This is a genomic window from Ancylobacter sp. FA202 (assembly GCF_000380205.1).
Lineage (GTDB): Bacteria > Pseudomonadota > Alphaproteobacteria > Rhizobiales > Xanthobacteraceae > Ancylobacter.
This window is the reverse complement of the sequence record NZ_KB904818.1, coordinates 3,165,317-3,385,717: the sequence shown is the minus strand read 5'-3', so window position 1 is coordinate 3,385,717 and position 220,401 is coordinate 3,165,317. Positions and strand designations below refer to the sequence as shown.

The window sequence follows — 220,401 nt, the reverse complement described above, 5'->3', positions numbered from 1 at the left end:
ACCCGGCCATCCACGTCTTCGGCCGGGCGGATGTCAGGACGTGGATCCCCCGGCCCAGCCCGGGGATGACGGGGTAGACCGACGCCGGCAGACCCGGTCGGCGGCGCTTGTAGCCGCCGCGCGCGGGTATGGTCGTGGAAGGCGGGCCTTGGGGTTGCTTCTCGCAAGCCCGGAGATGATCAACGGAACCTTCGGGCGTGGCGGCTAATCCATTCCTGAATGCTCGTCGGCGTGAAACCTGCCAGCGCAGGTGACGGTTGGTAGGGCCTGGCGAGGATGTCAGCGGCTTCGTCCGGATGCTCGGCGAAGTATCTGAACTTCGAAGCTATCCGACGGCCCGCGCCGGAACCCATCGACCTGTCCACCTCCTCCTCGAACTCATCAATGGGTTGAGCGCGATAGTCGATCGGCTTTCCGACGCCTCTGGAAAGGAGACCCACCAACTCATGCCCCGTCACGGAAGCCGTTCCGGCGATACGATGATCACCGCCGTAAGCGTCACGCTCAAGAAGCAGGACGGCCGCCTCGGCGCAGTCTTCGGCGCTTGTCCAGGCGATTCGCTGTTCGGCCGCGATCGGAGGCGCGAAGATTCCATAATTGACAATGTCGGCCCGCGCCGAGGGCTTGAGCAAGTTATCCAGATACAGTGTCGGCCGCACAATGGCGGCCGGAATGCCCGCCGCGCGAACCACCGCCTCTACAGCTGCGTTGGCGACGAAGCTTGGCTCGGCGCAGGGCGAGGGGCGGCTGGCGCTGGCGAGTTTCAGGACAAGGCTGCGCACGCCCGCTCGCCTGGCCGCGTCTACAGCCGCCCGCGCCCGCGCGACCATATCGGCGGGGGCCCCGGTCGGAACTTGCAAGACGAGGTGCGCGACGCCGGCGCAGGCCAATGCTAGGCTTTCGGGATCGTCGAGGTCCCCCTGCAGGGTCTCTATCCCAGGATGTTCCGGGCTGTGCGGCGTCCGCACAAGACGGCGGACAGGATAACCGCGGCGGTAGGCCGCGTGAACAACAGCGCCTCCTTGGACGCCGCCAGCGAGGAAAACGAGGATGGGGCCTGAAATAGCCATGTCGTTCCTTCAGTCGGGTCCGCCGAAGGAGCGAGAAATGTCGTGCTCCCGAACAGACCCATGAAGCGCCCAAAGGCGCGGGACTGTCGGGACTCTCAGTTGGTCGCTGAGAACAGAGCTTCCCAAAGGGAAGGGCTTGGGCCTACCCAGACCAAGCCAGCCATTTCGACGGCGACCATCCTTATCGCTGTCGCTGAAGCTGTCAACGCCGCGCGGCCCCAAAGACCTAGCTGCGTCACGCCGAGGCGCGATCGAGACGCCTGCTCGTCAGCAGAGGCTTCTGATGGTTGCAGGATCGCTGGGGGCATCACCGGCGCCGGAGTTGAATTGGAAATCGGACCTCGCCGAAATCCGACCGCCCCCCTCCCCCGCAATTGATCTCGCATTCGGACGCTCAAAGCGCGACTGCGCGCAATTGTCGGTTTGGGTCGACACCGCCCGGGGATGACGGCGCACGGTGCCCGCTTTCGCCCGGCCTCACCCCCGCCCTCGCCACCCGCACAGTTCCCGGCCCACCGCGTTGTGCGCCTTCACCTGGCGCAGGGTGCCATCGGTGTCCTCAATCGCCCAGCTGATCGGCCGGAAGGCGCCGCAGGCGCCCCTCGTCGCGGCGGAAGGTGTCGTCGTCGCGCAGCCGGCCATCATCAGCGTTGAGGCGATCAGCATCAGCCCGCGCGCCGTTCGCGCGCGCGATCGTATCCAGCACATCCTGTTCTCCTTGCGCGATGCAGGCGGCCCGGCCTTCCGAGCGGCCCTTGAGATAGATCCCGCCTGCCAATGCAAGGGCGGCAAGCAGCAGCGCGGCGCCGCGCCCGAGCGGGCTCGCCAGCAGGCCGAGCAGCGCCGTCACCGCGCCACCTCGCCGGCGCCGATTCGCGCCAGCGCCCCGCGCAGGGTCAGCACCACGCCCGCGAGCATCAGCGCCGCGAACAGCCATTTCAGCGGTTCGGCGAGGACGGCGAGCGGCGCCAGCCGGTCCGCCTGCTCGGCGATGACAGCGCCGAGCACACCGGCGCCGCTGATCAGGCCGCCCGCCCCTTCCGGGGTGCGCGAGAGCCGTGTGTCGGCCGGCCGCGCCCGCGCCGCGCCGGCGCCGTCCGGCTGTTCTTCCGCCTCCACCGCCATCGGCCCGGCCTCGCCCGCCATCCGCCTTGCGGTGGCCCGCACCTCAGTGACGCGGCGGGTCCAGCCGGCGCCGAAGGTGGGGAAGGTCCGCAGGCTGCGCAGCATGGCGAGGCGGCGGTCGCACACGCCATCGACCAGCGCGGCCGGCGCGTGGCCGTCCAGCGCCGCCAGCGTCGCCTCGCCCACCTGCCCGTCCACTGTGACCTTGAGCGTGCGCTGCAGCCATTTGCCCGCCTGAGCCGGGCCGGAATTCACCGCCGCGTCGAACAGCGCATAGTCGAGCCCGGCCGGCAGGTCATCGGCGCGCACCGCGTCCCAGTACTGGCGCCGGTAGAGCGCCGCCACCTCGTCCGGCGCGATCCGCCGCACGCTGCGCACCGGCTGGCCATGGCGCCGGCGCCATCCATCATAGACGCGCTGGGTGATCCCTTGCATGGTCGCGCCGCCGGGATCGGCGGGGTGGTCGGCATAGCCGCCCTCATGGACGAGCACGCGCCTCAGCGCCTCGTCGAAGCTCGACGCGGTCATTGCATGGCTCCGCTGCAAGATTTTGGGGGTGTTTTCTGGGGATTAACGCTATGTTAACCGTTCCACTACCCTGGCACGGTTGCAAAAATACCGGGATTCCAAGAGTCTTTTTGAGATAGCTGGCTACGGACAAGGGGCTCCGCTCGTCATGGCAAGAGAAGATCGACTTGTCGAAGATCTGCGCAGCATTTTCGATGAAGCCCGCCGCAGCTCCGGACAGGTGCAGGCGGAAGCGCTTCTGGCTGTCGCCCCGGTGGTGCTGAAGAGCACGGAATCGGAACGCGAGCGCGGCGTCGCCTATATGCGCGACCGTCTCGCGCCCGAGAGCTACCGGGCCATCTGCCGCGCCATTGGCGACGAGCTTGACCGGCTGAACAACGAGATCGACCGGCTGAAGCGATTCGAGAAGATCGCCACCGTGGTCGAAACCGCCAAGCGCCGCATCATTGCCCGGCCGATGATGGTGGCCAAGCCCACGGCGACGGCAGCGATGAAGGCCGCCGCCTCAAACGGCGCCGTCTCCAGCGCCGCCCCCACCGGGACGAGCGGTTCCGCCGCGCCGGGCGCCGCCACCGCCCCGGCTTTGGCCGGCCCGGCCCCCGCTACCCGGCCGGCCGACAGCGGCGTTCCGGCGGCGGCCGAATAGGCGCGACGACTCAGAATTCGCCGGCGCTCCAGCCCTCGCCGGGCAGCGCCTCCACCTGCGCCGCGCGCTCCTCGGCGCTCAGCAGCGCGTGATACTCTGCCTGCGGCACGTCGATCTGCGCCTCCTCCGGCGTCAGCGGAAGGCAAAGCGCGGCCCGCCCATCGGCCGGATGCGGCAGACACACCCAGAGAGAGCGTGTCGCCCCGCGGGGATAGCCGAGCGCCTGCCAAGCCGCCGCGCTGCGTTCCTGCGCCGCGGCGGCGGTGGGAAAGACCAGATAGTTCATGGCATCACCTGTGCGAGCGCGGCGTCCAGCGCCGCGAGGTCGAGGCTCTCACGGGCACAGACGAACCCGCCTGTCGCCCCGGTCAGGAAACTCGACAGGGTGGCGTTGGTGCCGAAGCGGAGCGGCGTCGTCGCATCCATATCCGAGGTATTCTGGGCCGGCGTCATCGCCGCGGTTGCGCTGACGCCATTGGCCAGCAGGTCGACCGCGCCCGCGAGGAACCGCGCCCGCCCGATATGGCGCACCCAGGCGCCCGCCGGGAGGACGACGATGGCGGAGGCATTGAGCGGGTTGCTGGTGCTTGAACGCGCCTGCATGCCCAGTGTCGTCGCGTTCACATAGTACAGCACCGCATGCACGGCCGGCGAAACCGGTAGCACGGGCTGGGCGACGACCTGCACCGCATTCACGGACGACCGGGCGATGGACGCCAGCGTCACCGTCTCCACATTGCGCAGAAAGCCGAGCGAATTCTGCACATCGAAATACTGCGCGCCGGAGAGCACCATTGTCGGTCGTCCGGTGGGCCCGAGGTCCGGCACGCCGGCATTCATCAGCCGGGGCTGCGCCGCGCTCGCCGCCTGCGTTGCGTGGCGACCATTGCCGGTCTGGTCGTACCAGAGCGTCGCATAGGCGCTGCCGGCGCCGGCAAAGCCCAGCATGGCGGCCATATCGAGGGCACCGGACGCGGTGAAGCCGATATCGGCCTCGCCGCCATCGCCGCTGCGGCGTGCCCGCAGGCAGGGGCCGGCATAGGGCGTCAGCAGCCGGCTCAGGCCGAAAGCGGCGTAGAGCTGCCCGGCGAAGGCATCGAGCGGCGGCCGGGTCGCAGGGCCGGCGCCGCGGCGCTTCAGGTCGAGGGCGAAAGCGAAGCTCGCCATCTCAATCGACCCGGTGAATGACGAGCCCGGCCGTGGTGCCGGATGCCAGCACCCGCCGCACCAGGAATTCCAGCACGCTCACCTGCCCGGACGGCAGCGGCAGGGTCAACGGCGCGTCATCCGCCGCGTCGACGGGGAGGATGCGGATCTCCGCGCTGGCCAGCGCCGCCGGCACGAACACCCGCACCCGGGCATAGCGCGGCAGGTCGGTGGCGTCGTTCGGCGTCACCAGCGCGCCGGCCCGGCCGAGCGCGGCGGGCGAGAGGGCGCGGCGGTACCAGGGATCCTTGGCGGCATCATAGGGCATGGGTCGCTCCCGGAGATCAGAGGGTGAAGGCGAGGTAGGACAGGACGAGGCGCACCCGCCCGCCGGTGAAGCTGCCGCCCAGCGCGGTGATGCGCAGCGGCGTGTCGGCATAGAAGGCCTGCGGGCCGATCACACCGATATTGCCGGCGCCGGCGGCGATGCTCAGCAGCCCGCCGAATTTCGCGGTTTCGCCTGATATGCCGACCTCATAGGCGGTCGCCCCCGTCACCGCCGCCACGGTGCGGCTGGCCACGGCGAGGCAGATCGAGCGGCTGGGAATAATGAGGGTGGAGGCGACGAAGGCGCCGGCGAGGGTCAGCTCCTGCTCCACCATGCGCAGCGTGGCGGTGGCGCCGGAGGGGGTGAGCGCGAGCGCCTCGCGCCACACGGCGCCATCGAACAGCAGCGTGCGCGCCTCCGTGCCGACATAGGCGCGCCAGCCCATGCGGGGGGTGAGGAAATGCCAGCCCGCATCGTAGAGCGCGATCTCGCCATCATGCCCTGTCCAGACATCGCTGGCGCCGGCCGCCACCATGTGCCGGTCGCCCCGCAGCGGGCTGGCGGGCGGGGCCGTGCGGGTGCGGTCCAGCACAGCGAGCTGGCACGCCGCGTCGAGCCGCACCAGCGCCTCGTTATGCGTCACATGTTTCTGCGCCTGCGCGCTCGCCAGCAGCGGCAGCGCGAGCAGGGGGGTCGTCTCGCTCATGGGATGTTCCTGTCGGGAGGGACGGTCAGGGTCGCAGCCGGGCGGTCAGCGCCGCACCCGCGCCGACCTCGGCCGAGAGCTGGGCGATGCGGATGTCGAGGAAGGTCTGCGCCGCGCCGAAATCGGCGATCTCGTCGGCCGCCGCGTAGAGAACGGCCGGCGCGGTGGTGGTGAAGCGCCGTTTCACGCTTGCCCCGCTCAGGATCTCTACCGCGTAGGCCTCGCTGGTTTCGCCCAGCGGCACCTCGACCAGATCCCAGGAATCGCCGTCGCCCCGGCTGCGCCGGATCCAGCTCAGCGCCACCCCAGCGGCGCTGCGCCGGGCGCGGGCATGCACCGGCGCGAAGGGGCGCAGCGCCGCCGGCCCCAGCGTGGCGGCGATCTCCGTCACCAGGGCGTCGCCATGGTCGCGATCGGCGCGGCCGACGCGGTAGGTGACGGCGCGGCCGATCATGTCGAGCCCGCTCGCGACCGGCACCAGATTGGCATCGACCTTGATCAGCGCCGTGCCCGCCGGCCACGCGGTGACGGCGCGCGCCTCGGTGCCGAGCTGGCCGCGCAGCAGGCCGGACAGCCGCCAGGTCGCGGCGCCGATCAGCTCGGCCTCAGTGAACTGGATCACCTCGATGGCGCCGGAAGGGTCGATCAGCGCCAGCGCATTGGCCCCGCCCAGCACCGCCTCCTCGCTCGCCCCGGCCAGCAGCCCGCCATCGAGCGCGACATCAAGGCTCGCGCGCTGCCAGCGCCAGAGCGGGCCGGGCGGCAGCACGCCCAGCGTCTCGCCCGTCACCGCCGCCGCCGCCAGGGTGGCGATCGGCTGGAAGCTGCCGCCATCCACCGCCCGCCACACCGCAAGGCTCCCCGGCCAGGGGGTGACGAAAGCGCCGAGCCAGGCCAGCGTGGGCGCCCCCTCGCCGCGCGCCAGCGGCGCCTGCAGCAGATGCACCAGCGCCGGCCCCTCGCCGCCCGGTAGCTCGACCTCGCCCGCCCGCCCCTCGCGCACGGAAAGCGCGAACACCGCCGGGTCGATGCTGCGCCCATTCACCAGCCGCGCGCCCCGGTCCTCGACCGAGACGATCTCGATCAGCCGCGCCTGGCCGTCGCGCTCCAGCCGCACCAGGTCGCCCGGCTCCAGCGCGAGGAGCGAGGGCGGCAGCGTCAGGCTCAGCGTGTCGCGCCCGGCCCACACATCCTGCAGCCACATATCCGCGAGGCCCGCAGCAAGGCCGGGATCGGCCACCATCGCAACCTCCAGCCCGGTCTCGGCCCGCGCCGCCCCGGCCAGCCGGCGCGAGACGGCGGTGGCGCGGCGGTAATCCTGCGCGCCATCGGTGAAGCCGAGCGTGGCGGAAAGCGGCAATTCGCCCTCCGCCATCCGTGTGAGCGAGGGCGCGGCCACCCCCTCGCCGGTGGCGATGTCGTCATCGGTCAGCACCGCCCGCACCCGCCCGCCACGCGGGGCGAGTGTGAGAGCGCCGCCCCGCTCGACAAGGTCGAAGGCGAAGGCCCGCGCCAGCGGTTCCAGCGCCGCCCGCGCCGTCATCGGCCGGTCGACGACATAGCCGTCGACAATGCCGCGCAGCTCCCCCGTCGCCATATCAGGCACGCCGAAATCGCCCGCCAGCGCCTGCGTCAGCTCGGCCAGCGGCGCGGCGCCGAGCCGGCCGGTGAGCCAGTGCCCGGTCTGCCAGTTGGCGCCGTCCGCCCACACATCGCTCGCGCGCGGAAACACCGGGAAAGGTCGCGCGTCCCAGGTCCAGAGCGTGAGCGCGGCGGGGTCGATCATCCGCCCGCCCGGCAGGCCCGGCGCCACCGGGTTCAGCGCCGTGGAGGTGGAGAAACCGGCGAGGCTCACTTCCAGATGCCGGCGCTGGATCAAATCGTCGCGCGCGCCGCTGGAAAAGGGCGGCAGCCCGCCCTCGGTGGATTTCGGGTCGGGAAAGGCGCTCGGCCGGTTGGCGCCCTTGTCCACCGCCGGGCAACCGATCTCGGTGAGGCGCACCGGCTTGGAACCCGGCACCCACGCCGTCGGGCTCGCCTGCCGCACCCCGGCGATGCGCTCATGATGGGCGTGGCTCCACCAGCCGGCAAGGTCCTTCTGGCGGAAGATCCACGGCTCGGCATAGGCGCCGTCGGTGATCGGGGCGCGCGCCTGCGCGGCGCGGGCGGCGTCATCGGGGTAATACCAGTCGAACGCCTCGCCGCCATTGAGATTGCCGTCGAGATAGGCGCGGTCATGGCCGCTCTCGAAGCTTCCGGCGTCGAGATGGGCATCGCCCTCGCGCCAGTCGGCCAGCGGGGGGTACCAGTCGATGCCGATGAAATCGAGCGCCGGGGCGGCCCAGAGCGGATCCAGCGGAAAGCGCAGCTCCGCCCCGCCCTCGCGCACATGGGCGCCATATTCGGTCCAGTCGGCGCCATAGCCGATCTGCGTCCCGGCCCCGAGCATCGCCTTCACCTCGCCCGCCAACGCGGCGAAGGCGGTTGCGGCGGGGTAGACGCCCGGGGCCGCGCGTACCCGTGTCAGCGCCGCCATTTCCGAGCCGATCAGCAGCGCCTCCACCCCGCCGGCGATCTGGGCGAGCCTGGCGTAGTGCAGCACCATGCGCCGCAGCGTCCATTCGGCCGGGCCGGCATAGGTGACGCGCCCCGAGGCGATGCCGAAATGCGCCGCGCTGGCGGTGCCGAACAGCGCCGCCACCTCAGCCCCCGCCGCCGCCGTGCCATCGGGCGAGCCGGCGACACCGGGGGCGGGATGGCAGGTGACGCGCCCGCGCCAAGGATGGGCCGGCTGCAGCGCCCCGGGGTTCCACGGGTCGGGCAAGGCGTTGCCGGCGGGAATGTCCATCATCACGAAGGGGTTCAGCGTCACCTTCAGCCCGCGCGCCTTGAGCGCCGCAATCGCCGCGATCACGCTGTCGTCGGAGGGCGTGCCGCCATAGGCCGGCTTGCCCTCAAATTGGCTCACCAGCGCGGCGCTGGCGCGCGTCAGCCCGGCCACCCGCCACGCCAGTGGAAAGATGCCGATCTGCGTCGGCTTGCTGCGCCGCTCGACGGCGGGGCGGATCTGACACGAACCGGCCCGGAGGTCGGTGCCGAACCAGGTCACGACAAGCGCCACCCGCTCCAGATTGGGGCAGGTGGCGAGAAGCTGGTCCAGCGCGGCGGAAAAATCGCTGGCATGGGTGGTCACATGGCGGTTTTCCAGCTGGTAGACGCCCGGCCGGTCGACCCGCAGCACCTCGCGCGGCTCATAGCCGAACTCGGTCGCGCCGGGGATCAGCGTCACCGCCCGCACCGCGTTCTCCAGCGCGCCCACCGCCCGCTCCACCTCGACCGAGATCTGCGGCAGCCGGTTGCCATAGCGCGCCAGCGGCAGGCGCTCGAAGACGAGATAGGCGAGGCCGCGATAGGCCGGCGCCCCCGGCACCCGCGCCTCGATCAGCGGGTCGGGCAGTTGGTCCTCGCCGCCGCGATGCAGCCGCACATTCAGCGCGCGGGTGTCGAGCAGCCGGCCATCGGCCCAGATGCGGCCGAGCCGGGTCACAGGCCCCTCGCACAGGCCGACGGCGAAGCTGCCGAAATAGCTGTAGGTCGTGCTGGCGCTGCCACCGCCCGTGATGCCGCCTTTGCCGCCGGAGGCCTGCGTCTGGGTCGACACCACCTCCTGCACCGGCGCGGCCCAGATCACCTGGCCGGACAGCCGCGCCCGTCCATAAAGCCGGGGCAGCGCCGCGCCCTCGGTGGAGGTCATGGTGCCGAACTCGGTGAGGCGCGGGCCTTGCGTCCGCTGGCCGGGATTCAGCACGAGGGAGTCGATCGCCGAGCCGCCGAGCGCCCCCAGCGCCCGCCCGGCCAGCGCCCCCACCGGCCCGAACAGCGCCCCGCCGATCGTCCCGCCCAGCGTGCCGAGAATGAGTGTGGCCATGGTAGCTCCGATTGCTGGAAGGCAGGCTGCGCGCGGGGGTCGCGGCATCGACAAAAAGGTTCGTCATGGCCGGGCTTGACCCGGCCATCCACGTCTTTGGGGCAAAGGAGTCGTGGATGCCCGGACCAAGTCCGGGCATGACGTCGTTCTGTGCCCCCTCACGCCCCCGGAAAGGCGAAGGCGAAGGCCAGCCGGCGGCGCCACCAGGGAGCGAGGAACACTTCCGCCACCGCCGCCCCGTCATGGGCGTGCACCATGCGCTCCCCGCTCACCAGCAGCGCCGCGTGCTTGGCGGGAAAGCCCGCGCGCCAGCGGAACAGCAGCACGTCGCCGGGCGCGATCGCCTCCAGCGCCACGGCGCGCATATGCCGCCCCGCCGCCTCGGCCATCTGCTCGGCCTTGGTCGCCTCGGCCCAGTCAGGCGCATAGGCCGGCAGGCCCTGCGGCTCCGGCCCCACGACCGCCCGCCACACCCCGCGGATGAGCCCGAGGCAGTCCGCCCCCTGCCCCTTCAGCGAGGCGCGGTGGAGATAGGACGTGCCGATCCAGTCCCGCGCTTCAGTGATCAGTCGGGCGCGCATCTCCACCTCGCCCATCTCCACCTCGCTCATCACGGTCTCCTGCATCACTGGCCTCCCGGCTGGGCGACGCGCAGCACCGCGTCATTGCCCGGCATGTGGGGAAAGCCGCGAAAATTCAGCGTGTTGGCGAAGCGGTCGCGGCAGGTGGCGAAGCTCTTGTTGCAGCCGGCGGTGACGGTGAACCCCTCGCCCGGCAGGGGGAGCACCGGCGGGCGCTGCCACAGCTCCAGCCGCACCGCGCCGGCCGTGGTGTGGGCCTTCACCTCGGTGGCAAAGCCCTCATTGCCCCCGCTCGTGAACGCCAGCCGCCCTTGCGTGAACCACCCCGCCGCATAGGCGCCGAGCCCCGCCGCCACGATCAGCCCCGGCGCCTCCGCCGCGCTCACCGTGCCATGGCCGGTCAAGGTCGGCGCGGCGAGCGCGATCCGGCAGCGGGCATCGCCGAGATCGGCGTCGCAGCCGGCGGTGAACAGCCGCCCGCGCACCATGTTCAAGGCCGAGGACAGCCCGCGCAGCTCGGCGGTGAAGCGGCCCTCGCTGCGCCGCACCTCGCCCAGATGCGCCCGGCGCAGAAGCAGGAAATGTTCCGGCGCCGACCAGTCGGCGAGGATGAGTTCGATCCCCGCCCCGTCATAGCGCCCGGCGTCGAGATCGGCGGCGTCGATCAGCTCCGAGGTCAAGGCGGCGGACATCTCGCCCCCGCCCACCGCGAAGCCGAGCGCGGACGCATCCTCGCTGCCGCTCGCGCCGGCAGTCGCCCGGAACAGCGTGCCATCGACGGTGAGGTCGTCATCATGCTCGGTGAGGCCGATCACCACGCCGTCGCGGCGGGTGAGCCGCCAGCAGCGCGCCAGCGTCGTCACCCCGCTGGCGAGAGACGCGGCAAGGGTGGGGGGAATGTCCTTCACGGCCGGATCTCCAGTATCGGGATGCGCGGGATCGCCCCCGCCTCGAAGGCGGTGAGGTTCACCTCGAGAAAATCGGTGTCGAAGCGCACCGGCACGTCGAACAGGAATCCCGCCGTCACGCTCACGCTCACGGCCGGCACATGGCCGGGCAGGAAGGTGAGCGTGCCGCTTGATGCGTCGAGGGTGAAATGCGTGCCGGCCACCCGCTCCACGCCGTTCACCGCCACCCGCACCGAGCCCGCCACCGGCTTGGCGATCGGCCGCCTATAGGGCGCGTGGGCGCCGCCATAGGTTTTGGCGAGGGCGAACTGCGATTGCGCCCCCGTGCCGGTGCCAAGCACCTGGTCGAGCGGCGTCACCGCCGCCCCCGGCGCGCCGGAGGCATGGTCGAGCCGGTCGCGCCAGCGAAAGCCAAAGAGCCGCCCGCGCCGCTCCTCGAAGAAGGCGACCACGCTGGAGAGCTGCGCCAGCGATTTCACCCCATAGCCGGCATCCCAGCGCCGGCGCGAATGGGCGAGCCGTGTATTGCGCTCCTCGCGGCCGGTCAGCGTGGTGACGATCTCGGTCGCCCGCTCCGGCCCGCCCGCCGCGCCGAGCGCGATGTCGAGCGGGAACAGCGTTTCATGAAAGGCGGGCATTCACAGGCTCCTTTCCCCGCGCGCGACGGCGCGGGCGATCAGGCCGGAGAGGTAGGCGTCGGAGCGGCGGAAGGCGCCCGGGTCGGGGGTGGCGACATTCACCGTCACCTGCGTCGTCCGTCCGCCGCCCTGCGCGGCGACGCCGAGCCGCCCATCCGCCCCGCGCGCCAGCGGCAAAATCGCCTCCGCCCCGCGCTCGCCCATCAGCCCGAGCGAACCGCCGGCCATGGGAAAATAGGTCGGCGCCGCCACCACCCCGCCCTGCGCGAACGGGGTGACGCGGCCGCTCTGGAAGGCACCACCGCTGGCGAAGCCGGAAACCCCGCCGAGCGCGCCCTGAAGAAGACCGGAAAGCCCCTGCTCCAGCGGCTTGAAGGCGATGTCGAGCGCCAGCGAGGACAGCCGGCCGGCCAGCGAGCGCAGCACATCGTCGGCCTCGCGGCCCTTGAGCGTGGCGCCGGTCAGCGCATCGCCCACCGCCCGACCGAACCCCCGCGCCAGCCGCTCGGCTTCCGCGATCTCGCGCTGGAAGGCGCTGGTATCGGCGCTGATTTCGACCGTCAGCCCGTCATCGAACGCATCCATGTCGTCTGCGGCCATCGTGCTCTCCTGTGTGAAATGGTTCCGTGTTCCGGCCCAGCGCAGGCGCAGCCGGAGCGCCGCGCCGGGGCAGCCTCCTCGCGCCCTCAGGACAGGCTTTGACCCAGCCACCCTGACCTGGCGCCGGGATCGGGCGGGCTGCGCTGGGGGCCCCGGATCACGCCCGGGGATGAGGGCCCGTTTGGCCTCCTCGCGCCCTCATGGCCGGGCTTGACCCGGCCACCCAGACTTGGGACCGGACGCGGGCGGTTGCGCTGGGTCCCCGGGTCACGCCCGGGGATGAGGGCACGCCGGCGAGACGCCGCCCCCCTCAGTCCGGAAACCGCGACATCAGCGCCGTGAGCCCCGCCTGGTCGAGCGGCGCCCGCGCCGGGCCGGCGAAGGCGCGCAGCGCGGCGGCGAGCTCGCGCGGGGTCAGCGCCCAGAACGCGCGAGACGACAGCCGCAGCCGGCCGAAGCCGAGCGCCATCGCCGCCTCCCAGGGGAAGGGCGGCGGCCCCCCCTCCCCGGGAAGGGGCGGCGGGCCGCCTATCCGCCCGCTTCCGGAGGATTGGGCAAAGGGTGGGTGGCCGGCGCCCCGCCCTCCGCGCCCCCGAACGTGGCGGCGATCAGCTCGCCGACCAGCCGGGCGAAGCCGGCCGCGCCGCCCGGCATGGTCATGCGCGCCACCTCGTCCTCGGTGGCGCTCTCGCCCGCCCCGCGCAGCCCGGCGGCAATGAGGCGAATGGCGTCGCGCGCGGCCAGGCGCCCCTGCGCGAAGCGCTCGGTCAGCGCCACCAGGTCCTGCGCGCCGAAGGCGTCTTCCAGCTCGGCCAGCGCGCCGAGCGTCAGCACCAGCGTGCGCCGGCGCCCGTCGAGTTCGGCGGAAATCTCGCCGCGATGGCGGTTGGCCATGATGTGTTCCTTCCTGCGGACTTGAAGCCGACGCGAAAATCCTGCCCTCACCCCCGGGCTTGACCCGGGGACCCAGCCTCCCCGCCGCCGGCCCGGCAATAGACTGGGTGGGCCGGGTCAGCCCCGGCCATGAGGGCGGAGTGGGTATGCTCTCACCGCGCCGCCTGCTCCTCGCCGCCTGTTCCTGAAGGCTCCTCAACACCCCTCATCCCCGGGCTTGACCCGGGGACCCAGACGGCCAGCCTTGTGCCGGTCCAGGTCTGGGTGGCCGGGTCAAGTCCGGCCATGAGGGCGGGGCATGTTCCTCGCCCCGCCGCCCCTCACCGCCCCCCCTCACAGCGCCGCGAAGGTGATCTCGCCGGCGCTCTCCAGCGCGATGTCGAACGTCACCTCGCGGTCGTGCTCGGCGGCGAATTCGAGCGCGGTGATCTGGAAAGGCCCGGCGATTGTGCCGAAATCCGGCACCACGATCTGGGCGTTGCGGATCGTGCCGTCGAAAAAGCTCTGGCGGATCAGCGCATCCGAGGCGCCATCCTTGAACACGCCGGAGCCCGCCACCGAGGCCCGCTTCACCCCCGCCCCGGCGAGCAGTTCGCGCCAGCGGCCGGCGCTCTCGGTGTGGGTCACGTCCACCGGCTCGGCATTGAAGGCGATCTGCCGCGAGCGCAGCCCGGCCACCGTGGCATAGGCGGTGCCGTCATGGATCTTCAACAGGAGGTCCTTGCCCTTTTGCGCCGCCATCGGTCGCTCCTTTGCTTGCCATCGCCAAATCGGGACGGTATTCAGAGACGGTTAACCCTTGGGAAGTAGATTGGTTGGCGCGTGAGCCCTGACGGGACATCTGGCCGTCTTCAGCGTTTGATTCCGCAAACGCCGCCAAGTGACTTCATCTTCTGATTCAACTTCGCGCGGATTCACGAGTCCGCAGAATCCCTTGCGCGCCTTTGCTCATAGCGGCGGAAAAGCTGAACCTGTTTCGAGGCGCTGCCGCTGGGGGGCCAAGCCGCTTTCGGCGCCGTTCTCATGCAGCGATTCATCCGCGCGCCGATTCACGAGTCGGTAGAATCGTTTGCCTGCAAATGCTGACAGCGCCGGTCATCCTCACGCCGCCTCCGTCACCGCCCGGAAGCGCAGCAGCGCGCGATAGGTCCGCCCGCCCGGCTCGCGCCGGATCTCGGCCGCGCTCATGCGCAGATTCACCAGTCTGTGCCCCTCCAGCGTGAGCGGCGCGTCGTGCAGCGCCTGCTGCACCAGATGGGCGAGGCCATGGGCCTCACCATGCCCGCCCTGGCGCGACCAGCAGGCGAGCGTCAGCCGGTGCTCGGCACCCGCCTCGGTGGCGGTCGACCAGTCCAGCACCTGCGCCTCGCCGAGCGTGACATAGGGAAAGTCCGGCGCGGCGGGCGGCACGTCATGAATGCGCGCCCCGCCCAGCGCGGCGGTCAGCGCCGCGTCGGCGGCGAGCGCGTGGTGGATCGCCCGGCGCAGCGCGACGGCGGCCCCGGAGAGCACGCCGGCGCTCATCGCCGCCTCCCGGCCGACGGCGTCTCGGCGCGCTGCGCGAAGCGCCGGCGCAGGGCCTCCAGCCCTTTCAGCCGCGTAGTGAATTTCATGGCGTCTCCTCCCGGCAGTCACAGGTGAGGAAGCGGCCGCGCCCGTCCGGGTCGCTCACCGCCTCGACCAGGTAGCGCCGCGCGCCCAGCCGCAGCCGGTCGCCCGGCTGTACGGTGGCGGGCGCGCGCACGGTGATGGTGTGGGCCAGCACCGCGCCGGGCCGGTCGGCGATCTCGGCCGCCGCGCCGCGCGAGGCCACCGCCCCCCAGAGCGCGTCGACGGCGATGAAGCCGCGCGTCACCCCGCCGAGCCCGTCCGGGGTCTCGACCGGGGTCTCCTGCACCAGCCGGTGCCGCAGGGCGCCGATCGCGCTCATAGCCGCGTCACCCGGAACGGCGCCACCAGCGCGTCGAGCCGGGCGGGGAAAGCCGCGCCCGGCCCCGCCACGTCGCGGTGCTCGTAGAAATGGGCAAGAACCACCCGCACCGCTTCCACCAGCGGCGAGGGCACATGGTCGGCGTCAGGCCCGTGCCCGGCGGTGATGTCGAGCGCGATGCCGGCCAGTGACCGACCGGGTGCCGGCACCGCGCCGCGCGCGACTTTGATCAGCCCCGGCAGCCGCGCCGTGTCGAGTGCGAAGGCGTCGAGCGGCAGGGCGGTCTCCGTGCCGGCCGCGCCGATCACCCGCACGGCGGTAAGCGCCTTCAGGGGGTTCACCGGCACCGGGATCAGGCCGGAAGCCGGCCAGGCATCGCGCACGATCCGCCAGCTCTGGTCGATCAGCACCCGCCGCGTCAGCGCCTCCACGGTCGCCCGCGCGGCGGTGATGAGCGAGGAAATCAGCGCGTCCTCGGCCTCGTGGTCGACGCGCAGATAGGTCTTGGCCTCAGCGAGCGTCAGCGGCTCGACTGTGGGCCCGGCGAGAAGGATCGCGGGCATGGGTGCCTCTCTGTTGAAGGATGGTCGCGCAGCGCCGCGAGGCGCCCGTGTTCCTGGCAAGGCGCGCCGCGCCGATTGACGTTGCGGCCGGGCGCCGCCACAACGACTTGCCCCTTTCCGGAACCGCCCGATGCATCGTCGCCTGCCCGCCCGCACCGCCCTCTGCGCCACCCTTCTCGCCGCCCTCGCTTTCGCCAGCCCCGCCCACGCCATTGTCGGCGGCGGGCCGGCGGACCCGGCGCTGAAGGAGGAGACGGCGATGATCGTGTCGACGCGCGGCGCCACCTGCACCGGCGTGGTGCTGGGGCCGAATGTGCTGCTCACCGCCGCCCATTGCGTCGAGCCGGCGGCGGATTATGCCGTGGTGGTGTTCGAGGCGGGCACGCCGCGGCTGATCCCGATCGACCGCAAGGCGGTGCACCCTTCCTTCGACCCGAATTCCTTCGCCACGCGCCGCCCGACGCCGGACCTTGCTCTAGTGCGGCTCAGCGAGGCGCTGCCCGCCGCCTTCCGCCCCGCCGCCCTCACCGCCGAGATGGCGCTGCCGGCGCGGCGCACCGCCTTCACCGTCGCCGGCTATGGCGTGACAAAGGACGGCGACGGCAAGAGCGCCGGCACGCTACGCACGGTGTCCCTGCCGAGCATCGGCACCACGGGCGGCATTATGGTCCGGCTGTCGGACGGCGCGGCGAAAGGCGCCTGCACCGGTGACAGCGGCGGGCCGGTGCTGATCGAGGGCGTGGTCGCCGGCATCATCGGCTGGTCGACAGCGGCCGGCGGGGCGCGCGGCTGCGGCGGCGTCACCGGCGCCACGCTGATCGGCCCGCAGCGCGCCTGGATCGACGCCACGCTGCGGGGGATTGGACGTTAGGGAAACCTAGCGCGCACGATATTATCGGTAGCGTTTTTCTCCTAAGCGCTCGAATTGGCTTTCGCCAGAGGGCGAACACGCGAATGTTATTGCGCCAGCGCAAAGTGCTGAGCGCCGAAACACAAGTGGCGATGCGCCAACGCCGAGACTAGCTTCTCTCCATGAACGGCGCGGCCGACACGGGCCGCCCACCCACACTTCGGAGAAGCCAAAATGAACAAGCTCATCCTCACCGCCGTCGCTCTCGCCACCCTCGGTTCGGTTGGCGCCCAGGCCGCCGGCCGCGACGCCACGGTTTATACCCGCGCCGTCGCCCCGCAGGCCCAGCCCGCGCAGCCCAACGTCGTCGAAGGCCGCAACGCCACCGTCTCGGTGCCGGCCGTCTCCGACGCCTACATCAACCAGGCCGTCGAGGCGAACGCCCGTTCGACCCGCTGATCTCTTCTCTTCCCTTCAGGCCGGCGCCCCCATGCGAGCGCGCGCCGGCCACTTTCAAGGAGTATCGACCATGAACAAGATCCTCATCGCCGCCGTCGCCCTGGCCACCTTCGGCTCCGTCGCCGCGCAGGCCGCCGGCCGTGACGCCACCCTCTATTCCCGCGCCAGCGCCCCGCAGGTCCAGACCCAGCAGGTCCAGCGCAACGTCGTCGAAGGTCGCAACGCCACTGTCACGCTGCCGACCGTCTCCGACGCCTATATCAACCAGTCGGTCGAGGCCAACGCCCGTTCGACCCACTGAGCGTGCCGGACCCACTTCCCGAGACTGACCGTCTCATCTGGGGCGCCCCTCACCGGGCGCCCCTTTTTTGTGCCCGACCGCTCAGGCGGAGAATTTCAGCAGCTTGATGGCGTCGAAATCCTGCACCCCGCCGCCGACCCGCTTGGTGGTGTAGAACAGCACATAGGGCTTGGCAGAATAGGGGTCGCGCAGCACCCGCACCCCGGCGCGGTCGACCACGAGATAGCCGCGGCGGAAATCGCCGAAGGCGATCGAGAGGCTGTTCGCGCCGATGCCCGGCATCTCCTCCGCCTCATGCACGGGAAAGCCCATCAGGCTGGGCGGCGCGCCCGGCCCGCTGGGCGGGGCCCACAGATACTGGCCGTTCTCGTCCTTCAGCTTGCGCACCGCGCCCTGCGCGCGCCGGCTCATCAGGAAGCTGCCATTCTGCCGGTAGCCGGCCTTCACCGCATAGACGAGGTCGACCAGCGGGTCGGACGGGCTCGCGGCGGGGAAATCGCCGGCGGCGCCGGTAGCGATGAAGCCGAGCTTGCCCCACACCCAGGCGCTTTCCGCTACCGTGTCATAGGCGAGAAAGCCCTTCGGCTTACCCACCCCGTCGCCGGTGACGAACGCCGTGCCCTCCTGGGAGGCGAAGGCGGCTTCCACCTCGATGGCGAGCCACTCGTCGATGTTGACCGCCGAATCGTCCAGCAGCGTCTGCGTCGCCGCCGGCATGGCGTAGAGCTCCATCGCCGGGAAGGCGATCTCATCCAGCACCGGGCTGGCGGTCTGGGCGCGGGCGCCGGTTTCCGCCACCCAGCCGACCGCCGGGCCAGAGGTCATGAACGGCTTCTTGTAGGTGCCGGCCGAAATCACCCGGACATCGGCAAGGGCGCGGATCGGCGAGAGCGCGGCGAGCCGCTTGCCGATCTCGCGCTCGGTCTCGTTCGGCACGGTATAGCCGCCCTCCGCCCCCACCCCGGCGGAGAGCGCCTTGGCCTCCAGCCGCTTGAGGCCCGCCGCCTCGCCGGTGCGGACATAGCAATCGAACGCCGCCTTGTGCTCGCGCGCGGCGAGGTCGGAAACGAGGTCGCCCCCGCCCAGCGCGGGACGGCGGGCTTTCAGCACCAGTTCGTCGATCAGCGCCTTCTGGGTGTCGAGCGCGGCATTGATCCGCGCCACCCGGTCATCGGCGACGACATCGCCGCCGCGCCGCTCCAGCGCGCCGAGCCGCTGGTCATTGGCGTCCTTAAACGCCTCGAAGGCGCTCATGAACTCCTCGAAGGCGGCCGAGACTTCCGGGCCGGCGGACTTGCATTCGGGTGCGGGCATGCTCGGTTCCATGGGGCTGATGTTCCTGTGCGTGAAGGGGCGAAGCGCAAGCACCGTCATCCCCGGGCGTGGCCCGGGGTTCCGCGCCTTTGATGAGGCGGACGGTGAGGCAAGTCGTGGAAGCCCGGGCCAAGCCCGGGCATGACAATTGGAAGGCGGACAGGGCCGCCGAAACAGCCGCGCCCCGGACAAGCCGCGCTAGGCGCGGGGCGCCGGGAAACGGGCGCCCTCCCCCTTTCCTCATCCCCGGGCTTGACCCGGGGACCCAGTCTTTCCGACAGCTCCCGGCCACAAGTCTGGGTGGCCGGGTCAAGCCCGGCCATGAGGGCCCATGGGGGACGCCCGTCATGCTGAGGTGCCGGCGCAACTCGCCGGCATTGAGGCACGCAGCCCCTAAGGGCCAGGCCCTCACGCCATCGCCGGCCGCAGCCCCGGCAGCGTGCGCAGCCGCCGGGCACCGCGCCGAATCGCCGTGGCGAGCGTGTCGCCGGCCCGCTTCACCGAGGCGATGCGCGCGTCCGGCTGCATCGGGAAGGTGACGATCGAGACTTCCCACAGGTCGATATGGGACAGCCGCCGCACCCGCGAGCGCGGGTCGGTACGGCCCTCCACCGTGCGGAAGCCGATGGAGAGCCCGTCGATCGCGCCGGCGCGCATCAGCGCCAGCACCTCGCGGGCGCGGGCGACATCCAGCGTCAGCTGGCCCTTCACATAGAGCCCGACCGAATCCTCCGTGAGGCTCGTCCAGAAGCCGATCGGCTCGGCTGGGTCGTGCTGGAACAGCATCCGCACCCCGCCCGCGCCGCGCTCGGCCAGCGAGCGGGAAAACGCGCCGGGCAGGATCAGGTCGCGGCCGAGATCGACCCGGCCGAACAGCGCCGCATAGCCCTCGAAGCTTCCATCAGGGGCGATGTTGGCCAGCGCCCCCGCAAAGGGGGCGGCCTTGGTCTGCAGCGGCGGCGCGGCGCGCTGGGCCGGGGGATGGATAAGGAAACCGCTCATGCCCCCTCCCCTTTTCCCGCGCCGGCCACCCCCGCCCGGCGGGTGGCGGCGGCGCGCTCCAGCTTGCCGAGCGTGCGGCCGAACTGGCGAAACACCTGCGGCGCCTGCCCGGCCCGGTCGGGCGCCGGCAGGCGGGCGGCAAGGCCGTTGAAGCGGCCGGGCAGAAACGCCCGGATGCGCGGGGTGGAGGTCATGTCTCGTCTCCAAACAGGGCGTTGAAGCGCGCGATCTCGCGCACGAAATCGTCGAAGCGGCGGGCCGCGTTCCCCAGCTCGCGCAGCGCGAGCCCGGCCAGCGCCGAGGCGCCGAGCGCCCACATCAGCAACGCGAGATGGGCGATGTCAGCTTTCTCAGCGAAGGCTGTGATGAGCGGCTGCATGGGTTTCCTCACGGGCAGGCTGCCCTCTGTTGCAACAGGCGCACCTAATGCTCCAAGGATGCAGGCCAACGGCATTTCGGGAAGATTAGATAAATTAATTATTGAATAAAATAAAAATAGTAAACTACTATCAAATCAATTACTATAATACTATTTATTAAAATTATAAAAACTCGCCAATCTTTCACAAGACAATTCAAAATAATCTTTATTTGATTCTATTACTATATACGGCAAACCTATACTAATGCACGCAACACCGACAGATCCTGATCCCATGAAAGGATCAAGAATTGGACCTTCCATAATCTGAAGCAAGTTGCTCATAAGATCGACGGGCTTGCCTGCCATATGCAGTCTATGGACCGGAGGTCGGCAGCGAATGACGCCGGGCGCCGTAGGTCCCGCTAGGGGGCGCCGGCCATTTGTTGCCCAAACAACATACTCTGCTTGATTTCGGTACCTTCCTCGCTGGGGCCTAGCGCACTCAGTCTTGTCCCAAGGAACGATTCCTCGCCACACCCACCCTGCTGCCTGAATAGCATCAGTCGTCGTCGGCAATTGGCGCCAGTCCGAAAAGACGCAACAGATGCCCGAGGATATGACCTTGGCCCTCGCCTTGGTCAGCCAGAGGTTCGACCAGGCTAGGTAAGAACGCTGATCACGACAGTCTCCATCAAATTCGGGGTATTTTCCTGGTCGGAACGAGTACTTTCTACTTGTCAACACATCACGACTACACCGAAGGGAGTTCGCACTCGAATAGGGTGGATCGGTCAATATTGACCCCACGGAATTGATTGAAAGTCCGGCAATTATTTCCATGGCGTCGCCGAGAAAAAGCTGCGCGCCACCTATAACCTCGCACCGCATGTCCTACCCCCGCACCCCGTAGCCCACCGCCTGGCGCTTTTCGTCCTCGGTGAGGAAGCTGGCCTCGTTGACCCGGCGCCACAGCGCCTCGCGCTCGCCATGCAGCACCTCGATGGCGTCGAGGTCGGGCTCCAGCACCAGCCGCCCCGGCCCATAGGCGGGGCGGAGCCAGAGGCTCAGCTCGTGCAGCAGCCGGCGGCCGAGCGGCAGAATGGTCTGGCGCCACAGCACCCGGCTGGCCTCGGCGTAATTGGCATAGGTGGCGTCGCCCGGAATGCCGAGCAGCATGGGCGGCACGCCGAAGGCGAGCGCGATCTCGCGCGCGGCGGCGTTCTTCGCCTCCAGGAAATCCATGTCGTGCGGGGTGAGCGAGAGCGGGCGCCAGTCCAGCCCGCCCTCCAGCAGCAGCGGCCTTCCGGCATTGCCGCTGCCGGAGAAATTCGCCTCCAGTTCCTCCTTCAGCCGCTCGAACTGCTCGTCGGAAAGGTTGCCCGCCCCGCCATAGATCAGCGCGCCGGAGGGCCGCGCGGCATTGTCGAGCAGCGCCTTGTTCCAGGCTCCGGCGGCATTGTGCAAATCGAGCGCCATCTGCGCCGCCTCCAGCGGCGGGGCGCCGTAATGGTCGTCCAGCGGGTTGAACAGCGCGACATGCAGGATCGGCGGGGGCGCCCCTTCCTGCACGAAGCGCACCGCGCGCCCGCCCGCCGTGTAGTCATAGGCCTGCGCCCAGCCATCCGGGCCGGCGACGACGCGCATGCGGTCCGGGCGCAGCACATGCAGCTCGCGCGGGCTCGCGCCAAGGCTCACCGCCTCGACATAGGCGTTGCCTGACAGCAGCAGATGCGCCGCCAGCGCTTCCATCAGCCCCGGCCCGGAAAGGCGCGCATTCGGCTGCGCCAACAGGTCGAGCAGCGGATGGGCGGCACTCTCGCGCCCGTCCTCGCTCAGCAGCGGGGCGAGCTCGCCCACGCCCTGGGCGATCATCCGCACGCAGCGATAGGCGATGGCGTTGCGCTGGTAGCCCTCGCGGGCCAGCGCGCCATAATCGCGCGGCGTCCAGTGCGCGCGCGCCCCCCCCAGCAACGCCACCAGCGCCTGGGTGCGCGAGGCCTTGGCCTCGGGCGGCGCCGCACGGCGGCGGAGGGAAAAGGGAAAGAGCGTCATGAAGGGGCTCCGGTCATCGGTTCAGTTTCGCGCAGGCCCGGCACGCGTGCCCTCACACCCGCCGCACCCGCGGCGCCGTGGCGCGCGGGCCGAGCGCCAGCGCGGTGATGGCCCAGACCAGCGCGTCGAGCCGGTCGGGCGAGCGGCCATTGGAGAGGCCGTCCGGGCCGAAATCACACATCTCGTCTTCCAGCGCCGGGAACGGCCCGACATGGCGCACCCTTCCCTGCTCGTAGAGCGCGGCCACCGGCTCGGCGCGCAGCCATTTTCCGCGCGTCGCCCGCACCTCGGCGACCGGCACGGTGGGGTCGATGCCGGCGAGGATGGTCTTCACCATGTCCCCGCCCTGGTTGACCTCCACCACCACCCGGTCGGCCTCCAGCTTCTGGAACAGGCCGATGGCGCGGGCGCCCCAGCCATTTGGCGTGAGGCCCTGCGCGCTTTCATCCGCCAGCACATGGACCATGCCCTGCGCATCGATCCCCGCCGCGAGAATGCCGCAGGCATCGGCCCGCTTGGTTGACGAAGCCGGCGGGTCGACCGCCACCACGATACGGGAAAGCTCCGGCGCCACCGCCAGCCGCGCCGCCTCCAGGCCGGCGCGGTTCCACAGCGCGTCGGCCCGGTCCTCGATCAGCTCGCCCTCCAGCTCCTGCCGGCCGAGCCGCGTGCCGGCATAACGGCCGACCACGGTGTCGAGAAAGCTCGGCGCCAGATGCGCCGCGTTTTCCACTGTCCCCATCCGCGTCACCGCCGTGCGGGGATCGGCGAGCAGGGCGCGGAGCAGCGCGGTCGGGCGCGGCGTGGTCGTCACCATCTGGCGCGGGCGCTCGCCCAGCCGCAGGCCGAATTGCAGCATGTCGAAGGCGGCCTGGGCGTAGCGCCATTTGGCGAGTTCATCGCACCAGGCGGCGTCGAATTGCGGCCCGCGCAAACTCTCGGGGTCGTCGGCGGAAAAGCCCTGCGCCACCGCGCCATTCGGCCAGACGAGGCGACGGCGCGTCGGCTCCCATAGGGGGCGCTCATGGTGGGGGTGGATGGCGAGCAGGCCGGAGACCCCCTCCACCATCACCTCTCGCACATCACCGAGGCTCTCCGCCACCAGCGCGAGCCGCCCGGCCTTCGGCCCGGCGCGGCCGTGAACGAGCGCGCGCACCCATTCGGCGCCCGCCCGTGTCTTGCCCGCCCCGCGCCCGCCCAGCATCAGCCAGGTCAGCCAGTCGCCGCCACCCTGCGCGAGGGCGGGCGGTTGCTGGCCAAGGCGACCGATCAGCGGCCAGTGGTGGCGCAGCCAGTCGAGTGTGGGGGCATCGAGCGCGGCCAGCGCCTCAGGCAGTTTCCCCGCTCGCCAGCATGCGCTCAAGCGTCTGGCCAAGCTCGCGTCGGAAGGTGTCGGCGTCGCGGCTGGCGTCATCGTCACTCCCGTCCGGCTCCTGTTTTTCCAACGCGGCGAGTTCGCGCAGCGCGCGCACCAGAATGGCCAGCGTGCGGGCGGCGCGCTCGCCATCGGCGTGGGTCGCCTCCGGCTGCTGCGCCGGGCCGAGCCCGGCGCGCAGCACCCGCCGCTCGATGGCGGCGATCTCCGCCTCGATCCGCCGCACCAGCCGGGCGATGAGTTCGCCGCGCGAGGCCGGCACGTCCGGCGCCATCTCCAGGCCCTCGGCGGGCGGAATGCGCCCGATGCGCCGCGTCCAGCCCCAGAGTTTTATGCGGGTGTTCAGGGTCGATTTGGCAATGCCGAGCATATCCGCCACCTGCTGCACCGGCACGCGGGTGAGTTCATAGAGCCGGCGCGCCTCATCAAGCGCTTCCGGGGAAACGGGCCGCACGGGAACCGACATGCCACCTCCGCCTGACCCGACATGAAAAAGCCGGCCCGAAGGCCGGCTGAAACGAGTGCGCCGGGGGTGCCGGGGTCAAAGACCTCGCCGCCGCCCGACGCAGTTGTGGAGCATGGGAGAAAGCTAGCCCCGCAGCGTCGCGCTGTCAAGGACTATTTTCCTAAAATCAATAACGATGCCGCATGCTAGCTCGGCGCTATGAATCGCTGAAACTAGGATTCAGTTTTAGCGGAGAACGAGTAGATCGACTTACCACCCGACAGTCTCTCGCCCTCAGAAGGCCAAATCACCCAAGACGGATACGGCGTCGCACTCTGAGGAATTTCACGGAATGATTTTTCTTCGACGCAATATGTCACCGTTGACTTAAATACTTCGTCTGACTTCGTGAATGTAATAAATGTATTCGTCTTATCTCTATGAAATGCACCAGGAGATGACAGGAACTTTTTATTTTTAGGATATGATTCATTATTGCTTAAAAGCTCAACTTGCCACCCACCCCGCAACTTTAGACATTCAAAATCACGTGTAATTTTTCTAGAAATCGGATCTCCGCCGCTGATTACTCCCAATACATGCCCATCGTCCATAACTTTTAAGACAAATGCAAAAACAGAACCACCACTGATATTTATTTTTATGAAATCATTGGGAAATGTGGAGTATAAGTTCGTCTGATCAAACTGACAATAAATATTCATTTCACTCACCCCCCCAAAAAATATGTCATATACGACCAGTTCATTGTACTACATGCCGATTCTGATTGAAAGTCTCGGAAATTGTGACAACGCCCATCACACCAAAGCCCAACCCGGAACACACCCGATCATGAATACTCAGCCGACGCACCATTGAAGCCGAGCACAAACAAGCGCGAAATATGATTAGGACTACATTCATATTGCGATAGTTGGGCATCACCGCGCCGATAGGAAGCCAGCGCCAGACTCTTTAGGCGCCCTAACGCCAGAACACCGTCATGCCCGGGCTTGACCCGGGCATCCACGACTCCCCTTTCGCACCAGCCCCAAAACGTGGAGGACCGGGTCAAGCCCGGCCATGACGTCGTTTGGGTGGTAGCGCCGCTCCCGTTTCCCGGACGCGTAACGCCGCAGGCGGAACGCGGATCCGGGACCCAGCAAAGGCTCGTCGGCCGAACCCCAGCCCTGACATATCGAGGGCCGGAAGCCCCCCTCACCCCGCCTTGGCGTGGGCGGCCAGCAGCTCGATCTCCTTCACCAGCGCGTTGATGCCGCCGGTGAGGAATTTCTGGGTCTTCTCGTCGGTAAAGGCGCCGTCCTTCACCTTGTCGGCGACGCCGGGCACGGCGAGGTGGGGATAGGCCACCACGCGGGCGCCGGCCGCGCTCAGCGATTCGCGCAGCGACGCCTGGGCGCGGATGCCGCCGGTGGAGCCGGGCGAGGAGGTGACGACCAGCACCGGCTTGCCAAGCAGCGAGCCCTTGGCATAAGGCCGCGAGCCCCAGTCCACCGCGTTCTTCATCGCGCCCGAGGGGCCGTAATTATATTCGGGCGAGACGAAGATCACCCCGTCCGCCGCCGCGATCTTGGCGCGCAGCGAGGCGGCGCCTTCCGGCTGGGTGGCGCCATCCTCGTCCTCATTGTAGAGCGGCACGTCGTTCAGCGTCAGCACGGTGAGCTCGATGCTCGGGGCAAGGGCCGCCTTCAGCGCCTCCAGCAGCGCGGTGGAATAGGAACCGGAGCGCAGGCTGCCGGAAATGCCGAGAAGCTTCGGGCGGTCGGTCATGTAGCGATGTCTCCACAATGGGGGAAAAGTTGGGGGGAAGGGTTGGGGGGCCGAAAGGCATCGCGGGCAGAGTGTGGCGCCGCGCGGCGCGGCTCAAGCCCCTTTTCCTGCAATGCCGCAAGAAAGCCCTTGCACCGCACCGGAAATTTAGCGGCCGGCGGCAGCAATCGCCGCGCCGGCATGGATTTTGCGGCGCGCAGCGCCCATGTTAGCGCTCCCGCAGCGCTGACCCGCGAGAGCCAACGCCCGTGATCCTGACCGACCGCGACATTCTCGATGCCATCAACGACGGCTCGGTGCTGATCGAGCCCGCCCCGCCGGAAGAGTTCTACGCCCCCAACGGCGTCGATTTGCGGCTCGACCAAAGGCTCAGCCTCTACCGCGCGCCAGAGCCCGGCGAGGACCCGGTGATCGACCCGGCCGGGCCGGGCTACAGTTTTCGCGAGGCGATCGCCCGCATGGCTGGCGAGATCGAGATCGGCGCGGAGGGCTTCGTGCTCGATCCCGGCCGGCTGGTGCTGGGCTGGACGCTGGAGCGGGTGGATCTGCGCCCGGGGGCGCGGCTGGCGGCGCGGGTGGAGGGCAAGAGCTCGCTTGCTCGCATCGGCCTGATCGTCCACCTCACCGCACCGACCATCCATGCCGGATCGACCGGGCAGATCCAGCTGGAGATCATCAATCTCGGCCCGCGTCCGATAAGGCTGCGGGCGGGGATGAAGGTGTGCCAGCTGATTCTGGAGCAGACGCTGGGCGTACCCCGGCGCGGCTATGGCGGCCAGTTCGCCGGCCAGAGGGCGGCCGGCTAAGGCGCTGGCATCAGAGGAGAAAACGCGCGCCGGAAGCCCGGCACGCGGGGCGTCAACGGCCGTTGCGCTGCTTGCGGGCGGCGTAGCGCTCGTCGCGGCGGGCCTTGGCCTCGGCCTCGGCGGCGGCGGCCTGCTCGATGGCGGCGGCCTTGGCGGCAGCCTCGGCTTCGGCGGCGGCGGCGGCTTCAGCGATGGCAGCCTCGGCAGCGGCGATGGCGGCAGCCGCTTCCGCTTCCTTGCGGGCGATCTTCGCCGCCTGCTTGGCCTCATTGGCAATCTGCCGCGCCTCAGCAGCAGCCTTGCGCTCAGCCGCCTTGGCGATCATCGCCGGGTCGTCCGGGCCGGGACGGGCGGCGAGCTTCGCGAGCAGGCGGGCCTTGGCTTCGGCAGCGGTCTTCTGGCGGTCTTGAAAGGTGTCGGTTATTTTCATGGCGTTTCCCTTATCTCATTTTCAGACGGATTGACAGCCGCCTGTGAGCATCTAGCTTCCAGCCGCGAACCGGCCATGTGAGCCGCGTCTGTCTGTCGCGGTGCGGTTCATGAAGTCCCGGGATCTGGCCTCCTACGTTGTCCTGGCGCTCGTCTGGGGGGCGTCCTTCGTGGTGATGGATCATAATATCCACGCCTTTGGCTGGGCCGGCGCCGTCGCCTTCCGCTCCTTCATCGCTGCGGGAACGCTGTTGCTGGTCGCCCGCGCCATCGGCCGGCGGCTGGATTTTTCCTTCGGGATCTTCCCTCTCTTCGTGCTCGGTGCCACCACGGTCGCGGTGCAGCTTGGGCTGCTGGCGTATGGGCTGCCGCGTATCGGCACCGCCATGTCGGCGATCCTTGTCGCCACCATCCCGCTGTTCGCCATGCTGATCGCGGCGCTGTGGCGGGTCGAGCCGATCCGGCTCGGGGGCCTGCTCGGCATTGTGCTCGGCGCTACCGGAATCGGTCTGCTGGTGGGTTTTCCCGCCCAGCCGGTGACGCCGGATTTCCTGATCGGCTGCGCCGCGACGCTAGGATCCACCCTCTCGGCGGCGTTCGGCAGCGTCTATGCCGGCCGGCGGCTGGCCGGGGCCGGCTCGTGGGAAATGACCATCGGCGCCTTCCTGTTCGGCGGTCTTCTCAGCCTGCCGCTCATCGCCTTCGTGCCGGTGCCGGGCCTGCCGGCGCCGCTGGATATCGGCACGCTGCTGATCGCCGGCGTGATCATGAGCGCCGTCACCTATGTGATCTTCTACCGGCTGATCGCCTCGATCGGCCCCACCCGGGCCATCAGCGTCGAGTTCGGCGCCACCGGCGTCGCCGTCACCATCGGCACGCTCCTGCTGGACGAGCCGCTGACGCTGCCGCAGATCGCCGGAGGCGTGGTCATCGGCATGGGCTGCGCGCTGGTGCTCGGCGTCATCCGCATCGGCCGGACCGAGGCGGTGGTCGAGCATCCCGGCGCCTGACCCGTTCGCGCGCCGTCGCCGGAAGCGGAATCGAAACGGGACGGCATCCCTGCCGCCCCGTTCGCTGGACCGCGACGGCCGTGGCCGGTGCGGTCTTCATAATGTAACCCTTTGCAAAGGCCGGGAGCGTCAGCCGCTCATCTGGTCGTGCCAAAACTGGTCAACCTCGCGGCGAACCTCCCTGGAGCGGTCGGGATCGGCAAGCTGCGCCGGGTCGATCGACGGCGCGTCCTCGATCACCTCCTCGGACACGTTGAGCACGAAGGTGTTCATACCCGGCGTGGTCCGCAGCGCCTGCCATGGCAGCGCGACCAGGTCCTCACCGATACCGAGGACGCCCCCGCTCGAAATCACGACATAGCGGATGCCGCCCTTCTCGGAATCGAGCACCACATCCTCGACCGTGCCGAGCTGCTCGTCCTGCGGATTGCGGACCTCGGTACCGGTCACGTCGGCCAAATTGATCAGACCGGCGTCAATCTCGGTAACGGGCCGCGCCCCAACCAGGTTTTGCTGGCGCCAGGACGTGACCTCGCCCGGCTCGATACCCGCCTGGCGCAGGCGGCCCGTGTAGTCGCCATAGACGCCCTTCATCTCGGCGAGCACATCGTTACAGGTCTGCTGGTCGCCGCGCTGGCCCAGCACATTCGCCGCGGCATAGAGCGTGCGGATCTGGTAGGGCGGCGAGGCGATGCCCCAACTGCTCCCGCCCCAAGGCGGGCGGGCCTGGGTCACGGCATTGTCCTGCGTGTTCGGCGCCCGAGCCGCTGGCGACTGGTTCGCCGGAACGTTGCCCGAGGCGGGTGCGCGCGGGGCCGAGGTCGCATAGCCATCCGCTGCAGCGCCGGTGCGGGCGCCGCGCAGATCGGCCTGCATCCCCGCGCCGCCCCAGCCCGAGAGCCAGAAGCCGTCCTCGTTCATCTGGTCATTGAACGCCCGCAAATCGTCGAGGCACTGCCGTGCCACCTGACGCTGGCCCTGCTGGTCGATCTGGGCGGTCGGCTGGCCGGCCTGTCCCTGCGCCGGCGTCGCGGCGTTCTGCTGCGGGGCGGAGGGGGCCCGCTGGGCTGCCGCGGGAGCCTGCTGCGCAAAAGCGCCTCCCGCACCAAGCGCCAACACGGATGTAGCCGCTGCAACACACATGGCATTTCGAGTTATCATCATAGTTCTCTCCTTAGGTTCAAGCGACACGTCGCCGCCAGAGGAGGCATTCAAGATTTGAAGTTCCGTTTTTCTCCATCTTAATCAAGAACGCCGTTGGAAATTAAACTGCGGATTCGATAGATATCTGGCGCTTAATGACAGCATAATCGGCTTCATCTGAAGCCTATCGCCCGCAAGAATCATTTCCGAACCGAAGTTACACAAGTCGAGCTCCCGCCCATGCGCCTTTAGCCGCGCGACGGTGAGCTTTGCCTAGGGTCGTTCGATAACGCCGCAGGCGATCCGGTCGCCGGCATTGCCGGCGGGCTGGCTTCTGTAGTCATCCGGGCCGGAGTGAATGACCAGCGCCGAGCCGTCATCGTCGAACAGGGTGCCTGTACCCGGGTCGAGCGTCACATTGGTGTTCAACACCTGTACGCTGATCGTGCCGCTCGGTCCGACGAACTGGTTGGGCATGTCCCCCGCATGCGGCCCGTCGGGGTCGAGCAGGCCGTGGCGATTGCCGCGCGGGGCATAGTGCCCGCCGGCCGACTTGAAGCCGTCCTGTGGGTCGCACTGGCCGGCTTCGTGGATGTGGAAGCCATGTGCCCCCGGAGACATACCGGAGAGTTCGACGGAGATCAGCACGCCATGTGGGGTCTGCTTCAGCGTGGCATTGCCAACCTGTTCGCCCTTCGGGTTGACGAAGGCGGCGGAGGCCGTCTTTTCCGGGGCGACACCCGGACCGGGCGATTGGGCGAAAGCCGGCGCCGCTGCGGCGCACAGGGCAGCAAGGGCGAGCGGAAGACGGCGCATGTCCATCTCCTATGTTTGGTTGCGGCGGAAGAAGCGCCTGACGGGCCCGCGCAGCGGGATCCCGCAGAGGCACGCATGCGGTCATCCCCATGCCAGCCGAGCGCCTCGCTCTCCGGGGCTAACGTTGCGGCATGGGTGCTGTTCCCGACTTTCTCCGCTTTCCGCGTCGCTTCATCCGGACAGCAGCGTCGAACGGTTCAGCCGGCGCACGGCGAGGTCGACCCGGGCGGCGTCGCGATGGGTGCGGGCCACCGTCTCGCCGGTGAATTTCAGGTGCTCATAGATCGCCTTCTCGGCCGCCTCCGGGTCGGCACCCACCACCGCCTCGCCGATCGCCCTGTGCTGGCTCAGCAGCGCGTCGCGGAACTCGGCCTGGGCGAACAGGCTGGTGCGGTTGAAGAAGATGTCCCGCCGCAGCATCTCGGAAAAGGCCCGCATCACATGCAGGATGACCAGATTGTGCGAGGCGGCGTAGATCAGACGGTGCAGCACGATATCGGCCTCGGCCTCGCGGGTGGCGTCCTGCGCGGCGTGGGCCGCCACCATCTCGCTGAGGCAGTCGCGGATCGCCTGTCGCTCCGGCGCCGTCGCCCGCACCGCCGCCAGCCCGGCAGCCAGGCGCTCCACCGCCGTGCGGTATTCGAAATAATCCGCCGTCACCTGCTCGTTGGATTGCAGCAGCCCGGCGAGCGGGTCGGTCAGGCCGGCGAGAAATTCGGTGACGCGAGTGCCCTCGCGGCTGGTTGCCAGCAGGCCGCGCTGTTCCAGCAGCGCCAGCGCGTCGCGCAGCGAGGGGCGCGAGACGTCGAGCCGCTCGGCGAGATCGCGCTCGCTGGCCAGTTTCTCGCCCGGGCGCAACACCCCCTCCAGGATCAGCCGTTCAATATGCTCGGCGATCGCCTCCGCCAGCTTCGGTGTGCGCAAGCGTTCCACGTCGGCCACTCCCCGTTTTCTTCTTCTGTCGTGTTCACGGCGTGAGACTACATCGCCGCCCGCGCGCGCGCACCCCGGCGGACCATTGACTTCCATGGTCATTAAATTTTACCAGAGGCAGCCGGAGGGGCGACACTGGCGGCGGCGAGGGCCGGTTTCCGTCGGCGCCGCCGCGCACATCATTGACGTCGGCCGGAGGAGGCGTATCAGCCTGCCCGGAAGAAAAGCCGGGAAGGAACGCCAATGGCCACTGTGACCAATATCCAGGATCTGCGCGCCATCGCCGAGCGCAAGGTGCCCCGCGCGATCTTCCATTATGCCGACCGCGGCTCCTATGACGAGACGACGCTCGCCGCCAACAAGGCGGACCTCGGCGCCCTGAAGCTGCGCCAGCGGGTGATGATCGACGTCTCCGACCGTTCAACCGCCACCACCATGATCGGCGAGAAGGTCGCGCTGCCGCTGGCCATCGCCCCCACCGGCCTCACCGGCCTGTTTCACGGCGACGGCGAAATCCATGGCTGCCGCGCCGCACAGGCCGCCGGCATTCCCTTTACCCTCTCCACCATGTCGATCTGCTCGATCGAGGACGTGGCGGGGGCGGTCGACAAGCCGTTCTGGTTCCAGCTCTATGTGATGCGCGACCGCGCCTTCTCGGCCTCGCTGATCGAGCGCGCCAAGGCGGCGAAATGCTCGGCGCTGGTGCTGACGCTCGATCTGCAGATCCAGGGCCAGCGCCACAACGACATCAAGAACGGCCTTGCCGTGCCGCCCAGGCTCACCCTCGCCAACGCGCTCGACATCGCCACCAAGCCGCGCTGGATCGCCAGCGTTTTGATGGGCAAGCGTCATTCCTTCGGCAATCTCGCGGTGCGCAAGGAAAGCGACAGCCTGTCCACGCTCTCGCAATGGATCGCCGGCCAGTTCGACCCGTCGCTGTCGTGGAAGGATGTGGAATGGGTGCGCTCGCTCTGGCCGGGCAAGCTCATCCTCAAGGGCATTCTCGATGTCGAGGATGCGAAGATCGCGGCGCAGACCGGCGCCGACGCCATCGTCGTCTCCAACCATGGCGGCCGCCAGCTCGACGGTGCGGTTTCATCCATCTCCGCCTTGCCGAAAATCGTCGAGGCCATTGGCGGCGGCAAGAGCGAGATCTGGTTCGACGGCGGCGTACAGTCCGGCCAGGACATCCTCAAGGCCCGCGCGCTCGGCGCCAAGGGCTGCCTGATGGGCAAGGCCTTCCTGTGGGCGCTCGCCGCTGGCGGACAGGCCGGCGTGGCACAGGCGATCGAGATCATCCGCCGCGAGCTCGACGTCTCCATGGCCCTCACCGGCACGCGCAATATCGAGCAGGTCGACGCGAGCGTGCTGGCGCTGTGAGGAAGGGGGGCGCCCCTCCCTTCTCCCCTACCCCTTCGCTGCCTTGCGCACGGCGCCGCGCGGCAGGCGCAGGGGCCAGCGCACCATGTGATCGACATAGTCTTCCAGCGGCAGCTCGTCCTCCAGCGCCGCCACCTTGCCGCGCACCGAGACGCCCGCCGCGTGAACCGTCTCGCGGTCGCCGGAAACGAGGTGATGCCACCAGTAGAGATCGCGCCCCTCCTCCACCAGCCGGTAGCCGCAGGAGGGCGGCAGCCAGTCGAGTGCGCGCACGGTTTCCGGCGTCAGCCGCACGCAATCGGGCACCTGCTTCTGGCGGTCTGGATAGTTGCGGCAGCGGCAGTTGAAATCATCCAGCAGCTGGCAGCCAATATCGGTATAGGCGATCGCCTCGGTATCCTCGTCCTGCAGCTTGACGAGGCAGCAGCGGCCGCAGCCGTCGCACAGGCTCTCCCACTCGGCGGAGTCCATCTCTTCCAGCGTCTTGCTGCGCCAGAACGGCGCCTCTGCGAGGTTGGTCGATTCGTCGTGCATCGCTCTGCTGGTTCCGGCTCGCGCGTGTCGGCCGGCCCATGCGTCACGAACCGACAATCACTCCTTAGCAATCACTCCTTAGATAGCGTTGCATCCTCGCCCTGGCGAGCCTTGATGCCGCCCTCGTCGCGCGGCAAGGGCTCAGCTATAAGGGCGGTGAGGACCCGGAAGGGACTTCCGCGCGCCGCTGGAGCACGGGCTTGAACGATACGCCGACCAACGATCCGCCGCAGGAGACGCCCCGGACATCCGCCGGCGGCAAGGCTCCGCCGTCCGCTTTCGGCCGGCGCCTGCGCCATGTCCTGCTGGCGATCGATTCCTGGATCGACTCCTCGATCTATTCCGGCGGCGTCAGCCTGCGTTCGAGCTGGGACAGCTTTGTTGCCTTCACCGAGCGCTTCAATGTGCAGGGCCCGGCCCGCCGCGTCATCTCCCTCGCCTCCGAGGCGATGACCTGGGGCGCGGTGGGTGCCGTGCTGATGCTGGCGCTGGCGGTGCCAGCCTTCCAGGAAACCTCGGACGACTGGCTCAAGCGCGCCGAGCTGTCCGTCACCTTCCTCGACCGCTACGGAAACATCATCGGCGAGCGCGGCATCCGCCACAATGATACCGTGCCGCTGGAAGAATTCCCCGATCACCTCATCAAGGCGGTGCTCGCCACCGAGGACCGACGCTTCTACGAGCATTTCGGCATCGACATTCCCGGCACCTTCCGAGCGGTGCTCTCCAATGCGCGCGCCGGCGGCGTGGTGCAGGGCGGCTCCTCGCTTACCCAGCAGCTGGCCAAGAACCTGTTCCTGTCGAATGAGCGCACGCTGGAGCGCAAGATCAAGGAAGCGTTCCTGGCGCTGTGGCTGGAGTTCCACCTCACCAAGAACCAGATCCTCAAGCTCTATCTCGACCGCGCCTATATGGGCGGCGGCGCCTTCGGCGTGGACGCGGCATCGCAGTATTATTTCGGCAAGTCGGCGCGCGAGGTGAACATGGCCGAGGCGGCGATGCTCGCCGGCCTGTTCAAGGCGCCGTCGAAATTCGCCCCGCATATCAACCTGCCGGCGGCGCGCGGGCGCGCCAGCGTGGTGCTCGACAATCTCGTCGATGCCGGCTTCATGACCGAGGGCCAGGTGTTCGGCGCCCGCCGCAACCCGGCCACCCCAGTCGACCGCAAGCAGGACGACCTGCCGGAATATTATCTCGACTACGCCTTCGACCAGGTGAAGCAGATCGTCGACGCACTGCCCAAGAGCTATGCCGAGCGCTCCTTCATCGTCCGCACCGCGCTTGACCCGAACATCCAGAAGGCGGCCGACACCGCCATCCGCGACAGCCTGCGCCAGTTCGGCAAGGACTATGGCGCCAAGCAGTCCGCCATGGTGGTGATGGAGCCGAACGGCTCGGTGCGCGCCATGGTCGGCGGGCGCGACTATGGCGAGAGCCAGTTCAACCGCGCCACCGACGCGCTGCGCCAGCCCGGCTCCTCGTTCAAGCCGTTCGTCTACACGGCGGCGCTGATGACCGGCAAATACAAGCCCAGCACCATCGTCGTCGACGGGCCGATCTGCATCGGCAACTGGTGCCCGCAGAACTATGGTCGCTCCTATGCAGGCTCGATCACCCTGATCAACGCCCTCACCCGCTCGCTGAACACGGTGGCGGTCAAGCTCGCCGAGAATATCGGCCGCGGGCGCATTGTCGATCTCGCCCATGCGATGGGCCTGAAGACCGAGCTGAAGATCACCCGCGCCCTCCCCCTCGGCGCCGCCGAGGTGACGGTGGTGGACATGGCGACCGCCTATTCGGTGTTCGCCAGCGGCGGCTATTCGGTCGACCCGCACGCCGTGGTCGACATGCGGACGCCCAATGGCGAACCGGTGTGGAGCTTCGCCCAGAACGGACCGAAGCCGAAGGAACTGATCCCGCCCGACATCATCGCCATGATCAACCCGATGCTGAACAGCGTGGTGGAAAACGGCACCGGCCGGCGCGCCATGATTCCCGGCACCAAGGTCTCCGGCAAGACGGGCACCACCAATGCCTATCGCGACGCCTGGTTTGTCGGCTTCACCGGCAATTACGTCGGGGCGATCTGGTTCGGCAATGACGACTACCAGTCGACGCGCAAAATGACCGGCGGCTCCCTGCCGGCGATGACCTGGCAGAAGGTGATGGCCTTCGCCCATCAGGGCATCGAGATGAAGCCCACGCCGGGCCTTGGCAACCAGCCCGCGCCGGTGCTCGACGGCGCGGCGGCGCAGGCCTCGGCGCTGCAGATCGAAGGCATCCAGCGCCCGGTCACGCTCTCCCCGGCCTCGGCGGAACGCTTGATGGGGCTCTCCGTGCGCCTCAAGGAGGCAGCGTCTTCGCCCCCGCGCCGGCCCACCGCCGGCGTCACCCCCGCGCCCGGCGCCAGCCTTGTGGGAAGCAACTGACCCACCGCGATTGACCTTCCCCCCGCGAGCGCCCATCCATGAGGCGCCCGCTCCACCGGATAGCTTCTGCCCGTGCGCTCCCTGCTGTTCCTCCTGACCCTGGCCATCGGCGCCGCCCTCGGGCTCGGCCTTACCTGGATCACCATGGTGGACGGGTACGGTCCGGGGCTGGTGCGTTCCGGGCCGTGGGAAACCTGGCCGCGCGCCGGCACCGAGACGGCCGATCCCTATGCGCGCGCCGCGCTTGCCCGCGCCGGGGAATTGCCGCTGGAGCTGGCGGACGGCATCGCCTTCGTCGCGACGACCGATTCGGCCGGCCGGCCGCTGGACGGGCGCTGCGACATAAGTGTCTCCGGCAGCCTGCCACAGGCGCGCTACTGGACCCTGACCCTCACCGACGCCCAGGGCCGGCTGATCGACAATGCCGCCGCCCGCACCGGCTTCACCAGCACCGAAGTGGTGTGGAACCGCGACAGCACGCTCGACGTGGCGCTGGGCCCACGCGCCCGGGCCGGCAACTGGCTGCCCACCGGCGCCCGCGATCGCATCGTCCTGACCTTCCGCCTCTACGACACGGCGGTCGGCCTCGCCAACCGCACAAGCGACGCCCCGGAGATGCCGCGTATCGTCACCGAGCATTGCCCCTGGGAGCGCAGCTCATGAGCCCGCGCCGATGAGCCGTTTCATCCTGACCGCCCTCGCCGGCATCGTGCTCGGCCTCATTGTCCATCTGGCCGCCGTTCTGGTGCTGCCCTATCTCGCCGAGCAGGACGCCTATGCAAGGCTGGCGGCGGTGGCCGGCCCCAATGAGGTGGTGCCAATCGACGACCCCTCCGACGCCGGCGCGGTGCTGCCCGCGACCGACCCGGCCTTCATCTCGGCGGTGTGCCTGTATGATCTGGCCGCCGGCCCGCTCAAGGTGCGCGTTCCCACCACGGAGGACTACACCTCGGTGTCGTTCTACACCCGCCACGGCCTGCCCTTCTACGCCATCAACGACCGCTCCGCCGGGCGCTCCATCATCGAGCTCGACCTGATGAACGCCAAGCAGCGCGCGGCGCTGCCGGAAGACGACGAAGTGACCGCGGCCGACCGGCTGATCGTCGAATCACCCAGCGACGAGGGCATCGTGCTGATCCGGGCGCTGGTGCGCGAGCGCAGCGCCCGCGATGAGGTGCGCGCGCGGATGCAGCTGGCGAACTGCGCGCCCGCCATCTGAGGGTCCGGTAGGCCCAACGCCCAGAGCGGGCAGGCTCGGGACCTAGCGCGGATCGTGGACCACGACGGCCGTTGGCGCCCGCGTCGCCACGCCGGGGCGCACATATTGCACCACGGGTAGAATGATCACCTTGGCCGAGCCTTCGGGCGGCACGCGCACGCCCACCGCCTCGCCCTGCGGCCGCAACGTCGGAAACGGCACTAAGGCACCCATCGCGCCCTCCCATGTCCCGCCAAACGGCAGTGGCCCAGTACGGGACAACCATGGTTAACGGCTTTCTAACGTTCGAGCGCTAGCTTGGTTTCGCGCCCCGCACCGGGGTGGCGCAATCTACAAATCGTGAGCTGTTCGCCTCCATGCCCTCCCTTTCCGGTTCCGGCCCCATCGACCCGCACGACACGGCGCGACGTCCCTATCAGGACACCCGTCCGGCGATGCTGCGGCTGCTGGTGCATGAATTCCTGAGGCAGCCGGTGCTTGGCGAGGCGGCGGAAGCGCGTTTCATCACCCTCGCCGTCCGCCTGATCGAGGGCGTCGACTTGGCGGTTGCGGCGCGCCATGTGCGCGAGCTGGCGGCGCACCCGGCGCTGCCGCGCGCGCTGGCGCGCCATCTCGCCGCCGGGCCGCTGGCCCTGGCCGGGCCGATCCTGCGCCTTTCGCCGGTACTCGACGAGAAAGACCTGGCCGAGCTGGCCGAACAGGCGGGCCCCACACACCTTGCCGCCATGGCCGCCCGCCGCGAGGTAACGCCCGCCCTCGCCAAGCGCCTGGCCGAGCTGACCCATCGCCGCAGCGCCGGAACTGCCCCGGAAGTCCCTGTAGCGGAAGCCCGTACGGACGATTCCCCCGCAGCCCAGCCGCCTGTCCGCACCAGCGTCGACGCGCGCCCGGCTGATCACCCCGCCGCACCGGCCGAGACCGTGCCGCCCGCCGGCGCGGATTTCTTCCTCGCCGGGCCGGAGGAGCGCGCCAGCCTCATCGCCCGCCTCGTCACCCTGCCGCCCCTGCCGTTGTCCGAGCGTCCAGCGGCGCCGCCGGTGAGCTTCATCGACGCCCTGCTGGACTCCGCCAAGGCGAAGGGCACGGGCGAACTCGCCGCGCTGATGGAGCGCGCTCTGGGCGTCACTCCGGAAAATGCCGCACGTATCATCGCCGACGACACCGGCCAGTCGCTGGCGGTGGTCGCCCGCGCTCTGGGCCTGTCCTTCGCCATCCTGTCGCGCGTGCTGTTCCGGCTGCATCCGGTAGCCGGTCGCTCGGCCGGGGAAATGGCGCGGCTGGCGGAAATGTTCGACGAACTGCCCCTCGCCAGCGCCCAGCATCTGGTCGCCTCCTGGCGCGGCGGCCGGCGCCCAATCCGCGAGCGGGCGGAGGACGCCCCCTCCATGCGCAGCTTCAACGCGCCCTATGCGGCGCCGGCGGTTCCGGCGGCCACGGAAGGGCGCCAGCGCAAAAGCTGAGCGACGTCAGGATCAATCGCGCGCCAGATCGAGAAAGCACCGGCCCGCGCGATCCTCGATCTCAACCAGCCAGAGGTCGGAATCGTAGCGCGCCTCGCGCACCATCCGCGCCTCCGCCTCACTCTCGGGGCTGCCCGGCGGCACCAGCGGCGTGAACAGGCGCACGCCCTCCTCCTCCGGCGCCCCGTCGAGCGAAGGTAGCGCCGGGCCGTAGAGCGCCGCCCTGCCATCCTGCGTCGCTACGATGACGAAAACCGCCCCGGCCTCCTCCGCACCGCGCCGGCGCACGGCGGCGAAGGCCCCGGCGCCATTGGCCCGGCGCAACAGGGCGGAAACGAAGATCCCGCTTTTCAGCCGCATGCTGGCCTACCGGATGCTGAAGCCCGAGACGGCCGTGAGTTCGCGGATCACCCGCTCCGACATCTGCCCCGTCACCGGCAGGCGGCGGTCGCGTTCGAAGCGCTGGATCGCCTCCTCGGTCGCCGCACCGAAGACGCCATCAATGCGGATCGGGCCATACCCGAGGCGCGCCAGCGCCTTCTGGATTTCCATCACGCGCGGCGACACCGGCACGTCGCCCGGTGGCAACAGCCCGGCGGGCGACGCGCCCGCCTTTTCCGCCATCGGCGCGGTCACAGCGGCAGCGGGGGCGGGGGCGGGGGCGGCAGGGCGCGGCGCCACCGGCTTGGCTGGTGGCAGGGGAGTCGGCAGCGCGGTCGACAGGTCGGGCGCCGGAGCCTCCAGCGGCGCGGCAACCGAGGCGGCAGGCGCGGCAGCCGGGCTCACCGGCGGCGAGCTGCTGGTCGCTCGCGGCGTGTCGACCTGGCGGATGTCCGGCGGGGCCGAGACCGGCGCGCCGCCGCGCCCTGCGGAACCGGGACGCCCCTGCTGCAGCGCCAGCGCGTTGAACAGAACGGCGGCGCTGGCACCGGCGGCGAGAACGAGCATGAACAGATCGGAGCGCCGCCGGCCGTGACGGTAAGGGCGCCCCGCGACGCGCTCGCCATCGAGATCGATATCGTCCACCAGGAGATCGCTGGCATAGGAACGGGGCATGGAACCGTGTTCTGGAATCCGAATCGGAGGGGCGCAGGCGGCAGGTGCGGAGACAATGCCATGCGGGGTTTAAGCGAACCCTAAAAGCGGCCGTCGTGCTTAACATCGCCTTTCCGCGATCGGCTGATTTTGCGGGTTTTCGACACCTCTTGGGCAACCCGCAGCCTTTATCCTCCGCTATCAGGCTTCCGCGAGACGGCTCATGTTCTTTCTGCTGCGCATCGGTTTCTGGCTCACCCTTGTCTTCCTGCTGCTGCCGGCGGTGGTCGGCGGACCGTCGTCGCACACCCCGGCGGACGGCAAGGCGACGGCGGGCACGGCGGCGGGCGAGCCGAAGGTCAGCGCCATGGACGCGCTCTCGGCGGCCACGGCGGCGGCGGCCGATGCGGGCGGCTTCTGTTCCCGCCAGCCGCAAGCCTGTGCGATCGGTGGCAGCCTTATCCAGTTGATCGGCGAGCGCGCCGAGGCCGGGGCGCGCTTCGCGCTCAGCTATCTCTCCGAGCAGATCGTGGAGGAGAAGCGCAAGGCGGCGGCCCGCGCTGATGGCTCGCGCGCCGGCGACACGCTGACCACCCATGATCTCAGCCCCGCCTGGCAAGGCCCGCGCCCGCCTGCGGGGGCCGCGTCGTCGGATATGACCGGCTCCGCCGGGGCGGCGCCGACGGCGCCCCCGGCGACCCCGGCCGGCGTCCTGCCGTCCCAGCCGACCACGCCCGGCGCCGTGCCGCTGCCGCCGAAACGTCCCGCCTGAGGCGTGCGGGCGGGTCCCGTGCCATTGCGCTTGGCGCCCCCGCGCCCCTATATGCGGGCCGAGAGGCGCCGATGACATCAAAGATCGACAGCATCATCGAGGACTTTGAGCTCCTCGAGGATTGGGACGACCGCTACCGCTACCTCATCGAATTGGGGAGGGCCTTGCCGCCCTTCCCGGAGGAGCGCCGCAGCGAGCAGTCCAAGGTTCAGGGCTGCGCCAGCCAGGTCTGGCTGGTGAGCGACGCCAGCACCGGCGCGGAAGGCCCGCGCCTCGCCTTTCAGGGCGATTCCGACGCCCATATCGTGCGCGGCCTGGTCGCCATCCTGCTGGCGCTCTACTCGGACCGCCCAGCCCGCGACATCCTGGCGGCCGATCCCGGCGCCGTGTTCGCGCGCATCGGCCTGAAGGACCACCTGACCCCGCAGCGCTCGAACGGGTTGCGATCCATGGTCGAGCGCATCCGCGCCGATGCAAGGGCGGCGCTGGAAGGCGCTCCGCTCTAACCGGTCTCCCCTGTTTCGTCCGCCGCCTTCCAGGCGCGGGTCCGTGCGCGAGCCGGGCCGTGGGCGGCCGCGCTCAACCCATAGTGGCGCGCCAGCCGGTCAAGCCCCAGCGCTAGCACCACCTTGGCGGTGCGGGGCGGCCAGAGGCGATCCTGCTCCACCTGTTCCAGCCCTTTGAGGAAGCAGCACACATCCATCAGCAGGCCGGAGAATTCCGGCCCCGTCGCCTCCAGCGCCCGCACCACACGCTGGCGGGCGGCGAGCATGGCCTCGGAGGCGTTAAGGCCAGCCGTACCACCGGCGCGGTCCGCCCGCGTCACCGCGTCCCAATTGGCGGTCAGGCGCGGGGCCATGCCGGCGCGGGTGAAATCGGCCCGCAGCCGCTCGCCGGCAATGAGCTGAACCGGCGCGATGAAGCTTCGGCCATCGCGCCCGCGCCGCCGCGCCAGCCAGCCGAGCGGGCTTTCCTCCAGATCGATGGCGACGGCACGGCGCACGCCGTCGATCTCCACCTCGACATGGTCGATGCGGCGCTCAGCCATGCAGGCCTCCCGCGCTGGTTTTCGCCGCGCCGGCCGGCGGCGACAGGCGGCGCGCATCGTCCTCCAGCGCCGCCACCCAGCGGTCCCAGCCGGCACTCTCGCGCCGCTCCTCAATCCGGCGGCAGGCATGGGCGACGGTGGAGCGGTGGCGACCGAAGCCGGCGGCCACCCGGCTCATCGGCAGGCCGAGCCCGACATGGGCGAGATACATCGCCAGCGCGCGGGCGGAGGCGCAGCGTCGGTCGAGCCGCCTTGGATGCAGCACAAGCGGCAAGGGAATCGCGGTGGCGTCAGCGGCCAGCCGGGCGGCGACCAGGCACGGCTCGGCCGCCGACCGCGCCGGGGGGAACGGGGCGTGGGGTTCAGGCATGGGACATCTCCGATAGAGGAATTTAAGCCTATTATCGGAATCGCCACCTGACAAGAACAAAAACGGAACGTTCCGGTATCAAGCGGCTATGAATCTGGGTGCGGCCCATTCCCTGCGCAGCCGCAGTTCTAGGAATTTTATCCGCGTTCGCCGCACAAAGCCGATACTGGCCTCGGTCAAGCGAGGTTCGCCATGAGATTCCCGACACCTGCAAGCCCCCGCCCCGGCCGCATCCGCGCGGCCCGCAGCGAGGAACGCGACGACATCATCGCCGGCCGCGCGGCGGCACTGCGGCCCTTTCTCGGCCGCCAGCCGGAAAGCCACGGCGCGACGTTGCGGCGCCTGCTGCGGGCCGAGCGGCGGGCTGCCGGCTCCGGTTTGGGTTATGACGCGGCCCGCCATGCCGCGCTGCGCCGACTTCTGGCCGAGGCGGAAGCGGCGCCCTTGCCGGGCAAAGCCTCGGCACAATGAAAAAGGCCGCCACCCGGGGTGACGGCCTTTCCAATCGGTTCAGGAGCGGCGCTACCGGCGCCGCTGTTCAGCCCGCAGCCGGGGTGCGGCGGCGCTGCTGGCCCAGGCCCATCTCCTTCGCCAGCGCCGAGCGCGCGGCGGCATAGTTGGGCGCCACCATCGGGTAGTCCGCCGGCAGGCCCCACTTCTCGCGATACGCCTCGGGGGTGAGGTTGTACTGCGTGCGCAGGTGCCGCTTCAGCGACTTGAACCTCTTGCCGTCTTCGAGACACACGATGTAGTCGGGCATCACCGACTTCTTCGGCGGAACGGCCGGCTTCAGCGGCTCCACCACCACCTCGACCTCGCCCTTGTCGACCCGCTGCAATGCGCCGTGCACATCCGCAAGGAGGGTGACTAGTTCATTGGACGAGACCGCATTATTGCTCACATACGCCGAGACGATATCGGCGGCGAGTTCGATATAGCTGTCGGCGTCGTTGATATCGCTCATGGCCCATTCTTCAATTCATTTTGCAAAAGTCGCGTGCAACGCCGAAGCGCGCCCTGCGTGCCGCCCTTGTACGTCCAAATACGTCACTTCCAAACGTATTCGCCCCGCCGACGGCCGCAAATCCACAGATAGACTTGAACAGGAGAGATAACAAGATTTTTCGAGTGCCATTGGTCGCAATGATGTGTGCAACGCGCTGCCGCCGTGAAACTGTCGCCCAGCCGCCGCAAGCTCAATTTTATCGAAAGCCTGTGGCGGCGCGACCACGCGCCAGCGATCCGCCGGGCAAAACTTCCTGAAAGACGACAACACTTGCCGCTGCCCTCAGGGGTCACTATCTCAGCGGAAAAGCTGAAGGATTTTCCCATGGACCAGATCTCCCGCCGCCCCCGCGTGGTGAAGTCGGACGCTGAGTGGCGCGCCCAGCTCACCCCCGAGCAGTACCACGTGACCCGTGGCCACGGCACCGAGTGCGCCTTCAGTGGCCCGCACCTCTCCCAGAAGGAGCCCGGCATCTACCGCTGCGTGTGCTGCGAGACGCCGCTGTTCCGCTCCAACGCCAAGTTCGAATCGGGCACGGGCTGGCCGAGCTTCTTCCAGCCGGTGGATGCCGAGGCGGTCAGCGAGTATCACGACCATTCCTATGGCATGCACCGGGTCGAGGTGCGGTGCGCCAGTTGCGACGCCCATCTCGGCCATGTGTTCCCCGATGGCCCGCCGCCCACGCGCCAGCGCTTCTGCATCAACGGCGTCGCCCTCGCCTTCCAGGCGGATGCGCCCCAGGGCGAGGAAAAGTCCGCGTGACGACCACCGCCGCCGTCCCCGCCCATCCGCCACTGGTTCGCAGCTTTCACGGCCAGACTCTGGTGGACCCGTATGCCTGGCTGCGTGCCGACAATTGGCGCGAGGTGATGCGCGATCCCGCCCTGCTGGCGCCCGATATCCGCGCCTGGCTGGAGGCCGAGAACGCCGGCGCCGAGGCATGGCTGGCCCCGTACGCCGCCTTGCGCACCCAGCTGGTCAAGGAGATGCGCGGGCGCATCAAGGAGGATGATTCGTCCGTGCCCTCCACGGATGGGCCCTTCGCCTACTTCACCCGCTTCCGCGAGGGCGGGCAGCACCCGCTGATCTGCCGCCGGCCGGCCGGTGCCATTGCCGGCGAAACCGTGCTGCTCGACGGCGACGCGCTGGCGGACGGCAAAGCCTATTTCCAGTTCGGCGACGCCCAGCAATCCCCCGACCATCGCCTCTTCGCCTGGACGACGGATGAGGCCGGCTCGGAATATTACACGCTGCGCATCCGTGACATCGAGGCCGGCACCGATCTTCCCGATCTGGTCACGGAAACCACCGGCGACGTGCTGTGGAGCGCCGACGGCTCTTACCTGTTCTATATCCGTCGCGACGCCGAGCACCGCCCGAGCTTCGTCTACCGCCACCGGCTGGGCGCCGACCCGGCGCAGGACGTGCTGGTCTATGAGGAGCCGGACAAGGGCTTCTTCGTCTCGCTCGGCCGCACCCAGTCACGCCGCTTCGGCCTCATCTCCTGCGGCGACCACGACACCAGCGAGGTCAGGCTCCTCGACCTTGAATCCCCGCTCGACGCCCCGGTCCGGGTGGCGCCGCGCGAGCCGGGCCTGCGCTACGGCGTCGAGCATCATCCCGCGCTCGACGGCGTCGAGAGCCTGGTCATCGAGACCAATGCCGACGGGGCCGAGGACTTCAAGATCGTCACGGCGCCGCTGGCGACGCCCGGGCGCGCCCATTGGCACGATCTGGTGCCGCACAAGCCCGGCCGCCTGCTCCTGTCGGCAACCGTGCTGCGGGGCCATCTGGTGCGGCTGGAGCGCGAGGACGGGCTGCCGCGCCTTGTGGTGCGGACGCTGGCTGATGGCACCGAGCATGCCGTCGCCTTCGCCGAGGAGGCCTATTCGCTTGGCTTCGATCCCGGCCATGGCTTCGACAAGACCGAGATCCGCTTCACCTATTCCTCCATGACCACCCCTGCCGAGGTGTGGGACTATGACGTCGCGAGCCGCGCCCGGACGCTGCGCAAGCGCCAGGAGGTGCCCTCCGGCCACGACCCGAAGCGCTATGTCACCCGTCGCCTGATGGCCCCGGCAGCGGATGGCGAGCTTGTGCCGGTGTCGCTGCTCTTTGCCGCCGACACCCCGCTCGATGGCAGCGCGCCCTGCCTGCTCTATGGCTATGGCGCCTATGGCATGTCCATGCCGTCAGGCTTTTCCACTGCGCGGCTGTCGCTGGTGGATCGCGGCTTCGTTTTCGCCATCGCCCATATTCGCGGCGGCACGGAAAAGGGCTGGCGCTGGTACCGTGAGGGCAAGCTCGCCCGCAAGACCAACACGTTCAGCGACTTCATCGCCGCCGGCGAGCATCTTATCGCCGAGAAGATCGTCGCGCCCGACCGCATCGTCGCCCATGGCGGCTCGGCCGGCGGCATGCTGATGGGCGCGGTGGCCAATATGCGCCCGGACCTGTTCGCCGGCATCGTCGCGGAAGTGCCCTTTGTCGACGTGCTCGACACCATGCTCGACGACACGCTGCCCCTCACTCCGCCGGAATGGCCGGAATGGGGCAACCCGATCATGGATGCCGAGGCCTTCGCCAGCATCCAGGCCTATTCGCCCTATGACAATGTGACGGCGCAGGACTATCCCGCCCTCTTCGCATTGGCCGGCCTCACCGATCCGCGCGTCACCTATTGGGAGCCGGCGAAATGGGTGGCGAAGCTGCGCGCGCTGAAGACCGATACCAGCCCGCTGCTGCTGCGCACCAATATGGAGGCGGGCCATGGCGGCGCCTCGGGCCGGTTCGACCGGCTGGAGGAAACCGCGATGATCTATGCCTTCGCCCTCGCCATGGCGGGGCGCTGACGCGCTTCGGCCCAGACATCCACAACACGAAAAAGGGCGCCCTAGGGCGCCCTTTGCATATCTGACGGCCGCCAGAACCTCACTCGCGGACGGCGGCGCCGGCGACATGGTCGCGCAGTTCCTGCAGCGAGGCGAAGCGCAGGACCCCGTCCGGCAGGTCCGCCTCGATCGAACCATCGGAGTAGAGCGTGTAGCTCATGCCGCCAATGGTGCCGGACTTGAGCACGGTGACGGAAGGCGTCTCTGGCGCCGGCTCGGGCTCGTCGACCAGCAGGTCCGCCTCGCGCAGGAAGGCGGGCGGCGCCTCATCCAGCTCGGGCAGCACGGCCTCGTGCGCATGCGGCACCTCGGGCTCCTCGACGGCGGGGGAGACAGACGGCACGGGAGCGGGCCGCTCCACCGGCAGGCCCGCGCCTGCCGCCGGACGCAGGAAGCCGGGCGGCTCGCGGCGCTGAGGTTCGGTGCGCGTGGGCTCGAAACGCGGCAGCTCGGGGCGCTCAGCGTCGGGGCGCACAGGCTCGTGGCGGAGAGGCTCTTGGCGGAGAGGCTCCTGGCGGTGAGGCTCGGGCCGAACCGTTTCCGCGCGGAGCGGCTCTGAACGCAGGGGCTCGGTGCGCAAAGGCTCGGTACGCACAGGGTCGACGCGCACCGGCTCCGCCCGTGTGCTTTCCCGGCGCGCCGCCTCGGCAAGGGGGGAACGGAAGGGCGGCAGGGGCTCGTATTCAGGCTCGACGTCAGGCTCGGGCGCGAACTCCCGCTCCGGCTCAAACGCCGCTTCGCCTGCGCTCGGAGGCTCGGCGGCACGCTTGCGGCCGAACCAGGCCGGCGGCGCGCGCTCCTCCTCGACAAGGGGCAGTTCCTGCGGCGCGCGTGCCGGGGGGGCGTCTTCGAAGGCCGAGGCCATCGGGGCGAGGGCCGCGCCCGCAACGGTGTCCGCTGCCGCCTCGATCCGCCCGGCATGGTGCTCGTCCTCGAAAGGCTCGACATGCACCGCCCCGTCCAGCTTCTCGGCGATGTCGCCCAAGACCCGCAGAATGGAGCCGAGGGCGACCATCAGAAGACCGCCGACAAAAGCGGTACTGCCGACCATCATCAGGCCCGCGCCGGAAGTCGTCTCCGCGGAACCGAACCCAATTACGCCGAAGACGATGCCGAGCGCGGCCAGAGCCGCGCCGATTCCGATGACTACTGCACCCATGAAGAAACTCCGCCGGACCGATTCGCCGTCGGTCCTTCTTGTACGAGACCTTACGTCCAGTACAGCTTTAGCGAAAGCGGGCAGGTCGATTGTCGCATCACCCCGCCCCCCGTCCGGCGGTGGGGAAGAATTCGGCCGCGCGCGACGCTTTTGGTTGTCGCCCGCGCCGTCGCGCCCTATCTAATCGGTGCCGATCTTTCATGGTGCCCGCGCACCCGCGAGGGGCGCCAACGCGGCGCGGCCGGATTTCATTTCTGCGGAGACAGATTCCATGTCCTTCACGCTTCCCGAGCTTCCCTACTCCCACGACGCCCTCGCCCCCTTCATGTCGCGCGAGACGCTCGAATATCACCACGACAAGCACCACCTCGCCTATGTGAACAACGGCAACAATCTGCTGAAGGGCACGGAGTGGGAAGGCCAGTCGCTGGAAGAGATCGTCAAGGGCTCCTTCGGCAAGAATGCCGGCCTGTTCAACAATGCCGGCCAGCACTTCAACCACCTCCACTTCTGGAACTGGATGAAGCCGAATGGCGGCGGTGCCATTCCCGGCGAGCTTGAGAAGAAGATCATCGAGGACCTCGGCTCGGTCGAGAAGATGAAGGAAGACTTCATCCAGGCCGGCGTGACCCAGTTCGGCTCGGGCTGGAACTGGCTGGCGGTCAAGGACGGCAAGATCGTCGTCATGAAGACCGCCAATGGCGAGAGCCCGCTGGTGCACGGCGCCACCCCGATCCTCGGCTGCGACGTGTGGGAACACTCCTACTACATCGACTACCGCAACCGCCGCCCCGACTACCTCAAGGCGTTCGTCGAGAACCTGGTGAACTGGGACTACGTCGCCGAGCTGTATTCCAAGGCCGTCTGAGCGGTCTTCGCGCGAAAATCGGGCGCCGTCGCGGGTCGACGGCGCCCTTTTTCATGCGCATCGCGCCTCTATTGGCCGAACGGCACCTCGGTGCGCGGGCCTGCCGGGCGCGCCTTGGGCGGCCAGCCCTGGACGCAATAGTCGTTCCAGAAATTGAGCTGCCAGGCCGAGCGCCACTGATACAGCCAGTTGTCGCATTCGGCCTTGCTGCGGAAGCAGCCATCGGCGGTGCGCCCTTCGATGAAGTCGACATTCCACGGCGACTGGCGACGACCCGTGAAATGGCCGTACCAGAGCTGCCCGGGCGGGATCGAGGCCGCCATCTTGCGGCAGTCGCCGCCGGGAAAGGTCCCGGTGAATTCATAGGCCTCGGCCGGGCCACCGGCCGCCCCCAGCATGAAACCGGCGAAGATCGCCGCCGACGCAATCGCTTTCCCGCGCATGGCACTTCCCTCCACGGCCGGCGAAAGGTCGCGGCCGGCACCTTGTCAATCTATGCGCCTGGCGGGCGACGGAAAGGGGCGGCCTAAAGCCAGCGGATCATTCGCAGCCAGGCCACCAGCCCGACGCCGAGCCCGGCGGCGAGGATCGTCACGGCCCAGAAGCCGTTCGGGTCCTGCGAGCCGGGAATGCCCTCCACATTCATGCCCATCAACCCGGTAATCAGCGTCAGCGGAGCGAAGATCACCGTCACCGCCGCCAGCACCAGCATGGAGCGGTTCATCTGCTCGGCGCGCCGTTCCACCATCTGGTCGTAGATGACGGCGGCGCGGTCGCGTACCGAATCCAGTTCCTCGGCGAAGCGCGTCACCCGATCGGCCGCCTCGCGCAGCCGGTTGCGGTCGCGGGGCGAGAGCCATTCGGCGTCTTCCAGCGAAAAGTGGTTCAGCGCTTCGCGCTGCGGAGCGATATAGCGGCGCAGGATGATGGCGACGCGCCGCACCTCGGAGACCTTCGGGCTCAGATTGGACAGGGTGGCGCTCAGCACCTGCTCTTCCAGCTCGTCCGCCTGCTCCGCCAGCGCGGTGATCACCGTGTCCATGCGGTCGACCAGGCGCATGGAGAGATCGGCGACGAACTCGCCCGGCGTGCGCGGCGCCCGCCCGCGCTGGATCGCGTCCTCGAAGTCCCCCACCGCCGACAGCGCCTTCCGGCGCACTGAAACGATGCGGTGCGGCTCCACCCAGAAGCGGATGGAGTGCATCTCGTCCGGCAGCGAGTAGGGCATCAAATTGATGCCGCGCAGATTGAGGAAGGCACCATTGTCGAACAGCGCGCAGCGCGGGCGCGTCTCCGCCGCCACCATCGATTCGAGGATCGAATGGTCGATGCCGCTGTGATCGGTCAGCCAGGAGCTGCGGTTATAGCGATGTTCGAGCTGCTGAAGGTTGATCCACTGGAAGCGTTCCCCGGCCGGCACGCCCTGCCCGATCTCCTCCCAGCCGATCCGCCGCGCCCCGCCATTGCCGTCGAACGTCCAGGCGGAAACGAGACCTTCTTTATCGTGATCGGGCAAAGCCTGGCTCCTGCGTTTCGCGAATGAATGGCAGATGAACGCCCCCGATGGAATGCGTTCAGTTTGATGAACCTTTTGCAACAGCGGGTTCAGATTGGGTTCGGTAGCAGGCGGCTAGGGTAGCGTTCATCAAAGGCCACACCGGCCCGCGAGCGACAAGCAGCGTCCATCCGAGGATTTCGCCATGATCGGCTTCACCAAGACCAGCAAGCTCGTCGCGCTCGCTCTCGCGGGCGCTACCCTCCTCGCCGCCGTTCCCGCCGCCGCCGATGGTTGGCGTGGCCCGGGCTGGCGCGGCCATGGTGGCGGCGGCCCCGGCTGGGGGCGTCCCGGCTACGGCCCGGGCTGGCGTGGTCCCGGCTGGGGCGGCCCCGGCTATTATTACGGCCCGCGTCGCAACAATAACGGCGCCGCCGTCGCCGCCGGCATCATTGGCGGCCTCGCCGTCGGTGCCATCGCGGCCGGCGCCGCCAACAATTATTACCGTCCGAGCTGCTGGACAGAGACGCGCACGCTCTACAACAGCTGGGGCCAGCCCTATTACCGCGATGTCGAGGTCTGCCGCTGAACGGCACCCTCTCCTTCCCAAGGCGCGACGGACGAGCGGGCGGCGGAGCGATCCGTCGCCCTTCGCGTGTCGGGCCGGCCTCTCGCACATGCCCCCTTGCGCCTCAGTTCCCCGCCGGCTGCGGCTCCACCTTGACAATGCCGCTGCGGTCGAGCCCGGCGAGAGCCGTGGCCACCGCCACGCCGCCAACCTTCAGCTCGGGGGCGAGCTCGCTCAGCGGAATCAGCGCGAAGGCCCGCTCCATCATGCGCGGATGCGGGATTTCGAGATCCGGCTCGGCCACCACCTCGTCGCCATAGAGCAATATGTCGATGTCAATGGTGCGCGGCCCGAAGCGCACTTCGCGGCTGCGGTCGCGGCCAAAGGCGTGCTCGACGCCGAGCAGCATATGCAGCAGCTCCCGCGCCGAAAGCTCGGTCTCCACCGCCACCACCATGTTGAGATAGGGCCCCTGCGGCACCGGCCCCCAGGGCGGGGTCTCGTAGAGCGAGGAACGGGCGATGATCTTCAGCCCCGTGCGGGCGATCAGCCCTACCGCCTTCGCCATGGTGCCGGCGCGGTCGCCGAGATTGGAGCCGAGGCAGAGATAGGCCACGGCCTTCTCGACCTTGCGAGGCCGGCGAACGAAGAACTCGGGCGGCAGCTTAGGAGGCATGGAGGATAGCCTCCGTCACCCGCGCCGCCTGCACATGGGCGGCCACGTCATGCACGCGGATGATGGCGCAGCCGGCGCGGATGCCCAACACATTGGAGGCGATGGTGCCCGGCAGGCGCTCCGCCGGCGTGGTCTCGATCACCTTGCCGATCAGCGATTTGCGCGAGGTGCCGAGCAGGATCGGGAAGCCGAACCTGCCGAATTCCGCCAGCGAGGCCAGCGCCTTGAGATTCTGCTCGAAGGTCTTGCCGAAGCCGATGCCGGGATCGAGGCTGATGCGCTCGGCGCGGATGCCGGCGCGCGCCGCGCGCTCCAGCGCCTGCTCGAAAAAGCCGAGGATGTCGGCGACGATGTCGACCGCGGGGTCGACATTCGCCCGGTTGTGCATCGCCACCACGCCGGCGTCATAGGCGGCGGCGACCCGCGCCATCTCGGGGTCGCCCATCAACCCCCATATGTCATTGACGATGCAGGCGCCGGCCTTCAGCGCCGCTTCGGCCACCACCGCCTTCTGAGTGTCGACGGAAAGCGGTACCGGCAGCCCGGCCAGCGCCTCGACCGCCGGCAGCACGCGGCGCAGCTCTTCCTCCGCCGGCACCGGCGTGTGGCCGGGGCGGGTGGATTCGCCGCCAATGTCGAGAATATCCGCCCCCTCCGCCACCAGCCGGTGGGCATTGGCCCGCGCGTCGTCGAGCGCGGCGCTGCGCCCGCCATCGGAGAAGGAATCCGGCGTGACATTGAGAATGCCCATCACCAGCGTGCGGCCGGCATAGTCGAGCCGGTGGCCGCGCGCCTCGAAAATGCGCTCTGTGGGCGGGAGGAGAGAGGCCATCATGTTCCCGGCGTTGCTGTCTTGTCTCCCAAATCGCCCGCCGCGCGGCGGAACGCAAGCGCCGGCCGCCAACTCGCCGTCCTCCCCGCTTGCCGAACCGCCCCCGCCTGCGCTCTAAAGGAGGCGACGCGAGCGTGCGCAGGAGACGACCATGTCCGGTGACACCGACGGCAGGATTTTCGTCGGGCGAAGCCCATCGAGCGAGGGCGGCAAGGCGGAATATCTCGCGCTGAAGCTCGCCAACCGCCACGGCCTTGCCACTGGCGCCACCGGCACCGGCAAGACGGTCACGCTGCAGACGCTGGCGGAGGGCTTTTCCCGCGCCGGCGTCCCGGTCTTCGCCGCCGACATCAAGGGCGACCTCTCCGGCATCGGCATGCCCGGCGAGGGGCAGGACTGGATCGTCAAGCGCTGCGCGGAGATCGGCATCGACTATGTGCCGGACGAATTCCCGGTCATCTTCTGGGACCTGTTCGGCGAGCAGGGCCATCCGGTGCGCGCCACCGTTTCGGAGATGGGCCCGCTGCTGCTGGCGCGGCTGATGGACCTCAACGACGTGCAGGAAGGCGTGCTCAACGTCGTCTTCCGCATCGCCGACGAGCAGGGCCTGCTGCTGCTCGACCTGAAGGACCTGCGCGCCATGCTCGCTTTCGTGGCGGAGAATGCGGGCAAGCTCACCACCACCTATGGCAATGTCTCGCCCGCGACCGTCGGCGCCATTCAGCGGGCGCTGCTGGTGCTGGAGAATCAGGGCGCCGACAAATTCTTCGGCGAGCCGGCGCTGAAAATCACCGACCTCATGCGGGTCGAGCCGCGCTCGGGCTACGGCACCATCTCGCTGCTGGCGGCGGACAAGCTGATGGGCTCGCCCCGGCTCTATGCCTCCTTCCTGCTGTGGCTGCTGTCGGAACTGTTCGAGGAGCTTCCCGAGATCGGCGACCCGGACAAGCCGAAGATCGTGTTCTTTTTCGACGAGGCGCATCTGCTGTTCGACGAGGCGCCCAAGGCGCTGCTGCAGAAAATCGAGCAGGTGGTGCGGCTCATCCGCTCCAAGGGCGTCGGCGTCTATTTCGTCACCCAGAACCCGCTCGATGTGCCCGACAGCGTGCTTTCCCAGCTCGGCAACCGGGTGCAGCACGCGCTGCGCGCCTTCACCCCGCGCGACCAGAAGGCGGTGAAGGCGGCGGCCGACACCTTCCGCCCCAACCCGAAGCTGAACACGGCGCAGGTCATCACCGAGCTTGGCAAGGGCGAGGCGCTGGTCTCGATGCTGGAGGGCAATGGAACGCCCTCCATGGTCGAGCGCACGCTCATCGCCCCGCCCGCCGCCCGCGTCGGCCCGATCACGCCCGAACTGCGCAAGGTCGCGCTTGCCCAGAGCCCGGTGCGCCACGCCTATGACGAGACGCTGGACCGTGAATCCGCCTATGAGATCCTCGCCAAGCGCGCCGAACAGGCCACCGCGCCTGAGCCCTCCCCCGCGCCGGCCGAAGCCGAGGCGCAAAGCGGCGGCTGGCTGTCCGACGCGCTCGGCGGTATTTTCCGGCGCGGCCCGCGCGGTGGCATGAGCATGGGCGAGCGCATGGTCAACCAGGTGACGCGGCAGGTCACCAATGAGGTGACCAAGGCCATTCTACGCAACGTGCTGGGCGGCGCGCGCCGACGGTAAGCTCCCAGCGCACCCTCATGGCCGGGCTTGACCCGGCCACCCAGTCCTTGACGGAGGCGCAAGGTGTCTGGGTCCCCGGGGCAAGCCCGGGGATGAGGCGGAAAAGGCCTTCAGAAAACACAACAAGGACTCCCGGCCATGGCCGCTCTCTCCAGCACAGACCTCGACCGCGTGCTCGCGGCCGTCGACGCCGATCTCGACGCCTCGCTCGCGCGTCTGTTCGCCTTTCTCCGCATCCCCTCCATCTCCACCGATCGCGCCTATGCCGCCGAGTGCCGGCGCGCCGGGCAGTGGCTGGCGGACGACCTCGCCACGCTCGGCCTCACCGCCAAGCTGAACGACACACCTGGCCACCCCATCGTCACCGGCACCTTGTCCGGGGGCGCGGCGCGGCGGGTGATGTTCTACGGCCATTACGACGTGCAGCCGGTCGATCCGCTTGACCTGTGGGACAGCCCGCCCTTCGAGCCGCGCATTGTCGAGAATGCGGAGGGCGTGAAGCGGATCGTCGCCCGCGGCTCCTCCGACGATAAGGGCCAGGTGATGACCTTCGTCGAGGCCTGCCGCGCCTATATCCGCACCACGGGGAGCCTGCCGGTCGATGTGGCGATCGTCGTCGAGGGCGAGGAGGAGAGCGGCTCGGCCAATATCGGCCCGTTCCTTGAGTCTCATAAGGATGAGCTGAAGGCCGACCTCGCCCTCGTCTGCGACACCGGCATGTGGGACGCGCAGACCCCGGCCATCATCCTCTCCCTGCGCGGGCTGATGCATGACGAGTTCATCGTGCGCTGCGCCGATCGCGACCTGCATTCCGGCTATTATGGCGGCGCCGCCGCCAACCCGCTGCATGTGATCTCGAAGATCATCGGCGGCGTGCACGGGGCGGACGGGCGGATCACCATTCCCGGCTTTTATGACGGCGTCGTCGAGCCGTCCGAGCATATGCGCGAATCCTGGTCCAAGCTCGACCTGACGACGGAGAACTTCCTCGGCCCCGTTGGTCTCTCCCAACCCATCGGCGAGAAGGATCGGCTGCTGATCGAGATGGTGTCGACCCGCCCGACCTTCGAGGTCAACGGCATGTGGGGCGGCTATACCGGCGAGGGTGCCAAGACCGTCATCCCCTCCATCGCCACCGCCAAGATCACCTGCCGCCTCGTGGCGGACCAGGACCCTGCCCATGTGCGCGATTGCGTGCGCGCCTATGTCCGCTCCCAGCTGCCGCCCGACTGCACGGTCGAATTCCTCAGCGGCGAGGGCAACCCCGCCGTGGCTGTCGCTCATGACAACCCACTGCTGGCCAGGGCCGCGAGCGCGCTCGGCGACGAATGGGGCGCGCCGGCCGTCACCTATGGCGAGGGCGGCTCCATCCCCGTGGTCGGCCAGTTCAAGAAGGTGCTGGGGCAGGACACACTGCTGGTCGGCTTCGCGCTGGACGATGACCGCATCCACTCGCCGAACGAGAAATACGACCTTACCTCCTTCCACAAGGGCATTCGCAGCTGGGTCCGTATCCTGGCGGCGCTGGCGGAGTAGCTGTTATGTCGCATCACTGGACGCAGACCTGGAGCTTCTTCAACGGCGACTGGCAGGAGGGCAATATCCCGATCATGGGGGTGCGCACGCATGCCGCCTGGCTCGGCACCTCGGTGTTCGACGGCGCCCGCGCCTTTGAAGGGGTGACGCCGGACCTTGCGCAGCATTGCGCGCGGGTGAACCGGTCCGCCGTCGCGATGGGCCTGAAGCCCCTCGTCTCGGTGGAACAATGGGTCGAACTGACCCATGAGGGCATCAAGCGCTTCGCGCCGAATGCCGCGCTCTACATCCGCCCGATGTATTGGGCGGAATATCCCGGTGCGCGCACGGTCGATGCCGACCCGGAATCGACCCGCTGGTGCCTCAGCCTCTACGAGGCCGGCATGCCGAGCCCCGACCACGGAACCGCGATCACCCTGTCGCGCTACCGCCGCCCCACCCTCGAATGCGCCGTCACCGACGCCAAGGCCGGCTGCCTCTACCCCAATAACAGCCGGGCGCTGGTGGAGGCGCATCAGCGCGGCTTCGACAATGCCGTGCTGTGCGACATGATCGGCAATGTCGCCGAGCTCGCCACCGCCAATGTGTTTCTGGCCAAAGACGGCGTCGCCTTCACCCCGGCGCCGAACGGCACCTTTCTCGCCGGCATCACCCGCACCCGCACGGCCGGCCTGCTGCGCGCGGCGGGGATCGAGGTGGTAGAGGGCGCGCTCACCTGGCGGGACTTCCTGGAGGCGGACGAGATCTTCTCCACCGGCAATTATTCCAAGGTGACGCCGGTGACGCGCATCGAGGATCGCGATCTCCAGCCCGGCCCGGTCTATCGCCGGGCGCGCGAACTCTATTGGGAGTTCGCCCATTCCTGAAGTGTCGCCCGCCGCCCCGCTTCCCGCCCTCGAAACCCTCGTCGAGGGCGTCCGCTCCGGCCACCGGGCGACGCTTGCCCGCGCGATCACGCTGGTGGAATCGCGCAAGCCGACGCACCGGGCGCAGGCGGGCGCGCTGCTGCAGGCGCTGCTGCCACAGACCGGGCGCGCCATCCGCGTCGGCATCACCGGCGTGCCGGGGGTCGGCAAGTCGACCACCATCGATTCGCTCGGCAGCCATCTGATCGCGCAGGGCCACAAGGTGGCGGTGCTGGCGGTGGACCCTTCCTCCTCGCGCACCGGCGGCTCGATCCTCGGCGACAAGACGCGCATGGGGCGGCTGGCGCTGGAGGAGCGCGCCTTCATTCGCCCCTCCCCTGCCGCCGGCACGCTGGGCGGCGTCGCCGCGCGCACCCGCGAGACGATGCTGCTGTGCGAGGCGGCGGGCTATGACGTGGTCCTCGTCGAGACGGTCGGCGTCGGCCAGTCGGAGACGGCGGTGGCCGACATGACCGATACCTTCCTCGTGCTCATGCTGCCGGGCGCCGGCGACGAGTTGCAGGGCATCAAGAAGGGCATCATCGAGCTGGCCGACATCGTCGCCGTGAACAAGGCCGACGGCGCCAACCTCACCCGCGCCAAGGCGGCGGCGAGCGAGTACCGCGCCGCGCTGCATGTGCTGGGCGGGCGCGAGCCGTTCTGGTCGACACCGGTGCTCACCTATTCCGGCCTCACCGGCGAGGGCATCGCCCCGCTCTGGGATGAGGTGCTGCGGCACCGGGCACGCAGCGAGGCGGCGGGGGCGTTCGGCACGCGGCGCAGCGGCCAGCAGGTGAAATGGATGTGGACCCTGTTCGACGAGCGGGTGCGCGAGAAGATGCGCGCCGAGCCGGCGCTGCGGGCGCAGCTGCCGGGCATCGAGCACGCCGTCGCGGCCGGAGAGCTGTCGCCGACGCTCGGTGCCACGAAGATCGCCGAACTCTTCGGCTGGGCGGATGGTTGAGCGCTCGGACTCGCAAAAAAGCCGAAATGATGGAAGAATATTTAAGAACACGGCGACGGTTCCTGGTCGGCACCGAATTGGCAAGCTCGACCAGAAGGAGTGACGGATATCATCATGCAGGATCTGCCCACGCTGTCCGGCCAGCGCGTCTTCGTTGTGGAGGACGAGACCCTGGTCGCGATGATGATCGAGGGCATGCTTGAGGAGCTCGGCGCCACGGTCGTCGGCAATGAATCGCGCTTCGACGATGCGCTGAATTTCGTTGCCGCCCGCCATGGCGAGATCGACGTCGCCATGCTCGACCTCAATCTCGGCACCCGCCACAGCTATGACATCGCCGAGGCGATCGCCAGCCACGGCATCCCGATCGTGTTCTCCACCGGCTATTCCGACAGCGCCATCGATGCCGCCTGGCGCAATTGTCCGGTGCTGAACAAGCCGTTCCAGCTTTCCGATCTGCAGGGCGCGCTGTCGCGGGCGCTGGACAAGCGCGCCGCCTGATGCCCGCCGGGCGCGATGCCTGTCCGGACGCCGCCCCTCTGACCGCGCCGACGGTGCTCATCACCGGCTTCGGCCGCTTTCCCGGCATGCCGGCGAACCCGTCCGCCGGCTTCGCCCGCCGGCTGGCGCGGGGGCGCCGCGTTGCGGGAGCGCAGGTCGCGCTGCATCTGCTGCCGACACGCTGGGACGAGGCCGCCGCCTTCCCCGCCCTGCTGGAGTGCACCAAGCCCGATATCGTGCTGATGCTCGGCGTCGCCGCCCGGCGCCGGTATGTGTCGGTCGAGCGCGTCGCGCGCAACGCCACGGGCGTTTTTCCTGATGCCGCCCACCGCCGCCCCGCCAGCCGCCCGCTGCAACCCGGCGCGCCGGCAGAGCTCGAAATGACCGCCCGGCCGGCGCCGCTGCTGGCGGCTTTGCGCGCGGCAGGGGTGCCGGCGCATGTCTCGCGCCATGCCGGCCGCTATGTCTGCAATGCGCTGGCCTGGAGCGCCTATGGCTGGGCGCGGGCTGGGCGCCGCGGCGATGGCGGCCCGCGCCTGGCGGTCTTCGTCCATGTGCCGCTGCCGCGCCCCGGAAGGCTCGCGCCAGCGTGCCTCACCCACGGGCTGGAGACGCTGCTCGCGGCGCTGCTGGCCCAGTTCCACCAGAGCCGCCCGCACGGGTGAGCCGTCGCTAAACGAGGAAGGCGGACGCCGCGACGCGCGCGACCTCCGCCCCCGTCGATGCCAAAGCTCTCAGGGCTGGCGCTCGGGCACCTGTACCGTGACCTTCATCGAGGCGTACCACGCCGCGAGATTGGCGATGTCGGCATCGCTCAGATCCTTGGAAACCACCGTCATCATTTCGTTGACGCGGCGGCCGGCGCGGAAATCCTCCAGCGCCTTGACCAGATAGACCTCCTGCTGGCCGGCGAGATTGGCCGCCGTCGGCAGTTGGGCAATGCCGTCGGTGCCGTGGCACACGGCGCATTGGGCGGAGGCCTTGGCGCGGCCGGCCTTGGCGTCCTGCGCCATGGCGGGGGCGCAGCCCAGCGCCGCCGCGAGCAGCGACGCGCAGATCATCCGTTTCATCGATTGTTCCCGGCAAGAAAAAATGTGCCCCCGCGCCCGAAGGCGCAGGGGCGAGGCTGCGGCCCGCTTACTTCTCGTAGGAGATGCGGTAGATCGCCCCCGACGTGTCGTCCGCCACCAGCAGCGAACCGTCGTTCAGCTGCGCCACCGAGGCCGGACGGCCGAGATATTCGCCGTCGACCAGCCAGCCCTCGGCGAAGGGCTCGGTCTTGGCGACGGTGCCGTCCTCGTTCAGCGAGGTGAACATCACCCGCGCGCCGACCGGGTCGGTGCGGTTCCACGAGCCGTGCTGCACCGAGAAGATGCCGCCGCGATACTGCGCCGGAAACTGCTTGCCGGTGTAGAAGGTCATGCCGAGATCGGCGGCATGGGCGTCCATCTCCACCTGCGGCTTCACCGAATCGGCCGGCGGCGTCTGGTCCTTGTATTCGACGGTGCGGACATTGCCGCCGCCGAAATAGGGGAAGCCGAACGTCTGGCCAAGCTCGGTGGAGCGGTTCAGCTCGCCGGGCGGGATAGTGTCGCCCATGCCGTCGACCTGATTATCGGTGAACCACAGGGTCTTGTCCTTCGGGTTGAAGTCCATGCCCACCGAATTGCGGATACCCCACGCATAGACCTCGCGGTTCTTGCCGTCGCGCTCCATCCGCACGATGCCGCCAATGCCGGCCTTCTTGTAGAGGTCGTATTTCTCCGGCGCGAAGACGTTGAAGGGCTGCCCGAGCGTGATGTAGAGCTTGTTATCAGGCCCGATACGGCAGACGCGGGCGGTGTGGTTGTAGGATTCCTCGCCCGGCGGGATCAGTTCGCCCTGCTTCACCACCTCGAAGGCGGCCACATCCGGCCCCTCATAGAAATACTCGGCGGCGGGGAAGAGCAGCACGCGGTTCTGCTCGGCGACGAACAGGAAGCCGTCCTTGGAGAAGCAGACGCCGTGCGGCAGCTTGAACTGGATCGAGGGCGCGAACACCTTGACCTCGTCGGCGACGCGGTCCTTGTCGCGGTCGGTGACGGCCCATACCTTCGACTTGCGGGTGCCGACGAAGACGGCGCCGGTGGTCGGGCCCACCGCCATCTCGCGCGCGTCAGGCACGATGGCGTAGAGCGCGATCTTGAAGCCGTCCGGCAGCTTGATGCCGGCCAGCGTCTTGTTGAACGCATCCACACGCGGGCCGGTCTGCGGCACCGTTTCCATTTCCATGGAGGCGCCGGTCTGCTGGAAGTTCGAGAGCTTCTGCATATTGTCGGTCGACTGGGCATAAGCCGAAGCCGAGAGCATCACCGCGCCCGCGAACATGGTGGATGCGAGAAGCGCAGCGTTGCGCGAACCGCGCCGGAAAAGAGACATGGGGTTTCCTCCTGGACATCCCGGACCTCGTTCGGGTCCGTTGACGCGGCACGCTAGCATGCCTTACGCGAACGTTAAGTCAGCAACGCTGGCGTATCCGCCACTAAATCAACTGGGCGGACAAAAAATATTACCACGTGAGGATCTGTACTAGCCCACTACTACATTAATTGCTGCGATACCGTCAGACATTATCTTTGATAATGTATTATAGCACCAGCCCCACGCAGGGCGCCCGCCCGTCCGGCGCCCGGCGTTAAATCCTTGTTGGGCGAATCCTGCTATGGGCTAACGACGCCCCGACGCTGCCGGACCTGCCCGTGACGATCTATCTGCCGATAGCGGAACTGCCGGTGAACATCTTCACGCTGCTGGCGCTGGGGATCGCGGTCGGCTTCATCTCCGGCATGTTCGGCGTCGGCGGCGGCTTCCTGATGACGCCGCTGCTCATCTTCCTCGGCGTGCCGCCGGCGGTGGCGGTGGCAAGCGTGTCGACCCACATGGCCGCCTCCTCCTTTTCCGGCACGCTCACCTATCTCCGGCGGGGGCTGGTGGATGTCCGATTAGGCCTTGTGCTGCTGACAGGCGGCCTCACCGGCACGCTGGCCGGCGTCGTCGCCTTCATGCTGCTCCGCCGGTATGGCCAGCTCGATCTGGTGATCGCCGTCACCTATATCGTGATGCTCGGCACCATCGGCTCGCTGATGGTGGCGGAGAGCCTGCGGGCGCTGCTGCGCGAATGGCGCGGCGAGAAGGCCAATGTGAAGCGGCCGGGGGCGCATCCCTGGTTCCTGCGCATGCCGTTCAAGATGCGGTTCCGCCAGTCGCGCATCTATGTCTCGGTCATCCCCGTGGTGACGATCGGCTTCGCAATCGGCTTTCTCGGCGCGCTGATGGGCATTGGCGGCGGCTTCATCCTGGTGCCGGCGCTGATCTATCTGCTGCGCGTGCCCACCCTCACCTCCATCGCCACCGCTTTGATGCTGACCCTGGTGACGATGACCGCCGCCATCCTCATGCACGCCGTGCTCAACCAGACGGTGGATGCCGTGCTGGGCCTGGTGCTGATGGTGGGCGGCACCATCGGGGCGCAGTTCGGCGCCCGCGCCGGGCAGGCGATGCCGGCGGAGAGGCTACGCCTGCTGCTGGGCCTGCTGGTGCTTGCCGTCGGCCTGCGCGTCGCCGTCGACCAGATCGTCACCCCGGCCGATTTCTACGCCGTCTCCATCGATGAGGCGGCGCGATGAGACGGCTCGCCGCGCCGCTGCTCCTCTTCGCGCTGGCGCTGGCGCTGGCCGGCGGCGATGCGCGCGGCGCCGAGCTGGTGCTCTCGCTGTCCAAGGCCCGCGTCACCATCACCTCGAACTTCACCGGCGACACGATCGTGCTGTTCGGCGTCATCGCTCCCGGCGAGGCGGCGACGCCGGCCCGCCCGCAGGATGTCATCGTCACTGTGCGCGGGCCGAGCGAGAGCTTCACCACCTGGCGTAAGGAGCGCTTTCTCGGCCTGTGGGTGAATGCCGACAGCCGCAGCTTCCTTGCCGCGCCTTCCTATCTCGCCGTCTTCACCAGCCGCGCCCCGGCACTGATCGCGGAGGCGGAAATCCTGCGGCAGGAACAGGTGGGGCTCGACAATAACCATCTGCTGCAACGCATTGGCTCGGACTATGCCGATGTGGTGCCGCAGGACCCGTTCCGGCAGGCGTTTCTGCGGGTGAAGCAGGCGCAGGGGCTGTATTTCGAGCGGCCGGCAGGGGTCGAGTTCATCGCGCCGAACGTGTTTCGCGCGACCATCCCCATTCCCGGCACCGCCCCCATCGGCCCTTATGAGGTGGTGGTGAAGACCTTTGCCGATGGCGCGCTGGTCAGCCGGGGGGCGCTGGACCTGGAAGTGGCGAAGATCGATTTCGAGCAGACGGTCGCCACAACAGCGCAGGACCATCCCTGGCTCTACGGCCTCGCCACCGCGCTGATGGCGCTCGCGGTCGGCTTCATCGCCAATCTCGCCTTCCGCCGCGACTGACACTTACACCACAGGTTCCGGCGCGATGGCGATGCCCGCCCGCTCCAGCACCATTGCCGCCTGCAGCGCCTTGTCCTCCCGCCACGGGGCGGCGATGAGCTGCACGCCGATCGGCAGGCGCTCGCCGGTGGCGATGGGCGCGGCGGCGACCGGCAGGCCGATGAAGGAGATCGGCTGGGTGTAGATGCCGATATTCGGCCGCACCAGCATTTCCTGCCCGTCGAGCACGAAGGTCGTCTGCCCGCCGCGCGGCGCCGGCACCGGGGTCGAGGGCGCGATCAGCACGTCCCAATCGGCGAACAGTTCCAGCGCCCGGTCGCGGAACCAGCGGCGGAAGATCTGCGCCCGGGCGATCCAGCGCGCCGGCAGCACCGCCCCGGCGAGCAGGCGCTCGCGCACCGCCGGGTCGAAATCCATCGGTCGTTCGCGCAGCCGCCCCTCATGCAGCGCCGCCCCTTCCGCCATGGAGATGAGATAGGCCGCCGCCCGCGCCCGCTCCACCTCCGGCAGCTCCACCGTGCGCGTGGCGCCCAGCGCCTTGGCGGCGCGCGCCACCGCCTCATAGGCCCGGGGCGTGCCCTGCCGGGCGAACCAGCCGCCGAGCACCGCCACCTTGAGGTCGCCGGGCGAATCGAGGCGCGCCAGCGTTGGTTCGGCGGGCTGGTCGGCGAGCGCGGGATCGTCGGCATCGGGGCCGAGCAGCGCGTCATACGTTGCGGCGAGGTCGCCGACATGGCGGGCGAAGGGGCCGAGATGGTCGAGGCTGGCGACAAAAGGAAAGCTGCGCGCCCGCGACAGCCGGCCATAGGTCGGCTTCAGCCCGAAAATGCCGCAGAAGGAGGACGGCACCCGGATCGAGCCATTGGTGTCGGAGCCGAGCGCCAGCGGCACCAGTCTGCCGCCCACCGCCGCTCCCGAGCCGCCGGAGGAACCGCCGGACATATGCGCGTGGTCGTGCGGATTGGCGGAGCGGCCGTCATGCACATTCTCGCCGGTGAAGTCATAGGCATATTCGCCCATGTTGAGCCCGCCGAGGCACACCGCCCCGGCCGCGTTCATCCGCTCCACCAGCGTCGCGTCGCGCAAGGCGGGTTCCCGGTCGCGGTTGATCTTCGAGCCCGCCCGTGTCGGCAGACCCTTGAGATCGAACAGGTTCTTCGCCGCGAAGGGCACGCCGGCCAGCGGACCCAGCGCCTGCCCGCCGGCGCGGGCGGCATCGAGCGCGTCGGCCTCGGCCAGCGCGCGGTCGCGCGTCACATCGGTGAAGGCGTTCAGCACCGGGTCGACCGCCGCGATTCGCGCCAGCGCCGCCTGCGTCACCGCGCGGGCGCTCACCCGCCCCGCGCGCACCGCCGCCGCCAGCTCGCAGGCCGGCCCGGCGAGCAGGGTCGCGGCGTCGGCATCGGGGGACATGGGCGCGCTCATGGCCGGTAGACCGGGGCCGGCTCGGCCTCGTCGGGCAGCGCAAAATCTGTCACCAGCGCGGCCATTGCCAGCGCGGTTTCAAGATGCATCAGCACGCGCGGGCGCAGTTCCGGCTCCAGCGGCAGCGACGCGACCTTCAGCCCCGCATCGAGCAGCGCCGCGCTCCCCGATTCGTCCGCCGGCCCTGTCTGCATGCGATGCCTCCCCCGGCTGAGCGCCTGTGTCCATCCTGCTCATACAGGAAGCATGCCACGCGCCATCCCCCTCCGCGAGGCCCGCCACACCAGGCCGGAGGGCGGGTTGTCCACGGCGTTTGCGGAAGCGTGCGCGGTGGCCTTGCAAAGCGCCGGCCGCCAAAGTAGGTTCCGCGCCGTTCTGGCACGCAGCTGTAGCTCAGTTGGTTAGAGCGCCGGTCTGTGGAACCGGAGGTCGGTGGTTCGAGCCCACCCAGCTGTACCAGAATTCCCATCGCCCCTATTCTCTTCGCCGGATGGTGCGGCGCGCCCTGGGTGCGCCGCACCGGCGCCGTTTTTCGCAAGGCCCTCATGCGCCGTCCGGCGGCATCGGCCGGCGGCATCGGCACACGGCAGGAGGGGCGGCATGGAGCGTAACCCGGTCTTCGTCTTCGGCTCGAACCTCGCCGGCATTCATGCGGGCGGGGCGGCACGCTGGGCGCATGACAACCGGGGCGCGGAATGGGGCGTCGGCTTCGGCCTCACCGGCACCGCCTTCGCCATTCCCACCAAGGATTGGGACATCGAGACGCTGCCGCTGCCGGACATCCAGAAATATGTCCGCCGCTTCCTGAAATTCGCTGCCGCCCGGCCGGACCTCACCTTCCAGCTGACGCCGATCGGCTGCGGCCTTGCCGGCTACACCCCCGCCGACATCGCCCCGATGTTCAGGGACGCCTCGGCCAATGTGATGCTGCCGGACGCATTCAAGGAAGCGCTGGGCCAGCAGGGCGCGGGCGAATAGGCCGGGCGAGCGCCTTCAGCGCGTGTCGCAGATATAGAGCGACATGTCGGCGCCGGCGGCGCGCAGTTCCAGCCACACATCCGGCCGCACCCGCACCCGCCCGCCCCTTTTGCGGGCATAGGCGAGCGCGAACGCCTCGGCGGCGCGCACACGCTCTTCGTTCAGTGGCGGGGATGCGGGAATCGGGCGCATCAGCATCGGGGGGGAGATCAATGTCATCGGCACGGCCTCCTCGTTGGGGGGCCTGTGCCATGCAAGCGGCCGGCCAGCCTTCCCGGCTGGCCGGCGGGCGGGCTCAGGGCGCCAGAACCTCGGCGCCGGCGCTCGTCTTGGGATAGGGCAGCTCGATGACAAGCCGCGCCGCCGGCGTAGTCTGCGCGAACAGCGGCGCCAGGTCGATGGTGAGGTAGTTCAGCCGGTTGTCATAGTCGGCGATCATCAGCCGGTTATGCGTCAGGTCCTTCACCACCACCCACTGGGTGTAATCGGAGACCATCGAGCCATCCGGCAGCCGGGACTGGGCGATGCCGAGCGGGATGTCGACATTGTTGAGGATATGGGCGACCGCCTGCACTGCGGCGCCAGCATCCGCCGGCTCGGTCACGCCGTGGCGCAGCAGAGTGGCGCGGACGAAACGCGAGGGCGGCGTGTAGTCGCCGGGAAGCCCGATCAGCCCGCCGCCCTGGCCGAGTTCGGTGACATTCGTCGTGCCGATCTCGCGGGCAGGCACGCCCACCGTGCTCAGGCTGAGATAGTTGCGGACATTGGTGAGGTGCCAGTCATAGGTCGGCGCATTGGTGAGCACATGGGCGACATTGTCGTGGATCTGCACCTCGCCATCGACATATTCCACCACCATGCCGGCACCGGAACGGTCGACGAAGACGAAATGGATGGTCGGCGGCGTCGGGCCGCTCTGCAACGTGTCATCCGCCCACACCTTCATCGCCGGCAGTGCCGCGCGCAGTTCGGCGACAGTGGCGAAGCTGCCCAGCGCCCAGGAGCCGAAGGTCAGCACCGTCTGGTACTGTTTGTCGTCCTTCGTCACCGTCTGGTACCGGGTGAAGCCGGGCAGGAAATTGCCGCTCATCGAGAGGCCTTCGGAGTTCTGCCCGTCGAGCAGCGCCCCGCCGGGAATGATGCCGGCATTGACGCCGACCACCGCATATTTGGTCGCCACCTTGTGGGCGGGCAGATTGAGCGCGGCGGGGGCGATCAGCGTCAGCTCGGTGCCCTTGGGCTGGCTCACCAGCTGCCACTTCATGTCGAAGGCCCATTCCATGGTGCGGCCGGCGATGACGCTGCCATCCTTGGCGACGAGATCGACCGCCGTGCAGGCCAGCGACATGTTGACGGAGGCGAGCAGCGCCAGCGTGGTGGCGAGAAGCTTTTTCATCGTCTTCCTTTCCGGTTTCCGTATCGTCGACCCACTGCGGACAGGTAAGGCCATCCGGCAGACCTGTCGCTTCACATCTTAAATTTGGCTTGCGCCAAGCCCGCCGGCGGCCGGCAGCAACCGTCTGGAAACACGAAAGCCGGCCCGGAAATGCAAAAACCCGGCGCGGGCGCGGCTTTGAACGTAAAAGCCCGGCGTTCGCGCCGGCGTTGAACGCAAAAAGCCCGGCGCGGGCGCCGGACTTGAACGCAAAAGCCCGGCGCAAACGCCGGGCCTGATTTTTCGCGCGGGTGCGGGCGCCTCAATGGGCGAGGAACAGCGGCACCGTCATGCGCTCCAGCATGTCGCGGGTGACGCCGCCGAGCACGAATTCGCGCAGCCGCGAATGGCCGTAGCCGCCCATGACGACGATATCGATGTCGCGCGCCGCCACTTCCTTCAGCAGCACATCGGCGATGCTCTCGCCGCCTGTTGGCACCAGGGTGCGCAGCTCCACCGTCTTCTCGTGGCGCGCGAGATGGCGGGCGAGATCGGCGCCCGGCAGGTCGACGCCCTTCTTGCGCAGGGGCTTGCCGGTTTCGACCACCACCGCCTCGACCAGATGCGCGTGGCCAAGCAGCGCCCGCGCTTCCGCCACCGCCCGGGCCGAGGTGCGGCTGCCGTCCCAGGCGACCATGATACGCTTCATCGAGAACGGCTTCTGCTGCTTGCGCGGCACCACCAGAACCGGCCGGCCGGAATCGAACAGCACCGCCTCGGTCACCACATCCTCCGGGCCGAGCCTGTCCGGGTCGGCCTGGTTGACGATGGTCAGGTCATAGAGGCGGGCCATCACGCCGATCTGCTCGGCCGCCCCGCCCGGCGTGCCGTCGATCAGCCGCACCTCGCCGGTGAGGCCGAGCGAGCGCGCCGCCTCGCCGAAGCGCTCCACCGAGGTGCGGGCCTGGCGCTGGCCTTCCGCCCGCTGGGCCTCGATGAAGTCGGTGGAGAAGGCTTCCGTGTAGACCGGCGGCACGTCGATCTCGTAGCTCACGGCGACGCCCGTCAGATGCGCGTCGAGCGCGGCAGCGGCAGAAACCGCATAATCGCCGGCGACGTCTTCCGTAACGTCGCCCACGCGCAGACTGACGAGAATATCCTTGATCATCTGGTTTCCTCCACAGTGTTGATCACGACTTTTTTGCCCCTGAAGAAGTGTCGCTGCATTGATGGCCGTCAAGTCTTTCCGCCCCCGCCATCCCTGCCGCAGCCCACTCCTCCCCGGCGCAACCGTCGCGCATTTGCCGGGCGGCGGCTATAAGGGCTGCAACGCATGCAGGAATCGTTTGGAATGATCGCTTGGCATGCAGGAATCGCGTGCAGCAATCATTTGCAGCAATCGTCTGGCAGGAATCTCCCCATGGCCGCCATCGGGCGCGCGCTTGCCGTCACTCTCGTTCTGCTGGGCCTGTGGGAAGCGGCGGTGCGCCTTCTCGCCGTCCCCGCCTATATCCTGCCCGGTCCGCTGCGCATTGGCATGACAGCGTGGAACAATGCCGGCGTGCTGGTCCACAATGCCGGCATCACGCTCGGCGAGATGCTGCTCGGGTTGCTGTGCGGCTCGCTGCTGGGCATCCTTTGCGCGCTGGCGATGGCCGCCTCGCCGCTGGCGCGCCGCGCCATGCGGCCGGTGCTGCTGGTGGCGCAGGCGCTGCCGGTCTTCGCCATCGCCCCGCTGCTGGTGATCTGGTTCGGCTTCGGCCTCGCCTCGAAAATCGTGATGGCGAGCCTCATCATCTTCTTCCCCGTCGCCTCGGCCTTTCATGACGGGCTGGCCCGCACCGAGCAGGGGCTGGTCGATCTGGCCCGGCTCAACGGCGCCGGCATCGTCAAGACGCTGCGCTTCATCCGCATTCCCGCCGCCCTGCCGGCACTGGCCTCCGGGCTGAAGGTCGCCACCGCTGTCGCCCCCATCGGCGCGGTGGTCGGCGAATGGGTCGGCGCCTCGGCGGGGCTCGGCTATCTCATGATCTATTCCAACGCCCGGATGCAGACCGACATGGTCTTCGCCGCGCTCGCCGTGCTGCTGGCGATGGCGCTGATCCTGTTCACGCTGGTCGATCGCGGGCTGACGCGCCTCGTGCCCTGGGCGCCGGAGACCACCGCCGGGAGCGCGCCCGCCTGAGCGGGCGCCTCACCCCATCTTCGGCTTCACCCCATCTTCTCATGCGCATCGGCCTCGCCCAGCACCCAGTAGCCGGCCGCCTTGATCCAGCCGATCGGGACGCCGCGCCGCTCGGTCAGATAGGCTCGCACCGCCCGCGCCACGGCCGCCTCGGCGGCGACCCAGACATACGTTGCCGGCTCCAGCTCGATCGTCTCCAGCGCGGCAATGAACGGTGCGGCCTGCGTCAGCGCGGCCGCCGGGCGATGGATCCAGCGCGCATCGAGCGTCGCCGCCGTGGCGAAACGCTGCTCCTCGATGGCCCCCGTCACCGCGACAAGGCTGGTGAGGCGCGCGCCCGGGGCCGCCTCCTCGATGCGTCGGCCAATGGCGGGCAGCGCCGTCTCATCTCCGATCAGCAGCCAGTGCGCCACCGTGGCGTCCTCGACCACGGCAGAGCCGCGCGGGCCAAGCACGTCGAGCCGGTCGCCCGGTCGGGCCTGCAGCGCCCAGAGCGTGGCGGGCCCGGCCTCGTGCAGCGCGAAGTCGAGGGTGAGTTCGCGCCGCGCCGCATCGAAGCGCCGGGGCGTATAGTCGCGCCGTTCCTCCACGCCGTCCGGCCGGACAAGGACGACCTTCACATGGTCATCCGGCGCGGCGCTGACGAAATCGGCAAGATCATCGCCGCCCAGCACCAGGCGCAGCATGGAAGGCGTCACACGCTCTGTGGAGAGCACGGTGAGGCTGCGGCGCTTCGGCTCGAAGCGCTGGCGGTTCAGTGTGGGGGCAGCGGGGAAAACAGGGCTGGCAACGTTCATCTCAGGTCCTCTCCGGCCATGGACGCACCGGCAGGACAAAGCCGCGCCGATCACGCCCCGAAGGCCGTTCGATCATGCGCGTTGAGTGACGTTAACGCTTACGTGCACGCGCGCGGTTCACCGAGGATGCCGGGCGGCACTCTCAGCATGCACCGCGCTCCGCGTGCAGTGCTGCCTTTTTAGTTTCCTTGCCCGCGCCCCGCAATGGCCCTTCGCTCACGACCGCGCGCGTTTCGTACTCCATCTGTTCCAGCCGCGCGCCGCGTCCTAAGATCAGGGCATGACGATTCGCCTCGCCAATGCGGATGCACGCCGCGTCTTCCTCGCCACGCAGGGCCTCAGCCGCCCGCGCGGCGCGCTGAGCAAGGCCGGGCTGCTCGAACTCATCGAGACGATCGGCTTCGTGCAGGTGGACAGCATCGCCACGGTGGAGCGGGCGCACCATCACATCCTGTTCGCCCGCAACCCGAGCTACAAGCGCGAGCATCTCACCGCCCTGCTGGAGCGCGACGGCGCGCTGTTCGAGCACTGGACGCATGACGCGGCCATCATCCCCACCGCCTTCTTCCCGCAGTGGAAGCATCGCTTCGCCCGGGCGCGGGAGACGCTGGCGGCGCGCTGGCGCTCCTGGCACGAGAACGGCTTCGAGACCTATGTCGAGCATGTGCTGGAGCGGGTGCGCCGTGAAGGCCCGCTGATGGCGCGGGATTTCGAAACCGAAAAGCGGCCGCCCGGCGGCTGGTGGAACTGGCACCCGGAAAAGACCGCGCTGGAATATCACTGGCGCACCGGCGCGCTGGCCATTGCCGGCCGCGACGGATTCCAGAAGCGCTACGACCTCACCGAGCGCGTCATCCCCGCGCCGCACCGCCTGCCCGAAATGACGGGCGAGGCCTTCATCGACTGGGCCTGCACCTCGGCGCTGGAGCGGCTCGGCTTCGCCACCTCAGGCGAGATCGCCGCGTTCTGGGACCTCGTCACGCCGGAGGAGGCGAAAGTCTGGGTCGCCACCAACCGCGACCGGCTGGAGCCGGTGCTGGTCGAGGGCGTGGAAGGAAAGCCCCGCGCCTCGCATGCCTTCGCCGGCTGCGCCGCCCTTTTCGACTCCCTGCCCGCCCCGCCGGCGCGGCTGCGGGTGCTGAGCCCGTTCGACCCGCTGCTGCGCGACCGCGCCCGGGCGGAAAGGCTGTTCGGCTTCAGCTACCGCATCGAGGTGTTCGTGCCGGCGGAAAAGCGCGTCTATGGCTATTACGTCTTCCCGATTCTGGAAGGCGACCGGATGGTGGGGCGCATCGACATGAAGGCGGACCGCAAGGCCGGCACGCTCGATGTGCGCCGGCTCTGGCTGGAGCCTGGTGTGCGCGCTTCCGCCGGGCGGCTCGACGCGCTCGACACTGAGCTCGCCCGCCTCGGCCGTTTCGCCGGGGTGGAGCGCACGGTCTATCTCGATGGCTGGCGGGGGGAGTGAGGAGGCCGCCCCTTCGCCCCTCGAAAGGTCGCTCATCCCACCTTCAAGTCCCCCGTCCCCGCCCGCTCTCCCTCATCCCCGGGCTTGTCCCGGGGACCCAGACTTTCCACCGCGCCACCGGTCACTGGGTGCCCGGGTCAAACCCGGGCATGAGGGCCGCGCAGATGCCGCCCCATTTGCCCCTGCCCGGCCGCTCTGCTAGCCTCAAACCGTCCGAGGGGTGTCCCGCAGGCCGCAAGGCTGAAGGGGCTGAGATGGCAGCCGCCAGACCCTTTGAACCTGATCCGGGTCATGCCGGCGAAGGGACGGAGCGACGGCGGGGCCCTGCAGGACAGGCGTCCGCGCCGGATTTCCCCCGAAAGCTCGCGCCGGGTCTCCAACTGGGAGGAGATCCATGTTCAAGAACCTTGCCGCCCGCACCGGCGGCCTGCTGCTCGCCCTCACGCTCGGCCTCGCGCCAGCCATGGCGGCCGACAAGCTTACCGTCCTGCTCGACTGGTATGTGAACCCCGACCACGCGCCGCTGATCCTCGCGCAGGAGAAAGGCTTCTTCAAAGCCCGTGACCTCGATGTCGAGCTGGTCGCCCCGGCCGACCCTTCCGCCCCGCCGCGCCTCGTCGCCGCCGGCCAGGCCGATATCGCGGTCAGCTACCAGCCGAGCCTTTATCTCCAGGTGAAGGAAGGCCTGCCGCTGGTGCGCTTCGGCACGCTCATCTCTACCCCGCTCACCGCGCTGGTGGTGCTGAAGGATGGGCCGATCAAGACCATCGCCGACTTGAAGGGCAAGACGGTCGGCTATTCCGTCGCCGGGCTGGAGGACGCGCTGCTCGGCACCATGCTGGCGAGCGTCGGGCTGAAGCCCACCGACGTGACGATGATCAACGTCAATTTCGCCCTCTCCCCCGCGCTGGTGGCCGGCAAGGTCGACGCGGTGATCGGCGCCTACCGCAATTTCGAGCTCACCCAGATCCGGCTGGAGGGCAAGGAGGGCCGCGCCTTCTTCCCCGAGGAGCACGGCGTGCCGGTCTTCGACGAGCTGATCTATGTCGCTCACAAGGACAAGCTCGCCGATCCCCGGCTGAAGCGCTTCCTCGCGGCGGTGGAGGACGCCACCATCTACATCCTCAACCATCCGGACGAAGCATGGGGGCTGTTCATCAAGGCCAACCCGAAGCTCGACGACGAGCTGAACCGCACCGCCTGGACCGACACGCTGCGCCGCTTCGCCCACGCCCCGGCCGGACTGGACGCCGGACGCTATGCCCGCTTCGGCGAATTCATGAAGGGCCACGGCCTGATCGACACGGTCGAGCCGGTCGCGGTCTACGCGCCAACCCTGCCCTAGGCGCCTGCGTCCCGCCGTCATCCCCGGGCCGCGCCCGGGGATGATGTTGCTGATGGAACCTTCCGATCGCCGCCCAGCGATGCTAACCGATGCGGGGGCAGCTGGGATGCAGAGGGGCAGGCATGAGCAATGTGCCGTATCACGCAGTGGCAATCGGGATTGGCGCCATCGTCGGCGTTCTTGGTTCCGCCTTTCATGTCGGCGTCGAAAAGCTCACCGCCGCCTGGCCGGCCTATCTCGACACCGGCCTCGGCCTTGACGGCTTCCCCCTCTACGCCGCCGCCGCGCTGGTCGCCGCCGCGATGACGGTCGTCTCGCTCTGGCTGGTCCGGACCTTCGCCCCCGAGGCAAGCGGTTCCGGCGTGCCGGAGATCGAGGGCGCGATGGAAGGGCTGCGCGAGGTGCGCTGGCATCGCGTGCTGCCGGTGAAGTTCGTCGCCGGCCTGCTGTCACTCTCTTCCGGCATGGTGCTGGGACGCGAGGGGCCGACCATCCATATCGGCGCCTCCGTCGCCAAGGCGGCCTCCGATTTGATGAAATGGTCGGGCGAGGACATGCGCGGCCTGCTCGCCGCCGGCGGCGCGGCCGGCCTCGCCGCCGCCTTCAACGCGCCGCTGGCCGCCGTGCTGTTCGTCATCGAGGAGACGCGCCGGCAGTTCCCCTATTCCTCGCGCACCTATATCGCCGTGGTGCTGGCCTCGATCGCCAGCGCCATCGTCACCGAATATCTCACCGGCAGCCGGCCCTATATGCTGCTGGAAGCCGCGACCATCCCCTATGCCTGGCTGCCGGCCTTCGTGGTGCTCGGCGCCATCCTCGGCGTCTGCGGCTTCGTGTTCAACCGCACGCTGGTCTGGTCGCTCGACCATGTGCGCCGGCTCGGCATGCGCTTTTCCTTCTACATCTTCCCTACCATTGTCGGCCTCACGGTCGGCGTGCTGATGTTCGTGCGGCCGGAGGCGACGCAGGGCGGCGAGTTGCTGGCGGTGCAACTGACGCGGGAGAACCTGCCGCTCGCCATGCTGGCCTTCGTGGTACTGCTGCGCTTCGTCATGACCATGGCGAGCTATTCCACCGGGGTGGCCGGCGGCATCTTCGCGCCGATCCTGGCGCTCGCAACCACGATCGGCCTCTGCTACGGCACGACGCTGGAGCTGTTCTTCACCTTGCCGGACCAGGCGCACACCACCTTCGCCATCGCCGCCATGGGCGGGCTGTTCGCCGCCACTATCGGCGCGCCGCTGGTCGGCATGGTGCTGGTGCTCGAACTCACCAGCGCCTATGCGGTGCTGGTGCCGGTGATGATCTCGGCGATCTTCGCGCACATGGTGTTTCTCGCGCTCGGCGGGCGGCCGATCTACGAGATCCTGCTGGAGCGGACACTGGCGATCGAGGCGGAGGCCCGCGCCGCCGCCTCGCGCTGACCCCTCACGCCGCCACCGGCTCCGGCCCGAGAGCGATCAGCCGCGCCGGTCCCTCGCCCTCGCGTGTCAGCACCAGCTGGCGCTCATGCTGCTCGATCAGGGTCGAGCGGTGGCCGATGGAGAGCAGCGCGGCCTGCGGCAGACGGGCGCGCAGCAGGCGGTAGAGCGCGGCCTCGCTGGCCTCATCAAGCGCCGAGGTCGCCTCATCCAGCAGCAGCACGTCCGGCTCGACCAGCAGCGCGCGCGCTACCGCGACACGCTGCTGCTCGCCGCCCGAGAGGAGAGAGGCCCAAGGCGCGCTTTCGTCCAGCCGCGCGGCCAGCGCGGGCAGGCCCACCGCCTCCAGCGCCTCGCGCAGCCGCTCGTCGTCATATTTTTCCAGCGGGTCGGGATAGGCGAGCGCGCCGCGCAGCGTGCCGACCGGGAGATAGGGCCGCTGCGGCAGGGTCAGCACCCGCGCGCCGGGCGCTATCCCCACCTCGCCATGGCCGTGCGGCCAGATGCCGGCGATGGCGCGCAAGAACGTGCTCTTGCCGCTGCCGGAAGGGCCGGAGAGCAGCACCCGCTCGCCGCGCGCCAGATCCAGCGCATTGACTTCCAGCAGCGCACGCCCGTCCGGCAGCCGCACTTCCATGGCGCTGACCGCCAGCGGCGCCGGGCCCTTTGCCGGCACGCGGTGGAAGGCGCTGCGCAGCGCCTCGGCCTGCGTCACCTGCACCGACTTCTCGAAGCCAATGAGACGATCGACCACCGATTTCCACTCCGCCAGCGTCGTATAGGCGTTGATGAAGAAGGAGAACGAGCCCTGCACCTGGCCGAAGGCGGAGGAGGTCTGCATCAGCTGACCAAAAGGGATGGCGCCGGCGAAATAGGCCGGGGCGACGACAACCAGGGGAAAGATCATCGAGAGCTGGCCATAGCCTGAGGTGAACCAGGTCAGCCGCTTCTGCGCGATCATGATGCCCCAGTAATTATGCACCACATGGCTGAAGCGGGCGAGCAGGCGTTCGCGCTCCACCGGCCCGCCCTGCATCAGCGCGATCTGCTCGCCATTCTCGCGCACCCGGACCAGATCGACGCGGTAATTGGCCTCGAAGCGCTGCTGGTCGAAGTTCAGCTTCACCAGCACCCGGCCGATCAGATGGGCGATCAGCGTGCCCAAAGCCGCATAGGCGAAGGCGGCCCAGACGAGATAGCCGGGAATGTGCCAGCTGCTGCCGAACAGGTTGAAGGCGAAATCGCCGGAAAGCCCCCACAGGATGACGGCGAAGGAGGCGAGCGTCATCACCGCGCTCAGCAGCCCGAGAAACAGGCCGATGGTCTGGCTGACATAGGAATTGATGTCCTCGGCGATGCGCTGGTCGGGGTTGTCGGCCTCGTCGCCCTTCAGCCGCATGCGGTAATGGGTCTCATCCGCCAGCCAGGCGGTGAGGTATTTCTCCGTCATCCAGGTGCGCCAGCGTATCTGCAGCCACTGCCGCAGATAGACCTGATAGACCGCGACGCCGATGGCGCAGGCGGCGAAGAAGGCAAACACCCAGAGCTGGTGGACGAAGGTGGCGTAGTCCTTCTCCTGGATCGCGTTGTAGAACACCGCGTTCCACTGGTTGATCAGCACGATCACATAGACCCAGCCCACCTCCAGCGCGATGATCGCCGCCAGCAGCGCGCCGCCGCGCCATTTGTCGTCGCCGCGGAAATAGGGGATCGACAGCCGCCAGACATCGGCGAGCAGGGAGGAAATGGCGCGCAAGGGGGTACTCCGGGCAGAGGTCGCAATCACCTCATCTACGCCGGGCAAAGCTGGCGGGACGGTGGCGGCAACATTACCGTTTGGAGAGACAGGGCGCCATTCCCCGTTACCCCCTGCGCCGAGCGGCAAAAGCAAAGCGCGGACGCTGGGCGCCCGCGCTTCATCACATCGCTAGGGAAGGCGTGAAGGCGCGCCTCAGATGAACTTCTTGCGGATGCGCTGGCTCACCATGTCGAGCAGCGAGACGGTGATCACCACCATGATCAGGATCGCCGAGGCCTGCGAATAGAGGAAGCCGCGCATGGTCTCGTTGAAGGTCATGCCGATGCCGCCGCCGCCGACAATGCCGAGCACGGTGGCGGAGCGGACATTGGATTCGAAGCGGTAGAGCGCATAGGAAATCCACAGCGGCATCACCTGCGGCAGCACGCCATAGATGACCTCCTGCAGCCAGGTGCCGCCAGTGCCGCGAATGCCCTCGACCGGGGCGGGGTCGATCGCCTCCACCGCCTCCGAGAACAGCTTGGCCACCACGCCCGTGGTGTGGATAAAAAGCGCCAGCACGCCGGCAAAGGGGCCGAGGCCGACGGCGGCGATGAAGATCAGCGCGAAGACCAGTTCGTTGATGGCGCGGCAGGCGTCCATCAGCCGGCGCACGGTGAACACCATCCAGTGCGGCGCGACATTCTCGGCCGAAAGGATGCCGAGCGGGATGCCGGCGATCACCGCCAGCACGGTGCCCCAGATGGCGATCGCCAGCGTCTCCAGCATGGCGTTGACGTAGACGTCCCAGTCGGTGAAGTCGGGGCGCAGGAAATCGGCGCCAAGCGTCGCCATGTTCCCGGAATCGCGCCAGAGCTGCGCCGGGTTCATCTCCGCCTCGTACCAGGCGGCCACCAGGATGACGACGGTGACGGCCGCCAGCACCAGCCGGAACAGCCGTGTCGTGAGCGGCGTCACCGGCGGCGCCGGCATGGTGCGCGTGGCGGTGCGGTGGGCGTCGTCGGCAGCGGCAAACATGTGGCGGAGTTCCCGGTATGAAAATCCCCGGCGACATGCCGGGGATGAGACGTTTCGCAACCTGTCCCACCTCATGCCCGGGCTTGACCCGGGCACCCAGGAACCGCAGGGATCAGCCCCGACGTCTGGGTGGCCGGGTCAAGCCCGGCCATGAGGGAGACAGACCACACTCACATGCTGGGGAGCTTCTTCTGCTGGTCTTCGAGAGCGGCGAGCTTGGCGTCGATCTCCTTGACCTTGGCGGCCTTCTCGTCGGCCGAGAGCTTGTCGTCGTTCTGGGCCTTGACCTTGGCCTTGAACAGTTCGAGCTGGCGGACCGGGATCAGCTGGGCGTCGGAGGAGGCGAGGAAGGGACCCCAGCCGTCCGAGGTCTTGGCGAGAACCTCACGGGCGTGGGCGATCTCTTCCGGCGTGCCGAGGCGGCCATAGGTCATGAAGAAATAGTAGATCTTCGCCTTCAGGTCGGCCGGCAGGTCCTTGCGCCACACGATCGGGTCGCCGGCGATCAGCGGCGAGCGCCACACTTCCTTGATCTTGGCGGCTTCCGCCGGGCGCGTCTGCTGGAGGCGCGACACGTTCTCGGTGTTGTTGGTGGCGAAGTCGACCTGCTTGTTGGCCACGGCAAGCAGGTTGCCTTCATGGTTGCCACCCACCACGCGCTTGTAGCACTTGTTCGGGTCGACATTGTTCAGCGCGAACACGTAATAGCTCGGCACCAGGAAGCCCGAGGTGGAATTCGGATCGCCATTGCCGAAATTGTAGCCCTTCGAGCAATCAAGGATGTCCTTGAGGCCGTTAATGTCGTTGCGATCGACATTGGTGACGATCAGCGAGTAGTAGCCCGAGGAGCCGTCCGGCTTGGCGGTCTTGACGAACACTTCGCCGCCGGCGCGGTCCACCGCTTCCATGGCCGACTTGTTGCCGTACCAGGCGATGTCGACCTTCTTGAAGCGCATGCCTTCGATCACGCCGGCATAGTCGCCGACGAAGAACGGCTTCACCGGAATGCCGATGGCCTTTTCCATGTCCTTGATCAGCGGCTCGAAGCTCTTGGCGAGGTTGGCCGAGGACTCGGTCGAGATGAAGCCGAAGTTCAGCTCCTTGATTTCTTCGGCGCGGACCGGCACCGCAAGGGCGGCCAGCGCGAGGCCGGCGGCAATGAGACGCTTCATGGGGGTGGCTCCTGTCAGGAAACGGTCTGGGAGGGGGCTGCGGCTTCGGCCGGGGCCGGCACCACGAACTGGCTGGGAAGGATCAGCTCCTCGGCGCTGGCGCCGTAGAGCTCGGTCAGGAACGCCGCATTGATCTGCGAGGCCGGGCCGTCGAACACGATCCGCCCGGCATTCATCGCCACGATGCGGTCGAAATAGGCGGTGGCGTAGTCCACCTGGTGCAGCGAGACGACCAGCGCGATGCCGTAGTCGCGGCTCATCGTCACCAGCGTGTCCATCACCCGCTTGGCGCTCTTGGGGTCGAGCGAGGCGATCGGCTCGTCGGCGAGCACCAGCTTGGCGCCCTGCACCAGCGCCCGGGCGATGGCGACGCGCTGCTGCTGGCCGCCGGAAAGCTCGCGCGCCCGCTTGGCGGCGTGCTGGGCGATGCCGACCTCGGCGAGCGCGGCATAGGCGGTGCGGCGCTCATCGGCATTGAACAGGCCGAGCGTGCCGCGCAGCGCGTTCATGCGGCCGAGCGCGCCGACCAGCACATTGGTCAGCACGGAAAGCCGGCCCGACAGGGCGAATTGCTGGAACACCAGGCCGATATGGCGGCGGGCGGTCCGCACGTCCCGCGCCAGCTTGCCGCCTTCCTGCACCTTGATGCCGAAGGAATGCACGGCGCCGGAACCCGACCCGTTGCGGTCGGCCAGGATGAGGCCGGAGGCGAGGCGGATCAGCGTCGACTTGCCCGACCCCGAGGCGCCGATAAGGGCGACGCGCTCGCCGGGCTGGATGGTGAGCGAGACGTTTTCCACCGCGCGCATCTGGCCGTAGGTCTTGCTCACTCGGTCGAGTTGAAGGGCTGCCGCCATCGGTGCTCCGCCGGCCTGTTGAAGACCGGCTTGGGGTAGCCCCCCGCGGTGACGGGTGGATGAAGCCTCGGTTACAGTTCCATGACATGCCGCCCGCCCTGTCGCCGCGCGGCTTTCAGGCGGTATTCAGGTGCAAGGAAAGCCCCTCCGCGCGCCCCGGGCGGGCGCCCCGCCCGGCGCCGTTCCGGTGGGAAAAACCCTGCCGCTCCATCGGCTTCATTGACTTCGGCGCGGCTTCGTCAGCACACTCGCCGCGGGTTCGGGCAGGCTGAACGGGAGCGGGGGCCGCATGTATTATGCAATAGTCGCGTTGACGATGGTGGTGGCGCCGCTGCTGAGCATCGCGGCGGAGTATCCCGGCATTACCGGGCTCGGCAGCCTGATCGTCATCGCCACCAAATGGTTCGCCTTCTGGGCGGTGGGCGTGCGGCTGCTGCTGGCCGGCGTCACCCAAATCCTGCGGCCGGGTTTCACGCTGAAGGGCATTTTCGGCGTCGACGAGCCGCGCGCGCATGTGGTTGTACAGGAACTCGGCTTCGCCAATGCCTCCATCGGCCTCGCCGGCATCCTGTCGATCCTGTTCTCGATTTGGGCGCTGCCGGTGGCGTTCATCGGCGGCCTGTTCCTCGGCCTGGCCGGCGTCAACCACCTGATGCGCCCCCACCGCACCATGCGCGAGACCGTGGCGATGGTGACGGACCTCTGGGCCGCTGCCATCCTGCTCGCGGTGTTCCTGTTCAGCCTGTTCTGAGGGCCGCGCGCGTCAGCGCGACGGGAAGCCGACCGACGGCCGCGCGCGTCAGCGCGGACGAAACCCGACATAACCGCCCTCGCCGTCGAACAGCACGTCGAAGCCGTTCAGCAGGTGGTAGCTGGTGTTGACGAAGGGCTTCGCGTCGTCCGCCACCCGCAGATGGATGGCGGCCGGGGTCATCGGCCCGCCATCGCCGGCGCTGAAGCTGTAGAGCGGGAAGGCGCTGGCCTCGGCGCCGATGCTGATCGCCACCTGCGTCCCCGGCGGCAGCGTTCCCTGCGCCCCCGCCGCCTGCGCCGCCGGCACGGTCATGAACATCACCGAGACACCTGTATCGACCAGCACCGTGCCGCAGGAAGGCTGGGTCGAGCCGCCGAGCGCGATGCAGCCCGGCAGCGGCGCCCAGTCGGCGCCATCGGGCCGGCGGTCGAGCTTGAGATAGCGGAAGGCGCCGCGCGTATTGGCGGCGGTCAGGCCGATATGCACGCCCTCGGGCGAGAGGATATAGCCCTGCCGGCGCTTCCCCTCGCCGCCGGCGACCTGCAGCAGCGGGTTCTTGTCCGGCGTGCTCTGGCTCTGGCTGTCGCCTTCCCGCGCGAAGCCGACGCCGATCATCGCGATATTGCGCGGCGTGGTGGTGGGGTGGCAGGCGCGGGCATAATCGAGGCACTGCACCTCGGTGACTACCATCACCGGCAAGCGGCGCGGTGGTCACGCTCGCCCCCTCGCGGCCGGACAGCGTCACCGGCATCACCACCCACTGGCCCAGCATCACCCGGCCGGAGCTGGTGTAGGTGAGCTTGGCCGGCCCTTGCGAGGGCATGGTCTCGAAGCCCGGCACGAACTCCGCCGCCACCAGAATGCCGGTCGAGCCGGAATCGAGCTCGGCGCGCAGCGCCCTGCCGCCGAAGGAGAGGCCGAGGCGCGGCACGCCGTCGATCTCGCCCGGCTCGGCGTTGAGGTAGCGCAGGAACAGCCCCTCGCGGTAGGGCGCGTAATCGGGTTTTTCCTGCGCGAGGGCTGGCAGGCCGGCGCCCATCCACAAGCTGGCACCCATCGCTAAGGCGGCGAGAAGACGGCTGCGCATGGTCGTTCCTCACATGTTGGGGTAGTTCGGCCCGCCCCCGCCTTCCGGCGCCACCCAGGTGATGTTGGCGTTGGGGTCCTTGATATCGCAGGTCTTGCAGTGGACGCAGTTCTGCGCGTTGATCACGAAGCGCGGCGCGCCGCCCTCCTCCACCCATTCATACACGCCCGCCGGGCAGTAGCGCGCCGACGGCCCGGCGAAGACGTCGTGCTCCGACGCCTTCTGCAGCGCCATGTCGGCGACCTTGAGGTGGATCGGCTGGTCTTCCTCATGATTGGTGTTGGACAGGAACACCGAGGACAGCCGGTCGAAGGACACCACGCCGTCCGGCTTGGGGTAGTCGATGCGCTTCGCCTTTGCGGCCGGCACCAGCGTCGCCGAATCCGGCTTGCCGTGCCCCATTGTGCCGAAGGGCGAGACACCCAGCAGCGTGTTCAGCCACATGTCCAGCCCGCCCAGCGCGATGCCGGCATAGGTGCCGAGCTTCGACCACAGCGGCTTGGCGTTGCGCACCTTCCACAGATCGCGCCCGATGGCCGAGCCGCGCCAGCCGGCCTCGTAGCCGGCGAGTTCGTCATGCTGGCGCCCGTCGGCCAGCGCCTTCGCCACCTCGGCGGCGGCGAGCAGGCCGGAATGCACGGCGTTGTGGCTGCCCTTGATGCGCGGCACATTGACGAAGCCGGCGGCGCAGCCGATCAGCGCCCCGCCGGGGAAGACGAGCTTCGGCACCGACTGGTAGCCGCCCTCGGTGATGGCGCGGGCGCCATAGGAAATCCGCTTGCCGCCTTCCAGCGTCTCGCGCACCAGCGGGTGGGCCTTGAAGCGCTGGAATTCCTCGAAGGGCGAGAGATAAGGGTTGGCGTAGTTGAGGTGGACGACGAAGCCCACCATCACCTGCCGGTCCTCCATATGGTAGAGGAAGGAGCCGCCGCCGGTGGCGTTGTCGAGCGGCCAGCCGAAGGAATGCTGCACCAGCCCCGGCCGGTGCTGCTCGGCCGGCACGGTCCACAGCTCCTTGAGGCCGATGCCGTATTTCTGCGGCTCGCGCCCGGCATCGAGCCGATAATGGGCGATCAGCTGCTTGGAGAGCTGGCCGCGCGCGCCTTCCGCGAACAGCGTGTATTTCGCCCTGAGCTCCATGCCACGGGTGAAGCGGTCGGTAATCTCGCCGTCGCGCCCCACGCCCATGTCGCCGGTGGCGATGCCGGCCACGGCGCCGTCCTCATAAAGCAGCTCGGCGGCGGCGAAGCCGGGATAGATCTCGACCCCCAGCGCCTCCGCCTTGCCCGCCAGCCAGCGGCATACCGTGCCGAGCGAGCCGATATAGGCGCCGTGATTGCTCATCAGCGGCGGCAGCAGCGCGTTGGGCAGGCGCAGAGACCCGGCGGGGCCGAGGAAATAGAAACGATCGTCGGTGACGGGGGTCTTCAGCGGCGCGTCGGCCTCCTCGCGCCAGTGCGGGAACAGCAGGTCGAGCCCGGAAGGGTCGACCACCGCGCCGGAGAGGATGTGCGCGCCGACCTCCGAGCCCTTCTCGACCACCACGACCGAGAGGTTTTCGTCCAGCTGCTTGAGCCGGATCGCCGCCGCGAGCCCTGCCGGCCCCGCGCCGACGACCACCACGTCGAACTCCATCGCCTCGCGTTCGGGCAGTTCCGCCGGCCGTTCCGCCGCATTCATTCCGTCTCTCCGCTCCCGCCGGGTGCTGATTGGACTTCTTCCACGCTTGCCCCGACCTGACAACTCTCTCCGCGACGGATAGGATCAGCCATCCGACAGGAAGAATGCGCCTTATGAGTTCGACACTTAGCGATAGCGGGAACGGCGGCGACTGGGCGGGCGACCGCGACGCCCTTGCCGACATCCTCGCCTTCCATCTGGAAGCGGGGGTCGATGTCGCGCTGGGCGAAGAGCCGGTCGACCGCTTCGCCGAGAGCCAGGCCGCGCGGGCCGCGCCCCCCGCCGCCCCGGACTCACCGCGCAGAACCGCCCCCGAGGGCGCAGCGCCGGGCGACGCCGCGCCGGCCCCGCGCCGCGCCCCGATGCCCGCCCCCGCCATTGCCGCCCCCGCCTCCCCGCCACCGCCTGACGTGGCGGCGCTGGAGGCGCGCGAGGCCGCCGCCTCGGCGCCGGATCTCGACGCGCTGCGGGCGCTGCTGGAGCGCTTCGAGGGTTGCCCGCTCAAGCACACCGCCACGCGCCTTGTCTTCGCCGATGGCACCCCCTCGGCGCGGCTGATGCTGGTGGGCGAGGCGCCGGGACGCGACGAGGATATCGAGGGCAAGCCCTTTGTCGGCCGCTCGGGCAAGCTGCTCGACCGCATGCTGGCGGCGATCGGCATCGACCGCACGAGCGCCTATATCGCCAATGTCGTGCCCTGGCGCCCGCCGGGAAACCGCACGCCGACGCCGCAGGAAACCGCGATCTGCCTGCCCTTCATCCGCCGGCAGATCGAACTCGCCAACCCCGACCTGCTGGTCTGCCTCGGCGGTCCCGCGGCGCAGACCCTGCTCGGCCTGCGCGACGGAATCACCAAGGGACGCGGGCGCTGGGTGGAGTACGACACCGGCAGCCGAACCATCCCGGCGCTGGCCACTTTCCACCCTGCCTATCTCCTGCGCACGCCGCTCGGCAAGCGCATGGCCTGGCGCGACATGCTGGCGATCGAGGACCGGCTGGCGCAGAAGCCGAGCGGGGGCGGCGGGGACTAAGGGCCCCCTCCGTCGCCGGTGGCCGGGACAATTCGACCGCATCGCGGCTGATTTGAGTCATTCCATTGACGCGCGCATCGGCTTACCCTGCGACTGTCACCCTCGCAGGCGGTGACGGCAGAGGTTGAGCGATGGAATTCGATCCCACCTTTTTGGCGCGCATCCAGTTCGCCTTCACCGTTTCCTTCCACATCATCTTTCCCAGCTTCACCATCGGCCTCGCCGCCTATATCGCGACGCTGGAGCTGCTGTGGATCGGCACCGGGCACGAGCGCTATCACCGCATCGCCCGCTTCTTCACCAAGATTTTCGCCGTGTCCTTCGCCATGGGCGTGGTGTCCGGCATCGTGCTGTCCTACCAGTTCGGCACGAACTGGAGCCATTTCTCCCGCGTCGTCGGCAATGTCATCGGCCCGCTCATCGGCTATGAGGTGCTGACCGCCTTCTTCCTGGAAGCGACCTTCCTCGGCATCATGCTGTTCGGCTGGAACCGGGTGCCGCGCGGGCTGCACGTGTTTTCCTGCGTGATGGTGGCGCTCGGCACGACGCTGTCGGCGTTCTGGATTCTCTCCGCCAATAGCTGGATGCAGACCCCGGCCGGTCACGAGATCATCGACGGCGTCGCCCATCCGGTGGATTGGCTGGCCATCATCTTCAACCCGAGCTTCCCCTACCGCCTGGCGCACATGGTGACGGCCTGCTACCTCACCACCGCCTTCGTCGTGCTGGCGGTGGGCGCGCGCTATGTCTATTCCGGCCGCTACCCCGAGGATGGGCGCACCATGATGCGGATGGCGCTCGGCCTCATCTGCGTCTTCGCCCCGCTGCAGGCCTATATTGGCGACGCGCACGGGCTGAACACGCTGAAGCACCAGCCGGTCAAGATCGCCGCCATCGAGGGCCATTGGGAAAACGAGCCCGGCGCCAGCGGCGTGCCGCTGGTGCTGTTCGCCATCCCCAATGACGAGACGGAGCGCAACGACTACCAGATCGCCATTCCGCATCTGGGCAGCCTCATCCTCACCCATAGCTGGACCGACACCATCCAGGGGCTGAAGGACTTCCCCCGCGCCGATCGCCCGCCGGTGGCGGTGCCGTTCTTCGCCTTCCGCGTCATGGTGGGCATTGGCGCGCTGATGATCACCGTCGGCTGGCTCGGCGCCTTCCTGCTCTGGCGCCGCCGGCTGTTCGAGACCGACTGGTACCTCGCCCCGCTCCAGCACATCTGGCCGATCGGTTTCGTCGCCATCCTGTCCGGCTGGTTCGTCACCGAGGTCGGCCGCCAGCCCTGGGTGGCCTATGGCATCCTGCGCACGGCGGACGCGGTCTCCCCGGTCGATGGCTGGGCGGTGGCCACCACGCTGGCGCTGTTCGTCTTCGTCTACGGCATCGTGTTTTCAGGCGGCATCTACTACATCAACCGGCTGATCGCGAAGGGCCCCGAAGGCGCGGCCGTCGAGCCGCCGGTGGGCGTGCCGACCCGTCCGCTCGCCTCCGCCCACAAGGCGACGCGCGCGGCCATCAACAACCCGGGGGAATGAACATGTTCGTCGGCTCCGGCATGGAATGGTATCTGCCCGTCATCTGGTCGCTCCTGCTCGCCGTCGCCATCGCCATGTATGTGGTGCTTGATGGCTTCGACCTCGGCATGGGCATTCTGTTTCCCTTCGCCGCCAGCGAGGTGGAGAAGGACCAGATGATGAGCTCGGTCGCCCCGTTCTGGGACGGCAACGAGACCTGGCTGGTGCTGGGCGGCGGCGGCCTCCTGGTCGCCTTCCCCCTCGCCTATTCGATCGTCATGCCGGCGCTCTATCTGCCGGTCATCTTCATGCTGCTGGCACTGGTGTTCCGGGGCGTCGCCTTCGAGTTCCGCCACGTCGCCGACACCAGCCGGTTCCTGTGGAACATCGCTTTCGCCGGCGGCTCGACGCTGGCGGCCTTCTTCCAGGGCGTGCTGCTGGGCGGCTTCGTGCAGGGCATCAAGGTCGAGAACAACGCCTTCGCCGGCGGCCCGCTCGACTGGCTCACCCCCTTTGCTCTCGTCTGCGGTGTCGCCGTGGTGGCGGGCTATGCGCTGATCGGCAGCGTCTGGCTCGTGATGAAGACCGAGGGCGCCGCCGCCATTCGCTCGCGCGCGCGGGCCAAGATGCTGCTGCCGGTGGTGCTGGTGTTCATGGCCATCTTCAGCCTGTGGACGCCGCTGGCCTTCCCGCGCATCGCCGAGCGCTGGTTCACCACGCCGAACCTGTTCTATCTCGCGCCGGTGCCGCTGCTCACCCTCGTGCTTGCCTATGCGGTGTGGCGCTGGCTGGAAAAGGGGCATGACAATCTGCCCTTCTTCGGCGTCATCGGGCTGTTCCTGCTCGGCTATTTCGGCATCGGGGTGTCGATCTTCCCCTATCTGGTGCCGCCCTCGCTCACCGTGTGGGAAACCGCCGCCGCCCCCGCGAGCCAGGTGTTCATGCTCATCGGCACGGTGTTCATGCTGCCGGTGGTGCTGGGCTATATCGCCTTCGTCTACTGGCTTTTCCGCGGCAAGGTGCGCGAGGGCGAGGGCTACCACTGAGCCCCCAGGGGTCTGGGCGCGTCGCGCGCCGCGCCCTTGCCACCCGCCCCGCTCAGGCCGCCGGCGTTTCGTTGAGCCGGGTGCGGATGGGGGCGAAGGAGGTGCGGTGGTGGCGGCACACGCCGAGCGCCGCCAGCGCCTGCTGGTGCTCCGGCGTGCCATAGCCCATGTGCCGCTCGAAGCCATAGCCGGGATGCGCCGCCCCGAGCGCGCCCATCAGCCGGTCCCGCGTCACCTTGGCGACGATGGACGCCGCCGCAATGGACGCCACCAGCCCGTCGCCACCGATAATAGTGCGCGCCGCGCAGGGCACCGGCGGCAGGTCATTGCCATCCACCAGCACCAGCCGCGGGGTGCAGGCCAGCCCGGCCACCGCGCGGGCCAGCGCCCATAGCGTCGCCTGGCGGATATTATGGCCGTCGATGCGAACCGGCGGCGCGAAGGCCAGCGAGACATCGGCGGTGGCGCAGATCTCCTCGAACAGCCGCTCGCGCTGGGCGGCCGAGAGGCGCTTGGAATCGTCCAGCCCCACGGGCACCCGCGCGGGGTCCAGCACCACGGCGCAGGCGACCACCGGCCCGGCCCACGGGCCGCGCCCCACCTCGTCGACCCCCGCCACCGGCACCTCGCCCGCGCGGTGCGCCTCATGCTCCCGCGAAAAGTCCGGTTTCTGTCGCGGCTCAGCCATGATGGAAGGTCTCTCATAGGGATCAGCGCAAGGCCGGCGCGTTTCGCCCGCGCGATTCGCGTCCTCGCCCGCGCCGCACCATGCCGAGCGGGCGGCAGCGATGCAACATTACCACCCGCCCGCCGGCGGATCCGCCTATAAGGCCCGACAACCATTTGAGCGGCACCATGAACTGGTCGGAACGCATTCAGGAATTCGTCACGCTCTGGGTGGTGATCGACCCGCTGGGCACGCTTCCCGTCTTCCTGGCGGTGACGGCCGGGCTCAGCGCGGCGGACCGCACCAAGGCGGCGGTGCTCTCCACACTCGTCTCCTTCGGCGTGCTGGTGTTCTTCGCCATGGCCGGGCACTGGCTGCTGCGGTCGATGGATGTGTCGATCGAGTCGTTCCAGATCGCCGGCGGCATCGTGCTGTTCCTGTTCGCGCTCACCATGATCCACGGCAAGAGCCACACCGACCCGCACGCGCCGGCCGAGCTGAACCCGATCGAGATCGCCATCTATCCGCTCGCCATCCCCTCCATCGCCAGCCCGGGCGCGATGCTGGCGGCGGTGGTGCTGACCGACACCGCGCGACATGATTTTTCCGAGCGGATCATGACCATCGCCACCTTCAGCCTGGTGCTGGGGATGACGCTCCTCATCATGCTGGCGGCCGGCCGCCTGGGGCAGCTGATCGGCCGGGGCGGCGCCTCCATCATCAGCCGGGTGATGGGCATGATCCTCGCCGCGCTGGCGGTCGATCTCATCCTCAGCGCCGCCTCCCAGTGGCTGCACCTGCCGCCGATCTGAGGCGGGCCCCGCGCGACGTCCGGATCGGGCTTGAACCCACATGCCGAGTCAGGACCGGGCTTGACCGGGTCCTCCACGTCTTCGTCTCAGCAACCGCCCCTCGGCCAAGGCGTGGATCCCCGGGTCAAGCCCGGGGATGACGGCGCACAGGGGGCGATACCGCAGCAAAAAGGGCGCGGCTTGCGCCGCGCCCTTTTCATTCAATTGAAGCCCGCAGGGGCGGATGGACACCCGAGGAAGTCCATGCCGCCACCTAAGCCGGGCTTGCCCGGCTTAGGTACTCAGCGAAAAGCAGGGGCGAATGGACTTCCTCAGAAGTCCATGCCGCCCATGCCGCCGCCGCCGGGCATGGAGGGGGCGCCGCCGTCGCGCTTGGGCGCATCGGCGATCATCGCTTCGGTGGTGATCAGCAGGCCGGCGACCGAGGCCGCGTCCTGCAGGGCGGTGCGCACGACCTTGGCCGGGTCGACGATGCCGGAGGCGATCATGTCGACGAACTGCTCGGTCTGGGCGTTGAAGCCGAAGTTCGGGTCCTTCGATTCCAGCACCTTGCCGACCACGATCGAGCCCTCGACGCCGGAATTCTCGGCGATCTGGCGGATCGGGGCCTCAAGCGCGCGCAGCACGATCTTGATGCCGGCCTGGATGTCCGGGTTGTCGGAGGTCAGCTTCTCCACGGCCTTCTTGGCGCGCAGAAGGGCGATGCCGCCGCCGGGGACGATGCCTTCCTGCACGGCCGCGCGGGTGGCGTTGAGCGCGTCGTCGACGCGGTCCTTCTTTTCCTTGACCTCAACCTCGGTCGCGCCGCCGACGCGGATCACCGCGACGCCGCCGGCGAGCTTGGCCAGACGCTCCTGCAGCTTCTCGCGGTCGTAGTCCGAGGTGGTTTCCTCGATCTGCGCCTTGATCTGCGCGACCCGGCCCTCGATGTCCTTCTTCTTGCCGGCGCCATCGATGACGGTGGTCTTTTCCTTCTCGATGATCACCTTCTTGGCGCGGCCGAGCATGGTGAGATTGACGCTCTCCAGCTTGATGCCGAGCTCTTCGGAGATCACCTGGCCACCGGTGAGGATGGCGATGTCTTCCAGCATGGCCTTGCGGCGATCGCCGAAGCCCGGAGCCTTGACGGCCGCGACCTTCAGGCCGCCGCGCAGCTTGTTGACGACGAGCGTGGCCAGGGCCTCGCCCTCGACATCCTCGGCGACGATCAGCAGCGGCTTGCCGGACTGCACCACGGCTTCGAGCACGGGCAGGATCGCCTGCAGGCCGGAAAGCTTCTTGTCGAAGATGAGCATGTAGGGATCTTCGAGATCCACCGTCATCTTCTCGGCATTGGTGATGAAGTAGGGCGAGAGATAGCCACGGTCGAACTGCATGCCCTCAACCACGTCGAGCTCGGTCTCGGCGGTCTTGGCTTCCTCGACGGTGATCACGCCCTCGTTGCCGACGCGCTGCATCGCACCGGCGATCATCTCGCCGATCGAGGCATCGCCATTGGCGGAGATGGTGCCGACCTGCGCGACTTCGTCGGTGTTCTTCACCTTCTTGGCGCGCTTCTCGATATCCTTGATCGCCTCGGCGACCGCGAGGTCGACGCCGCGCTTCAGGTCCATCGGGTTCATGCCGGCGGCGACGAACTTGGCGCCTTCACGGACGATGGACTGGGCGAGCACGGTGGCGGTGGTGGTGCCGTCGCCGGCGAGGTCGTTGGTCTTGGAAGCGACTTCACGCACCAGCTGGGCGCCGAGATTCTCGAACTTGTCCTCGAGCTCGATTTCCTTGGCGACGGTGACGCCGTCCTTGGTGATGCGGGGAGCGCCGAAGCTCTTCTCGATCACGACGTTGCGGCCCTTGGGGCCGAGCGTGACCTTCACCGCATTGGCGAGAATGTCGACGCCGCGCAGCATCCGTTCGCGGGCATCGCCGGCAAATTTAACGTCTTTGGCAGCCATGTGGCCTACTCCTGAAATTCAGAATGTCGGGGAAGGATAAGGTCGGCTCAGCCGACGATGCCCATGACGTCCGATTCCTTCATGATCAGGAGGTCCTGACCGTCGATCTTCACTTCGGTGCCCGACCACTTGCCGAACAGCACCTTGTCGCCAGCCTTGACGTCGAGCGGGACCAGCTTGCCGGCCTCGTCGCGGGCGCCGGGGCCAACGGAGAGCACTTCGCCCTGCGAGGGCTTTTCCTTGGCGCTGTCGGGGATGATGATGCCGCCCGCCGTCTTTTCTTCGGCGTCGAGGCGCTTCACCACGATGCGGTCATGCAGGGGGCGGAACTTCAGCTTGGCCATCGGTAGATCCTCGGTCTTCCTATCGCGCGCCGTCGTGGCGCTGGGTATGGAGCTTACTAGCACTCTTCAGAGGCGAGTGCCAAACTTCCAGCGGAGATAGGAACGGTGCCCGAGTGAGTCAAGCGGGCCGGACGGCCTTCGGCTGTCATATCGCGTCATGCGGCGCGGGCACGCGCGGGGCATCAAAAAACCCGGCCCGCGCAGGGCGCGAACCGGGTGTTTGATAGCAGAAGAAGCGGCGATCAGGCCGACTTCTTGATGGTCTTCTCGACCGAGGCCTTGATCGGCTCGGCGGTGTCGGCGGCGACCTTCTGGGCCAGGGTCGAGAGTTCCTTGGCCTGGGACGAGAGCACGTCGAACTGCTTGCGCATATGGCCGGTGGAAAGCTCCACCGCTTCCGAGACGCTCTTGGCGCCGAACAGCGCGCCCATATAGTCGAAGGCGGCGTTCACATTGGTGCGCAGCGACTCGAGGGCCACCGTGTTGTACTCGGTCAGGCCGCGCGAGGCGGTGCTGTAGGTGTCTTCGAGCAGGTCGGTGGTCTCTTCGGCGTTGGCCTTGAACTTCTCATAGGTGTCGCGCGCGTTCTGCACGCTCTTCTCGGCCATTTCACGCACGACGGCGGGCACTTCCACGCCGGCCGACATGTCGAACTTCGGCATCTCGAACTTGGGCATGGCAGCCTCGAAAGCCGAGGTGGCGGCCTTGGCGGCCTTTTTCGGGGACGGGGTGATGGGGGTAGCGTCAACCATGGGTTTTCTCCTCGCAATCGCGGCGGATTCAGGATGGCGGCGACCGCTCCGCGCTGGCGGTCGCGCCCTGACCGGCAAAGGCGCTGTCAGAGTGTAACCCGACCCTCTGCCTCGTCTGGCTCCCTATAATTGTGCACTGCAACATGATATTGCAATGCACAAACCGCCCGAAGCTGCAAATTTTTTCAACTTTTTTTAGCGACGCCGTTGGCGGCGTCGCCTCATGTCGCGCTCAGCTGTCGCCCTTGGCGAAGGGCGAGGCCGCGCTGGCATGCTGGCCGATCGCCTTCGCCTGCTCGGTGAGGCGGGCGGCCTGTTCCTTCACATAGTCGGCGTGCAGCCGCGTCCACTCGTCCACCGTCGTCGCCTTGGCGAGGCGCGAGGCGAAATCGAACCCGGCGGCGATGTTGGCTTCGGCGAAATCCAGCGTGGTGCGGCCCATGTCGCGGGCATTGCCATGCGCCGCATCGACCTTTCGGCTGGCATCGTCGAGCGCCTTGTGCGCGGCTGTGAGGAAACCGTCGATCGCCGCGCGCGCCTGCCCCACGCCCTGCTCAGCGATGGCGCGCAGCTCGGGTGGAACGTCGAGTTTCGGAGGAAAGTCGGGTTTCGAATTGTCGGCCATGGCGAAAACTCCTCCGGATGACGATGTGGGAGTCTAGACGCAACGTAAGGCAGTTCTATCCGGCCTGATGCCTACGTCTAAAGTAGGAGACATCAGGCAAAACGCAACGGAATTCACCCTGCCGCCACGCCCCGGTTGCGTTTGGTTAACCGGGATCAGTGGCAAGCAATTAACCGGAAAAGGTGAAGCTGGCGCGACAGGGGGCCCGGCGCATGGCAAGCGGCGCCGGCCCGCATTAGTGTTTACAGGCGGCGGCAGGTCCTTGCGGGCCCGGCGCCGGCATCCGGTTCGCACCGGCGGGATCATTCAGGCGACCATGAACAGCGACGATTTCGGCATTTCGGCGACGCAGAACCTGCGTGCTCAGGCGGCCACGGCGCTCGCCGGGGCGGCGCCGGCCGTGCTCGTGCGGGCCGATGGAACGCCGATCGCCGCCAATGAGGCCGGCCGCGCGCTGCTGGACGAGGCCACGCTGACGGCGCTGGCGCCGCGTCTTGCCGCCACGCTGCGCCCCGCTCGCCCGGCGCGGCTGGAGCGGCTGCGCCTGCCCGGCGCGCTCACCCCCGCCACTTTCGCCTGTTCCCTGCTCGCCGCCGGCGGCGCCCGGGCGCTGCTGCTGGTCGGGCTCGACGCCGTCCCCGCCCGCCCCATGGCCCCCCCCGCGCCGACATCGACGACGCCCGCGCCCCCCGGGCCGGCCCGCTTCACCTGGAGCACCGGCCCCGACGCACGGCTGAACCGCATCGACCCGCGCCTCGCCGCCGCGCTGGCGCGGGCGCCGGAAGAGCTTGCCGGCCTCGACTGGCGGGCGCTTGGCGCGCCCGACGCGCACCGGGCGGTGACGGAAGGCGCCAGCTTCACCCATCTGGCGGTGTTGCTGCCCACCGGGCGCGGCGATGGCCTCGACATCGAGCTGGGCGGCGCGCCCATTCGCGGCGACGGCATGCGCGGCTTCGGCCTGCTCAAGGGTCGCCGGCCGCTGGAGGCCCGCGCCGCGGCCCCCACCCTGCCGCCCGCCATGCCCCCTGCACTACCCCCTGCACTGCCGCCGCGCGCGACCATCCCGGCGCCCGAAGGCCCGCCGGCCGAGGCGCCCCAGCCGCCCGTCACACCGACGCAAACCCCGCCCCAGCCCCCCATGGCGGACCTCACCCCGCCGGTGCGGGTGACGCTGAGCCTCGTGCCCTCCCCCGCCAATGTCGTGCCGCTGCGCGCCGGCAGCTCCGAGGCCGGGCGCGACAATGTCCGCTCCTCCTGGGAAGGGCTGTCGACCGGCGAGCGCAACGCCTTCCGCGAGATCGCCCGCGCGCTGGGCGCGAAGCTGGAAGGTGTCGACGACCTTGCCGAGCCGGCGCCGGACTCTGAGTCGGCCCAACCGCCGGCGCCGGCTTCCGTCGATCCTGTGGCGCAAACGCCCGCGACGCCTGCGCCCGCGACGCCTGCGCCCGCGCCCCCCTCCCCCGTGGCGCAGGACAATGCCGACCCGGCCCCGGCCGCTGCGGGTGAAAGCGCAAGCACGCAGGAAAGCGAGCGCCCCGCCGAGGCCACCGGCCTGCGCCGCGCGCTCTCCGAAGGCGAGCGCCCGGTGCTGGACCGCCTGCCGCTCGGCCTCATCGCTTTTCGCGGCGACCGGCTGCTCTACGCCAACCGCGCCCTGCTGGAATGGACCGGCCATGCCGACCTCGCCGCGCTGGAGGCTGCAGGCGGCCTGCCCTCACTGTTCGACACCGGCCCGGCAGAGGCCGACAGGGCGGCGGGCGAGGATGTGGCACTGACCATTCTCGGCGCCGACGGCACGCCGATCCGCGTCGAGGCGCGGCTGATGTCCTCCCCCTGGGAGGGCGGCCCGGCGATGCTCTATGTGCTGCACCGCGCCACCGCCCCCGACAGCGCCGCCGCCGACGCTCTGGTTGACGCGCGCGTCACCGAGGCGCGCGTCACCGAGGAGCGCATCGCCGAGGCACGCGCGGCGGACGCCCGCGTGGCCGACGAGCGCCTGCGCCAGGCCGAGCTCGCTTTGCGCGAGGCGGAGAGTTCCAGCCGCGAGCTGCGCGCCATTCTCGACACCGCCACCGATGGCGTCGTGCTGATCGACGCCGCCGGCACGGTGCTGTCGATGAACCACCCGGCGGAAGCGCTGTTCGGCTTCAATGCCGGCGAGGTGAAGGGCGAATCCTTCACCCTGCTGCTGGCGCCGGAAAGCCACCGCGCGGCGGTCGACTATCTCGACGGCCTCGCCGCCAACGGCGTCGCCAGCGTGCTCAATGACGGGCGCGAGGTGATCGGGCGCGTCCGCGAGGGCGGGCTGATCCCGCTGTTCATGACGGTGGGACGGGTGGGCGATGATCCCACCAAATTCTGCGCCGTGCTGCGCGACATCACCCAGTGGAAGCGCGCCGAGGAGGAACTGATCGAGGCCAAGCGCCTCGCCGAGCGCGCCAACCTCGCCAAGTCCGACTTCCTCGCCAAGATCAGCCACGAGATCCGCACCCCGCTCAACGCCATTATCGGCTTCTCGGAAGTGATGATGGAGGAGCGTTTCGGGCAGGTGGAGAACCAGCGCTACCGCGACTATCTGCGCGACATCCACGCTTCGGGCGAACACCTCATCTCGCTGATCAACGATCTGCTGGACCTGTCGAAGATCGAGGCCGGCAAGCTCGACCTCGCCTTCACCAGCGTGTCGCTGAACGAGGTGGTGCAGCAATGCATGGGCATCATGCAGCCGCAGGCGAACCGCGAGCGCATCATCATCCGCTCCTCGCTTGCCAGCGATTTGCCGCCCGTGGTGGCCGACACCCGCTCGATCCGGCAGATCGTGCTCAACCTCGTCTCCAACTCGATCAAGTTCACCCAGCCCGGCGGGCAGGTGATCCTGTCGACGACGCTGACCGAGGAGGGCGAAGTGGTGCTGCGGGTGCGCGACACCGGGGTCGGCATGTCGGAATCCGACGTGGTGCTGGCCATGGAACCCTTCCGCCAGATCACCACCTCGGCCCGCGCCGGTTCCGGCGGCACCGGTCTCGGCCTGCCGCTGACCAAGGCGCTGGCGGAGGCCAACCGCGCCGCCTTCAACATCCGCAGCGCGGTGGATGTCGGCACCATCGTCGAGATCATCTTCCCCTCGACACGGGTGCTGGCGGAGTAGCCGCCCGCCTCACGCCACGCGGCGGAACATGAAGCTGCGGCCATCCGGGGTGCTGGCGAAGCCCATGCGGACCAGCGAGGCCAGGGTGGCCTGTATCGGCGGCTCGACACGCTTGCCCTGCCGGAAGCCGGCGGCGATGGCGGCGGCGTCCACCGTGCCGGAAGCGTTGGCGAGCGCGGCCATGATGGCGGCGGTGCGCTCCACCTCGCCGGCCGGGAATTGCGGCTTCTGCTCCTTGGCGGCGTCCACCACCAGCGCCATGCTGTCCTGCGCCTCTTCCGGCTGCACGGCGGTGGCGATGCCGGCGCGGGCCTTCTGGTAGTCCGGCCGCAGCCAGCGGATCAAGCCCCGTGCTTCCTCCCTGGCGCGCTCCTTGTTGAGCGCCACGAGGCGGGCGATGATGTCCTCGTCCGATAGGTCGCGCGGCCAGCCATAGGCGTCGAACACCAGCGCATCGAGCCGGTCGTGCAGCTCTTTCAGGATGAGCACCAGCCCCTCGTCGCGGATGCGGGTGTCGTCCGCGTCCAGCGGCTCACCGGCCCGCAGCTTCTCGAGCACATTGTACATCTGGGTGAGGGTGAGGCGCGGATGCTCCGCCTGCCGGGCCTTGCGGAAGGCGTCCAGTTCCTCAGCAACGGCGCGGATTTGCGCTTTCAGCGGCTCGGAGGCGTCCGGGAAGGGGAAGGGGTCGAAAGTTCTGGACTTCACGTAAACAGAGTCGTTGCCGACACCGAGCCACCCACAAGTGCGGAGCGTCCACGCTGAGTGCACACGTGAGGACAGTACGCCAAGGTGAGCGCCGTCTGGCAGACCAAAAACCATAAGCTTCTGATCTGGCATCAATGCAGGGTCGAAGAACTGAAACACGCGGTGCTTGGCTGTTTGGACGGTAACAATGTATCTCTTGAGGCCGTCCACAAACTTCCGCAGTTCCTGCCGTGGCTTACAAAACAGCCACCACTTCTCCGCGTATTCTTGAGCATCGCGAGTTTGCGAGCGCTCTGCGGCGGCTTCCCGCTCCGGCTTCACTGTCACAACAAGATGTTGATAAGCCTCAGGAAAACTTGTTCGCACCTGATCGCTTGATAGTCCGAAAAAATCGAGCGCGTAGCAATTCCGCGACCGCGAAGTGAGGTCTCGACCGTTTCGATACGGAACTATGTGACGCTCAGCGTCTGCTCTGCGGCCAAGCCCCATCGCCAACGCCTGCTGGGCATCCAGAATGAAACCTGCCCCAAGAGGCTTCATCCCGTTGGAGCAAATGAACGCATTGGCCATCAATGGCGTCGCCGCAAGCACGTCAGCGCCGACCGTCAGGTCTGGATTGATAGCGCCGGTCGCGTCCCTTAGCTCGACTAGCGGGGCGTCCGTATCGACGCTCTTCTCTTGCACCACCTCCCGCAGCACGCCGTCATGCTTGCCGGCCACCGCCACGGTCATGGCAATACGCACGGCCGCCGCGTCCCGCGTCGCCTTGGTCCATGGGTGGTCCGGTATCGCCATCAGCAGGGAAATCGGCTTCTTCGCCTTCATCCGTGCCGCCATGACGCGGCGGGAAAATTCCTGCGTGATGGAATTGGTGGTGACGAAGCCGAAGCGCCGCAGCTTCGTGCCCCGCCGCGTCAGCAGGTCCGCCGCGCGGTCCCACCAGTACATGACGAAATCGGCGCTCTCGTTCATGTGCGGATGCGCCGCCCACAGCGCCTTGGCGTAGCCATCACCCAGCCGGCCGCGCACATCCTTGCCGCCGATGAAGGGCGGGTTGCCGACGATGTACTCCGCTTCCGGCCATGGCGGCAGGCGCGGATTGCGGAAGGTGAGCACCGGCACGCGGCGTCCTTCGGCGTCCGTCTGCAGCACAGGCTGGCCGGAGGCGTCCCGTGCTGGTTCGCTGCCATCGTGCAGCAGCACCGCGTCCATCGCCTTGATGGTCTTGAAGTCGCGCAGAATGGGCTCGGTCGGCTGGCCGCCCTGCGTGCGGAAAACCATTGCAGGAAGCCAATCCACACCACCAGCTCGGCAATGGCGGCGGCGTGCGGGTTCAGCTCCATGCCGAGAAACTGGTGCGGGTCGATGGTGTGGCGGTCCAGCCCCAGCGTTTCCTGCCCGCCAAGGTCCGCCACCGCTTCCAGCACCTCGCCTTCCAGCCGCTTCATCAGCTCCAGGGCGACATAAAGGAAGTTGCCGGTGCCGCAGGCGGGGTCCAGCACGCGCACGCCGCAGAGCTGGGCATGGAATTTCATGACCTCCGCCAAGGCCGCGCCGGGGTTGCCCTCGCTGGTCAGACGTTCGGCGGTGGCGCGCACGAGGTCCCATTCCGCCCGCAGCGGCTCGATGATGGTGGCGACCACCAGCCGCTCGACATAGGCGCGCGGGGTGTAGTGTGCCCCGAGCTTGCGGCGCTCCACCGGGTCCAGCGCCTGCTCCAGCAGCGTGCCGAAGATGGCCGGCTCCACCTCGCGCCAGTTCGCCTTGGCGGCCTCGAACAGCTCGCCAATCTCCTCGCGCGGCAGTGGCAGCACCGTGCGGTCCTTGAACAAATAGCCGTTGAAGCGCTTCACCTTGGCCTCAATAGCGAAGGCGAAGGTGCCCGCGTCCATCGCCTCCCAGAGCTGGCCGACCAATTCGGGGAACAGCTCCGGCGTCGCCCGGCAGCGGTCCAGCACGCGCTTGAAGCTCTCCTTCGGGATAAGCTCCACGTCCTCCGCGAACATGGTGAAGAGGCAGCGCATGAGGAAAGAGGCGATGGCCTCGCGCTTGTAGCGCGCCGCGCCGTCCGGCTCGCGCTGCTCCTCAAGGAATTTCGACACCTTGGCGAGGCGCTCGGCAATGTCGCGCGTGACCTTGGCGGCGCGCTTGGTGGGGTCAAGGCTGTGCGGGTCGGTCCAGACCTTTTTCAGCCGCTCGCGCACCTCCTCCGAGCGAAGGTCTTGCAGGAAGATGCGAAACCCCTGCCGATCCGGGAACTGCGCATAGTTCTTCCCCTGCCCGGAGAAGTCGGCATAAAGCTCGAAGCAGTTGCCGACATCGCAGACGATGAGGAAGGGCGGCCAGCCCTCGGACGGCGGCAGCGCCTTGGCGTAGTCCTGCGCCTGCCGGTGGGCGTTCATCATCAGCACGTCCCAACGGCGGCTGACGCGGCGCCCCTGCGGCGGCTCCTCCAGCGGGAACAAGGCGGGTTGGGCGGCGCCCGCTGCGGCCTTCGGCCCCTCACCCTGCCGGCTCTGCTTGGCCTCCAGCACGAAACAGCCGCGCTTGTAGAGGTCGATGCGGCCCTTCGCGGTGGACCCGTCCGGCTCGCGGAAGGTCACGGCCCGCTCGAACACATAGGCGTTCAGCTCGGTGGCATGGGTGGCCGGGTCCGGCGACTCCACGCCGATGAGGCGGCAGAACTCGGTGAGGAACAGGGCGTAGTTGGCGCGCTCCTGCCCACCTTCGCGGCCTGTCCAACGGGAAATGAAGCGCTCGACGTCGGTCATGCCCGCCCAAGTGACACGAGGAGAGCCGCGAGGCTAGCCCTCCCTTACGCGCCCGGCAATGCGGTATCGATGGAGAGGATCAACCGCCCGGGTGCTGGCGGAACAGCGACCTCAGGGGGCGGGGGCGGAAACGTCCAGCTTGTCGGAGGTGCCGAGCAGGGCGCGGCCGGCGCCGGAGCGGCGGATCAGCGCCTGCGGGTCCGGCAGCAGGATCGGCCGCTGCCAGTCGCCACGCACGATGAAGGGCAGCGAGAATGCCACGGCGCGCGCCGGTTGCGGCGAGGCCCCGCTCGCCGCCGACGTTTCGTTCGCGGCTGAACTCCCGGTCGCCACAGCGGCCGGATCGGCGGCGGCCAGGCTCGCCACCCTGCCGGGCAGGACCGCGGCGGCGGCGCCCCCTGCGGAATCGACAGCGTCCGGGCCGGCGCCGTTGCGCGCGTCGCTCATCGTCGCCCCGGCCTTGCCGGCCGGCGCCGCCCGCACCAGCTGGGCGAGGCCCGAGAGATCGAGCGCGCGCGAGGCGACCGGGCTTTCCCCGGCCAGCGCCACATGCAGCGTGTCGCTGGAGAGGTCGAGCCGGTCAAGCTTGACCACGCCGCCGGCGATGCGCGCATCGACCACGATATCGGCGAAGGGCGTGCGCCCGCCGCGCAGATCGCCACCGGAGAGCGGGCGCTTCTCCAGCCGGGCCAGGATGCGCCCGACATCGATGCCGACCAGCCCGCCCTCGCTGCCGGTGAGGGTGAAGGCGCCGCCAAGCCCCTGCGCGATATCCATGATGCTGGTGCCGCCGCCCACCGCCGAGAGCCGGAACGAGCCGGTGCCTTCGAGCCGCTGGAAACGGAACAGTTCGCCCAGCGCGGCGCCCAGCGCCACATCGTCGGCGGAAAGGTCCATCCGCACATTCATCCCCGGCCCGGCCGGGCGCGGCGACAGCTGCAGCGAGGCGCGGAACAGCCCGCCCCACGCTTCGGCCTCGCCGATGGTGAGCGAAAGCCGCCCGCCCTTGGCGGTGGCGCTGGCGGCCATGCGCTGCAGATCGGCGCCGCCGAGGCGGACCCGCCCGGCGGAGAGCCGCAATTCGACATCCATCGCCTGGGTCGGGCCGAGATCGATCGCCTCTCGGCTCCAGCCGCCCTGATGCGGGCTCGACAGGGTCAGCTCGCCATAGGGCGAGAGATCGATGGTCTCGCTCGCCAGCGAGCCCTGCAGCATCGGGCGCGCACCATCGATGCGCAGGTTGAAGGCGCCGACGCCGGAATTGCCGTCGAGATCGAGCCGCGCCTGGCTCAGCTGGGCGCCCTGCGCCGAAACGAGCGCCATGCCGCGCAGGTCGAAGGCGCCGAAGCCGCTCTCGGTCGGCGCCTGCATGCCGAGCCAGGCCAGCGCCTCGCGCAGCTGCCCGGCGGACACTTTGAGGTCGCCGGAGACCACCGGCCCGCCCGCCAGCCGCGCCCCGCCGGTGAAGCTGGCGCGCGCCAGCGGCGCCCCCAGCGACAGGTTGAGCCCGCCGACCTCGCCCACCGCCAGCGCCCGCAGGCCGGTCAGCCTTCCATCAATCTCCACCGGCTCGCCGCGCCAGAGCGCCTTGCCCGCCACCTCGACGCTGGCCCCGCCGCGCCAGCCAATGGTCAGGTCCGCCTGCGGGACCAGAATGTCGACCGCCGCGCCGCGTGCGATGGCGATGCTGCCATTGGTGACGACGAGATCGCCGCGCGATTCAGCCGTGCCGAGAGCCGAGATGAAGCCGCTCAGCGCCGCCAGCCCGTCGCCCGGCTCGGCCAGGGTCAGGCGGGCGTCGGTGAGTTCGATATGGTCGGCGCGCACATGCCCGGCCAGCAGGGGCAGCAGGTCGAGCACCACCCGCATATGGGGCACGTCGAGCCGCGCGCGCGGGTCTTGAAGGCTCACCGCGCCCAGCGTCAGCGCCGGCCAGGGCAGTACGTCGAAGGAGACCGGCCCATCGAGCGTCGGCTCGGCCCCGGTGGCAGCGGCGATCGTCGCCCGCGCCTGCTCCTTCAACGTCTCCTCGGAGGCGAGCTTGGGCGCCAGCACGCCGGCCACCATCGCCAGAGCCAGCGGCACGAGGAGGAATGGAATGAACTTCTTCATTGTGTCGTCATGCTCCCCGCCCTCGCTACCGCATCGGAGCGAAGCCGCGCAAGCAAGGGCCGCGCTCAGAGAGGTACGGGTCGCGCGCGGGTGCCGTACCAAGGTTGCCGCACCATGTTGGCGCTCTGTGTCTGTTTGATGGCCTGACAGACAAGCCGGCCAGCGCTATGACTGCTGCAGTGCGAAACGCCGCGGGGACGGCGCGTGAATCGAAGGGGGAGGACGGCATGGCAGAGGCAGGCGTTGCAACCACGGGTCAGGCGCCGCTGTGGACGCCGAGCCCCGAACGTGTGGCCCATAGCCAGATCACCGCCTTCATCGCCCGCGTGAATGCCCGCCACGGCACCGCGCTGGCCGATTACCGCGCGCTCCACGCCTGGTCGATCGCCCATCCCACCGCCTTCTGGGAGGAGGTGTGGGACCTCGGCGCGGTGATCGGCAGCCGCAGCGGCCCCTCGCTGGTCGATGGCGAGGCCATGCCCGGCGCGCAATTCTTCCCCGAAGCGCGGCTGAACTATGCCGAGAACCTGCTGCGCCCGCGCGATCGCGAAACCGTGGCGATGATCTTTCGCGGCGAGGACAAGGTGGAGCGCCAGATCCGCTTCGGCGAACTCACCGATCTCGTCTCGCGGCTGCAGCAGGCGCTCCGCGCCGCTGGCGTCGGCGTTGGCGACCGGGTGGCCGCGACGATGCCGAACCTGCCCGAGACCATCGCTGTGATGCTGGCGGCCGCGTCGCTCGGCGCGGTGTTTTCCTCCTGCTCGCCCGATTTCGGCGAGCGCGGCATTCTCGACCGCTTCGGCCAGATCGAACCCAAGGTTTATGTCGCCTGCGACGGCTATTGGTACAATGGCAAGCCGGTCTCCATCGCTGACAAGCTGCGCGCCGCCGTGCCGCAGCTGCCAAGCGTGACGGCGACGGTGATCGTGCCCTATCTCGGCCAGGCCGAGGAGGTGGCGAAAAGCCTGCCGAACGGCATCTCGCTGGAGGCGTTCATCGCCCCCTATGCCCCGGCCCCGCTCACCTTCGAGCGGCTGCCCTTCAACCATCCGCTGTTCATCCTGTTCTCCTCCGGCACGACAGGCGCGCCGAAATGCATCGTGCACGGGGCCGGCGGCACGCTGCTCCAGCACATCAAGGAGCACCGGCTGCACTGCGATCTCGCGCCCGGCGACCGGCTGTTCTACTTCACCACCTGCGGCTGGATGATGTGGAACTGGCTGGTGACCGGCCTCGCCAGCGATCTCACCCTGTGCCTCTATGACGGCTCGCCCTTCGCCCCCAATGCCTCGGTGCTGTGGGACTATGCGGCGCAGGAGCGCTTCGCCCTGTTCGGCACCTCGGCGAAATATATCGACCAGCTGCGCAAGGAGGGCGTGCGCCCGGGCGAGACCCACGACCTCTCGGCGCTGAAGGCGATGACCTCCACCGGCTCGCCGCTGGCGCCGGAGAGCTTTTCGTTCGTTTATGAGGCGATCAAGCCGGACCTCCACCTCGCCTCGATCTCGGGCGGCACCGACATCGTCTCCTGCTTCGTGCTCGGCGACCCCACCGCGCCGGTTTACAAGGGCGAGATCCAGGCGGCGGGCCTCGGCATGGCGATCGAGGTGTGGTCGGACGAGGGCCGCCCCGTCACCGGCGAGCGCGGCGAACTCGTCTGCACAAAGCCCTTCCCCTGCATGCCGGTCATGTTCTGGAACGACCCGGAGGGCGCCAAGTACCACGCCGCCTATTTCGAGCGCTTCCCCAATGTGTGGTGCCATGGCGACTTCGCGGAATGGACCGCCCATGGCGGGCTGATCATCCATGGCCGCTCCGACGCGACGCTGAACCCGCAGGGCGTGCGCATCGGCACTGCCGAGATCTACGCCCAGGCCGAGCAGATCCCGGAAATCGTCGAGGCCATCGCCATCGGCCAGGAATGGGACAACGACGTGCGGGTGGTGCTGTTCGTGCGGCTGCGCGAGGGCGCGGCGCTGGACGCCGAACTCGACAGGCGCATCCGCACCCAGATCCGCACCGGGGCCAGCCCGCGCCACGTGCCGGCCCGCATCCTTGCGGTCGCCGACATCCCGCGCACCCGCTCGGGCAAGATCACCGAGCTGGCGGTGCGCGACGTGGTGCATGGCCGCCCGGTGAAAAACACCGAGGCGCTGGCCAACCCCGACGCGCTGGAATTCTTCCGCAACCGGCCCGAGCTGGCGGAGTGAGCGGCGGGAGAGCCCTCACCGCGCCCAACATCCCCGGGCCGCTCTCCCGCCGTCATCCCCGGGCCGCCCTCGCACCGTCATCCCCGGGCTTGACCCGGGGATCCGCATCTTGTGCCAGCCCACGCGCCTGCGTGCTTCGAGGCCGGGCTGCGCCCGGCACCTCAGCATGACGAACGGTCTGCAGGTGCTACGTTGTCCTAGGGTCGATCGGTCGCCCGTCATCCTGAGGCGCTCGGCACCGCCGAGCCTCGAAGGACGCAGGCCCGCGCCGCGGAAGGCTTCCTCGCCGCTGCGGAAATCCCGCCTCGGCCGCCGCCTCACCCCTGGCGGGGGCGGGACAGCCGCGCCAGCAGGATCACCGGCACCAGGCCCACCAGTACGATGAGCAGCGCCGCCAGCGCGCCGTCCTCATAGGTGCCGCGCGCGGCCTCGGCATAGACATGGCTGGCCAGCGTCTCGAAGTTCAGCGGGCGCAGCATCAGCGTCGCCGGCAGTTCCTTCATGCAGTCGACGAACACCAGCAGCGCCGCACCGCCCAGCGCCGGCCGCAGCATCGGCAGATGCACCAGCCGCACCACCCCGCCGGGCTTCTCGCCGAGGCTGCGCGCCGCCATGTCGAGCGTGGTGCCGACCTTGCCATAGCCGGCCTCCAGCCCGCCAATCGGGATCGCGAGGAACCGGATGACATAGGCGATGATCAGCGCCGCCCCGGAACCGGACAGCAGCAGCCCGGTGGAAACGCCGGTGAGCTGCTGGCTGAGGTTGGAGACGAGATTGTCGAAGCCGGCCAGCGGCACCAGCAGGCCCACCGCCAGCACGGTGCCGGGCACGGCATATCCGAGGCTCGCGAGGCGCAGCGCCAGCGCCGAGCGCAGCGCCCCGGTGCGCAGCGCCACCACCACAGCGAAGCCGAGCAGCAAGGCAAGCACGGTGCCGAGCGCGGCGAACAGAGCGGTGTTCGCCGTCTCGGTCAGGATCGTCTGCGAGACGCCATGGAACGCCATGCGCTTCCACGCGGCGAGGGCAAGGTGCCCGGCCGGCAGCACGAAGCCGAGCAGAACGGGAAGCAGGCAGGCGAGGAAGGCGAGCGCCCCCGCCCCGGCCGAGAGCGACCGCCGCGCCGGCGGGCGGGCGCGATCGCCGATATTGCCGGTCCGCTGGTGGCGCCGCCCCCAGCGCTCCAGCATGACCAGCGCGAACATCAGCGCCAGCATGCACAGCGCGATCTGCGCCGCGCCGGGCAGGCTGGAGCGGTTGAGCCAGGTGGAATAGATCGACAGGGTCAGCGTCTGCACACCGAGGAATTCGGACGCGCCGATGTCGTTCACCGTCTCCATCAGCGCCAGCGTCACACCGACAGCGATCGCCGGGCGGGCGAGCGGCAGGGCGATGCGGAAGAACGCCTCCCCCGCCCCCGCCCCCAGCGTGCGGGCGGCATCGAGCACGGACGCGGTCTGCACCAGGAAGGCGGCGCGGGCGGAGAGGTAGACATAGGGGTAGAGCACCAGCCCGAGCAGGATGATGCAGCCCGGCAGCGAGCGCACCTCCGGCAGCCACAGGTCGCGCGGGCGCAGATCGAAGCTGGTGCGGATCAGCGTCGGGATCGGCCCCAGCGGGTGCACCGCGTCGACATAGACGAAGGCCTGGATATAGGTGGGGATGGCGAGCGGCAGCAGCAGCGCCCATTCAAACACGCCGCGCCCGGGAAAGCGGCACACCGCCACCAGCCAGGCGGTGCCGGTGCCGATGATGGCGACAAAGGCGCCGACGCCGAGCACCAGCAGCGTGGTCTCCAGCAGCGCGTGCGGAATGACATTGGCGATGAGATGCGGCCACAGGTCGCCCGAGCCCTGTAGCGCGGTCCAGGAGAGCGCCAGCAGCGGCAGCAGCACCACAAGCACGACCGCCCCCGCCGCCACCCGCGCGAGACGGGAGCCGGTGATGGGGGCGCGGCGCGGGCTATGGGGAAGAACCAGGCTCATCTTGCAAATGTCCCGGGGCGGCAACCACCCCGGGACCCAATCCTGTCGCTGAAGCTTGGCCGGCGCTGTCCTTCAGCGCCGGCCAATCGTCGTGGTGACGCGCCGCCGGCGCGGTATCAGTTGTCGAAGCCGACCTTGTCGGCGAGGTTCGCCGCCGCCTTGCGCGCCTTGGCGACCGCGACGAGATCGACATTGTCGACCTTGAGCGGGCCGAAGGCGGCGATGATCGGGTCGACCGGCGCGCCGGCCACGACCGGATATTCGTAATTGCCCTTGGCGTAGAGCGCCTGCGCCTCGGGGGAAACGAGATATTCCAGCAGCTTGACGGCATTGCCCTTGTTCGGGGCGTTCTTGGCGACGCTGGCACCTGAAATGTTCACATGGGTGCCGCCATTCTCGAAGGTCGGCAGCACGACATTGATCGCCTTGCCCCATTCTTCCTGCTCGGGGCCGCCCTTGCCGGAGCGCATCAGGCCGACATAGTAGGAATTGGCGAGGCCGATGTCGCAGATGTCGCCGAGAATATCGCGCGCCACTTCACGGTCGCCGCCGGCGGCCTTGCGGGCGAGGTTCGCCTTCACGCCCTTGAGCCATTCCTCGGCCTTCGCCTCGCCGTGATGGACGATATAGGCGGCGATCAGCGCGGTGTTGTAGGGGTGCTTGCCCGAGCGGATGCAGACCTCGCCCTTCCACTTCGGGTCGGCGAAGCTCTCATAGGTGACCGCCGTGTCCTTCACCCGGTCCTTCGAGGTGTAGGCGACGCGGGCGCGGGCGGAGAGGGCAAACCAGTCGCCATTGGCGCCGCGCAGATTGGCGGGGATGGCCTTGTCCAGCACATCGGACTTGACGGGCTGGGTCACGCCCTGGTCGACGAGGTCGAGCAGCGCGCCGACATCCACCGTCATCAGCACGTCGGCGGGAGAGGCCTCGCCCTCCGCCTTCACCCGCTCGGCCAGCCCGTCCTTGACGAAAATGCTGTTCACCTTGACGCCGGTCTTCTCTGTGAAGGCGTCGAACAGCGGCTTGGCCAGGCCCGGCTCGCGGGTGGTGTAGATGTTGACGACCTCTTCGGCCGACGCGGCGATCGGCGCCAGCGCCAGGCTGGCGGCGATGAAGCCACCGAGAGCGAGGCGTCGGGTGAACGGGGTGAGCGTGCGGGCAGTCATCGGCGTCTCCTGCGTGCGGATCGCCGGTCAACTGGCGATCGCATGGTTGACGTTACGTCTGTCGCAGGCGGTAGCCGACGGAGGCTCGGCCGTCAACAAAAAGCCGAGTTAAGTCAATAACTTAGAATAAGTCTAATCAATGACTCGGGCGGAAATGCTTGAGGCCGCGAGGTAAACCGCGCCGGCCACCAGCGATGACCCGAAAGGCGGGCCCCCTCAACGCAAAAGGCCGGTCTCGCGACCGGCCTTCACTAAATCCTTGGGCCGGTCTCGCGACCGGCCTTGGCTAAACCCTGACGTTGCCGTCGGAAGCCTCAGTCGAGCCCGCCAATATGGTGCTGGGCGTAGAGCTGGATGCCGAGATTGGCGATCAGGTCGAGCTGGGTTTCGAGGAAGTCGATATGGCCTTCCTCGTCCTTCATCAGCTCCTTGAACAGGTCGCGGCTGGGATAGTCCTGCACCGACTCGGCATAGGTCGCGGCTTCCTGGTAGAGCGCGCGCGCCTCGATCTCGGCGGCGAGATCGCACTCGATCACTTCCTTGATGTCCTGGCCGATGCGCAGCGGGTCAAGCACCTGCAGGTTGGGCAGGCCTTCAAGGAACAGGATACGATCGATGAAGCGATCGGCGTGCTGCATTTCCTCGATCGACTCGGCGCGCCACTTGGCGGCCAGCTTCTTGTAGCCCCAGTTGTCCAGCATGCGGTAATGCAGCCAGTACTGGTTGATCGCGGTAAGCTCCGAGCGGACGCCGCGGTTGAGATAGTCGATGACCTTTGAATCGCCCTTCATGGCGCCGCCTCTCCTGCTACGAGATTGTGGCACCTGTTTAGAAAACTTCTAAGTAATAGGCAAGCCATTATCGCGCGTCGCCGGCCACGCGCGCACGGGTTTTCACCCCGGCTCGACGCGGCGCAAGGGGCGCGCGTGCCCGGCGTCAGGGCTCTGTGAGAAAGGCGACGCCCCGCCTATTCGGCCGCCACGGCATGGCCCGCCAGATGCGCGGCGCGGGTGGGAGTGCCGGAAACCAGCCGGCGCGGGGTGCGGGTGTGCCGGCCATTGCTGGGGGCGTGCTCACCATGGGCATGCGCGGCGTGGCTGTGCTCGCCATGGGAATGACCGTGATGGCCGTGCCCGGCATGGCTATGCCCGTGATGGCCGTGTTCGGCATGGCTGTGTTCGGCGTGCGGCTGCGCCGGCTGGCCGGGCGCCTGGGCGGAGACCGGGCAGTCCAGCGGGCAGATCGAGCAGGCGCTGGCGTTCACGTCGTCGAGCAGTTTGCGGATGGTGCGCGCGCAACGCCCGCACTGGGCGCTGCAGCCGAGGCAGCGATACACCTGCCCTACCGTGCGGACAGGCGCCGGCGTCTCCGTCACCGCGCTGCGGATCTGACGATCGGAAAGCACATTGCACGAACACACGATCATCGCGACGCGAAACCGAAGCTTTCAGGCGTTTAGAATTATTCTAAATATCGCCTTTGTCTTCTCTTTTCGCGCTATTCCGGCGGGCCGTCAATTGGCAAATGCCAATCTGCCGATCATGTGAGGTGATCGACTAGTCTTCATCGGCGCAGATTTTAGAGATTCCAGATTAGACGTTGCCGCTCATCTCGTCAGCACTTTTGAACGGCACCAAACTGGCGGTCTCGAACCCCTCCCACCGGGCGATGGGGTCGCTGGCCAGCCGGGCATAGAGCACATGGTCCTGCCAGGCGCCGTTGATGCAGAGATATTGCCGGCCATAGCCCTCGCGCCGGAAGCCGCTGCCCTCCAGCAGCCGCATCGAGGGCACATTGTCCGGCAGGCACGCCGCCTCGATCCGCCGCAGGCCGAGCGTGCCATGGGCGAAGGGCAGCAAGGTGCGCACCGCCGCGCCCATATAGCCCTTGCCGGCATAGGGCGCGCCCATCCAGTAGCCGAGGCTCGCGGTCTGGGTCACGCCCCGGCGAATGTTGGACAGCGACACGCCGCCCAGCAGCACCCGGTCGGCACGGCGGATCACCAGGAACGGATAGGCCGCATCCTCGCGCACATCGCGGGCATAGCGGCGCATCCGCCGCCGGAACGAGCCGCGCGTGAGGTCATAGGCCGGCCAGGTCGGCTCCCATGGGGTGAGAAAGTCCCGGCTCTGCTCGCGCAGGGCCGACCATGCGGCGAAGTCCGCCATTTGCGGCAGCCGCAGAAGCACCGTCTCGCCCTCGACGAGCATGGGCGGCTCATGCCAGGAAACGGTGCGAAACAGGGCCATGTGCGCTGCCGAAGGCGATGAAGCTCAGGCCAGACGTTCCGCGATGCGCGCCGCCGATTCAAGCGATTTTCCTGGCCCCAGCGCGGTGAAGGTCGGCCGGCCGCGCCCGATCAGCGCTTTTCCCGCTGCGCGGGCGTCGTCCAGCGTCACCGCTTCCACCTTGGCGACGATCTCCTCCAGCGGGATCGGCCGGCCGAAAGCCAGCATCTGCCGCGCCAGCTGGTCCGCCCGCGCGCCGGAACTCTCCAGCGCCGCCAGCAGCCCCACCTTGGCCTGCGCCTTGGAGCGCGACAGCTCGGCCTCGGTCATGGTCTCGATGGTGGCGAGGATCTGGTCCACCGCCACATCGACCAGCTCGCCGACATCGCCACCATCCGTGCCGGCATAGACGCCGAACAGGCCGGTATCGGCATAGCCCCAGTGGAAGGAATACACCGCGTAGCACAGGCCGCGCGCCTCGCGCACTTCCTGGAACAGCCGCGAGGACATGCCCCCGCCCAGCACATTGGTGAACACCTGCAGCGCGTGGATGCCGGGGTCGCGATAGGAAAGCCCCGGCAGGCCGATCAGCAGATGCGCCTGCTCCAGCTCGCGCCCGCCGCCAATCTCCACCCCGCCCTCATAGCGCGCCGGGGCGGCCTCGGGCTTGTCGGCGCTGGCAAAGCTCGCCACGCGCTTGTGCGCCTCGGCCACCAGCGCCTCATGCTCGACCGCGCCCGCCGCCGCCACGATCATCTTCGGCGCCCGGTAATTGCGCTCGAGATAGGTGCGCAGCTTGTCCGGCCCGAAGGAGCGCACGCTGTCCGGCGTGCCGAGGATCGAGCGGCCGATCGGCTGGCCGGGAAAGGCCCGCTCCTGGAACAGGTCGAACACCAGGTCGTCGGGCGTGTCCAGGGCGGCGCCGATCTCCTGCTCGATCACATTGTGCTCGCGCGCCAGTTCCTCCGGGTCGAAGGCCGGCGCGGCGAGAATGTCGGACAGCACGTCGAGCGCCAGCGGCATGTCGGCGCCGAGCACCCGGGCATTGTAGGAGGTGTGCTCGACGCTGGTGGCGGCGTTGATGTCGCCGCCGACCGCCTCGATCTCCTCGGCAATGCCGCGCGCCGAGCGGCGGCGCGTGCCCTTGAACGCCATATGCTCCAGCAGATGCGAGATGCCGTGCTCGTCGGCCGCCTCGTCGCGCGCCCCCGCCCCCACCCAGATGCCGAGCGAGGCCGTGGCCAGATGCGGCATGGAATCGGTGATGACGGTGACGCCGTTGTCGAGCGTGGTGATGCGCGGGCCGGCGGGAAGGTTCTGGGTCAAGCGAGCGTCTCCGAGGCCCGGGCGTGCCGGGTGATGTAGGCTTCGATCGCCGAGAGGTCGTTGGGCAGGGTCGGCAGCCGTTCCGGCCGCTCCATCAGGTCCGCCAGATGCGGCGGCAGCGCCGGGCGCTCGCCGCAGGCCCGCTGCACCGCGTCGGGGAACTTGGCGGGGTGGGCGGTGGCCAGCACCACCTGCGGCACATGCGGGTCATGGGCGACGCGCTCGGCCACCGAGACCGCGACCGCCGTGTGCGGGTCGAGCAGATAGCCGGTCTCGGCCCGCACCCGGGCGATCGTCTCCGCCGTCTGCGCCTCGTCCGCCCGTCCGGCGTCGAAATCGGCCCGCAGCGCTTCCATCGACGCGCTCGGCGGGGAGAACGCGCCCGCCTGCGCCAATGAGGCCATCAGCCCGCGCAGCGCGCCGGCGTCGCGGTCCAGCACCTCGAACAGCACCCGCTCGAAATTCGACGACACCTCGATATCCATCGAGGGCGAGGAGGAAGGCCGCACGCCCGTCACCTCGTAGCGCCCGCTTTCCAGCGTGCGGGCGAGGATGTCGTTCACATTGGTCGCCACCACCAGCCGGTCGATCGGCAGGCCCATGCGCTTGGCGACATAGCCGGCGAGCACATCGCCGAAATTGCCGGTCGGCACCACGAAGGACGTTTTGCGGTGCGGCGCGCCCAGCGCCACGCCGGCGACGAAATAATACACCACCTGCGAGACGATGCGGGCCCAGTTGATCGAGTTCACCCCGGCGAGGCGCTGCCGGTCGCGGAAGGCGTGATGGTTGAACATCGCCTTCACATGCGCCTGGCAGTCGTCGAAGGTGCCCTCGATGGCGATGGCGTGGACATTGGCGTCCGGCACCGCCGTCATCTGCCGGCGCTGCACTTCGGAGACGCGGCCGGCGGGGTAGAGGATGAACACATCGGTGCGCTTGGAGCCGCGGAACGCCTCGATCGCCGCGCTGCCCGTATCGCCCGAAGTGGCGCCGACAATGGTGGCGTGCTGGTCGCGCTGGCTCAGCACATGGTCCATCATCCGGCCCAGGAGCTGCATCGCCACATCCTTGAAGGCGAGCGTCGGGCCGTGGAACAGCTCCAGCACGAAGCGGTTCGGCGCGATCTGCACCAGCGGCGTGGTGGCGGGGTGGCGGAAGCTGGCATAGGCCGCCTCCAGCATCGGTGCCAGCACGGCGGGTGTAAAGGCGGAATCGACGAAGGGCGCGATCACCCGCCCGGCCACCTCGGCATAGGACTGGCCGGCCAGCGCGGAAATCGCCGTAGGGGCCAGCACCGGAAACGCTTCGGGCACATACAGGCCGCCATCGCGGGCGAGGCCGGCGAGCAGGGCATCGGAGAAGGCGAGCACGGGGGCCTCGCCGCGGGTCGAGATGTAGCGCACGCGCGCCTCCGCTGGAGAAAGTGGCCGCAAACTAGTGGCGGGGGCGCGCATGCGCAAGCAAGCGCGTGCTCAAGCCCTCAGCCCCGCCGCCGTCGGCCCCAGGCATAGGCGGCGAACACGCCGAGCAATGAGGCGGCCAGCCCGAACCAGGTCAGCGCATATTCGAGGTGCCGGTTGGGGAAGGCGATCCGCGTCAACCCGCCGCGCGGCAGCCCGCCCGGATTGGCGCTCGCATCCGCGTCGATGAGAAACGGCGCCACCCGCACCAGCCCCTTGGCGCTGGCGATCGCGTCGGGGTCGCGCACATACCAGCTGTCGGTGGCGGCATCATTGGCCGGGGTGAACAGCGCCGCCTCTTCCGGCAGGCGCAGCAGGCCGGTGATGGTGACGAGCCCGTCCACCTGCCCCTCAAGCCGGGTCGCGGGGTCCTTGCGCTCCAGCGGCACGAAGCCGCGATTGACCAGCACGAAGGCGCCGTCTGGCAGGCCGAGCGGCGTCACCACCCAATAGCCCGGCCCACCCGAGCCATCCGGCGCCTGGTCCACCAGCGCATAGACCTGCACTTCCAGGTCATGGCGGAACCGCCCCTGCGCCGTGACCCGGCGATATTCATCATTGGCGAAGTCGATCTGGCCCCAATCGGCCTCCGGCGGCAGCGGCACCGGCGCCTGGTGGATGCGGGCCTCGACCTGCGCGACAAGCGATTCCTTCCAGGCGAGGCGCTCCAGCTGCCACAGGCCCAGCCCGACCAGCACGGCGAACGCCACCAGCGTGGCGAGGGCGGCCGGGAGCAGCCGGCGCCAGAGGGGGCCCTCGTCGCTCACGCATCCCCCTTGTCGAGCCGGCCTTCCTGCGCCCGCTTGGCATATTGCAGGGCGATCAGCGTTGCCTTCAGCGGCCGCAGCAGGCCGAGCGTGGAGAGCAGCACCAGCGGTGTCCACAACAGCGCATGCAGCCAGAACGGCGGCTGCCAGGTCAGTTCGACCCACAGAGCGAGGCCGACCACCAGCGCGCCGGCGGCAAGGATGATGAACACCACCGGGCCGTCGCCGGAATCGTCGAAGCTGTAGTCCAGCCCGCAGGCGGTGCAGGAGGGGGCCACGGTGAGGAAGCCGTTGAACAGCCGCCCCCGGCCGCAGCGCGGGCAACGGCAGCCAAGGCCTGCCGCATAGGGCGAGACGCCGCTGTGGAAAGGTTGCAGGTCCATGGTCGGAATCCACTCCCGCGCGAGCCGTGTTCCATCAGGTGAAGCCCCGATCGGAGACGCCCGCGATTCGTCGAAAAGGAGCATGTTCCGATCGCGAAAGCCGGGCAACTTTCCCGAGGGGAACAGGCGGATAAGCCCAACGCGCCGCCGGCGTAGGCACGCGCCGCCGCAGGCGGAGCACGGTGGCGGCGTGGGTCCCGTTAACGCAAAAGGGGCGGCCGGAAGCCGCCCCTCGCAGAAATCGTCCGTCCGATCAGTGCGGTGCGCCGGCACTGCCCCAGACATAGATGAAGGTGAACAGGAACAGCCACACCACGTCGACGAAGTGCCAGTACCAGGCCGCCGCCTCGAACCCGAAATGATGGGTCGGGGTGAAGTGGCCGGCATAGAGACGGCCCAGGCACACGGCGAGGAAGATGGTGCCGACGATGACATGGAAGCCATGGAAGCCGGTCGCCATGAAGAAGGTGGCGCCATAGATGTTGCCGGAGAAGGCGAACTCGGCGTGGCTGTACTCGAAGCCCTGCAGCAGCGAGAAGATGAAGCCGAGGCCGACGGTCAGCCACAGGCCCCATTTGGCGCCCTGGCGGTCGCCATGCACCAGCGCATGGTGCGCCCAGGTGAGCGTGGTGCCTGAGGTCAGCAGGATCAGCGTGTTGAGCAGCGGCAGGTGCCAGGGGTCGAAGGTCTCGATGCCGGTCGGCGGCCAGACGCCGCCCGTGGCGGTGGCGCGGGCGAAGTTAATCTCCTCGCCGACGAACAGCGAAGCGTCGAAGAACGCCCAGAACCAGGCGACGAAGAACATCACCTCGGAGGCGATGAACAGGATCATGCCGTAGCGCAGGTGAAGCTGCACCACCGGCGTGTGCGCGTGCTCGTGCTCACCCTCGCGGATGATGTCCCGCCACCAAACGGCCATGGTGTAGATGACGCCGAGCAGGCCGGCGATGAACACCAGCGAGGTCATCTGGCCGTGCATCCAGAACACCGCGCCCACGGCCAGGATGAAGGCGAATACCGAAATGACGAACGGCCACGGGCTCGGATCGACGAGGTGGTAGTCGTGATGTTTGGCGTGGGCCTCAGCCATGGGTCGCGCTCTCCGTTCCGTCTATTTCTCTAGCGGGCCGTCGGCGCGGCCGCAATGTGGCGTTGCGCCCGTTTAAAGGGGCGCCTTTCCGTCCTTCACCGCGCCGGCGGCGAGCGGGGCCGCCTTCGGGAAGAAGGTGTAGGAAAGGGTGATGGTCTTCACGCCGCGCATCTCCGGATCCTCGGCAAAGGCGGGATCGACGAAGAAGACGACGGGCATATCCAGCGTCTCGCCGGGCTGCAGCGTCTGGTCGGTGAAGCAGAAGCACTGCATTTTGGCGAAGTGGTAGCCGGACTGGCTGGGCGTGACGTTGTAGGTCGCCGACGCCGTGACCGGCTGGGAACTGCGGTTGTGCACGCGGTAATAGGCCAGCTTGGTCTCGCCCACCTGCACCTCCACCGAGCGCTGCTCGGGGGTGAAGCTCCAGTCGAGGCCGGGGGCGGTGTTGGCGTCGAAGCGCACCTCAACCCTGCGCTCCAGCGCCGCGCCCGGCGCCGCCGCCGCCACCCGCGTGGCGCCGCCGAAGCCGGTGACCTGGCAGAACATCTGGTAGAGCGGCACCGCGGCAAAGGCGGCGCCGGTCATGACCGCGACAAAGGCGGCGCAGCTCAGCGCCACCGTGCGGTGGTTGCGGGCGCGACGCCGGGCCGCCTGCGCGGCGGGGGCATCGACCGGGTTTTCGCGTTCTGCGGCCATGGCACCCTCACAGCGGCCGGACAAGCACGGCCGGGCCGAGCTTGACGATGGTCACGACGTAGAACAGCACGCACAGCGCCGCCAGCACCACCGCGATGGCGATGGAACGGGAGCGCCGGCTCCGCTTCTGCTCCTCGGTCAGCACCACGCCGTCGGGTGCCTCGCCGGGCTTCTTGTTGTCGTCGCTCATTCCAGCCCTCGCCGCCATGCGCTCACAGCCCGAAACCGGCCGGCGCGATCGCCTCAATGAGGAGGACCGCGAAGAGCAGGAAAAGAAAAAGGATCGAGAAGCCGAACAGCCGCCGCGCCGCGACCTCCGCCGGGGCGCCCTCGCGCCGGCGATAGACCTGCACCGCCAAGAGCAGCATCAGCGCGCCCGAGATGCCCGAGACGAGGCCATAGCCTAGCCCCGCCATGCCGAGGAAGAAGGGCGACATCGCCAGCGGCACCAGCAGCAGCGTGTAGAGCAGGATCTGCCGGCGGGTCTCGGAAGGACCGGCGACGACGGGGAGCATCGGCACGCCGGCGCGGGCATAGTCGCCCGACTTGTAGAGCGCCAGCGCCCAGAAATGCGGCGGCGTCCAGAAGAAGATGATGAGGAAGAGCAGGACGCTCTCCAGCCCGATGCCGCCCGAAGCCGCCGCCCAGCCGACCATGGGCGGGAAGGCGCCGGCGGCGCCGCCGATGACGATGTTCTGCGGCGTCCAGCGCTTCAGCCACATCGTGTAGATGACGGCGTAGAAGAAGATGGTGAAGGCGAGCAGCGCGGCGGAGAGCGCGTTGACCAGCAGGCCCAGCACCAGCACCGAGCCGACCGACAGCGTGATGCCGAAGGCCAGCGCCTCGCCCGGCGTCACCCGGCCGGCGGGGATCGGGCGGCGGCGGGTGCGGGTCATCACCGCGTCGATATCGGCGTCCCACCACATGTTGAGCGCGCCCGAGGCGCCGGCGCCGATGGCGATGCACAGCAGCGCGGTGAAGGCGATCACCGGGTGCACCTCGCCCGGCGCGCGGACGATGCCGACCAGCGCGGTGAAGATCACCAGCGACATGACCCGCGGCTTCAGCAGCGCGACATAGTCGGCCACCGAGGCATAGGACGGCGTGCCGGGCGCACGCGGCTCGCCGGGGGTCAGGTCATATTCGCGCGAGGCGACGTCGCTCATCACTTCACTCCGGCGCGCCCAGCGGGCGGCACATTCCTTCCGGCTGGCCCGCACAAGGGCGAAGCGTCTGCCGGCAACCGGCGGGCCGTTACCGGCTCCGCCCCTTTATGCGACCGGCGCGGAGAACCGCGCCGGGCCTTGGTCTCACCGTGTCCGCAAGCTCACTTGATCTTGGGCAGCACGTCGAAATGGTGGTAGGGCGGCGGCGAGCTCAGCGTCCATTCCAGCGTGGTCGCGCCTTCACCCCACGGATTGGCGCCGGCCGGAACCTTGGCGGCGAACATCCGGTAGATGCCGAACAGGAACACCAGCACCGCGAAGCCGGAGATGTAGGAACCGATCGAGGAGACGAAGTTCCAGCCGGCAAAGGCGTCCGGATAGTCCGCATAGCGGCGCGGCATGCCGGCGAGGCCGAGGAAGTGCTGCGGGAAGAACACCAGGTTCACGCCGATGAAGGTCAGCCAGAAATGCACCTTGGCGATGCCTTCGCTGTACATGTAGCCGAACATCTTCGGCACCCAGTAGTACCAGCCGGCGAAGATGGCGAACACGGCGCCGAGCGACAGCACGTAGTGGAAATGCGCCACCACGTAATAGGTGTCGTGCAGCGAGCGGTCGATGCCGGCATTGGAGAGCACCACGCCGGTGACGCCGCCGACCGTGAACAGGAAGATGAAGCCGATCGCCCACAGCATGGGCACGCGCATCGAGATCGACCCGCCCCACATGGTGGCGATCCAGGAGAAGATCTTCACGCCCGTGGGCACCGCGATGATCATGGTCGCGGCGACGAAATAGGCCTGGGTCGAGGAGGACAGGCCGACCGTGTACATGTGGTGCGCCCACACCACGAAGCCGACCACGCCGATCGCGACCATCGCATAGGCCATGCCGAGATAGCCGAACACCGGCTTACGCGAGAAGGTCGAGACGATGTGCGAGACGATGCCGAAGCCGGGCAGGATCAGGATGTACACTTCCGGGTGGCCGAAGAACCAGAACAGGTGCTGGAACAGGATCGGGTCGCCGCCGCCGGCCGGGTCGAAGAAGGTGGTGCCGAAATTGCGGTCCGTCAGCAGCATGGTGATGGCGCCGGCCAGAACCGGCAGCGACAGCAGCAGCAGGAACGCGGTCACGAGCTGCGACCAGGCGAAGAGCGGCATCTTGTGCAGCGTCATGCCCGGGGCGCGCATGTTGAGGATCGTCGTGATCAGGTTGATCGCGCCGAGGATCGAGGAGGCGCCGGCAATGTGCAGCGACAGGATCAAGAGGTCCATCGCCGGGCCGGGATGGCCGATCTTGCCCGACAGCGGCGGGTAGATCGTCCAGCCGCCGCCGAAGCCGGTCGAGCCGGCCGCGCCTTCGACGAACAGCGACATGATCGCCAGACCGAAGGCGGGCGGCAGCAGCCAGAACGCCACGTTGTTGATGCGCGGGAAGGCGGTGTCCGGCGCGCCGATCATCAGCGGGATGAAGTAGTTGCCGAAGCCGCCGATCATCGCCGGCATCACCATGAAGAAGATCATGATGAGGCCGTGGCCGGTGGTGAACACGTTGAAGGTCTGCGGATCGGAGAAGATCTGCATCCCCGGTTCCTGCAGCTCCATACGGATGCCGATGGACAGGGCGCCGCCCACGATCCCCGCGATGATCGCGAAGATCAGGTACATCACACCGATGTCCTTGTTGTTGGTCGAATAGACCCAGCGCTTCCAACCCGTCGGATCGCCCGCGTGACCGGCTGCGTATGCCATGGAACCGTCCCTCATTCGCGCCTTTTCAGGCACTTAGAAACTTCAATGCGCCGAACCGGCACTCTCAGCGGGCAGCGATGCCCGCCACGTCGCCCTGCGCGACACGCGCCGGCGCCGGAGCCCCGGCAAATTCCTGCTTGGCCGTTTCCACCCAGGCCGCGAACTCGGCCTCGCTCACCACCCGGATGGCGATGGGCATGAAGGCGTGGTCCTTGCCGCAGAGCTCGGAGCACTGGCCGTAATATACGCCCTCCTTGGTCGCCTGGAACCAGCTCTCGTTCAGCCGGCCCGGCAGGGCGTCGATCTTCACGCCGAAGGACGGAAGAGCGAAGGAGTGGATCACGTCGGCGGCCGTCACCTGGATGCGGACGATCTTGTTCACCGGCACGACCACGTCGTTGTCGACCGCGAGCAGGCGCGGCTGGCCGGGCTTGAGGTCCGCCTCCGGCACCATCAGGCTGTCGAAGCTGAAGGCGCCATTGTCGGGATATTCATAGGACCAGTACCACTGGTGGCCCGTCACCTTCACGGTGATGTCCGCCTTCGGCAGGTCCAGCTGCAGGAACAGCAGCCGGAAGGAGGGAATGGCGATCGCCACCAGGATCAGCACCGGGACCACCGTCCACGCCACCTCGATCATGGTGTGATGCGTCGTGCGGGAAGGCACCGGATTGGCCTTCTCGTTGAACTTCACCATCACCACGATCAGCAGCGCCAGCACCAGCAGCACGACCGCGACGATGATGACGAGCAGGAAGAAGTGGAAGGAGTGGATGCTCTCCATAACAGGAGAGGCCGCCCCCTGAAGATTGATCTGCCAGGGCGAAGGCTGTCCCGTTCCCGCCAGAGCGGCCCCGGTAAAGGCCAGCGCCAGCATGCCGAGCACCCCACCGGCGAGGCCGGCAGCCCGGCGTGCAGCGTTGCGGACCCACGAATTCATCGCGAACGTCACTCCCATCAGCTTCCCCGTGGCCCGGATGAAGCGATGGCGATCGCGTGTCGGGCCAGCGTGATTTGATCTTCATCAAACACAAAAAGGACACCTGAGCAACGCGCCAGGGGGGGTACCCTCCTGCGACATGACGTCGGGTGCCTGGAACCGTTCTATCTCCGTGGGGCGATGGATTGCCGCATTCTTGACATTACGCTCGGGCTTGTACCGCCTCCTGCCCCGGGGGCGGTGGAAAAGGGCCCCATGCACGATTCGCCTTGTCCCCCGCCGCCGATTCTTTAGAAGACATAGCGAACGACACATTTCGGGAGACAGCCATGCCCGGCTTCGCGGCCCTCCGTTCCGCCATTGTCGCGGCGCTTGCCCTCGCGGCGCTGTTCGCCTCCCTCGACGGGGCGGCGGCGCAGGGCGTCGTGCGCTCGGTCCATGGCGAATGGCAGATCCGGTGCGACACCCCGCCCGGCGCCCAGTCCGAGCAGTGCGTGCTGCTGCAGAGCGTGCAGGCCGATGACCGCCCGAATGTCGGGCTCACCGCCATCGTGCTGAAGATGCGCGACAGCGGAAAATCGCTGCTGCGCGTGCTCGCCCCTCTCGGCGTGCTGCTGCCCTCCGGCCTCGGCCTCATCGTCGACGACACCCCCATCGGCAGCGTCGGCTTCGTGCGCTGCGTGCCCAATGGCTGCGTCGCCGAGGTGGAGATGGACGCCAAGCTGATGGAACGCCTGCGCAACGGCACCAAGGCGATCTTCGTCATCCGCGAGACGCCCGAGCCGGACGAAGGCATCGGCATCCCGCTCAATCTCGCCGGGTTCGGCCAGGGCTACGACGCGCTGCCCTGAGGCGGCGCCGATGACCGCCGCCACGCATATCCCCCCTCCCCGCCTCGTCATCTTCGATATGGATGACGTGCTGCTGCGCTACGATGTCGAGGCCCGCCGCGCCGCCATGGGCGTGCTGGCGGGGCTTTCCGCCGCCGATGTCGAGCGCCTCGTCTGGGACAGCGGCATCGAGAGCGCCTCCGATCTCGGCCACCTCACCCCCGACGCCTATCTCGCCGCCATCGCGCAGGCGCTCGGCGTGCCATTCGGCCGCGCCGACTGGCTGCGCACCCGCGCCCTCGCCATGACGCTGGACCCCGCGGTGCTGGCGCTGGTGGACGAGGTGCGCACGCACACCCCCATCGCCCTGCTCACCAATAACGGCCACATCATGCGCGAGCATTTCGACGTGCTGGTGCCGGAGCTGCGGGCGCTGTTCGGCCCCGCCATGCATGTCGCCTGCGAGTTCGGGGCGAAGAAGCCGACGCCTTCCGTATATAAAGGCATCGCCACGCTTTATGGCGTCGCGCCGCGCGAGGCGGTGATGATCGACGACAAGCCGGTGAATGTCGCCGGCGCCCGTGAGGCCGGGCTGCGTGCCCACTGCTTCACCCGCGAGGGCGAACTCGCGCACTTCCTGCGCGCGCACCATATGGTGGCCTGAAGCCTTCTCGTCGCGAGCCCTGTTCATCCATGCCCGAGCTGCCCGAAGTCGAAACCGTCCGGCGGGGCCTCGCCCCTGTCATGGAGGGGCGCCGCATTCTCGCCGCCGTGGCCCGGCGGCCGGATCTGCGCTGGCCGCTGCCCGAGCGCTTCGCCGAGCGACTGACGGGGCGCACGCTGCGCCGGCTCGACCGGCGGGCGAAATATCTGATGGCGGATGTGGGGCCGGACGCCAACGGCGTCGACGAGGTGCTGGTGATGCATCTGGGCATGTCCGGCTCCTTCCGCATCGAGCCCGACACCGGCCCGCCGGAAACGCCGGGCGACTTCCACATGCCGCGCTCCCGCCTCGCCGCCCATGACCATGTGGTGCTGCGCATGGAGGGCGGCGCCGACGGCAGCCGGGCGAGCCGGACCGGCGGGGTGGAGATCGTCTATAATGACCCCCGCCGCTTCGGCGCCATGTTCCTGCTGCCGCGCGAGGAGCTGCCGGCGCACCCGCTGTTCCGCGACATCGGGCCCGAGCCGCTGGGCCCCGACTTCACCCCCGAGGCGCTGGCCCGCGCCCTCGCCGGACGGCGCACCCCGCTGAAGGCGGCGCTGCTCGACCAGAAGGTCGTCGCCGGGCTGGGCAATATTTATGTGTGCGAGGCGCTGCACCGGGCCGGCCTCTCGCCGGAACGTGCCGCCTTCACCCTCACCGCACCGACCGTCCACCCCACCGCACTGATCGTCCGCCTGGTCGAGACCATCCGAACGGTACTGGAGGAAGCCATCCAGGCCGGTGGCTCGACCCTGCGCGACCACGCCCAGGTGGACGGCACCCTCGGTTATTTCCAGCACACCTTCCGCGTCTATGACCGCGAGGGCGACGCCTGCACCAGCCCCGGCTGTCGGGGAACCATCGCCCGGCTTGTGCAAAGCGGGCGCTCGACCTTCTATTGTGCCGCCTGCCAGCGCTAGGAGCCGCCCATGTCCTACGAGACCATCCTCGTCGAAACTCAACGGCGCGTCGGGGTCATCACCCTCAACCGCCCCAAGGCCCTGAACGCCCTGAACGCCGCGCTGATCGACGAGCTCGGCCAGGCGCTGGACGGCTTCGAGCGCGATTCGAACATCGGCTGCATCGTCCTCACCGGCTCCGAGCGGGCCTTCGCCGCCGGCGCCGATATCAAGGAAATGCAAGGACTTAGCTTTCCCTCGACCTATGTCGACGACTTCATCACCTCCTGGGAGCGGCTCTCGCGCTGCCGCAAGCCGGTGGTCGCCGCGGTCGCCGGCTACGCGCTCGGCGGCGGCTGCGAGATCGCGATGATGTGCGACATCATCCTCGCCGCCGACAATGCCCGCTTCGGCCAGCCGGAGATCCAGCTCGGAATCATTCCGGGCGCCGGCGGCTCGCAGAGGCTCACCCGAGCGGTGGGCAAGGCCAAGGCGATGGAGATGATCCTCACCGGCCGCACCCTCACCGCCGAGGAAGCCGACCGCTACGGACTGGTCTCGCGGGTGGTGCCGCTGGCCTCGCTGAAGGACGAGGCGATGAAGGTCGCCGACACCATCGCCGACCTGTCGCTGCCCTCGGTGATGATGGCCAAGGAGAGCGTGAACCGCGCCTTCGAGTCCACACTGGCCGAAGGAATCCGATTCGAACGCCGCCTCTTCCAAACTTTGTTCGCAACAGCCGATCAAAAAGAAGGAATGGCCGCCTTCGCCGCCAAGCGCGGCGCCTCTTTTACCAACAATTAACCATTGCCGTGGCGACCGCCCGCGCCTTGCATATTGACGCGGCGGCGCCCCCCGACTATAAGCCCGCCACTCACGTGGAGCTCCTTCGGGCTAGCTCTGCCTAATCATTTGCAACCGACATTTCGGCAAGGCGCGGCACGTGGCGTCCTTGCGAAGATGAAGAGGATGGCCGATGGCCAATACGCCCTCCGCCAAAAAGGCGGCTCGCAAGATTGAGCGCCGGACCGAGGTCAACAAGAACCGCCGTTCGCGGATGCGCACCTTTGTGCGCAAGGTCGAGGAGGCTCTTGCCTCCGGCGACAAGGACGCGGCGGGTGCGGCGTTCAAGAGCGCCGAGCCGGAGATAATGCGCGCCGCCCAGAAGGGCGTGCTGCCCAAGAACACCGCCTCGCGCAAGGTTTCGCGTCTGGCACAGCGCCTGGCCAAGCTTAGCGCCTGAATAGACAACCTTAAGGGCGCGCCTCGCAGGCGCGCCTGAACACCACAATCAAGAATGACGTCAAGCCCGGCCTCGTGCCGGGCTTTTCGCATTTGCGAAGAGGCCGGCACGAGGCCGGGCCTGCCACCGTTGGCTCGCCGATATCGCCGACCCGTAGCCGCTCACGACCGTCGTTGCATAAGTGTCACAGAGACACCTCGCGACTCAAATGACCGGACGGAAACAGGCGATGCTCCTTGACTCTGCCGGCGCCCCCAAGCAGGAGGAAATTCGCGAATTTGCCCCCGGAACGCGCGGCCACCGCGCAGATTTTTCCCTTTAGTACTATGAACTTACGACCCACGCACGACAACACTCCTCGAATCACCCTCTCCCAGCCCCACCCTCCCCTCCACGGTGCAAAATTAGCTGCGGAAAGACCCGCCAATTCGCCCCGATGAATCTTGCAAGTGACTCAGAGATTTGCCGACTGATGGCTCTTTTTTGTGCGACCGAATCAGCGACCTGCGGCACCGGGATGCCACAGCTGCGACGCCTATGACGTTGCACCGCAGGGGGGGGCTGTGTATGTTGTCTTCATCCGGTCCGGCCGGACACCTCAGCGAAAAGTTGAGTTTGGAACGGCTCATTGCAATGTGAGGAGGGTGGCGTGTGCTGTATTCATGACCCTACCCCCACAAGATTTGCTGTCGCCTGGCGTCAAACGACATCTCTTCTCCCAGAGAAGACCTTGTCAGCGTAGTGCGTAGTGTTGCCAATTTTAAGTTGAATCATAACAATCTAAACTTTTGAGGGCGGCAATGACCTTGCCGTGAAGGGGCTTCCATGACCACGCGAATGAGCGCACGTGAGGGTGCGTGCCCAGGGTGCCACACCGTTCCGACGGTGGATGGCGTCTGCGACGAAGAGATACGAAACCCTCAATTGGTCTGCGTTTCGCGTGGGGCTCATATGTTGGCGCATTCACCTATTGAGGCGCTGATGCGGGTCGTCTAATGACATCCCCCGCCGATTGACTGACGGCCGCGAGGCGCCGTCGTCCACTTCATTCACACTGATGAGCCTGCCGCCCGCTCGGTCGCCCCCGCGATCCGGCGTGGAGGCATGGCTCTCGTGTGTCCCAACAACCGCAAAAAAGCGCGGAGCCGATATGTTCAAAGATGGCATCGAACCCTCTGGCAAAGCCCAGTTTCCCGGCGTGGCGGCACGCGCTGGTGCGCGGGCAGGGCTAGACACGGACGCACGAGAAGCGTGGGATCGCGTGCGCCGTCGTCTGCGCGCCGAGGTCGGGGAAGAGGTGTATTCGAGCTGGTTCCCGCGCATCGAACTGGACGGAATCCATGACGGATTCGTGCGACTGTCGGTCCCCACCCGCTTCCTCAAGACATGGATTCAGCAGCACTATATAGAGCGACTGGTGGCACTCTGGCAGGAAGAGGGTTCCGCCGACCGTGTCGAACTGATCGTCCGCACGGCTGTGATGCGGGCGCCGGGCGCCGCGCCGATGCCGGTCCGCGCCGTGGTGACGCGAGCGCCTGCCCCTGTTGAGGCCGACGCCGCGACGCCAGTCTCGATCGCAATGGCAAACCCGGCGGAAGTGGCCAATGGGTCGCCGCTGGACGCCCGCCTCAATTTCTCGACCTATCGCCTGGGCGATTCCAACCGCCTCGCCCACGCGGCGGCGCTGAAGGTCGCTCACGCACCTTCCGGCAGCGGTCCGGTCTTCAACCCTCTCTATCTCCACGCGGCCGTCGGCCTCGGCAAGACGCACCTGCTCCAGGCCATCGCCGCCGATGGCGCCGATCATGGCCGCCGCGTCGTCTATCTCACCGCTGAGCGCTTCATGTATGGCTTCGTCGCCGCGCTGAAGAGCCAGTCGTCGCTGGCGTTCAAGGAACAGCTGCGCGGCATCGACACGCTTGTCATCGACGACCTGCAGTTTTTGCAGGGCAAGAGCGTCCAGCAGGAATTCTGCCACACGCTCAATGCCCTGATGGATTCCGGCCGCCAGGTGGTCATCGCCGCCGATCGTCCGCCGGCCGAACTCGACGCGCTGGAGGAGCGGGTTCGCTCACGGCTCGCCGGCGGGCTCGTGGTCGAAATCGCGCCCCTGGATGACGAATTGAAGCTCGAAATCCTTGCCGCCCGCATCGCCACATTGTCGCACCAGCACCCCGGCTTCGGCGTACCGCCGGACGTGCTGAACTTCATCGCTCGCAATTGTGGCCAGAACGGCCGCGACCTGGATGGCGCGCTGAACCGCCTGCTGGCGCATAACCAACTCACCTCGCGCGCCATCACGCTTGAGATGGCCGAGACGGCCGTGCGCGACCTGGTGCGCTCCAGCGAGCCCAAGCGCGTGCGGGTGGATGACATCCTGCGCGTCGTTGCCAAGCACTATAATGTCAGCCGGGCCGACATCCTCTCTCAGCGCCGCACCGCCAATGTGGTGAAGCCGCGCCAGGTCGCGATGTATCTCGCCAAGATGCTGACCTTGCGTTCACTGCCGGAAATCGGCCGGCGCTTCGGCGGGCGCGATCATACGACGGTGCTGCACGCCGTGCGCAAGATCGACGGCCTTGTTGGCACGGATCGCGTGCTGGCCGACGAGGTGGAGACGCTGAAGCGGCTGGTCAACGAAGAATAGCGGCAAGTGCCGCCTGACGGCGCTCTTCCCGCTATCCCCGCAGATTTCCCCATCATTCATCCCCATCCAAAGGGTACGCCGCTTGCTTTGATAGGCCAGTGGCGGCAATGTCGTCGCCCCCGGCGGCGCAGCCGCGCCGCTGCCCGGGGCGCGTGGTCGGGTGTCTTCCGGCCGCCCGTGCCTCGTGCGCCTTCCCTTTTTCGTAAAGCCACGGGTGTCGCGGCCATGAAGGTCACTGTCGAGCGGGCCGAGTTGCTCAAGTCTCTGGCCCACGTTCATCGTGTCGTCGAGCGGCGCAACACCATTCCGATCCTCGCCAACGTGCTGATGCGAAGCGATCCGCGCGGCCTCGCCTTGCGCGCCACCGATCTCGACATCGAAATCGTCGAGACGATCGCCGCCGAAGTGCAGCAGGAAGGCGCCACCACGGTGCCCGCTCACACGATCTACGACATTGTGCGCAAGCTGCCCGAGGGCGCACAGGTACTGATCGAGACATCCGGCGATCGCGGCACGCTCACGGTGCGGGCCGGCCGCTCCCGTTTCGCGCTGCAGACCCTGCCGGAGAACGAATTTCCCGACCTCGCCGCCGGTGAGATGACGCACAGCTTCACCCTGCCGGCCGGCGAGCTGAAGCGGCTGGTCGACAAGACGCAGTTTGCCATCTCGACCGAAGAGACGCGCTACTATCTCAATGGCATCTATCTTCATGTCGCCGATGCCGGCGGGCCAGTGCTTCGCGCTGTTGCCACCGACGGCCATCGCCTCGCACAGGCGCAGACCACGGCCCCCGCCGGTGCCATTGGCATGCCGGGCGTCATCGTGCCGCGCAAGGCGGTCGCCGAAATCCAGCGCCTGGCCGAGAATGCTGACGCCGAGGTGACGGTAGAACTCTCCGCCGCCAAGATCCGCGTGTCACTCGATCGCGTGGTGCTGACCTCCAAGCTGATCGACGGCACCTTCCCCGATTATGGCCGCGTTATCCCGGTCGGCAATGACAAGACCCTGATTGTAGACAAGGCGGACTTTGCCTCCGCTGTCGATCGCGTCTCCACCGTGGCGAGCGAGCGCGGGCGGGCAGTGAAGCTCTCTATTGCCGATGGCAAGCTGACCCTCTCCGTCACCAATCCGGATTCGGGCAGCGCTACCGAGGAGATCGAAGTTGAATACGCGGCCGAGCCGATCGATATCGGCTTCAACAGCCGCTACCTCCTCGACATCACCTCGCAGATCGAAGGCAGCACCGCCGAGCTGAAGCTCGCCGATCCGGGCTCTCCCACTCTCGTGCAGGACCCGGAAAAGCGCGGCGCGCTTTATGTGCTGATGCCGATGCGCGTGTGAGCTTGCTCGCGACGGTCACGGTACGCATCGTTCGCCTGCGGCTGACCGATTTTCGCAGCTACCATCAGGCGGAGATTCGGGCGGGCGAGGGCCCGATCGTACTGCTCGGCCCGAACGGCGCCGGCAAAACCAATCTGCTTGAAGCGATTTCCCTGCTTGCCCCTGGCCGCGGGCTCAGGCGGGCGAGCCTCGACCAGTTTGCCGCCCGAGACCCGAAGGGCGCGCCGGCAACGGGATGGGCCGTCGCCGCCTTGGTCGAGGGCGCCTATGGCGACGTCACACTCGGCACGGGGGTTGAGACAGATAGTGAGGCGCGCGCGCGGCGCTGCCGCATTGATGGTGAGCCGGTAGGCTCGGCGGCAGCCTTCGCCGCGCATGTGCGCGTCGTGTGGTTGACGCCCGACATGGATGGGCTGTTCCTCGGGCCCCCTTCCGAACGCCGGCGCTTTCTCGATCGGCTGGTATTGGCAGTCGATGCCGAGCACGGGGCACGGGTCAATGCGCTGGAGCGGGCACTGCGGGCGCGCAACCGGCTGCTGGAAGACAGTTCCACCGATCCGCGCTATCTCGATGCCGTCGAGCAGGAACTCGCCGCGCTCGCCATAGCCGTTGCCGCCGCGCGGATGGAAACGGTGCGCCGTCTTGCCGCCGGCATCGTGCAGGGCCGGGACGAGGGCGGTGATGACGCCGCACCGTTTCCCTGGGCGACGGTCGCACTTGAGGGCGAGGTGGAGCGCGCACTGGCACGTGAGCCAGCCACCCTCGTCGAGGACCAATACCGGCTCGCGCTTCGCACCGCACGCCCGCGCGACCGAGCGGCGGGACGCACGCTTGAGGGACCGCATCTGACCGACCTCCTCGTCGGCCATGGCCCGAAGTCGATTCCCGCAGGACAGGGTTCCACCGGTGAGCAGAAGGCGCTGCTGATCGGCCTCGCTCTCGCCCATGCAAGGCTGGTCACTGAAATGACCGGCATTGCGCCGGTGATGCTGCTCGACGACGTCGTCGCCTATCTCGACCCCGCGCGTCGCATCGCCCTGTTCGCGGCGCTGGAGGCGCTTGGCGGTCAGGTGTGGATGACGGGCGCGGACCCCTCCGCCTTCGCGGGGCTTCCGGAACGAGCCGCGCGCTTCGCGGTGACACCTGGGCATGTTGAGCGCGTTGGCTCAGACTAGGCTGAATCCTTGAAAATAAAAGGAAAAACTCCTATATTGCGATCGTCATACGTGCCTGCGCAGGCACGCGCAAAACGGCGTCTCGCCTTGCGACCACCGCCAGCAGGATGATGGTCTTCACGAGGGCGCCCGCAGCCACGAAATAACCGCGCGATTGCGGTATAAACCTCCGTCACGTCAAACGAATCGAAGAGCTTCATCCATGTCCGAACCCGACAACGCACCGACCCCCACGCCGAACGGGGATGACTATGGCGCGCAGTCGATCCAGGTGCTTCGCGGCCTCGATGCCGTGCGCAAGCGCCCGGGCATGTATATCGGCGACACGGATGATGGCTCCGGCCTGCACCACATGGTCTATGAGGTCGTCGACAACGCCATCGACGAAGCGCTCGCCGGCTATGCCGACGAGGTGACGGTGACGCTCAATGCCGAAGGCTCGGTAACTGTGACCGATAATGGTCGCGGCATTCCCACCGACATCCACGACGAAGAGGGTGTCTCGGCGGCCGAGGTCATCATGACCCAGTTGCACGCGGGCGGTAAGTTCAACCAGAACTCCTACAAGGTCTCGGGCGGCCTGCACGGCGTGGGCGTCTCGGTGGTGAACGCGCTGTCGACCACGCTCGACCTGACCATCTGGCGCAACGGGCAGGAGCACCATATGCGCTTCCGCCATGGCGACGCCGAGGCGCCGTTGGCCGTGAAGGGCCCGGCCCCCGCAGGCAAGCGCGGCACCATGGTCACCTTCGTGCCGAGCCCGAACACCTTCACCCATATCGAATTCGACTATGCGACGCTGGAGCACCGTCTGCGCGAACTCGCTTTCCTGAATTCGGGCGTGCGTATCGTGTTGACTGATGCGCGCCATCCCGAGATCAAGCGCGAGGAGATGATGTATGAGGGCGGCGTCGACGCCTTCGTGCAGTATCTCGACCGCTCCAAGCAGGCGCTGCTGCCGAAGCCGATCGTCATCCGCGCCGAGCGCGATGGCATCCTTGTAGAATGCGCGCTTTCGTGGAACGACAGCTATCATGAGAACGTACTGTGCTTCACCAACAACATCCCACAGCGCGACCGTGGCACCCACTTCACTGGCTTTGCTGCGGCGTTGACCCGGCAGATCATCGGCTATTCCGAGCGCTCGGGTATCGCCAAGAAGGAGAAAGTCGACCCGACCGGCGAGGATTGCCGCGAGGGGCTGACCGCTGTTCTTTCGGTGAAGGTGCCCGATCCGAAATTCTCCTCCCAGACCAAGGACAAGCTGGTTTCCTCCGAGGTTCGCCCGGTGGTCGAGGCGCTGGTCAATGATGCGCTCGGCAGCTGGCTGGAGGAACACCCCGGGGAAAGCAAGGCTCTGGTAACGAAGGTGGTCGAGGCGGCCGCCGCGCGCGAAGCGGCGCGCAAGGCGCGCGAACTCACCCGCCGCAAGAACCCGCTGGATGTCGCCTCGCTTCCCGGCAAGCTCGCCGACTGTCAGGAGCGCGACCCCGCAAAGTCCGAACTGTTCATCGTCGAGGGCGATTCGGCCGGCGGCTCCGCCAAGATGGGCCGCAACCGCGCCTTCCAGGCGATCCTGCCGCTGCGCGGCAAGATCCTGAACGTCGAGCGTGCCCGCTTCGACAAGATGCTCTCCTCGGAGCAGATCGGCACGCTGATCACGGCACTGGGCACCGGCATCGGTCGCGATGACTTTAATGTTGGCAAGCTGCGCTACCACAAGATCATCATCATGACGGACGCCGACGTGGACGGTTCCCACATCCGCACCCTTCTTCTGACTTTCTTCTTTCGCCAGATGCCGGAACTTCTGGAGCGCGGCCACATCTACATTGCCCAGCCGCCACTCTATAAGGTTACGCGCGGCAAATCGGAGCAGTACCTGAAGGACGAGCGCTCCTTGGAGGACTACCTGATTACTCAGGGCCTCGACGAGGCGTCGCTGCTGCTCAAGACAGGCGAAGTGCGCGGCGGCGCCGATCTTCACCACGTGCTGGAGAGCGCCCGCTCCTTCCGCCATGTGATGAACGGGCTACACCCGCGCTATAACCGCGCCGTGGTTGAACAGGCGGCGATCGCCGGCGCTCTCTCGCCAGGGCTCCTGATCGAGGAAGAGAGGACCGCAGACATCGCCAACGTCGTCGCCCGTCGCCTCGATCTCATCGCCGATGACACCGAGCGCGGCTGGGTCGGCGAAGGAGACGGTGCCGGCTTCCGCTTCACCCGCACCGTGCGCGGCGTGAAGGAAGTCGCGGCTCTGGATGCTACCTTCGTGGGCTCCGCTGAGGCGCGCCGGCTTGACAGCCTCGCTGCCGACCTTCAGGAGGTCCACGCCGATCTTTCCATCCTGCGCCGCAAGGGCGTGGAAACTCAGGTTTTCGGCCCGATGGACCTGTTCGATGCCGTCACCGATGCGGGTCGCAAGGGCATCGCGCTCCAGCGCTACAAGGGCCTCGGCGAAATGAACGCCGAACAGCTTTGGGAAACGACGCTTGATGTCGATGCCCGCTCGCTGCTGCAGGTGAAGGTGAAGGAGGTCGCGGATGCCGACGACCTGTTCAACCGCCTGATGGGCGATGTGGTCGAACCCCGCCGCGAGTTCATCCAAGACAACGCCCTGCGCGCCAGCGTCGACGTGTGATGTTCGATGGATATGCGCCGGCGCTTGACAGCGCTGGCGCGGAAGTGAACGAGCAGCCACTCGCCCCTGCGCACGAGCGCACCATAGTTTGAAGCGACTTCCGTAACGACAGGAGCCGCTTCAATGCGTTTTATGCATCACCGAACCAGCCGTCGTGCGCTAGCAGGTGCGGGCCTTGTGGGTGGCTTTGCCGCCCTTCTTGCCGTGTCCGCTCCCGCTCTCTCCCATCACGGCTGGAGCTGGGCGGCGAGCGAGCAGATGACCCTGGAAGGGACAATCAAGACCATCTCCATGGCACCGCCGCATCCTTCTCTGCAGGTGACAGCGCAGGATGGCACGCTTTGGCAGGTCGATCTCGGCAATCCCCGCCAGACCGCCAATTCCGGTTTCACCGGCGCCACAACCAAACCGGGCGATGCCATCACTGTGCTCGGCAATCGCAACCGCGACGAAGCCAAGGCTCACATGAAGGCGGTACGCATCACCATCGCCGGCAAGAATTACGATATGTATCCGGAGCGGATCGGCGGCAACTGAACGGCCATGGAGGAACTTTCGAGCCTTCTCGCCGCGCTTGGTGGCTGGCCCGGCGCCCATTGGCTGCGGGCGTCTTGGATCGCCTATCTGCTGGTGAACGCCGTTCACATCCTGGGTTTGGCGTTGTTGCTCGGATCCATCCTCGTGCTGGATCTGCGGCTGCTCTGCGGTCTGCGGCAGGTGCCGCTGGCGGTCATCGCCCCGCTGCATACGCGCGTAGCTGCGATCGGTGTCGGGATCGCGGTGCTGACCGGCCTATGGCTGTTCACGGTGCGGCCGGTCGAATATGCGGAGAACCCCGCTTTCCTCGTCAAGCTGGCCTTGCTGGCGGCGGCGCTGGCGAATGTCGGGATCCAGCACGCCAATCCGGCCTATTGTCGTGCTCTGGCCGGCGAACCATCAACGGGTGGGGTGCGTGCCTCGGCGGCTGCGTCCGCCTTCCTTTGGCTGGCGATTCTCGTCGCAGGACGGTGGATCGGCTTTGCCTGAGTGCCGGGGATGAACGGGCCAGCCCACTCGCCTTCGCTCACGGCCAGCTTTAGACTGACGGCCTCCTGTCGCGCCCGAGTTCAAGATCATGACCTCCCTTCCCTCCCCCGCCCCGCGCACCGGCGCCCGACTTCTTGTCGATGCCCTTCTGGCCAATGGGATCTCCCGCGCTTTTGGGGTGCCGGGCGAGAGCTATCTCGACGTGCTGGACGCGCTGTCCGACAGTAATGTTGACTTCGTCATCTGCCGACAGGAGAGCGGCGCGGCGATGATGGCGGAGGCCTGCGGCAAGTTCACCGGGCGGCCGGGCATCTGCTTCGTGACCCGCGGGCCGGGCGCGACCAATGCGAGCGCGGGAATCCACATCGCGCAACAAGATTCCACGCCGATGATCCTGTTCGTCGGGCAGATCTCGCGCGCCATGCGCGGGCGCGAGGCTTTCCAGGAGGTGGACTATCGCGCCGTGTTCGGGCCGCTCGCCAAATGGGCGGTGGAAATCGACGAGGCGGCCCGCATACCCGAGATCGTTTCCCGCGCCTTCCGGGTTGCCATGCAGGGCCGGCCGGGGCCGGTTGTCATCGCCCTGCCCGAAGATGTGCTGAGCGAAATGGCGGCCGTGCCGGACGCCCCCGCCGTGGAACCGGCCGAAACCTGGCCCGGCCTGTCCGACATGATGCGCCTCCAGCGCCTGCTCTGGGCCGCCAAACGGCCCGTGATGATCCTCGGCGGCGCTCGGTGGAATGAGCGGGCAATCGCCTCGGTTGAGCGCTTCGCCGAGCGGTTCGACCTGCCGGTGGCGGTGAGCTTCCGGCGGCAGATGCTGTTCCCAGCCGATCACGCCTGCTTCGCGGGCGATATCGGCTTTTCCGCCAACCCAAAGCTGCTCGCACGGCTGAAGGCGGCCGACCTCGTGATCCTCGCCGGCGGGCGCTTCGGTGAGGTACCCTCGCAGGGCTACAGCCTGTTCGGGATTCCTGATCCCGGAGTGCCACTTGTGCATGTCCATGCCGATCCGGAAGAACTGGGGCGGGTCTATCAGCCCACGCTGGCCATCAACGCCTCCTCCGGTGCTTTCGCCGCGGCGCTGGAGGGCGTGCAGCCTCCCAATGAGTTGCCTTGGGGTGACTGGCGGGCGCAGGCGCGGGCGGATTATCTCGCCTGGACCGACGAGCCGCCGGCCAATCCCGGCGCGGTGCAGATGGCGAGCCTGGTGCGCTATCTCCGCGCCCTGCCCAAGGAGACCATCATCTGCAACGGCGCCGGCAATTTCGCCATCTGGGTGCACCGTTTCCATCGTTTTCGCGCCTATGGGACGCAGTTGGCGCCGACCTCCGGCTCGATGGGCTACGGCCTGCCGGCGGCAGTCGCGGCCAAGATTTCACAGCCCGACACACCCGTGGTGGCCGTGTGCGGCGATGGCGACTTCCTGATGACGGGGCAGGAATTCGCCACGGCTGTTCAATATGGGGCGCCCATCGTTGCCGTCGTGGTCGACAACGGCATGTACGGCACCATCCGCATGCATCAGGAGCGCGAATATCCCACCCGCGTGTTCGGCACCACGCTGAGGAACCCGGATTTTGCCGCCTATGCCCGCGCCTTTGGCGGCTTCGGCGTGACGGTGGAGACCGATGAGGCCTTCGTGCCGGCGCTTGATGCAGCCTTTGCCTCGGGCCTGCCCGCTATCGTGCACGTAAAGCTCGACCCCGAGGCGATCACGCCGACCACATCCCTCACCGCGTTGCGAGCTAAGTCGCTGGCAGAACGGTCAGGCCACTAACGGTTCGTGCGGTTTCTGAGCCACCACACGGACCGGAGCCTGGGCTAGGCGCCGGGCGAGCCGTCGTTCCTGCACCAGCGGCCACCAGTCGAACAGGAATATTTCCATCGGCCGCCAGTTCGCCACCCAGCCGAGAATGATGAGGCCTTCCATAACAACGCCGGCGAGGCGTGAATCGGGGAAGAAGTTGACCAGCGACTGACCGATGAGAAGGCAAAGGCCGAGCACGATCAGGCCGATGACCAACGCCTTGCGCCCCTGCGCGAACAGCCCCGTCAATTCGTGGCTGCGCTGTTCCGCCTGATGCTCGAAATGCTGCCGGAAAACCGCCGGCAGACTCTGCGCGAGGGAACCCTCCGCTTCTTTGGCGGGCAGGTGGATGGTGATGGCCAGTGCGACATCGCGCGGCACGTCGAGGGCGTGCTCGCGCACATATTCGTCCACCTCCCCGTCCAGGCCGCGCTCGCGAAAGGGAAATGGGTCGAGCATGTCGAGCAGTTGCTGCGGGTCATCGACCCGGAGGTCGATCTGTCCCTTGCGCCTCTTCGGCATGTCGCCCACTCCCCCGCCTCGTCGTCAGACTGCGCCCTGGGCCAGTTCGCCAGCCAACGCCCGGGCAATCAAAGCACGGGTCTCAGGGATGCCATAGGCAGCGACGAAGCCGCCGAAGCGCGGGCCTTCTTTTTCGCCGAGCAGCAGTTCATAGAGTGCGCTGAACCAGGCGAAGGTCACGCCCGGCCCGCCGCTCGGGCTCTTGCGCTTGTGGTCCTGGTAGCGGGGCTCGGCGCGGCCGACATCGAGCACGGCGTTCTGGATCGCGTCGCGGTCCGTGCCGTCGAGGGGGGCAAGCGCTGCGTCGAGACGCGCCAGCGCCTGCGCCTCCACTTCGTCCGGCAGCCGGTAGCTGCGGCGCGGCTTCACCCGATCGATGAAGTAGCGCACCGCATAGCCGGCAAGCTGGTCGACGGTGGGGTGCGTCTGCGGCGAGGTGCCCGGTGCGTAGCGCTCAATGAAGCGCCACAGCACGGCCTTGTCCTCGGCGTTGGAGGCCGAGGCGAGCTTCAACATCAGGCCGAAGCCCAGCGGAAGTTCCTCTACCGGCGGGTTTCCGGAATGGATGTGCCACACCGGATTGCCGAGCCGGTTCTTCCAGTCCTGCGTAGGGTAGCGCGCCAGGAATCCGAAATACTCGTCCACCGCCTTCGGGATGACATCAAAATGCAGCTTCTTGGCCGAGCGCGGCGACTGGAACATGTAGAGCGCCAGGCTCTCCGGGCTGGCATAGGTCAGCCACTCGTCGATGGTCAGGCCGTTGCCCTTGGACTTCGAGATCTTCTGACCGTTCTCATCGAGGAACAGCTCATAGACGAAATGCTCGGGCGCCGTTCCACCGAGGATTTCGCTGATCCGGTCATAGATCGGCGCGTTGGTCTGGTGGTCCTTGCCGAACATCTCGAAATCGACGTCGAGCGCCGCCCAGCGGGCGCCGAAATCCGGCTTCCACTGCAGCTTCACATGGCCGCCGGTGACGGGAACGGTCTTGTCGACACCGTCCTCATCCGTAAAGGTCACGGTGCCGGCCTTGGCATCCACGCCCTTGAGCGGGACATAGAGCACACGGCCTGAGACCGGCGAGATCGGCAGGAAGGGCGAATAGGTCGCCTGCCGTTCCTCGCCCAGCGTGGGCAGCATCACTTCCATGATGGCGTCGTATTTCTCCGCCGCCTTCAGCAGCACCGCGTCGAGCTTGCCGGAAAAATAATAGTCAGTCGCGCTGGCGAACTCGTAGTCGAAGCCGAACGTGTCGAGGAAGCGCCGCAGCATCGCATTATTGTGGTCGCCGAAGCTGGCAAATCCACCGCCGAAAGGATTGGGCACCTTGGTGAGCGGCATTTGCAGGTAAGGCTTCAGCGCCGCCGGATCCGGCACGTTTTCCGGAATCTTGCGCATGCCGTCCATGTCGTCGGAGAAGCACAGCAGCCGTGTCGGGATCTTGCCGTCGGTGAGAACATGGAAGGCATGGCGCACCATGGTCGTGCGCGCCACCTCGCCGAACGTGCCGATATGGGGAAGGCCCGAGGGACCGTAGCCCGTCTCGAAGAGGACCTCGTCTTTCGGTTTCCGCTTGAGACGCTCGACGATCTTGCGGGCTTCCTCGAACGGCCAGGCGCCGGCGGATTCCGCCAGGGTGCGCAGTTCGACTGCAAAATCCTCGACCGGAGCGGTCGCCGTCATGATCTGCCCTCCTGGGCTTGGCTGCACTGAAACGTCAAAGGCGGCTGCGCCGCCTCCGGGGGGAATGCTCTAGGTAGTGCGGGGGCCCGCGTCAATAAACGCTGATCGGAAACCAGCGCAGATAGAGGTCGGTATAGACCCCCTCCTCCCAGAGCTGGGCGAGCGCGTAGTTGAGCGACTGGCGCAGCGCATCATTGCCGCGCTTGACCGCAATGCCCATGCCCTCGCCGAAATAGAGGCTCTCGGTGAAGGGACCGCCGACGAAGACACAGCACCCGGCCGAGGCCGTGCCATTGAGCCATAGTGCGAGCTGAACGCCATCGCCAAAGATAAGGTCGACATCGCCCTTCTGGAGGGCGGCCCGTGCCGCTTCTGCATCGGGAAAGTGCCGGATGGCAATCTCGTTGAAGAAATCGCGCAGATACGCCTCATGCGCGGTGTCGGCGACCACGCCGACCGATTTCGAGGCCAGCGCGTCCGGCGTGACCTTCAGCGCCGGATCGCCCTTTCGACCGACGAACCGAGCGGGCGAGCGGAAATAGCGATCGGAGAAATCCGTGCGCTCTCGGCTCGCAGCGGAGATGGCGATGCCAGCAATTGCGGCATCGGCCTTGCCGCTCTCCAGCGCCTCGACCAATTGGTCGAAGGGCAGGATTTCCAATGTGCAACGAATGGCGAGTTCCGTGCAGATGGACCGGGCCACATCCACATTGAATCCGGTCGGCCGACCGTCTTCACCTCGGAAACTGAAGGGCGGGTAGTCCTCGGTGGCGACGAAGCGGATCTGAACCGGCAGGCGCGTCACGTCCGGCCGCTCCGGCCGCCGCTTGGGGTCCCAGAAGCCGGGGACCATCACCGTCCCGGCACTGCTGGTCGATGATGGTGCCGGCACAGCTGCCGTTTGAGCCCATGCCGAATTCAACGGCAGCGCCAGTGCGGCGGCGCAGGCAAAGGCCGTCAGCGAACAGGGCTTAACTACCGGACTAAAATACCGCACACTCGCCTCGCGCTGGGTTTGGCAGCTGCCGCGCCACCGCGATGTTCTACCGTCTTGGTGTCCACTAGGCGAGGGGGCTGCCGCATGACACACATGGTGCGCGGGCGCTTTTCCGGCCCGCCTGAGGCGCTGCACGCGGGTGACATCCCCGTCGAGGCTTCCGGCATAGCACACCGGCTGGCCCCTTCCGTTCTGCATCATGCGCTGCGCCGGGCAAGCCGGATCGGAGTAGGCCTCGACGAGACGCTGCTCGCCGCCGGTTATGTCTCGCCCGACGACCTTGCCCAGGCGGCGGCGCGCGAGCTTGGCGTTCGCTTTGAGCCGCTCGACACCGCCTTTTTCGCCGAGCTTGGACGAGTAAGCGCCAAGGACGTCGTCGCCATGCTGCGCAGCGGCGTGATGCGAACTCAAGACGGGCGGCTCGTCGCCGCCGCCCGCGGGCTGCGGCTGCGCCGTCTAGCCACGACACTCGACGAGCGGCCGGAGCTGCGCGGCCGGATGAGCCTGACCACACCCGAGCGGCTGGCAAACTTCGTGCGTGTGCACTTTGCGCGGCAGCTTGGCTGGCGCGCCGCCTTCCAGTTGCGAGATTGCCAGCCCAAAATGTCGGCAGGAACGCTGACCGCATCCCGCTCTCTCTTCGGCTTTGCCGCCTTTGCCCTAGCAGCCCTTTTCCTGACGACGACGACAACCTCCTTCTTCGGCGCGTGGGTCCTGCCTGGACTGGTGGCTCTCATGCTCGTCGGCAGCGCGACGTTGAAACTCGCCGCCTGCACGATCGCGCCGCAGTTCCCACCTCGCCCCGCCCGCGACGACGGGTCGCTACCCAATTACAGCCTGATCGTCCCGCTCTATCGCGAGGCACGGGTGGTGCCGCAGTTGGTCGATGCCCTGGACGCTCTCGATTACCCCCGGGAGAAACTGCAGGTGCTCCTGGTCATCGAAGCCGATGACGCATCGACGGCGACCGCAGTGGCCCTTCACGCCCGTCGGCCGGGCTTCGAGGTAATCGTCGCGCCCGGTGTCGGACCACGCACCAAGCCGAAGGCGCTGAATGCCGCCCTTCCTTTTGCCCGCGGCTCTGTGGTCGGCGTCTATGATGCCGAGGATGTGCCCGATCCGCTGCAGTTGCGGCAGGTCTGCACCGCTCTCAGAGCTAGGGGGAACGAGCGCATCGGCTGCGTGCAGGCGCGCCTCGTCATCGACAATCTTGCCGATGGCTGGATTCCCCGACAGTTCGCCGCCGAATATGCCGGCTATTTCGACGTCGTCTTGCCCATGCTTGGCCGCTGCCGGCTGCCACTGCCTCTCGGCGGAACATCGAACCATTTCCGGCGCGCCGCCCTTGATGCCGTCAGCGGCTGGGATCCCTTCAACGTCACTGAGGATGCCGATCTTGGCGTCCGCCTCGCCCGAGCGGGATGGGGAACCGAAATCATAGCCTCGGCAACGGACGAGGAAGCACCGCGTCGGCTCGGTTCTTGGATGCGCCAACGCACGCGCTGGTACAAAGGATGGATGCAGACCCTGCTAGTGCATGCGCGCCAGCCGCTGCTTATGACCCGTACCGCTGGATGGCCGGGAACGCTGACTCTACTTTTCCTGCTCGGCAGCGGTACGGCGGCCGCGCTGCTCCATCCGGTACTGGTGGTTTCCCTGCTGCTGAATGTGATGAGGGAGCCGGCCAAGAACCCCTCCGTTATGGCGGCCATGCTCGACGCCATCTGGTTCTGCGTACTGCTCGCGGGGCTGCTGGGCGTGGTGCTGTCCACCCTGATGGGCATGCGCCGACGAGGCATCCCGGGCATCGCCCGCGTTGCGGCGCTGATGCCACTCTACTGGCTGATGATGTCGGCCGCCGCCTGGCGCGCCCTGATCGAGCTGGTGGTAGCTCCCTCACGCTGGGAAAAGACCGAACACGGGCTGGCGCGCACCTCGCGCAGGCGGCAGCGGTTGCGGCCAGCCGTGAGGGTCAGAGGTAGCGGCGCAGTTCGGCCGCGGCCTCCTCTGGGGGCCGCTTTAGGTTGAATGGGGCGACGAACCGCCCATCTTTGTCCATGAGATAAACGATGGCCGTGTGGTCCATCGTGTAGTCGTCACCTTGGGTCGGCACCTTCTTGGCATAGGCGCGATAAGCCCGCGTGACGGCGGCGATCTGCTCCGGTGTGCCGCTTAGCCCCTGTATGCTCGGGTGAAAGCTCCCGAGATAGGCCTTTAGCACCTCTGGCGTGTCCCGCTCGGGGTCGACGGTGATGAACAGTCCGGTTGCCTTGCGGGCATCGGGGCCCAATGCCTCGAAGAGTTGCGACATCTCATAGAGCGCCGTGGGGCAGATGTCGGGGCAGTGGGTGAAGCCGAAAAACACGAGGGTTGGACTGCCTGCGTAGGTTTCCTGCGTCACCACCTGCCCGTCTTGGGCAACAAGCTGGTAGGGGCCACCGATCGTCACCTGGTTCGACACGGTGCCCGGTCCGGGCGGGAGCAGCGCAAGAGCGCTGGCGACGATGACGACGGCACCGACGACGAAGGCAGCGAGGAGCAGCAGAACACGACGGTTGGACATGGCACCACAGCAAGGCTCGGCGAGGCCGCATCGGACGCCGCCACGGACAAATCACAGGCTCACAAGCAATAGGCCAGCCCGGCCGTCAGCATGTCGAAGAAAACGGTCGCACCGTGACGCGCCCACAGGCCGATCGCCGCACAGATGACAAGGAGCGCGGCGATGCCCGCCCCCCAATTCCAGAAGCTCCCACGCGAAGATGCCACTTTCGCCATCGATCCCGCCATTGGTTTCTCCCTCGCTTCAGCGTAGCACGAATGGCGCAGGTGAGAGCCTTTCGCGCAACGCCTGGCCGGTCAACACCTCAGTATCCGCGGCGCGGATCCACCTCGTGCAGCGGCGGCATGCCCTGACGCACGCGGCGAATGCTCTCCGCCACATCGCGCGCGGCCAGGGCCGGCACCGTGATGCTCGCGACATGCGGGGTAATCAGCACATTGTCGAGCGCCCAGAGCGCGTGATCCTTGGGCAGCGGCTCGGTCTCGAACACGTCGAGCGTCGCCTCGGCGAGCTGGCCGGATCGCAGCGCCTCGACCAGCGCCGCCTCATCCACCAGCGCCCCGCGCGACACATTCACCAGCTTGGCGCCTTTCTGCATGAGGGCCAGTTCAGTGGCGCCAAGCAAATGATGGGTGTCCGGCGTCAGCGGAACCAGGCAGACGACAATCTCGCTCTCTGAGAGCACGCGCTCCAGCCCATCGCGGCCAGTGAGCGCAGTGACACCAGGAATATCCTTCGGGCTCCGCGACCATCCCGTGGCCGAGAAGCCCATTGCCGCCAATGCCTTCGCCGATGCGGCGCCGAGCTCGCCCAGCCCCAGCACACCAACTTTGATCTCGAACAGCGGGCGGGGATGGACATAGTCCCACTCCCCCTGCCGCTTGGCGCGCTCGAAAACCGGGATGTCGCGGGCGTAGCGGGTGACGGCAAAGATGACATAGCTCGCCATCATAGCCTCCATGCCGGGATCGTTGAGGCGAGCGAACTTCACCGGCACGAGGTCGTCGCGCTTCATCAGCGCATCCACGCCGGCACCGAGATTCACCACGAGCTGCAGATTGGGAAAGAGCGCGAAGAAACCAGCCGGCGGGACCCAGGTCAGTGCGTAGCGAATGTGAGCGGGGTCACCGATGTCAGGAGCGATCCGCACGTCGAGATCGGGAAGCTCAGCGGTGAGCGCCGCCCGCCATTCCTGCGCATTGTCCACCGCACTGTAAAAGACCAGGGCCTCCCCGCTCACGCACCTTCTCCCATTTTCCCGCCCGCCGACTCGCCAGGCGGAACTATCCTAACGGGTTGGGACGACACCAAGAAAGCGGGCTCAGCCCCGCCTCCCGTCGGAAGAGGCGCCAGCGATCGAGACCACGGCGACCACCGGCAGAAAAACGGCGCGTCAGGCGATCTCGGGCAAGCGGTCGAGATGCTTGTCAAGCGTGATGGGGTAGTCACGCACGCGCGCGCCGGTAGCGTTGTAAATCGCGTTGGCCACTGCCGCACCGACGCCGCATATGCCAAGCTCCCCCACGCCCTTGGCCTTCAGCGGCGTCGACATCGGGTCGGTCTCATCGAGGAAGACCACCTCCTGGTGGGGAATGTCAGCGTGCACTGGCACCTCATAGCCGGCAAGGTCGTGATTAACGAAGAAGCCACGTTTCGTATCCACCGCCAGTTCCTCCATCAGCGCCGCGCCGGCCCCCATGGTCATGGCGCCGATCACCTGGCTGCGAGCTGATTTCGGATTAAGAATACGCCCGGCGGCACAGACGGCGAGCATGCGGCGGATGCGGCTCTCCCCCGTCGCGCTATCCACCGCCACCTCGACAAAATGGCCGGCGAAGGTGGACTGCTGCATCTTCTCGGCAATGTCGCCATATTCCATGCTGTCCTCGGCGACGAGATCGCCTTCGGCCGCCGCAGCCCGAAGCTTGGCGGAGCGATTACCGACCCGAACTTCACCATCGACGAACTCCGCATCCGCCGAATTGAAGCTCATCTTGCGCGCTACCTCCTCGCGCAGCTTCATGCAGGCGGCGTAGACACCGGCAGTGGAACTGGCCGCGCCCCACTGGCCGCCCGAGCCGGCAGAGACGGGAAAGCTGGAATCGCCAAGCACCACCTGCACCTGATCCATGGGCACGCCCATCATCTCGGCAGCGGTCTGGGCGATGATGGTGTAGCTGCCAGTGCCGATATCGGTCATGTCGGTCTCGACAGTCACGATTCCCCGGCTATCCAACCGCACACGCGCACCGGATTTTGCCAGCAGGTTGTTGCGGAAGCCTGCAGCCATGCCCAGGCCGATCAGCCAGCGGCCGTCGCGGATCTGGCCCGGGCGGGCGTTGCGTCGATCCCATCCGAAACGCTCCGCCCCGAGGCGCAGGCATTGCGCGAAGGGCCGCGCCGAAAAAGGCCGTTCGGGATGCTCCGGGTCAACCTGGGTGTCGTTACGGATGCGGAACTCGACCGGATCGATACCAAGTTTTTCCGCCATCTCGTCCATGGCGATCTCCAGCGCCATCAGGCCCGGCGCCTCGCCCGGCGCGCGCATGGCGTTGCCCTCGGGCAGGTCGAGCACGGCGAGGCGCATGGAGGTCATGCGGTTGGCACCGGCATAGAGCAGGCGGGTCTGACCGACCGCCGTTTCCGGCCCGCCGCCCTCCAGATCGCCGGACCAGCTCTCGTGGCCGATGGCGCTGATCGTGCCGTCGCGTTCAGCGCCGAGGCGGATGCGCTGGATAGTGGCCGGGCGATGGGTGGTATTATTGGCGATCAGTGGGCGCTGCAGCGCGACCTTGACGGGACGGCCCGCCGCCCGGGCGCCAAGCGCAGCCAGCACCACATCGGCGCGCAGGAACAGCTTCGAGCCGAAGCCGCCGCCGATATAGGGGGAAATGAGGCGAACCTTTTCCGGCGGCAGGCCCAGCGTGGTGGCAAGCTCGCCTGTCGACCAGGCAACCATCTGGTTGGAGGTCCAGACGGTCAACCGGTCCCCCTCCCAGCGGGCAAGCGTTGCGTGTGGCTCCATCATCGCGTGGGACTGGTCCGGCGTCGTATATGTCTCGTCCAGCCGCACGGCAGCCTGCGCGTAGGCGCGGGGAAAATCGCCGATATGGGTGTCGATCGGCCCGGTTAGGTCGGTGGGCTCGGGCGCAGTGGCGGCGCCCTTTGCTGTGTAAAGATCGAAGCTGCCGGGCTCGGCCTTATAGTCGATACGCACGAGGTGAGCCGCGGCGCGGGCCTGCTCGAAGCTCTCCGCTACCACGAGAGCGACCGCCTGATGGTAGTGCTGGATAGCGGGCCCGCCAAGCAAATGGGCGGTGTTGTAATTACCCTTCGTGAGCGCGCCGGCATTCTGGGCCGTGACGACAGCCAGCACGCCAGGCGCGCGTTCCGCCGCCGACAGGTCCATCGCGGTGATGCGGCCCTTGGCGATAGTGGCGCCGATCACATGGCCATAGGCGGGATCGGCGACGATATCGTGCCGCTCATAGGCATAGGGCGCCGTCCCGGTGGTCTTGAGTGGGCCGTCGATGCGGTCGAGCGGCCGGCCGATCACTTTCAGTCGGTCGATCGGATTGGCGGCGGCGGGGGAATCGAATTTCATGGCTCAGCCCCTTGCCTCGACGAGGATCGACGCGAGCGTGCGCTCGACGAGCGTGATCTTGAAGGCGTTCTCACGCGTGGGTCGCGCGCCCGCCAGCAACGGCCCGACGACGGCGTTCGCCCCGCGCGGCATTTCTCTTTCGGCCGCCTCGACACGCCACGGCTTGTGGGCAACACCACCGAGCGCGACGCGGCCCGATCCGTCCGGCTGCAGGACGGCACCGACAGAGACCAACGCGAAGGCGTAGGACGCGCGGTCGCGCACCTTGCGATAGATTTGGCGCCCACCGAGAGGCTTCGGCAAGACAACGGCTGTGATCAGCTCTCCCGGCTCCAGCGCGGTCTCGACATGCGGGGTATCGCCGGGAAGACGATGGAATTCGGCGATGGGAAAGGCGCGGGCGGAACCATCCGCCTGCACCGTCTCGACCGTCGCGTCCAGCGCCCGCAAGGCTACCGCCATGTCGCTGGGATGGGTAGCAATGCAGGCCTCGCTGGCTCCAATGATCGCCAGCTGGCGGGTAAAGCCGCCGATGGCAGCACAGCCACTTCCGGGCTTGCGCTTGTTGCAGGGTTGGGCCGTATCATAGAAATAGGGGCAGCGTGTGCGCTGGAGCAGGTTTCCGGCAGTGGTGGCCTTGTTTCGCAATTGCCCCGAGGCACCGGTGAGCAGGGCGCGGGCCAGCAGCTCATAGTCCCGCCGCACCCGTTGATCCGCTGCCAGATCGGTATTGCTGACGAGCGCCCCGATGCGCAGGCCGCCCTGCTCCGTGGCCTCGATAGTGTCGAGCCCCAGCTCATTGACGTCGATCAGATGGGGCGGCGTTTCGATTTGCAGCTTCATCAGGTCCAGCAGGTTCGTGCCACCGGCGATGAACCGGGCCCCCTGCGTGCGCGCAGCCGCCGCAGCCGCCGCAGCCGGAGTAGCGGCGCGCTCATAGGTAAAGGGCCTCATGCGGGGCTCCTCGAAACGTCTGAAATGGCGTCGATGATGTTGGAGTAGGCTCCGCAGCGGCAGATATTGCCGCTCATGCGCTCCCGCAGCTCATCGACTGAGGCTTCGGGCGCGACGGTGAGATCGCCAGTGACATGGCTTGGAATCCCAGCCTCGATCTCGTTGAGGACCGCCACCGCCGAGCAGATCTGACCCGGCGTGCAATACCCGCATTGATAGCCGTCATGCGCAACGAAAGCGGCTTGCATCGGGTGCAGATCGCAGGGCTGCCCGAGCCCCTCGATCGTGGTGATGGCGTCGCCCTCATGCATGACGGCCAGCGTCAGGCAAGAGTTGATGCGCAGGCCATCGACCATCACGGTGCAAGCCCCGCACTGGCCGTGATCGCAGCCTTTCTTTGTGCCGGTCAAGTGGAGATGCTCGCGCAGCGCCTCGAGCAGCGTGGTGCGTGTGTCGACGTGCAGTTCCCTGACCGTACCGTTGACGGTGAAGCTGACGGCCATCTGCGTCGCCTCCGCCGCGATAGCCTCATTCGCCGGCGAGATCTCGCGCGCGCCTTCGGCTTGCGCGCTGCGCCCAGCGGTGGTTGCGGCGACGGTGACAGCCCCGGCCGCGAGCAAATCGCGTCGTGACAGTCCGGTTTCGGGAGTTCGCTGCATGGGTGATCCGTGTTTGGGTATCCAAATTGCTGCGAGAGAAGGCCGCATGTCCCATGCTCACCGGACATATTCCGGTCTGCTCCGGTGCGATCACTCCCTCGGGGCGCGTCCCCGCCTTGGTCAGGGAGGCAATGCCAGCCCGATCGATGAGTTCCCGACGCCACCGCGACAAGCCGACCGCCTTGCGGCATCGGTTCAGCGAAGTTTCTGGAATCACTCCAAAATTTAGCTCGACATCCGACATCTTCACGATCGCTTGTGGACGTGACGGAGGCGACGGGTGGAGCGGAACGGGTAAGGAGCGAGCGCCGTGGTCGCGAGCGGCTGCCGACATCAGTGGCGGGCGCTGGAGCGGGCGAAGGGAATCGAACCCTCGTATGCAGCTTGGGAAGCCCAAGCACGGCGTGAGCTACTAACACCCACGTTCCCCATTGCTACCCGAGGAGGGATAGCATGGGAAGTCTGCTCAGGGACTGGCACGGGGGGCTCGTTATGATGCCGGCCACCCGCTCACGCGCGTTCTGCGGGTTCGAACGCCTGATCGTTGGCGGCGACATGACGTCGATCGACCTCGCCATGAAGTCGGTATGGCAGGCTCATGGAAAAGGTGCCCTATCGGACACTGAAGCGCAGGCATTGTCGGACCTTGCGCAAAGTCGCCGCACTCGACGGTCGCCGCATGCACCCGATTCCGTCGGCGCTGCACTGATCAAACGCTTCCAGCCTCGCAGGCTGCAGCGCTCGCCTGACCGAGAGGCCTCTCTGCGCCGTCGGCGAGAACTCGCCAGCATGTCACCTATGCCACGCCATCTGGCGAACCACTTCACGGAGGGCCAGCGCTCGGCCCTGGCGGTCATCGCGGGCGAGGTAAAGCATCACGGCCGGTGCGACCTCCCGCTCGACAAGATCGCGGCACTCGCCGGCGTGTGCCGCACCACGGCCCGCAATGCGATCAATGAGGCGAAGCGGCTGGGGCTGGTGCGTGTGATCTCCCGGCCGCGCCCAGGCCAGAAGAACCTCACCAACGTCGTCGAGATCGTCTCGCCGGAATGGCGCACCTGGCTGAAGCGAGGGCCGACGGCTCACCGGCCGACAGGGTGCAAAACGCTTTCCGCGTCCAAAATTCTGCGCCCCACGATGAGCACAGAAAGAAAGATTGCCTTCGAAAGAAGAGCAGAGGGAGGGCCGTTCGCACCGGCTAAGGATCATCTGAACCCAGCGAGGACATGCAATGACCGGGACCGCTGAACTCCTGAAGCGCGGGCGGGGGCGGCGCCGTGCCGAAACGACCGTAACGGCTCTGCCACCTGCTTATCGACCCATCTTCACCCATGGCCAGAATGTCGTTCTGGAGGCGTTGGTGAAGAAACTGCCGCGCATCCGCCGCGCCGTGGTGTCCCGGCGCGACCTGATGGTGCTGACAGGCCTCAGCCGACATGTCGTCGAGGATGCCTTGCGGCTGGCAAGGCAGATCGGCTTGACGCGCGAGTGGCAGCACAAGCCGGGCGAAGAGGCGAACACCATCGAGATCATCTCGCCGGAATGGCTGGCGTGGATCGAGGAGCGCATGCCCCAGCCTGCGCAAAAACGCGCGAGTTTGCGCAAGTAGCCGGCTGGTGCCGTCCGCGCCGCGAGGCTCATAAAATGGGGATGGAAAACACGCTCCCCATAATCCGGCACGGTGCCCTCCTCACCGGGGGGGTGGTCGACGACTTGCCCCAACGGGGCCGGGACCGTCTGGGGTGCCTCGCGCGTGATAGAGCCGAAATAGGCTTTTTGATCAGTTGTTTAGATTGAAATCGAGGGTTTTCTGCAGTGTTCGCGACGGTCAAAAACTGGTTCGGCATGACGACCAAGAGCCTGGCGGCGCCGGATGCGGATCTGCAGGCGATCTTCGGCGCGTTGCCGTCCGGCTTGTCGGTCGGCGCGGCACAGGCGCTGACCGTGCCGGCGGTGGCCTCGGCGATCCGCTTGCTGTCGGAGGCGGCGGCCTGTCTCGACCTGAAGATCATGCGCCGCGTCGGCGGTGCCGAGGTTGATGCCTCCGACCATCCCGTCGCGGCGCTCCTCGCGGCCCGCCCGAACGACTGGACCTGCAGCTTTGAGTTCGTGCGGGACATGATCGCGGCGGCGCTGGTGAGCGACAAGGGCGCTCTCGCCCTGGCGAACAAGGTCGACGGGCGGGTGATCGAGCTGGTGCGCTATGAGCCGGCGCACTTCACGGTCGACTACTCCGGCGATGGCCGGCTGGAGCCGAGCTTCCGTATCAACAATGTGCCGGTGTCGGCGGACGACGTGGTGCATCTGCGCTCGCCCTTCGCGCGGTGCCCGCTCTCGCTGGCTGCGGATGCGATCGGCGTGGCGAAGACGATGGAGCAGCACGCTGGCCGGCTGTTCCGTGACGGTGCCCGCCCGTCCGGCGTGCTGTCGCTTAAGGATCGTACCTCGCCGGAGGCTCTGAAGCGCATCCGGGAGGCCTGGCAGTTCGCCCATGGTGGCGGCAAGTCCGGCGGCACCGCCATCGTTGAAGGCGGGGCGGAGTATACGCAGCTCACCCTGGCGTCGACCGATGCGCAGTTTCTGGAGCTGCGCACATTCCAGATCGTCGAGATCTCCCGCGCCTTCCGTGTTCCGCCCTCGATGCTCTACGAGCTGGATCGCGCCACCTGGTCGAACTCCGAGCAGATGGGCAAGGAGTTCCTGACCTATTCGCTGGAGCCGTGGCTGCGCGCCTTTGAGGGCGCCCTGCGCCGGGCGCTGTTCACGGCGGAGGAGCGGCGCGAGTACCGCGTGGCCTTCGACCGCGACGACCTCACCCGCGCCAGCCTCACCGAGCGCGCCACTGCCATCGCCTCGCTGATCTCCTCGCGGGTGCTCAACCCGAATGAGGGCCGCGACTGGATCGACCTGCCGCCGCGCCCCGGCGGCGAGGAATACGCCAATCCCAATACCGGCTCCAGCCAGCCCGGCGGCGCCCCTGCCGAGGTCGCCGCCTGATGGAGCACGCTTTCATCGAGACCAAGATCCTCGCCGACGATGCCGGCCTTATCTCCGGCCTTGCGTGGAAGTTCGGCGCGCCCGATCGCCTCGGCGACATGATCGAGCCGGGCGCCTTCAAGGGCCTCAAGCTTCCGCTGCCGATGCTGTTCGGCCACAACCTGAACGATCCCGTTGGCGTGTGGACCGAAGCGCAGGAGACCGGCGCCGGCCTCGCCCTCAAAGGTCACATGCTGATCGACGATATGCCGCGCGCCCGCGAGGTCCGCGCCCTGGTGAAGGCCGGCGCGGTCGGTGGCCTCTCCATCGGCTTCATCACCCGCAAGGCCGTGGCGCGCACCGGTGGCGGCCGCACCATCACGGCGCTCGATCTTTTCGAGGTGTCGCTCGTCACGGCGCCCATGCACCCCGGCGCGCGGATCACTGGCGCCAAGTCTGCGGCGGACGCCTTCCGGCTCGCCGAATCCCTCCGCCGCGCTGAAGCGGCCATCAAAGGAAGCTGACCGATGAAGCACACCTGCATGCACACGCTGGCGCCCGGCGCGATCGTCCTGAAGGGCGAGAACGACGATCCGAATGAGATCGTCACCAAGGCGCTCGGCGATCTCACCAAGACCGTCACCGATGGCCAGAAGGCACTCGGCGAGCGCATCGCCGCGCTGGAGACCAAGGGCGGCAAACCGGACGACAAGAAGGACGACCCAGCGGCGAAGCTGGTGGAGCGCCTGGACAAGATCGAGGCGAAGATCAACCGCCCCGGCGGCAGCGCGGAGACCAAGGGCGAAACCAGCATCGAGCAGAAGGCGTTCGGCGCCTATCTCCGCCATGGCGACCGCGCCCCCGATGCCGAGCTGAAGGTGCTGACTGTCTCCAGCGACACGCAGGGCGGTTATCTCGCGCCGACCGAGATGTCGGCCGAGTTCATCCGCGACATTACCGAGTTCTCGCCGATCCGCACGCTCGCCACCGTGCGCGCCACGGTCGCCCCGGCGGTCAGCTACCCCAAGCGCACCGGCATCACGAATGCCAAGTGGAAGGGCGAGACGCAGGCGCAGGAGGGTAGCGAGCCCGCCTTCGGTCAGGTTGAGATCCCGATCCGCGAGGTGAACACCTATGTGGACGTGTCCAACCAGCTGCTCGCCGACAGCGGCGGCACCGCCGAGGCGGAGATCAATCTCGCCCTCGCCGAGGACTTCGGCCAGAAGGAAGGCCTCGCCTTCGTCTCCGGCAATGGCATCCTCGAGCCGGAAGGCCTGCTGACCGGAGCCGGCATCGCCGAGACGCTGAACGGCCATGCGACGAACCTCTCGGCCGACCAGCTGATCGCCCTGATGTACGCGCTGCCGGCGTCCTACCGCTCGCGCGGTTCCTGGCTGATGAATGGCGGCACCCTCGCCAAGCTGCGCACCATGAAGGACGGTCAGGGCAACTATCTCTGGCAGCCGAGCTATCAGGCCGGCCAGCCGGAGATGATCCTCGGCCGCCCGGTGGTGGAAGCGATCGACATGCCCGACGTGGCGGCGAGCGCCTATCCCGTCCTGTTCGGCGACTTCGCGACCGCTTACCGGATCGTCGACCGCTTGGCGCTGTCCATCCTCGTCAACCCGTACCTGCGCGCCACCGAGGGCATCACCCGCATTCATGCCACCCGCCGCACCGGCGCCGGCGTCGTGCAGGCCCGCGCGCTCCGCAAGCTCAAGATGGCGGCCTGACGGTCGCCAATCCCTTTCACGCGCTCCCCGGAGGAACATCCCATGCGCGACATCATCTCGAATATCGCCGTCGTCGAGGCCGTCCCGCCGGCCGCTTATGCGGCGGACAACACCCCGGCGGCCATCGACCGCAAGGGGTTCGATTCCGCCATGCTGGCGATCCATGTCGGCGTCGGCGGCATCACTTTCAGCGGCGCGAACAAGATCGAGTTCAAGCTGACGCACAGCGATGACGATGCGACCTATGCCGCCGTCACCATCGACGACGTGCAGGGCGTCGCCAGTGTCGGCGCCGGCGGCATCGTCCGCTCGCTTATCGCCGCCCACGCTGCGCCCACGATCACCCGCGTCGGTTATGTCGGCAACAAGCGGTACCTGAAGTTGCTGGCGGACTTCTCCGGCACGCACGGCACCGCCACGCCGCTTTCCGCCACCGTCATCCAGGGCCACGCCCGCGACCGTCCGGTGGCGTGAATCCTTGGGCGCCGTTCTCTGAGGGCATGTAGCGGCCTGCCCAACAACGGAAACCCCGCCTCTCCGGCGCCCGGCTCGCAGGAGCTTCAGATGGGAGGCAAGGCGGGGAAGGTCGCGAGCACCAACCGGGCATCAGTGCCGGCCAAGGGCTCGCGGGCGGGCGCAGCGAGAGGCTGCGTCCGCCCACTCTCAGGAGAGCCAAAATGCTTATCGTGATTACGCCTGCCGCCGGCCGCGATCTTACTACGCTTCCGGCAGTGACCGCTGAGCTCGGCATGGAGATCGGCGCTCAGCATGAGGCATATCTTCGCTCCCTCATCACCCACATAAGCCGGGCGATCGAGAGCTGGTGCGGGCGCAGCCTTGCCTGCGAGGGCGTGCGCGAGACGTTCCATCTGACGACACCGTCCGCTGCGCTGATCCTGGCGCGCTTCCCAATCGCGGTGATTGTCTCAGTCACCACAGAGGCCGGCGCGCTGGAGCCTTCACTGTATGAGGTCGATCCCGGCGCCGGCACGCTCTACCGCCTCACCACGTCCGGCGCCCGGTTCGCCTGGTCGCCTGGTCGCGTCGTGGTCGATTATAGCGCCGGGTTTATTCTGCCGGATGCCGAGGGGCGTGGCCTTCCCGAAGACATCGAGCGCGCGGCCATCCTCGCGGTGCGCAACGCCTTCCTGACGCGCGGCCGGGACCAGACGGTGCGCAGCGAGGATGTCGAGGGTATCGCCTCATCCACCTATGGCCTGCCTTCGGCGCTTCCCGCCGACGTCACCGACCTCCTGGCGCCGTACCGGCTGCCGGGCTTCGCGTGAGGTGTTTATGCCGGTTCGCGCACCACGTATCTGCGGCTGCGGCCATCGTGTCGCCTCCAGCGAGCGCTGCCCCTGCGAGGCCAAGCGCAAGGCTCAATACGACCAGCGCCGGCCGTCCGCGCGGGAGCGTGGCTATGACACCGAATACCAGCGCCTCGCCTCCGCGTTTCTTAAAGAGCACCGGCGCTGCACTTGTGGCCAGCCGGCCGTTCTCGTGCGCCACAAGATCAGCATCCGCCTGCGGCCGGATCTGCGCATGTCGCAATCGAACTGGCTGCCGGGCTGCAGGGCCTGCAATGCGAAGGACGTCCAGCGGGAGCAGCGGACGAAGACCGGGGCGGTGTCGCCGCCATGGGAGAGGTAATCTTCATGCGCGGTGCCAAGCCCTTCGCCATCGCTCCCGGCTCCTCACCGGTGCGTGAGCCGCTCGATCCCCCGGACTGGCTCTCGGAAGACGCGCGGGCCGAGTGGAACCGCGTGGCGCCGATCCTGATCGAGGAACGCCGCACCCTTACCGTGACCGACATCGCGACGCTGGTGAACTATTGCGTTGCGGTAGGCCGGGCGGCCGAGGCGGAACGGATCATCAACGCCGAAGGCATGATCTACCAGAGCAAGACCGGGCCGAAAAAGCACCCGGCCGTCGCAATCTCCTCCGATGCCCAGACACAGGCTCGCTTGCTCGCTGGCGAGCTGGGGCTGACGCCGGTCAGTCGCTCTCGGCCGGCGGCGCGTGGTGGTGAGGGGAATTCCGGCCAGTCCAGCCTGTTCGACGTGGACTTCTGACCATGGCGCGCTCGACTTATCCTGAATGGATCTTCGACGGCAGCGAAATCCCCGACCCGATGAGGTACGGGGCGCGCGCGGTGCGCTGGCTGGCCATGCTGCGCCATCCCAAGAGCACCTTGCCGGGGCGGCCGTTCAAGCTGGACCCGTGGCAAGAGCGTATCGTGCGCCGGATCTACGGGCCGCGCCATGAAGACGGCACGCGCATCGTCAAGACCGTCGTGCTGCTGCTTCCGCGCGGCAACCGCAAGACCGCGCTCGCGGCCGCGCTGGCGTTGCTGCACACGATCGGGCCGGAGCGGGTGCCGGGCGGCGAGGTGATCTCGGCGGCTGCTGACCGCAAGCAGGCGAGGCTCGCCTTTGCGGAGGCGCTGGGCATTGTCCGCACGGTGCCGGCTGCGGCTTCAAACACGCGCGTCGTCGACTATCGCAACCGCCTCACCTTCCCGCGTGACGGCTCGTTCTATGAGGCGATCTCGGCCGATGCAGGCACCCAGCACGGACGGACGCCGGCCTTTGTGCTCGCCGACGAGCTGCATGCCTGGCCAAAGCGCGAGCTATGGGACGTGTTGCGCTCCGGCCTCGTGAAACAGAAGGGTTCGCTCCTCGTCGTCGCCACCACGGCGGGCCGAGGCCAGGAGAACGTCGCTTGGGATATCGTAGACGATGCCCGCCGCGTGGCGCGCGGAGAGGTCGACGATCCCTCGATCCTGCCGATCATGTTCGAGGCGGACCGGGATTGCGATTGGACCGACGAGGCCGTCTGGCACCGGGTGAACCCCGGCCTCGCCTATGGCTACCCGGACCTTGAAGGCCTTCGCCAACTCGCCCGCGAGGGACAGCGCCGGATCGGCGACCGCGAGGCCTTCCGCCAGCTCAACCTCAATATCTGGCTCGATCACTCCGCCGACCCGTTCGTCGACATGGACGTGTACGACGCCGGAGTCGAGCCGGTGGACCTCGATGCGCTGGAGGGCTTGCCCTGCTGGCTTGGTGTCGACCTCTCCAGCAATCACGACCTCACCGCCGTCGTCGCCGCCTGGCGCAACGAGGCCGGCGGCTACATCGTCCATCCCTGGTTCTTCTGTCCGGAAGACAATCTGCGCGCCCGCGCCGACCGCGACGGCGTGCCCTATCCGACCTGGGCCGAGCAGGGCTTCATTATCGCGACGCCCGGCAACGTCGTCGACTTCCGCACCGTGGAAGACACGATCCGCGACCTGTGCGCTCGCTTCAACGTGCAGGAGATCGCCTTCGATCCGCACCTCGCGCGCAACGTCATGAACAACCTGCTCGACGATGGCCTGCCGGCCGTGGAGATGCGGCAGGGCTGGGTGACGATGGCGCCGGCCGTCAAGGAATTGGAGCGCGCCGTTGTCGGCCGCCAGATGGCCCATGGTGGCCACCCGGTGCTGCGCTGGTGCTTCGATAACATAGCCGTCCACACCGACAGCGCCGGCAACCGCATGTTCCACAAGGGTAAGAGCCGCGACCGGATCGACGGCGCCGTGGCATGCGCCATGGCCATTGCCCGAGCGAGCGCAGAGGGCGGGGCGAGCATCTACGAAAGCGACGAGTGGTCGCCCGAACTCATGGTGATGTAGATGGCGTCCCGCTCCATGCGATCCATCGTTGAGGCCATCGTGGCGCGAGACCTGGCGCCAGCCACGCAGAAGCGGATGGTGGCGGACTTCGCGCGGCAGCGGCTCGCTGATGGCGTGCAAGCCAACCGGCAGGCCACCGGGCGCGAACCGACCTATGAGCAGATCGTTGATGGCCACACCGGCGCGTCGCTCGAAAGCGTCAACCTGCCGGGCCGGATCATCTTTCGCTTCGACGGCGGACTCGGTCGGGTGTTCGAGTGGATCGGTGACATGCTGGTGCAGCACTCACCCTTCGTGACCGGCGAATATCAGCGCTCGCACAGGTTTTATGCCGGCGGGCGGGAGATCGAGCCCGGCGGGAAGGTGCCGCCGGCCGATGAATATGTGTTCCTGTCGGTCGCGCCCTACGCGCGCCGGCTGGAGAAGCACTATGGGCCGGCCGGCATCTATGAGGCCGTTGCAGCCCTTGCCAATGCGCGGTTTCGCGACGTCGCTTCCGTCAAGTTCACATTTCGGACGCCGCAGGAGTTTGGCCTGCATCCGCCCGTTTCGTCGGGGCGCTCCCGTGCCCGCGCTCGTGAGCGAGCCGCCCGCGTTCCCGCCATCGTCATCGCAGGAGATCGCTCATGGTAGCGCTTCGGGAAGTTCGAGAGATTGATATCAAGGCGACCGTCAACGGCGTTGATCAGGCTACGGATAAGCTTGATGGCCTCGCCAGAGCGGATGATGCCGTCGTGGCAGCTGGTGAGCGCCTCGAGCGCTCCACCGCCAGCGTGGGCCGCTCGCTGGAGCGCTGGAACCGGACGCTCGATACTGGTTATACCGCCAGCAAGCATCTGGAGAAGGCAACGCGCGACCTGGCCGCCGCGCGGGCGGACGGCCTCATAACAGTGGAGCGGCAGAACCAGTTGCTCTCCATGGCGCATGCCCGGTATGGCGGCGTCTCCGATCAGATCAAGGGGGTGAACGACAACACCAAGCTCGCCACTCATGAGGTCGGCCTCATGGGTGCGCAGTTCATGGACCTGGGCGCCCAGATTGCCGGCGGCGGCGGTCTGTTCCTGCCGATCATCCAGCAGGGCGGGCAACTCGCTGGCCAGCTTGGCGACAGGGGCCTCAAGGGGGCCTTGGGTGCGCTCGGCGCCGGCCTGATGGCCTTCGTCACCAACCCGCTCAATCTCGCCGTACTGGGCCTCGCCAGCGCCGGGGCGGCGGCTACGTGGTTCTTCTCGACGGTTGGCGATGGCGCCAAGTCAACCGAGGACGTGTTCAAGGCACATGAGGACATCATCGGCCGGATCGGCGACCGCTACGGCGATGCCACAGCGGCCGCCCGCGACTACGCCGAGGAATCTAACGCCATCCTCCGGCGCGCCGCCGAGCAGAGCGCCGCCGCGCTGCGGGAGCAGCTGGCAAACCAGTCTCAGGCGCTGCTCAGTCAACTCGGCACCAGCGTGCAGGCGCAGCGCCCCGAAGCCTATGGCCAGATCGCCAACGGTTTCGATCAGCCGCTTTTCAGCGCGGACGCACGCTTCGCACCCTTCAAACAGCAGATCGACGACCTGACGACGTCCATCGCGGCCGGGACGCCGAAGATCACCGAGTTTCGCGAGGCGGTGAACGCCCTCGCCGCCGCGAACCCCGGCAATGGCCGGATGCGCCAGCTTGCCGACGAACTGCTGGCGTTGACCGATGAGGCCAGCAAGACGGCCCGCGCGCTCCCCGGCGCAGCTGCGGCGCTCCAGGCTCTCAGCGGGGCGGCGAGCGACGGCGTGCCGTCTCTCCGCACCTATGCCGATAGCGTGAAGGCGATCACCGACCTGGTGCCCGCCCTCGCGGCGCAGCAGAAGGTGATTTCCTCGCTCGCCGCCATTGACGGCAATCTGGCCAACGCTCTGGCGAAGTCCGCCGCCCTCGGCGGTTCCGAGGGCGCCATAGCTGCCCGCGCCGCGCAGCTTGAGGCGAATGCGCAGCGTGCCCGCGATGCCGTCACCGGCCTGACGGATGCGCAGGACAGGGCCAAGACCTCGCTCGAAGCCTACACCCGGTCCTCTATCGTTGCCGGGTTGTCGCCCCGCGAGGCGGCACTCGCTCGCGAGAATGATGCCTATGGCAAGCAGATCGCCCTGCTGAAGGATGCGAACGCGGCGCAGGCCGATTACGACCTGGCCAACGAAGCACACCAGCGCAGCCTTGCCGCCATCGGCAGCCAGTACGGCGCGGACGGCAACAAGCTGCGGCGCGGTCAGGGCGCGGCGGACCTGTTGCAGGACCAGCGGGCGCAGATCGAGGCGCTGGAGCTGGAAACCCGGCTGATCGGCACCAACGAGGCGGAGCGGGGCAAGCTCGTCGCTCGGCTTCAGGCCGAGCAGGATATGCGCTCGCGGGGCATCAGCCTGCTTTCCTCCGAGGCCGATGAGATCCGTGGCAATGCCGAGGCCATCGCCGGCCTGACGGCGGAATATGCCCGCAAGCAGCTGATGGACGACATCGCCTTTGACCGGGCGCAGACTGCCCGTTCGCCCCTACCGGTGGCGCCGCAAGCGGCCCTTATGATCGCTGTGGAGGTTTGATCATGACGATCATCAATCAGGTCGTGCATCGGGGCGGCGTGATCCTCTTCGCCGATACCGCCGTCGCCGATGAGGTCGGGCGTTTGAGCCGCTTCGCGTCGAAGATACACACGCCGGGCGGCCACCTCTTCGGATGGATGGCCATGGGGTCGGGGGATGGCGCGCGGTTTGTCGCCGAGTGGCTGCCGGCTCATGCTGACTTCGATTATGCGGTGATTGCCCTTCCGGACATCCTGCGGCTTTGGCTGCCCTTTGGGGCCGCGCGGCTCGGCGATAATGCCCATATTCAGGTGCTGTTCGCCGGCTGGTCGGAGAGCCGGCGGGAATGGGCCGGAGCGATCATCGACACGCTGGAGGCGCCCGGCCGCCCGGCCTTCCAGATCGCCGATGCCGGGGTTTGCATCGGTCCCTGCGCCATCGGTGGCGCCATCCGCCCGTTCACGGATGCGGAGATACTCAAGAACATCGCGATCTTGAAGCCGGTGGAGTTTGCCCGCCGGGTGCTCAATGCGCGTCGCCGCGCCAGCGCCCTCCATGACGGAAAGTGTATTTCGGGCGGGGCGGGCGAGTTTGTCACGATCACCGACGATGGCGTGAAGCGCAAGAATATACTCGTTTGGCCTGACGCCGTCGGCGACACGGCCGAGGCCGTCGCAGCGCGCGCCCTGGCGGCGCCCGCGCCCAAGTTTCTGACCTGATAATCGAGGCGCGTCATGAACCTCTCCACCATCCGCACCCATGCCGCCCGCATCGAGGGCGGCGGCTGGGTGAATGATATCCCCGGTTTCGGCGACCTTCGGCTCAAGGTGCGGGGCATCACCAGCACAAGCGCCCGCGCCGCGCAGAAGGCGGCTCTGGCCGGGATGGGGTCGGTAGTACCGACGCCATCCGAAGGGCTCACGGAGGCGCAGGCGTCGGCCGTGACGGGCGCGACGATCCTCGGTGGCATCCTGCTGGGATGGGAGAACCTGACCGGCGACGGGGGCGAGGTGATCGCCTATTCGCCAGAGATGGCCGAACGGCTGGTGAATGCGCCGGATCTTGTCGCGCTGCGGGCGGCAATCTTGTGGGCGGCCGGCGAGGTTGGTAAAGGCGGCTCTGGAGAGTGAGTAAGCTGCACTATCGCTAATATGGGGGCGTCACCGGCGAGAGCAAAAATGGCTGACAATCCATCCTGAAGCCAGATAAGATCTCCGACCACGGGATTTGGGGGGGATCAATGGCTCGAAAAATTAAGGTGGCTGCCGGGGTTCTAAATATACGCCTGCACCCACATACAACTATAAAATATAGTCAGCTGATGATTGATTTATTTAGCTTGAAAAGATCAGTAAAGATACACGGAGATCGTAAGGCGCTGATCTCTCTTATAGATAGATCGAGAGTTTCTGAGGATCAGATTTCCGGAACAATAACAACTTTTATTGATATTGACACTTCGGGAACGTGGTTCGATGCATCTGGAATGCAAGTCGCAACAGAGGACCAAATATCAAGTATAAATATACCTCCGAATTTGTATCCAAATGCCGCTTCATTCTTTTTCTATTTTGATACAGTCAAGCACAAATTATTCATTCAGACTTATTCACAGGGAAAGGTATTTACAATTAATTCAGCTTATAAATTATTCAGAAATCTTGCCGATGACGCGTCGATGGCGAATAAGTACGGTGATATTAAGATAAATGTTGTCCAAACCCATATGGCTTTGGAGAAAATGTTTGGATTAAAGGTTATTAAATCCATAAGCATTATAATTGAAAGACCTAATCCTGACATATTTGCTGACGACTTTGAAGCTCAGATAGAAAAGCATCTTTCTGAGGCGAATAGTCGCCAGCTATCTCTTACTTATCTAGCTGAAAAAGGCCACTCTCTAAAGCCTACAAAGGAAATCAAAGACATTAGCAAATCGGCGCTGGAGAACGGTAAAGTAGAGGTCAACGGGAGAGACGAGACTGGCGCGGTAAAGATCTCTTCAGAGAATTTTCCGAAGGTAATTCAGGATCGATATGACCCTGATCTCGTTTCTGAGGATCAGGCCTTCAGAGGCCTCGTTGCGACAAATGGTCAGTCAACGTGAGTAGCAAATCGCAAACAGCGGCTCTTTATAGAAGCATACGCAGATATTTTTCTGCGTATGGCGGATGGCGTAGTATTTTATATTCTCCACTTTTCTTCGTTGCGATTATTTTGACGGCGGCGGATTACAATAATTGGATGAAGGCAGAATGGGTTGATCAAAGTAAATCCATTCTTCCTAATCTGCTCGGATTTAGTTTAGGAACATACGCTATCTTATTTAGTCTATTAACTAATAGAGTTAAACGAAGTCTTCAAGCAACAACAAACGAAAGAGGGATTAGCAATCTCGAAGTCGTTAACGCAACGTTCTTTCATTTTATTTTTATTCAGCTTTTAGCAATACTGTGGGCAATGATGTTTTCTGGATCTATTATTGTCGATGCATTTAAATTCAGTCTGCTTATTCAATATAAGCATTTGTTCGTTTTTCTGTTTCTATTTGGATCTTTTGTCGGACTTTTGCTTCTGAATTATTCTCTAATGCTGATATTGGGCTCTGCGCTGGCAATTTATCGTCTCGCCGGAATTACGGATAGAGGCGAGGATGCGCCTAGCGAAATTGAACTGCGGATCGCCAACGTTTTGGAAAAGATCGAGAAAAAACTACGCGATTGAGATTCTCGCGACGACTCTTGTCGCGGTGCGGCCTAGCGTCGATGTCAGCTTCCCATAGCTTTCCTCAACCTAACGCCCGGCCCTTCGCCGTTCTCGGCGACGAAGACGACGCCGGCCTCCTCCAGCGCGCGCTGGATTGCCTCGACGGTGCGGGGCTTCAATTCCTCGCCCGCCTCCAGGCGCGTAATCGTCGTCGGCGAAACCTTGGCCAAGTCCGCTAGGTCGCGGACGCCGAGTTGAAGCGCGGCGCGAGCCATTCGACATTGAGCGGCGTTCAATGTGGCACCCTGTAACAAAAAAGGTTTGACGTAACCCATATCGACATGGCAAATCAGTCACGTCGTAACAATTCTGGTTCGTTATACCACAGGAGCACGCGCATGGACATCCATGTTCGCGAACGGGAAAGCCGTGTCCCCAGCCGGCGCCAGGCACTTTGCGTTGGCGCGGCACTTGTCACCGTGCCGGCGGGCATTCTGGCGCTGGTGACGCCTACGCCGGGCCAAGCGGCGCCGGTGCCCGATCCGATCTTCGCGCGCATCGCCGAGCACAAGCGGCAGATGGCGCCGGTGCAGGCCTGCGACACCACGCGCGACGGCGAGGATCGGCTCGCCGAGCTGTGCGACCTCGCCGACGATGCCTTTGTGAGGGTGCTGGAGACGGTGCCGACCACGCTGCCGGGCCTGCTCGCCCTGGTGCGCTACGTTAGGGAAGCGACGCCTGATCTCGCGCTCGGGATGCAGGAGACGGAAGAAGGCGAGAGCTTCGAAGGATTGTTCCTCGCCTCGCTGGAAACCAGCCTCGACCGGATGATCGCGGAGGCACGGGCATGAACGCTCACACCCGCGAATTCGTGATGGTGGAGCGTCGGCAGCTTCGCGAGCGCGCCGAGCGCACCATTGAGGCACTCATCGCCATGCTGGATGAACTCGACGGCGAGCCGGACCTCGAGGGCGACGATCTTGAGGACGACGGCGACCGAGAGCGAGACGAGGCTGAAGACGGCCTCGGCGATTGGGAGGGGCTCATCGAGCAGCACGGCGGCTCGTGGAATGGGGTGAGCGTCCTATGATGAACCGTCGCAAGCTTCTGCTCAGCGCCACCCCGGCACTCATAGCCACGCCCGCTGTTGCCGCTATGGGAATTCCCTTCTCGCTCCCCGCCCCGGCGCTGATAGCCGCCCCCGCTACTGCCGCAGCGGAAATTCCCGTAACGCTCCCCACCTCCGCCCCCGCGCCCCATGAGCGCATCGAAGCAGCCATGGCTGAGATCCGCGATGCGTTGGCGGAGATCTATCCCGGCTGTGAAATCTCCAGCCGCGTGAACCTGCGCGACGGTTCGGGTGGCTTGGCGCTCGGCGCTTATCCGCTCAAGGGCTATGAGGTGCGGTACTTCTTTTGCGACGATCCGGAGAGCTGGTCGCCAGCGGTAAGCACGCGGGACGAATGATCCATGCCGATGGGAGCGCCCCGTGGGGGAGTGAACGAGCGGACGCTGTCAAAGGGCTACGTCTGCCATCTTCGGCGCGAGATTTTCCTCTTGAAAATTTCAAGAGGGTATCGTACCTCTTGGTAATCACAGGAGGTGAAAATGTCGGTTGTTACCAAGCTCACTACTGTCGCCGCTTGCCGCGTCGCTCGCATCCATCGCGATCGTTTCAATGAGCATGTCGCTTCGGGGCGCTTTTCGTGCGCACCGGACACGATGCCCGGGCGGGCGCGGCTTTTCGACCCCGATGACATGATCGGGCTGTGGCTCTTTCGCGAGCTGATGGATGACGGCTTCGACGCGACCCGCGCCGGTCGCATTGCATGCTCGGTCGCGGAATGCGCCCGCCTCAATCCCGAGGCGCGCTCGATCTCGTATGTGCAGGACTATTTCCAGCCCGTCGGCGGCCGCGCATTTCCGGCGGACAAGGTGCCGGATGCTTCCAAGTGGGACAGCGTGAAATTCAACGGCACCGACATCCGCAAGGTCACGACGTTCCGCATTGGCAAGCTGCGGGAGATGCTCGCGCACTACACCGAAGAGGAGCGCGCCATCGTCGGTGAGCGGGATGGCGACTAGGGGGTGGGCGCAAGTGCTTAATCCTTCCCAAATCATCCGCGGCACTAAGGCTATAGCTCACGAGCTGGGCTGCTCGCCGCGCACCATTAGCAAACTAGTCGCCGAGAAAAGGCTCCCGGCGCGGCACGGCTTCTCCGGCGGCCGAACGTCTCCCCTCGTCATCGAGCGCAAGGCGCTCGATGCCTTCAAGCGCGGCCAAGAGGACTAAAGGAAATGACGCGGCGCAGCGACACCTTCCGCTATGAAGGCGCGTTTCCCTGCGAGGCTGAGGTTGCACGGCGCCTTAGCCAGGATGCGAAGTCTTGGACTGCCAAGGCCCACATGCTGGAACGCGAAGGGCTGCCGCGCATCGACCCGATCATGGGCGGCCGCTACTGGCCCGCCGTTCAAGCCTTCTGGCATCGCCGCTACGGCCTCTCTACCGTTCAGGTGTCTCAACCTGATGGAGAGGAGAACCTCGATGCGCTCCGCTAATCTCGATGCGCCCGGCCTGAAGCGCCGGCATAACAAGGACGGCACCACCCGGTTTAGCTGGGTGGCTCGCGACGATATCGCCAAGGCCGGCTACGAACCGAAGACTGTCCGCCTGCATTACAACCTCGACGACCCGCGCGAGCGGCTTCTTGCCGAGGCCATGTGCCGCAAGCTGCAAGCGGAAATGCTAGCCTGGCGTGCCGGGCACCGGCAGACCCGCCGCCCCTTTGACGGCACGGTTTCCAGCCTCGTGCGGCTCTACCAAACCGACGAGGCCTCGCCCTATTTCGAGCTGAAGCACAACACGCGGGAGACCTATGACCAGGTGCTCCGGGTGATCGACCGCGCCTTCGGCAAGCGCGTCCTGTCCAATCTCGCCCTCGCCGACTTCCGCCGCTGGTACGAGGAGGCGAAGAAGCCGCGCGAGCCGGACGGCCCGGAGCGCGTGCGCAAGGCGCATGGCATCATCAGCATGTTCCGGCGCCTGTTCGCCTATGGCATCGCCGCCGAGCATGCCGGTTGCGCCCGGCTCGCCAGCATCCTAGACGCCACGCGGTTCAAACAGTCCAAGCGGCGGCGTATCCGCCTGGAACGGCACCATGTTGAGGCCTTCATCCCCAAGGCGATCGAGGCCGGACGGCTCTCCCTCGCGCTGGGCACGGCGCTGCAGTTTGAAACCGGCATGCGCCAGAAAGACGTGATCGGCGAATGGGAGCCGCACGTCGCGCGCTCGGAAATCGGCGGCATCATGCTCAAGGGCAAGCGCGGCCGGCGCATGCTCCGCTGGGTGAATGGCCTGACTTGGGCGGACCTTGCGAACCGTTCCGTGTTCACGAAGGAGACGACCAAGACCGGCGCACTCGTGTCGCATGACCTCTCGCTGTGCCCGATGACGCTGGCGCTGCTGGCGGAGGTGCCGGCGGCGGCAAAGGTCGGGCCGCTCATTATCGACGAGCACGCCAGCCGCCCCTACGCCAAGGATGCCTATGCCCGCGAGTGGCGTTTGATCGCCCGCGCGGCCGGCATCCCGGACGAGGTGTGGAACATGGATGCGCGCGCCGGCGCCATCACCGAGGCCGAGGACGCAGGCGCTGACCTCGACGAAATCCGTGGCGCCATTGGCCACACACAGGCGTCCACGACGGCCCGCTATTCGCGCGGCGCCGTGGGCAAGAGCCGCAAAGTTGCCGAGCTTCGGCAGGCGCATCGCGCCGGCCGGAACGAGTCGTAAACAGACATGGGGAACGCGATGGGGAACGTGGGGAACGTGTAGTTCAGCGGTAGGCCGGCAAACCGTTGGTTCGCAACGGTTGGCGCTGGAGCGGGCGAAGGGAATCGAACCCTCGTATGCAGCTTGGGAAGCTGCCGTTCTACCATTGAACTACGCCCGCTCAGGCAGGCGGCACCTTAATGGCGCGGCGCGGGCGCTTCAAGTCCCCCGGCATGCGCTTCACAGGAGAGAGCGGGAGGGGACATCGCTATCACCGGCAAGGCGCAGCGTAACCTGGCGTTCTGAGTATCGCGACGAAGTCGCCCGCCAAAGTCGACCTATCTGCATTGTCGCGGTGACTGGCCGCAGCGATGGGAGCATAGATTGTCCTGACGGAGGAAAGACCAAGCTGCCGCGATGGCGCATCTCGTTCTGCTCAAGGATCGGACGAACAGGACGCATGCGGCCTTCATGTCCGACCGGCACCTCACCGCGCGCGGTCCCGCCAGATACGATCGGACACCTCGCCCAGCGGGCCATCCCGGAGCACCGGGAGTGGTTCGCTCGCCGCTTCTGTCGGGCAAACCTGAGCCCGCAGGACCAGGGAATGCCGGTCGACGGGCACCAACGCCGCCGGGCCATCCTCCGGCGGAACCATTAGTGGCTCGCGGAGCGCCGTTGCTGGGGCAGTCATTTGCCTATCGGGCTGATGGTGATCAGGGAATCAGGCCCTGACGGCTGGAGGATTCCTCTATCTTGGTCACCACCGCTGCCGACCCGGTAAGCGGCCATTTAACCGGGTTGGCGCCCTTGATCTGGGTAGTCAGCAGCTTGCCGTTCCTCAGGGCGGCGACAAAGCGATCGTCCACCCTCGCCTCACCCGCACCTTCGGGGTAAAGCCGAACTGGGCATCCACGCGGCGCCCGTCGAGCACGATAACGCCGCCCCCAAACCCTTCCGTCTGGTCGGCAGGGACGCGCAGTTCCCAGCCACGGGTCTTTTTCTGAAGGATGAGGAAGCCGCCAGGATGGCTGATCGACCCGGTGCAGCCGATGAATTCCGGCCCGGCGGTCAGCGAGACGACCTCCCAACCGCGAGCGGCAGTTCCCGCCCTTGCGGGCGAGCGCGTCCTTGCCACCGTCGGGGGCTGGCGGCTCATTCTCACCCTCAACAGCGACAGCAGTTTCAACCGCTGCATCCTCCACGCCGACCAGTATGGCCAGGTGCTGCAGGTGGCCAACAATGCAGAGGATTTTAGCGTCTCGGTTCCGGCCTCGGGCCACAAGAACGGAGCCGACGGGACCATCGGCGTCAACGGCAACCAGCCGGAACACTTCCGCTTCACCCCCACTCGTGACCGCGCCTGGACTGTGATGAGCTGGGACATGTCCCAGCTTTTCGAAACGGCACGCACGATCGAGGTTGGGATTGGCAATCGCGAGTTCCAGTGGAAGCTTCGCCACACGGAAAAGGCGGTGATCCGGTTGACCGATTGCGTCAATGAATATGCGCCCTGAAGCACTGAAACGGCCAGCCGGGCACGTTTGTCATCGAGGATCGTGGCCAACGCACGGCCGCGGAAAGCCCTGGACTGGAAGACGCCGGCTGAAGCGCTTGACGCGCTGCTCAAGCAAGCCGAAAAATGACCCGTTGCGACGACCGCTTGAATCCGCCGAGTTGCCCCCCGGCCCCAGTTCCAAGGTCCGCGGGGCAATGAAGCAGATTCCGATCCCTAAAGGGGCACAGAAAAAGCTCTTTGGATTCAGAGTTCGGCGATAGCGCTATCGGCCACCGGCGCCTTGGCGGCATGGTGGCCGTGCGCGCCCACCTCGTCGAGGCTGACGCCTGTCGTCTCGATACGGAACCACCAGGTGACGGCGGCACCGAGCAGCGACATCGCCACAAGGCCATAGAGCAGCGCCTGCTGGCCGATGGAGGCAAGCATAATAGGGAAGCCGAAGGCGGTAAGCACGGCACCCATCTTGGCAAAGGCGGCCGCAAAGCCCGCGCCCTTGCCACGAATGGCGGTGGGGAACACTTCGCCGGCCAGCAGGTATGTCTGCGCGTTCGGGCCGAGATTGGTCATGAAGTTGAACATCATGAACCCGATAAAGATGAGCGCCGTCCCCATCGCACCGTCGTAATAGGCGGAGAAGGAGGCGATCAACAGGCCAGCGGCGCAGCCAATGAAGCCGAGGATCTGCAGTGGGACGCGGCCCACACGGTCGGCGAGTGCCACCGCGAAGATGATGCCCACGATGAGCAGTACGTCGATCATGGCCGCGCCCTCGGCGGCGGCGATGTCGTTCTGTATGATCTCGGCGATGTTGCGGGCATTGTCACTGTCATGGCCGAGTGTCGCGGCGAGGATGGTGGGGGTGAAGATGCCGATGCCATAGGTCGACAGGTCCTGCAGGAACCACGGCGCCGAGGCAAGAATGGTTGCGCGGCGGTTTCGGCGGGCGAAAAGCGCCGTCCAACCGCTGGCACCGGCCTCAGCCTTGTGGGGAGCCGAGAGCACCACCTTTTTCGGATAGGCCGGCTTGCGCTGCAGCAGGCGGGCGGTTTCGCGCTCGGCTTCGTGTTTCCGGCCACGGGCGAAAAGCCAGGGCGCGCTCTCTGTGACGAAGAAGCGGCCGGCAAGCACAACCATGGCTGGGATGATGGCTGCGGCATACATCCACCGCCACGCCGTGACGTCGGCATCGAATGTGAGGACGACATAGCCGACACCCGTGCCGACTAGGGCACCCACCGCCTGGAAGGCGAACGCACCAAGCACGAGGCGGCCACGGGCACTCGTGGGGATGCTCTCGGAAATGATGAGATGCGCCGTCGGGTAGTCACAACCGAGCGCAAGGCCGATGCCGAACAGGAAGACGACCAGCCAGGCGTAGCTGGGCGCCACGGACAACAGCATCAGGAAGATGATGAACAGTACCATCTCGACGATGAACATGAGCTTGCGGCCGAACTGATCGGCAAGGCCACCGAGCAGCAACGCGCCCACCAGGATGCCAGCAAGCGAGGCGGCACCGACAACCCCGTGCTCGACCGCGCCGAGGCCGAATTCGTTGGCGATCAACGGCATCGCCACGCCGGTCATGAAGACGACAAGACCTTCGAAAAATTTACCGGCAGCCGCGAGGCCCCAGATGCGCCATTGCATCGCCGTCATCGGCGTCACCGGCACCGGCGTACCGTCCGGCCAGTTCGGCCGCTCGTCGATGTAGAATTGAACCGTCCTGCCAATGGCGGGCTCGTGACTCGCGTGGGGGAGGTGCTCGTGCATCAAGGATCCTGCATCGTACGGCGGAGGTAAGATGCAACGTGATCACCTCGCGTGAAAGGCGCGTGACGATGCCCGCCTGCCAGGATCGCGCCATTTCAACCAAAACTCGCCGCCGATCGTATGTCCGCAGACCCCCCTCCTGCCGAAAGCGACCGTCCCGCGCCCCGCGCAGGACACGGCGCGGGGATGCGCGGACGGTAGTGGCGTCGCGGCCCCGGCGCGATTAAGGAAGGGGCTACAGACATTTTTCCGATGGCTCCCCTCGACGCCTGACGAGACTGCGACATAGGCGGACCAGCCGTGACCTTCATGACGACGAACCCGGCGCTTGCCCAAGCGCTGGCCGAACGGGACTATAATAACCCCACTCCGGTGCAACTGGCCGTGCTGGCGCCAGAGGCGGCAGGGCGCGACCTACTGGTGTCGGCGCAAACAGGTTCCGGCAAGACCGTGGCCTATGGCCTCGCCATGGCCGAGACGCTGCTGGGCAGCGAGGAGCGCCTGCCGCACGCGACGGCTCCTCTCGCGCTGGTAGTGGCCCCCACCCGTGAATTGGCGCTGCAGGTGCAGCGGGAATTCGCCTGGCTCTATGCCGCGACGGGCGCGCGCATCGTTTCCTGTGTCGGTGGCATGGATCCGCGCCAGGAACAGCGCCTGCTGAACCAGGGCGCCCATATCGTTGTCGGTACGCCGGGGCGGCTGCGCGACCACCTGGAGCGCGGCCGGCTCGATCTCTCCGCGCTAAAGGTCGTCGTACTCGACGAGGCCGACGAGATGCTCGACCTCGGCTTCCGCGAAGATCTTGAATTCATCCTCGACGCCACCCCGCTGGAGCGGCGCAGCCTGCTGTTCTCCGCCACCATGCCCCGCGGCATCACCGCGCTGGCCAAGCGCTATCAGCGGGATGCCCTGCGCATCGAGGTAGCGAGCGCTGAGGGCGGGCACGCCGATATCGAATACCGCACCATCCGCATCGCGCCGACCGAGATCGACCATGCGGTGGTCAATGTGCTGCGCTTCTACGACACGCCGAGCGCCATCGTATTCTGCAACACGCGCGAGGCGGTCCGCCGGCTGCACGCCATGCTCCAGGAACGGCAGTTCTCGGCCGTCGCACTGTCCGGCGAGCTCAGTCAGAACGAGCGCAACCATGCCCTGCAAGCACTTCGGGACGGGCGGGCACGGGTGTGCGTCGCCACCGACGTCGCCGCGCGCGGCATCGACCTACCCAATCTCGGCCTCGTCATCCATGCCGACCTACCCAACGACGCCGAGAGCCTGCAGCATCGCAGCGGCCGCACCGGGCGGGCGGGGCGCAAGGGCGTGAGCGTGCTTCTTGTGCCTCCTTTCCGTCGCCGGCGTACCGAGGACCTGATGCGCGGGCTCGGCATCACGCCGGCCTGGTCCGGCCCGCCGACCTCGGAAGAGATCCGCAAGCTCGATCATGAGCGCATGCTGCGCGACGCGCTGCTTACCGACGAAGCGAACGAAGAAGACCTCGCCGCCGGCCGCACCCTGCTCGCTGCCCACGCGCCCGAGCACCTGGCGGCCGCGCTGGTCCGGCTTTATCGCGCCGGCCTGCCGGCGCCGGAGGAAGTCGCCGACCCCGGCGAGCCGCGCGGCGGCGCCGTGCGCGACCGCGCTGCCGACCGGGAGTTCGGCGGGCCATCGGGCGGCGGCAGCGTGTGGTTCCGGCTCAATGTCGGGCGCCGCAGCAATGCCGATCCCAAATGGCTGCTGCCGCTGATCTGCCGTCGTGGCAACGTGACGCGCAAGGAGATCGGGATCATCCGCATCCTCGACGAGGAGACCGCCTTCGAGGTGAGCCGCGCTGCTGCCGATCGCTTCGGCAAATCGGTACGCAAGATCGAGGGCGGCGACGTCGTCATCGAGCCTCTGCCCGGCGGGCCATCGGAGGAACGTTCGTCGCGCCCCCCGCGCAGCCGACCATCGCCGGAACGCCCGCAGCGCGAGAGGCCGGCGCAGGACAGACCCGCCTACGCCAAGCCGGCGCATGAGAAACCTGCGTACGAGAAGCCTGCGTACGAGAAGCGCGAGCCGGCCCCGCGGCACGAGCCGGCCAAGGGGAAGCCGGCCGACAGCCGGCCGGAGCGTGGCGGGCCGGAAGGCGGCACGTATGAGCGCAGCAAGCCGGCGCACCGCAAGGGCGGGGCTGAGAAGCCGCGCGAATGGAACCCGCTGGCGAACAATGAAAGCGAGCGGCCGGCGAAGCCCCCACGCCCGAAGACGTTCGAGGACAAGCCGCAGGGCAGGTTTGAGAACCGGAAGCCGGAGGGCAAGGGGCTTCCCGGCAAGAAACCCGGCGGCAAAGCGCCCTTCGCCAAGCCCTCTGATGGCACCAAGCCCTATGCCAAGCCAGCCAAGAGCAAGCCGCCGCGTCGGACTTGATGGCACGAGGGACGGAGATATACGCCATCGGCCGTTAGCCCGGCCCAAAAAAAACGGGACGCAGCGATGTCGCCGCGTCCCGTGTTGCTGAGGTTGAGCCGACACCCGATGGCTTCACCGAGTGTCGGCTGAAAGTAAGCTCAGACCACTTTGACCGTAAGCGAGCCGACGCCGTCGACGCCGCCCTCCATGACATCGCCCCGAACAATGGCGCCGACACCGGCCGGCGTGCCGGACATGATGACGTCACCCGGCTCAAGCTCGAACAGGCCGGAAAGGTAGGAGATCATCTCCGGCACCTTCCAGATCATCTGGTTGAGGTCGCCGACCTGACGCTGCGTGCCGTTGACGTTCAGCCACACCTTGCCAGCGGCGGGATGGCCGATGACCGAGGCCGGCACCAGCGCCGAGCAGGGGGCGGAATCCTCGAAGGCCTTGCCGATCTCCCAAGGGCGGCCAAGCTTCTTGGCCTCGCCCTGCAGGTCGCGGCGGGTCATGTCGAGACCCACGCCATAGCCCCACACGTGATCGAGCGCGGATTCCACCGGGATGTTCACACCGCCCTTGCCGATCGCGACCAGCATTTCCAACTCGTAATGCACGTCGCTGGACTTGTCGGGATAGGGGAAAGTGCCGTCAGTAATGACGTTATCGGGGTTCTTCTGGAAGAAGAACGGCGGCTCCTTGTCGGGATCATGCCCCATCTCGATGGCGTGCTCGGCGTAGTTGCGCCCGACGCAGTAGATGCGGTGGATCGGGAACAGCTGGTCCGAGCCTTCGACGGGCAGCGTCGGAATGCCAGGAGGCGTGATCACATAGACGGAAGTGTCGATAGGCGCGTTCATCAGCGTACTCCTGCGTAGTAGTCGACGCGTTTCTCAATGCTCTCGATCAGGGCTGACAGCCCCATCGCGGCGGCGAAAAGGATGATGGTCAGGGCCCAGAAGTTCTCCATGTCGAAATTGCGCGAATAGAGCTCGAACAATTCGCCATAGCCGATGATCGCCACCAGAAGCTGGCCAATCACCACGCCCTTGACGCCGCGCACCACGCCCAGCCGGATGCCGGCGAGAATTTCGGGCAGCGCGGCAAAGAAGATGATCTTGCCGTAGAGCGTCCAGGGCGACGCACCATAGCTGCGCCCCATCTCGACGAGCGAGGGCGGCACTCCCTGAATGCCTGCCCGCGTGTCGAGCACGATGATCCAGACGGCGAACAGGAAAACCGTGACCACCACGGTGGTCTCACCCATGCCGAACAGGATCATCAGCACCGGCACCAGCGCCGAGAGCGGCGCCGAGACAAAGATGTTCACCCAGATGCCGAGCAGGCTGTCGGCCGTGGTCGAGCGCCCCATCAGCACGCCGATGGCGATGCCGACGACGATGGCGAAGAACATGCCGAGCAGGAAGCTGTTCAGCGTGGTGATCGCGGCCGACTGCCAGGTGGCGGTCTGCACCAGCGCCACGGCCGCGACAATCACGTCGGAGAGCGGCGGGATGAGGAACATGGCGCCGGAGCGCCCGACGAGTTCCCAGATGACGCACCACACGAGCAGCGACGCCATCATGGGCACGCGATAGCCAAACAAAGTCATCGCACCCTCCCCTAGTCGACGTAGCGCTTGAGGCCCTGCCAGATTTCCTCGACCGTATCGAGGTAGCCCTGGTCACGGCGAATGGCGTCCGGCGAGGCCGTGCGGTCGATCTCCGGCTCGATGATCTGGGCGATCCGGCCGGGCCGGCGCGAGAGGATGACGATACGGTCGGAGCAATAGACCGCTTCCTCGATCGAGTGGGTGACGAAGATGAAGGTCTTCTTCTCCTTCTCGACCAGTTCGAGCAGATCTTCCTGGAACTTGCGCCGGTTCTGCTCGTCCACCGCCGAGAACGGCTCGTCGAGCAGGAGCACATCGGCATTCACCGCGAAGGCGCGGGCGAGGCCGACGCGCTGACGCATGCCGCCTGAAAGTTCGTGCGGGTACTTGCTCTCGAAGCCGGACAGGCCGACCTCGGCAATGTACTTCCGGGCGATCGACTGGCGCTCGTCCTTACCCATGCCCTTGAGTTCAAGGCCAAAGGCGACATTGCGCATGACCGTCGCCCACGGCATCAGCGCGAAGTCCTGGAACACGAAGGCGCGTTCAGGACCGGGGCCGGTAACGGTCTGGCCGTTGACCCGGATCTCGCCCGAGGTAGCGGGGATCAGACCAGCGATGATCTTTAGAAGCGTGGTCTTGCCGCAGCCCGACGGGCCGAGCAGCGTGGTCAGCTTGCCGGCGGGGAAGTCAAGATCGATGCCGCGCAGGGCCTCGACCTCATTATACATCTTGCACACGCCGCGCACTTCGACCGCGACATCCGAGCCGGCGGGGACGGCGGCGGCAGTGGCCGCCTGAGCGGTAATGTTCCGCATGATCAGGACTTTCTCTTCTCGGGACGCAGCACGCGAAGCTCGAAAGCCTCAAGCGCGGCCAGCGTCAGGGTGGACACGAGGATGATGGAGACGACGGCCGCATACATCTCGGCATAATTCGCCACCGAGCGATGATAGGTGATGAGGTCACCGATGCCGGTCGGAGTAATCAGCAGTTCCGCCAGGATCACGCCGATGAAGCCGGCGGCGAGGCCGAGGCGAAGGCCGGCGAAAATCACCGGGCTCGCATCGGGAATGATGATCTTGGTGATGCGCTGCCAGAGATTTCCCTGGAACGAGTAGCACATGGCCACCAGCGAGGGATTGGCGTTGCGAACCGCCTTGTAGCCGTTGAGCACGATCACCGGCAAAGCGAGCATGATCACCGCCAGCGTCTTCGACAGCAGGCCGATGCCATACACAAAGGTGATGAGCGGAATCAGCGCCGCCATCGGCGCCGCCTGAAGCACGATGAACACCGGCGCCACAAGCCATTCGGCGAAGCGCGACAGGCCCATGACGATGCCAAGGCCGATGCCAATGACGGCGGAAATAGCGATGCCGATCACCAGCGGCTGCAGCGTCTCGGCATAGGCCGCAACGAAGGAACCATCGAGGGTCATCGTCACGAAGGCGCGCAGCGTCTCCAGGAAGGTCGGGAAGGCGAAGCTGATCGGGATACGACCGGCAATCTCCCAGACGAGGAAGAAGAGGCCAATGGACGCCAGGCGCCAAAGGGCCGTGCGGTGCTCCGAGAGCTTCCTCCAAAAGAAGGAAGCCTCAGAGGTGGGAACGGCTCGCGAGGAGCCGTTCGCCTGTACCGGAAAACTCATCCAACCGGCCTCAGTTCGTGCCGACCTTGCCGAGCGCGCGATTCAGCGGCTCGAGGGCCCAGAAATCCTCGACCTTCAGGCTCGCCGGCTCGCCCTGAAGCTGACCGGAGAGGGTGTAGAAGGCGAAGTCGTCCTTCGCCGCCGCCTCGCCGCCACCATTGAGCGGGAACGCCTTGCCCTTAGCGAGCTCGGTGAAATAGGGGGTGATTTCTGCCACCTGATCGGCCGGCAGGTCAGGCAGCAGCTTGTACTTGGTCCGCCACTCCGCGACGATCGCCGGGTTCTTGGTCACTTCGCGCCAAGTGGTGATGACCGATTCGACGATGACGTCGACGTCGCCGGGATTTTTGTCCAGGAAGTCCTGACGGGCGAACAACGCCTCATCCGTGGCGTTGATGCCATCAAGCGGCAGGATGATGAACTTGCCGGGGGCCTTTTCCTGCAGCAGTCGGCGGCCTGCCGAATCGACGATGGTCGCCTTCACATTGCCCTGCAGCAGCGCGCCGGTACGCACTTCCGAACCCGGGATGTAGCTGATCTTGGAGAACTTGATACCCTGCTTCTCTTCCATCAGCTTCATGATGGCTTCGGTGCCCGAACCGCGCGAGTGGACCGCGATTTCCTGGCCGTTCAGATCCTTCCAGGTCTTGTAGAACTCGGCGTTGACCGCCGGATAGAAGCGCAGCGTCGAAAGCTGCAGGAAGATGCGGACCGGCACCTTCACCTTCTGCATCAGCGCGTAAGGTCCGCCGACGCCAATATCCGCCTGCCCGCTCACCACCGCCTGCGCAGCGATATCCTCGGACTTCAGATAGGTCATCTCGATGTCGACGCCCCGCTGCTTGGCCAGCTCGAAAGCGGCCAGCAGGTGGAGATTTTCGACCGAGGCGATATCGCCATAGGCGACGCGGACCTTGGCTTCGGCCTGCGGCACCGCCACCAGGGCCAGCCCGATGCCAGCAGCAACCGCCAACCCGGACAGGCCGCACAGCTTCTTCGTCAGTTCCTTGAGCATTTTCAGTCTCCCATGAGAGCCGAGCGGTTCAACCCGCCACTTATCCTAACCCGCGAGGTTGGATACCAATTTTGTTTTGGTTTATATTGGCTGCCATGGGCGGTCAAGATCGGATTGGCTTGACCGCAGGATTTGATGCCGTCATAGAATAAACCAATTCGCACTTTGGTTGATCCGGACACCATGCTTAATTCTTCCGCCGACTCCCATCTGGAAAAGGGCATCGTCACGCAATTGCGTGGCTATCTCGCCCAAATCGATCTTGCCGACGATGGCCGCCTGCCGCCGGAGAGGGAATTGTCGGCGGCGCTTGGCGTGTCACGCACGGAACTGCGCAAGGCCTTGGACGTGCTCGAAGCCGAGGGCCAGCTCTGGCGCCATGTCGGCAAGGGCACCTTCATGGGGAGCCGTCCGCTGGACACCTTCGCCGACATCGCGGCACTGGCCCGCCGGAGCAATCCGGCCGAGGTGATGCGGGCGCGCATCGTGATGGAACCTGAGATCTGCCGCGCCGCAGCCTTCACCGCGACGCCGGAAGACATCGCCGAAATGCGGATGTGCCTGACGCGCTCACGTCAGGCCGAGACCTGGCGCCAATATGAGGCTTGGGACACGCGCCTGCACCGGACCATTGCCGAGGCCTCGCAGAACACACTGTTGCTTGGCCTTTTCGACACGCTGAATGCGGTGCGCCGGGCCGTGACCTGGGGCCGGCTGCGCACCGAACCGGTGAAGCCGCTGCCAGACCATCACAGCTTCGCCGAGCACGAAGCGATCGTCGACGCTATCGAGCATCGCGACATCGCCGCCGCGGCCGCCGGCATGCGCGCCCATCTGCAGACGGTCGAGCGCAAGCTGCTCGACCGTCAGTAAGGCTCAGCTTCCGCGCCGACGAGCGGGCTTGAGAAAGCGGCGGCTTCGGTCTTGGATGGCTTTCTGGAACGCCGAGCGGATTCGCCTCGCGGGCGCTCCCCTATGGAGGCACCGCACCCAGTGGACCCTAGCCCATCGCCGACCTGCCCGGTGCGAGTTGTGCCCGTATGGGTCATCGTGACGTGAGCGCCGCCCGGCGCTCGCCCTCGCTCGCCGCCCGCTGGCGCCGCCTTGCCTGGCGCGACCGCGTGCTGTTGGGCGAGGCGCTGTTGACGGTGGGATTCGCCCGGTTGGCGATCATACTGCTACCGTTCCGCCAGGTGGCCCGCATTTCCGCCGCCCGACCGACACGCCCGCCGCCGCTGGATACACGGGAGCAAATCACACGGGCGCGCTGGGCGATCCGCGCGGTGGCACGCCGCATGCCGTTCCGCGCCATGTGCCTCGAACAGGGGCTGTCGGCGCGGGTGATCCTGCACAGGCGCGGTGTGCCGACCACGCTGTATTATGGTGTGATGAAAAATCCGGAGGGCCAGTTGATGGCCCATTTGTGGGTGCGCTCAGATACGATCGATGTGATCGGTACCGAGGAACTGGAGCGGTTCACCCTGCTCGCCACTTTTCCCCCGCTCGACAAGGCGGATACCGCCCTAGGCACCGGTGGGGCGCGCTGACCCATTGGCTGCCGCGGGGTTAGTCGAGGGTCTGCCGGAAGCGCTTCACCGCGATGACCATGGCAACGAGCATGATCACGCTGAGGCCAATGATGTTCTGCGCCAGATCGGCCGAGGTCGCTCCTTTCAACAGGATGCCGCGCACCATGCGGAGATAATGGGTCAGCGGCAGCGTCTCGGCGATCCACTGCGCCCAGGTCGGCATGCCGGCGAAGGGAAACATGAAGCCCGACAGCAGGATATTCGGCAGGAAGTACATGAAGGTCATCTGCACCGCCTGCAGCTGGTTCTGTGCCAGGGTGGAGAATGTGTAGCCGATCGAGAGGTTGGTGAGGATGAACAGGCCGGTCAGGACGGTGAGGAGCGCCAGATTGCCGACCACGGGAACATCGAAGAGCAGCACGGCCGCACCAAGGATCATTGCCGCCTGCATCGCCCCGACCATGACATAGGGCGCGATCTTGCCCACCATGATCTCCGCCGGACGGATGGGCATGGCCAGTAGCGTCTCCATCGTCCCGCGCTCGATCTCCCGCGTCACCGACAAGGCGGTGAAGATGAGCATGGTCATGGTGAGGATGGTGCCGAGCAGGCCCGGCACGATGTTCAGCTGGGTGACGGCGGCCGGGTTGTAGCGCGGATGGGTGCGGAATTCGAAGGGCGGCGGCGCCTGTTCCAGCCCGCTGCCCTCAGGCGCATCGTCCACATTGAAGCGCTCGCGCCGCACTGAGGTCTCCACCAGCCGCCCCAATGCCGCCAGCGCGCTGGTCGAGGCCACGGGATCTGTGGCGTCTGCCGAGACGAGCAGGGACGGGCTCTCCCCGCGCCGCACGGCGCGCTCGAAGCCGGCAGGGATTTCCACCACGAACAGCACCTGCCCCGAGCGCAGCAGATGCTCGGCCTCGGCCTCGTTCACCGGGTGATGCGTGATGGAGAAGTACTTAGTGTTCTCGATGGCGGCGAGGATGGAGCGGGTCAGCGACGACTGGTCATAGGCCAGCACGGCGGTCGGCAGGTGCCGCGGCGTCGTGTTGATGGCGTAGCCGAAGAGGATCAGCTGGAGCAGCGGGATCGATACCATCGCCGCGAAGGAGACGCGGTCCCGCATCAGCTGGATGAATTCCTTGCGTATCATCGCGCCGATACGGCGCAGGGAGCCTGCAACCCCGTTCACCGGAAATTATCCCTTGATCGGTTGATCAGGTCGATGAACACGTCCTCCAGATTGGGGCTGTCCGGGCGCCAGACGAGTTCCTCCCGCGCCGCGAAACGGGCGATGGCGAGCTCGAGCGCCGTACGGTCGCGCCCGCCGACATGCACGCTGGTGCCAAAGGGGGCGACCAGCTCAATACCGGGGACCTCCATCAGCTCGCGTGCCAACGCCGCCGGGTCTGGCCCGGTGACGCGCCACATGTGCAGCGCCGAGCCGGCGATAACCTCCTCCACCGTGCCCTGCGCCAGCAATTCGCCATAGGCGATATAGGCGATCTCATGGCAGCGCTCGGCCTCGTCCATGTAGTGGGTGGAGACGAGCACCGTGACACCCGCTCCCGCCAGGTCATGAATCTGCGCCCAGAATTCGCGCCGTGCCTTGGGGTCGACGCCGGCGGTCGGTTCGTCGAGCAGAAGAAGCTGGGGCTTGGGCAGGATGCAGGCGCCGAGGGCGAGACGCTGCTTCCAGCCACCGGAGAGATCCCCGGCCAGCTGCCGCTCGCGCCCCTCCAGCCCGAGAGAGACGATCGCCTCGGCCGCCGCCGCCTCGGCATCGGGCACGCCATAAATGCGGGCGATGAACTCGAGATTCTCCCGCACCGAGAGGTCGGCATAGAGGCTGAATTTCTGTGTCATGTAGCCGACGTGACGGCGAATGGCGCGGCCCTGCGTCAGGATATCCATGCCAAGGCAGGTGCCGCGCCCCTCGTCAGGGGTCAGCAGCCCGCACAGCATGCGGATGGTGGTGGTCTTTCCCGAGCCGTTGGGGCCGAGAAAGCCATAAATCTGCCCGCGCTTCACGCGCATGGAGAGCTTCCGGACAACCTGATTGATGCCAAAGCTCTTGCTTAGCCCCTGAACATCGATGGCGTAGTCAACGTCGCGGGCGAGCCCGGGCTCCAGCGAGGCCGCCTCCACATGCTCCGGGCGGGCGCTCATCGCGCGATCTCGACCGTGACCGGCTGTCCGGGCCGCAGCTTCGAGGGATCGCGCGGCTTGGCCTCCATCATGAACACCAGCTTGGAGCGCTCATCCAGGCTGTAGATGACCGGGGGCGTGTACTCGGCACTGGCGGCGATGTAGCTGACCGTGGCCTCGATCTCTTCAGCACAGCCATCGCAGCTCACCGTCACGGCGGTGCCGAGCTGGAACTGGGGCAGCGCCGGCTCGGGCACGAAGAAGCGCACCTTGATCAGTTCTGGCGGCAGAATCGAGACCACTGGCCGGCCAGCCGGAACCAGTTCCCCCATGCGGAAATAGAGCGTCTCCACCGTACCGCTGACGGGCGCGAACATGCGCCGCCGGTCCAACCGCACCTGCGCAGCGGCCAGACTGGCGCGGGCGGCATCCACTGCCTTTTCGGCAGCGGCGATCTGGTCGTCGCGGCCCGCGAGTTTTGCCGCTTCGATCTCATGGCGCGCCTGGTCGAGCGAGGCTTCGTTCTGGTTATAGGTCTGCTGCGCAGCATCGAGGGCCGCCTGCGAGGCCACCTGCTTGGACTGCAGGTCCTTCTGCCGGTCGAGCTCAAGTCTGGAAAGCTCCAGCGCCGCCGCGGCCCGCCTCTCGCTGGCCTCGAGAATCGCCACTTCCGCCGGGCGCTTGGCGGCCGCCTTGACGTTGGCAAGATCCGAGAGCGCCTGACCAAGGGCAGCTTCAGCCGACTTCAGATCGGCAACCTGCAAATCCGCGTCAATGGTGAAGAGCGGCATTCCCTTTGTCGCACGCGCCCCCTCATCTACCTTGAGCTCGACGATACGCCCGGCCTCGTCAGGGCCGACAAAGATGAAGTCCGCCTCCGCATAGCCCTGATACCCACCGGGCGCCGAGACAACGAAAAGGGCGGCAAGCGAAAACAGAACCAGGGTGAGAATGACGACGACCATATTGGTCGGCAGACGGAAACGCGGCGTCATCATACCCCCAGCAACGAAGCCCGCGAGAGTTCCCCTCGCTGTCAGGCCGGCGCCCTCCCCCCGGGCTGCGCTTGTGCGGAAAGTACGTCGTCCGCGCATGACTTGCGCGGACACGCAGGGGTCAGGAGCTTTTTCATACGATCAGATTTTCTTTTACAGTTCCAGCGCACGAGCCGGCCGGATGCTTCAATGACCTAGTTCCCATCAAAAAAAGTCGCTGACCTGCGATCACTCTTCCAATGCAGATAAAGATTTATTTCTGTCACCGGCCTGGAAAATGCTTGCATGACATCCTCATGCACCACCGAGGGCAAAATCATGCCAGATCTTGCCATTCTTCCGGGGCTTTGCCGGATTATTTATCTGGTCAGCTCAGATCAAAATAGTGCGAATTAAGTGATGCAACCCCATCGCATTCGACGATCTATTCGTCAAATTCGACAAGAAGTTCAGCACCGCGCGTAGCCTTGTCGACACAGCGTGGCTGTCGATACACATCTGATCTGGGGCGCGCATGACCGAGTGACGCCGATCAATCCCTGGCGGGAGATGGCGGCGGCCAATCCGTTCCTGCACCTGCACACCATCGCCGAGGCCGGCCATTGCCCGATGATCGAAACCCCCGAGTCGTTCAACGCGGTGCTGCAGCGTTTGCTTGTTAAGGAGCGGGCGACGTCGTCTTCCATGGCGAAACTGGAAGCGCGGTCGGCCCCGTGACCTCGCTCGCCCAGCGCCGTGACCTCACCCGGTGAAGGCCACTTCCTGCTTCTCGAAGCGCTGCGAGCCGAAATCCTGATGGTGATTGCAGAAATACTGCCGGGCGATCTCGGCCACCAGCCGGGCGCGGGTCACGTTTGACCCGGGAATTTTCTTGTCGATCCAGGCATCCGGCACGGTGAGCACCATTCCGGTTTCCAACCGGCACAGAATCAGCCGCAATTCCTCGCCTTCCATCACGCTCTCCGCCCCTCAGCCATGGAAAGCCTCGCTATAGGATGAGGCGCGGGGCATATCCAGCCCCTCAATCTCGCAGGCGCATCGAGGCGGAATCGTCGGCGCGGTGAGGGCCGCGGACCACGCGCCGGAGCGGCCTCCGGCCGGCGGGGCAGCCTGCGCCAGCGCCGAGCCAGTCGGCGAATCAGTGCCCGATCCGGCCGCCTCATCCCGACAGCGCGACCAGCCTCCAAAAAGAGCGCGACCTGTTGCCTATGGGCCACAAATCAGAAGCGACTCTCCAAGCCCTTCCTACGACGACTCTTTTTTTGAGCAGCCTTCATCTCAGGGTTGCAGAATATCGAGGCAGCGACACGCAAAGCCGCCCTGCGTGCATTTCCATTTTCGTTACGGTAGCCATCTACGAATGAGGATGTGCTATGCAGTGCTAGCTTCGATGTTGTGGAACGGTGCCAGCTCGGCAGGCGGAACTCCGTGTCCAGGGAGGTCAAGGGGCGATGATGCGAACAAAATTTTCCGTTGTGATCGTTGGCGTTTTGTCGCTTGGCGCTTTCGAAACTGCGATGGCTGATGACGCCTGCCAGACGTCGGGCCGGCTTGCGCAGACTGTCGGCACGGTGATGGTCGACAAGGGCAATGGCTTCGCGCCGGGCGTGGTCGGAACCTCGCTTGTGTCTGGCAACAGGATTTCTGTGCTTGGTCAGGGTCAGGCCGTGGTCGATTTCGGCAATCAGAAGACTCTTACGGTGCCCGGCTCGACCACCGAAATCGTTCAGGTTCCGGGTTGCGGCTTTGACCTGACGAATTCGGGCGGGATGAACCCCGCTGTTGGCATCGTGGGCACCCTTGCCGTTGGCGCGGGCCTTTCGGCGGCTATCTCGGCGTCCGATGGCAAGAGCGGAACCGTGATCTTTCCCGTCAGCCCCTGAGCGAACGGCCGCGTGGATTGATCGAAGGTCGGGCCGAGTGGGGTCCGTCGCTCCTACATGCGCCTTCCTGTTAAACCGCCCCTCGGGGCGGTTTTTTTATGGGTCAATGGTCATGGCTGAATGCGCTGCGCTTGTCTCCTACCGGACGACGGGAGCGCGTCGGCTCTCAAAGGGCGCCCGACGACGGGCCTCACCTCTTTGAGCCGTCGCCTTGCGGACGCCACCGCACTGCGATACCACATCGTAGACATAGTGGGTGAAGGTTGCGCTAGAGTCGTTCTTTCGCACAGGATCAACCGCGGGACTTCAAGTAGGGGATCGGATTCGGATTGTTGCGTCGATACTGACGGCTGGAATTTTGTCGCTCGCGGCGATCGGTAGCGCCTCCGCGGCCCAGACGAGCTGTAATTTGCCGATGAATCGCTCGGTGGGCGTGCTCAAGTCATTTACCGGCACGGTAATGGTCGACCGCGGCAATGGCTTCAAGGTCGCCCAAGTCGGCATGAAACTCAAGGCCGGCGACAAGATTTCGGTGATCGGCGAAGGCAGCGCCCGGTTCGTCTATAGCGGTGAGGCGCCACTGAATGTGGTCAGTTCGATGACAGCGACTGTTTGCTCCAGGCAGGTCGAGGCGGCTCCCTCGACTAGCATCGATCCGACGGTCGGAGTTGCCGCCATGCTCGGAGTTACTGCAGCCACAGCGGCGGTGATTTCGACCACACAAGGCAAGAGCACCACCACCATCTTGCCCGTCAGCCCCTGACGGGTTTTGGTCGTTACCGTGCATTAGGGCCTCGGATCGCCTCTCTGTATAGGCCCGGTCATAAACCGAGATCCTAAAGCGAGCCGCCGTCCTGCGGCTCGCCTTGAAGGGACGGCCTCGGTTTCCCTTCGCTTCGATTCCCCTTCGCTTCAGTTCCCCGACTTGACCGCGCCCGCCCGGCGATGGAGCATTGCGCGCTCCGACCGCACGCCATTGCAGAACAAGACGGCGGAGCGGGAGGATCGCATGCCTGCACGCCCCGGCGCGGCCATCGCCGCCTGCCTGCTTTCTCTGATGCCCTCAGCCTTGGCCGACCCCTCCGGCGACCCGGCCGCGGTCAGCTCCGACGCCGGTGAATACAGCGACAAGCAGGGCAACCCGACCTACAAGATCGACACGGACGGCACGGTCGACTGGTACACGGCGATCGGCTACATCCGCTACACCGCGAACTGCATGCAGTGCCATGGCCCGGACGGGCTCGGCTCCAGCTTCGCGCCCGCACTGACCGATGCCTTGCAGGACCTCAACTACAGCCAGTTCCTCGACACCATCACCAATGGCAAGCAGAATGTCAGCACCAGCCAGGATCTGGTGATGCCGGCCTTCGGCAAGAACCCGAATGTGATGTGCTTCGTCGACGCCATCTTTATCTATCTCCGGGCCCGCTCGGACGGCGCTCTCGGTCGGGGTCAGCCGGCCAACAGCGCGCCACGGCCGAAGGGCTACAGTGCGACCGAGGATGCCTGCCTCGGCTAGCGGCAATTGCCCGCCCCCCCGGTAGCGCGATGCCGGGATTGGCGCGATAGTGGGCGCCCTTCTTCATGCGAATCCGCAGGATCCGCTACCGACAACTCCGCTCCATCATGATGCGTGATGGGCAAAGGCTGCCTCTCGACGCCCTCACCGCCGGCGGGCCGGGTGATGGTGTCCGCCTCCCTCGCCGCCGCGCATGAGTCGCCCGATGAGCCTTGAGCGTCCCGCCTCCAATCTCTTCTACCAGACCCGCCTGCGCCGGCCGACGCTGGCGCGTGGCGAGGGCGTCTATCTCTGGGACAACGAGGGCAAGCGCTATCTCGATGGCTCCAGCGGGGCGATGGTCTCCAATATCGGCCATTCCAACCCGGCAGTGCTCGACGCCATGCGCCGGCAGATGGATCTTTCCACCTTCGGCTACCGACTGCATTTCGAGAACGAACCGGCCGAACGCCTCGCCACCCGCATCGCCGGCCGCATGCCGGAAGGTCTTGACCGGGTGTTCTTCGTCTCCGGCGGCTCAGAGGCGGTGGAGAGCGCGCTCAAGCTCGCCCGGCAATATGCGGTGGCGCGCGGGCAGGCCGAGCGCTGGAAGATGATCTCGCGCTTTCCCTCCTATCACGGCTCGACGCTGGGCGCGCTGGCGGTCACCGGCATGTCGCTGATGAGCGCGCCCTTCGCGCCGATGCTGCGGGAGATGCCGAAAATCCCCGCCCCCACCTGCTATCTCGACCGCGACGGACTTAACCTCGAAGAGCGCGGCCTGCGCTACGCTCACATGCTGCGGGAGGAAATTCTGCGGCAGGGGCCCGAGACCTGCCTCGCCTTCATCATGGAGCCGGTCGGTGGCGCGTCCACCGGCGCGCTGGTGGCGCCGGATGGCTACTACGCCGCCATCCGCGCCATCTGCGACGAGTTCGGCCTGTTGCTCATCTGCGACGAGGTGATGAGCGGGGCGGGCCGCACCGGCCGCTATCTCGCCAGCGAGCACTGGAACCTTCGTCCCGACATCGTGGCGCTCTCCAAGGGTTTTGGCGCCGGCTATGCCCCGCTCGGCGCCATGGTGGCGGACCGCATCCTCGCCGAGACGGTGATCGACCATGGCGGATTCATCCATGGCCACACCTATGCCGGCAACCCGCTGGCCTGCGCGGCCGGTCTCGCGGTGCTGGAGGAAATCGACCGGCTCGGCCTCATCGAAGCCGCCGAGCGGCAGGGGGGCATGTTGAAGGCGCGGCTGGAAGGGCTGATGACGCGCTTCCCCTTCATCGGCGACGTGCGCGGCAAGGGGCTGCTGCTGGCCTTCGAGCTGGTAGCGGACCGCGAAACGATGGCTCCGCTGCCGCCGGCGCTCAACGCCCATCTGCGCCTCGTCGACCTCGCCTATGATGCCGGGCTCATCATCTATTCGCGCCGCACCCGTGGCGGGAGGGTCGGCGATCACTTCATGGTTTGCCCCCCGCTTATTATCACCGATGAGCAGATCGACGAGATAATGGACAAGCTCGGCTCCGCACTGCAGAGCTTCGCAACCGAGGCAAAACTGCCGTTAGGTGGTGCGTGATGAGCCGCCCGGTCATACTCACCTGCGCAGTTACCGGCTCGATCCACACGCCGTCGATGAGCCCCTATCTGCCGATCACACCCGAACAGATCGCCGACCAAGCGATTGAGGCGGCAGAGGCCGGCGCAGCGATCCTGCACCTGCACGCCCGCGATCCCGCCACCGGCATGCCCTCGGCTGACCCCGCGCTGTTCGAGGAGATCGTCGCCCGCATCCGCGCCCGCAGCGACGCGGTACTGAACCTGTCGACCGGCGGCTCCTCGCGAATGACGCTCGACCACCGGCTGGCTGCCGCGCGACTGATCGAGCCGGAAATGTGCTCGCTGAACATGGGTTCGATGAATTTCGGCCTGTTCCCGCTTGCCGACCGCTATGAGTGGAGCCATGACTGGGAACGTGGCTTTCTGGAAGCCACCCGCTCGGTCATCTTCCGCAATAGCTTCGAGGATATCGAGACAATCCTCGCCGACCTCGGCGCGGCGCGGGGCGCCCGCTTCGAGCTGGAATGCTACGATGTCGGCCACCTCCAGACCGTTGCCTTCTATCTCAGGCAGGGCCTGCTGAAGCCGCCAGTGTTCCTGCAGTTCGTGCTCGGCGTGCTGGGCGGTATCGACGCGGCGCCGGAGCAGCTGATGCACATGAAGGCGACTGCCGACCGGCTGCTCGGCACCGACTACCACTTCTCCGTGCTCGCCGCCGGCCGCCAGCAAATGCCGCTTGGCACCATGGGGGTTATTCTCGGCGGCAATGTCCGCGTGGGACTTGAGGATAACCTCGCCATCGCCCGCGGCGAGCTCGCCACCTCGAATGCCGAGCAGGTACGCAAGATGGCGCGGATCATCGAGGAACTCGGCTACCGGCTCGCCACCCCCGACGAAGTGCGCGAACGACTGGCATTGAAGGGCCCGCCCACTCCCGTTATAGGGATCCCCACGCCATGAAGGTGATCTTCGATGCCGCGCAGAGGCGGCATTATCCCGGCTTCTTTCTGACAAGCGGCGCCCGCGCGCCCAACCCGGAGACACCCGCCCGCGCGGACATCCTGCTCGAGGCCGCGCGTGCCGCCGGCCTGACGCCGGAAGTGCCGCCCGATCTCGGCCTGGCGCCGGCGGCGTCCATCCACACACCGGAATATCTCGCCTTCCTCGAAGGCATTTTCGCGCGCTGGCAGCGGATCGAGGGAGCGTCGGAAGAGGTGATCCCGAACATCCACCCCGACCGGCGGGGCGGCGCCTATCCGCTCTCCGCCGTGGGGCAGGCCGGCTACCACATGACGGACACCTCCTGCCCGATCGGGGCGGAGACCTATGCTGCCGCGTTGCGCAGCGCCCATGCCGCTGCCCATGCGGCGCATCGCGTGATGGAGGGCGAGAGCGCCGCCTATGCGCTGTGTCGCCCGCCCGGCCATCATGCCTTCAAGGATCTGGCCGGCGGCTTTTGCTACCTGAACAATGCCGCCATCGCCGCGCAGACGTTGCGCGCAAGTACGCCCCGCGTCGCCGTCCTCGATATCGATGTGCATCATGGCAACGGCACGCAGGGCGTGTTCTACGACCGGGCTGACGTGCTCACCGTTTCGCTTCATGCCGATCCGACCCGCTTCTATCCCTTCTTCTGGGGGCATGGCGATGAGCGCGGCGAAGGGCCGGGCCTCGGCTATAATTTCAACCTGCCGCTGCCCCGCAAGACCGGCGACGAGGGCTTCCTGGCCGCGCTCGACCGAGCATTGTCGCGCATTGCCGTCTTCTGCCCGGGCGCGCTGGTGGTCGCGCTCGGGCTCGACGCCTATGAGGGCGACCCCTTCGCCGGGCTCAGCGTCTCGACGCCTGGCTTCCGGCGCATTGGAGCGAAGATCGGCGAGTTCGGTCTGCCGACCGTGCTGGTGCAGGAAGGCGGCTATGTCTGCAACGGGCTCGGCGGCAACCTTATTGCCTTTCTGGACGGTTTCGGCGCGACCCATCGCGTGGCGGCGGATACGGAGCGGTGAGAGCGATGGAGGTCCCGGAGCCGCCGACGATCCGGCCGATCGAGCGGGGTGATCTTACCGCCGTCGCCGATATGATCGCGCAACTGGCCAACCATGTCCGGCCCGGCTTCACGCCGGGCGCCGATGCCGCGAGCCTGGAGCGCTACGGCCCGACCGGGCTCGGCTTGTTCGAGGCGGTGATCGCCCGGCGGGAGGAGGCGCCGGTTGGGCTGTGCCTCTACACCTACGCCTTCTCGGGCTGGCGGGGCCGGCCGGGCGTGTTCGTCGAGGATCTTTATGTCGCGCCGGCCGAGCGCGGCAGCGGGCTGGGGCGCGCGCTCCTTGCCGCCATCCTCGCCCGCGAGGCACCGCAGGGGTGCGCGTTCATGAAGCTGCATGTGGACAAGGCGAATGCCGGCGCACACGCCTTCTATGCGCGCCTCGGCTTCGTGCCGGAGGCGCATGACGACACCCTGCTGATCGACGAGATCGGCCTCAGGGCGCTCGCCAGCTGAAACTGACGCCGGCGCTGGCGCGCAGCCGCGACAATCAGGTTCTGAGTCCCGGCGCTTCCTGCCCGGTGCGGGCGACATATTCGATGTAGCCGCCGCCATATTGGTGGATGCCATCCGGGGTCAGTTCCAGCACGCGGTTCGACAGAGCCGCGAGGAAGTGCCGGTCATGGCTGACGAAGAGCATAGTGCCCTCATAATCGGCCAGCGCGGCGATCAGCATTTCCTTGGTGGCGATATCGAGATGGTTGGTCGGCTCGTCAAGCACCAGGAAGTTCGGCGGATCGTAGAGCATGCGGGCCATGGCAAGCCGCGCCTTCTCGCCACCTGAGAGGACCCGGCACTTCTTCTCCACATCGTCGCCCGAGAATCCGAAGCAGCCGAGCAGTGAGCGCAAGGAACCCTGCCCCGCCTGCGGAAAGGCATCCTCAAGCGTCTCGAACACGGTGCGCTCGCCCTCCAGCACTTCCATGGCGTGCTGGGCGAAATAGGCCATCTTCACACTGCCGCCGACTGAGACGCTGCCGTCATCGGGCACGGTCTCGCCTGCCACCAGCTTGAGCAGCGTCGACTTGCCGGCGCCGTTGACGCCCATCACGCACCAGCGCTCGCGCCGGCGGACATGGAAGTCCAGCCCGTCATAGATGCGCCGGGCGCCATAGCCCTTGTGCACGTTTTTCAAACTCACGACGTCCTCGCCCGAGCGCGGCGGCGGCTGGAACTCGAAGGCCACCGTCTGCCGGCGGCGCGGCGGCTCGACACGCTCGATCTTGTCGAGCTTCTTCACCCGGCTCTGCACCTGCGCGGCATGGGAGGCACGGGCCTTGAACCGCTCAATGAAGGCGATCTCCTTGGCCAGCATCGCCTGCTGACGCTCGAACTGCGCCTGCTGCTGCTTCTCCGCCAAGGCCCGCTGCTGGGCATAGAATTCGTAATCGCCGGAGTAGGAGGTGAGCGAACCGGCGTCGATCTCCACCACCTTGTTGACGATCCGGTTCATGAAGGCGCGGTCATGCGAGGTCATCATGAGCGCGCCGTCGAAATTCTTCAGGAACGCCTCCAGCCAGATCAGGCTCTCAATGTCGAGATGGTTGGAAGGCTCGTCGAGCAGCATCACGTCGGGGCGCATGAGCAGGATGCGCCCGAGCGCCACCCGCATCTTCCAGCCGCCGGACAGCCGCCCCACATCGCCGTCCATCATTTCCTGAGTGAAGCCAAGGCCCGCAAGAACCTCGCTGGCCCGGCCCTCCAGCGAATACCCGTCCAGTTCCTCAAAGCGAGCCTGCACCTCGCCATAGCGCTCGATGATCGCGTCCATCTCGTCGGCGCGGTCGGGGTCGACCATCGCGGCCTCCAGCGCCCGCAATTCGGCGGAAATGACGCTGATCGGACCGGCGCCGTCCATCACCTCGGCCAGCACCGACTTGCCAGCCATGTCGCCGACATCCTGGCTGAAATAGCCGATGGTGATGCCGCGATCGGTGGATACCTGTCCCTCGTCGGGCGCCTCCTCGCCAGTGATCAGGCGAAAGAGCGTGGTCTTACCGGCGCCATTGGGGCCGACGAGGCCCACCTTCTCGCCTTTCAAGAGCGTCGCCGACGCCTCGATGAAAACGAGTTGCTTGCCGTTCTGCTTGCCGATGGAATCGAGCCGGATCATGCGCGCGAAGGTTCCCGAGAAAATCTCCCGCGCACTTAGGCCATTCTCCGCGCCGGTGGAAGAGGCCGGCGGGCTCGGCGGCGCCGGGCTCTGGAAATTTCAAAGAGATATCGCTGTTGATCCGCAGCTATTCCGCATCCATAATGCAGATCTAAGACGTCTTTTTCCGAAGCCATTCACCTAAAATGGTATTTATAGCCGGATTGGGAGCGCAATTTGATCGATCACGAACGAAAAGTCATCTTCGTTCACATTCAGAAAACAGGCGGAACATCGATTACAGCGCATTTCGGCCTTCCCGCTGAATTGCCCGAGAAGCATTTCACTGCTCTCGAGCTGCGTGACCTCTATGGTCGACCTCAATGGGGTACCTATTTCACATTCTCTGTTGTACGGAACCCATGGGATCGCCTCGTATCGTGGTGGGCAATGATCGACGCCCACCGGGCGGATTGGCAGCGAGGGTCCCGACTCAATGCCTTCCAGACCTATGTGCTGGAGCGGGCAACGACGTTCGAAGATTTTATCGCCAATTGCGGCGACGAGGTGCGCGACACGGACGGCGCCAAATCGATTCACCGCAACCAGATCGACTATCTCGTCGACGAGGCCGGCACACTCATGGTCGATAAGGTCTGCCGCTTCGAGCGGCTTGCCGAGGACTTCCAGCAGGTTATGGAACGCACCGGGATCAGCGGTCCGCTGCCGGTCATCAACGCCTCGCGTCGCCGCGACTATCGCCGCTACTACACCGAGGAAACCCGTGCCTTGGTGGCGCAGCTCTATGCCCGCGACATTGCGTTTTTCGGCTTCGAATTCGGCGACGGCAGGATCAGTCCCGCCATCGCCTGAACATCATCAGCTGCGTCCGCCTCAGACCGCCGACACGCGCCAGATGCAGTCGCCGACATCATCGACGCACAGAAGCCCGCCGCGCTGGTCGACGATCACCCCCACCGGCCGGCCGAGCGCCTTGCCATTGACCCGGAAGCCGCCAAGGATTTCCTCCGGCGGCCCGGCCGGCTTGCCATCCTTGAAGGGAACGAAAATGACCCGGTAGCCGGAGGGCGGGTTGCGGTTCCAAGAGCCGTGCTGGCCGATGAAGGCGCCATGGGTGAAGCGCGCGCCGAAGCGGTCATCATCGACAAAGGTGAGGCCAAGCGAGGCGGTGTGCGAGCCCAGCGCGTAATCCGGCTTCAGCGAGGCCGCGACAAGGTCCGGCCGCTGGGGCTTCACCCGCTCGTCGACGATCTTGTCGTAATAGCAATAGGGCCAGCCATAGAAGGCCCCGTCCTTCACTGACGTCATATAATCGGGCACGAGGTCGTCCCCGATCTCGTCGCGCTCGTTGACGCTGGTCCACAATTCGCCCGTGACCGGATTCCAGTCCATGCCAACCGGGTTGCGCAGGCCGCCAGCGAAGACGCGCCGCGCCCCGGTGGCGATATCGACCTCCAGAATGGCGGCACGGTCGACCTCCTCCTCCATGCCGAACTCAGCGACGTTGGAGTTGGAACCAACGCCGACATAGAGCTTGGTGCCCTCCTTGTTGGCGACCAAGCTCTTGGTCCAGTGGTGATTGCGGCCCGAAGGCAGATCACACACCTTTACCGGCGGCGCGTCGATGCGGGTGGCGCCGGGGATATAGGGAAAGCGCACCAGCGCATCCGCGTTGGCGACATAGAGCTGATCGCCCACCAGCGCCATGCCGAAGGGCGAGTAGAGGTTCTCCAGGAAGGGCAGTTTGATCTCGGCCACCCCGTCGCCATCGGCGTCGCGCAGAAGAGTGATGCGGTTGGCGCTCTTCACCCCGGCGCCGGCGCGCACCATGACGAAGCCCATCGCCCACCAGCGCAGGCTGAAAATGCCGGCCGGCCAGGGCGGTCCGGCGGTCTCGGCGACGAGGATGTCACCATTCGGCAGTTCATAGACCCAGCGCGGATGATCGAGGTTTTCGGCGAAGAAGCTGACCTTGAAGCCCGGCGCGGGCGTGGGCTTCTGGCCTGGACCCCAGCCGATGGCGGGGGCGATCTTCATGATGGGAATAAGTGTCGGCTTGGGCTTGGGCAGCTTGGGCAGGTCGCCATAGCCGGCTTCCTCGGCAAGGGCGGGAGCCTTGCGCAGATCGGTGAGGAAATGCACGACGCCCGTGATGCAAGCACCCAGAAAGCCGCTGATCTTCACGTAATTGGCCATGACTGGCTCCGGCAGAGGGGGATGGACCATCTCAGCCCGGAAAGACGCGCCAGCGCAATACCTTCCTTGGGTTATCCTCCCTCGGGCAGATCTTCTCCCAGCGTCACCATCGGGAATTCAAGCACCTGACGCAAACCGATCGCCATGTTCTCAAGTTTGAGAGTCCCGCCATTGCGGGTCACGATCTGCTCGGCAATGGCGAGGCCCAGCCCCGCCCCAGGGGTAGGCGCGCCGCGCGCCGGATCGACACGAAAGAAGGGCTCGAACACGCGCGGAAGCAGTTCCTCAGGAATTCCTGGACCGGCATCCTCGATCAGCACCTGCACCCTGCCAACGCTGCTCCCCATAAGCACCGTCGCCTCCCGCCCATGGGTGGCCGCATTGATGAAAAGGTTGCGCATGGCGCGGCGGAGCGCTTCCGGGCGCGCACGGATCAAAGCCGGGCAGGTCTGTCCCAACGTCACGGCATAGCCGATCTCCCGCAGTTCCGCCGCCGTGTCCGCCACCATCGCGTCGAGACGCAAAGGCTCGCCGCCGCCATCCTCCACCTCCTCGCGCACTAGGCGGATGGCGCTGTCGGCGATACGGTCAAGTTCGTCGAGGTCGTCGATGAAGGCCGTGCGCTCTTCTTCGGCCAGGAATTCAGCACGCAGACGCATGCGCGTCATCGGCGTGCGCAGATCGTGCCCTGCAGCCGCCACCAGCCGCATGCGACTTTCCATCACCTGCCGCAACCGTGTCGCCAACTGGTTGATGGCGCGCGCCGCTGCCCGCACCTCGGCTGGCCCCTTCTCAGGAACCGGATCGACATCGCTGCAGGGCGTTATGGCATCGGCAGTTCGTTGCAGCAGCGCCAGCGGTTCGGTCATCCGCCGCACGGCGACGACCATCACCAGCGTAACCCCCAACGCGACAAGAAGTATCCAACCGACGAGAGGCCACGCATTGTTCGGGCTGGGCATCGGAAGGGACATCGGGACGATGAGCCAGCGGCCATCGGAAAGTGGGGCCGATATCACCGGCCAATCCAGATCTGGCGGCACGGTGATGAGCACATGCAGCGCCCGTCCGCGGCGCGCGAGGGCACCGTTGATCGAGCCGGTAATGGGTTCAACGCTGCGCCCACCGGCAGGGGCACCGGCGATGCGGCCATAGGGGCCTTCCTCAACGGCGTCCTGCGTGCGCTCGGCGAGGTCGACGAGCAAGCCGAGCTGAACCGCCGCCGCGTCGTCCGCCCGGCCGAAATCCGGCGGTGTCAGCATGAGGAAGGACAGCCCGGTCGCCACCACAAGCACGCCCAGCACGCAACCGACCAGAAGTGCCGTGAGCTTGGTGCGGATGGTGTTCACGAGGAGGCCGTGTCCGCGCCTGCTGCGGGCTCGACCCGCGCGGCCAGTTGATAACCGCCGTTGCGCAACGTCTTGATAATCTGGAAGTTTCCAGCGTCGCCGAGCTTGCGTCGCAGCCGGCTGATCAGCACATCGACCGAGCGGTCGAAGCCGGCCGAGGCGCGGCCATGGGTGATGTCGAGAAGCTGCTCGCGCGACAGCATGCGCCCCGGCCGCTCCAGAAGGGCGAGCAGAAGGTCGAACTCGGCGCCGGTGAGCACGATTTCCCGGCCCTCCGGGTCCCAGAGCTGGCGACTGGTCGGATCGGCGAGAAAGCCGCTGAACCGCAGGCGCATGACGGGCGTGGTGGGCGCCGCGTCGCGCGGCGACAGGCGCCGCAGCACGGCCCGGATGCGGGCGACAAGCTCGCGCGGATTGAACGGCTTGCCGAGATAATCGTCGGCGCCGATCTCCAGCCCGATGATGCGATCGACGTCTTCCTTCAGTGCAGTGAGGAGGATGATCGGTACAGTGGAGCGAACACGGATCGTCCGGCACAGGTCGAGGCCGGAGACATCCGGCAGCATCAGGTCGAGCACGACCAGGTCGATCCGCCCCTCGGTGAGGCGGCGCTCCGCCTCCTTGCCATCGGCGGCCAGCGACGCGCGAAAATTCTGCTCGACGAGATAGCGCCCGAGCAGCTTGCGAATTTGCTGGTCGTCATCGACCACGAGTATGTGCGGGCCACTTCCCGCTTCAGAACCGCGCATATCGTCCATGCCGCCCCTATACGCGCCTAACCCTGGCCCTGCCGAAGATTTTTGCGACCGAGCATTGCTGTCCCGGCTCGCGCAACGCCGGGAAACAATTCTGGCGCATTTTTCCGACTGCGGGAAACGGGGCGGCAATGCCAGCTCGCGGGTGGCGGCGGAAGAAGGGCTCCCCATCCCTTGCTCCAGGTTCAGGCGCGTGCATATGATAATGTTGGTATCCTGATGATAGTTCTCTCGCCGACACTCTCATCCATGCAGACATCACTGGACAGCGAGCGCGTGCTCCGTTGGATCGTCATCTATCTCGCCGTCATTTCAGGCGAGGATAGCGAGACGATCGATCTGGATTCACATCTCTCCCATTTCGATATCGATTCCGTCGACGCCGTCGAAATGGCGCTGCAGTTCGAGACGACGTTCAATCGTCCCATCGGGGCGGAGTTCTTTCTCGTTAGCGAACTAACGATCCGGGAGCTTGCCGGACGGATCGTCGCCAATGCCGCCGGACACCACGTTTAGCTCGTCGGCGCTCCGCCCCTCCCGGCGGATCCACGCCGCCTCGCAACTCGATTCATCCTACCTCGCCTATGCCAAGTCCATCGCGCACGGGAACTCCGATCCCCAGCTGCGCCTCGACGTCTGCCGCCAGTTCGTCCGCTGCGGCATGATCGGCGAGACGGTCGCCATGCTGGCGACCCTCATGGATGTGCGCGATCTGCGTGCGAGCGTGGTGGAAGTGATGGCCGATTTGCGGGAGCTGCGGCGACATCGCGCCGAGGACCGCAAATACCTGCCCGATAGGGAGACCGAGGACGAGGGATCAGAGGATCGCGGCTATTGGGTGGTTCCAGCCAATTCGGATACGACGCTGGTCGCCTTCACCGGCAGGGCCAAGCGCCTGGGCTTGTCAGTCTACTTCATGCAAAGCCTGCTCGGACGGCTGAACGTCAACGTCATCTATCTCTTCGACTGGTCGCACAGCTATTACTTTGGCGGCGTGTCGGGGCTGGGAGCTGACGTGGAGACCACGGTGCGGCAATTGCGCGGCCTCTGCGCCGACCTCCAGTCTCGCCGGGTGCTCTGCCTCGGCCAGTCCGCCGGCGGCTTCGGGGCTCTCCATTACGGCCTGAAGCTGGGCGCCGAGGGCATCATGGCCTTCAGCCCCATCATCATTCCGGTGTTGGCGGGAAAGACACGGGACCGCATCGGAACCAAGATCGGACGCCCCTTGACCGAGGACGAAACCAATCTGCGGCAGCGGATCGCCAGCACTGATCGAGCGCCCCATATCGAGATCGTCTATGGTGCCGAGAACGTGGCTGACACGGCTTCGGCGCGTTATCTCTCCGGCTTACACGAGGTCGCGGAGCATCCGCTCCCAGGCGTCAGCTCTCATGGGACGATACAGGAGACGGTGGCCAGCAACACATTCGGCACGCTGATGGACGGCTTCATCCGCTCATCCGGCCGGTGGGGCTGGGACGCAGGGGATCAATCGGCGATCAACGACAGCCAGTAGGTCATCACCGGGCCTATCCGCTCCACTTCGGCACCATTGGCGAGGGGGCGCTTATTGGCTTCGAGGAACCAGAAATGGAGATCCTGGTCGACGGCGAAGTCGATGCCGAACTCATAAGAGGCGCTCAGGCCGGGCGCGCGGCACAGCGTGGTGGCGATGTCCCGGGCAAGCGCCTGAATCTCGTCGATTTTTCCAGCCGGGTCGGTCGCCCCACGCGCCGCAAAATAAGATTCCGCGTCCACGAGAGCGCTGCCCTTGGCGCGGTTCGACACCAGCTTGGAGCCGATGGAGATGCGGCCCGTCAGGCGGTAAATGTCCCAGCCTTCATCCGGCCGGCGGACCATATCGGGCCTCACCGTCGCCGGCTGGCCAACCGCATCGCGGGTGTCGATGAAGCGCTGAACCAGATAGGTCCGGTACGCCATGCGCGCGCGGATCGCGCCAATGACGCGCGCCATCGCCTCGGCGGCCGTGCCGCTCCAGGACTGCGAGTCCTTGTGAACGACAACCTCGCCGCCGTGCGGAACGATGAAGAAGATCCCGGTTCCCAGCGCGCCATCGGACCGCTTCACCACGATCGGGCCACCTTCCAGCCATTGGGCGAGTTGGGCCTCGATCCGCTCGGCGACCAGCACCTCTTCGGGAATCAGGTGCGGCACAAGGTGGGGATAGGCGGCCAGTAGCGCGGTCATTTCGTGCTTGTCGAAGCCGTCAAAGCCCAGAAGCTTGGTCGTCTCGCGCAGCCAGTTCTCGACCACGCGATGCTCGGGCCGGGTCACGGGCGCTGCCGCGACGATGAGCGGAGGCACACCTATCTCGACGCTCTTCCATGCCCCTTCGACGAACTCGTTAGCCCTTATCCGTCCCGTGGAAACGTCGCAATCGGCACTACGGGCCAGGACCACCCTGGCACCCCGGAGCGCCGCCTCACCAAGAAGGGCTCGCAGCCGGATCGGCGAAAGGGATTCATGAAGGGTCGCCTCATGTCCCAGCAGGAGGATCGTTGGGGTATCCGGCATCGTGTTTTCCATCCGCATCAGCGACGGTTCTAGCCGGTGGGGCGATAGCGGTGAACTCCCTCGGGGGACTCAGGAATCAGATTATTTTCAGCGGTTGGAAGGACTTTGCCCGCTTTCGGGCGCCCACGCTCACGGGGGCCACGCCCGCCGTCACCGGAACTAAATGGTGCCCTGGTGATTGATGGCTGGGGGTGAACATGGACCATCTGTCATTGCCGACCTGGCTTCTGGGCGTGTGGGATCGCCTGCGCTCCAGCTTCTGGTTCCTGCCCTCAACCATGGCGGCGGGCGCTGCCGCGCTCTCCTTCGCTCTGGTCTGGCTGGACACTTCGCTGGAGGATGGGGCCATCGAGCGCCTGGGCTGGCTCTACGGCTTCGGGCCGGAAGGCGCGCGCGCCGTGCTGTCGGCGGTCGCAGGCTCGATGATCACGGTCGCCGGCCTCACCTTCTCGATGACCATGCTGACGCTCCAGCTTGCCTCCTCGCAGTTCGGTCCCCGGCTGCTGCGCAGCTTCATGAGCGACCGTGGCAACCAGCTGGTGCTCGGTACCTTCACCAGCACCTTCCTCTACTGCCTTCTGGTGCTGCGCACCGTGCGGGGCACCGAGGAAGCTAGCTTCGTGCCCCATATCTCCGTCACCTTCGGAGTCGTGCTGGCAACGCTCAGCCTTGCCGTGCTCATCTACTTCATCCACCACATCGCCAACTCGATCCGCATCGAAACCGTGCTGGCCGAGCTGGCGCGGGAGACGCAGGCCGCGATCGACCGGCTTTATCCCACCCAGCTGGGACAGGAGCCGAGCCCGCGTGACGCCCACGCCCCGGCCGGCCTGCTGCGCGAGCTGGAAGCAGATCCGCTCGCTGTCTTCATCCAAGGCAGCGGCTATGTGCAGCGCCTCGATGAAGAGGCGGTGATGCGTATTGCCACCGAGCATGATCTTCTGGTCAGCGTCGACACTCCTCCGGGCCGGTTTGTGACCGAGCGGGACGCCGTGCTGCGCGCCGCGCCCCGCGCACGCGCCTCAGACGAGGTGCTCGACCTCCTGCGCGAGGCGTTCGTCGTGGGATCGGACCGCACACCGACACAGGACCTGCACTTCTCGCTGCGCCGGTTCGTCGAGATTGCCCAGCGGGCGCTTTCACCCGGCATCAATGATCCGACGACGGCGCTTTATTGCATCGACAGATTGGAACAGGCGCTTTGCGCATTGGCGGAACGAGAGTTCCCCTCGCCGGTGCGAGCGGACGAGCAAGGGCGCCCGCGCGTCATAACCCCGGTGAGTTCGCTGCAGGACTTCGCCTGCCCCGCCCTGGCGGCGATCGCGCGCTATGGCATGAATGACGCGGATGTGGTGCGACAGCTCGTGGCCGCGACGGCGGCGCTAGCCGCAAGGGCCGGCCCAGGCGCGCGGGAGGCGCTGCGGAGCCTGGGTGCCGCCATCGAGGCGGAGAGCCGGTCAACCCTCAGAGCGTTCGATGGAGGGCGTGGATAAGCGCCCGCCCTGCCCTACCCGCGCAATGGTCCGGCCGGTGGCCCGGACGCCGCAGCGTCAGTTGACCAGCGGCCCGATGGCCAGAGCTTCGGTGATGAAGCAGAAGCCATCCGCTGCGATCGCCTCGGCGGCGGCGTCATGGCCGGCGAAGCGCTGGGCCGGCAGTCGGCGAAAATCCTCCCAATGGCCAGTGTCGTCGATGCGCGGCAGCACGGCGGCGCTTTCGACCGGGAGAATCGCCCAGATCTTCGAGCGGACATTGCCGCGCTTGACCCAGTTCATGATCGCCCATTCGTCTTTCAATCCGAGAACTCCTTCCATTGCGGCGTCGCCCGCTCAGTCATTCATATAGGCGGGCAGCCATGTCGAGAGCCCCGGCACCGCCATCAGCAGAAGCGTGAACGCCAGCGTGATGATGAAGAACGGCATGTTGGCCCGGAACACCTGCCACTGGTCGACCTTGGCGATCCGCGCGGTGATGATGAGCGACATCGCCACCGGGGGCGTGATTTGGCCGATGACCACGGCCATGATCATCAGTACGCCGAAATGGGTGAGGTCGATGCCATAGGCCAGCAGCGCCGGCATCAGCACAGGCACCAGCACGGGGATCAGCGGATCGATGAACATGCCGGCGATGACCGCGATGATCATCATCGCCAGCAGGCGCATGAACACGCTGTCGCCGATGGTGAGCATGTCGATGAGGCCGGTGAAGGCCTGCGGCACATGGGCGGCCGACAGCGCGCTGCCGAGCGCCACCGACAGCGCGACGATGCCCAGCAGTTCGCCGGTCATCTGAACCGCGGCCACCGTGGCGCGATAGAGGCCCTTGAAGTTAAGCGTGCGGTAAATCGCGCAGGACACGAAGGCGGCATAGAAGGCCCCGAACGCGCCGGCCTCCGAGGGGGTGAAAGCGCCGACCACCAGGCCACCGATGATCAGCCCGGGCATACCCAGTGCGAAGGCGGCGGCAAGGCCGGTCTTCCACACCTCGCGTAGTGAGAAGCGCCCATAGGTGGGATAGCCATGCCGCCGCGCCAGAAAGGCAATGGTGAGCATGAAGACGCCGCCGAGCAGCAGGCCGGGGATCAGCCCGGCGAGAAACAGCGCGCTGAGCGAGGTGCCAGTCACCGCGCTGTAGAGAATGGCCGGCGAGGACGGCGGGATCAGCGGCCCCACGCCCGAGGACGAGGCGCTGACGGCAGAGGCCAGCGCACCGGAATAGCCGTGGCGCTTCATCGCCGGAATGAGCACCGAGCCCGTGCCCGCAAGGTCGGCGGCCGACGAGCCGACCATGCCGCCGAAGAAGATGCTGGTCAGCACGTCGACCTGGGCGAGGCCGCCCTTGGTCCAGCCGATCAGCGAGCGGGCGAAATCGAACAGCCGCACGGCGATGCCGCCCGAATTCATCAGTGTGCCGGCATAGACAAACAACGGCAGGGCCAGCAGCGTGTAGCTGGACATGCCTGCCACCATGGTCTGCGGCAGCGACAGGCCCCATTGGCCGCTGAGATAGAGCAACAGCGCGACGGAGGTGAGCAGAGCCGCGATCATCGGCACGCCGAGCACCAGGAAACAGAGTAGAACGCCGATGGCGATGAGGGCGCCGGTCATCGTGCGGCCCCTTCCTCGGAGATCGGGGCCGCCTGCGGCGCCCGCAGGCCGCGCAGGAAATCCACCAGGAAGGCAAGGGCAAGCAGCACTGAGCCGATCACCATTGCCGAGACGAACCAGCCCTTCGGGATCTTCAGGTAGATGGTCTTGTCGCCGCCGAACAAGGCGAGATAATCCAGCGAGAAGAAGGCGAGATAGGCGAAGGAGGCCGCCGAAAGCAGATCGGCGAAGGCACCGATGATGCGCCGAAGCCTCTCCGGCAGGCGATTGGCGAAATGGGTGATGCGGATGATCTCGCGCCGGCGCACCGACAAGAACATGCCGATCATGGTGAGCCAGGGGACGAGCGCAATCACGATCTCATCCGCCCAGATGATGCCGAAGTTGAAGAGGTAGCGCAGCGAGCCATTGGTGAAGACAAGGATGGTGATGACCGCCAACGTCGCCGCCCCGAGAGCGCCGGCAATGCCGTTGATCCAGGCATCCGGGCCGCGTTCATTCTGGCCAAGCTCGACCTCGAATTCGGCCTCCTCCAACTGTCGGCGGAGGTCTTCGTTGGTCGGGGTGGGCGGGGCGGGCAAAGACATCGCTTCCGTTCCTGTAATGGGCGCCCGCCGGCGTGACACGCCGCCGGACACCACGTTTGCGCAGGGCGGGGTGCCGCTACTTGACGGCCTTCAGCAGGTCGGCCGCATAGCTGCCGCCGGCGATGGCGCCGATCTGCTCGTAGAGCGGCTGAGAGGCAGCGATGAACGAGGCGCGGTCGATCTCGATGATCTCGTTCTTGCCCGCCTGCTTGAGCTTGGCGAGGAGCTCCACATCCTTGACGGCGCCCAGTTCCCGGATCTCCTTGGCGGATTCCAGCGCGGCCGCCTTGAGCATGGCCTTCTGGTCGTCGGGCAGGGCCGCAAATTTGCGAGCGTTCATCACGAAGGTGACGGGCGTATAGACGTGGTTGGAAATCGAGATGTAGGGCTGAACCTCGTTGAGCGAGCGCTCGACGATGTCGTTCAGCGGGTTCTCCTGCCCGTCGATGGTCTTGTTCTGCAGGGCGAGGAAGACCTCGCCGAAATTCATGTTGACCGGCGTCGCGCCGAGCGTCTTGAAGGTCAGCATGCGGGTTTCACTGCCCGGAACGCGGATCTTCATGCCCTTGAAATCCGCCGGGGTCTTGATCGGCCGAACGCTGTTGGTGATCTGGCGGAAGCCGATCTCGCCGAAGGCCAGCACTTCAAGCCCGGCCTTCTCGCGCATGGAGGCGGCAAGCTCCTGCCCGAACGGACCGTCAAGCGCCTTGGCCACCGCCGCGCGATCGGCAAAGATGAACGGCATGTCGAACACCGCCCACACCGGATCGAGGGTGACAGCATCGGAACCGAGCGGCGTCATGTCGATCTGGCCGGTCCGCACCTGCTGCATGTGAACGACTTCGTCGCCGATGGTGGCATTGTCGAACAGCTCATAGGTGAACTGGTCGCCGAGCTTGGCCTTCATCTTGTCAGCGATCTTCTGCGCCATGACGGTATCGAAGCCGCCGGCCGGCGACGGGCTCGCGATCTTGAGGTGCAGCGGCTCGGCACTGGCGGGCACGGTGAAAAGGGCCGCGCCGAGAGCGAGGGCTCCGAGTACGGCACTGGATGTGAGGCGGCGTGTCATTACTCAGTCTCCTGCGTTGGCCCGTCAGGCGCTGACGAGCGTTTCCTTGAGGACATCCCGGTTGAGTGTGACGCCGAAGCCCGGGGCGGCCGGGATGGCGATCCGTCCGTTCACCGCCTTGGGCGGGTCGACAAACATCTGTTCCTCGACCTGTTCGGTGCCGAGGTGGATTTCCGCCAACGTGCCGTTTCGGAAGCCGGCGACATGATGCAGGCACCACACGCCACCGCCACCGGCGTCGGACAAAGGCTTGTTGTAGATCTGGGAGAGATGAGCGACCCGGCGGGTCTCGGTCATTCCGCCATTGTACATGCTGTTCGGCATGAAGATGTCGATCGAGTCATGCTCGATCCACTCGCGGAAGCGCAGCGAGTGCCCGTCCATCTGGCCGGCGGAGAGCGGAATGCTGGTGCGCTTGCGCATATTGCCAAGATCGCGCGCATCCACACGCTGCAATGGATCCTCGAACCAGGCGATGTTGTAGGGTTCGATCATCTTGGCGATGCGCAGCGCCTCCTCGGCCCGCAGGCTTTCATTGGCGTCCACCGCCAGCAGGATGTCCTCACCCACCGCCTCGCGCACGGCGGCGACACGGCGCGCATCCGCCACCAAGCCGCGGCCGGTGCCGACCAGCATCTTGAGGCGCGTATGCCCCTTGCCGATCAATATCCGCGCCATTTCGATGAGATGCTCGGTCTCGAAGGCGCCGAAGCCATAGGTGACATAGGCGTCGGCATAGTTCTTCGCGCCGCCGAGCATCTGGGCGACGGTGCGGTTGCTGGCCTTGCCGATCACGTCCCAGAGCGCGAGATCGATGCAGGACAGGCCCGCCAGATTGATCCCGGTCATCGCGCCACGCTCGGAAACCAGCGGCTGAAGCCGGGCGTGGATCTTCTCGAGATCGCGCGGGTCCATGCCGATAATGGCGGGGCCCAGATGTTTTTCGACGATGGCTGCCACGCCGTGCCAGAGAAAGCGGGATGCCATGCCGACTCCGACATGCCCCTCATCGGTCTCGATCTCGCAGATGATACGGTAATCATCCTCGATCGGCTTGTTGATCAGCGGCACCTCGTTCTTGAAACGATGCACGCTGACGCGAACCTCCTTGATCAGCAAAATCGGCTCTCCAGTGACTTACGGATCTTCAGCCTCGACAGGGGGGCCGAGCGGTCGGCCGCTCGAGCGAGCGTCGGCGGGGTCCACCTGTCCGACCACAGCGGTGAAAGGGCGCTGACGTAAGGAAGATCGACATCGACCCGCGGGCGACACATCGGGCGAAGGTCTAGTCGCGACAATGGCTCGCGAACGACAAGCATTCTCATCCGCCCAACAGCGATCTCAAGCATTAACGACACCCTTCATGTGTCGTTAATTTTGAAAGAAGCCGTCATTACGTCAAGTATAAATACTTATTTATGACACTTTATATAAAAATTTGTGCATGTGACTATTTTATAATCACGAAATTGTTGCAACTTAAAGCAAAAAGAAAGGCACAATAAGCCAATAAACAACGAAAACCCGAGCGTTAAAACGCTCAGGTATCAAATGAATGACATGTCTATACTTTAGTGATCGATTATTCAGTTAAAATCGCAGAACGTTTCCGGCGCTCGAATTGCCTGCTCGCGCCCCCTTCAAGGACCCGTCCTGTGAAGGTGCCGGTTCGCCGCCCATCAATAAAATATATTTATATTCTTCTTGGTATCGGATTTTCCAATGCAAAAGCCTACCCATCGGGCGCGTTCTTCAACGCGCCAGACGGCTGTCGAAAAGCTGGCCGTAGCCAGGGCGCGCGCCTTGGATGCCCGTGATTTCCAGGCAGTGCCAGAAGGACGCCTGAACCGCCGAAATCACCGGCTTGCCGAGTGCCGCCTCCAGCGCCGCTATCACGCCGACCGAGCGGAAATTGGTGCAGCTGATGAAGATCGCGGTGACATCGGGATGGTCGACGGAACACACGAGGTCATAGACCTTATCCAGCGGAACCTCCGCCAGGGCATGGTCCTCGTCGATGCCCAGATTGCCGTGCCGCAGCACCGGATGACCGTTCGAGCCGAGGAAGTTGATGGCGCGCTGGTGGATCGCGTCAACATAGGGCGTCGCCAGCGCCACAGGGCCGGCCTTCACCGCCGCCAGCGCCGCCAGCGATGCAGTGGACGCCGTCGTCACTTTCGGCCCGGGCGCCCACCCTTGCATCCGCGCGATCAGCGCCTTGTCATAGGCGGTGCCGTAGACGAAGGAGGCGCTGGTGCCGCCGAAGCACAGCGCGTCAATGGGCGCCGAGCCGACCAGGCGCGCGGACTGCTCCAGTTCCGGCGCCGTCATCATTGCGTCGATCCCTTCGAGCGTCACCTTGGGCAGGCGCAGCCGCGTGGTGTGCACGCAAAGGCCGGGCGCCGCCATCGCGGCCATCTCCGCATCCATCACCACGCTGGAGGCGATATAGATAAGGCCGATGCGCCCGAGAGTGGCGTAGCCGTCATAGGCGAAGGCAGGACTCGCTTCGGCTCCAGAAAGTCTCGTCATCGTGGTTCATCCGTCCTGCATGTGCTCGAAACATACAGAACTGTGTAACCGACGCGGATTTTGTTTGAAACTACAAATCCACCGCGAACTATTTCACCGATTTAGTATTATCATATCTTCTACATAGAAACGCCTTATGATCGAAGGTTTTTGACGGCGATCTCAATGCGCCCCGAAATGCTGCTATCTCGCGCGGAGAAAGCGGCGGAGTTCCGCGTTCGTATGCTTGCGGTCATCTGGCCGAGATCGCACACCGACGCCCGGCCGCTCAGCGTCAGCCTGGGTTGTGCGCCCGACGGTTGAAATCCCCGACACGTCGATAGCCAGGACGCGCAGAGCTCCCCAGGCCATTGGCGCTGGCCGTTCCGCACCGCCCCGTCCAGCATTGATCGGCGGCCTTGACAGGCGCGGATGAACCCCTAGAGCTTGGCTGGGAGGATCGGAGGTAGGATTTCCCTCCTCGCTCCCCTCTGATACGGCGTGGCGTGCGCCACCAAAAGGTTCCTCATGTCTGATTTCCGCCAAGAAACCGACAGCCTGGGCGAGGTCCAGGTCCCGGCCGATAAGCTCTGGGGCGCCCAGACGCAGCGCTCGCTGGAGCATTTCAGCATCGGCAAGGACCTGATGCCGCGCGAGATGATCACCGCCTACGCTCTGCTCAAGAAGGCGGCGGCGCGCGCCAATCATGCCGGCGGGCGGCTTCCCGACGAGGCGTTCAAGCTCATCGTCGACGTGTGCGACGAGATCCTGGCCGGCCAGCACCACGACATGTTCCCGCTGCATGTGTGGATGACCGGCAGCGGCACCCAGTTCAACATGAACGTCAACGAGGTGATTTCCAACCGATGCTGCCAGCTCGCCGGCACCCCGCTGGGCAGCAAGGCGCCGGTTCACCCGAACGACCATGTGAACATGTCGCAGTCGTCCAACGACTCGTTCCCCTCGGCCATGCACATCGCCGTCGGAGTGAATGCGACGCAGCGCCTGATCCCGGCCCTCAAGGCGCTTGAGGGCGCCATCACCGCCAAGGCGGAAGAATGGGCGGATATCGTCAAGATCGGCCGCACCCATATGCAGGACGCGACGCCGATCACGCTGGGCCAGGAATGGTCGGGCTATGCCGGCATGCTGGCCGATGACGTGGCCCGGCTTGAGGCCGCGCTTGGCGACGTCTACCGCCTCGCGCTCGGCGGCACGGCGGTGGGCACCGGCATTAACGCGGCGCCGGGCTTTGCCGAGGCGGTGGCAGCGGAAATTGCCACCCTCACCGGCCTGCCCTATGTGACGGCCCCCAACAAGTTCACCGTGCAGGGCGCCCATGACGCGCTGGTGCAGTTTTCCGGCACGCTGCGCACCGTGGCGGTCTCGCTCTACAAGATCGGCAATGATATCCGGCTGATGTCCTGCGGGCCCCGCGCCGGCTTTGCCGAGCTGATCATCCCCGAGAACGAGCCCGGTTCCTCGATCATGCCCGGCAAGGTCAACCCGACCCAGGCCGAGGCGCTGACGATGATCGCCGTGCAGATGATGGGCAATGATGTCAGCGTCGGCTTCGGCGGCGCCAGCGGCTATCTGGAGATGAACGTCTACAAGCCGCTGATGATCTTCAACATCATGCACTCCATCGCCATCGCCACCGACGGGTGCACCAATTTCCGCAGGTTCCTGGTCGAAGGAACCAAGCCGAACCTCAAGCGCATCCAGCAATATGTCGACCGCTCGCTGATGCTTGTCACGGCGTTGGCACCGGTGATCGGCTATGACCGCGCCTCGAAGATCGCCCATCACGCGATGGACAACGACCTTTCGCTCAAGGAGGCCGCGCTTGAGCTCGGCTTCGTGACCGAAGAGGAGTTCCTGCGGGTGGTCGATCCTGCGAAGATGGTGAAGCCCTACGTCGCCAAGGAACAGGACGGCTGACGGGTTTTCCGGATATCCCCGCCGGGGCCCGCGTGGCCCTGGCGTCGCCACACAGCTGAAAGCCTTCCAAGCGTCCTCCTGGAGAACCAAGCCATGTCGCAGTCCGGCACCCAGCCCGCCCCGAGCGGTCCGTCCTTGCTGCACGATCCCGTCTTCAATCGCGGCAGCGCATTCTCCAGCGAGGATCGGGTGCGGCTTGGACTTGAGGGCTTCCTGCCGCCGGTGGCCGATACGTTGGAGACACAGGTCGCCCGCATCCATCTGCAGCTGTCGATCCTCGACAATGACTTGCAGAAATATCTGCTGCTGAGCGACCTGCAGGCCCGCAACGAGACCCTGTACTATGCGGTGCTGATGTCCGATCCGGCGGTGTTCATGCCGCTGGTCTACACCCCGACGGTGGGTGAGGCGTGCCAGAAATACGACCATGTGCTGCGCGCGACCCGTGGCATGTACCTGCCCATCACCATGAAGGGCCGCCTGAAGGAGGTGCTGTCGCACTGGCCGCAGCGGGATGTCCGCTTTATCGTCGTGACCGATGGCGAGCGAATTCTCGGGCTCGGTGATCTCGGCGTCAACGGCATGGGCATTCCGGTCGGCAAGCTCGCGCTCTACTCCGTCTGCGCCGGCGTGCCGCCGGAGATGACGCTGCCGATCACCCTCGATGTCGGCACCAATAACGGCACGCTGCTCGACGACCCGCTCTATCTGGGCCTGCGCCAGAACCGCGTGCGCGGCGCCGAATACGATGCCTTCATCGCCGAATTCGTCGCAGCGGTGACAGAGCTTTTCCCGCTTTGCTGCCTGCAGTGGGAGGACTTCGCCAACATCAATGCCGTGCCGATCCTGGAGCGCTACCGCGACCAGATCTGCACCTATAATGACGACATCCAGGGCACGGCGGCTGTGGCAGTGGCGGGCATCTACGGGGCGCTGAAGCTCTCCGGCGAGAAGCTCACCGACCAGACCTTCCTGTTCCTCGGCGGCGGCTCGGCGGCGACCGGCATTGCCGAGCTGATCAGCCAAGCGATGGTGCTTGAAGGTGCGACCATCGAAGAAGCCCGCGCCCGCAACTGGCTGTTCGACGTGAATGGGCTGATGGTCAATTCGCGCACCGACATTGCCGGCTTCCAGAAGCCCTTCGCCCACGACCACGCGCCCATCTCCACCTTTGTCGAGGCGATCGAGGCGATCCGGCCGACGGGGATCGTCGGCGTCAGCACCGTGCCGAAGCTGTTCAACCAGGCGGTGATCGAGGCGATGGCCAAGATCAACGCCCGACCGATCATCTTCCCCTATTCCAACCCCACCTCGCGCTCGGAATGCACGGCGGAGGAGGCCTATAAATGGTCCAACGGGCAGGCGATTTTCGCCAGCGGCAGCCCGTTCCCGCCGGCGGAGTTCGGCGGCAAGCGCTTCGTGCCCGGCCAGGGCAACAACGTCTACATCTTCCCGGCCATGGGCATGGCCGTGCTCGCCACCCAGTCGAGCCGCGTTACGGAGGATATGTTCATCGTTGCCGCCAAGGCGGTGGCGGAGCAGGTGACGCCGGACGATCTGGCGCTGGGCCTCATCTACCCGCCGCAGCGCGATATCCGCAAAGCCTCGCTGCATGTGGCCGCGCGCATCGCCGAGCTGATCTTCGACAAGGGCCTCGCCCGGGTGCCGCGCCCCGCCGACATCGAGGCGCATATCAATGAGCTCGCCTATATCCCCCGCTATCCCGCCATCTGACATGGCCGCGTCAATGAGGGCGGCGGGTGACACCGTCGCCGTCGTCGCCGCTGTCGCCCGGCTGCTCTATAGCAACGGGCTGACCACCGAACGCCTGATCGTAACGGTGGAGCGGCTCGGCCGGGCCTTCGGCCTCACGGTTTCGGTGCTGCCCGCCTGGGGCGAGATCGTCTTGCGGATCGAGGGCAATGCCCTGCCGGGCGGTCCGGTTGTGGAGACGGTGGCCGCCGCGCCGACGGGCGTCGAAATGAACAAGGTGACGCAGACCTTGAACATCGTCGACGCGGTGGCGGCCGGGCGCATGGACGCCACGCAGGCGCTCGCGGCGCTGCGCGCCGTCGACCGGGTGGCGCCGGTGTCGCTGCTGCGGGCCGTCGTCATGAACGGCGCGGGCGCCAGCGCGCTGGCGATCATCTTCGGTGCCAGCGACCCCGCGACCCTTCTGCTTACCGCGCTTAGCGCCTGTGCCGGCGGCGCGCTGCGGCGCGGCCTCGCCCACATCGCGGCGAACATGCTGACGCAGCCGCTCTGCGCCGCCCTGCTGGCCGGCCTTGTCGCCGCGCTGACCTCGCGGCTGCTGCCGGATGCCGACCCCTACCTCATTGCGCTGTGCCCCTGCATGATCCTGGTGCCTGGCCCGCACCTGCTCAACGGCGCGCTCGATTTGGCGCGGCTTCGCATCGCGCTCGGCGTGGCGCGCTTCAGCTTTGCGGGTTTGATCATCCTGGTCATATGCACCGGCCTCATCGCGGGGCTGGCGCTTGGCCAGGAGAGCCTGCCGCCGCCGGGGCCGGTCGTTGCGGTGCCGCTGCTGTTCGACGTGCTCGCCGCCGGCGTCGCCGTGGCGGCCTATGGCACGTTCTTCTCGATGCCCTGGCGCACACTGGGGATCCCCATCGCCATCGGCATGCTGGCGCATGCGAGCCGCTGGCTGGCGCTGGCGGACGGAATGAGCGTGGCAGGCGGCGCCTTCATCGCCTGCTTCCTCGTGGGCGTCATCGTGACCCCGGTCGCCAACCGCCTTCATCTGCCCTTCGCCGCCGTCGCTTTCGCTTCAGTCGTCTCGTTGCTGCCCGGCGCCTTCCTCTTCCGGCTCGCAGCGGGCTTGGTGACGCTGATGAATGCCGGCGAGACGGCCTCTCCGACCCTTCTGGTGCCTCTCGTCGTCGATGCCACTACGGCGGCGGCGATCCTGCTGGCGATGGCCTTCGGCCTCATCCTGCCCAAGATGATGCTGGAACGCCTTTTCCCCGTGTGGTCCGGAGCGGCGCCGTCCGGACGCCGCTGAACGCCGGAACCGGCTCAGCGAGGCAGGCAGTAGCGGTTCAGCTGCGCCATTGGCGCGTGACGGCCATGATCGCGTTTATGCCGGCGCCGGCCTCCGCATAGCCGGCGGCGCGCAGGGCCTTGAAGATCCGCCCGGCGGATGCGAAGTCCCTGAGCTTGAAATAGCACCAGGCCCGGATCATCATCAGGTCCTGCTGCTCCGGCGCGAGGCGGTTGCGCTCATCGAGCGCCAGGATCGCCTCGACATAGCGAGCGTCGCGATAGGCGGCGATAGCGCGCTGAGTGAGAAGATCGACGCTCAGTTCCACCGCGCGGGCGGGCGGCTGGGCCGTCTCGATCGCCGCCACCTGCGCCTGGTTGGTCAGGCCCAGCCGCAGATAAGCCAGCGACTTGCCATAGGCCGCGTCTTCGGCCGTGCGGCCTGCGCCATTCCGAATGCCGACGTCGAATGCATTGATGGCCTCCCTCGGACGGTCGAGATCGAGCAGGCACCAGCCGCGCGCCACCGCGTCGTCGGCCGAGAGGCGGTCCGCGCGGAAAGCCGCGGCGCCAGCGCCTGAGCAGTCGGCGCGGCCACGTGCGGCCGACGGTGCCGACGCACGGCCCATGTCATGTGAGCCGACCCGGCCATTGGGCGCCGGATCGAGCGTTACGGGTGCGGCCGGGCGAACAGAAGTCGCCATTGCCTTCGGCCGGGCTATGGGCGTGGGTGCGGAGGCGGCCGGCAGCGGAGGCGGGCTGCTGACAGGCGCACGGCCCGCCAACTGGCGGCGGGTGGCCGGCGACACCAGCGCCAGGATACGCTCGGACTTCCGGGCCCAGGTGGCGGCGACGGCGTCGAGAGTCGCGTTGTCTTTCAGGCGCGCACTGGCAAGGGCGAGCCCAAAGGCGGACGCCTCGTCCTCCGGCGCCCATTGCACGGCGGTGCGGAACCAGGAGGCGGCGGTGCGGATCTGTCCGGTATTGTAGGCGTACCAGCCGAGCGCCTGCGCGCCGGTTGCGGATTTATCCTGCGACACAACCGGCGCGAAACGGGCCACGATCGACTGGTCGAGTCGGGGCGGCGGCGAGGCGGAGAGCAGGCCGGCCATGAGGTCGATATAGGCCATCCGGTTGTCGGCACCCGCGTCGCGCCACTGATAGGCGATCGGCTCGGCCTCCAACGCCCGCCCTGTCGCCTCCAGCGCCAGCACATAGCCCTCGGCGGCCGAGGCCCCGCCCTTGCGATCCAGCGCCAGCTTGAACCAGTCGAGCGCCTGCGCGGCATCCCCGCGCCGGAAGACATACCAACCGAGAACCAGCGCGTCGTCGGCCGCCGAACCATTGCGGGCCAACTGCTCCAAAGCGTCGATGTCTTCAGCGGAAACGTTGAGGGTCGCATCCTGCGCGGCGCGACCGACCAGCGTGCGCAGAAGATCGTCGCGCAGGCTGGCGAACTCGGGGGTACCGTCGGGCTTGGCACGCTGAAGAGCCAGCAGCGAATCCAGTTCGGGGCCGTCGAGCACCTGCATCGCCTTCTGCGCGGTGGCGAGACGCTCCTTGGGGTCGGGACAGGTGCTGAGAATATAGGCGTAGACGTCCTTGGCCCGCTCGGTCGCGTCGGTCCGAACAAAGGCCTCCGCCACCCGCCACAGAACATCCATGTTGGCGCAGACCAGCATGCCGGGCGTGTCGGTGGCGATGCGCAGAACAGAGGCCCATTGCTTGGCCTCGGCGGCATTGACCAGCCGGCGGGCGGCCTCGCCCTCATCCAGCCGGTTCAGCAGGTCCGCCGGCGGCTGCCAGCCGGACTCTGCCGCCTGACGCTGGGCGATGGCGGCGCGTATGTCGGAGAACTTGCCCTCGGCAAACAATTGCCACAGGCGGACCATGTCCGGATCCTGGTCGGGGGTCGGACTGAATAGGTCCTTGGGCGGCTGCCAATTGGGGTAAAGCGCCCGCAGTCGCGCCATTTCGGCTTCCAGCCGCTGGCTGTCGCCCTGGGCCGCGAAGAAACGCAGAGCCGACTCGTCGACCTTGGGCGTCGGGGCTGTGCCGGTGGGGGCGGAGGTGCCTTCAGAGGAGGAAGGAGAGGTAAACTGCTGGCCGATGGCCGGGACGGCAGCCGCCCCAATCAGGATCAGCAGGATTAACCTCAGCGAAGACATGTCGGATATTTCTCACCAACCAGCGAAAGGCTCAGGAGATAAAGGGTCGACGGATAATATTGGCTCGGTTGCAGGCGCCGCAGGTCGGCCGGAATGGCCGTGCCGTCGGTCGCACAGGCAAGCGTCGCCGCAAGCATCCGGTAACCGGGCTCCGGCAGCCGGGCCAAAGCCTTGCCGGTCGGAATATTTACGATCGCCGGCATCCCGCCATTCTGGACCATCCAGTTATTGAGAATGGCCTTTTGAACGTCGGTGTCGTTGATGCCAGCTCGCAGAAGGTAAAGAACTATCCTTAATGAATTGTAACCAAAGACCGGCTCGAAGCCCTGCGCCGGCTCCAGCGGCCCGTCTGCCGGGGCGGAGATCCAGTCGGGCGGCAGCCTTGCCGGGCCGAGACGGGAGAGAGACAACAATTCCCGACCGGAGGCGGCCAGCCCCTCCCAGTCGACCTCGGGCGCGAGCGGGGCGAGAACCGGAAAGGCCTCGAAAATCCAATAAGACAGATTGAGAACCGGCCCATCCGGTCGCTCGCCGACCGAAAAGCCGGTCGCGCCCGGCAGCAGCACAAGCCGCCCGCCCTCACGGCGGATCACCTGCTGGCCGAGCGCCTGGGCGATAAGGGTCGCGCTCCGCACATAGTCCGGCACGTTCCACGCCGGGCCTGCGAGGGCGAGCGCATAAGCGATCAGAATGTCGCCGTCGCTGGCGACATTGATGTCCGTGACATGCGGATCCGCATTCGGGTCCCAGCGCCAGGCGGCCAACCCGTCGTCGCGGATCAGCAGCTCGGTACGGGTGAAGGTCCAAATCCGCTCGAAGCTCGCCTTGTCACCTGCAAGAAAGGCCAGCAGCATGCCGTATCCCTGCCCCTCGGAATGGCTGATCCGACCATTGGCGTCGTCGATCACCCTGCCGCTCGGGTCGATGAAACGCGCGCTAAAGGCGGACCAGTCACTGGGCGAGATCATGCCAGGCTGGACCCTGGCACTGACCGGTGTGGCGACGAAAGCGGCCAGAAGCAGCAGCGCCGGAAGAAGGACTGCTGGACACGAGAAGCCGCCTAGCCTCCGCCTCTCGCCCGGCGCCGGAGCAGCAGGCTGGTGACGACGGCGAAGGCGATGCAGCATAGGACCAGAACCAGCGCGTAAGTGACAATGTTCAGCGACAGCCAATTTGCCGCGATGAGCCGCAGATTGGACGGCCCGAGCGCTTCGGTCACGACAAATCGCCTATCAGTGGGCATTCGAATGTCCATCTGTCCGGTCGCCGCAGCGAATGCGGCAGCCTGGCCAAAGACCTTCGCCCAGTACTCTGGCAGAGTGAAGTCGTCGATGGCGGCGTCGAGACTGTCAGCCGTATGGCCGGCGATAAGCGTCCATACCGCATCGCTGTTCGGCGCAAAACCCTGGGCCACGAGCACCGAGGTGTTCGGCGGCGGAGTGAATGGCTCCTCACCACTACCAGCCCCAGGAAGGGAGAGCGATATGCCGAAGGTATCTTTGAACCACCTTTGGAAATGCAGGAGTTTGGCGCTGACGACGCCTTCGCCGGCGACTTCATCACGCCAGCGGTCGTAGATATCTTCATTGCCGGAGCCCGAGCGCACCCGCACCGCTGTATCCAGCATGGGGAACTGCCCCGGCGATGAAATTAAACCGCCATCCCAAGTGGGCGCTGTCCCCTGCCCCTCGCTGTCGTTCGGGGCGTCGGCGAGCCAGCGGATCTTGCTCGCATCCACAACTTTGACCTGACGCAGAACATCGGGCGAGATGTGATTGATGTTGCCGATGAAGAGAACGGGACGGCTGGTGAGAGACGCGGGCGACGGGGCGATGTCGACCAAGGTCGTGCTCTCATGGGAAAGGGCGAGCCGAGCCATGACCGTCGCGGCCGCGGCGACGGTCGGGATGTCATGGCGCATGACCACCGCCACGGGCTCGGCCGATTGGAAATAAGGGAAACCCCGCCCGACAAACGCCGCGAGATTGGGACTTGTGCCGATCCTCGCGAAATCGTCCATGACGAACTGGCTGGTATCGAACACGACAAAACGCTGCTGACGCACCAGCGTGGCGCCGGGACCGCAGATCTTGTCGGCCTCGACATCCAGCGTCACCTCGATCCAGATCCGGTTGATACCGGCGCGGAAATGGGTCAGCGGAACCTTGATGACCTTGCGTTCCATCAGCCCGCCATGCGGCTCGGTGAGCATGTAGGCGGAAGCAAGCGAACCGTTGACGTAAACGGAAAGCTGGCTACCCGGACGCACGCTCGGCGCGTAGGCCGCGTCGAGCAGGATGCGCGCCTGACCATTTGCCGCGCCATAGAAATCGGCGGGCAGGCCAATGGTAAAACGCATCCGCAGGCGGCGACCGGAAAACTCCTGGGTCGTCACGCCGAGTTCCGAAAAGCGGACGCTGCCCGCGCCGGTGAAGAAAGGGGCGTCCGGCGCGAAGCGGCTGGAAATCGACACCTTGTTGTCATCGGAATGCCCGCTGCCCGAGGTCAGGCGGTCGATTGCCGCCTCGACGGCGCGCTCCGTTTCACCGCCCAGCAGCAGGACGGTGCCACCAGCCCGGCTGTCATTGACGAAACGCACCAGGGGTTGATTGGGCGCCATCGGCGGAGGAAACGACATCGCATTGCGCATATCCTCGGGCGAGCCGAGCAGGACATTCAGCGTACCCGGCGCCGGAGGGCCCGGGTCGGGACCGACGATCGAGACGATCGGATGGGAATAGCGCCCGCGCAGCGCCAGCGCCTGCGCAGCCAGCAGCATTTGAGCGCTGTGAAGGGGCTCGATCGGCCCGGCTTGGATGAAGCGGATGTGGGTCGAGCCCCGCGCATCGACGCCGACGGCGGGAAGATCGTCGACCATGGAGGGCGGTGAGACCGGCCCGCCCGCGAACGACACGCCGGTCAGCTCATTATCGAGCGCTATCCAGAGATCGTAGGTCGATTCGATGGAGCAGTCGGTGCGATGCACCGCCTGCATATCAAGGCGGATGAGATTTCCCCCGGCGCGCAGGACGCCAGCGGGGATCGTCGCCTTAACCTGTGTCGGTCCCTGAGGCGAGGCAATCGAAATTTCGGTCACATATTGGCCATTGATCGTGACGCGAAGCCTCGACAGTTCCGGCATGACGTAAATCGCGTTGACGTAGCCGATCAGCAGCGTGGCAGGACGCTCTACCTCCTGCTGGGTAAAATACGTGACCCAGCCGCGTGACACCGACTCGCCTTCAAGCCGGAGGTACGGAACAGGAACGATGAAGCGGTCGGGCGTGATCGGCCCCGTCACGTCGGTCTTGGCCGGCGCGGGCGCGATCGGCTGACCCGGCAGCATCTGGAACGGCGCCACATAGCCCGGAGCCGCAGCGCCCGGCTGTGGCGCGGCATCGAGCGCGCTGCCCGGCCCAGTCAAGGAACCGGGCGCCGTCATGGTGAAGGGCGCCCCCGTCGGCGCCGTCGTGGCCGGAACGGACGTGGCATCCCCGGGCCACTTCATCCTACCCTGCATTTCGAAGGCGGGAGAGGGGCTATCGCCCGCGCCGGTGCCGTGCTTCCCACTTTCAAAGGCAGGTGACACCACCGCACCGACTGGCGCCGTGCTTCCTTCGCCGATGTTGAAAGCCGGCTGCGCCGTGGCGGCGCAGGTCACGAGAAGCAGCCCAGCAAGGAGGGCGCCGCCCGGCAAAGAGTACAAGAGAGTCTTCATCGGCCATGCGCCCCCGCGAAAAGGCGGGGCGCAAAGCGGCGGGTCAGCCTTTCCAGCTGCGTGACGTAGGCGAGGCCGCGCAGGGTCTGGAAGCCCGCCATCATCACGAACATCACCGTGCCGCGCAACACGCCAGGATTCTTCCGCCTCCCCGCCTGGAATTTCTTCCACTCGTCCGCATTGGCGAAAATGAGATCGGCGATCAGTTGATAGTGAGCGGCGGTCTTGGCGTTGAACTGGGTCCCCAGCACCACCACGCCCTCGTCGAGTGCGACATTGCGCACGAGCACCGGCAGCGTATCGCTTATGCACTCATCCGGCGGCGTCACCCGAACCACGGCATGCATGCCCACGCGCGCCTTCGCCTCGGGCGGCAATTCGGTGCGAACTCGCACGCCGCCCATGGAGACGTCGTCTATGATGGCCGGCACCTCGACGCCGTCGATCAGCAGGCTGCAGCGCCGGGTAATGGCCATGCGCTGGCTGTGCCGCTTGGCCGCCTTTTCCGACACCACGCCGAGGGCGCAGCCGGAGATGATCAGGTTGAGCAGGTTCCACATGCCGACGACGATGGTGATGTCGGCCGCATAGGGTTCCGTCGCAATCCGCCAGAAGGTCACGAACACCGCGACGATCTGGATCACAAAGATGACGAAGAACGGAATCCCTATTTCCGAAATGCGGTTCTCATCAATGGTCTCGCCTTTCGACGTCACCTTGAAGGTCGGCTTTTTCGGATTGATCATGACCGATAGAAGTGCAGGAAGCAGATAGACGGTCTGTATGTACTCATAAAGCTCTGAAAACCACGGCCAGCGATATTTTCCGTAGAGATAACTCTGGATAAAGAGATTTGTGAGGAGGTAGACAGCCGTATAGGCAACGAACTCCGCACCGGAACCGTTGAATATTTCCAGCGAGAAAAACAGGTAGAAGAACGGCGCGACAAGGAAGATGGCGCGCGAAATCGGAAAGAACCAGAAGAGAATGCTGGACATGTAGCAGATGCGCTGCGCGATGGTCAGGCCCGAGCGGAACAGCGGGAAATGAAAGCGCAGGATCTGGTACATGCCCTGCGCCCAGCGCGAGCGCTGACCGATGAAGCTGGCGAAGGTCTCCGGCTGCAGCCCGGCGATGAGCGGGGTGTCGACATAGACGCTGTGCCAGCCGCGCGCATGCAGGGTGAGCGCCGTTTCGCAATCCTCGGTGATGGAGGAATGGGCGAAGCCGTTGGTCTCCTGCAATGCCTTCCGGCGCAGCACCGCCGCCGAGCCACAGAAGAAGGCGCCGCCCCAGCGGTCAAGCCCGCGCTGGATGACGCCGTAGAACATCTCGTTCTCCGACGGCATGCGACGCCAGGTGTCGAGGCTGCGCTCGACTGGATCGGGATTGATGAAGAAATGCGGCGTCTGGACGAGGAACAGGCGCGGATCCTCATTGAAATAACCGATGGTCTCTCGGAGGAAGGGACGCGCCGGCGCATGGTCCGCATCGAAGACGACAATGAGTTCGCCGCTCGAATGCGTGAGGCCATGGTTGAGATTTCCAGCCTTGGCGTGCTCGTTGCGAGGGCGGGTGAGATAGTTCACCCCCAGTTCACGGCACAGCTCGGTCAGGGTCTCCCGCCGCATCTGGGCCTCGCGGGCCGCTGCCAGGTCATGCTGTTCGCATTTCTGATCGGTGCCGCCATCATCGAGCAGCCACACGGTGAACCGATCGCGGGGATAATCGATCGCCGAGGCGGCGGCCAACGTGGTGGCGAGAAGGCCGGCATCCTCATTATAGCTCGGCACAAAGATGTCGACCGTCGGCTCGCTGCCGGGCGCGATCGCCGGCGCGATGCGCGGCGGCTGCGGCGACGAGACGACGAAAAGGCTGAGCGCCATCAGGGCGACGCTGTACATTTCCGCGCTGTAGAGCAGCACGGCGGGAATGAAATTGGCCAGATCCTCCATCGGCGGGAGGGTAGACGTCGTTCGCCAATACACGTATCTTAATACCATCGAGACACCCAGAGCCAGCGCAACCATGCGCGGAACCCCTTCGGGCGCAAACATTTTCAAAAAGACAATTAGTAGAATCACAATACAGCCGGTAACAAGCTGCGCCTGCAAATTAACCGGCAAGGTGATGATGAACGCCACCATAGCGATCAACATTACCCAAATACCAGTAAGCCACTTCCTATTCATGATCTTGGCCGGTCTCCACAGTCGCCTTGGCGGCGGCTCTTACGTGACACTGGGAATAGCCGCAAGTCGCCGGGCGAACTGAGACTTCACAAGACCATCACTTCGTCCGATATCTTGTTCGATCTTTGACCGTTTCTGTGGCGGCCCCAGAGCGCTAGATTGCTAAAATGCGTGATTCGTTTTGCGAGACCGACAAGCTGGCCATGACCCGCCCCACCCCAAGCGCGGACAACGCCGCCGTGCATCGCGCGAGAGCACGCGCCACTCAGCCAAGCACGCGAGGCTTTCGCCGGCGTGTGCTCGCCATGGGTTGCGTCTTGGTGGTGGGAGGCTGCGTGACGGCGCGCGGCGGGCCGCCGGTCGTCGCCACCATGGCGATCGAGGTGCCTGCGGTTGAGGCTCTGGTTCTCCCTGAGCCAGGCGGCCCGCGGGTCATCGGCGTCATCGAAACCCGCTTTGCCAACGCATTGCAGCAAGAGGTGATGCTCGCTACGGAAGCGGCGACACCGGGCCAGAACGCCTTTGATGTCACCTTTTTCGGCCCGGTGGAGGGCCGCACCGGCCCCGAGAACCTCAAGAGCGATACCTTCCTCACTGACGAGGCGATCTCGGAGGAAATGGAACAAGCGCTGCCGGGCCTCGGCATGAGCCCCTCAACCTATTTCGTCCAGAACCGCTATGGGCCGTTCGGCTACGCGCTTGGCCGTGGGCAGGGGCGCGACCTGTGCATGTATGCCTGGCAGCGGATCCAGGGGCAGGATCGGGTCAATGTCCTGACGGGGGATCGCGGCGTGCTCTCGGTGCGACTGCGCTTCTGCCAGAGCGGGGCGAGCGAGGCCTCGCTCCTGCGGATCATGTACCGCTACACCATCAATGGTTATTTCCTGCCGCGCAGCTGGCAACCCTATGGTCGGCCACTGCCGGCCTCGCCGGAGCTTGGCCGGATCGGCGGACCAATCATCTATCCCGCCGAGACCTTCGGCACGAGCGGGGCCAGCGCCCCGCCGCCCGCGCCGGCGCGCACGCTGGAGAGCGCGCCTCGCTCCGTGTCGCCACCTTCCGAAGGGGCGCCCACTGTGCCCAGCGCACCGCTGGAGGGGTATCCGACCGTCCCGGCGCCGCTATAGTCGCTACCTATCGCTCGCGCCTGCGTTAGCCGCGCGGGCGGTCGCCGGGGGGAAGCGGAATGCCGAGGCTCGCTGCGGAGGGCAAATCCGGCAGGCGGAATGTCGTGGGCGCACCTGTCGCATTCGCCTGGACAGGCGCTGCCTGCTCCGGTTGAGCCGGCGTGTTCACCGCGCGGGCGATAGATCCTGTGGCCTCCGGCTCAAGCGGTTCGGCGGTGATGGCACCGAGACGCCAATGCCCCTCTACCGGCAGAAAGGCGACATCGAAACCGATCCTCAGAGGCGCCGTGGGGAAATAGCCACGTAGACGCAAGGCGCCGTCCGGTCCGATGTCCGGCGCGGCCGAGAGCTTGGCGTCGAGCAGGACCACGGCGGCGAAGTCGAGCCGGCCCTCGCGCCATTTGCGAAAGCGATCGGCGAGTGCGGCACTCGAATTGGCATCGCGGAAGGTGGGGGCGGCAAGGTCACGCAGCACCGAATAATTGCCGGTGATATTGGCCTGGTTGAGCGCCATCAGCGTGCCGCGCAACAGGGCCAGCAGTACCGCCGGCGGGGGAACCGCATCGGCAGGCTTTTCCTGCGCACGGGCGACAGCCGGCACGAGCATCGCCAAAATGAGCACGAGAGCCGAGAGGTGGACGCGGCGCTGCATCGGCCCTACCAGGCAAACAGCACGCCGGCCTTGCCGCCGACGGTGCCTTCGTTGAGCCCAATGCCGATGCTGCCGGTGACGAAGAAGGAATCCTCATGAATCCGCGCGATGCTGGACAGGGCGAGCGCGTTCTGGCCGCCGAACGTTCCCCATTGCGCACTCAGCGCCATGTTTTTGCCGCTCGGCAGAGGCGGCGTGTCCATCGCCATCGCCATCGCGACGCCCTCGCTGACGCGGCCGATCTCGGCCATTACCGGGCGCAGGTCGAACAGTTCCGCCGTACTGGCGCTGGCAAGGTTGCCGGCGGCGTCGGTGGTGACGATCTGCACCGCCCCACTCTGCGCGGCGCGGCTGGCGCCGGAGGTCAGGCCGGACATGGTGTAGGTGGAACTGGCGGTTCCCAGCGCGACCTGGTTGGTCCGACTGGTAGTCGCCCCCGCGCCGATCGCCGTCGAGCCCTCATAGGCGGCGATGGCGCCATAGCCGAGGGCGCTGGACTGGGCAGCGGAGGCATTGGCGTTCTGCCCGAGCGCCGCGGCGCCCGCCCCGGCCGCCACGGCGTTATGGCCGAGAGCGGTAGCGCCCGTGCCATTGGCCGTCGCGCCGAAGCCTAGAGCCGTGGCGTTATCCGTATTGGCGACGGCGCCTTGCCCGAGCGCGGTTGAGCCGGCGCCGTTGGCAGTGGCGCCAGTGCCGAGAGCGGTAGCGTTTGCCGCATTCGCGACGGCCCCCTGGCCAATGGCAGTGGCCGCAGAAGCGTTAGCCCGCGCACCCTGCCCCACGGCTGTGGCGTTGAGGCCATTGGCGAGCGCGTCCTGGCCGATGGCGGATGAAGCGACGCCGTTAGCGCTCGCGCCACTGCCGTAGGCCGAGGAGAAGGCGGCATTGGCGACAGCGCTCTGACCGGTTGCGGTCGCTTCCTCGCCATTGGCCGTGGCGCTCCAGCCGATGGCGGTGGAGGAAACCCCATTGGCAACGGCGAGCTGGCCAAAGGCGCTAGTATTGTCGGAGAACGCGCGTGAACCCTGTCCGACGGCGGTGGTGCCGGACTGGGTCGCCTGCGCGTCATCGCCGATGGCGGTGGAATCTGCACCGCTCGCCACGCCGCCGCATTGCAGAGCCGTGGCCGTGAGCTGGCAACTGATATCGTCCGCGGCAGCCGGCAGGGCCGGAAGGCCTGCCCACAGGGCAAGCATCACCGATCCGCATCTCGTGAAAAGGCGCCGTCGCATCAACAAGTCTCGAATCTGCCCTGCGGCGCACCGGGCGCGCACCTCAGGCAGCATCGGGGTAGCATGGTTAACGCTGCGTTAACTTGTCGCGAAGCTCCACACCAGACCGGATCGCGGCCGGAGCGACATAACGGGCAACGCCGCCTCGCCGCGTGTGGCGACATGCATAAACCAGCGTTGCTGCGCCGGCCTGGAGCCATTCCGGGACACGAAATGACTCTCTTCGCAATCTCGCGGGAAACAGCCCGGCAATCGGCCGGGGCTACTCCAACACGGCTCGCCGAGCCGGCGACTGGTCGAACCGAGTGAGGTACAGTGAAGGGCAGGCTTGTCACGCCGCTGCTGCTGGTGGCGCTTCTCATCCTTCTGGCAGCTGCTTACGGCACTCACAGCCTCTGGGACACCGACCCCGCCTCAACGTTGGTGACGGCAAGGGTGGTGCGTGGCGAGGTTGAGGAGGCTGTGCTGGCCACCGGCACGCTCAAGCCTGTCAAGCTGGTAGCCGTCGGGGCGCAGGCCTCCGGGCGCATCACCCGCGTCGCGATAGCACTTGGTGAGCAGGTGAAAGCCGGCGATCTGCTCGCCGAAATCGATTCCGTGCTGCAGGAGAACGCCCTGCGCACGGCCCGCGCTGCGCTTGACAATGTTCGGGCCCAACTCGTCGAGAAAGAAGCGCTACTGCATCGCGATGTGCTGATCCTTGAGCGCCGCGCCTCCATGGTGACGAACAAGATCGTGTCGCAGGCCGATTTCGAGGCGGCCGAAGCGGATGTAAAGGCCACCCGCGCGCAGATCGACCAACTGAAGGCGCAGATCATCGAGGCGGAGGTCGCGGTAGAGAATGCCCAGTCCAATCTCGGCTACACCCGCATAACTGCCCCCATCGACGGCACCGTGCTCGCCATCGTCAGTCAGGAGGGCCAGACGGTGAACGCCGCCCAGTCCGCGCCCACCATTATGGTGCTCGGCCAGCTCGACACGATGACGGTGCGGGCCGAAATCTCCGAGGCCGACATCGTGCGTACTGCCCCCGGCCAGCGGGCGTATTTCACCACCGTCGGCGAAGGCACCCGCCGCTATGAGACCGAGCTCGCGTTCATCGAACCAGCGCCGGAATCAATCAAGAACGACGACAGCTTCTCCTCGAGTACCGCCACCGCTTCCTCGTCGAGCACGTCAAGCAGCAGCAGTTCGGCGATCTATTACAACGGTATCCTCCACGTGCCGAACCCGGACGGGCGGCTGCGAACCTATATGACGGCCGAGGTCCACATCGTCGTCGGACATGCTGTCGACGTCCTCACCCTCCCCGCCATGGCGCTGGGCGCGCGCGGAGCGGACGGGCTCTACGAGATTCGGGTGCTGCGCGGCGATGGCCGGGTCGAGACCCGCAGAGTCGAAATCGGCCTCAACGACAAGACCGTCGCCGAAATCCGCGCCGGCCTTTCGGTGGGCGAGCAGGTGGTGACCGGCGACACGGCCAGTGTCGCCCCCTCCACGTCCGGCATGCCCGGGCCCCCGCCCATGGGGTTCTGACCATGAACGACGCAGATGCCGGAGCGGCGCCGCTCATCGCGCTGGAGGGGGTCACGCGCACCTACACCTCGGGCGAAGAAACGGTCACGGTGCTTCGAAGCCTCGATCTCTCGATCATGGCCGGCGAAATGGTCGCCATCGTCGGCGCCTCGGGCTCCGGCAAGTCGACGCTGATGAACATTCTCGGCTGCCTCGACCGGCCCAGCGAGGGACGTTACCGCATCGCCGGCCGTGACGTGGCGCAGCTGACAGCGGATGAACGGGCGAGCCTGCGGCGCGCGCATTTCGGCTTCATCTTCCAGCGCTACAACCTCCTGGCCGAACTGACCGCGCTGGGCAATGTCGAGATACCCGCCATCTATGCCGGCCTGTCGCCGGGCACGCGCCGGACCCGCGCCGCCGCGCTGCTCGGCCGGCTCGGCATGGCGTCACGGCTCGCCCACCGACCCGGCCAGCTTTCCGGCGGCCAGCAGCAGCGTGTTTCCATCGCCCGCGCGCTGATGAACGACGCCGAGGTCATCCTCGCTGACGAGCCAACCGGCGCGCTTGATCGCCAGAGCGGCGAAGAGGTGCTGCGGATTCTCGACGAACTCAACGCCGAGGGCCGCACCGTGATCATCGTTACCCACGACATGAATGTGGCGGGGCGGGCCCGGCGGATCATCGAGATCGACGATGGCCGGATCGTCGACGACCGCCGGACGGGGGCGGACCGCGCGTCCCCCCCAGTGGAATCGAAGGCCTCGGGAGCAATCCGGCCCAGCTGGCGTCAAAAGCTCGACCCGTTCCGCGAGGCGTTCCGCATGGCGCTGATGTCGATGAATGCTCATCGGCTGCGCACCGGCCTCACCATGCTTGGCATCGTCATCGGCGTCGCGTCGGTGGTGTGCGTGGTGGCGCTGGGCGAAGGCTCCCGGCAAAGGGTGCTGGCCAATATCAGCCAGCTCGGCACCAACACGATCGAGATATTCGCCGGCAAGGATTTTGGCGACACGCGCTCAGGGAAAATCACCACACTGGTGGCAGCCGATGCCGACCAGCTCGCCCGCCAACCCTATGTCGCCGCAGCAACCCCCACCGTTTCGACCCAGAGCACGGTGCGCCTGGGCGCCAAGGAAGCGAACGCTCTGGTGAACGGGGTGAGCGAGCGCTATTTCGCCGCCAAGGGCACCAAGCTGGCACGCGGCCACTTCTTCGACGAAGCGAGCGTCACTTCCCGGGCGCTGGACGTCGTCATCGACGAGAACACCCGCAAGGCGCTATTCGACGCGGCCGGCGTGGAGCCTATCGGCGCCGTCGTCCTGATCGGCACCGTGCCGGCGCGCGTTGTCGGCATCACCCAGCCCCAGCAGGGCGGGTTCGGATCAAGCCAGAACCTCTCGCTCTATTTGCCCTATACCGCCGTGCAGACCCGCATTCTCGGCTCCACGGCCCTGCGCTCGATCACCTTGAAGATCAAGGACGACGTCGACAGTGCCTATGCCGCGCAGGAGGTGACGCGGTTTCTCACCAAGCGCCACGGCAGCAAGGACTTTTTCATCCTCAACACCGACGACATCCGTCGCACCATCACCAGCACGACGCAGACGATGACGCTGCTGATCGCCGCGATCGCCGTCATCTCGCTGATTGTCGGCGGCATCGGGGTCATGAACATCATGCTCGTATCGGTGTCTGAACGCGTGGGCGAGATCGGCGTGCGGATGGCGGTTGGCGCCCGACCGGCAGATATCCTGCAGCAATTCCTCACTGAGGCGGTGATGGTTTGCCTGCTGGGTGGAGCGGTGGGGGTGGGACTGGCCCTTGCTTTTGGGGTCGCGTTCTCGCTGGCGGGCTCGCCCTTCACGCTCATCTATTCCAGCGGATCGATCCTCATCGCCCTTACCTGCTCCAGCTTCATTGGCGTGGCGTTCGGGTACCTGCCGGCGCGCAATGCCGCCCGCCTTGATCCGGTCACAGCATTGACAAATTCTCGACAGTAATTTTCAGAAACATTATCGTATAGTCGAGAAATAAATACACCATACTCTCAGCCAATTTTATCGCGAATGTACACTCAACAATTCGTCATCGCGGTGAAAAGAACTCATGCTGAAACTTGTCATGCGTCTTTGGCACTGGTTGACCGACGCTTATGAATTCCACTGCCCCTACTGCCAATCCGACGAATTGTGCGAGGAATGCTTGCACTTCTGGGCCATCAAATAACGCCGTCGGACAAGGCCCGTCAGCAGCAAGGGCCCGGGGCATCTCCCCCATACCCGCGCTTCATTCCCGCTCTTACTCGGCCGGCGTATGGACAATGCCAGGAGCGACCTCGGCATGGGGCGTGTGATGGACGCGCCCGATAAACGAATAGACCACCGGCACCACGAACAGGGTGAGTAGCGTGCCCAGAGTCATGCCGCCGACAATGACCCAGCCGATCTGAGCCCGGCTCTCCGCGCCGGCACCGCTCGCCAGTGCCAGCGGAACAGCACCGAGCACCATCGCTCCAGTGGTCATCAGAATAGGCCGTAGCCGCAGCACGGCTGCCTCAATGACCGAGGCCCGGCGGTCAAGCCCCGCCTCCTGCTGCTGGTTGGCGAATTCGACGATCAGGATGCCATGCTTGGTGATTAGCCCGACCAGCGTCACCAGCCCGATCTGCGAATAGACGTTGAGGGATCCGCCGGTAAAATAAAGCGCCGCCAGCGCCCCGGTCATCGACAGGGGAACCGTGAGCATGATGATGACCGGGTCACGGAAGCTCTCGAACTGTGCCGCGAGAACGAGATAGATAAATCCCAGCGCCAGCAGGAAAACCACCACGAGGCTCTGCCCGGCGGCGCGGAACTCGCGGCTCTGGCCGGCAACATCCGTCTGCACGGTCTGCGGCAGCACCTCGCGGGCAGTCTGGTCAAGGAAATCAAGCGCCTCGCCCTGAGAGAAGCCCGGCGCCAGATTGCCGGAGATAGTGGCAGAGCGCAGCTGGTTGAAGCGCTTCAGCTCCTGCGGCGCGACGCTCTCGCGCACGGTGACGAGATTGGAGAGCTGCACCATCTCACCGCCCGCCGAGCGCAGATAGATCGTGTCGAGCGTCGCAGGCGTCGAACGGTCGCTGGCGTCCAGCTGAACATAGACGTCGTATTGCTCGCCCCCCACCTCGAAGCGCGTCACCTGCCGGCCGCCGAGTAGGCTCTCCAGCGTACGACCAAGAACCGCGATGTCGATGCCGAGATCCGCCGCCTTGGCGCGATCCACCGCAATGGAAATCTCCGGCTTGTTCAGCTTCAGGTCGCTGTCGAGGCTGACGAGGCCGGGATAGTCGCGGACGCGCTCTAGGAAGCGGTTCACATAGTCGTCGAGCTGCTCATACGTGCCGGATGTCTGGATGACGAACTCGATCGGCCGCGAATTATTGGACGCGCCGAGGGAGGGCGGGTTGTTGGCATAGGCATTGATGCCGGCGATGCGCCGCAGCTCCGGCGTCAGCTTGGTCACGAGTTCCTGCTGGCGCACATCGCGCTCGTCCCAATCCTTCAGCCGGCCGATCACCAGGAAACGGTGTACTTCGGGAAAGCCATTGATGATCAGTACGCTATCGACTTCGGGTTCTTTGGAGACAATCTGGTCGATCTGGTTGGTGTAGCGGGTCGTGTAGGCAAGGGTGGAGCCCTCCGGCCCGCTGCCGGAAACGCGGATCACACCGCGGTCTTCGACCGGCGACAGCTCCGAAGGCAGCACAACGATGAAGAAGGCGCTGGCGCCGGCCACCATCAGCGCCAGTAGCAGGATCAGGGCGCGGATCCGCAGCGTCGTGGCGAGCAGGCGGCGATAGCCGCTCTCCATGGATCGCAGCCACCCTTCGATGAAAGCCGAAACACGCCCAGGCTTGCCCTCATGTTTGAGCAGGCGCGAGCACATCATCGGTGTCAGCGTTAGCGCCACAAAACCTGAGATGATGACCGCACCGGCCAGCGTCAACGCGAATTCAAGAAACAGCCGGCCCGTGCGGCCGGGCGCGAAGGCGACGGGCGCATAGACGGCGGCGAGCGTCATGGTCATGGCGATGACGGCGAAGCCGATCTCGCGCGCGCCCTTGATGGCGGCGGGGATCGGCTTCATGCCGTGCTCGATGTGGCGGAAGATATTCTCCAGAACGACGATCGCATCGTCGACCACGAGGCCGATCGCGAGAACAAAAGCCAGCAACGTCAATGTGTTAACGCTGAAGCCCAGGGCGTACATGATGGCGAATGTGGTGACCAGTGAGATCGGGATGGTGACGATCGGAATAATCGATGCCCTGAACGAGCGCAGGAACACCACGATGACAAGCACCACCAGGATGACCGCCTCGAAGATGGTGTGGAACACCGCTTCGATCGAGCGGTCGATGAACACCGCATTGTCGTTGCCGATGGTGGCGGTCATGCCCTCGGGCAGGCTTTCATTGACAGCCGGCAGCACGGCGCGCGCGCCGGCGGAGACATCCAGCGGGTTGGCCACCGCCTGCTTGATCACGCCGATGAAGATGGCCGCGCCGCCATTGAACCGGCTCGCCCGGCGCTCGTCGGCAGCACCCAGCTCGACGCGGGCGACGTCGCGCAGATGCACCTGTGCGCCATCGGCCCGCTTGACGACGATCTGGTCGAACTGGTCGACCGTGGTCAGCGCCGTGCGTGAGAGCACGGTGAATTCGCGGTCAACACTCTCGATGCGGCCGGAGGGAATTTCGACGTTCTGGGCGCTGAGCGCATCCTCCACGTCCTGGACGGTGAGGCTATAGGCGGCAAGACGTTCGCGATCGATCCAGATCCGCATGGCGTAGCGGCGCTCGCCATAGATCTGCACATCGGCGACGCCGCTGATGTTCTTGAAGCGGTCGACGACGTAGCGGTCGATATAGTCGGACAGTTCAAGGCTCGACATGCGGTCGGAGCGGAAGACGACGAACAGAACCGGCTGAGCGTCGGCCTCGACCTTGGAAATGACCGGCTCGTCGATCTCGTCCGGCAGGCGCTGGCGCACGCGGCTGACCCGATCGCGCACGTCGCTGGCCGCGACATCCGGGTCGATCTCCAGCCGGAATCGCACCGTGATGCGGCTCGATTCGGAACGGCTGGTCGATTCAAGAACGTCGATGCCCTCGATGCCGGCAATGGAGCCTTCGAGCACCTGCGTGACCTGGCTCTCGACAATGCTGGCCGACGCGCCGGGATAGGTGGTGACGACCGACACGGTCGGCTCGTCAATATTGGGGTATTCTCGCACCGCAAGGCGGCCGTAAGAGACGATGCCGATGAGGATCAGCAGCAAGCTCAGCACCGTCGCGAAGACGGGGCGGCGGACGCAGAGTTCGGAAATACCCATGACCGGCCTTAGCCTTCAGGTGCCGGCGGCGGCGCAACCACCTCCACCCCGACGCCCGCCTGAAGGCGCCCCTGCCCGGCCACGACGATGGAGGCCCCGGGGGCAACGCCCTTGACCTCGACCTCGCCTTTCGCGCGCTGGCCAAGCTGAACGCTGAGTTGCTGGGCCTTGCCGTCGACAATCTGCCAGACCAGCCGCTCCTGCCCGCGCGGCACGATGGCACTCTCCGGCACAAAGACGGCGTCACGCGCCTGGCTTCCCTGCACAACAACGCGGGCGAACAAGCCTGGGCGCAATTCGAGGTTCTTGTTGTCGAGCCGGGCGCGCACGCTGAGCGAGCGGCCATTAATGTCGACCATGGGATCGATGGCGTAGATCGTGCCCGTGAAGCTGCGGCCGGGCAGCGCGTCCAGCGTGATGGTCACGGTCTGGTTTTCGGCGATGCTGGAGAGCTGGGTTTCCGGCACCTTGAAGTCCAACTTTAGCGTGTCGATCTTCTCAAGGTTCACCAGTTCCGTGCCAACCGCGATATAGGCGCCATTCGACACCGTGCGCAGGCCGACAACCCCGTCAAATGGCGCGGTGATGGTGTGCTTGGCAATCTGCACCCGCTGGGAGTTCAGCAAAGCGCGCGACGTGTTAAGTTCCGCCTGCGCCTCATCCAGGGCGCGGGCGGTGCCCGAACCCGTCTTCTGCAGGCGCTGGGCGCGGTCGTAATTGGCCTCGGCGAGCTCCAGCCGCGCTTCGGTCTCGTCGAGCGAGGCCTTCACCAGCGCCGCATCAAGTTGCACCAGCACATCGCCGGCCTTCACGTGCTGGCCTTCCTGGAAACGGATTTCCTGAATGCGCCCCGACACCTCCGGGGCGACCTGCACCGATTCATCGGACTGCAGCGATCCGATGGACGAGATATCCGTCGTCACAGACGCCGCTCGGGCCGGCGCCACCTCGACCGGAACCGCGCGCGGCGTGGCGGGCTGGGCCGCGGCGTTCGCCTGGCTGCGTCCGCCAAACAGCGCTTCCGTCTCGACCCACCCCCGCTCATGGGCAAGCCAGCCGGCTCCCGCAAGAGCGGCGATCGTCAGCAGCACGCCGGTTCCACGTCGCATCAGGCCCCCATGAGACTGTGTCGGAAAGCACGAAAATCCATGCTGCGACACAACAGATATGAGGAACAGTTCCAACTGAATTATGTGTCACATGGCGCCTCGACGATCACATTCGCGAGGCTGCCGGAACATCATACTCCATCTTCGCCGTGGTGCCGACCACGCTGATGCGTCGCCCTGCTCCTTTGCGCAAAGCCACGCCACATCAGGCGTTCTTCACCATCACATGACGAATGACGGTATAGTCTTCCAGCGCATAGGCGCTGAGGTCCTTGCCATAGCCGGACTGCTTCAGCCCACCATGCGGCATCTCGCTGACCAGCATGAAATGGCAGTTCACCCAGGTGCAGCCATATTGCAGGCGCGAAGCGGTGGCCATGCCGCGCCCGATATCCCGCGTCCACACTGAGGAGGCGAGGCCGTAATCGCTGTCATTGGCCCAGCCCACCGCCTCGTCGACATCGCTGAAGCGCGTGACCGACACGACCGGACCGAACACTTCGCGGCGAACGATCTCGTCGGACTGCAGGGCGCCGGCCACCACGGTCGGCTCGTAGAAGAACCCCTTGCCGGAGCCCGCGCCGCCAGCGACCTTGCCGCCGGTGGCGATCTCGATGTGATTGAGCTCGGACGCACGCTCGACGAAGGAGGCGACGCGGGCGCGCTGGCGGGCGGAAATCAGCGGGCCGATATCGTTCTCGCTGTCATCCGCCCGGCCGAATTTGAGGCCGGAGACGGCAGAGGCGAGGTCCGCCACCAGTTTTTCATAGACCTTGGCGCCGGCATAGATGCGGCAAGCGGCGGTGCAGTCCTGCCCGGCATTGTAGTAGCCGAACACCTTCACCCCTTCGACCACGGCCTCAATGTCGGCATCGTCGAACACGAGGACCGGCGCCTTGCCGCCCAGTTCCAGATGGGTGCGCTTCACCGTCTTGGCGGCGGCGGTCAACACCTTCTTGCCGGTGGCGATATCGCCGGTGAGCGAGACCATCGCCACTTTGGGATGGTTGATCAGCGCATTGCCGACGCTCTCGCCGCGCCCGACGACGACGTTGACCACGCCTTCGGGGAAAATGTCGGCAATGATCTTCGCCAACTTCAGCAGCGTAAGCGGCGTCTGCTCGGAAGGCTTGATCACCACCGTATTGCCGCCCGCCAGGGCCGGGGCGAGCTTCCACGCCGCCATCATCAGCGGGTAGTTCCACGGCGCGATCGAGGCGACGACGCCGATCGGGTCGCGGCGGATCATCGAGGTGTGGCCCGCCATGTACTCGCCCGCGACCATGCCGTGCTGGGTGCGCGCCGCGCCGGCGAAGAAGCGGAAACAGTCAACCACGCCGGGAAGTTCGTCGTTCAGCACCGCATGGCGCGGCTTGCCGCAGTTCA

219 protein-coding genes, 2 tRNA genes and 1 riboswitch (1 of these 222 running past the window's edge) are annotated in these 220,401 nt (G+C 66.8%); of the genes, 98 read left to right on the top strand and 123 right to left on the bottom strand.

Features of this window, described 5'->3' with window-relative positions:
- Nucleotides 1–179: 179 nt before the first annotated feature.
- From A3M1_RS0115445 to A3M1_RS0115435, 3 genes are all read right to left on the bottom strand, one after another.
- Nucleotides 180–1,070: an SDR family oxidoreductase gene (locus A3M1_RS0115445; protein ID WP_018389891.1), complete on the bottom strand. Its 891-nt coding sequence runs from the start codon at nucleotides 1,068–1,070 to the stop codon at nucleotides 180–182.
- A 559-nt stretch (nucleotides 1,071–1,629) separates the two neighbouring features.
- Nucleotides 1,630–1,920: a hypothetical protein gene (locus A3M1_RS25115; RefSeq protein WP_018389890.1), complete on the bottom strand. Its 291-nt coding sequence runs from the start codon at nucleotides 1,918–1,920 to the stop codon at nucleotides 1,630–1,632.
- Nucleotides 1,917–2,723: a glycoside hydrolase family 108 protein gene (locus tag A3M1_RS0115435; RefSeq protein WP_018389889.1), complete on the bottom strand. Its 807-nt coding sequence runs from the start codon at nucleotides 2,721–2,723 to the stop codon at nucleotides 1,917–1,919. Before A3M1_RS0115435 ends, A3M1_RS25115 begins: the two co-directional genes overlap by 4 nt.
- Nucleotides 2,724–2,871: 148 nt before the next feature.
- Between A3M1_RS0115435 and A3M1_RS0115430 the strand changes: the two genes are divergently transcribed.
- A complete protein-coding gene (locus A3M1_RS0115430; protein WP_018389888.1) occupies nucleotides 2,872–3,369 on the top strand; it encodes a hypothetical protein in 498 nt (165 codons plus the stop codon).
- A gap of 10 nt (nucleotides 3,370–3,379) precedes the next feature.
- On the opposite strand, the gene A3M1_RS0115425 is transcribed toward A3M1_RS0115430, so the two are convergent.
- The 15 genes from A3M1_RS0115425 to A3M1_RS0115355 form a co-directional block, all read right to left on the bottom strand.
- Nucleotides 3,380–3,655 carry a hypothetical protein gene (locus tag A3M1_RS0115425; protein WP_018389887.1) on the bottom strand — a complete coding sequence of 92 codons (276 nt, stop codon included), beginning with the start codon at nucleotides 3,653–3,655 and terminating at the stop codon, nucleotides 3,380–3,382.
- On the bottom strand, nucleotides 3,652–4,536 hold the full coding sequence (locus A3M1_RS0115420) for an arabinofuranosidase catalytic domain-containing protein (RefSeq protein ID WP_018389886.1): 885 nt from the start codon (nucleotides 4,534–4,536) through the stop codon (nucleotides 3,652–3,654). Before A3M1_RS0115420 ends, A3M1_RS0115425 begins: the two co-directional genes overlap by 4 nt.
- 1 nt (nucleotide 4,537) lies before the next feature.
- On the bottom strand, nucleotides 4,538–4,843 hold the full coding sequence (locus A3M1_RS0115415; RefSeq protein WP_018389885.1) for a hypothetical protein: 306 nt from the start codon (nucleotides 4,841–4,843) through the stop codon (nucleotides 4,538–4,540).
- Between the two features lie 16 nt (nucleotides 4,844–4,859).
- Nucleotides 4,860–5,549, bottom strand: coding sequence for a DUF2793 domain-containing protein (locus A3M1_RS0115410; RefSeq protein ID WP_018389884.1), 690 nt, complete (start codon nucleotides 5,547–5,549; stop codon nucleotides 4,860–4,862).
- 25 nt (nucleotides 5,550–5,574) lie between these two features.
- On the bottom strand, nucleotides 5,575–9,477 hold the full coding sequence (locus A3M1_RS0115405; RefSeq protein ID WP_018389883.1) for a glycoside hydrolase/phage tail family protein: 3,903 nt from the start codon (nucleotides 9,475–9,477) through the stop codon (nucleotides 5,575–5,577).
- Between the two features lie 158 nt (nucleotides 9,478–9,635).
- Nucleotides 9,636–10,103 carry an NlpC/P60 family protein gene (locus A3M1_RS0115400; RefSeq protein ID WP_018389882.1) on the bottom strand — a complete coding sequence of 156 codons (468 nt, stop codon included), beginning with the start codon at nucleotides 10,101–10,103 and terminating at the stop codon, nucleotides 9,636–9,638.
- Nucleotides 10,103–10,966 carry a DUF2163 domain-containing protein gene (locus A3M1_RS0115395; RefSeq protein WP_018389881.1) on the bottom strand — a complete coding sequence of 288 codons (864 nt, stop codon included), beginning with the start codon at nucleotides 10,964–10,966 and terminating at the stop codon, nucleotides 10,103–10,105. Before A3M1_RS0115395 ends, A3M1_RS0115400 begins: the two co-directional genes overlap by 1 nt.
- A complete protein-coding gene (locus A3M1_RS0115390; RefSeq protein WP_018389880.1) occupies nucleotides 10,963–11,604 on the bottom strand; it encodes a DUF2460 domain-containing protein in 642 nt (213 codons plus the stop codon). The genes A3M1_RS0115395 and A3M1_RS0115390 overlap by 4 nt, the downstream gene beginning before the upstream one ends.
- The gene (locus A3M1_RS0115385; RefSeq protein ID WP_018389879.1) at nucleotides 11,605–12,204 is read right to left on the bottom strand and encodes a phage tail tape measure protein; all 600 of its coding nucleotides are present in this window, start codon (nucleotides 12,202–12,204) and stop codon (nucleotides 11,605–11,607) included.
- Between the two features lie 310 nt (nucleotides 12,205–12,514).
- On the bottom strand, nucleotides 12,515–12,736 hold the full coding sequence (locus A3M1_RS25925; RefSeq protein WP_256379653.1) for a rcc01693 family protein: 222 nt from the start codon (nucleotides 12,734–12,736) through the stop codon (nucleotides 12,515–12,517).
- Nucleotides 12,733–13,098, bottom strand: coding sequence for a gene transfer agent family protein (locus A3M1_RS0115375; RefSeq protein ID WP_018389877.1), 366 nt, complete (start codon nucleotides 13,096–13,098; stop codon nucleotides 12,733–12,735). Before A3M1_RS0115375 ends, A3M1_RS25925 begins: the two co-directional genes overlap by 4 nt.
- Nucleotides 13,099–13,431: 333 nt before the next feature.
- The gene (locus tag A3M1_RS0115370; protein ID WP_018389876.1) at nucleotides 13,432–13,839 is read right to left on the bottom strand and encodes a phage major tail protein, TP901-1 family; all 408 of its coding nucleotides are present in this window, start codon (nucleotides 13,837–13,839) and stop codon (nucleotides 13,432–13,434) included.
- Nucleotides 13,840–14,199: 360 nt separating this feature from the next.
- A complete protein-coding gene (locus tag A3M1_RS0115365; RefSeq protein WP_018389875.1) occupies nucleotides 14,200–14,622 on the bottom strand; it encodes a DUF3168 domain-containing protein in 423 nt (140 codons plus the stop codon).
- Between the two features lie 85 nt (nucleotides 14,623–14,707).
- Entirely contained in the window at nucleotides 14,708–15,028 is a 321-nt protein-coding gene (locus A3M1_RS0115360; protein WP_018389874.1) for a head-tail adaptor protein, read from the bottom strand.
- On the bottom strand, nucleotides 15,025–15,591 hold the full coding sequence (locus tag A3M1_RS0115355) for a head-tail connector protein (RefSeq protein ID WP_018389873.1): 567 nt from the start codon (nucleotides 15,589–15,591) through the stop codon (nucleotides 15,025–15,027). The genes A3M1_RS0115360 and A3M1_RS0115355 overlap by 4 nt, the downstream gene beginning before the upstream one ends.
- A 130-nt stretch (nucleotides 15,592–15,721) precedes the next feature.
- Here A3M1_RS0115355 and A3M1_RS0115350 point away from each other — a divergent pair, with 130 nt between their 5' ends.
- From A3M1_RS0115350 to A3M1_RS0115340, 3 genes are all read left to right on the top strand, one after another.
- Entirely contained in the window at nucleotides 15,722–16,462 is a 741-nt protein-coding gene (locus A3M1_RS0115350) for a trypsin-like serine protease (RefSeq protein WP_018389872.1), read from the top strand.
- A 213-nt stretch (nucleotides 16,463–16,675) separates the two neighbouring features.
- A complete protein-coding gene (locus A3M1_RS0115345) occupies nucleotides 16,676–16,900 on the top strand; it encodes a hypothetical protein (RefSeq protein WP_018389871.1) in 225 nt (74 codons plus the stop codon).
- 70 nt (nucleotides 16,901–16,970) lie between these two features.
- Nucleotides 16,971–17,201 carry a hypothetical protein gene (locus A3M1_RS0115340; RefSeq protein ID WP_018389870.1) on the top strand — a complete coding sequence of 77 codons (231 nt, stop codon included), beginning with the start codon at nucleotides 16,971–16,973 and terminating at the stop codon, nucleotides 17,199–17,201.
- Nucleotides 17,202–17,282: 81 nt separating this feature from the next.
- Here the strand turns inward: A3M1_RS0115340 and A3M1_RS0115335 are convergent, their stop codons facing one another.
- From A3M1_RS0115335 to A3M1_RS0115300, 10 genes are all read right to left on the bottom strand, one after another.
- A complete protein-coding gene (locus tag A3M1_RS0115335) occupies nucleotides 17,283–18,527 on the bottom strand; it encodes a phage major capsid protein (RefSeq protein ID WP_018389869.1) in 1,245 nt (414 codons plus the stop codon).
- Between the two features lie 396 nt (nucleotides 18,528–18,923).
- Nucleotides 18,924–19,517: an HK97 family phage prohead protease gene (locus A3M1_RS0115330; RefSeq protein WP_018389868.1), complete on the bottom strand. Its 594-nt coding sequence runs from the start codon at nucleotides 19,515–19,517 to the stop codon at nucleotides 18,924–18,926.
- Nucleotides 19,514–19,711 carry a hypothetical protein gene (locus A3M1_RS0115325; RefSeq protein WP_018389867.1) on the bottom strand — a complete coding sequence of 66 codons (198 nt, stop codon included), beginning with the start codon at nucleotides 19,709–19,711 and terminating at the stop codon, nucleotides 19,514–19,516. Before A3M1_RS0115325 ends, A3M1_RS0115330 begins: the two co-directional genes overlap by 4 nt.
- Complete coding sequence (locus A3M1_RS0115320; protein ID WP_018389866.1) at nucleotides 19,708–19,896, bottom strand: hypothetical protein; 189 nt, start codon at nucleotides 19,894–19,896, stop codon at nucleotides 19,708–19,710. The genes A3M1_RS0115325 and A3M1_RS0115320 overlap by 4 nt, the downstream gene beginning before the upstream one ends.
- 150 nt (nucleotides 19,897–20,046) lie before the next feature.
- On the bottom strand, nucleotides 20,047–20,721 hold the full coding sequence (locus A3M1_RS27195; RefSeq protein ID WP_371258753.1) for a site-specific DNA-methyltransferase: 675 nt from the start codon (nucleotides 20,719–20,721) through the stop codon (nucleotides 20,047–20,049).
- A gap of 51 nt (nucleotides 20,722–20,772) precedes the next feature.
- Nucleotides 20,773–21,933 (bottom strand): phage portal protein, encoded by a 1,161-nt coding sequence (locus tag A3M1_RS0115315; protein ID WP_018389864.1) that lies wholly within the window; start codon nucleotides 21,931–21,933, stop codon nucleotides 20,773–20,775.
- A 52-nt stretch (nucleotides 21,934–21,985) separates the two neighbouring features.
- On the bottom strand, nucleotides 21,986–23,296 hold the full coding sequence (locus tag A3M1_RS0115310) for a DNA-packaging protein (protein ID WP_018389863.1): 1,311 nt from the start codon (nucleotides 23,294–23,296) through the stop codon (nucleotides 21,986–21,988).
- Nucleotides 23,262–23,774 carry a hypothetical protein gene (locus tag A3M1_RS0115305; RefSeq protein ID WP_018389862.1) on the bottom strand — a complete coding sequence of 171 codons (513 nt, stop codon included), beginning with the start codon at nucleotides 23,772–23,774 and terminating at the stop codon, nucleotides 23,262–23,264. Before A3M1_RS0115305 ends, A3M1_RS0115310 begins: the two co-directional genes overlap by 35 nt.
- A gap of 212 nt (nucleotides 23,775–23,986) precedes the next feature.
- Complete coding sequence (locus tag A3M1_RS26495) at nucleotides 23,987–24,478, bottom strand: hypothetical protein (protein ID WP_156029623.1); 492 nt, start codon at nucleotides 24,476–24,478, stop codon at nucleotides 23,987–23,989.
- Between the two features lie 496 nt (nucleotides 24,479–24,974).
- A complete protein-coding gene (locus tag A3M1_RS0115300) occupies nucleotides 24,975–25,547 on the bottom strand; it encodes an NADPH-dependent FMN reductase (protein WP_018389861.1) in 573 nt (190 codons plus the stop codon).
- Between the two features lie 248 nt (nucleotides 25,548–25,795).
- Here A3M1_RS0115300 and dcd point away from each other — a divergent pair, with 248 nt between their 5' ends.
- Nucleotides 25,796–26,353, top strand: coding sequence for a dCTP deaminase (gene dcd, locus A3M1_RS0115295; protein WP_018389860.1), 558 nt, complete (start codon nucleotides 25,796–25,798; stop codon nucleotides 26,351–26,353).
- A gap of 52 nt (nucleotides 26,354–26,405) precedes the next feature.
- Here dcd and A3M1_RS0115290 read toward each other — a convergent pair whose 3' ends face one another.
- Nucleotides 26,406–26,783, bottom strand: a complete 378-nt coding sequence (locus A3M1_RS0115290) for a DUF6481 family protein (protein WP_018389859.1) — start codon at nucleotides 26,781–26,783, stop codon at nucleotides 26,406–26,408.
- A gap of 109 nt (nucleotides 26,784–26,892) precedes the next feature.
- On the opposite strand from A3M1_RS0115290, the gene A3M1_RS0115285 reads away from it, so the two are divergent.
- Nucleotides 26,893–27,792: a DMT family transporter gene (locus tag A3M1_RS0115285; RefSeq protein ID WP_018389858.1), complete on the top strand. Its 900-nt coding sequence runs from the start codon at nucleotides 26,893–26,895 to the stop codon at nucleotides 27,790–27,792.
- Nucleotides 27,793–27,921: 129 nt separating this feature from the next.
- Here the strand turns inward: A3M1_RS0115285 and A3M1_RS0115280 are convergent, their stop codons facing one another.
- The 3 genes from A3M1_RS0115280 to A3M1_RS0115270 form a co-directional block, all read right to left on the bottom strand.
- Entirely contained in the window at nucleotides 27,922–28,911 is a 990-nt protein-coding gene (locus A3M1_RS0115280; RefSeq protein ID WP_245261689.1) for a PRC-barrel domain-containing protein, read from the bottom strand.
- A gap of 297 nt (nucleotides 28,912–29,208) precedes the next feature.
- Complete coding sequence (locus A3M1_RS0115275) at nucleotides 29,209–29,751, bottom strand: superoxide dismutase family protein (RefSeq protein ID WP_018389856.1); 543 nt, start codon at nucleotides 29,749–29,751, stop codon at nucleotides 29,209–29,211.
- A gap of 171 nt (nucleotides 29,752–29,922) precedes the next feature.
- Nucleotides 29,923–30,684, bottom strand: coding sequence for an FCD domain-containing protein (locus A3M1_RS0115270; RefSeq protein ID WP_245261688.1), 762 nt, complete (start codon nucleotides 30,682–30,684; stop codon nucleotides 29,923–29,925).
- A 243-nt stretch (nucleotides 30,685–30,927) separates the two neighbouring features.
- On the opposite strand from A3M1_RS0115270, the gene A3M1_RS0115265 reads away from it, so the two are divergent.
- Entirely contained in the window at nucleotides 30,928–32,064 is a 1,137-nt protein-coding gene (locus tag A3M1_RS0115265) for an alpha-hydroxy acid oxidase (protein ID WP_018389854.1), read from the top strand.
- Nucleotides 32,065–32,091: 27 nt separating this feature from the next.
- Here the strand turns inward: A3M1_RS0115265 and A3M1_RS0115260 are convergent, their stop codons facing one another.
- Entirely contained in the window at nucleotides 32,092–32,598 is a 507-nt protein-coding gene (locus tag A3M1_RS0115260) for a YcgN family cysteine cluster protein (protein ID WP_018389853.1), read from the bottom strand.
- Between the two features lie 200 nt (nucleotides 32,599–32,798).
- Here A3M1_RS0115260 and A3M1_RS0115255 point away from each other — a divergent pair, with 200 nt between their 5' ends.
- The 3 genes from A3M1_RS0115255 (at nucleotide 32,799) to A3M1_RS0115245 (ending at nucleotide 36,246) form a co-directional block, all read left to right on the top strand.
- Nucleotides 32,799–35,027 carry a transglycosylase domain-containing protein gene (locus tag A3M1_RS0115255; protein WP_018389852.1) on the top strand — a complete coding sequence of 743 codons (2,229 nt, stop codon included), beginning with the start codon at nucleotides 32,799–32,801 and terminating at the stop codon, nucleotides 35,025–35,027.
- 72 nt (nucleotides 35,028–35,099) lie between these two features.
- A complete protein-coding gene (locus tag A3M1_RS0115250) occupies nucleotides 35,100–35,690 on the top strand; it encodes a DUF1214 domain-containing protein (RefSeq protein WP_018389851.1) in 591 nt (196 codons plus the stop codon).
- A gap of 10 nt (nucleotides 35,691–35,700) precedes the next feature.
- Nucleotides 35,701–36,246, top strand: coding sequence for a DUF1254 domain-containing protein (locus A3M1_RS0115245; RefSeq protein ID WP_018389850.1), 546 nt, complete (start codon nucleotides 35,701–35,703; stop codon nucleotides 36,244–36,246).
- 42 nt (nucleotides 36,247–36,288) lie between these two features.
- Here A3M1_RS0115245 and A3M1_RS26490 read toward each other — a convergent pair whose 3' ends face one another.
- Nucleotides 36,289–36,459, bottom strand: coding sequence for a hypothetical protein (locus A3M1_RS26490; RefSeq protein ID WP_018389849.1), 171 nt, complete (start codon nucleotides 36,457–36,459; stop codon nucleotides 36,289–36,291).
- 143 nt (nucleotides 36,460–36,602) lie between these two features.
- Between A3M1_RS26490 and A3M1_RS0115235 the strand changes: the two genes are divergently transcribed.
- Nucleotides 36,603–37,706, top strand: coding sequence for a DUF2336 domain-containing protein (locus A3M1_RS0115235; protein WP_018389848.1), 1,104 nt, complete (start codon nucleotides 36,603–36,605; stop codon nucleotides 37,704–37,706).
- A 12-nt stretch (nucleotides 37,707–37,718) separates the two neighbouring features.
- Here the strand turns inward: A3M1_RS0115235 and A3M1_RS0115230 are convergent, their stop codons facing one another.
- Together A3M1_RS0115230 and A3M1_RS0115225 are read right to left on the bottom strand one after the other, a co-directional pair.
- A complete protein-coding gene (locus A3M1_RS0115230) occupies nucleotides 37,719–38,066 on the bottom strand; it encodes a DUF1491 family protein (protein WP_018389847.1) in 348 nt (115 codons plus the stop codon).
- Nucleotides 38,067–38,072: 6 nt separating this feature from the next.
- Entirely contained in the window at nucleotides 38,073–38,762 is a 690-nt protein-coding gene (locus A3M1_RS0115225) for a peptidoglycan-binding domain-containing protein (RefSeq protein WP_018389846.1), read from the bottom strand.
- Nucleotides 38,763–38,964: 202 nt separating this feature from the next.
- Here A3M1_RS0115225 and A3M1_RS0115220 point away from each other — a divergent pair, with 202 nt between their 5' ends.
- Both A3M1_RS0115220 and A3M1_RS0115215 read left to right on the top strand, forming a co-directional pair.
- On the top strand, nucleotides 38,965–39,513 hold the full coding sequence (locus tag A3M1_RS0115220; protein WP_018389845.1) for a DUF5330 domain-containing protein: 549 nt from the start codon (nucleotides 38,965–38,967) through the stop codon (nucleotides 39,511–39,513).
- Nucleotides 39,514–39,584: 71 nt separating this feature from the next.
- Nucleotides 39,585–40,019, top strand: a complete 435-nt coding sequence (locus tag A3M1_RS0115215; protein ID WP_018389844.1) for a SufE family protein — start codon at nucleotides 39,585–39,587, stop codon at nucleotides 40,017–40,019.
- Here A3M1_RS0115215 and A3M1_RS0115210 read toward each other — a convergent pair.
- A complete protein-coding gene (locus A3M1_RS0115210) occupies nucleotides 40,016–40,561 on the bottom strand; it encodes a DUF6456 domain-containing protein (RefSeq protein ID WP_018389843.1) in 546 nt (181 codons plus the stop codon). The genes A3M1_RS0115215 and A3M1_RS0115210 overlap by 4 nt on opposite strands.
- Nucleotides 40,554–40,931, bottom strand: coding sequence for a helix-turn-helix domain-containing protein (locus A3M1_RS0115205; protein WP_018389842.1), 378 nt, complete (start codon nucleotides 40,929–40,931; stop codon nucleotides 40,554–40,556). Before A3M1_RS0115205 ends, A3M1_RS0115210 begins: the two co-directional genes overlap by 8 nt.
- Nucleotides 40,932–41,123: 192 nt before the next feature.
- On the opposite strand from A3M1_RS0115205, the gene A3M1_RS0115200 reads away from it, so the two are divergent.
- Nucleotides 41,124–41,402 carry a hypothetical protein gene (locus A3M1_RS0115200; protein WP_018389841.1) on the top strand — a complete coding sequence of 93 codons (279 nt, stop codon included), beginning with the start codon at nucleotides 41,124–41,126 and terminating at the stop codon, nucleotides 41,400–41,402.
- A gap of 67 nt (nucleotides 41,403–41,469) precedes the next feature.
- On the opposite strand, the gene A3M1_RS0115195 is transcribed toward A3M1_RS0115200, so the two are convergent.
- On the bottom strand, nucleotides 41,470–41,895 hold the full coding sequence (locus A3M1_RS0115195) for a MucR family transcriptional regulator (RefSeq protein ID WP_018389840.1): 426 nt from the start codon (nucleotides 41,893–41,895) through the stop codon (nucleotides 41,470–41,472).
- Between the two features lie 366 nt (nucleotides 41,896–42,261).
- Here A3M1_RS0115195 and msrB point away from each other — a divergent pair, with 366 nt between their 5' ends.
- A complete protein-coding gene (gene msrB / locus A3M1_RS0115190) occupies nucleotides 42,262–42,699 on the top strand; it encodes a peptide-methionine (R)-S-oxide reductase MsrB (RefSeq protein ID WP_018389839.1) in 438 nt (145 codons plus the stop codon).
- A complete protein-coding gene (locus tag A3M1_RS0115185; RefSeq protein WP_018389838.1) occupies nucleotides 42,696–44,789 on the top strand; it encodes a S9 family peptidase in 2,094 nt (697 codons plus the stop codon). Before msrB ends, A3M1_RS0115185 begins: the two co-directional genes overlap by 4 nt.
- 79 nt (nucleotides 44,790–44,868) lie before the next feature.
- Here the strand turns inward: A3M1_RS0115185 and A3M1_RS0115180 are convergent, their stop codons facing one another.
- Nucleotides 44,869–45,987, bottom strand: coding sequence for a hypothetical protein (locus A3M1_RS0115180; RefSeq protein WP_018389837.1), 1,119 nt, complete (start codon nucleotides 45,985–45,987; stop codon nucleotides 44,869–44,871).
- A gap of 271 nt (nucleotides 45,988–46,258) precedes the next feature.
- Here A3M1_RS0115180 and A3M1_RS0115175 point away from each other — a divergent pair, with 271 nt between their 5' ends.
- Nucleotides 46,259–46,855 carry a superoxide dismutase gene (locus A3M1_RS0115175; protein WP_018389836.1) on the top strand — a complete coding sequence of 199 codons (597 nt, stop codon included), beginning with the start codon at nucleotides 46,259–46,261 and terminating at the stop codon, nucleotides 46,853–46,855.
- A 68-nt stretch (nucleotides 46,856–46,923) separates the two neighbouring features.
- Here the strand turns inward: A3M1_RS0115175 and A3M1_RS0115170 are convergent, their stop codons facing one another.
- Together A3M1_RS0115170 and A3M1_RS0115165 are read right to left on the bottom strand one after the other, a co-directional pair.
- The gene (locus A3M1_RS0115170; protein WP_018389835.1) at nucleotides 46,924–47,298 is read right to left on the bottom strand and encodes a hypothetical protein; all 375 of its coding nucleotides are present in this window, start codon (nucleotides 47,296–47,298) and stop codon (nucleotides 46,924–46,926) included.
- A gap of 83 nt (nucleotides 47,299–47,381) precedes the next feature.
- Nucleotides 47,382–48,371: a zinc transporter ZntB gene (locus A3M1_RS0115165; protein ID WP_018389834.1), complete on the bottom strand. Its 990-nt coding sequence runs from the start codon at nucleotides 48,369–48,371 to the stop codon at nucleotides 47,382–47,384.
- Nucleotides 48,372–48,555: 184 nt separating this feature from the next.
- On the opposite strand from A3M1_RS0115165, the gene A3M1_RS0115160 reads away from it, so the two are divergent.
- Nucleotides 48,556–48,939 carry a hypothetical protein gene (locus A3M1_RS0115160; protein ID WP_018389833.1) on the top strand — a complete coding sequence of 128 codons (384 nt, stop codon included), beginning with the start codon at nucleotides 48,556–48,558 and terminating at the stop codon, nucleotides 48,937–48,939.
- A gap of 103 nt (nucleotides 48,940–49,042) precedes the next feature.
- Here A3M1_RS0115160 and folK read toward each other — a convergent pair whose 3' ends face one another.
- Together folK and folP are read right to left on the bottom strand one after the other, a co-directional pair.
- The gene (gene folK / locus A3M1_RS0115155) at nucleotides 49,043–49,594 is read right to left on the bottom strand and encodes a 2-amino-4-hydroxy-6-hydroxymethyldihydropteridine diphosphokinase (RefSeq protein WP_018389832.1); all 552 of its coding nucleotides are present in this window, start codon (nucleotides 49,592–49,594) and stop codon (nucleotides 49,043–49,045) included.
- Complete coding sequence (gene folP, locus A3M1_RS0115150) at nucleotides 49,584–50,426, bottom strand: dihydropteroate synthase (protein WP_018964067.1); 843 nt, start codon at nucleotides 50,424–50,426, stop codon at nucleotides 49,584–49,586. Before folP ends, folK begins: the two co-directional genes overlap by 11 nt.
- Nucleotides 50,427–50,577: 151 nt before the next feature.
- Here folP and A3M1_RS0115145 point away from each other — a divergent pair, with 151 nt between their 5' ends.
- The 6 genes from A3M1_RS0115145 (at nucleotide 50,578) to A3M1_RS0115120 (ending at nucleotide 56,666) form a co-directional block, all read left to right on the top strand.
- A complete protein-coding gene (locus A3M1_RS0115145) occupies nucleotides 50,578–52,095 on the top strand; it encodes a helicase HerA-like domain-containing protein (protein ID WP_018389830.1) in 1,518 nt (505 codons plus the stop codon).
- A gap of 138 nt (nucleotides 52,096–52,233) precedes the next feature.
- Complete coding sequence (locus tag A3M1_RS0115140) at nucleotides 52,234–53,631, top strand: dipeptidase (protein WP_018389829.1); 1,398 nt, start codon at nucleotides 52,234–52,236, stop codon at nucleotides 53,629–53,631.
- A gap of 5 nt (nucleotides 53,632–53,636) precedes the next feature.
- Nucleotides 53,637–54,497, top strand: coding sequence for a branched-chain amino acid aminotransferase (locus A3M1_RS0115135; protein WP_018389828.1), 861 nt, complete (start codon nucleotides 53,637–53,639; stop codon nucleotides 54,495–54,497).
- Nucleotide 54,498: 1 nt separating this feature from the next.
- Nucleotides 54,499–55,500, top strand: a complete 1,002-nt coding sequence (gene meaB / locus A3M1_RS0115130) for a methylmalonyl Co-A mutase-associated GTPase MeaB (protein WP_018389827.1) — start codon at nucleotides 54,499–54,501, stop codon at nucleotides 55,498–55,500.
- Nucleotides 55,501–55,614: 114 nt separating this feature from the next.
- Nucleotides 55,615–56,001 carry a response regulator gene (locus A3M1_RS0115125; RefSeq protein WP_018389826.1) on the top strand — a complete coding sequence of 129 codons (387 nt, stop codon included), beginning with the start codon at nucleotides 55,615–55,617 and terminating at the stop codon, nucleotides 55,999–56,001.
- The gene (locus A3M1_RS0115120; RefSeq protein ID WP_018389825.1) at nucleotides 56,001–56,666 is read left to right on the top strand and encodes a hypothetical protein; all 666 of its coding nucleotides are present in this window, start codon (nucleotides 56,001–56,003) and stop codon (nucleotides 56,664–56,666) included. The genes A3M1_RS0115125 and A3M1_RS0115120 overlap by 1 nt, the downstream gene beginning before the upstream one ends.
- A gap of 69 nt (nucleotides 56,667–56,735) precedes the next feature.
- Here the strand turns inward: A3M1_RS0115120 and A3M1_RS0115115 are convergent, their stop codons facing one another.
- A complete protein-coding gene (locus A3M1_RS0115115; RefSeq protein ID WP_018964068.1) occupies nucleotides 56,736–57,071 on the bottom strand; it encodes a cytochrome c in 336 nt (111 codons plus the stop codon).
- A 67-nt stretch (nucleotides 57,072–57,138) separates the two neighbouring features.
- Complete coding sequence (locus A3M1_RS0115110) at nucleotides 57,139–58,419, bottom strand: sorbosone dehydrogenase family protein (RefSeq protein ID WP_018389823.1); 1,281 nt, start codon at nucleotides 58,417–58,419, stop codon at nucleotides 57,139–57,141.
- Between the two features lie 320 nt (nucleotides 58,420–58,739).
- Between A3M1_RS0115110 and A3M1_RS0115105 the strand changes: the two genes are divergently transcribed.
- Both A3M1_RS0115105 and A3M1_RS0115100 read left to right on the top strand, forming a co-directional pair.
- The gene (locus A3M1_RS0115105) at nucleotides 58,740–59,666 is read left to right on the top strand and encodes a sulfite exporter TauE/SafE family protein (RefSeq protein WP_018389822.1); all 927 of its coding nucleotides are present in this window, start codon (nucleotides 58,740–58,742) and stop codon (nucleotides 59,664–59,666) included.
- Nucleotides 59,663–60,442: a TIGR02186 family protein gene (locus A3M1_RS0115100; RefSeq protein ID WP_018389821.1), complete on the top strand. Its 780-nt coding sequence runs from the start codon at nucleotides 59,663–59,665 to the stop codon at nucleotides 60,440–60,442. Before A3M1_RS0115105 ends, A3M1_RS0115100 begins: the two co-directional genes overlap by 4 nt.
- A 3-nt stretch (nucleotides 60,443–60,445) precedes the next feature.
- On the opposite strand, the gene A3M1_RS0115095 is transcribed toward A3M1_RS0115100, so the two are convergent.
- Both A3M1_RS0115095 and A3M1_RS0115090 read right to left on the bottom strand, forming a co-directional pair.
- A complete protein-coding gene (locus tag A3M1_RS0115095; RefSeq protein ID WP_018389820.1) occupies nucleotides 60,446–61,855 on the bottom strand; it encodes an AtzE family amidohydrolase in 1,410 nt (469 codons plus the stop codon).
- An 8-nt stretch (nucleotides 61,856–61,863) separates the two neighbouring features.
- A complete protein-coding gene (locus A3M1_RS0115090; protein WP_018389819.1) occupies nucleotides 61,864–62,061 on the bottom strand; it encodes a DUF4089 domain-containing protein in 198 nt (65 codons plus the stop codon).
- Between the two features lie 188 nt (nucleotides 62,062–62,249).
- Between A3M1_RS0115090 and A3M1_RS0115085 the strand changes: the two genes are divergently transcribed.
- Nucleotides 62,250–62,326 (top strand) — tRNA-His (locus A3M1_RS0115085).
- Between the two features lie 141 nt (nucleotides 62,327–62,467).
- Nucleotides 62,468–62,845: a hypothetical protein gene (locus A3M1_RS0115080; protein WP_018389818.1), complete on the top strand. Its 378-nt coding sequence runs from the start codon at nucleotides 62,468–62,470 to the stop codon at nucleotides 62,843–62,845.
- Nucleotides 62,846–62,860: 15 nt separating this feature from the next.
- Here A3M1_RS0115080 and A3M1_RS0115075 read toward each other — a convergent pair whose 3' ends face one another.
- From A3M1_RS0115075 to A3M1_RS0115065, 3 genes are all read right to left on the bottom strand, one after another.
- Entirely contained in the window at nucleotides 62,861–63,064 is a 204-nt protein-coding gene (locus tag A3M1_RS0115075) for a hypothetical protein (protein WP_245261687.1), read from the bottom strand.
- A 76-nt stretch (nucleotides 63,065–63,140) separates the two neighbouring features.
- Entirely contained in the window at nucleotides 63,141–64,241 is a 1,101-nt protein-coding gene (locus A3M1_RS0115070) for a choloylglycine hydrolase family protein (RefSeq protein WP_018389816.1), read from the bottom strand.
- Nucleotides 64,242–64,542: 301 nt separating this feature from the next.
- Nucleotides 64,543–65,388, bottom strand: coding sequence for a universal stress protein (locus A3M1_RS0115065; protein WP_018389815.1), 846 nt, complete (start codon nucleotides 65,386–65,388; stop codon nucleotides 64,543–64,545).
- A gap of 252 nt (nucleotides 65,389–65,640) precedes the next feature.
- Between A3M1_RS0115065 and A3M1_RS0115060 the strand changes: the two genes are divergently transcribed.
- Nucleotides 65,641–66,405, top strand: coding sequence for an ABC transporter permease (locus A3M1_RS0115060; RefSeq protein WP_018389814.1), 765 nt, complete (start codon nucleotides 65,641–65,643; stop codon nucleotides 66,403–66,405).
- 26 nt (nucleotides 66,406–66,431) lie between these two features.
- Here the strand turns inward: A3M1_RS0115060 and A3M1_RS0115055 are convergent, their stop codons facing one another.
- On the bottom strand, nucleotides 66,432–67,202 hold the full coding sequence (locus A3M1_RS0115055) for a siderophore-interacting protein (RefSeq protein WP_018389813.1): 771 nt from the start codon (nucleotides 67,200–67,202) through the stop codon (nucleotides 66,432–66,434).
- A 280-nt stretch (nucleotides 67,203–67,482) separates the two neighbouring features.
- Here A3M1_RS0115055 and A3M1_RS0115050 point away from each other — a divergent pair, with 280 nt between their 5' ends.
- The 3 genes from A3M1_RS0115050 (at nucleotide 67,483) to clcA (ending at nucleotide 71,439) form a co-directional block, all read left to right on the top strand.
- A complete protein-coding gene (locus A3M1_RS0115050) occupies nucleotides 67,483–68,670 on the top strand; it encodes a winged helix-turn-helix domain-containing protein (RefSeq protein WP_018389812.1) in 1,188 nt (395 codons plus the stop codon).
- A 206-nt stretch (nucleotides 68,671–68,876) separates the two neighbouring features.
- A riboswitch (TPP riboswitch) is annotated at nucleotides 68,877–68,993 on the top strand.
- Nucleotides 68,994–69,064: 71 nt separating this feature from the next.
- Nucleotides 69,065–70,015 (top strand): ABC transporter substrate-binding protein, encoded by a 951-nt coding sequence (locus A3M1_RS0115045; protein ID WP_018389811.1) that lies wholly within the window; start codon nucleotides 69,065–69,067, stop codon nucleotides 70,013–70,015.
- A 122-nt stretch (nucleotides 70,016–70,137) separates the two neighbouring features.
- Nucleotides 70,138–71,439, top strand: a complete 1,302-nt coding sequence (gene clcA, locus A3M1_RS0115040) for a H(+)/Cl(-) exchange transporter ClcA (protein ID WP_018389810.1) — start codon at nucleotides 70,138–70,140, stop codon at nucleotides 71,437–71,439.
- A gap of 4 nt (nucleotides 71,440–71,443) precedes the next feature.
- On the opposite strand, the gene A3M1_RS0115035 is transcribed toward clcA, so the two are convergent.
- The 4 genes from A3M1_RS0115035 to phnC all read right to left on the bottom strand — a co-directional run bounded on the left by A3M1_RS0115035 (nucleotide 71,444) and on the right by phnC (nucleotide 76,241).
- The gene (locus A3M1_RS0115035) at nucleotides 71,444–73,192 is read right to left on the bottom strand and encodes an ABC transporter ATP-binding protein/permease (protein ID WP_018389809.1); all 1,749 of its coding nucleotides are present in this window, start codon (nucleotides 73,190–73,192) and stop codon (nucleotides 71,444–71,446) included.
- A 195-nt stretch (nucleotides 73,193–73,387) separates the two neighbouring features.
- Nucleotides 73,388–74,212 carry a phosphonate ABC transporter, permease protein PhnE gene (gene phnE, locus A3M1_RS0115030; RefSeq protein WP_018389808.1) on the bottom strand — a complete coding sequence of 275 codons (825 nt, stop codon included), beginning with the start codon at nucleotides 74,210–74,212 and terminating at the stop codon, nucleotides 73,388–73,390.
- Between the two features lie 170 nt (nucleotides 74,213–74,382).
- Nucleotides 74,383–75,384, bottom strand: coding sequence for a phosphonate ABC transporter substrate-binding protein (gene phnD / locus A3M1_RS0115025; protein ID WP_018389807.1), 1,002 nt, complete (start codon nucleotides 75,382–75,384; stop codon nucleotides 74,383–74,385).
- 14 nt (nucleotides 75,385–75,398) lie between these two features.
- Complete coding sequence (gene phnC / locus A3M1_RS0115020) at nucleotides 75,399–76,241, bottom strand: phosphonate ABC transporter ATP-binding protein (RefSeq protein WP_018389806.1); 843 nt, start codon at nucleotides 76,239–76,241, stop codon at nucleotides 75,399–75,401.
- Nucleotides 76,242–76,530: 289 nt separating this feature from the next.
- Here phnC and A3M1_RS0115015 point away from each other — a divergent pair, with 289 nt between their 5' ends.
- The gene (locus tag A3M1_RS0115015; protein WP_018389805.1) at nucleotides 76,531–76,992 is read left to right on the top strand and encodes a hypothetical protein; all 462 of its coding nucleotides are present in this window, start codon (nucleotides 76,531–76,533) and stop codon (nucleotides 76,990–76,992) included.
- A gap of 48 nt (nucleotides 76,993–77,040) precedes the next feature.
- Here A3M1_RS0115015 and A3M1_RS0115010 read toward each other — a convergent pair whose 3' ends face one another.
- Both A3M1_RS0115010 and A3M1_RS0115000 read right to left on the bottom strand, forming a co-directional pair.
- On the bottom strand, nucleotides 77,041–77,685 hold the full coding sequence (locus tag A3M1_RS0115010; protein WP_018389804.1) for a hypothetical protein: 645 nt from the start codon (nucleotides 77,683–77,685) through the stop codon (nucleotides 77,041–77,043).
- A gap of 406 nt (nucleotides 77,686–78,091) precedes the next feature.
- Complete coding sequence (locus A3M1_RS0115000) at nucleotides 78,092–79,762, bottom strand: electron transfer flavoprotein-ubiquinone oxidoreductase (RefSeq protein WP_018389803.1); 1,671 nt, start codon at nucleotides 79,760–79,762, stop codon at nucleotides 78,092–78,094.
- A gap of 113 nt (nucleotides 79,763–79,875) precedes the next feature.
- On the opposite strand from A3M1_RS0115000, the gene A3M1_RS0114995 reads away from it, so the two are divergent.
- The 3 genes from A3M1_RS0114995 (at nucleotide 79,876) to cydB (ending at nucleotide 83,359) form a co-directional block, all read left to right on the top strand.
- The gene (locus tag A3M1_RS0114995) at nucleotides 79,876–80,793 is read left to right on the top strand and encodes a uracil-DNA glycosylase family protein (RefSeq protein ID WP_018389802.1); all 918 of its coding nucleotides are present in this window, start codon (nucleotides 79,876–79,878) and stop codon (nucleotides 80,791–80,793) included.
- Between the two features lie 131 nt (nucleotides 80,794–80,924).
- The gene (locus tag A3M1_RS0114990) at nucleotides 80,925–82,334 is read left to right on the top strand and encodes a cytochrome ubiquinol oxidase subunit I (RefSeq protein WP_018389801.1); all 1,410 of its coding nucleotides are present in this window, start codon (nucleotides 80,925–80,927) and stop codon (nucleotides 82,332–82,334) included.
- 2 nt (nucleotides 82,335–82,336) lie between these two features.
- On the top strand, nucleotides 82,337–83,359 hold the full coding sequence (gene cydB, locus A3M1_RS0114985) for a cytochrome d ubiquinol oxidase subunit II (protein ID WP_018964069.1): 1,023 nt from the start codon (nucleotides 82,337–82,339) through the stop codon (nucleotides 83,357–83,359).
- A 52-nt stretch (nucleotides 83,360–83,411) separates the two neighbouring features.
- Here the strand turns inward: cydB and A3M1_RS0114980 are convergent, their stop codons facing one another.
- Nucleotides 83,412–84,047, bottom strand: a complete 636-nt coding sequence (locus tag A3M1_RS0114980; protein ID WP_018389799.1) for a ribonuclease HII — start codon at nucleotides 84,045–84,047, stop codon at nucleotides 83,412–83,414.
- 167 nt (nucleotides 84,048–84,214) lie between these two features.
- Here A3M1_RS0114980 and A3M1_RS0114975 point away from each other — a divergent pair, with 167 nt between their 5' ends.
- The gene (locus tag A3M1_RS0114975) at nucleotides 84,215–84,838 is read left to right on the top strand and encodes a MarC family protein (RefSeq protein WP_018389798.1); all 624 of its coding nucleotides are present in this window, start codon (nucleotides 84,215–84,217) and stop codon (nucleotides 84,836–84,838) included.
- A gap of 311 nt (nucleotides 84,839–85,149) precedes the next feature.
- Here the strand turns inward: A3M1_RS0114975 and groL are convergent, their stop codons facing one another.
- From groL to A3M1_RS0114955, 4 genes are all read right to left on the bottom strand, one after another.
- Nucleotides 85,150–86,790 carry a chaperonin GroEL gene (gene groL, locus A3M1_RS0114970; RefSeq protein WP_018389797.1) on the bottom strand — a complete coding sequence of 547 codons (1,641 nt, stop codon included), beginning with the start codon at nucleotides 86,788–86,790 and terminating at the stop codon, nucleotides 85,150–85,152.
- Nucleotides 86,791–86,837: 47 nt separating this feature from the next.
- The gene (gene groES, locus A3M1_RS0114965; protein ID WP_018389796.1) at nucleotides 86,838–87,134 is read right to left on the bottom strand and encodes a co-chaperone GroES; all 297 of its coding nucleotides are present in this window, start codon (nucleotides 87,132–87,134) and stop codon (nucleotides 86,838–86,840) included.
- Between the two features lie 242 nt (nucleotides 87,135–87,376).
- Nucleotides 87,377–87,886 carry a phasin gene (locus tag A3M1_RS0114960; protein ID WP_018389795.1) on the bottom strand — a complete coding sequence of 170 codons (510 nt, stop codon included), beginning with the start codon at nucleotides 87,884–87,886 and terminating at the stop codon, nucleotides 87,377–87,379.
- A gap of 232 nt (nucleotides 87,887–88,118) precedes the next feature.
- Nucleotides 88,119–88,511 carry a phasin family protein gene (locus tag A3M1_RS0114955; RefSeq protein WP_018389794.1) on the bottom strand — a complete coding sequence of 131 codons (393 nt, stop codon included), beginning with the start codon at nucleotides 88,509–88,511 and terminating at the stop codon, nucleotides 88,119–88,121.
- Nucleotides 88,512–88,827: 316 nt separating this feature from the next.
- Here A3M1_RS0114955 and A3M1_RS0114950 point away from each other — a divergent pair, with 316 nt between their 5' ends.
- Nucleotides 88,828–91,659 carry a PAS domain-containing sensor histidine kinase gene (locus tag A3M1_RS0114950; protein ID WP_018389793.1) on the top strand — a complete coding sequence of 944 codons (2,832 nt, stop codon included), beginning with the start codon at nucleotides 88,828–88,830 and terminating at the stop codon, nucleotides 91,657–91,659.
- A 9-nt stretch (nucleotides 91,660–91,668) separates the two neighbouring features.
- Here the strand turns inward: A3M1_RS0114950 and A3M1_RS27190 are convergent, their stop codons facing one another.
- The 3 genes from A3M1_RS27190 to A3M1_RS0114940 all read right to left on the bottom strand — a co-directional run bounded on the left by A3M1_RS27190 (nucleotide 91,669) and on the right by A3M1_RS0114940 (nucleotide 97,250).
- On the bottom strand, nucleotides 91,669–93,396 hold the full coding sequence (locus tag A3M1_RS27190) for a hypothetical protein (RefSeq protein WP_371258785.1): 1,728 nt from the start codon (nucleotides 93,394–93,396) through the stop codon (nucleotides 91,669–91,671).
- Nucleotides 93,336–95,138 (bottom strand): type IIL restriction-modification enzyme MmeI, encoded by a 1,803-nt coding sequence (locus A3M1_RS27185; protein WP_371258752.1) that lies wholly within the window; start codon nucleotides 95,136–95,138, stop codon nucleotides 93,336–93,338. The genes A3M1_RS27190 and A3M1_RS27185 overlap by 61 nt, the downstream gene beginning before the upstream one ends.
- Nucleotides 95,139–95,249: 111 nt before the next feature.
- A complete protein-coding gene (locus tag A3M1_RS0114940) occupies nucleotides 95,250–97,250 on the bottom strand; it encodes an AsmA family protein (RefSeq protein WP_018389792.1) in 2,001 nt (666 codons plus the stop codon).
- A gap of 227 nt (nucleotides 97,251–97,477) precedes the next feature.
- On the opposite strand from A3M1_RS0114940, the gene A3M1_RS0114935 reads away from it, so the two are divergent.
- Complete coding sequence (locus A3M1_RS0114935; RefSeq protein WP_018389791.1) at nucleotides 97,478–99,460, top strand: acetoacetate--CoA ligase; 1,983 nt, start codon at nucleotides 97,478–97,480, stop codon at nucleotides 99,458–99,460.
- 317 nt (nucleotides 99,461–99,777) lie between these two features.
- Here A3M1_RS0114935 and A3M1_RS0114930 read toward each other — a convergent pair whose 3' ends face one another.
- From A3M1_RS0114930 to coxB, 15 genes are all read right to left on the bottom strand, one after another.
- A complete protein-coding gene (locus A3M1_RS0114930; protein ID WP_018389790.1) occupies nucleotides 99,778–101,442 on the bottom strand; it encodes an iron ABC transporter permease in 1,665 nt (554 codons plus the stop codon).
- A 116-nt stretch (nucleotides 101,443–101,558) separates the two neighbouring features.
- Entirely contained in the window at nucleotides 101,559–102,608 is a 1,050-nt protein-coding gene (locus A3M1_RS0114925; protein ID WP_018389789.1) for an extracellular solute-binding protein, read from the bottom strand.
- 314 nt (nucleotides 102,609–102,922) lie between these two features.
- Nucleotides 102,923–103,399 carry a bacterioferritin gene (gene bfr / locus A3M1_RS0114920; RefSeq protein ID WP_018389788.1) on the bottom strand — a complete coding sequence of 159 codons (477 nt, stop codon included), beginning with the start codon at nucleotides 103,397–103,399 and terminating at the stop codon, nucleotides 102,923–102,925.
- A 176-nt stretch (nucleotides 103,400–103,575) separates the two neighbouring features.
- Nucleotides 103,576–104,034, bottom strand: a complete 459-nt coding sequence (locus A3M1_RS0114915; RefSeq protein ID WP_018389787.1) for a bacterioferritin-associated ferredoxin — start codon at nucleotides 104,032–104,034, stop codon at nucleotides 103,576–103,578.
- A gap of 166 nt (nucleotides 104,035–104,200) precedes the next feature.
- The gene (locus A3M1_RS0114910) at nucleotides 104,201–104,857 is read right to left on the bottom strand and encodes a GNAT family N-acetyltransferase (protein WP_018389786.1); all 657 of its coding nucleotides are present in this window, start codon (nucleotides 104,855–104,857) and stop codon (nucleotides 104,201–104,203) included.
- A gap of 24 nt (nucleotides 104,858–104,881) precedes the next feature.
- The gene (locus A3M1_RS0114905) at nucleotides 104,882–106,162 is read right to left on the bottom strand and encodes a pitrilysin family protein (RefSeq protein WP_018389785.1); all 1,281 of its coding nucleotides are present in this window, start codon (nucleotides 106,160–106,162) and stop codon (nucleotides 104,882–104,884) included.
- The gene (gene thrC / locus A3M1_RS0114900; protein WP_018389784.1) at nucleotides 106,159–107,568 is read right to left on the bottom strand and encodes a threonine synthase; all 1,410 of its coding nucleotides are present in this window, start codon (nucleotides 107,566–107,568) and stop codon (nucleotides 106,159–106,161) included. Before thrC ends, A3M1_RS0114905 begins: the two co-directional genes overlap by 4 nt.
- 77 nt (nucleotides 107,569–107,645) lie before the next feature.
- A complete protein-coding gene (locus tag A3M1_RS0114895) occupies nucleotides 107,646–108,392 on the bottom strand; it encodes an SURF1 family protein (protein ID WP_018389783.1) in 747 nt (248 codons plus the stop codon).
- Nucleotides 108,389–108,775, bottom strand: a complete 387-nt coding sequence (locus A3M1_RS0114890; protein ID WP_018389782.1) for a DUF983 domain-containing protein — start codon at nucleotides 108,773–108,775, stop codon at nucleotides 108,389–108,391. The genes A3M1_RS0114895 and A3M1_RS0114890 overlap by 4 nt, the downstream gene beginning before the upstream one ends.
- A gap of 253 nt (nucleotides 108,776–109,028) precedes the next feature.
- Nucleotides 109,029–109,865 carry a cytochrome c oxidase subunit 3 gene (locus tag A3M1_RS0114885; protein WP_018389781.1) on the bottom strand — a complete coding sequence of 279 codons (837 nt, stop codon included), beginning with the start codon at nucleotides 109,863–109,865 and terminating at the stop codon, nucleotides 109,029–109,031.
- A gap of 72 nt (nucleotides 109,866–109,937) precedes the next feature.
- Complete coding sequence (locus A3M1_RS0114880; RefSeq protein ID WP_018389780.1) at nucleotides 109,938–110,561, bottom strand: cytochrome c oxidase assembly protein; 624 nt, start codon at nucleotides 110,559–110,561, stop codon at nucleotides 109,938–109,940.
- A 7-nt stretch (nucleotides 110,562–110,568) separates the two neighbouring features.
- Entirely contained in the window at nucleotides 110,569–110,751 is a 183-nt protein-coding gene (locus A3M1_RS0114875; protein WP_018389779.1) for a hypothetical protein, read from the bottom strand.
- Nucleotides 110,752–110,773: 22 nt separating this feature from the next.
- A complete protein-coding gene (locus A3M1_RS0114870; protein ID WP_018389778.1) occupies nucleotides 110,774–111,727 on the bottom strand; it encodes a heme o synthase in 954 nt (317 codons plus the stop codon).
- A 161-nt stretch (nucleotides 111,728–111,888) separates the two neighbouring features.
- On the bottom strand, nucleotides 111,889–113,481 hold the full coding sequence (gene ctaD / locus A3M1_RS0114865; RefSeq protein WP_018964070.1) for a cytochrome c oxidase subunit I: 1,593 nt from the start codon (nucleotides 113,479–113,481) through the stop codon (nucleotides 111,889–111,891).
- A 64-nt stretch (nucleotides 113,482–113,545) separates the two neighbouring features.
- Nucleotides 113,546–114,439: a cytochrome c oxidase subunit II gene (gene coxB, locus A3M1_RS0114860; protein WP_018389776.1), complete on the bottom strand. Its 894-nt coding sequence runs from the start codon at nucleotides 114,437–114,439 to the stop codon at nucleotides 113,546–113,548.
- 311 nt (nucleotides 114,440–114,750) lie between these two features.
- Between coxB and A3M1_RS0114855 the strand changes: the two genes are divergently transcribed.
- From A3M1_RS0114855 to A3M1_RS0114800, 12 genes are all read left to right on the top strand, one after another.
- Complete coding sequence (locus A3M1_RS0114855; protein WP_018389775.1) at nucleotides 114,751–115,272, top strand: invasion associated locus B family protein; 522 nt, start codon at nucleotides 114,751–114,753, stop codon at nucleotides 115,270–115,272.
- 10 nt (nucleotides 115,273–115,282) lie between these two features.
- Nucleotides 115,283–115,915, top strand: coding sequence for an HAD-IA family hydrolase (locus A3M1_RS0114850; RefSeq protein ID WP_018389774.1), 633 nt, complete (start codon nucleotides 115,283–115,285; stop codon nucleotides 115,913–115,915).
- Between the two features lie 29 nt (nucleotides 115,916–115,944).
- Nucleotides 115,945–116,877, top strand: a complete 933-nt coding sequence (gene mutM, locus A3M1_RS0114845) for a bifunctional DNA-formamidopyrimidine glycosylase/DNA-(apurinic or apyrimidinic site) lyase (protein WP_018389773.1) — start codon at nucleotides 115,945–115,947, stop codon at nucleotides 116,875–116,877.
- 9 nt (nucleotides 116,878–116,886) lie between these two features.
- Nucleotides 116,887–117,660: an enoyl-CoA hydratase gene (locus A3M1_RS0114840; RefSeq protein ID WP_018389772.1), complete on the top strand. Its 774-nt coding sequence runs from the start codon at nucleotides 116,887–116,889 to the stop codon at nucleotides 117,658–117,660.
- A 172-nt stretch (nucleotides 117,661–117,832) separates the two neighbouring features.
- Complete coding sequence (rpsT, locus tag A3M1_RS0114835) at nucleotides 117,833–118,099, top strand: 30S ribosomal protein S20 (RefSeq protein WP_018389771.1); 267 nt, start codon at nucleotides 117,833–117,835, stop codon at nucleotides 118,097–118,099.
- A gap of 1,150 nt (nucleotides 118,100–119,249) precedes the next feature.
- Nucleotides 119,250–120,746, top strand: coding sequence for a chromosomal replication initiator protein DnaA (dnaA, locus tag A3M1_RS0114830; RefSeq protein WP_085930254.1), 1,497 nt, complete (start codon nucleotides 119,250–119,252; stop codon nucleotides 120,744–120,746).
- A gap of 225 nt (nucleotides 120,747–120,971) precedes the next feature.
- On the top strand, nucleotides 120,972–122,087 hold the full coding sequence (gene dnaN / locus A3M1_RS0114825) for a DNA polymerase III subunit beta (protein ID WP_018389769.1): 1,116 nt from the start codon (nucleotides 120,972–120,974) through the stop codon (nucleotides 122,085–122,087).
- Nucleotides 122,084–123,262 (top strand): DNA replication/repair protein RecF, encoded by a 1,179-nt coding sequence (gene recF, locus A3M1_RS0114820; protein ID WP_018389768.1) that lies wholly within the window; start codon nucleotides 122,084–122,086, stop codon nucleotides 123,260–123,262. Before dnaN ends, recF begins: the two co-directional genes overlap by 4 nt.
- A 202-nt stretch (nucleotides 123,263–123,464) precedes the next feature.
- Complete coding sequence (gyrB, locus tag A3M1_RS0114815; protein WP_018389767.1) at nucleotides 123,465–125,903, top strand: DNA topoisomerase (ATP-hydrolyzing) subunit B; 2,439 nt, start codon at nucleotides 123,465–123,467, stop codon at nucleotides 125,901–125,903.
- Nucleotides 125,904–126,035: 132 nt separating this feature from the next.
- Nucleotides 126,036–126,440 (top strand): DUF6152 family protein, encoded by a 405-nt coding sequence (locus A3M1_RS25105; RefSeq protein WP_026221329.1) that lies wholly within the window; start codon nucleotides 126,036–126,038, stop codon nucleotides 126,438–126,440.
- A gap of 6 nt (nucleotides 126,441–126,446) precedes the next feature.
- Nucleotides 126,447–126,929, top strand: coding sequence for a DUF6644 family protein (locus A3M1_RS0114805; RefSeq protein WP_018389765.1), 483 nt, complete (start codon nucleotides 126,447–126,449; stop codon nucleotides 126,927–126,929).
- Nucleotides 126,930–127,017: 88 nt separating this feature from the next.
- Complete coding sequence (locus tag A3M1_RS0114800) at nucleotides 127,018–128,709, top strand: thiamine pyrophosphate-binding protein (RefSeq protein WP_018389764.1); 1,692 nt, start codon at nucleotides 127,018–127,020, stop codon at nucleotides 128,707–128,709.
- On the opposite strand, the gene A3M1_RS0114795 is transcribed toward A3M1_RS0114800, so the two are convergent.
- The 3 genes from A3M1_RS0114795 to A3M1_RS0114785 all read right to left on the bottom strand — a co-directional run bounded on the left by A3M1_RS0114795 (nucleotide 128,698) and on the right by A3M1_RS0114785 (nucleotide 131,797).
- A complete protein-coding gene (locus A3M1_RS0114795) occupies nucleotides 128,698–129,261 on the bottom strand; it encodes a hypothetical protein (protein WP_018389763.1) in 564 nt (187 codons plus the stop codon). The two genes, A3M1_RS0114800 and A3M1_RS0114795, sit on opposite strands and share 12 nt — an antisense overlap.
- A 24-nt stretch (nucleotides 129,262–129,285) precedes the next feature.
- Nucleotides 129,286–130,944: a lysine--tRNA ligase gene (locus tag A3M1_RS0114790; RefSeq protein WP_018389762.1), complete on the bottom strand. Its 1,659-nt coding sequence runs from the start codon at nucleotides 130,942–130,944 to the stop codon at nucleotides 129,286–129,288.
- Between the two features lie 91 nt (nucleotides 130,945–131,035).
- Entirely contained in the window at nucleotides 131,036–131,797 is a 762-nt protein-coding gene (locus A3M1_RS0114785; RefSeq protein WP_018389761.1) for a transporter substrate-binding domain-containing protein, read from the bottom strand.
- Between the two features lie 228 nt (nucleotides 131,798–132,025).
- On the opposite strand from A3M1_RS0114785, the gene A3M1_RS0114780 reads away from it, so the two are divergent.
- Entirely contained in the window at nucleotides 132,026–133,969 is a 1,944-nt protein-coding gene (locus A3M1_RS0114780; RefSeq protein WP_018389760.1) for a glycosyltransferase, read from the top strand.
- On the opposite strand, the gene A3M1_RS0114775 is transcribed toward A3M1_RS0114780, so the two are convergent.
- The 6 genes from A3M1_RS0114775 to paoA all read right to left on the bottom strand — a co-directional run bounded on the left by A3M1_RS0114775 (nucleotide 133,914) and on the right by paoA (nucleotide 139,721).
- Nucleotides 133,914–134,504 (bottom strand): SCO family protein, encoded by a 591-nt coding sequence (locus A3M1_RS0114775; protein WP_018389759.1) that lies wholly within the window; start codon nucleotides 134,502–134,504, stop codon nucleotides 133,914–133,916. The genes A3M1_RS0114780 and A3M1_RS0114775 overlap by 56 nt on opposite strands.
- Nucleotides 134,505–134,563: 59 nt before the next feature.
- On the bottom strand, nucleotides 134,564–134,731 hold the full coding sequence (locus A3M1_RS26730; protein ID WP_018389758.1) for a hypothetical protein: 168 nt from the start codon (nucleotides 134,729–134,731) through the stop codon (nucleotides 134,564–134,566).
- A 77-nt stretch (nucleotides 134,732–134,808) separates the two neighbouring features.
- Entirely contained in the window at nucleotides 134,809–135,744 is a 936-nt protein-coding gene (locus A3M1_RS0114765) for a glyoxylate/hydroxypyruvate reductase A (protein WP_018389757.1), read from the bottom strand.
- A 153-nt stretch (nucleotides 135,745–135,897) separates the two neighbouring features.
- A complete protein-coding gene (paoC, locus tag A3M1_RS0114760) occupies nucleotides 135,898–138,108 on the bottom strand; it encodes an aldehyde oxidoreductase molybdenum-binding subunit PaoC (protein ID WP_018389756.1) in 2,211 nt (736 codons plus the stop codon).
- A gap of 3 nt (nucleotides 138,109–138,111) precedes the next feature.
- Nucleotides 138,112–139,062 carry a xanthine dehydrogenase family protein subunit M gene (locus tag A3M1_RS0114755; protein ID WP_018389755.1) on the bottom strand — a complete coding sequence of 317 codons (951 nt, stop codon included), beginning with the start codon at nucleotides 139,060–139,062 and terminating at the stop codon, nucleotides 138,112–138,114.
- Entirely contained in the window at nucleotides 139,059–139,721 is a 663-nt protein-coding gene (gene paoA, locus A3M1_RS0114750; protein WP_026221328.1) for an aldehyde dehydrogenase iron-sulfur subunit PaoA, read from the bottom strand. The genes A3M1_RS0114755 and paoA overlap by 4 nt, the downstream gene beginning before the upstream one ends.
- A 453-nt stretch (nucleotides 139,722–140,174) precedes the next feature.
- On the opposite strand from paoA, the gene A3M1_RS26910 reads away from it, so the two are divergent.
- From A3M1_RS26910 to A3M1_RS25910, 16 genes are all read left to right on the top strand, one after another.
- A complete protein-coding gene (locus A3M1_RS26910; RefSeq protein ID WP_245261686.1) occupies nucleotides 140,175–140,969 on the top strand; it encodes a hypothetical protein in 795 nt (264 codons plus the stop codon).
- A complete protein-coding gene (locus A3M1_RS0114740) occupies nucleotides 140,953–141,330 on the top strand; it encodes a hypothetical protein (protein ID WP_018389752.1) in 378 nt (125 codons plus the stop codon). The genes A3M1_RS26910 and A3M1_RS0114740 overlap by 17 nt, the downstream gene beginning before the upstream one ends.
- Nucleotides 141,331–141,566: 236 nt before the next feature.
- Complete coding sequence (locus A3M1_RS0114735) at nucleotides 141,567–142,718, top strand: phage portal protein (RefSeq protein WP_245261685.1); 1,152 nt, start codon at nucleotides 141,567–141,569, stop codon at nucleotides 142,716–142,718.
- Nucleotides 142,718–143,221: an HK97 family phage prohead protease gene (locus tag A3M1_RS0114730; RefSeq protein WP_018389750.1), complete on the top strand. Its 504-nt coding sequence runs from the start codon at nucleotides 142,718–142,720 to the stop codon at nucleotides 143,219–143,221. The genes A3M1_RS0114735 and A3M1_RS0114730 overlap by 1 nt, the downstream gene beginning before the upstream one ends.
- A gap of 3 nt (nucleotides 143,222–143,224) precedes the next feature.
- Complete coding sequence (locus A3M1_RS0114725) at nucleotides 143,225–144,430, top strand: phage major capsid protein (protein ID WP_018389749.1); 1,206 nt, start codon at nucleotides 143,225–143,227, stop codon at nucleotides 144,428–144,430.
- Between the two features lie 42 nt (nucleotides 144,431–144,472).
- Complete coding sequence (locus tag A3M1_RS0114720) at nucleotides 144,473–144,904, top strand: hypothetical protein (RefSeq protein ID WP_018389748.1); 432 nt, start codon at nucleotides 144,473–144,475, stop codon at nucleotides 144,902–144,904.
- Nucleotides 144,905–145,107: 203 nt separating this feature from the next.
- The gene (locus tag A3M1_RS0114715; protein ID WP_018389747.1) at nucleotides 145,108–145,716 is read left to right on the top strand and encodes a hypothetical protein; all 609 of its coding nucleotides are present in this window, start codon (nucleotides 145,108–145,110) and stop codon (nucleotides 145,714–145,716) included.
- Between the two features lie 7 nt (nucleotides 145,717–145,723).
- Complete coding sequence (locus A3M1_RS0114710; protein WP_018389746.1) at nucleotides 145,724–146,080, top strand: hypothetical protein; 357 nt, start codon at nucleotides 145,724–145,726, stop codon at nucleotides 146,078–146,080.
- Nucleotides 146,068–146,502, top strand: coding sequence for a phage terminase small subunit P27 family (locus tag A3M1_RS0114705; protein ID WP_018964071.1), 435 nt, complete (start codon nucleotides 146,068–146,070; stop codon nucleotides 146,500–146,502). The genes A3M1_RS0114710 and A3M1_RS0114705 overlap by 13 nt, the downstream gene beginning before the upstream one ends.
- A 2-nt stretch (nucleotides 146,503–146,504) precedes the next feature.
- The gene (locus A3M1_RS0114700; RefSeq protein ID WP_018389744.1) at nucleotides 146,505–148,106 is read left to right on the top strand and encodes a terminase large subunit; all 1,602 of its coding nucleotides are present in this window, start codon (nucleotides 146,505–146,507) and stop codon (nucleotides 148,104–148,106) included.
- Between the two features lie 15 nt (nucleotides 148,107–148,121).
- The gene (locus tag A3M1_RS0114695; protein WP_198291135.1) at nucleotides 148,122–148,739 is read left to right on the top strand and encodes a hypothetical protein; all 618 of its coding nucleotides are present in this window, start codon (nucleotides 148,122–148,124) and stop codon (nucleotides 148,737–148,739) included.
- Entirely contained in the window at nucleotides 148,733–150,679 is a 1,947-nt protein-coding gene (locus A3M1_RS0114690; RefSeq protein WP_020561370.1) for a phage tail length tape measure family protein, read from the top strand. Before A3M1_RS0114695 ends, A3M1_RS0114690 begins: the two co-directional genes overlap by 7 nt.
- 2 nt (nucleotides 150,680–150,681) lie before the next feature.
- Nucleotides 150,682–151,377 (top strand): hypothetical protein, encoded by a 696-nt coding sequence (locus A3M1_RS0114685; RefSeq protein ID WP_018389742.1) that lies wholly within the window; start codon nucleotides 150,682–150,684, stop codon nucleotides 151,375–151,377.
- 15 nt (nucleotides 151,378–151,392) lie between these two features.
- Nucleotides 151,393–151,788 (top strand): hypothetical protein, encoded by a 396-nt coding sequence (locus tag A3M1_RS0114680; RefSeq protein WP_018389741.1) that lies wholly within the window; start codon nucleotides 151,393–151,395, stop codon nucleotides 151,786–151,788.
- 110 nt (nucleotides 151,789–151,898) lie between these two features.
- Nucleotides 151,899–152,765, top strand: a complete 867-nt coding sequence (locus tag A3M1_RS25915; protein WP_081620342.1) for a DUF4747 family protein — start codon at nucleotides 151,899–151,901, stop codon at nucleotides 152,763–152,765.
- Nucleotides 152,762–153,382 carry a hypothetical protein gene (locus tag A3M1_RS25910; RefSeq protein WP_198291134.1) on the top strand — a complete coding sequence of 207 codons (621 nt, stop codon included), beginning with the start codon at nucleotides 152,762–152,764 and terminating at the stop codon, nucleotides 153,380–153,382. Before A3M1_RS25915 ends, A3M1_RS25910 begins: the two co-directional genes overlap by 4 nt.
- Nucleotides 153,383–153,426: 44 nt before the next feature.
- Here A3M1_RS25910 and A3M1_RS0114675 read toward each other — a convergent pair whose 3' ends face one another.
- The gene (locus tag A3M1_RS0114675; protein WP_018389740.1) at nucleotides 153,427–153,639 is read right to left on the bottom strand and encodes a helix-turn-helix domain-containing protein; all 213 of its coding nucleotides are present in this window, start codon (nucleotides 153,637–153,639) and stop codon (nucleotides 153,427–153,429) included.
- Between the two features lie 123 nt (nucleotides 153,640–153,762).
- Here A3M1_RS0114675 and A3M1_RS0114670 point away from each other — a divergent pair, with 123 nt between their 5' ends.
- The 7 genes from A3M1_RS0114670 (at nucleotide 153,763) to A3M1_RS0114640 (ending at nucleotide 157,154) form a co-directional block, all read left to right on the top strand.
- Nucleotides 153,763–154,215, top strand: a complete 453-nt coding sequence (locus A3M1_RS0114670) for a hypothetical protein (RefSeq protein ID WP_018389739.1) — start codon at nucleotides 153,763–153,765, stop codon at nucleotides 154,213–154,215.
- The gene (locus A3M1_RS0114665) at nucleotides 154,212–154,454 is read left to right on the top strand and encodes a hypothetical protein (protein ID WP_018389738.1); all 243 of its coding nucleotides are present in this window, start codon (nucleotides 154,212–154,214) and stop codon (nucleotides 154,452–154,454) included. The genes A3M1_RS0114670 and A3M1_RS0114665 overlap by 4 nt, the downstream gene beginning before the upstream one ends.
- On the top strand, nucleotides 154,451–154,831 hold the full coding sequence (locus tag A3M1_RS0114660) for a hypothetical protein (protein WP_018389737.1): 381 nt from the start codon (nucleotides 154,451–154,453) through the stop codon (nucleotides 154,829–154,831). The genes A3M1_RS0114665 and A3M1_RS0114660 overlap by 4 nt, the downstream gene beginning before the upstream one ends.
- Before the next feature lie 141 nt (nucleotides 154,832–154,972).
- Complete coding sequence (locus A3M1_RS25100; protein WP_018964072.1) at nucleotides 154,973–155,449, top strand: hypothetical protein; 477 nt, start codon at nucleotides 154,973–154,975, stop codon at nucleotides 155,447–155,449.
- On the top strand, nucleotides 155,439–155,657 hold the full coding sequence (locus tag A3M1_RS0114650) for a helix-turn-helix domain-containing protein (protein WP_018389735.1): 219 nt from the start codon (nucleotides 155,439–155,441) through the stop codon (nucleotides 155,655–155,657). The genes A3M1_RS25100 and A3M1_RS0114650 overlap by 11 nt, the downstream gene beginning before the upstream one ends.
- A gap of 5 nt (nucleotides 155,658–155,662) precedes the next feature.
- Nucleotides 155,663–155,923 (top strand): hypothetical protein, encoded by a 261-nt coding sequence (locus A3M1_RS0114645; protein ID WP_018389734.1) that lies wholly within the window; start codon nucleotides 155,663–155,665, stop codon nucleotides 155,921–155,923.
- On the top strand, nucleotides 155,910–157,154 hold the full coding sequence (locus A3M1_RS0114640) for a hypothetical protein (protein WP_018389733.1): 1,245 nt from the start codon (nucleotides 155,910–155,912) through the stop codon (nucleotides 157,152–157,154). Before A3M1_RS0114645 ends, A3M1_RS0114640 begins: the two co-directional genes overlap by 14 nt.
- Before the next feature lie 86 nt (nucleotides 157,155–157,240).
- Here the strand turns inward: A3M1_RS0114640 and A3M1_RS0114635 are convergent.
- Both A3M1_RS0114635 and A3M1_RS26725 read right to left on the bottom strand, forming a co-directional pair.
- Nucleotides 157,241–157,314 (bottom strand) — tRNA-Gly (locus tag A3M1_RS0114635).
- A gap of 535 nt (nucleotides 157,315–157,849) precedes the next feature.
- The gene (locus tag A3M1_RS26725) at nucleotides 157,850–158,002 is read right to left on the bottom strand and encodes a hypothetical protein (RefSeq protein ID WP_018389732.1); all 153 of its coding nucleotides are present in this window, start codon (nucleotides 158,000–158,002) and stop codon (nucleotides 157,850–157,852) included.
- A gap of 183 nt (nucleotides 158,003–158,185) precedes the next feature.
- On the opposite strand from A3M1_RS26725, the gene A3M1_RS0114625 reads away from it, so the two are divergent.
- Nucleotides 158,186–158,650 (top strand): hypothetical protein, encoded by a 465-nt coding sequence (locus A3M1_RS0114625; protein WP_018964073.1) that lies wholly within the window; start codon nucleotides 158,186–158,188, stop codon nucleotides 158,648–158,650.
- A 245-nt stretch (nucleotides 158,651–158,895) separates the two neighbouring features.
- On the opposite strand, the gene A3M1_RS0114620 is transcribed toward A3M1_RS0114625, so the two are convergent.
- Nucleotides 158,896–160,425, bottom strand: a complete 1,530-nt coding sequence (locus A3M1_RS0114620) for an MFS transporter (protein WP_018964074.1) — start codon at nucleotides 160,423–160,425, stop codon at nucleotides 158,896–158,898.
- Nucleotides 160,426–160,734: 309 nt separating this feature from the next.
- Here A3M1_RS0114620 and A3M1_RS0114615 point away from each other — a divergent pair, with 309 nt between their 5' ends.
- Nucleotides 160,735–162,834 (top strand): DEAD/DEAH box helicase, encoded by a 2,100-nt coding sequence (locus A3M1_RS0114615; RefSeq protein ID WP_245261684.1) that lies wholly within the window; start codon nucleotides 160,735–160,737, stop codon nucleotides 162,832–162,834.
- Nucleotides 162,835–162,974: 140 nt separating this feature from the next.
- Here the strand turns inward: A3M1_RS0114615 and A3M1_RS0114610 are convergent, their stop codons facing one another.
- From A3M1_RS0114610 to A3M1_RS0114590, 5 genes are read right to left on the bottom strand one after another with little or no spacing between them, the layout of a single operon-like run.
- Nucleotides 162,975–163,679 carry a fumarylacetoacetate hydrolase family protein gene (locus tag A3M1_RS0114610; RefSeq protein WP_018389728.1) on the bottom strand — a complete coding sequence of 235 codons (705 nt, stop codon included), beginning with the start codon at nucleotides 163,677–163,679 and terminating at the stop codon, nucleotides 162,975–162,977.
- On the bottom strand, nucleotides 163,679–164,431 hold the full coding sequence (locus A3M1_RS0114605) for an ABC transporter permease (protein WP_018389727.1): 753 nt from the start codon (nucleotides 164,429–164,431) through the stop codon (nucleotides 163,679–163,681). The genes A3M1_RS0114610 and A3M1_RS0114605 overlap by 1 nt, the downstream gene beginning before the upstream one ends.
- A gap of 11 nt (nucleotides 164,432–164,442) precedes the next feature.
- Nucleotides 164,443–165,249: an ABC transporter ATP-binding protein gene (locus A3M1_RS0114600; protein ID WP_018389726.1), complete on the bottom strand. Its 807-nt coding sequence runs from the start codon at nucleotides 165,247–165,249 to the stop codon at nucleotides 164,443–164,445.
- Between the two features lie 2 nt (nucleotides 165,250–165,251).
- Entirely contained in the window at nucleotides 165,252–166,082 is an 831-nt protein-coding gene (locus A3M1_RS0114595) for an ABC transporter permease (RefSeq protein ID WP_018389725.1), read from the bottom strand.
- Nucleotides 166,083–166,092: 10 nt separating this feature from the next.
- Nucleotides 166,093–167,097 carry an ABC transporter substrate-binding protein gene (locus tag A3M1_RS0114590; protein WP_018389724.1) on the bottom strand — a complete coding sequence of 335 codons (1,005 nt, stop codon included), beginning with the start codon at nucleotides 167,095–167,097 and terminating at the stop codon, nucleotides 166,093–166,095.
- Between the two features lie 183 nt (nucleotides 167,098–167,280).
- Between A3M1_RS0114590 and A3M1_RS0114585 the strand changes: the two genes are divergently transcribed.
- Nucleotides 167,281–167,970 (top strand): FadR/GntR family transcriptional regulator, encoded by a 690-nt coding sequence (locus tag A3M1_RS0114585; RefSeq protein ID WP_018389723.1) that lies wholly within the window; start codon nucleotides 167,281–167,283, stop codon nucleotides 167,968–167,970.
- A 167-nt stretch (nucleotides 167,971–168,137) separates the two neighbouring features.
- A complete protein-coding gene (locus A3M1_RS0114580) occupies nucleotides 168,138–168,644 on the top strand; it encodes a lasso peptide biosynthesis B2 protein (RefSeq protein ID WP_018389722.1) in 507 nt (168 codons plus the stop codon).
- Between the two features lie 19 nt (nucleotides 168,645–168,663).
- Here the strand turns inward: A3M1_RS0114580 and A3M1_RS0114575 are convergent, their stop codons facing one another.
- From A3M1_RS0114575 to A3M1_RS0114565, 3 genes are read right to left on the bottom strand one after another with little or no spacing between them, the layout of a single operon-like run.
- Nucleotides 168,664–169,779 carry an ABC transporter permease gene (locus A3M1_RS0114575; RefSeq protein ID WP_245261894.1) on the bottom strand — a complete coding sequence of 372 codons (1,116 nt, stop codon included), beginning with the start codon at nucleotides 169,777–169,779 and terminating at the stop codon, nucleotides 168,664–168,666.
- A 35-nt stretch (nucleotides 169,780–169,814) separates the two neighbouring features.
- Nucleotides 169,815–170,795 (bottom strand): ABC transporter ATP-binding protein, encoded by a 981-nt coding sequence (locus A3M1_RS0114570; protein WP_018389720.1) that lies wholly within the window; start codon nucleotides 170,793–170,795, stop codon nucleotides 169,815–169,817.
- Complete coding sequence (locus A3M1_RS0114565; protein ID WP_245261683.1) at nucleotides 170,792–171,883, bottom strand: HlyD family secretion protein; 1,092 nt, start codon at nucleotides 171,881–171,883, stop codon at nucleotides 170,792–170,794. Before A3M1_RS0114565 ends, A3M1_RS0114570 begins: the two co-directional genes overlap by 4 nt.
- Nucleotides 171,884–172,249: 366 nt before the next feature.
- Between A3M1_RS0114565 and A3M1_RS0114560 the strand changes: the two genes are divergently transcribed.
- Complete coding sequence (locus A3M1_RS0114560; RefSeq protein WP_018389718.1) at nucleotides 172,250–172,486, top strand: alpha/beta fold hydrolase; 237 nt, start codon at nucleotides 172,250–172,252, stop codon at nucleotides 172,484–172,486.
- Nucleotides 172,487–172,510: 24 nt separating this feature from the next.
- On the opposite strand, the gene A3M1_RS0114555 is transcribed toward A3M1_RS0114560, so the two are convergent.
- Nucleotides 172,511–172,723: a hypothetical protein gene (locus A3M1_RS0114555; protein ID WP_018389717.1), complete on the bottom strand. Its 213-nt coding sequence runs from the start codon at nucleotides 172,721–172,723 to the stop codon at nucleotides 172,511–172,513.
- A 497-nt stretch (nucleotides 172,724–173,220) separates the two neighbouring features.
- On the opposite strand from A3M1_RS0114555, the gene A3M1_RS0114550 reads away from it, so the two are divergent.
- The 7 genes from A3M1_RS0114550 to A3M1_RS0114520 all read left to right on the top strand — a co-directional run bounded on the left by A3M1_RS0114550 (nucleotide 173,221) and on the right by A3M1_RS0114520 (nucleotide 179,216).
- A complete protein-coding gene (locus A3M1_RS0114550) occupies nucleotides 173,221–173,652 on the top strand; it encodes a hypothetical protein (RefSeq protein WP_018964076.1) in 432 nt (143 codons plus the stop codon).
- Between the two features lie 415 nt (nucleotides 173,653–174,067).
- Nucleotides 174,068–174,415 (top strand): hypothetical protein, encoded by a 348-nt coding sequence (locus A3M1_RS0114545; protein ID WP_018389715.1) that lies wholly within the window; start codon nucleotides 174,068–174,070, stop codon nucleotides 174,413–174,415.
- 246 nt (nucleotides 174,416–174,661) lie between these two features.
- Entirely contained in the window at nucleotides 174,662–175,174 is a 513-nt protein-coding gene (locus tag A3M1_RS0114540) for a c-type cytochrome, methanol metabolism-related (RefSeq protein ID WP_018389714.1), read from the top strand.
- A 205-nt stretch (nucleotides 175,175–175,379) separates the two neighbouring features.
- The gene (locus tag A3M1_RS0114535; RefSeq protein WP_018389713.1) at nucleotides 175,380–176,735 is read left to right on the top strand and encodes an aspartate aminotransferase family protein; all 1,356 of its coding nucleotides are present in this window, start codon (nucleotides 175,380–175,382) and stop codon (nucleotides 176,733–176,735) included.
- Nucleotides 176,735–177,676, top strand: a complete 942-nt coding sequence (locus tag A3M1_RS0114530) for a 3-keto-5-aminohexanoate cleavage protein (protein ID WP_018389712.1) — start codon at nucleotides 176,735–176,737, stop codon at nucleotides 177,674–177,676. Before A3M1_RS0114535 ends, A3M1_RS0114530 begins: the two co-directional genes overlap by 1 nt.
- Nucleotides 177,673–178,722, top strand: coding sequence for a histone deacetylase family protein (locus tag A3M1_RS0114525; protein WP_018389711.1), 1,050 nt, complete (start codon nucleotides 177,673–177,675; stop codon nucleotides 178,720–178,722). The genes A3M1_RS0114530 and A3M1_RS0114525 overlap by 4 nt, the downstream gene beginning before the upstream one ends.
- Before the next feature lie 5 nt (nucleotides 178,723–178,727).
- Nucleotides 178,728–179,216: a GNAT family N-acetyltransferase gene (locus A3M1_RS0114520; protein WP_018389710.1), complete on the top strand. Its 489-nt coding sequence runs from the start codon at nucleotides 178,728–178,730 to the stop codon at nucleotides 179,214–179,216.
- A 34-nt stretch (nucleotides 179,217–179,250) separates the two neighbouring features.
- On the opposite strand, the gene A3M1_RS0114515 is transcribed toward A3M1_RS0114520, so the two are convergent.
- Entirely contained in the window at nucleotides 179,251–180,873 is a 1,623-nt protein-coding gene (locus A3M1_RS0114515; RefSeq protein ID WP_018389709.1) for an ABC-F family ATP-binding cassette domain-containing protein, read from the bottom strand.
- On the opposite strand from A3M1_RS0114515, the gene A3M1_RS26485 reads away from it, so the two are divergent.
- Together A3M1_RS26485 and A3M1_RS0114510 are read left to right on the top strand one after the other, a co-directional pair.
- Nucleotides 180,872–181,057, top strand: a complete 186-nt coding sequence (locus A3M1_RS26485) for a hypothetical protein (protein ID WP_156029625.1) — start codon at nucleotides 180,872–180,874, stop codon at nucleotides 181,055–181,057. The genes A3M1_RS0114515 and A3M1_RS26485 overlap by 2 nt on opposite strands.
- Nucleotides 181,058–181,089: 32 nt before the next feature.
- Nucleotides 181,090–181,725 carry a sulfotransferase family 2 domain-containing protein gene (locus A3M1_RS0114510; protein ID WP_245261682.1) on the top strand — a complete coding sequence of 212 codons (636 nt, stop codon included), beginning with the start codon at nucleotides 181,090–181,092 and terminating at the stop codon, nucleotides 181,723–181,725.
- A gap of 21 nt (nucleotides 181,726–181,746) precedes the next feature.
- Here the strand turns inward: A3M1_RS0114510 and A3M1_RS0114505 are convergent, their stop codons facing one another.
- The 3 genes from A3M1_RS0114505 to A3M1_RS0114495 form a co-directional block, all read right to left on the bottom strand.
- Nucleotides 181,747–183,069: a sorbosone dehydrogenase family protein gene (locus tag A3M1_RS0114505; protein ID WP_018389707.1), complete on the bottom strand. Its 1,323-nt coding sequence runs from the start codon at nucleotides 183,067–183,069 to the stop codon at nucleotides 181,747–181,749.
- Between the two features lie 71 nt (nucleotides 183,070–183,140).
- Nucleotides 183,141–184,418: an ATP-binding protein gene (locus A3M1_RS0114500; RefSeq protein WP_018389706.1), complete on the bottom strand. Its 1,278-nt coding sequence runs from the start codon at nucleotides 184,416–184,418 to the stop codon at nucleotides 183,141–183,143.
- Entirely contained in the window at nucleotides 184,415–185,176 is a 762-nt protein-coding gene (locus A3M1_RS0114495; protein ID WP_245261681.1) for a response regulator, read from the bottom strand. The genes A3M1_RS0114500 and A3M1_RS0114495 overlap by 4 nt, the downstream gene beginning before the upstream one ends.
- Before the next feature lie 246 nt (nucleotides 185,177–185,422).
- On the opposite strand from A3M1_RS0114495, the gene A3M1_RS0114490 reads away from it, so the two are divergent.
- Nucleotides 185,423–185,689: an acyl carrier protein gene (locus tag A3M1_RS0114490; protein ID WP_018389704.1), complete on the top strand. Its 267-nt coding sequence runs from the start codon at nucleotides 185,423–185,425 to the stop codon at nucleotides 185,687–185,689.
- The gene (locus A3M1_RS0114485) at nucleotides 185,667–186,689 is read left to right on the top strand and encodes a hypothetical protein (protein WP_018389703.1); all 1,023 of its coding nucleotides are present in this window, start codon (nucleotides 185,667–185,669) and stop codon (nucleotides 186,687–186,689) included. The genes A3M1_RS0114490 and A3M1_RS0114485 overlap by 23 nt, the downstream gene beginning before the upstream one ends.
- On the opposite strand, the gene A3M1_RS0114480 is transcribed toward A3M1_RS0114485, so the two are convergent.
- Nucleotides 186,662–187,708: a YheC/YheD family protein gene (locus A3M1_RS0114480; RefSeq protein WP_245261680.1), complete on the bottom strand. Its 1,047-nt coding sequence runs from the start codon at nucleotides 187,706–187,708 to the stop codon at nucleotides 186,662–186,664. The genes A3M1_RS0114485 and A3M1_RS0114480 overlap by 28 nt on opposite strands.
- A gap of 197 nt (nucleotides 187,709–187,905) precedes the next feature.
- On the opposite strand from A3M1_RS0114480, the gene A3M1_RS25095 reads away from it, so the two are divergent.
- Nucleotides 187,906–189,201, top strand: a complete 1,296-nt coding sequence (locus tag A3M1_RS25095) for a DUF2254 domain-containing protein (RefSeq protein ID WP_018389701.1) — start codon at nucleotides 187,906–187,908, stop codon at nucleotides 189,199–189,201.
- Between the two features lie 57 nt (nucleotides 189,202–189,258).
- On the opposite strand, the gene A3M1_RS0114470 is transcribed toward A3M1_RS25095, so the two are convergent.
- The 6 genes from A3M1_RS0114470 to A3M1_RS0114445 form a co-directional block, all read right to left on the bottom strand.
- Nucleotides 189,259–189,504, bottom strand: a complete 246-nt coding sequence (locus A3M1_RS0114470; protein ID WP_018389700.1) for a hypothetical protein — start codon at nucleotides 189,502–189,504, stop codon at nucleotides 189,259–189,261.
- Between the two features lie 33 nt (nucleotides 189,505–189,537).
- Nucleotides 189,538–190,818: a TRAP transporter large permease gene (locus A3M1_RS0114465; RefSeq protein WP_018389699.1), complete on the bottom strand. Its 1,281-nt coding sequence runs from the start codon at nucleotides 190,816–190,818 to the stop codon at nucleotides 189,538–189,540.
- On the bottom strand, nucleotides 190,815–191,405 hold the full coding sequence (locus A3M1_RS0114460) for a TRAP transporter small permease (protein ID WP_018964078.1): 591 nt from the start codon (nucleotides 191,403–191,405) through the stop codon (nucleotides 190,815–190,817). Before A3M1_RS0114460 ends, A3M1_RS0114465 begins: the two co-directional genes overlap by 4 nt.
- Nucleotides 191,406–191,481: 76 nt before the next feature.
- Nucleotides 191,482–192,474 (bottom strand): TRAP transporter substrate-binding protein, encoded by a 993-nt coding sequence (locus tag A3M1_RS0114455; RefSeq protein ID WP_018389697.1) that lies wholly within the window; start codon nucleotides 192,472–192,474, stop codon nucleotides 191,482–191,484.
- Between the two features lie 24 nt (nucleotides 192,475–192,498).
- Entirely contained in the window at nucleotides 192,499–193,593 is a 1,095-nt protein-coding gene (locus A3M1_RS0114450; RefSeq protein WP_018389696.1) for a mandelate racemase/muconate lactonizing enzyme family protein, read from the bottom strand.
- 633 nt (nucleotides 193,594–194,226) lie between these two features.
- Nucleotides 194,227–195,006, bottom strand: coding sequence for a hypothetical protein (locus A3M1_RS0114445; protein WP_018389695.1), 780 nt, complete (start codon nucleotides 195,004–195,006; stop codon nucleotides 194,227–194,229).
- Between the two features lie 507 nt (nucleotides 195,007–195,513).
- Between A3M1_RS0114445 and fumC the strand changes: the two genes are divergently transcribed.
- The 3 genes from fumC (at nucleotide 195,514) to A3M1_RS0114430 (ending at nucleotide 199,948) form a co-directional block, all read left to right on the top strand.
- Nucleotides 195,514–196,926: a class II fumarate hydratase gene (gene fumC / locus A3M1_RS0114440; RefSeq protein ID WP_018389694.1), complete on the top strand. Its 1,413-nt coding sequence runs from the start codon at nucleotides 195,514–195,516 to the stop codon at nucleotides 196,924–196,926.
- A gap of 93 nt (nucleotides 196,927–197,019) precedes the next feature.
- Nucleotides 197,020–198,660, top strand: a complete 1,641-nt coding sequence (locus A3M1_RS0114435) for an NAD-dependent malic enzyme (RefSeq protein WP_018389693.1) — start codon at nucleotides 197,020–197,022, stop codon at nucleotides 198,658–198,660.
- Between the two features lie 13 nt (nucleotides 198,661–198,673).
- Complete coding sequence (locus A3M1_RS0114430; protein WP_245261679.1) at nucleotides 198,674–199,948, top strand: threonine/serine exporter family protein; 1,275 nt, start codon at nucleotides 198,674–198,676, stop codon at nucleotides 199,946–199,948.
- Between the two features lie 37 nt (nucleotides 199,949–199,985).
- On the opposite strand, the gene A3M1_RS0114425 is transcribed toward A3M1_RS0114430, so the two are convergent.
- The 4 genes from A3M1_RS0114425 to bcsA all read right to left on the bottom strand — a co-directional run bounded on the left by A3M1_RS0114425 (nucleotide 199,986) and on the right by bcsA (nucleotide 208,004).
- Nucleotides 199,986–202,094, bottom strand: coding sequence for a hypothetical protein (locus A3M1_RS0114425; protein ID WP_018389691.1), 2,109 nt, complete (start codon nucleotides 202,092–202,094; stop codon nucleotides 199,986–199,988).
- Complete coding sequence (locus A3M1_RS0114420; protein WP_018389690.1) at nucleotides 202,082–203,062, bottom strand: glycosyl hydrolase family 8; 981 nt, start codon at nucleotides 203,060–203,062, stop codon at nucleotides 202,082–202,084. Before A3M1_RS0114420 ends, A3M1_RS0114425 begins: the two co-directional genes overlap by 13 nt.
- A 92-nt stretch (nucleotides 203,063–203,154) precedes the next feature.
- The gene (locus tag A3M1_RS0114415; RefSeq protein ID WP_245261678.1) at nucleotides 203,155–205,812 is read right to left on the bottom strand and encodes a cellulose biosynthesis cyclic di-GMP-binding regulatory protein BcsB; all 2,658 of its coding nucleotides are present in this window, start codon (nucleotides 205,810–205,812) and stop codon (nucleotides 203,155–203,157) included.
- Complete coding sequence (gene bcsA / locus A3M1_RS0114410) at nucleotides 205,809–208,004, bottom strand: UDP-forming cellulose synthase catalytic subunit (RefSeq protein WP_026221323.1); 2,196 nt, start codon at nucleotides 208,002–208,004, stop codon at nucleotides 205,809–205,811. Before bcsA ends, A3M1_RS0114415 begins: the two co-directional genes overlap by 4 nt.
- Nucleotides 208,005–208,339: 335 nt before the next feature.
- On the opposite strand from bcsA, the gene bcsN reads away from it, so the two are divergent.
- Nucleotides 208,340–209,131 (top strand): cellulose biosynthesis protein BcsN, encoded by a 792-nt coding sequence (bcsN, locus tag A3M1_RS0114405; RefSeq protein ID WP_018389687.1) that lies wholly within the window; start codon nucleotides 208,340–208,342, stop codon nucleotides 209,129–209,131.
- Between the two features lie 25 nt (nucleotides 209,132–209,156).
- On the opposite strand, the gene A3M1_RS0114400 is transcribed toward bcsN, so the two are convergent.
- Together A3M1_RS0114400 and A3M1_RS0114395 are read right to left on the bottom strand one after the other, a co-directional pair.
- Complete coding sequence (locus A3M1_RS0114400) at nucleotides 209,157–209,783, bottom strand: hypothetical protein (RefSeq protein WP_018389686.1); 627 nt, start codon at nucleotides 209,781–209,783, stop codon at nucleotides 209,157–209,159.
- A gap of 5 nt (nucleotides 209,784–209,788) precedes the next feature.
- On the bottom strand, nucleotides 209,789–211,069 hold the full coding sequence (locus A3M1_RS0114395) for a YadA-like family protein (RefSeq protein WP_245261677.1): 1,281 nt from the start codon (nucleotides 211,067–211,069) through the stop codon (nucleotides 209,789–209,791).
- Nucleotides 211,070–211,330: 261 nt separating this feature from the next.
- On the opposite strand from A3M1_RS0114395, the gene A3M1_RS0114390 reads away from it, so the two are divergent.
- Nucleotides 211,331–212,551, top strand: coding sequence for an efflux RND transporter periplasmic adaptor subunit (locus tag A3M1_RS0114390; RefSeq protein WP_018389684.1), 1,221 nt, complete (start codon nucleotides 211,331–211,333; stop codon nucleotides 212,549–212,551).
- A gap of 2 nt (nucleotides 212,552–212,553) precedes the next feature.
- A complete protein-coding gene (locus tag A3M1_RS0114385; protein ID WP_018389683.1) occupies nucleotides 212,554–214,533 on the top strand; it encodes a MacB family efflux pump subunit in 1,980 nt (659 codons plus the stop codon).
- Between the two features lie 298 nt (nucleotides 214,534–214,831).
- Here the strand turns inward: A3M1_RS0114385 and A3M1_RS0114375 are convergent, their stop codons facing one another.
- The 3 genes from A3M1_RS0114375 to A3M1_RS0114365 all read right to left on the bottom strand — a co-directional run.
- The gene (locus A3M1_RS0114375) at nucleotides 214,832–217,906 is read right to left on the bottom strand and encodes an efflux RND transporter permease subunit (protein WP_018389681.1); all 3,075 of its coding nucleotides are present in this window, start codon (nucleotides 217,904–217,906) and stop codon (nucleotides 214,832–214,834) included.
- Nucleotides 217,907–217,914: 8 nt separating this feature from the next.
- Complete coding sequence (locus tag A3M1_RS0114370) at nucleotides 217,915–219,015, bottom strand: efflux RND transporter periplasmic adaptor subunit (RefSeq protein ID WP_026221322.1); 1,101 nt, start codon at nucleotides 219,013–219,015, stop codon at nucleotides 217,915–217,917.
- 205 nt (nucleotides 219,016–219,220) lie between these two features.
- Nucleotides 219,221–220,401, bottom strand: the 3' portion of a protein-coding gene (locus A3M1_RS0114365) for a gamma-aminobutyraldehyde dehydrogenase (RefSeq protein WP_018389679.1). 271 nt of this gene lie beyond the right edge of the window; only the last 1,181 of its 1,452 coding nucleotides appear in the window; its start codon lies beyond the right edge, outside the window; its stop codon occupies nucleotides 219,221–219,223.

What these genes read in the sequence shown, in the direction of transcription:
- phnE (WP_018389808.1), bottom strand. Translation starts at nt 74,212, where the DNA reads ATGTTTGCCGCTGCCGACGACGCCCACCGCACCGCCACGCGCACCATG.
- A3M1_RS0115175 (WP_018389836.1), top strand. Translation starts at nt 46,259, where the DNA reads ATGTCCTTCACGCTTCCCGAGCTTCCCTACTCCCACGACGCCCTCGCC.
- A3M1_RS0114730 (WP_018389750.1), top strand. Translation starts at nt 142,718, where the DNA reads ATGGAGCACGCTTTCATCGAGACCAAGATCCTCGCCGACGATGCCGGC.
- A3M1_RS0115290 (WP_018389859.1), bottom strand. Translation starts at nt 26,783, where the DNA reads ATGAAAATAACCGACACCTTTCAAGACCGCCAGAAGACCGCTGCCGAA.
- A3M1_RS0114685 (WP_018389742.1), top strand. Translation starts at nt 150,682, where the DNA reads ATGACGATCATCAATCAGGTCGTGCATCGGGGCGGCGTGATCCTCTTC.
- groL (WP_018389797.1), bottom strand. Translation starts at nt 86,790, where the DNA reads ATGGCTGCCAAAGACGTTAAATTTGCCGGCGATGCCCGCGAACGGATG.
- A3M1_RS0114645 (WP_018389734.1), top strand. Translation starts at nt 155,663, where the DNA reads ATGACGCGGCGCAGCGACACCTTCCGCTATGAAGGCGCGTTTCCCTGC.
- clcA (WP_018389810.1), top strand. Translation starts at nt 70,138, where the DNA reads ATGAGCAATGTGCCGTATCACGCAGTGGCAATCGGGATTGGCGCCATC.
- A3M1_RS26490 (WP_018389849.1), bottom strand. Translation starts at nt 36,459, where the DNA reads ATGGGTGCCTTAGTGCCGTTTCCGACGTTGCGGCCGCAGGGCGAGGCG.
- A3M1_RS0115200 (WP_018389841.1), top strand. Translation starts at nt 41,124, where the DNA reads ATGAGATTCCCGACACCTGCAAGCCCCCGCCCCGGCCGCATCCGCGCG.
- A3M1_RS0115360 (WP_018389874.1), bottom strand. Translation starts at nt 15,028, where the DNA reads ATGAGCGCGATCGGCGCCCTGCGGCACCGGCTGGTGCAGGAGACCCCG.
- A3M1_RS0114870 (WP_018389778.1), bottom strand. Translation starts at nt 111,727, where the DNA reads ATGAGCGACGTCGCCTCGCGCGAATATGACCTGACCCCCGGCGAGCCG.
- A3M1_RS0114950 (WP_018389793.1), top strand. Translation starts at nt 88,828, where the DNA reads ATGAACAGCGACGATTTCGGCATTTCGGCGACGCAGAACCTGCGTGCT.
- A3M1_RS0115370 (WP_018389876.1), bottom strand. Translation starts at nt 13,839, where the DNA reads ATGGCGGCGCAAAAGGGCAAGGACCTCCTGTTGAAGATCCATGACGGC.
- A3M1_RS0114425 (WP_018389691.1), bottom strand. Translation starts at nt 202,094, where the DNA reads ATGTCTTCGCTGAGGTTAATCCTGCTGATCCTGATTGGGGCGGCTGCC.
- A3M1_RS0114680 (WP_018389741.1), top strand. Translation starts at nt 151,393, where the DNA reads ATGAACCTCTCCACCATCCGCACCCATGCCGCCCGCATCGAGGGCGGC.
- A3M1_RS0115410 (WP_018389884.1), bottom strand. Translation starts at nt 5,549, where the DNA reads ATGAGCGAGACGACCCCCCTGCTCGCGCTGCCGCTGCTGGCGAGCGCG.
- A3M1_RS0114855 (WP_018389775.1), top strand. Translation starts at nt 114,751, where the DNA reads ATGCCCGGCTTCGCGGCCCTCCGTTCCGCCATTGTCGCGGCGCTTGCC.
- A3M1_RS0114755 (WP_018389755.1), bottom strand. Translation starts at nt 139,062, where the DNA reads ATGAGGCCCTTTACCTATGAGCGCGCCGCTACTCCGGCTGCGGCGGCT.
- groES (WP_018389796.1), bottom strand. Translation starts at nt 87,134, where the DNA reads ATGGCCAAGCTGAAGTTCCGCCCCCTGCATGACCGCATCGTGGTGAAG.
- A3M1_RS0115245 (WP_018389850.1), top strand. Translation starts at nt 35,701, where the DNA reads ATGAGCCGTTTCATCCTGACCGCCCTCGCCGGCATCGTGCTCGGCCTC.
- A3M1_RS0115350 (WP_018389872.1), top strand. Translation starts at nt 15,722, where the DNA reads ATGCATCGTCGCCTGCCCGCCCGCACCGCCCTCTGCGCCACCCTTCTC.
- A3M1_RS0114785 (WP_018389761.1), bottom strand. Translation starts at nt 131,797, where the DNA reads ATGGTCCCCGGCTTCTGGGACCCCAAGCGGCGGCCGGAGCGGCCGGAC.
- A3M1_RS0114940 (WP_018389792.1), bottom strand. Translation starts at nt 97,250, where the DNA reads ATGAAGAAGTTCATTCCATTCCTCCTCGTGCCGCTGGCTCTGGCGATG.
- A3M1_RS0115420 (WP_018389886.1), bottom strand. Translation starts at nt 4,536, where the DNA reads ATGGCGAGCTTCGCTTTCGCCCTCGACCTGAAGCGCCGCGGCGCCGGC.
- A3M1_RS0115325 (WP_018389867.1), bottom strand. Translation starts at nt 19,711, where the DNA reads ATGACCTCCACCCCGCGCATCCGGGCGTTTCTGCCCGGCCGCTTCAAC.
- A3M1_RS0114935 (WP_018389791.1), top strand. Translation starts at nt 97,478, where the DNA reads ATGGCAGAGGCAGGCGTTGCAACCACGGGTCAGGCGCCGCTGTGGACG.
- A3M1_RS0114610 (WP_018389728.1), bottom strand. Translation starts at nt 163,679, where the DNA reads ATGAACGCGCCTATCGACACTTCCGTCTATGTGATCACGCCTCCTGGC.
- folP (WP_018964067.1), bottom strand. Translation starts at nt 50,426, where the DNA reads ATGGCCTCTCTCCTCCCGCCCACAGAGCGCATTTTCGAGGCGCGCGGC.
- mutM (WP_018389773.1), top strand. Translation starts at nt 115,945, where the DNA reads ATGCCCGAGCTGCCCGAAGTCGAAACCGTCCGGCGGGGCCTCGCCCCT.
- A3M1_RS0114990 (WP_018389801.1), top strand. Translation starts at nt 80,925, where the DNA reads ATGGAATTCGATCCCACCTTTTTGGCGCGCATCCAGTTCGCCTTCACC.
- A3M1_RS0114710 (WP_018389746.1), top strand. Translation starts at nt 145,724, where the DNA reads ATGCCGGTTCGCGCACCACGTATCTGCGGCTGCGGCCATCGTGTCGCC.
- A3M1_RS0114495 (WP_245261681.1), bottom strand. Translation starts at nt 185,176, where the DNA reads ATGGACGATATGCGCGGTTCTGAAGCGGGAAGTGGCCCGCACATACTC.
- A3M1_RS0115335 (WP_018389869.1), bottom strand. Translation starts at nt 18,527, where the DNA reads ATGGAACCGAGCATGCCCGCACCCGAATGCAAGTCCGCCGGCCCGGAA.
- A3M1_RS0114600 (WP_018389726.1), bottom strand. Translation starts at nt 165,249, where the DNA reads ATGCGGAACATTACCGCTCAGGCGGCCACTGCCGCCGCCGTCCCCGCC.
- A3M1_RS0115430 (WP_018389888.1), top strand. Translation starts at nt 2,872, where the DNA reads ATGGCAAGAGAAGATCGACTTGTCGAAGATCTGCGCAGCATTTTCGAT.
- A3M1_RS0114790 (WP_018389762.1), bottom strand. Translation starts at nt 130,944, where the DNA reads ATGACGGCGACCGCTCCGGTCGAGGATTTTGCAGTCGAACTGCGCACC.
- A3M1_RS0115065 (WP_018389815.1), bottom strand. Translation starts at nt 65,388, where the DNA reads ATGATCAAGGATATTCTCGTCAGTCTGCGCGTGGGCGACGTTACGGAA.
- A3M1_RS0114640 (WP_018389733.1), top strand. Translation starts at nt 155,910, where the DNA reads ATGCGCTCCGCTAATCTCGATGCGCCCGGCCTGAAGCGCCGGCATAAC.
- A3M1_RS0114890 (WP_018389782.1), bottom strand. Translation starts at nt 108,775, where the DNA reads ATGGACCTGCAACCTTTCCACAGCGGCGTCTCGCCCTATGCGGCAGGC.
- A3M1_RS0114880 (WP_018389780.1), bottom strand. Translation starts at nt 110,561, where the DNA reads ATGGCCGCAGAACGCGAAAACCCGGTCGATGCCCCCGCCGCGCAGGCG.
- A3M1_RS0114370 (WP_026221322.1), bottom strand. Translation starts at nt 219,015, where the DNA reads ATGCGACGTGGAACCGGCGTGCTGCTGACGATCGCCGCTCTTGCGGGA.
- A3M1_RS0115045 (WP_018389811.1), top strand. Translation starts at nt 69,065, where the DNA reads ATGTTCAAGAACCTTGCCGCCCGCACCGGCGGCCTGCTGCTCGCCCTC.
- A3M1_RS26730 (WP_018389758.1), bottom strand. Translation starts at nt 134,731, where the DNA reads ATGGCGGGATCGATGGCGAAAGTGGCATCTTCGCGTGGGAGCTTCTGG.
- A3M1_RS0115400 (WP_018389882.1), bottom strand. Translation starts at nt 10,103, where the DNA reads ATGCAGGAGACCGTGATGAGCGAGGTGGAGATGGGCGAGGTGGAGATG.
- A3M1_RS0115345 (WP_018389871.1), top strand. Translation starts at nt 16,676, where the DNA reads ATGAACAAGCTCATCCTCACCGCCGTCGCTCTCGCCACCCTCGGTTCG.
- A3M1_RS0115355 (WP_018389873.1), bottom strand. Translation starts at nt 15,591, where the DNA reads ATGCCCGCGATCCTTCTCGCCGGGCCCACAGTCGAGCCGCTGACGCTC.
- A3M1_RS0115330 (WP_018389868.1), bottom strand. Translation starts at nt 19,517, where the DNA reads ATGAGCGGTTTCCTTATCCATCCCCCGGCCCAGCGCGCCGCGCCGCCG.
- A3M1_RS0114705 (WP_018964071.1), top strand. Translation starts at nt 146,068, where the DNA reads ATGGGAGAGGTAATCTTCATGCGCGGTGCCAAGCCCTTCGCCATCGCT.
- A3M1_RS0114530 (WP_018389712.1), top strand. Translation starts at nt 176,735, where the DNA reads ATGAGCCGCCCGGTCATACTCACCTGCGCAGTTACCGGCTCGATCCAC.
- phnC (WP_018389806.1), bottom strand. Translation starts at nt 76,241, where the DNA reads ATGGCGGCAGCCCTTCAACTCGACCGAGTGAGCAAGACCTACGGCCAG.
- A3M1_RS0115390 (WP_018389880.1), bottom strand. Translation starts at nt 11,604, where the DNA reads ATGCCCGCCTTTCATGAAACGCTGTTCCCGCTCGACATCGCGCTCGGC.
- A3M1_RS0114445 (WP_018389695.1), bottom strand. Translation starts at nt 195,006, where the DNA reads ATGACGAGACTTTCTGGAGCCGAAGCGAGTCCTGCCTTCGCCTATGAC.
- A3M1_RS0115375 (WP_018389877.1), bottom strand. Translation starts at nt 13,098, where the DNA reads ATGGCCAACCGCCATCGCGGCGAGATTTCCGCCGAACTCGACGGGCGC.
- gyrB (WP_018389767.1), top strand. Translation starts at nt 123,465, where the DNA reads ATGTCCGAACCCGACAACGCACCGACCCCCACGCCGAACGGGGATGAC.
- A3M1_RS0114395 (WP_245261677.1), bottom strand. Translation starts at nt 211,069, where the DNA reads ATGCTGCCTGAGGTGCGCGCCCGGTGCGCCGCAGGGCAGATTCGAGAC.
- A3M1_RS0115225 (WP_018389846.1), bottom strand. Translation starts at nt 38,762, where the DNA reads ATGCCCCGTTCCTATGCCAGCGATCTCCTGGTGGACGATATCGATCTC.
- A3M1_RS0114840 (WP_018389772.1), top strand. Translation starts at nt 116,887, where the DNA reads ATGTCCTACGAGACCATCCTCGTCGAAACTCAACGGCGCGTCGGGGTC.
- A3M1_RS0114490 (WP_018389704.1), top strand. Translation starts at nt 185,423, where the DNA reads ATGCAGACATCACTGGACAGCGAGCGCGTGCTCCGTTGGATCGTCATC.
- A3M1_RS0114590 (WP_018389724.1), bottom strand. Translation starts at nt 167,097, where the DNA reads ATGCTCAAGGAACTGACGAAGAAGCTGTGCGGCCTGTCCGGGTTGGCG.
- dnaA (WP_085930254.1), top strand. Translation starts at nt 119,250, where the DNA reads ATGTTCAAAGATGGCATCGAACCCTCTGGCAAAGCCCAGTTTCCCGGC.
- A3M1_RS0115415 (WP_018389885.1), bottom strand. Translation starts at nt 4,843, where the DNA reads ATGCCCTATGATGCCGCCAAGGATCCCTGGTACCGCCGCGCCCTCTCG.
- A3M1_RS27195 (WP_371258753.1), bottom strand. Translation starts at nt 20,721, where the DNA reads ATGGAAATAATTGCCGGACTTTCAATCAATTCCGTGGGGTCAATATTG.
- paoA (WP_026221328.1), bottom strand. Translation starts at nt 139,721, where the DNA reads ATGCAGCGAACTCCCGAAACCGGACTGTCACGACGCGATTTGCTCGCG.
- A3M1_RS0114460 (WP_018964078.1), bottom strand. Translation starts at nt 191,405, where the DNA reads ATGTCTTTGCCCGCCCCGCCCACCCCGACCAACGAAGACCTCCGCCGA.
- A3M1_RS0114695 (WP_198291135.1), top strand. Translation starts at nt 148,122, where the DNA reads ATGCGATCCATCGTTGAGGCCATCGTGGCGCGAGACCTGGCGCCAGCC.
- fumC (WP_018389694.1), top strand. Translation starts at nt 195,514, where the DNA reads ATGTCTGATTTCCGCCAAGAAACCGACAGCCTGGGCGAGGTCCAGGTC.
- A3M1_RS0115405 (WP_018389883.1), bottom strand. Translation starts at nt 9,477, where the DNA reads ATGGCCACACTCATTCTCGGCACGCTGGGCGGGACGATCGGCGGGGCG.
- A3M1_RS0115015 (WP_018389805.1), top strand. Translation starts at nt 76,531, where the DNA reads ATGTATTATGCAATAGTCGCGTTGACGATGGTGGTGGCGCCGCTGCTG.
- A3M1_RS0114575 (WP_245261894.1), bottom strand. Translation starts at nt 169,779, where the DNA reads ATGATACGCAAGGAATTCATCCAGCTGATGCGGGACCGCGTCTCCTTC.
- A3M1_RS0114910 (WP_018389786.1), bottom strand. Translation starts at nt 104,857, where the DNA reads ATGGCCCTGTTTCGCACCGTTTCCTGGCATGAGCCGCCCATGCTCGTC.
- A3M1_RS0115180 (WP_018389837.1), bottom strand. Translation starts at nt 45,987, where the DNA reads ATGGGTGCAGTAGTCATCGGAATCGGCGCGGCTCTGGCCGCGCTCGGC.
- A3M1_RS0114430 (WP_245261679.1), top strand. Translation starts at nt 198,674, where the DNA reads ATGAGGGCGGCGGGTGACACCGTCGCCGTCGTCGCCGCTGTCGCCCGG.
- A3M1_RS0115090 (WP_018389819.1), bottom strand. Translation starts at nt 62,061, where the DNA reads ATGCAGACAGGGCCGGCGGACGAATCGGGGAGCGCGGCGCTGCTCGAT.
- A3M1_RS0115055 (WP_018389813.1), bottom strand. Translation starts at nt 67,202, where the DNA reads ATGAACGTTGCCAGCCCTGTTTTCCCCGCTGCCCCCACACTGAACCGC.
- A3M1_RS0114700 (WP_018389744.1), top strand. Translation starts at nt 146,505, where the DNA reads ATGGCGCGCTCGACTTATCCTGAATGGATCTTCGACGGCAGCGAAATC.
- A3M1_RS0114620 (WP_018964074.1), bottom strand. Translation starts at nt 160,425, where the DNA reads ATGCACGAGCACCTCCCCCACGCGAGTCACGAGCCCGCCATTGGCAGG.
- A3M1_RS0115265 (WP_018389854.1), top strand. Translation starts at nt 30,928, where the DNA reads ATGGCCACTGTGACCAATATCCAGGATCTGCGCGCCATCGCCGAGCGC.
- A3M1_RS0114925 (WP_018389789.1), bottom strand. Translation starts at nt 102,608, where the DNA reads ATGACTGCCCGCACGCTCACCCCGTTCACCCGACGCCTCGCTCTCGGT.
- A3M1_RS0115285 (WP_018389858.1), top strand. Translation starts at nt 26,893, where the DNA reads ATGAAGTCCCGGGATCTGGCCTCCTACGTTGTCCTGGCGCTCGTCTGG.
- A3M1_RS0114995 (WP_018389802.1), top strand. Translation starts at nt 79,876, where the DNA reads ATGAGTTCGACACTTAGCGATAGCGGGAACGGCGGCGACTGGGCGGGC.
- A3M1_RS0114605 (WP_018389727.1), bottom strand. Translation starts at nt 164,431, where the DNA reads ATGACTTTGTTTGGCTATCGCGTGCCCATGATGGCGTCGCTGCTCGTG.
- rpsT (WP_018389771.1), top strand. Translation starts at nt 117,833, where the DNA reads ATGGCCAATACGCCCTCCGCCAAAAAGGCGGCTCGCAAGATTGAGCGC.
- A3M1_RS0115230 (WP_018389847.1), bottom strand. Translation starts at nt 38,066, where the DNA reads ATGCGGCTGAAAAGCGGGATCTTCGTTTCCGCCCTGTTGCGCCGGGCC.
- A3M1_RS0114385 (WP_018389683.1), top strand. Translation starts at nt 212,554, where the DNA reads ATGAACGACGCAGATGCCGGAGCGGCGCCGCTCATCGCGCTGGAGGGG.
- A3M1_RS0114485 (WP_018389703.1), top strand. Translation starts at nt 185,667, where the DNA reads ATGCCGCCGGACACCACGTTTAGCTCGTCGGCGCTCCGCCCCTCCCGG.
- A3M1_RS0114435 (WP_018389693.1), top strand. Translation starts at nt 197,020, where the DNA reads ATGTCGCAGTCCGGCACCCAGCCCGCCCCGAGCGGTCCGTCCTTGCTG.
- A3M1_RS0114505 (WP_018389707.1), bottom strand. Translation starts at nt 183,069, where the DNA reads ATGGCCAATTACGTGAAGATCAGCGGCTTTCTGGGTGCTTGCATCACG.
- A3M1_RS0115385 (WP_018389879.1), bottom strand. Translation starts at nt 12,204, where the DNA reads ATGGCCGCAGACGACATGGATGCGTTCGATGACGGGCTGACGGTCGAA.
- A3M1_RS0114805 (WP_018389765.1), top strand. Translation starts at nt 126,447, where the DNA reads ATGGAGGAACTTTCGAGCCTTCTCGCCGCGCTTGGTGGCTGGCCCGGC.
- A3M1_RS0114555 (WP_018389717.1), bottom strand. Translation starts at nt 172,723, where the DNA reads ATGGAAGGCGAGGAATTGCGGCTGATTCTGTGCCGGTTGGAAACCGGA.
- A3M1_RS0115050 (WP_018389812.1), top strand. Translation starts at nt 67,483, where the DNA reads ATGACGATTCGCCTCGCCAATGCGGATGCACGCCGCGTCTTCCTCGCC.
- A3M1_RS0115140 (WP_018389829.1), top strand. Translation starts at nt 52,234, where the DNA reads ATGGCCGCTCTCTCCAGCACAGACCTCGACCGCGTGCTCGCGGCCGTC.
- A3M1_RS0114975 (WP_018389798.1), top strand. Translation starts at nt 84,215, where the DNA reads ATGAACTGGTCGGAACGCATTCAGGAATTCGTCACGCTCTGGGTGGTG.
- A3M1_RS0115095 (WP_018389820.1), bottom strand. Translation starts at nt 61,855, where the DNA reads ATGTCCCCCGATGCCGACGCCGCGACCCTGCTCGCCGGGCCGGCCTGC.
- A3M1_RS25100 (WP_018964072.1), top strand. Translation starts at nt 154,973, where the DNA reads ATGTCGGTTGTTACCAAGCTCACTACTGTCGCCGCTTGCCGCGTCGCT.
- paoC (WP_018389756.1), bottom strand. Translation starts at nt 138,108, where the DNA reads ATGAAATTCGATTCCCCCGCCGCCGCCAATCCGATCGACCGACTGAAA.
- A3M1_RS0115000 (WP_018389803.1), bottom strand. Translation starts at nt 79,762, where the DNA reads ATGAATGCGGCGGAACGGCCGGCGGAACTGCCCGAACGCGAGGCGATG.
- A3M1_RS0115215 (WP_018389844.1), top strand. Translation starts at nt 39,585, where the DNA reads ATGACATCAAAGATCGACAGCATCATCGAGGACTTTGAGCTCCTCGAG.
- A3M1_RS0114520 (WP_018389710.1), top strand. Translation starts at nt 178,728, where the DNA reads ATGGAGGTCCCGGAGCCGCCGACGATCCGGCCGATCGAGCGGGGTGAT.
- A3M1_RS0114550 (WP_018964076.1), top strand. Translation starts at nt 173,221, where the DNA reads ATGATGCGAACAAAATTTTCCGTTGTGATCGTTGGCGTTTTGTCGCTT.
- A3M1_RS0114800 (WP_018389764.1), top strand. Translation starts at nt 127,018, where the DNA reads ATGACCTCCCTTCCCTCCCCCGCCCCGCGCACCGGCGCCCGACTTCTT.
- A3M1_RS0115135 (WP_018389828.1), top strand. Translation starts at nt 53,637, where the DNA reads ATGTCGCATCACTGGACGCAGACCTGGAGCTTCTTCAACGGCGACTGG.
- A3M1_RS0114480 (WP_245261680.1), bottom strand. Translation starts at nt 187,708, where the DNA reads ATGCCGGATACCCCAACGATCCTCCTGCTGGGACATGAGGCGACCCTT.
- A3M1_RS0115260 (WP_018389853.1), bottom strand. Translation starts at nt 32,598, where the DNA reads ATGCACGACGAATCGACCAACCTCGCAGAGGCGCCGTTCTGGCGCAGC.
- phnD (WP_018389807.1), bottom strand. Translation starts at nt 75,384, where the DNA reads ATGAAGCGTCTCATTGCCGCCGGCCTCGCGCTGGCCGCCCTTGCGGTG.
- A3M1_RS0115060 (WP_018389814.1), top strand. Translation starts at nt 65,641, where the DNA reads ATGGCCGCCATCGGGCGCGCGCTTGCCGTCACTCTCGTTCTGCTGGGC.
- A3M1_RS25915 (WP_081620342.1), top strand. Translation starts at nt 151,899, where the DNA reads ATGGCTCGAAAAATTAAGGTGGCTGCCGGGGTTCTAAATATACGCCTG.
- A3M1_RS0114415 (WP_245261678.1), bottom strand. Translation starts at nt 205,812, where the DNA reads ATGAAGACTCTCTTGTACTCTTTGCCGGGCGGCGCCCTCCTTGCTGGG.
- A3M1_RS26495 (WP_156029623.1), bottom strand. Translation starts at nt 24,478, where the DNA reads ATGAATATTTATTGTCAGTTTGATCAGACGAACTTATACTCCACATTT.
- A3M1_RS0114740 (WP_018389752.1), top strand. Translation starts at nt 140,953, where the DNA reads ATGACCGGGACCGCTGAACTCCTGAAGCGCGGGCGGGGGCGGCGCCGT.
- A3M1_RS0114980 (WP_018389799.1), bottom strand. Translation starts at nt 84,047, where the DNA reads ATGGCTGAGCCGCGACAGAAACCGGACTTTTCGCGGGAGCATGAGGCG.
- A3M1_RS0115195 (WP_018389840.1), bottom strand. Translation starts at nt 41,895, where the DNA reads ATGAGCGATATCAACGACGCCGACAGCTATATCGAACTCGCCGCCGAT.
- A3M1_RS0114885 (WP_018389781.1), bottom strand. Translation starts at nt 109,865, where the DNA reads ATGGCTGAGGCCCACGCCAAACATCACGACTACCACCTCGTCGATCCG.
- A3M1_RS0115305 (WP_018389862.1), bottom strand. Translation starts at nt 23,774, where the DNA reads ATGTCGGTTCCCGTGCGGCCCGTTTCCCCGGAAGCGCTTGATGAGGCG.
- A3M1_RS25105 (WP_026221329.1), top strand. Translation starts at nt 126,036, where the DNA reads ATGCATCACCGAACCAGCCGTCGTGCGCTAGCAGGTGCGGGCCTTGTG.
- A3M1_RS0114775 (WP_018389759.1), bottom strand. Translation starts at nt 134,504, where the DNA reads ATGTCCAACCGTCGTGTTCTGCTGCTCCTCGCTGCCTTCGTCGTCGGT.
- A3M1_RS0114675 (WP_018389740.1), bottom strand. Translation starts at nt 153,639, where the DNA reads ATGGCTCGCGCCGCGCTTCAACTCGGCGTCCGCGACCTAGCGGACTTG.
- coxB (WP_018389776.1), bottom strand. Translation starts at nt 114,439, where the DNA reads ATGGGAGTGACGTTCGCGATGAATTCGTGGGTCCGCAACGCTGCACGC.
- A3M1_RS0115115 (WP_018964068.1), bottom strand. Translation starts at nt 57,071, where the DNA reads ATGAAACGGATGATCTGCGCGTCGCTGCTCGCGGCGGCGCTGGGCTGC.
- A3M1_RS0114850 (WP_018389774.1), top strand. Translation starts at nt 115,283, where the DNA reads ATGACCGCCGCCACGCATATCCCCCCTCCCCGCCTCGTCATCTTCGAT.
- A3M1_RS0115210 (WP_018389843.1), bottom strand. Translation starts at nt 40,561, where the DNA reads ATGGCTGAGCGCCGCATCGACCATGTCGAGGTGGAGATCGACGGCGTG.
- A3M1_RS0114715 (WP_018389747.1), top strand. Translation starts at nt 145,108, where the DNA reads ATGCTTATCGTGATTACGCCTGCCGCCGGCCGCGATCTTACTACGCTT.
- A3M1_RS0115300 (WP_018389861.1), bottom strand. Translation starts at nt 25,547, where the DNA reads ATGACCGACCGCCCGAAGCTTCTCGGCATTTCCGGCAGCCTGCGCTCC.
- A3M1_RS0114585 (WP_018389723.1), top strand. Translation starts at nt 167,281, where the DNA reads ATGCTTAATTCTTCCGCCGACTCCCATCTGGAAAAGGGCATCGTCACG.
- A3M1_RS0115080 (WP_018389818.1), top strand. Translation starts at nt 62,468, where the DNA reads ATGGAGCGTAACCCGGTCTTCGTCTTCGGCTCGAACCTCGCCGGCATT.
- msrB (WP_018389839.1), top strand. Translation starts at nt 42,262, where the DNA reads ATGGACCAGATCTCCCGCCGCCCCCGCGTGGTGAAGTCGGACGCTGAG.
- A3M1_RS0115170 (WP_018389835.1), bottom strand. Translation starts at nt 47,298, where the DNA reads ATGCGCGGGAAAGCGATTGCGTCGGCGGCGATCTTCGCCGGTTTCATG.
- dnaN (WP_018389769.1), top strand. Translation starts at nt 120,972, where the DNA reads ATGAAGGTCACTGTCGAGCGGGCCGAGTTGCTCAAGTCTCTGGCCCAC.
- A3M1_RS0114930 (WP_018389790.1), bottom strand. Translation starts at nt 101,442, where the DNA reads ATGAGCCTGGTTCTTCCCCATAGCCCGCGCCGCGCCCCCATCACCGGC.
- A3M1_RS0114720 (WP_018389748.1), top strand. Translation starts at nt 144,473, where the DNA reads ATGCGCGACATCATCTCGAATATCGCCGTCGTCGAGGCCGTCCCGCCG.
- A3M1_RS0115235 (WP_018389848.1), top strand. Translation starts at nt 36,603, where the DNA reads ATGCCCTCCCTTTCCGGTTCCGGCCCCATCGACCCGCACGACACGGCG.
- A3M1_RS0115205 (WP_018389842.1), bottom strand. Translation starts at nt 40,931, where the DNA reads ATGCCTGAACCCCACGCCCCGTTCCCCCCGGCGCGGTCGGCGGCCGAG.
- A3M1_RS0115365 (WP_018389875.1), bottom strand. Translation starts at nt 14,622, where the DNA reads ATGAGCGCCGGCGTGCTCTCCGGGGCCGCCGTCGCGCTGCGCCGGGCG.
- A3M1_RS25095 (WP_018389701.1), top strand. Translation starts at nt 187,906, where the DNA reads ATGGACCATCTGTCATTGCCGACCTGGCTTCTGGGCGTGTGGGATCGC.
- A3M1_RS0114915 (WP_018389787.1), bottom strand. Translation starts at nt 104,034, where the DNA reads ATGATCGTGTGTTCGTGCAATGTGCTTTCCGATCGTCAGATCCGCAGC.
- A3M1_RS0115125 (WP_018389826.1), top strand. Translation starts at nt 55,615, where the DNA reads ATGCAGGATCTGCCCACGCTGTCCGGCCAGCGCGTCTTCGTTGTGGAG.
- A3M1_RS0114875 (WP_018389779.1), bottom strand. Translation starts at nt 110,751, where the DNA reads ATGAGCGACGACAACAAGAAGCCCGGCGAGGCACCCGACGGCGTGGTG.
- A3M1_RS0115100 (WP_018389821.1), top strand. Translation starts at nt 59,663, where the DNA reads ATGAGACGGCTCGCCGCGCCGCTGCTCCTCTTCGCGCTGGCGCTGGCG.
- A3M1_RS0114670 (WP_018389739.1), top strand. Translation starts at nt 153,763, where the DNA reads ATGGACATCCATGTTCGCGAACGGGAAAGCCGTGTCCCCAGCCGGCGC.
- A3M1_RS0114615 (WP_245261684.1), top strand. Translation starts at nt 160,735, where the DNA reads ATGACGACGAACCCGGCGCTTGCCCAAGCGCTGGCCGAACGGGACTAT.
- A3M1_RS0115220 (WP_018389845.1), top strand. Translation starts at nt 38,965, where the DNA reads ATGTTCTTTCTGCTGCGCATCGGTTTCTGGCTCACCCTTGTCTTCCTG.
- A3M1_RS0115075 (WP_245261687.1), bottom strand. Translation starts at nt 63,064, where the DNA reads ATGACATTGATCTCCCCCCCGATGCTGATGCGCCCGATTCCCGCATCC.
- A3M1_RS0115275 (WP_018389856.1), bottom strand. Translation starts at nt 29,751, where the DNA reads ATGCGCCGTCTTCCGCTCGCCCTTGCTGCCCTGTGCGCCGCAGCGGCG.
- A3M1_RS0115110 (WP_018389823.1), bottom strand. Translation starts at nt 58,419, where the DNA reads ATGTCTCTTTTCCGGCGCGGTTCGCGCAACGCTGCGCTTCTCGCATCC.
- A3M1_RS0114665 (WP_018389738.1), top strand. Translation starts at nt 154,212, where the DNA reads ATGAACGCTCACACCCGCGAATTCGTGATGGTGGAGCGTCGGCAGCTT.
- ctaD (WP_018964070.1), bottom strand. Translation starts at nt 113,481, where the DNA reads ATGGCATACGCAGCCGGTCACGCGGGCGATCCGACGGGTTGGAAGCGC.
- A3M1_RS0114580 (WP_018389722.1), top strand. Translation starts at nt 168,138, where the DNA reads ATGGGTCATCGTGACGTGAGCGCCGCCCGGCGCTCGCCCTCGCTCGCC.
- A3M1_RS0114400 (WP_018389686.1), bottom strand. Translation starts at nt 209,783, where the DNA reads ATGCAGCGCCGCGTCCACCTCTCGGCTCTCGTGCTCATTTTGGCGATG.
- folK (WP_018389832.1), bottom strand. Translation starts at nt 49,594, where the DNA reads ATGCCTCCTAAGCTGCCGCCCGAGTTCTTCGTTCGCCGGCCTCGCAAG.
- A3M1_RS0114525 (WP_018389711.1), top strand. Translation starts at nt 177,673, where the DNA reads ATGAAGGTGATCTTCGATGCCGCGCAGAGGCGGCATTATCCCGGCTTC.
- A3M1_RS0114650 (WP_018389735.1), top strand. Translation starts at nt 155,439, where the DNA reads ATGGCGACTAGGGGGTGGGCGCAAGTGCTTAATCCTTCCCAAATCATC.
- A3M1_RS0114540 (WP_018389714.1), top strand. Translation starts at nt 174,662, where the DNA reads ATGCCTGCACGCCCCGGCGCGGCCATCGCCGCCTGCCTGCTTTCTCTG.
- A3M1_RS0114735 (WP_245261685.1), top strand. Translation starts at nt 141,567, where the DNA reads ATGACGACCAAGAGCCTGGCGGCGCCGGATGCGGATCTGCAGGCGATC.
- A3M1_RS0114420 (WP_018389690.1), bottom strand. Translation starts at nt 203,062, where the DNA reads ATGATCTCGCCCAGTGACTGGTCCGCCTTTAGCGCGCGTTTCATCGAC.
- A3M1_RS0114960 (WP_018389795.1), bottom strand. Translation starts at nt 87,886, where the DNA reads ATGGTTGACGCTACCCCCATCACCCCGTCCCCGAAAAAGGCCGCCAAG.
- A3M1_RS0115435 (WP_018389889.1), bottom strand. Translation starts at nt 2,723, where the DNA reads ATGACCGCGTCGAGCTTCGACGAGGCGCTGAGGCGCGTGCTCGTCCAT.
- A3M1_RS0115010 (WP_018389804.1), bottom strand. Translation starts at nt 77,685, where the DNA reads ATGGTAGTCACCGAGGTGCAGTGCCTCGATTATGCCCGCGCCTGCCAC.
- A3M1_RS0114955 (WP_018389794.1), bottom strand. Translation starts at nt 88,511, where the DNA reads ATGGCCGACAATTCGAAACCCGACTTTCCTCCGAAACTCGACGTTCCA.
- A3M1_RS0114660 (WP_018389737.1), top strand. Translation starts at nt 154,451, where the DNA reads ATGATGAACCGTCGCAAGCTTCTGCTCAGCGCCACCCCGGCACTCATA.
- A3M1_RS0114515 (WP_018389709.1), bottom strand. Translation starts at nt 180,873, where the DNA reads ATGATCCGGCTCGATTCCATCGGCAAGCAGAACGGCAAGCAACTCGTT.
- A3M1_RS0115145 (WP_018389830.1), top strand. Translation starts at nt 50,578, where the DNA reads ATGTCCGGTGACACCGACGGCAGGATTTTCGTCGGGCGAAGCCCATCG.
- A3M1_RS0115070 (WP_018389816.1), bottom strand. Translation starts at nt 64,241, where the DNA reads ATGAAAAAGCTTCTCGCCACCACGCTGGCGCTGCTCGCCTCCGTCAAC.
- A3M1_RS0114795 (WP_018389763.1), bottom strand. Translation starts at nt 129,261, where the DNA reads ATGCCGAAGAGGCGCAAGGGACAGATCGACCTCCGGGTCGATGACCCG.
- A3M1_RS27185 (WP_371258752.1), bottom strand. Translation starts at nt 95,138, where the DNA reads ATGACCGACGTCGAGCGCTTCATTTCCCGTTGGACAGGCCGCGAAGGT.
- bfr (WP_018389788.1), bottom strand. Translation starts at nt 103,399, where the DNA reads ATGAAGGGCGATTCAAAGGTCATCGACTATCTCAACCGCGGCGTCCGC.
- A3M1_RS0114455 (WP_018389697.1), bottom strand. Translation starts at nt 192,474, where the DNA reads ATGACACGCCGCCTCACATCCAGTGCCGTACTCGGAGCCCTCGCTCTC.
- bcsA (WP_026221323.1), bottom strand. Translation starts at nt 208,004, where the DNA reads ATGAATAGGAAGTGGCTTACTGGTATTTGGGTAATGTTGATCGCTATG.
- A3M1_RS0114570 (WP_018389720.1), bottom strand. Translation starts at nt 170,795, where the DNA reads ATGAGCGCCCGCCCGGAGCATGTGGAGGCGGCCTCGCTGGAGCCCGGG.
- A3M1_RS26910 (WP_245261686.1), top strand. Translation starts at nt 140,175, where the DNA reads ATGGGAAGTCTGCTCAGGGACTGGCACGGGGGGCTCGTTATGATGCCG.
- A3M1_RS0115160 (WP_018389833.1), top strand. Translation starts at nt 48,556, where the DNA reads ATGATCGGCTTCACCAAGACCAGCAAGCTCGTCGCGCTCGCTCTCGCG.
- A3M1_RS0114780 (WP_018389760.1), top strand. Translation starts at nt 132,026, where the DNA reads ATGACACACATGGTGCGCGGGCGCTTTTCCGGCCCGCCTGAGGCGCTG.
- A3M1_RS0115445 (WP_018389891.1), bottom strand. Translation starts at nt 1,070, where the DNA reads ATGGCTATTTCAGGCCCCATCCTCGTTTTCCTCGCTGGCGGCGTCCAA.
- A3M1_RS0115315 (WP_018389864.1), bottom strand. Translation starts at nt 21,933, where the DNA reads ATGACGCTCTTTCCCTTTTCCCTCCGCCGCCGTGCGGCGCCGCCCGAG.
- A3M1_RS26485 (WP_156029625.1), top strand. Translation starts at nt 180,872, where the DNA reads ATGCGCGCGAAGGTTCCCGAGAAAATCTCCCGCGCACTTAGGCCATTC.
- A3M1_RS0115320 (WP_018389866.1), bottom strand. Translation starts at nt 19,896, where the DNA reads ATGCAGCCGCTCATCACAGCCTTCGCTGAGAAAGCTGACATCGCCCAT.
- A3M1_RS0114625 (WP_018964073.1), top strand. Translation starts at nt 158,186, where the DNA reads ATGAATTCCGGCCCGGCGGTCAGCGAGACGACCTCCCAACCGCGAGCG.
- A3M1_RS0114375 (WP_018389681.1), bottom strand. Translation starts at nt 217,906, where the DNA reads ATGGGTATTTCCGAACTCTGCGTCCGCCGCCCCGTCTTCGCGACGGTG.
- A3M1_RS0114725 (WP_018389749.1), top strand. Translation starts at nt 143,225, where the DNA reads ATGAAGCACACCTGCATGCACACGCTGGCGCCCGGCGCGATCGTCCTG.
- A3M1_RS0115120 (WP_018389825.1), top strand. Translation starts at nt 56,001, where the DNA reads ATGCCCGCCGGGCGCGATGCCTGTCCGGACGCCGCCCCTCTGACCGCG.
- cydB (WP_018964069.1), top strand. Translation starts at nt 82,337, where the DNA reads ATGTTCGTCGGCTCCGGCATGGAATGGTATCTGCCCGTCATCTGGTCG.
- A3M1_RS0114595 (WP_018389725.1), bottom strand. Translation starts at nt 166,082, where the DNA reads ATGAGTTTTCCGGTACAGGCGAACGGCTCCTCGCGAGCCGTTCCCACC.
- A3M1_RS0114535 (WP_018389713.1), top strand. Translation starts at nt 175,380, where the DNA reads ATGAGCCTTGAGCGTCCCGCCTCCAATCTCTTCTACCAGACCCGCCTG.
- A3M1_RS0114465 (WP_018389699.1), bottom strand. Translation starts at nt 190,818, where the DNA reads ATGACCGGCGCCCTCATCGCCATCGGCGTTCTACTCTGTTTCCTGGTG.
- A3M1_RS0114690 (WP_020561370.1), top strand. Translation starts at nt 148,733, where the DNA reads ATGGTAGCGCTTCGGGAAGTTCGAGAGATTGATATCAAGGCGACCGTC.
- A3M1_RS0115340 (WP_018389870.1), top strand. Translation starts at nt 16,971, where the DNA reads ATGAACAAGATCCTCATCGCCGCCGTCGCCCTGGCCACCTTCGGCTCC.
- A3M1_RS0115425 (WP_018389887.1), bottom strand. Translation starts at nt 3,655, where the DNA reads ATGAACTATCTGGTCTTTCCCACCGCCGCCGCGGCGCAGGAACGCAGC.
- A3M1_RS0114545 (WP_018389715.1), top strand. Translation starts at nt 174,068, where the DNA reads ATGAATCGCTCGGTGGGCGTGCTCAAGTCATTTACCGGCACGGTAATG.